Source organism: Emticicia sp. TH156, assembly GCF_002855535.1.
GTDB lineage: Bacteria > Bacteroidota > Bacteroidia > Cytophagales > Spirosomataceae > Emticicia > Emticicia fluvialis.
Genome location: NZ_PKRS01000001.1, coordinates 749,729 through 941,747 on the forward strand (window position 1 = coordinate 749,729; position 192,019 = coordinate 941,747).

Below are 192,019 nucleotides of genomic sequence, written 5' to 3' on the forward strand. Positions count from 1 at the left end.
TTTCAGGCCAGGCAATACCAACAGCCGCTTTCATCTAAACAAAATGGTAGCTTAAACGTTTTTTGGTTATATGAGTAGGTATTCAAAAAAACCATATCCTTAAACCTGATGCCATACAAAGTTGGCTTCTGAAATAAATATATACAATGGCGAAAACAATACGGTGGGGAATTATCGGAATAGGGAAAATTGCAGAAAAATTTGCAACCGACTTAGTGAACGTACCGGATACGGAGCTGCACGCGGTTGCTTCTACCTCTTCAGAGCGTGCTGAAAACTTTGCGAAGAAATTCAATGTGCCCCATTTTTATAGCTCTTATGAAGAAATCTTCAATGCCCCCGGCTTAGACGTGGTATATATTGCCACACCTCATACGGCTCATGCGTCGGCTGCTATTTTGTGCCTCAATAATAAGATACCTGTACTTTGTGAAAAACCTTTTGCCATGAACCTGAAAGAGGTGCAGCAGATGGTAGAAGCAGCAAGGGCAAATGATACATTTCTGATGGAAGCCATGTGGACCAGGTTTATACCCGCTATAGAAAAAACCCTGGAACTGATTGCCGAAGACAGAATAGGGAAGGTGAAAACCATTCAGGCCGATTTTGGCTTTGTTGCGCCTCATATTCCGGAACGCCGCGTACTGAACCCGGCTTTGGGTGGCGGGGCCCTGCTCGACATTGGCATTTATCCGGCATATCTGGCGCTTTTGATATTAGGCTACCCTATTGATGTGCAGGCCTTTACCATTGCTGGCAAAACAGGGGTCGACGAAACTACAAGTTTTGTTTTCAGATATCCACAGGCTACTGCTATGTTAAATGCTACTTATGCCACAAGAACCCGAACAGAAGCGCTTATTTATGGAGAGAAAGGATATATTCATTTACCGGAGCGATTTCATGAAACAAAAACCCTGACGCTTTTTGAGACAGACAATGAGCCGGTTACGTTTTCGTTTAACAGAGAAACACGGGGATATAATTACGAAATTGAAGAAGTGAACAATTGCGTGCGCCACAACAAAAAAGAAAGTGTAAAAATGCCGCTTTCCATGAGCGTGAAACTGATAAGTTTGTTAGATGATATACGCCAGAAAGCCGGTATTTTTTATGAGGGTATTGATGGCTGACAAAAAAGGGCCTTGCTTTTTACGGCAAGACCCTTCTCTTTATAAATTCTATTAATATTGTTCGGTTACACCAAAGAAGAATGCCCCTTCAATAGCAGCGTTTTCGTCTGAGTCTGAACCATGAATGGCGTTTTCACCCAGCGATTTGGCGTATTTCTTACGGATGGTTCCTTCTTCTGCATTAGCCGGATTCGTAGCTCCGATAAGGGTTCGGAAGTCGGCCACGGCGTTTTCTTTTTCCAGAATCATCGGTACAATCGGACCCGACGACATCATCTCACAAAGCTCTCCGTAAAAACCTCTTTCTTTATGTACCTCGTAAAACTTACCCGCTAATGCCGGAGTCAGTTGTGTTTTTTTCATTGCTACAATTCTGAAGCCGGCGGCCTCAATCATAGCTATAATTCCACCAATATGATTATCCGCCACAGCATGTGGTTTAATCATCGTGAAGGTTCTGTTACCTGCCATATCTGTTTAATTTTTTAATAATTTCTGCAAAAATACTCAATTCAAGGCATTCAGTAAACTGTTTGATTAGAATTAAGTGTAAAATCTGATGGTTAATAAACAACAAGCCCATTTGTACTTACAGATAGCAAATGGGCCTGAGCAATACTTTAATTATCCTGAAATTTTGTATCAACCGTATCCACCACGAAACTTATAGGTGCTGGCTACTTTGTCTATAGCCACAATATAGGCTGCCAGACGCATAGATACCTTATGTTTCTGTGATGTTTCAAATACGTTATCAAATGCATCTTTCATCATGCGGTCGCAACGACGGTTGATTCTGTCTAAGGCCCATTTGTATCCGATTCGGTTCTGTACCCATTCAAAATAAGAAACTGTTACCCCACCGGCATTCGCCAGGATATCAGGCACTACCATAATGCCCTTCTCATTGATAATTTCGTCGGCACTTGCAGAGGTGGGGCCATTGGCGCCTTCCACAATCAGTTTTGCCTGAATGCTGGCGGCGTTATCATGTGTAATTACGTCTTCTTTGGCAGCAGGAACCAGCACGTCTACATGAAGTGCCAGCAACTCTTCGTTACTAATCAACTCGGCTTCTTTGAAACCTTCCAGGGTACCCTTGTTGGCGTTTCTGTAAGCAATTGCTTTTTCAATGTCTATTCCGCGGTCGTTATAATAAGCGCCCGAAATATCGCTGATACCACAAATGGTTACGCCTTTCTCATGTAATAGCTGTGCGGCATGAGAACCCACATTACCAAAACCCTGCACTGCAGCCGTAGCACGATAAGGATTCAGGCGTAGCTTTTCCATTCCTGAAAGTGCCGATACCATTACGCCGCGCCCTGTGGCTTCGGTACGGCCAAGCGAACCACCCAAAACCAATGGTTTACCAGTTACAACGGCATTGACTGTCATACCCTTGGCTTTTGAATATTCATCCATCAACCAGGCCATTTCACGGGGGCCTGTACCCATATCAGGCGCCGGAATGTCTTTATCCGGCCCGAAGATATCAAGCATAGACAAAGTGTAGGCCCTCATCAACCGTTCCATTTCGCCGGCCGACATTTCACGCGGGTTGCAGGCTATTCCTCCTTTGGCTCCACCGTAAGGAATATCTACCACGGCACATTTCCAGGTCATCCAGGCTGCTAATGCCCGCACTTCATCAATGTTCACGGCAGGGTCAAAGCGGATACCGCCTTTACTTGGCCCCAATATGGTTGAATGAATAACTCTGTAACCTTCAAAGACTCTAATCTGCCCGTTGTCCATGGTTACGGGCAAGCCTACTGTTACCTGGCGTGCAGGTACTTTCAGGATGTAGTACATCTCTTCACTGATACCCAGAATTTTTACTGCGGCATCAAACCTTGACATCATTGACTCCAACGGATTTTCTTTATCCTTAATCGGAGCCGGTTCTATGTAATTCATAAACAGAAAGTTCTATTGTTGAAGTTTTTAGGGTGCAAACTTAGAAAAAAGATAGTATTTCTTAAAATTGTTAAATTTCACACAAACTTAACATTATATTCATTTTTAAAAATATACCCAATCCTAAACTGGCAATTCTGCGCATCACCAAATAATTTATCGCATTTGGCAAATTACCATAAGATAAATTTTTTTGCCAATTACCCAATATTTTGCACAGGGCATTGTTTAAAGGCTTAAAAAACGCTATCTTTGTGGCGTTTTTTAAGCATAGACCCATTTTTTAACAATTTACTGCATTACGATTATGGCTGTAGTTGAAGAAAAAACCCGCTATTCAGAAGAGGAGCTAAGGGAGTTTGAAGTAATTATTACCAACAAATTAGAAGCGACACGAAATGAGCTGAACTTTATTAAAGAAACGCTGAGTCGTAAGAATGATAATGGTACTGATTACACGTCAAGTAGTACAAAATTATTAGAAGATGGCGCAGATGTGAGCGAAAAAGAACAACTTAGCCAGTCAGCAGGTCGTTTGCAAAAATTTGCACAACAATTGGAAGCAGCCCTGATTCGCATCAAAAACGGAACTTACGGTATTTGCAAGGATACCGGCAAGCTGATTCCAAAAGAGCGTTTAAGAGCGGTACCACATACCCAGCAAACCATTGAAGCCAAACTGAGAGCTTCTAATTGATTGCCTTACAGTATTACATAACATATAAAATCCTTAAGTATTACCCTGCCACATTGCATTGGCCGGAAAAACTTTAAGGTTTATAGATTCTTTGTCTATACAAAAAGCCTCTCTGTCAGAGGCTTTTTGTATTTTTAAGCAGAAAAGTGTTTAATTGCCAAACAAACTACTCATCTGCTTCATGAAAAAAATACTACTCTTATTCTTCATCACCTTACAAATTAATACTTTCGGGCAGGTGGCCGATAGCTATTACCTGCCTCAAAATGTAAATTATAACCCCAAAATACCTACACCAAAGCAATTTCTTGGTTATCAGGTTGGCGAACAACACGTTACACCTTATGAGCAGTATGCTTACATGAAAGAACTGGCTAGGTTATCAGACCGGTTCAAGGTAGAGGTTTATGGCAAGACTTTCGAAAACCGTGAACTACTGTTGCTGACGGTAACCTCGCCACAAAACCATGCGAAACTGGACCAGATAAAAGCAGAACACCAGAAACTGGTGAACCCGGCGCAATCTGGCAGCCTGGATTTGAAAAAAATGCCTATTGTTGTCTGGATGGGCTACTCGGTGCATGGGAATGAGGCCAGCGGCACTAACTCTAACCTCATGTCGGCGTATTATCTGGCCGCGGCACAGGGTCCGGGTGTTGACTCCTTACTAAACGAGGCCATTATTCTGATTGACCCTTGTATTAATGCCGACGGCGGCAACCGCTTTGCCACCTGGGTGAACATCAACCGAAGCAATACTCTGGTAAGTGACATCAACAGCCGCGAGTTCAGTGAAACATGGCCGAACGGCCGTACTAATCATTACTGGTTTGATTTAAACCGCGACTGGCTGTACCAGCAAATGCCTGAAAGTAAAGGCCGGCTGGTGAAATTTTACGAATGGAGACCTAATATTCTGACTGACCACCATGAAATGGGAAGTGCATCTACCTTCTTTTTTCAACCGGGTATCCCATCACGTACTCACCCGCTTACTCCCAAAAGCAATATTGAACTGACAGCCAAAATAGGGAAATATCACGCTCAGGGGCTAGACAGAATCAATTCTGCTTACTATACACAAGAGAACTACGACGACTTTTACTACGGAAAAGGCTCTACCCTACCCGATGTGAACGGGTCTATTGGTATATTGTTCGAACAAGCCTCTTCTCGTGGGCATTTGCAGGAGACCGCTAATGGCCTTCTGAGTTTCCCTTTCACTATCCGCAATCAGGTTTCTGCCACGTTTTCAACGCTGAAAGCAGCCCGCGAAATGCGGGTAGAACTGCTGGAACATATGCGCAATTTTTATAAAGAAGGTTCAAATGATGCCGTAAAAGCCTATGTATTTGGTGGAAGCAAAGATGCCGTAAAAACCTGGGAGATGGTAAATATGCTGAAAAGAAACCAGGTAGATGTTTATAAACTGGGTAAAGATGAAGCCATAGACGGCAACACGTTCGACAAGGCGACTTCTTTTGTGGTACCAATGAACCAGCCACAGCATCGCCTTATCAAATCCATGTTCGAGAAGCGGACCAAGTTTGAAGACAGCCTTTTCTATGACATTTCGGCGTGGTCGTTACAATATTGTATGAATGTGCCTTCTGCTGAAGCCAAAGCAGCTGTTTCGCTGGGCGAAAAAGTGCATATAAACGAGTTTCCGAAAGGGAAGGTTTATGGCAATAGCACTTATGCCTATTTCTTTGAATGGAACAGCTATTTTGCGCCAAGAACTGCCTATGAATTACTAGATAAAGGTTATACCCTTAAAGTAGCTATTGAACCCCTCACGGCTATTGTAGGCGGAAAAGAACAGAAGTTTGACTACGGCACCATACAAATTGTGTGCAACGGAGAAGACCCAAGCGCTTTGCTGCAAACCCTTGCCGAGCGTGACGGAGTTAATTTCTATGCTACTGCCACCGGCCTTACACCTGCAGGAATTGACCTTGGTAGTGAGAAATTCCGCAAATTGAAATTACCTAAGGTTTTGATGCTGGCGGGCCCGGGTGTAAACGCCAATGATGCCGGTGAAATATGGCACCTGCTAGACCAACGCATCAACATACCTCTGACTTTTGCTGATATTGAAACAGCCAATAGGGTTAATCTGGACAAATACACGCACATTGTACTTTCGGGTGGTAACTATAATAATTTATCAGACGAGAAAATCAGACGCTTCATACAGGGCGGTGGCGTGTTGGTTGCCATGACAGAAGCCGCCGAATGGGCAGCCAATAAAAAACTGGCTTCAATAACTGTAAAACCAAGACCGGATAACAATGGCAGCGGAAAAAGACCTTATGTTTTGCAGGAGAAATACAATGGCGCAATGGAAACTGCCGGAACCATCTTTGAAACAAAAATAGATCCTACTCACCCAATTTGTTTCGGATACCCGCAGGAAAAACTGGCATTGTTTAAAGACAACAACATCTTCTTTGAAGACACCAAAAACCCTTATAATACGCCAATTATTTTCACAAGTAATCCATTAATTGCGGGTTATGTTCATCCAAAAAATGAGGCTTTAATTAAAAACTCACCCGCTGTTATTACACAGACTTTGGGTGCCGGGAAAATCATTCTGATGTCGGAGAACCCGAATTTCCGGGCATTCTGGTACGGAACCAACAAGTTGTTTCTGAATGCTCTTTTCTTTGGACACACCATTGGTGGTGGCCGTTTTGGCGGCGAAGAAGAGTAAATGCCCCCATTGCAGGCAAAAAGCCCTTTCAGCAATATGTACCGAAAGGGCTTTTTGTTTTACTTATTAACGGCGCTTTCGTTCAGTGTGATGCTCCCTTTCGTGGCATCAATGGTGGCTTTTATACCTACAGGCACTGTAAATTTATCTTTAATATGGCCTATCATAGCGCCTGAGAATGCCGGGATGTTCAATGGCTTGATATGGTCTTCAAAAATATCTTCCATAGTTAAAGAGCCATAGCCTCCTTTTGACGGCGGGCAGTCGGTACACTTACCAAATACAAAACCCGAAAGCTGATTTAAAATACCTGCCAGTTTCAGTTGCGTAATCATCCTGTCAATGCGGTAAATATCTTCACCCACATCTTCCAGAAACAAGATACTCCCCTTAAAATCAGGCACATAAGGCGAGCCAAGTATATGGCTAAGCACTGTCAGGTTTCCGCCTGTTAACCTGCCGGTAGCAATGCCGGGGTTAATGGTATATATGCGGTCATCTACCTGCACCAGGTTGTCTCCCTTTTTTACGGGGTTTGTCAATTGTACTGCATTGGCATCCAGCAGCAGGCTCTTAAAATTTTCAACAGAAAAGCTGTTCCAGGTTGAAGAACCTACCGGCCCATGAAAAGTAACAAGCCCTGTCTGGCTGTAAATGCCCAGCAACAAAGCCGTTATGTCGCTGTAGCCAATAAAAACTTTAGGGTTTTGCTGAATGGTTTTATAATCAAGCAAAGGCAGAATTCTGGCACAACCCCAGCCGCCATGCATGGCCATTATGCCGTTAATGCTTTTATCGGCAAACATTTTATTGATGTCGGCGGCTCTGTCGGCATCTGTTCCTGCCAGATACCCGTATCGGTCAAACATGTGGTCGCCCTTTTTCACTTTAAAACCCAGTGTTTCCAGGCTTTCAATGGTTATCTGCACTTCTTCTTTTAAAAATGCCGAATAGGCCGGGCAAACCAGCCCGATGGTATCGCCCGGTTTCAGCGCCGCCGGTTTTAAAGTTTTATGCTGGGTATCAGGAAACGAAAAATTCAGATTGGCCAGCCCTATACCAGCCAGCAGGCTTGAACTGAGAAAATGTCGACGATCAGGCATTTTTCCGATGAAGTAGGTGTGATTAATCAATTTATATTCTGCTAAACTACATAAAATAAGGGAGTTTATGAACACATTCACAAACTCCCTTATCAGAATCGACAGGCCTGCTTTTCAGGAAACAGCAACCTCTTTCATCAACAATACCAGGTCTTTATCATTTACTTCCTTAATTCTGTCGGCAAGCTCAAGGAAGCGGCTATACGTATAATCAATTTCGGGTTTATCAAGATTATAACCTAGTTTTTCCAAACGGTGTTTTAAAGCATGGCGGCCGCTTCTGGCGGTAAGCACAATAGACGACTTATCTACGCCAACCTCTTGCGGGCTGATAATCTCGTAGTTTTCGGTATGTTTCAGGAAGCCGTCCTGATGAATACCCGACGAGTGCGCAAAAGCATTACGCCCCACAATGGCTTTGTTGGCCTGCACAGGCATACGCATGGTACCAGAAACCAAATTACTGATAGGCGCAAGCATGGTGCTTTCAATATTGGTATGATAACCAAGCGATTTGTGCACTTTCAGAATCATGGCTACTTCTTCCAGCGAAGTATTACCAGCACGCTCACCAATACCGTTGATGGTTACCTCTACCTGTCTTGCTCCGGCCTGAATACCCGCAATGGTATTGGCAGTAGCCAGACCTAAATCGTTATGGTTGTGCATGGAAATAATGGCTTTGTCTACATTAGGCACATTATTCATGATGTATGAAATACGCTGATGCATTTCATGTGGCAGCACATATCCTGTGGTATCAGGCAGGTTTACTACTGTAGCGCCTGCTTTGATAACCTCGTCGGTCAGTTTTGCCAAAAACTCAAGATCGGCCCGACCAGAGTCTTCAGCATAAAACTCTACGTCTTCAACAAACTTTTTAGCATGCTTCACTGCTGAAATGGCCTGTTCAATAATCTGTTCGCGGGTACTGTTAAATTTATGTTTGATGTGAATATCAGAAGCCCCGATACCGGTATGTATACGCGGCCGCTTGGCATATTTCAGGGCTTCAGCAGCAGACTCAATGTCACCCTTGATTGCTCTTGAGAGGGCACAAACCGTTGGTTCTGTAACGGCTTTAGAGACCGCTACAACAGAGTTGAAATCGCCGGGACTTGAAATCGGGAAACCTGCTTCAATAATATCGACACCCAGCTTTTCCAGCTGCTTGGCAATCATAACCTTTTCGTCGGTTGTTAACTGGCAACCGGGCACTTGTTCTCCATCTCGTAAGGTGGTGTCGAAAACATAAATTTTCTGGCTCATTGCTTAATGAGGTGTTTAGTTATTTTTACTACTTCTTTTTCTCGCAAAAAAGCCCTTTCTCACCATGTGCAAGAAAGGGCTTTTGATTTATACAAAGTCTCCGTTTCTCACACTGAAAAGCTGAGCAGAAGGAGAAGTGAAATTGCGATTACGTTTTGTTTCAATTGCTTTTTGAAATTACTAAGGACACAAATTTAACACATTATTTTTTTCCGGCAAAAACTTCTTTTTATTTTTTTCAAACCGGGCTTACTGCTTTTTTTAACTACTGTAAGAGTTTCCGGTTTCAAGGTTATTTACTGCGTTTTAGCAGGTTCAGGCCATCAAAAGATGATATTTCAACCCCCGTCAGGATAGGGCACCTGCTTTTTTATTATCATTTAATAAATATTTAAAGGGCTGAATATTAAGCACTTATATATCAGGTCATTTTTGACACAAATACGCTTGGCGTATAAATCAACAGGGTTTATTCGGTAATTCTCATAAATAGTTATTATTTTTGCGACGTTCTCAGGGTTAAGAAATATTTTATTTTAAATATGCACAGAAAAACCAAAATTGTAGCCACAGTCGGACCAGCTTCTGAAAGTGAAGAAATGCTATTGGCACTGGCTAAAGCCGGTGTAAATGTTTTCCGTTTAAATTTCTCTCACGGAACCCACGAAGACCACCAGATGCGTATTAACCGTATCAGGAAAATAAACGCTGAACATGGTTTTAAATGCGCTATTCTGCAGGATTTACAAGGCCCGAAAATCAGAATAGGCCAGATGGAAACAGGTAATGAGGGTGTTGAAATTTTTGCCGGCGATAAACTGGTATTTACTAACGAAGATGTAATCGGAAACGGTCAGCGTGTGAGCACCCCTTATAAGGGTATGTATCAGGACGTGAAGCTGGGTGAAAGAATATTGATGGACGACGGCAAGCTGGAAGTAAAAGTAACCGGCGTTGACGGAATGGACGTAATTACAGAAGTAGTATATGGCGGCCTTTTAAAACAAAAGAAAGGTGTAAACCTGCCTAATACCAATATTTCTCAGCCATCGGTTACAGAAAAAGACTGGGAAGACCTGAAATTTGGTTTATTGAATGATGTAGACTGGATTGCGCTTTCTTTTGTAAGAACGGCTGACGAAATAAAGGATATACAGAATTACATAAAAGCCCAGGGAAAAGAGGCAAAGGTTATTGCCAAGATAGAAAAGCCGGAAGCGGTTGACAACATGGACTCTATCATTGCCGCAACAGATGGTATTATGGTAGCCCGTGGAGACCTAGGTGTGGAGATTCCGTCAGAAGACGTGCCATTGATTCAGAAAGCTTTGGTTGAAAAATCTAATCTGGCTGCCAAACCTGTAATTGTGGCAACACAAATGCTTGAAAGCATGATTGACAGCCCCCGCCCAACCCGTGCAGAGGTTGGTGATGTGGCCAATGCCGTATTAGATGGTGCAGATGCCGTAATGCTAAGTGCAGAAAGTGCCTCTGGTAAATATCCTATTCTTGCGGTTGAAACAATGGTAAAAACCATTGAAAAAGTAGAAAACGAAGCCGACTGGAAGAAATTATATTACCGCCACCATGCCCGTGTTACGGAAGACTCTTATAAGTCTGAAGAAAAAGAAAACGATAACGTGGTAATGAACGCCTGCCGCCTGGCACGTGACCTGAAAGTAAAAGCCATCATTGGCATTACTACCTCTGGTTATACGGCTGTTCGTTTATCGCATCACCGCCCAAAGGCCAATACATTTATCTTTACCGGAAACGAAAAGCTTTTAACCCAGTTGAGTTTGTATTCGGGCATTACCGCTTTTAAATACAATCATCTGAAAGATAAAAGTGTAGAAGAAGTAGTGGCTAACATCAGAGATACCCTGGTTGAAAAAGGAGAGCTTGCTGCCGGAGATTTGTTTGTAAATACCTTAAGTATGCCTCTTCATGAAAACAACCGGACCAACACTATCAAATTAAGCCGGGTTGAATAATACTAATCTGAACCATATAGAAAAGAGCTCGTCGTTATGATGAGCTCTTTTCGTTAGAAGTCAATCGTTAGCTGCCTTCCGGCCATTTCTTCTTCAAAAGCCAGATTTGACAAATAAATACCCAGTAACCGAACACCCTTGGGCATTGGTAAAAGAGCATGCAGCAATTCATAAGATATTTTTGCCAGCAATGTTTCTTCAAGTACCGGTAATTGTGAAGTGCGGCTACGGGTGATGCTCTCAAAGTCGGCGAATTTTATCTTCAATGTAATGGTTTTACCATAGGCTTTTATGCGGGCCATGCGGCGCCAGAGTTTTTCCAGTATATCGTCCATTTCTCTGTAAAGGTCTTCCGGCTCTGTAAAGTCTTTGTCAAAGGTATTCTCTACTCCTACCGATTTCCGTATGCTATCGGGGTTAACCGGGCGGTTATCTACACCATGGGCAATATCAAAATAATAGCCCCCCATTTTACCAAAATGATTGGTGAGAAACTCAACACTTTTGGCTTTCAGGTCTTTACCGGTAAAAATGCCCATTTTGTTCATTTTTTCGGCTGTTACTCTACCTATTCCATGAAATTTGCTAATCTCTAATACTTCTACAAATTTTTCGGCCTGTGAGGGCTTAATAACAAATAGTCCGTCGGGCTTTCTGTAGTCTGAGGCAATTTTGGCAAGGAATTTATTGATTGAAACCCCGGCAGAGGCGGTGAGTCCGGTTTTCTGTTTAATTCGCTCTTTTATTTCCTGCGCTATTTGTGTAGCGGTTTCTATTCCTTTCAGGTTTTCGGTTACATCAAGATATGCTTCATCGAGCGATAGCGGCTCAACCAAAGGAGTATATTCAAGAAAAATTTCTCTGATTTCTACTGATACCTGTTTGTAGACTTCAAAGCGCGGCTTTACGAAGATTAACTGCGGACATTTCTGCCTGGCTATTCTGGACGACATGGCCGAGCGCACACCAAATTTGCGGGCCTCGTAGCTGGCAGCAGCTACCACACCCCGCTCGCGGCTTCCACCTACGGCAATGGGTTTTCCCCGCAAATCGGCAAAGTCTCGCTGCTCTACCGATGCGTAGAAAGCATCCATGTCAATATGAATAATTTTGCGGCTTGCCACCCCTAAAACTCCTAATATGATATTAGTATTTGTTGAAACAAAGTTATTAATATTTATACTTATAACATAAAGGTAAAATTTCTGACAAAGAATCTACAGACCAGGCTTGTGCTTATCTCATTTATGCATCAGGGCTTCTGTTCCTTTGAATTTAGGTTTAGTTTTCAGACATTTGCCTCCGATTCAATAAAAATGTTTGAACACTTGCACTTTTATCTTCCTGCGAGAAGCTAAATTTAATAAAACTGATGAAACTAAGCGTTGTTATTCCTGCCTATAACGAACAAGAAAGTATTCCGGAAACCCTGCGCACTTTATATACAACCTTAAAAAAGCACGATATTCCTCACGAAATATGGGTTACTAACGATAACTCTAAAGACCAGACACTGGCTGTTCTTGAATCGCTTTCCGGAGAAATTCCGACACTTGTTTTTGAAACCAATAAAGGCCCCAATGGATTTGGCTACGCTGTACGATATGGCCTGGAACGTTTCACGGGCGATTGCGTGGCTGTATTTATGGCTGACATGTCTGACGACCCCGAAGACCTTGTGAAGTATTATAAAACCATGCTTGAGAAAAACGTAGATGCGGTTTATGGCAGCCGTTGGATAAAAGGTGGAAAAGTGATTGATTATCCGCCCCTCAAGAAGTTTATTAACCGAATTGCCAATTTCATTATTAAAAACATGATGGGTATCAAATACAATGATACCACCAATGCATTCAAGCTATATAAAAGAGAAACCATTGAGGGCATTAAGCCGTTCTTATCTCCGCATTTCAATCTCACTGTTGAACTCCCTTTAAAAGCAATTGTGCGCGGATACACGTATGCCGTTGTACCCAACAGCTGGACCAACCGAAAGTATGGAGAATCTAAGCTGAAAATTAAAGAAATGGGCAGCCGTTATTTATTTATTTTGATGTATTGCTGGATTGAAAAGCACTTCTCGAGAGGAGATTATTATAAAAAATAACAAAAAGGCGGGATAGAAGAATCTATATCGCCTTTTTGTTACCAATCAGTTATTTGGTAGAACCCTGAACCTTTGCCGCCTTTTTTTGCGGAATGCCCGGTTGGGTTATCTCAAATTCTTCTTTCGCTTTGGCGTCAGCTACAATCTTGCGCACATCGGCCAGTAGTTTTTTGGCGTCATATACCACCCCATCTTTTACGGTGTATTTTACCCCTCCTACTCTTACTACCTCATTTTTATCATTAACCCTTATAGCGCCCGTACCATACAGGGTTTTGAGGTTAGCCAACGGATTCTCTTCTGTTATTACGAAATCGGCGAATTTACCTACTTCTACCGAGCCTATCTGGTCGGCCATACCCAGCGCTTCAGCCCCTTTTAATGTAGCAGCTCTTATTACCTCTAATGGGTGGAAACCCGCCTCACGTAGCAACTCAAGCTCTCTGATGTAAGCAAAGCCATATAGTTGATAGATATATCCGGAATCTGAACCTGTGGTTACGCGGCCGCCGCGGTTTTTATACTCATTCACAAAGCGCATCCAGATACGGTAGTTCTCTTTCCAGGCTACCTCCTGCTCGGTTCCCCAGTTAAGCCAGTAAGACCCGTGAGAGATACGACTGGGTCCATAGAAACGCCATACCGATGGCAGGGTGTATTCATCATGCCATTCGGCACGGCGTGCCAGCATCAGTTCGCGGTTGGCTTCATAGATGTTAAAGGTGGGATCAAGTGTAAAATCCAGTTTCAGGAGTTCGTCCATTACCTGATACCATTTGGCTGAGCCCGGCTCAGCGGCCTGTTTCCAGAGTTTGCCTGCTTCTTCAAAACGGTCTTGCTCATTATTGTAATTATAATCCGGCGGGTAGTTCTGCAAGGTTCTTTCGTCAAACAGCGCTTCGGGCAGGCCGTACCAGTGTTCCATGGTTGTTAACCCCGCTTTAGCTGTTGCCAGCACGTTCATACGGCCTACTTCCAGTTGTGCATGATGGCATGCCGAACGCAGACCAATCTTTTTGTTTTCTTCTAAAGCAGCACGGAAAATATCCGGAGCAGCACCAAAGAATTTGATTCCATCTGCCCCTTTAGCGGCATTGGCTCTTACCCACTGGCGGGCTTCTTCAGGTGTTGTGATGGGCTTATCCGCCCCCATCCCGAACGCAGTGTAGGCTTTAATGCGCGGAGCAGTTATTTCATTGTTTTCACTTTTCTTTTTGTGTTCCAGGGTCCAGTCGAGCCCGTTTCCTGCTGATGGGTCTCTGATAGTGGTAATACCATGCGCCAGCCAGAGTTTAAATACGTATTCAGCCGGGGTTCCCTGGGCTTTACCTCCAATGTGGCCGTGCATATCTACAAAACCGGGCATGAGGTACATACCGGTGCAGTTCAGTTCTTTATCGCCGGTGTTCAATTTGGGCCGGCTTTTTTCTTCAATAGGCACACCGGGGTAACCCACCTGGCGTATCTGCACAATTTTGTTTTTTTCAACTACAATATCAACGGGGCCTACGGGTGGTGCTCCGGTGCTGTTAATGAGGGTAACACCTCTGATTATTAATCGATTGGCGTATTCGCCCTCTGCCCTGGGCGGAGCCTTTTCAATCTGGGCAAACAAGGTAGAAGTAACGCAACTCAGAAGAAGTGTAATTTTTTTATACATACGATGTTGGTAGGTTTTTAACAAAAATAATCAGGATTCAGGATAATTTAAGTGCCTAGGGTTTTTTTTATGCCCCTTACCGTAAAATAGTATATCTACCGAATTGGTATATTTGAAAAATACAATGTTTTAAAGCATTAACCGACATAATTTCTTTAAATTGCACCATTTCTGAAAAGTATGGTTAATTAAACCCTGTTCTACTTTTCATTTATATTCTATGGAAATAGTAGGTTTTGGTCTGGCGTTTTTGATTGGTATTACTCTGGGGCTTATAGGTGCCGGAGGCTCTATATTAACCGTTACTGTGTTAGTATATATAATGGGGGTTAGCCCTTCCACAGCCACTACCTATTCGCTTTTTATAGTGGGCATTACCTCGCTGGTTGGCTCGGTTGATTATTTCAGAAAAGGGCTGGTTGACATCAGAAAAGGGCTTTTCTTTTCTTTTCCGGCTTTTGTTATGGTTTTTATTATGCGTAAGTATGTGATGCCTCGCATTCCGGAAGTTATTTATCAGTCTGACCATTTTACGCTCAGTAAAAACCTGATGGTAATGCTTCTTTTTGGTTTGCTGATGATTGGCGCTTCGTACTCAACCATAAAAAGCCGGAAAAAAGACAATGAAATTGTAAAAACCAAAGTGAGTTATTGGGTGATATTTCTGGAGGGTATTCTGGTTGGTATATTAACCGGGCTAGTAGGCGCAGGCGGTGGGTTTATGATTATTCCGGCACTGGTTATTTTTGCACAGCTACCCATGAAAGAGGCAGTGGGCACATCGCTGCTCATTATAACCATTAATTCAATGTTTGGCGCTATAGGCGATTTTTCGGCCGGGGTTGTATTGGATTACAGGTTTATTTCAGAATTTGTACTTTGCACTGTAGCAGGTGTATTGGTTGGCAGTTATTTGTCGAAAAGAATAGACGGCGAGAAACTTAAACCGGCATTTGGCTGGTTTATTCTTATTATAGGCTGTTGGATAATAGTTAAAGAAACACTACTAAAATAATCATATCATGAACAAAATACAAGCTGCCATAAAAATGAAATGCCCGCGTTGCCAGGAAGGCGAGGTTTTTTTGAACCGCAATCCGTACGCGCTAAAGCAGCTAACTGCCATGCACAAACATTGCCCCAAATGTGGCCTGAAATACGAAAGAGAGATTGGCTTTTTTTACGGCGCCATGTATGTGAGCTATATGTTTAACATAGCTTTGTTTGTGATTGCCACGGTGGCTTATTACCTGTTTTTTGAAGAGCGTGTTGACTGGCTTTGGTATATTCTGGGCTATCTGGGCTTAACGTTTTTGTTGTTTCCTGTCATCTATCGTTTATCACGTTCTATATGGTTGCAGGCTTTTAACAAATACGAACCCGGCAGTGCTACTCATAAGCACTAACGTTTTCTGTTAAATCTTTTTGATTTTTTTAAAATCACACCTGGGGGCTGCTGATAACCCCTTCAGCAACTTAAAGCGCAACGTTTATTTAGAATTATTTTAAATAAACATTGCGCTTTTGTATTCTGTTATTAATTTTGCGCCACTATTTAGAATTAGTCTAAAGCAAAACAGTATGCAGAATCTATACACTACTTTTTTACTCTTTTTAATCTCCACCTCAACTTTATATGCACAAAACGGACAATTAACGGGGCAAGTCGTTAATGCTGCTGGCCAGCCCGTCAGTTTTGCCAGCGTTGCAGTAAAAAAAACCAAAGCAGGAACAATAGCGAACGAAAAGGGAGAATTTATCCTTAAAAACATCGCAAAAGGCAAACATACAATACTGGTAACGATGGTTGGCTACGAGTCTGCCAGCCAGGAAATAGAAATTATTGACGGCCACCCAACCGAAGTTAAGATTCGGCTACATGAAACGACCAACACATTGCAGGAAATAAACGTGGTAGGCAATATTGGTATTACCAAAGTAAAACCCCAAACCATTCAATATGCCAGCAAAGACCTGATATCACAAAATGGCGGTACTGCCGGCGACATCCTGAAAGCCATGCCTAGCGTTGCTATGGGCGGAAGCCCTAATCATAACCGAGACATCCGATTCAGAGGTTTGGGGAATGGATACACGCAGGTTCTGATTAACGGCCAACCCATAGGTGTAAGCGGAAACAACCGCGAAACCGTTCTGGATCTGATACCTGCCAACCAAATTGAAAGAATTGAAATACTAGCTAACCCAACCGCTGATGTGGTTTCTGCCGGTGTAAACGGCGTTGTAAACATTATTCTTAAAAAGGGTGTACCCGCAACAAAGCTGTATGAAACCATTGGCAGAGCCAGTTTTACAGCAGACCATCAGGGAGGCTACAATGGTGGGCTCTCATTAAACGGCCGAGCCAGAAACCTTACTGCCGGGGCAAATTTTGACCGTTTATACAGAATTGTTGAAAACAAAAGTACTGGTGAAATACTAAAACTGAATAATGCAGGCGAAAAAACTGAGGCTCAGAACCAGAAGAAAAACGAAAACAAGAAGTTTACCAATAACTCAGCCAAAGGATTTTTAGGCTACAATACCAAGGGTTGGGATTTTTACACAGAATACTTATACGGTGACCAGACCGAGGATAAATCGAAAGAAGAGCGAACCACCATATTTGACGCCACCAATAAGTTTAAGAGTGGTAAATTTGTGTTGTCTCCTGAGTTACGAAAGGTTTATTTCCACAGCCCATCTGCCCGAATTACCAAAAACCTGGGCAAGCATGAATTTCAATTGGCTTATAACTATAACAAGTCTGGCGAAAACAAAACCCAGAACCAGAACGAATATGCATTATTGGAAACCAATGAACCGGTATTGAACAAAACGCCTAAAATGCAAAAGGTAGAAGACCGGATTTCGTTGAACACCCATTTGCCTGGCTTGTACTGGTTGTCATCAATTGTAAAAAATACAACCCTTAAAGTTGGATATCAGGGCTTTTATACAACAAGAACCATAGCCAGAACTACCGATGCCTATGATGAGAAAAGTAATACTTGGAAACCTAAAGATGAGGGAAAGAACAACTTTGAAGCAAATGAATCTGTAAACGCCATGTATGCTACTTTTCAATGGCATACCGAAAAGCTGAAAACCAATTTTGGGTATCGCCATGAAATAGCCGATATAAGAACCAAAGCCAGCTCTCAGACCAACTACAGCAACGGCCATTATTCCACCGCTTTGCCTTCTGTACATGTGCAGTATTTTCTTTCTTCAAAAACGTATCTGGCATCATCTGTGGGTAGAAGAATACGCCGCCCCGGTTTTAATGACCTGAACCCCTACGTTGAAATAAAAAGCACCACTGAACAAAAAGTAGGAAACCCCGATTTACGCCCTGAACGCGCCTGGGCTTACGAAATGGGTGTATTTACACAGATAAAAGACTTTAACATAGGCGCAAACCTTTTTCTGCGTGATATCCGCGATTTAATTCAAAAAAACATTACCGAAGAAAATGGCATATTTACTGAAAAACAAATTAACCTGCGGGGCGCTAAAACCAGCGGTATTGAATTGGTATCGGCAGCAAAAATAGGCGGGTGGCTCAATGTTAACGGCAATTACTCAAGGTTCTGGTCGAAAATCAGCTCGGATGACATCAATAATGGTGACCAACTGAAAGACCAATTTGCCTGGACAGCCAAAGTTCTTGCCGATTTCAGCCTGCCTTCAAAAATAAACGCTCAGATTATAAGCAATTGGGTAGGGCCAAAAAATACAGTACAGGAAGGGGAAGGAAAAGTACATTTTGTGGATATCGGTATTCAGAAAACCTTCGGTAAAAACAATGCTTTGTTTTTACGTGCTACTGATATCTTCGATAACCTCAAAAAGCATAAGTACACGAATACTGCTACGCAGGTATCTAATACTTATGAACACACCCAGGGCAGAATATTTAGTGTAGGTGCATCGGTGAACTTCTGATTTGAGACCGTTCAGATATGAATAGTTCTTAAAAATACAGATGATTATTTTTAATAATTATAAATCTAAAATTGTTTTGCATAAATAACTTCTTTTAACTCATGGCAAAGAAAAACAACGGTATAAAATATTGGCTGGGTAAGATCCATCTCTGGGGTGGGCTTGTTAGCGGTATTGTAGTATTTATTGTTTCTATTACCGGATGCTTATTTGTTTTTGAAGAAGAGATTCGTGACCTAACCCTGAGAAAATATCGGTTTGTTGAACCGTCAAAATCGGCCAGGGTATCGCTGGCTACTATTGAGACAGAGGCAAAGAGGGCTTTCCCCGATAAAAAAATTGACCAGGTCAGGGTTTTCTCAGATGCAACACGCGCTGTTATTGTAAAATTAGCGGATGCTAAAGCAAAGCCCGCCAAAGGCAATAAAGAAGAAAAAGAATACAGAAAAGAAGCCTTTGGATTCAACCCGTATACGGGCGCCTTACTTGGCCGCTATAATCTGGAGTACGATTTTATGCATCTGGTAGAAGATACTCACAAAAGCCTTCTTCTGGGAGAAACCGGCAAATGGATTATTAAAATAAATGTGGTGGTTTTTCTTGTAATGCTGCTTTCGGGTCTGTATTTGTGGTGGCCACGTAAGAGAAACCAACGCAGGTTTGCATTTACTGTTAATTTTAAGAGCAAGTTTCAGGTACTCAATTACAGCCTTCATAATGTGCTGGGTTTTTATTTTCTGCTACCTCTGTTTGTAATAACCATGACGGGCATCTGGTGGGCCATTAAACCAGTTCAGAAAATTACCTATGCTGCTTTAGGACAAAAAATGCCAGAACAAAAAAAGACCATTTCTATTTACCAACCTGGCAAGGTTTTTAGCCCTGATGATGCGCTTTCAAGCGTGGCTCTGGCCTACGGAGGCTGGAAAGAGGCACATATTAATTTTGCCAAAAATGATAAAGAAACTATAAAGGTAAATCTTAAATATCCATACCAGATTTACAAAAAAAGCAATGTTTTTGAGTTTGATCAGTACTCTGGTGCGGTACTTAAGACCGAACTCTTTAAAGACTACTCTACGGCAGATAAGCTGAAACACTCCAACAGAGATTTACACACCGGCCAGAACTTTGGTTTTGCAGGTAAGCTGCTTGCTTTTATTGCAAGCCTGTTTGCCGCCTCTTTGCCTGTTACAGGCTTTCTGATATGGTATCAGCGTAAATATAAAAAGGTTAGTAAAAAGGTGTCATCAGCTAAAAAAAACCAATTGGCTATGGCCTAATTACAGCCAAAGGTTTATTAAAGCCGACTTACCAACAAAGGGTGTGGCATGTGCCGAGTCGCTCAGCACAATGGTTGAACCATCAGCGCCTAAATTCCAGAGTTTTCCCTGAAGAAAAACATTGATTCCTTTTTTTATTCCGGCCTCTTCTTTGGCGCGGGTAGCCATGGCATATTTAACCCAGGCCTCTCCTAACGATATTTTCCCTACATCAGCCTTCGCCTTTTCAGGTGTTTTTGAGCCGGAGTACCCGCTCCAGGGCTGTTGCCAATAGCCATAACCATTAGAGTACGACGGCGTTATCACAAAATCGGCGCTTTTGCTCTTTAATGTCTGGTAAGCCTCAGAAAACCACGCGTCTGCACAAATCAAAACACCCATTTTACCAGCACCTGTATTGAATACAGGAATGGCCTCTGGTTTTACCGGACAAATAAACCCTAATTCATCGGCTGTTGGAAAGGCCTTTTTAATTAATTGCGGATTAATAGTGCCATCGGTCTCAAAAACTACTGATGTGTTATACAATAGCCCCCCTCTTGTTTTCAGCAAGCCATTCTCAACCACGGGGTCAGGTAATAAAACAGACCCACCCACAATGGTAACCTTGTATTCTTTAGCCAAAGAAGCAAATGTATCCTGATACACCCTGGCTATAACTTCCGCCTTCATGGCAAAGACGCTGTATTTCAACTTATCCTGTACGTCTTGGGGGCATTTCAAGAAGGTTGCAAGAAACCTGCCTGCATTCCGCAGCACCATTGTCTGCATACCCTCTTCTATTTCAGGCGTGCTGTAAATACGCTCTTTTTCCTGTAAGGCTACCAGCCAAGTACCAAAGTACTCAGGAAAAACCACAATCGATTTATTGGGTATCAGCCAGTTTTTCTTTTTGGCTTCTTCCATATAAAACCTTATTTTTCTTCTAAAATTCGCTTCAGAGGCATAATCAACCGGCTCTACAAACGCCTGTATGCCAACCACATTCCCTTTGTTGCTTGAGTCTCCGTAAGAGGCAGTGGCATCAATCTTCAAGCTTTGTTTTGTTTCAGAACCCAGGCCTGTATTGGCCCATACCAAATAAAAAGTTAATAATAATACCAAGACACTGCCTGCAGAAAGAAGTATTTTTCTAGTGGTTTTCATTCGGGTAGGAATACTAAATGTGATGCGGTTGAATATCTACCAGCAATTTCTGAAAAATATTAGGCTGAATGCTATAGATTTTTCATAATTTTGCGTAAAATTTCCTATTTACTAAAAATAAAACAATCCCCTGGCTCGCTTTCGGGATTTTAAATTATGAAATTCGGCGTAGTAGTATTTCCCGGCTCCAATTGTGAAGACGATACCGTTTTTACCTTAAGACACAATCTTGGACAAGAGATTGTTAAAATCTGGCACAAAGACCATGACCTGCAAGGTTGTGATTTTATTATATTACCGGGTGGATTCTCTTATGGAGACTACCTCCGTTCGGGAGCCATTGCCCGGTTTTCGCCTGTTATGAACGAGGTTATCGCTCATGCCAACAGGGGTGGGTATGTAATGGGTATTTGCAATGGTTTTCAGGTAATAGCAGAGGCCGGGCTGGTACCGGGTGTTTTATTAAAAAACATTGCGCAAAAATATATCTGCCGCAATGTTTACCTGAAACCACAAAGTAGCACTGCGCTTTTGACGGCCGGCCTGGAAGACAGAGCGTTTAAAATACCGATAGCCCATGGCGATGGCCGCTATTTTGCTGATGAAGACACCTTGAAAAGACTTAACGACAACGACCAGGTGTTGTTCCGCTATTGTGATGAAGCAGGCAATATTGTTGCCGAAGCGAACCCTAATGGCAGCATTGAAAATATTGCAGGCGTAACAAATGCCGGAAAAAATGTATTTGGCATGATGCCGCACCCTGAGCGCGCCTCTGACGAAGCACTGGGCAATATTGACGGGCGATTTATACTGGAACAAGTTATACAAGTACTGGCTTAAGCATGAATCCATATATTGTTGGTATTACAGGTGGGAGCGCATCCGGAAAGACGTATTTTCTGCATCAGTTGTTAAGTTCATTTTCGGCGCAGGATATCTGTCTTATTTCTCAGGACAACTATTACCGTCCGCAGGCTTTAGTGCCTAAAGACCTGAACAACATTGAGAACTACGACTTACCCGAGGCTATAGATTTTGGCTTATATGCCCAGCATGTAGAAGACCTGAAAAACGGAAAGGTGGTTCAGCAGAAAGAATATACCTTTAATAACCCGAGTATTGTTCCTAAAATTCTGACCTTCAATCCGGCGCCTATCATTGTAGTTGAAGGAATCTTTGTTTTTCATTCAGTTGAAGTATCACGCCTGCTAGACCTGAAAGTATTTATTGACGCACGCGAACACGTAAAGATTAAACGAAGGATTATACGCGACGGAAACGAGCGTGGCTACGACTTAACAGATGTGTTGTACCGCTGGGAAAACCACGTGGCACCCACTTATGAGAAGTTTATAGAACCCACCAAGTATGACGCAGATATTATCATCAATAATAATACACATTTTGAGAAAGGCCTGGAAATTCTGACCGCCTTTTTAAAGACAAAACTATAAATCCAGGAGCCCTCTGCCGAGGGCTTTTTCTGTCTAACGGGGCTTGTGTAAGCCATTGATTTACAACCAAACCCCAGACATTAGCATCAAACTTTTTAATAATCCTCATGCAAAATATAATCTTCTGGTTCAGAAACGATTTAAGGCTTCATGACAACGAGGCATTTTTAGAGGCCTCTAAAGCAGGCAATGTAATTCCGGTTTATGTTTTTGATGACCGATACTTCGACAAAAACTTTCTGGGCTTTAAAAGAACAGGGGCGTTCAGAACTAAATTTCTGCTGGAAGCCGTTGAGAATCTTCGAAAAAACCTTCAGGAAAAAGGCTCTGATTTAATAATACGAAGGGGTATATCGGAAGATATAATAGCAAAAATAGCAAAAGACACCGAAGCTGCTGCAGTTTATGCAAGCAAAGAAGTAACGCAGGACGAAACCACCATAGAAGCTTCTTTATCAAAAATACTGAAGCCGATGAATATCGAGATAGAGCTGATATGGTCGGCCACGCTTTTTCATGCCCGCGACCTGCCCTTTCAGATAAACTTTATACCGGCAACTTTTGCCGAATTTAAGAAAAAAATTGAAAGGTCAACTCCGGTACGCCAAACACTTGAATCCCCCGGGCAATTGCCCGTGGTTGACTGTATTGAGCCCGGTAACCTGCCGACCTATCAGGAGCTGGGTTTTGAAACTGCCCCGTTAACCGATACCCGGGCAGCATTTCAGTTTGCAGGGGGTGAAACCGAAGGACTAGCCAGGCTTAATGAGTATATCTGGGAAAAAGACCTGCTGAGAACCTTTAAAGAAACAAGAGACGGTCTATTAGGTGCCGATTTTTCTACAAAACTATCGGGCTGGTTAAGCCTCGGTTGCATTTCGGCTCGCACAGTTTATGAAGAAGTTAAACGTTTTGAAGCCGATACAGCAAACAAAGAGTCTGCTTATTGGTTAATAATACTGTTACTCAAAAGAGATTTCTATCACTTTTCGGCATTAAAATATGGTACACGCATGTTTAAGGCCAGTGGTATAAAAAACGACCTGATGAAACCATGGAAACGCCACCGCCCAACGTTTGATACCTGGGTAAAAGGAGAAACCGGCATACCATTTGTTGATGCTAACATGAAAGAAGTGAGCCTGACTGGTTATATGTCTGAAACGGGCAGAAAAGCCGTTGCCAAGCATCTGATACAAGAGCTGGGCATAGACTGGACCTGGGGAGCCACCTACTTTGAGAGTGTGCTGACCGATTATGATGTTTGCAGCAACTGGGGTAACTGGAATCTCATAGCAGACACGGGCAGAGATTTATTGGATGATGAAATTTCAGAAGTGGGCAATCTGGCCGAAACGACAGAATTGCAACAGGCATACATACAATTGTGGTTGGGTTAAAACGTCCGCTTATAACGGTTTTAATCCACTTGTTATATGTAATTCTTGCATATCATCTGCTAATTATTACATTTGAATCAAATTTCAGTAAACAAACAAAATTTCGAAAAAATGAAAAAAAGCACCTTAATTATAATTGGTATTATTTTACTTTTAAGCGTTTATGGTTGCTCGTCATACAATGGCCTTTTAGAAAAAGATCAGGAAGTGAAACGTAAATGGTCTGATGTGCAAACGCAATACCAACGCCGTTCAGATCTGATACCTAATTTGGTAAGTACAGTAAAGGGAGCTGCAGACTTTGAAAAAACCACGCTCACACAAGTAATAGAAGCACGTGCTAAAGCCACTTCTATGCAAATAAACCCTGAGAACCTTACACCTGAAAACATTCAGAAGTTTCAGGCAGCGCAAGACCAGTTAAGCGGGGCTTTGAGCCGTTTGCTTGTAAGTGTTGAACAGTATCCGCAGCTGAAAGCCAACGAGAATTTCCTGGAGTTACAGTCTCAACTGGAAGGTACAGAAAACAGAATTGGCGTGGCGCGTAATGAGTTTAACGGAGCCGTGCAAACCTACAATACTGCTGCATTGCGTTTCCCGGCGGTAATTTTTGCAAAAATATTCGGATTTAGCGAGAAAGGCTTCTTCCAGGCATCAGACGCTGCCCAGGCTGCACCAACCGTTAAGTTCTGATTTTAAAGAAGTATTTTCAGACACATACAGGCTTAACCAAAGCCTGTATGTGCTGTTTTGTTTCTCAGCACATCTTATCTCATACAATCATGTTTCTGACGGAAATCGCTAAAGAGAGAATTGTGAAGGCAATTAAAGATGCCGAACTGAACACTTCTGGCGAAGTAAAAGTGCATGTTGAAGAAATATGCCCTACAGAAGACCCCACTGAAAGGGCAAGACAGGTGTTTCAGTTTCTTTGCCTTGAAAGAACCGCCCAACGCAACGGGGTTTTGTTTTATCTGGCTTACGGAAGCCATAAGTTTGCCGTTTGGGGAGACGAAGGCATTGATAAGGTGGTACCCACCAACTTCTGGGATGGTATCAGAGACAGCATGAGACAATACTTTTTACTGGAAGATTTTGCCGGAGGCCTGCAGATGGGAATCCGGGAAACGGGAAATCAATTAAAGAAGTTTTTTCCGTATCGTTCTGACGACATCAACGAATTATCTGATGATATCTCAACCGACCCTATACCTTAGCCTGTAAATGTTTACCTGTGTGTAAACAACCATTAGAAAATGTTCAAAAAACTGCTCATATTATTTTTTTTGTTGCAAAGCCTGGCCTTTGCGCAGGATATACCGGAAAAGCCGAACCCTGCCCGATTTGTGAATGACTTTGTGGGTGGCCTTCTGAGCCCAGAACAGACCGCGCAACTGGAAGCGAAGCTAAAGGCTTATTATGATACCACCTCTACACAAATTGCGATTGTAATAGTAAAGACCGTTCAGCCTTATGATATCAGCGAATATGCCTTTAAACTTGGTAAAGCATGGGGTGTAGGAGAAAAAGGCAAAAATAACGGTATTGTTATTTTATGGGCTCCCGGCGACAGAAAAGTATTTATTGCCACCGGCTATGGCATGGAGGGCACTATAACTGACGCTTACAGTAAACGTATCATTGAGAAAGACATAAAGCCGAGATTTAAAGAAGCCCGATATTATGAAGGGCTTGACGTGGCTACTGATAAAATTATTAATTACGCAAAAGGCGAATTTAAGGCCGATAAAGATGATGAAGAAGATGGTGGCTGGCTGGGATTTGTGGTTGTTATCATCATCATTTTTGTTATTATTGCCATCCTTAGCCGGGGTAAAGGCGGAAACCACGGTAATCGCGGTGGTGGTGGCTGGATACCCTATACCACTTTCACAGGTTGGGGAAGTTCGTCTGGCGGCTGGTCAGGCGGTGGAGATAGCGGTGGTTTCGGAGGCTTTGGCGGAGGAGATTTTGGTGGCGGCGGCGCCGGAGGAGACTATTAATAGTCTCCTTTTATTTTGCCCTCAATTGAAAAGTTCTTCTTGCTACCAATAAACAACTGCTGATAACCTGCAATACGATAACTTTTCAAATGGTTATTTTCAAAATCTGCACTCAGCTTTTTTTCGGACTCGTACAGGTAGTTTCTTACGTAAATTTCGGCTTCAATCTGCTGTGGCAAGCCTTTGGTATCAAACCTGATCAACAAATGCTTTACGGGCATTTTTTCTCCTGTTTTTAGCTTATATGCTATCTTATTCTGTGTTTGATGTGTTGTATAGGCTGATTGATACGACTGCTTGTTCAGGTCTGCCTGCAGAAATAAATCCAGTTCTTTGCGCCAGTCAATTTTGCCGGTTACAATTTTCTCTTGCTTATCTTTTATTAACACTGTTTTTTCTACCTGAGGCCTGCCAGATGCCAGACGACTGATGTGCGCGTTGAACAAACCCGCCAGATCATAATAAGCCTTTGATTGTATTTTGTTTTCAGTTTCGGTACAAGCCGTTAAAAAGAGCAATAGAAGTAATAAAACGCGCATCAGGTTGAAGTTTAGTTTATAACGCAAATAACGGGGTCAGATGTTCCGGAGTAAAACACAAACCCCTGTAAAAAACTTAACCCCACCGCCAGAAGCAGTGGGGTAAGTGTCCATCTATTCAACCCTAACCTATTAAACTATGAAAAACTTAATTCTTTGCTAAGTTGAGCCTTAGCGACCTAACATTTCAACCACAACCGGGCTTACTGCGTTTTCTGGTTCAATTGGCTCAACGTTTGACTGGTAGTTCCACAGCACGTTAATAATCTTTGTAGTAGCTATTACCTTGTTTCTCCAGGCCTTTGCCTCTTCGCCACGTAGATTAGAAACTTTCGTTTCAATGTTAGCTGCTGCTTCGTTAAATGCTGCTTTCTGAGCTGAACTCAACGCCATAAATTTGGCAGGAGAGGCATTATACAGGTTTACAACATTTACAAATATACCCCAATCTTCGGTCTTTACAAATTTTTTCGCTTTTTTCGACATGAAGTTCGCGAAATCTACTTCAGCACCTTTTACCAACATCACTTGCTTCTTGGCTGAGTCACGGTCATTTGCTTTTACAATATTTGCAGAAATCAAGAATGACCCAAGTACAACTGCAAATATAACGGATTTAAATGAATTTTTCATTGTTTTGTTCTATTTTTATCTTGTGGATAACGATGCAAAACTACAGCGAAAATTAATATAATCCAAATACACAATCCGTACCGGCGCCGAATATTGTTCTAAATATATTCTTACATAAGGGATATTATCAGAATTTTACACACTTAACAAATACGAAAACAGAATTTTATTCGTCTTAGAAAAATACAACTTATATAAAATTCCAAAACTGACAAATATGAAAATTCTTTAAATAATACAATCATTCGTTGAAAAAATTCATTGTTCGTTCGGAGCCAATCGTACAAAAACTGGTAATTATGTCGTCGGCTCGGTCTAATCTTGCGACCAACTGGCTCATTTCATCTTCGCTAAAAGGCTCCAGAACGTAATTTACCTGCCTTCCGGAAGGGAAATCATTGCCGATTCCGAAGCGTAACCGATGATAATTCTGCGTTCCCAGCTTTTCTTCAATATTCCTTAAACCGTTCTGCCCACCGTGCGAGCCCTTGGTCTTCAGGCGGAGTTTACCAAAGGGCAGAGCCAGGTCATCGCATATCACCAACAGGTTTTCAACCGGTATTTTTAATGCCTGCAACCAGTAGTTTACGGCATTGCCGCTCAGGTTCATATAAGTAGTGGGCTTGATACAGTATATCTGGCGGCCTTTGTGCTTAAATTCGGCTGTATAGGCCAGCCTTTCCATCTTAAAACTGAAGTTATTTTGTGCGGCCAGGCGGTCTAGCACCATAAAACCTACATTATGACGAGTGAAAGCATATTCAGGACCAATGTTTCCGAGCCCGGCAATCAGATATTTCATTTTTTTTAATGAGCGAATTAGTGAATGAGAAAATGAGTCGATAAATTTGTCGGCAAAGTTCCTAAAATTTGACGACAATCTTTAACAATAGACATCAATCACACAATTACAATTCCATTATTTATTAATTTTTGTATGAAACGACTTATTCTTACCAATCCGCTTCTTGACATCACGATTAACCGTTTATGTCAGCAACTGATTGAAAACCATAAAGATTTTTCTAATTCGGTAATACTGGGTCTTCAACCACGTGGTATATACCTGGCTGAGCGAATAACGCAAAAACTAAAGGAAGAAACTGGCGTTTCGATTAAATTGGGTTATCTGGATGCCACTTTTTACCGTGACGACTTCCGCCGGAGAGATTCGCCACTTAAACCCAACGAAACCAAAGTGCCGTTTGTGATTGAAAACAAAAAAGTGATTCTGATAGATGACGTACTGGCAACCGGAAGAATGGTTCGGGCTGCTATTGATGCCATGCAGGCTTTTGGAAGACCTGAAAAAATAGAATTGCTATGCCTCATTAACCGCAGGTATGTGCGAGATTTGCCAATTCAGCCAGACTACACCGGCATGAAAGTAAACACGCTAGACAGCCAGCGGGTGTTAGTAGAGTGGAAAGAACAAGGCCACGAAGAAGACAAAATCTGGTTAATGGGCTAATGGCCTACCCTCTGCAAATGCCCTGCACTTACCAGCCAGAAAATCTAGTTGCTCTTCTGTATGCCAGGCGCTTATAACAATACGGGTATTAGGCTTGCCTGTTTTAACCGGGTAAGCAAAGCTGTAAATAAGTATGCCGTTTTTAAAGAGGTAAGTATAGAGGTTATCATGGCTGGTGTAAAAAACCGGATAAGCTGGCTGAAACCCAAACAAAGACTGCGCTGATTGCAGTTGAGAAACAAACCGCCCGATATTCTTCTGCAAACGCTCATAATTACGCTTGTAGATTTCATCTGCTCTCAGGTAGGCGTATAAATAAGCCGGAGCAATAGGAGAACAAGAGGCAAAATAAGCAGTATGCCTAAGGGCGTTTATGGTTTGCTTGTCGCTAAAAACAACGCCACCCGGAATCCCCATTGCTTTATGTAATGACGAAACAACAATAAGGCCTACATTAGGCTTTACTTCTATCTGCTGAAAAATGCCTGCGCCATTGTTACCGGTAATACCCAACCCGTGAGAATCGTCTATAACCAGCGTAATGGCCTTGTTTGTGGGTAAAGTTTTCACCCAGCCAAATGGATAGGCTGTTGCTCTTAAACCATCTGTTGAATTACATACAATAACCGAATGTGCTGCATTTGTATCATTTATTTGCTGTGCTATCTGCTCTGACCACTCCTGAAAACTCATGGCGGGTAGCTGCAACTGAGGCTCATGAAAGTTGGCTGCATGGCTCTGTGGTGCATAGAAAAAGGCCACCTGCTGCGTTTTCAGGTATTGTGCCACCACTTGCCCTGCCAGCATGCCGGACGACAGCGTCAGGGCCACCTCAGCCCCTACCCAGGCTGCCAGCTTGTTTTCTGCGGCTTCGTAAACTGCCAGCTGTAAATTACCATTACGGGAACTGCCGAATGACAAACCATATTGATGCAGGCCTTCTATCAGTAAATCTCTGAACGCTGCATCCTGATTCATACCCAGATACGACGTGCCACTAAAAAAGTGATATTCCTGCTCATTTAGTACTATCTTGTTTGCAGGCTGCTGATGTATAGTAAAGTGGTTGTGCATGGGTTATGTGCATTATCTGGCTGAAATAATAAATGCCTTGGCTAAATCAAGCAAGATGCTGCCAGAAACAGAATTGAGGTGCAGGTTATCTGGCGTAAGCAGGTTACCATGTTTAGCACTGATGGAGTCCCAGTCTTTACCCAGAATATAATGATTGATTAACGAAAGCATAAATAATCTGGTGGTATCTTCAAACGTATAAATACCCTCATGCGGATTTGCCACCAGATATTCTTTCTGTTTTTCTCTGAAAGGCACATACCCTATACCCTGTTCTATTGCCAGTTCTTTAACAAAAAGGCTGTAATCGTCTGCCTTGCGGTTGGCTTCATGTGCCAGGTCTTCGCTCATTACCGGCAATGATACCAGCGCTATTTGCGCCCGGGTCTTTTGCTTTAACAACTTCACTATTGCGCGATAATTGTTTTTGAACGAACCAAAGTCAGGAATAGTGTCTTTCGAAATCCTCCCAGACTGTTTATAACTATTCAGATTTGCCAAACCCATGGTTGCGTTTACGTCATTAGTGCCAACCAGAACAATCAGATAATCCGGCTGGCTGGCAATTACGTCTTCTATCCTGTTCAGTATAGAAAAGGTAAGGTCAGAATTAATGCCCGCGTTTAAAACCTGCATATCCGGAAGCGCTTCCGCCAGAACGTCAACCCAGTTATAACTTAAATTGCCCTGGGTAATGCTATCACCCAGGCACACCAGTGTTTTTTTTGTTGTATCAAGTTTTTTCCGATTCTCCGACGAAGGATAATTGACTGGTTTACTGCGGGCGATTTTCTTCCAAAAAAACGCATAAACACAAGCAAGCCCCAATAGTGTTGCAATTAATAAAAGCCAGAGCATTAGCGGATCTGATAAATGTTAAAACTGTAAACCTAATGATAATATCTGATGTTAAAAAGTGTTAAATAAGACAAATTTTCATTTGTTTGGCGTTAATTTCGTGGATAAACTTTGTTTTATATAATGTATCAGGTTTGCGTTTAATGAGCCAGCAGATGAACTTCAGAAAGATTATCATATTTATGCTTATTGCCATGATTGGGCTTATCACCTTTCAATGGTACTGGATAGAGAATGCCATTTCAGTAAGGCAGGAGCAATTTGACCGCAACGTAAACGATGCACTACAGGAAACCGTCAAAAAAATAGAAAAGCAGGAGATTATTTTTCTGGCTAATCAGCAAATGAAAATTGAAGAACAGAAAAAGCTACTGGCAATTACTCAGAAACAACAAGAGAAAAAACATGTGTCTAAACCTTTAAAACCTGAACAACCGGAAGATTTCGGCCTGATGTTTAGCGCAGAGGCTCCTGCTGTAACAAATTTTTCAAATGGCGCTGACAGGTTTAATCCGCATATCGCTACTGGCCCTGCAACCGGAATACGTAAGCAAGGTAATAATACAGTGGCTGCTACCGATGTTTTCGGCGGTGTGCAGTTGTTTGAAATACCTGTACGGCAAATGGATTTGATAAAGGAAATGCTGGAAGAGCAAAACCTGGTGGTAGAAGACCTGAGCCAGCCAATGAAAAACAACCTTTTACGCCAGAAAACCGCCGAAGATTTAATACGGGAGTTTAACCGCCAGATGTTGTCGGTAAACAAGCATAGCCAGGAAGGCCACCAGATAAGCATCGGTGGCGACGACAGAACCAACAGCGTAATCAGTTTTGGATACTCTTATACTTTTCCATCTATTGACACCCTGAATCTGGCACTTGTGAAGCCCACAAAACGGAAAACCGCCGAAAAACCAGAAGAGGTTTCAAAGGCTATTATTAAAGAGCAGGAAAATATTGAGCGCACAAAAAACAAAGCCGAACTGGTTAAAGATGTATTAACAGACGTGATTCATGGTTCTCGTGATATTCATGAGCGCCTTGACCGTATTTCGCTCGATACCTTATTGAAAAAGGCATTGAAAAGTAAGGGCATCATTATTCCTTATCAATATGTGGTTAAAGATAACTCTAATATGATTTTTGCATCTTTTGCCACCAACCCGAATTCTGATTTTGTAAAAGATGCTTATAAGGCGCAGTTGTTTCCAAGCGACCTGCAACCTCAAAACCACTATTTATATTTGCATTTTCCTGATACCCAGGGTTTTATTTTAAGTAATATGTGGACCGTTTTTGCAAGTTCTATTCTGTTAATTCTGATGATTGGCGGTATATTTTATACCTCCGTAAATACAATGCTGAAACAGAAAAAGCTGGCTACTATCAAGAACGACTTCATCAATAACATGACCCATGAGTTTAAAACGCCTATTTCAACGATATCGTTAGCTGTTGAGGTGATGAAAGACAATGAAGTAAAGAAAGATACTAGCAAGATGACCCGATATCTGAATATTATTCAGGATGAAAACCGCCGACTGGGTACACAGGTTGAAAAAGTGCTGCAAATGGCATTGCTTGACAAAGGGGATGTAAAACTAAAAATGGAGCGTGTAAATATTCATGAAACCATTGAGCAGGTGCTGCACAACCTGAGCGTGCAGATTGAACAGAAAAACGGAAGAGTGCATCTGGAGCTGGATGCTGAGCATCCGGAAATTGAAGCAGATGATGTGCATCTGACCAATATTATCTTTAACTTGCTCGACAATGCCAACAAGTATTCTCCTGAAAACCCCGAAATTACCATTAAGACAGAAAATATTGACGATTACCTGAAAATAACTATTGCCGATAGAGGTATCGGGATGACTAAAGACCAGCTGAACAAGATTTTTGAACGTTTCTACAGGGTTCCCACAGGCAACCTGCACGATGTAAAAGGCTTTGGCCTGGGTTTAAGTTATGTGAAGAAAATGGTGGAGTCTCATCAGGGTATTATACAGGTTGACAGTAAACCCGGTGACGGCAGCCGCTTTGAGGTATATCTGCCTTTGAATGCCAAAATTGCTTAGTATCTGACAAACCTTCTGAATGTAATTTCAGAAGGTTTTTTAACCGCCACGCTCGTATATACTATGAAAGTTTTATTGACAGAAGACGACCCAAACCTGGGCATGTTATTGCAAGAGTACCTGACTGCCAAAGGATTTACTACCGACCTGGCCAGAAATGGAGAAGAAGGTATTAAAATGTTTATTGAGCAGGGTAACTATGCCATGTGTATCTGCGATGTGATGATGCCTAAAAAAGACGGGTTTTCGTTGGCCAAAGAAATACGCATGAAAGATAAGGAGGTACCTATTATTTTTCTAACAGCGAAGTCAATGAAAGAAGATACCATTCAGGGCTTTAAAGTGGGGGCAGATGATTACATAACCAAGCCTTTCAGTATGGAAGAGCTGCTGATGCGGATGAAGGCCATCTTCAGGCGTATTAATAAGCAGGAGTCTGAAACACCTGCCACGGTTTTCAGAATAGGTGCTTATAGTTTTGATACCCAGACAAACACCCTGGCATTCAACGAAACACAAAACAAATTAACAACGAAGGAGTCAGAACTGTTGAAACTACTTTGCCAGAACAAAAACCAGTCGGTAAGCCGTAGTTTTGCCTTAAAGCTCATCTGGGGAGACGACAGTTATTTCAATGCCCGCAGTATGGATGTTTATATCACGAAACTCCGCAAGCACCTGAAAGAAGACCCTGCCGTACAGATTATGAATATGCATGGCGAAGGGTTTAAATTGATTGTAGGATAAGATATATTGAAAAGGGGTCTGCGAATTATGTTTGCAGACCCCTTTTTAGTTCGGCTGGTAATACCCTACAACTGCTTTCTTAACCGGGCTACCGGAATATTCAGTTGCTCACGGTATTTGGCTACTGTGCGGCGCGCTATGTTATAGCCCCGCTTGTTGAGTATTTTTTCAAGTTTATCGTCTGACAAAGGGGCATTTTTGGGCTCATTGTCAATCAGGTCTTTCAGGATATTCTTCACTTCTCTGCTGGAAGCATCCTCGCCCGAGTCTGTCGAAATACCCTCAGAAAAGAAGTATTTAAGCGGATAAATGCCAAAATCGGTTTGGACGGCCTTACTGTTAGCAACCCTCGAGACGGTTGAAATATCCATGTCAATTCTAATAGCAATATCTTTCAGAATCATAGGCCTTAACTTAGACTCGTCTCCTTCCAGAAAAAAATCGTACTGATAATCTACTATGGCCTTCATGGTTTTAAGCAATGTTTGCTGCCGCTGCTTAATGGCATCAATAAACCACTTGGCAGCATCCAGTTTTTGCTTCACAAAGGTTACGGTCTCTTTTATACTTTTATGCTGCGCCGAACCATTCTTGTCTGTTTTGTCATAAGTATCAAGCATGTCGGCAAAAGAACGGCTTACCCGTAATTCAGGCGCATTTTTTGAATTAAGAATAACATCCAGTTTACCATTATTGTTGGTAACAATAAAATCGGCCATCAGATATGCCGCTGTGCTATCGCCATTGCCGGTGTTGCCCGGTTTAGGGTTTAACCTTGTAATAACCCTGATGGCATCTTTCAAAGCCTCGTCATCGATGTCGAGTCGGCGCTGAATTTTTTCATAATGCTTTTTAGTAAACTCATCAAAAAAATCAGTAATGATTCTGATTGCCACCTGAACTTCAAAATCTTCATGATTCTTACGTTCAAGCTGCAGCAAAAGGCATTCTCTTAAATCTCTGGCACCAATACCTGCAGGCTCAAAAGTTTGAATTTTTTTCAGAATCTCAGCCAGTTCCTCTTCATTAGTATAGATATTCTGAGTAAAGGCCATATCGTTGCTAATAGAACGCAGCGGCCGGCGGATGTACCCATCTTCTTCTATACTGCCAATGAGTTGCTGACCTATGGCCTCCTGGCGTTCGTCCAGTTTCAGATACCCCAATTGCTGTATCAGCGATTCTGCCAGGGTGCTGGTTGCCACTATGGGCATTACGTCTTTATCTTCTTCTCCCCATCCATCGCCATACATTTTATACCCGGCGTAATCGTCCTGATCCAGATATTGTTTTACATCCAGGCCTTCATAAGTTTCATACTCGTTAAATTCATCGTAATCGTCGCTATAATCATCTTCATATTCATCTTTCACCCGGTCGTCTATATCCAGCCCCTCCTCAAGGGCCGGGTTAACCTCCAGCTCCTCTTCTATTCGTTGGTCCAGCTCGGCCGTAGGTATCTGCAACAGTTTAATAAACTGTATCTGCTGAGGAGACAGCCTTTGCTGAAGTGATTGATTAAGACTTAACTTTTGCATGTGAATTGTAGAATTTTTTCAATTGGAGTGGATTATGGCAACCCCCTTCCACATTTTTCGTGCCAAAAAGCCCGAGCAGTAATTAAAGGAATGGGTTTTTTATTGAATGAACAAATTTTTGAGACAAAAAATTGTAATTAAAAAACCTGAAAAAAGACAATTAATTGAAAATAAGACAATTAGGAAGCATTAAGAAAACTTTAATTCTATAAAAAATACCCTACAAGCGTTTGTGTCTTGTAGGGTATGTATTAAACCTGCCACGTGCTGAAACTGGCTTTTAGGCCATTGATTCGGCGGCTCCGGGTTGCTGTTTTTTATTCTTACGGAAATACTTATCGCGCACTCTCTCATTAATGTAGTACATACAAGGCACAATCACTAAAGTAAGCACGGTTGAGAACGACAGACCGAAAATAATGGTCCAGGCGAGAATACCCCAGAACACGGCACTGTCTCCGCCGATAAAGATATGGGGGTTCAGTTCTGTAAATAAGGTTACGAAGTCCATACTTAAACCTAATGCCAAAGGCACAAGACCTAATACAGCAGCCGAGGCCGTTAAAAGTACCGGAGTAAGACGCACCCCACCTGCTTCAATAATAGCCTGCTTTAACGGATACCCCCTACTTCTTAACTCATCAGTAAATTCTATCAGTAAGATACCGTTTTTCACCACAATACCTGCCAGTGCAATGATACCCACCCCCGACATAATAACAGAGAATGTCATACCAAATGCCATAAAGCCAAGGAATACACCTATGAACGAAAGCAGGATGGTAACAAAGATGATAACCGGTTTTACTACAGAGTTAAACTGTGTTGCCAGAATGAGGTAAATGAGCAATACTGCGGCTCCGAGTGCGCCCATCAGGAATATCATAGACTCCATCTGTTCTTCCTGCTCTCCGCCCATTTTAACGGCGTACCCGCTTGGTACTGTCATACGGTTTATTACTTTGCTTTGTATCTCTTGTACAATTTCGTTGGCATTATAACCATTGAGTACTTCTGAGCCCAAAGTAATAATTCTCGACTGGTCTTTGCGGTTAATCTGGCTGAAAGTTGTTGAGTAAGTGATATTGGCAATTGAGTTTAAAGGTACCTGACGCAGCACCCCGCCGAGGTTCATATCACGATAGGTGATATTCATACTCAGAAGTTTTTCAATGCTGTTACGGTCATTTTCTTTCAAACGCAATTGTATCGGATACTCGTCTTTATCGTCTCTGAACTTCGAAATCTCAGCTCCGAACAAAGCGGTACGAACTGCCATTGCTACCTGCGACGTGCTGATGCCCTCTCGCTGTGCTTTTACTTTGTCAACATCAATAATGATTTCCGGCTTATTGGTAATCAGGTCAGACTTCAGTTCTTCTATACCTTTGATACCCTCTTTTTCGATGTTTTTACGAACTTCTTTCTCCAATTGAATCAACTGATTGAAATCATCACCCATAATTTCAATCGAAATTGGTTTACCTGTCGGTGGGCCATTGTTTTCTCGTTGAACCGAAATTTCTGTGCCGGGTATTCCTTTAATTTCGTTTCTCATCTGGTCAAGAATGGCTGCAGACGAGATATCGCCTCGTTCTTCTTTTTTCACGAAAGCAATGGTAACCTTAGATTTCTGCGGTGTGGCCGAACGGTCAGGGTTAAACGGATCACCGGCATTTTTACCTACGTTTGATATAACCGAGTTAACGGCCGCTTCCGCTTTGTTTTTCTTGATGATTCCAAATACCTTTTTCTCAATAACTTTGGTTACCGAGTCGGTTACGCGGGCGTCGGTACCCACAGGCATTACGTTATATACATATATATAGTCGGGCTCTCCGCTTGGAAAGAAAATTACCTTTGGCTGCACAATACCCAGCATTACAAAAGTGAAAATCAACAAACCAAACATACTTAATACGGCAAAAACCGGGCGATACCCAGTGATTATCCAGGCAATAAGGCGGCGATACGCACTTTTGAAACGTGGCAATGCACCGTCCTGAAACGGGATAATTACCTTTGGTGTCAACACAAAATGATTAAACGCATAAAGTATGGCCATCAGCACTATGAAATTACCAATACCTACATTTATAAAGTAGGCAGGCAGTGCCACAATAGCCATAATAATAAGTGGCCGCTGAATAGACTTAAAGCTGGTATCTTCATGTTGCTCTTCGTCATGCCTGCGCATAAACGAAATGGCAAACACAGGGTTAATTACGTAAGCAACAATTAAAGATGCAAACAAAGTATATATCAGCGTTATAGGTAGAAACTTCATGAACTCACCCACAATACCCGGCCAGAATAACAGCGGGAAGAAAGGAGCGATAGTAGTAAGCGTACCTGACAATACCGGAAGGAACACCTCAGAAGCCGCCAGACTCACCGCCTCTTTTATGCTCAGATTCCTGAAGCGGTTAAACAAGCGGTGGGCGTTTTCTATTACCACAATGGCGTCATCAACTACTATACCTAAGCCTAACAAAAACGCAAAAAGTACAATTGTATTAAGCGTAAAGCCAGAAAACCATAGCGGTATAAAGGCTATAAGCGCTGAAAGCGGTACTGAAAGCCCCACGAAAATGGCATCGCGCACACCCATGAAAAACATCAGCACAATTACAACAAATATAAAGCCCAACACAACTGTGTTAATCAAATCGGCGATTTCGCTTTTTACACGCTCTGATGTATCGGCAGTAATTCTGGCTTCAAGGCCACGGGGGAAACGTTCCTCACGGTATTTCTCCAATAATTCTTCAATCCGCTCCGACACATCAATTACACTGGCACCTGCTCTTTTTATAACGTTTAGGGTTACAACACGTTTACCATCCAGACGGGCAAAATCCTGTTGCTCTTCGTTGCTGTCTACAACTTCGGCCACATCCCCCAGCCTGACCGTTGCACCGGTTGAGCTGCGAATCTGTACGTCCTGTATCTGATACACATCTTTAAATTCTCCTTTTACACGTATGGTGCGGCGTACATTGTCTACATTCAGGTCTCCACCTGAAATATTGATGTTTTCTCCCTGAATAGCAGTTTGAATATCATAGAATGTAAGACCGGTAGACTGCATTTTGTATAAATCCAGATTTATCTGGATTTCTCTTTTAAGTGTACCAACAATATCAACCTTTGTGATTTCGGGGTACGACTCTATGTCATCCTGTAATTCTTCAGCAAAGTCTTTCAGTTTTTCTAAAGGGAAATTGCCGGCCAGGTTGATGTTCATAATAGGAAACTCCGAAAAGTTTACGTCCTGGGCTGTCGGGCCGCTATCCAGTTTTTGAGGCAGGTCTCTTTTGGCTTTATCAACGGCGTCGCGCACACGCTGAAGCGCCGCCTCAACCTTTACATCCGGATTAAACTCAATAAGAATAACCGATACGTCTTGCAAGGCATTAGACTTGATGCGTTTTACACCCGTAATGGTTTTTAGCTGCTTTTCAATCGGTTTATTGATTACGTTCTCTATGTCAGAAGGCGTTGTTCCGAAATAGATGGTCTGAACGTAAATCTGTGGGACTTTAATATCCGGAAACTGCTCTTTCGGAAGGTTGAAGTAGATACCCAGACCTGCCAGAAATATCATAACCGTAAATATATAGACAGTGGTCTGGTTATTCCCCAGCCATCTGACCATCCCATAAATCATCCCACTACCGTGAGGAAGATCCTGTTTTTGTAAATCGTCGTGTTCCATAATCTAAAACCTCTGAAAGGCTTATATGATTTTTAATTTTTTAATTTGAAGACATAAAGAAAGCAAGCATTGGCATTTGCCGTGCTGCCTTTCCGGTAATGATTAGAAGCTTATCAGCTGGCCGTCTACCAGGTCCTGATATCCCTGCGTTACTAAAAGATCACCAGCCTGTAAACCCGAAACAATTTCAATGTCGCCACCATAGGTAAGCCCGGTAGTGATTTTACGGCTGCGAGCCACTTTTTTACCGCCTTCTGTTACAGCAACGTAAACTATATTGCCGCTCTCATCCTGCTGAATCAGATTACGGTTGATAATGATGGCATTGCTTTTATTCTGGTCGTTTACGTTCATAACAGCTGTCATGTTGGGTTTCAGCTGTTTGTCTATCTTAGGAACCGACGCCTCAATGGTAAAAGTACGAGAGGCCGGGTTAACTGTCTGGCTTACAAAAGACAATCTGGCTGTGGTTTCTTTACCTAAATCCGGGAACTTTATGGTTACAACATCGCCCTGTTTAATTGTACCCGCATAAGAGTCGGCAGCTTGTGCTACCACTTTCAGGTTATCTGAGTTCACGATTCTTACAATACCAAGGCCGGGGGCTGCCAGTTCGCCTGCTCTCTGGCGTACTTCATCCACAAATCCGTTCATGGGTGCTGTTACTTTGGTCATAGCCAATTGGCTTTGCAAGGTAGCCAGGCGTTTTTCCAGAGCCTCAACATTGCTTTTGGCCTGGATATACTGTACTTCTGTGCCGATTTTCTGATCCCAGAGATTCTTTTGCTTGTTATAAAACACACGGGCGGTTTCCAGTTGCACATCAACCTCCTGAAGAGACTGTTTCATTACTGAATTATCAATAGTGGCAATGATCTGGCCCTGTTTTACGTAGTCTCCTTCTTTTACATACAGATTGGTAATAGCGCCGCCAATTTGCGGAGAAACAAAAATGTTGTTTTTAGCATCAAGCCTGCCCTGAAACTCAACATAATGCTGGAAATTCTGAGCCGAAATTGGCGTAACCGAAACGCTTAGTACTTTTTCGGCCTCCTGTTTGGGGTCAAGCACCTTTAGTTCGCCTTGTAGCTTCTGGATTTTTTCTGAAATCGTTTTTTCTTCGGCCTGGAGTTTGGCAAGCTCTTCTTTTTTCTGCTCAACACTATTGCCTCCGCCTTTTGAACAGGCCGCAACCAGCACAACAAGTACAAGGGCAAGTGTTATATTAGAAAATCCTGAGAGAGTCCTGTAATGGGTAAGAGATATATTTTTCATACAAAATGTGTTTTATTAATACTTTATGTCTTGAATTGTAATTGATGGTATTCAGGCTACTCTATCCATAGTTTACCCAATGCTTTGTCTAAATCAACTTTAGCAATGAGTACGTCATACAGAGCAGCAAAATAATTGGTTTGTGCTTCTTTCAGAGCCGACTCGGCATTGACTACCTCAATATTTGAGCCTGTTCCGGCCTGATACTTAATTTTTGTTACTCTGATAACCTCTTGTGCCAGTTCAAGATTTCTTTGTTGCACATTCAGGCTCTCAAGGCCATTTTTAAGACTGATTGAGGCATTTTGAGCTTGTAAATCGAATGATTCGCGAAGCAACAATGCGCTTTGGTCAAGTTTGGTTAGTGAAATCTGTTGTTGTTGTACCTGTATTCTTCTTAAGCCGCTGTCATAAATAGGTATTGTTACGCCCAGGGTTAAAGCAGAAGAACCAAACCAGCGTTCAAACGGGTTAAACCGGGTATTACTGTGGCCTGCGCCAAATGTGCCGTTGAAAGAGAGTTTCGGAATAGCGCCCTTTTGAGTACGTTCAATGTCAAGCAAAGCCAGTTGTCGCTGAACCATCAGGGTAGAGTATTCAATTCGGTTGGCATAGTCAACGCTCTGATATTCAGTAAGAGCCAGTGCATTAATATTGGTATCAGCCAGTTTGTCTGTCAAAACAATTGGTGTATCCAGTTTAAGCCCCATCTGAAATTTCAGAAGTGTCTGGCTCAGAGCAATCAGGTTCTTTACTTTCTGGCTTTCGGTAATCAGATTATTGCGTTGCACCTCCAGGCGGTCAAGGTCTATTTTCTCAATAAACCCCTGCTGAAACATGGCTTTCATTTCTTTGATTAATGAATCAAGACGGGCAATGTTCAAATCAAGTATTTTGCCCCTTTCGTCGGCAACCAACACTGAGTAATAAGCCTTGGCAATGTTTTCGGCCACTGCAATTTTTGAGTTGGTAACGCCTCTTTTGGCCAGTTCGCGGTAAACCGGAGCGGCTTTAAGACCTACCAGCCAGGTGGCATCAAAAATAAGCTGATTTAACCCTACGCCGGCCTGCCCTGCCCAGGGTACACCAAACTTAAATTTGGTAACGGCGCCGTCGGGTGCGTTAGGGTCAAAGTTTTTGGCATCTATCAGCTGCGTTGGTATAATGGCATTGTAGGTATACTGAAACTGGCCGTTTATCTGGGGCATACCAGATGCCTTAATTTGCCTGATTGTCAGCTCAGCACCTAATATATCCAGTTCGGCATTTTTTACAGACAGGTGGTTTTTTACACCATACTGTACAGCCTCTTTCAGGGTAAAGGTCTGTTGGGCATGTGTGGCTACTCCACAGATTAGGAAAAAAATCAGGTATTTTATTCTCATATAGTTGATTGTTTTATTAAAATTAAAAATGCTCAAGATGGGCATCCTGCTGGCATTTCTCATAAAAAGCCAGCCCTTTTGGCGTCATAATGCCTCTCAGGAAATGGTCAATGAGCGCGGTATGTACATCCATCTGATTAAAACTTTCCGGAGGGAAAACCTCCCGGCTAAAAGCAAACTCTACTTCTTCCATTCGTAATCGGGAAAGTATCTCTATGTTGATGTCTTCACGGTAGTATCCCTGTGCTATACCCTCTCTCAGGTTTTGTTTTACTATTTCTAAAAAATTAACCTTGTTGTATTCCTGAAAAAGCTGCCATGTTTTAGGATGATACTTCTTTAAATCATAAAACACTGCCGGATTAATGGTTGAAGCTTGTTTGCGCAACAGCGTGGCTTCTTTAAAGACCTGTTCAATAGGATTAGCCGACTCTTTATATATTCGCTCAGACTCTTCGATGTCGCACATCATGTTGGTACGTGCAATCTCATAAACTATAGAATCTTTGTCTTCGAAATTCTGATAAATCGTCTTTTTTGAAATGCCGAGTTCTGACGCAATGTCGTCCATTGATACGCTTCTTATCCCGAATTTCCGGAAGAGCGATTCGGCAGCCTTTAAAATTCTTTCTTTAATTTCCATTTACATTTTCTGTGCTTCTTATATCATTATAGTAAGGTTATCTAAGCGTAGAAACTGAGGAAACTTTTGAAAGGTTCAAAGTTTTTATAATTTTTTTTAGAACCCTGTAAGTAGCACAAAATTGAGCCTTACAGAAGTATTTGCCAATTGATTTATGATGAACATCAATTATTTGCTGATAAACTTATCATTAGCCGTTGTAGATTTGGTTTATGCAAGATTTTTATTCGGGCACATTGTTTATATATCAACAAATTTTTGTATTTTTTTTAGGTGTGTTCTTCGGAAGCAAATCAATTAATCAATTTTTTGCGGAAATCCCCCCGTATCATGTAATTTTGCTGTCTGTATGACAATTCTACCGGGCTTACCTGATATTTCGTTTTATTTACAACAATTTTGCCGTAGCACGGCTTATCATTTTTAATGACTTTCTATAAGAAATACGTTTTTCCTTATCTTACTCGCTACGACGCCGAGAAGATTCACTACAAAGTGATGGATGTGCTGAAGTTTGTTTGCAAGATTCCTCTGGTGCCATCAGTTCTACGATTAATTTTTGAAAAAAAAGACCCTCGCCTTGAGCGTAAAGTATTTGGCCTTCGTTTTAAAAATCCGGTTGGCCTGGCTGCAGGATTTGATAAAAACGGCGTGTGGACAGACGAATTGGCTAATCTGGGTTTTGGTTTTATAGAGATAGGAACCGTTACGCCCCGGGCGCAGTTGGGCAATGATAAACCCCGGCTTTTCAGATTAAAGCCAGACGAAGCTCTGATTAACCGCATGGGTTTCAATAACGAAGGTTCAACGTTTGCAGGCAGGGAACTTCGTAAAAGAAAAACGAAGGTTATTGTAGGTGGCAACATAGGCAAAAATAAAACCACCGAAAACGACGACGCCGTTTATGATTATCTGAAAGCATTTAATGACTTATATCCTTATGTAGATTATTTTGTGGTTAATGTAAGTTCGCCCAATACACCCGGTCTCAGAGCACTACAGGAAAAAGAACCCTTAAAGTATTTATTAAAAGTATTGGAACGAGACAACGGGCGGAAGTCAAAACCCAAACCTATACTACTGAAAATTGCTCCGGACCTGACAAACGAACAATTGGATGATATCATTGAAATAGTGAAAGAAACACGTATTTCGGGTGTAATAGCTACCAATACGACCATCAGCCGTGACGGACTGGCAACTGACCAGGTAGAGGTTGAAGCCATTGGCGCCGGTGGCCTGAGCGGCAGGCCTTTAGCAGCCCGTTCTACAGAAGTGATACGGTATCTGTCTGAAAAATCTAAGAAGGCATTCCCAATTATTGGGGTGGGTGGTATTCATTCGCCAGACGACGCCATCGAAAAACTGAAAGCGGGTGCCTCGCTGGTTCAGATTTACTCAGGCTTTATATATGAAGGCCCCGGCTTGGTAAAAGACATCTGTAACAGAATTCTTCAAGAAAAAATATAACATAAGCTGCTTCTAATCTGTTATTAACAAAAAAATCATTTAACGCCTAAATGATTTTTTTGTTTTTATGAACTTTTTTTAATGACATTTGTTTTCTATGTATATACATACAATGTAAAAACACGAAAAAAATTATTAACAATAAAAACGATTTAAAACAATGGCAACATGGACTATTGATGCTTCTCACTCAGAAGTACAGTTTAAAGTAAGACACTTGATGATTTCAACCGTAACCGGTACTTTCGGTTCTTATGAAGGAACGGTAGAGACCACTAACGACACAGATTTTGAAGGCGCTTCTATCAAATTTTCGGCCGATGTAGACAGCATTTCAACAGGACAAGAGCAAAGAGACGGCCACTTGAAGTCGGCTGATTTCTTTGATGCAGCAAATTTCCCGAAAATTTCATTTGCCTCTACTTCATTTGAAAAAGTAGACGACGAGAACTATACACTAAAAGGTGATTTGACAATGCGCGGTGTAACCAAGTCTGTTACATTGAAAGCTGAGTTTGGTGGTGTGATGACAGATTTTTATGGACAAACAAAAGCCGGATTTGAAATTGCAGGTAAAGTAAACCGTCAGGATTTTGGTTTAACCTGGAGCGCAGTAACAGAAGCAGGCGGAGTGGTAGTAAGTGATGACGTGAAACTGGTACTGAATATACAGGTGGTGAAAGGTTAAGAAACGCTTTTCTGAAACCAGAATCAAAAAAAGAAACCCCTACTTTACGGCAGGGGTTTTCTTTTTTAAAAAGTATGATTTAGTTTAGGTTTATTGCTTGTTTTATGAAATGACAAGTCAAATATATGGATATTTTATTAAACACAATATATTTATTAAAATTTTTTATTTTTTCTTTCGTCGCTACTTAAACGGCTTTTATACGGTTTTATCTTTTTTTCATCGTTCCATGCCCGCTTTTTACCCTCCTTTTAATTTTATATTTTTTATTAGATTACTTCAATCAACGCATTAAAGTCTACCGTTTAGCATTTTTTAATCATTTCAGCAGTCTTTTTTGGTTAGTTTTGCCGAAAAAATACCGCATTACTGCTATTCAAATGAAAAAAGCTATTCTTTCTATTTCCATTTTTATCTTTCTGCCTGCTTTTGTTTTTTCGCAGACTTTACCCGTCCGTATTCAGTTAACAGAAAGCAACCAGAGCCCTGTTATTGGCGCCACCATCAAAATTGTTAACCGGGCCGATTCAACCAAAGTGCTTAACGCTACCACCGACACCCTGGGCATTGCCAGGTTTAGTTTACAGGTGGGCAGGCAATATACACTTTTGGCCACATCTATTGGATACAAGGCAGTACAAAAGGGTATAAGTGTTTCTGACAAACAAAGCAGTTTTAAGTTTGTGATGGAAGCCGACAACCAACTGCTGGGCGATGTAGTGGTAACCGCACGCAAACCATTAATGCAACAGGAAGACGACAAAACCGTAGTAGACCCGGAACCCATTGCCAATACCAGCACTAGTGCTTATGAAGTGATGGAAAAAATACCCGGCCTCTTTGTTGATCAGGACGGAAACATTTATCTGAGCACCACCAGCCCTGCCACTATATATATTAATGGCCGCGAGCAGAAGATGAGCACGGCTGACATTGCCTCTATCTTAAAAAGCCTGCCACCTAACAGCATTGAAAAGATAGAGATTCTGCGTACGCCGTCTGCAAAATATGACGCCAGCGGAAGCGGTGGGGTTGTGAATGTAATTCTGAAAAAAGGAGTAAAAATTGGCCTTACCGGAAGTGTAAATGCTGGTATGAATCAGGGTCGATACGGAAACCAGTTTATTGGTGCCAGCCTTAATAACAGCAGCGGCAAGCTTACCTCGTTCTTAAATCTGAATTACTCGCACCGAAATAGTTTTGAGGAAATAGAAACGACCCGGAGGTTTTCGGCCGACAGGGAGTTATCTCAGAAGGCCTTTACTACTTACCCGGGCAATATGGTCTACGCCGGATTTGGATTAGGATATGAGCTTACAAAAAAATGGGAGCTAAATTATGACGGCCGGTTAAGCTATAATCAGAATAACTCGTCATCCAGCAACGAGAGCGTTATCCGTAGCCTGAGTTCCGCCGATATACTTACCAATAACATCAACACAACTGATAACAATGGAAATAACTATTCTGTTAATCAGGGGGTTTCTTCTAAATACAAGATTGATTCGCTGGGTTCGGAATGGACCAACGACGTGTCGTTTAATTATTTCAACAATAAAACCGACCAGATATTTAATACCGCCTACCTGGTACCTGCTGGCACAGCTACCGGCGGAACAGGTAACATAGGAAACACCCGTAATTTTCTGGCCTTACAGTCGGATATTAAATGGAAACTTCCGCATAAAATTACTTTTGAATCAGGCCTGAAAGCTACATTTCAGAACTTTACCAGCGCCACAAAATACTACGCCAACGCTGGTGAAACACAGAGTATTGATTTTTCAAGAACCAATGAGTTTAATTACAATGAACAAATCTATGCGGCTTACGTTCAGCTATCGAAGACTTTCGGAGAGTTTATTCTGAAAGCCGGAACAAGGCTTGAGAACACCAACATGAACGGGCATCAGGTTGTACCCAACGACACTTCATTCAGAATTAAAAGAACAGACCTCTTTCCGTATGTTTACCTGAGCCGTAAGCTGGCCAGAATTGCCGGCTATGAAATGCGTGCTTATCTGGTACATCGCCGTTCAATTACGCGGCCGGTTTATGAATACCTTAATCCGTCGCCGCGTTTTATTGATCAGTACCTTTATGAAATTGGAAACCCCTCATTAAGGCCTCAGTTTACACAAAACTTTGAGGTAAATATCAGCGTTGAAGACCGGCCAATTTTTGCCGTAGGACGTAATTACACACAAGATATATTCACGAATGTAATATATCAGGACCCTAAAAACCAGAGTGTTGCTTACCGTACCTATGACAACCTGGGCAAAAACCAGGAGACCTATTTCCGGATTCTGGGGGCTGTTCCTCCCATAAGTCGTTATTTCTTTGTGGCAGGGGCACAGTATAATTACAACGACTATAACGGCCTTTATGAAAACGCTCCACTTTCTTTTCAGAGAGGCAGCTGGACCTTCTTTACCTTCCATCAGTTTAAAGTTAATAACCTCACCAATATTAGCATGAATGGTTTTTTCAGAATGAAAGGCCAACAGCAATTTTATGAGTTGAGCAACTTCGGCAATCTCAACTTAAGTATAAACCGCCAGTTTTTTGAAAAAAAGCTGATGGTTAACCTTAGTATCAATGATGTATTCTACACCAATAAAAACAACTTTACCATTAACCAGGGCAGTATATCGGCGTTTGGTTTCCGCCGGGCAGATACCCGCCGGGTTGGCCTTAACCTCCGTTACAATTTTGGTTTAAGAAAAAAAGACGAGCGCAACAACCCTTTTAATTTTGATAATCTCGAAAAAAGTAGCAATTAATGCACCCAAGCCAATGATTTTTTGCTAAAAACGCTTTAGCAATGGCTTTAATTTGAGGTTTATTCATTATTTTTCGGCTCTTTTTTAAATTCTAATCATTATTAAATCTCATGACATTTAAAACCCCAATTAAAAGTAAGGCGTTTCTTTTGCTTTTATCTATTGTTTTGGTTGTATCGTGCATGCGCTCCTCAACAACCAAAGACAAACCCATTGTTGTTACTGAAGACCCCGTACAAGCAGTTACCAAAGCGAAAGAAATTCGTGAAAAAACGGCTGCAAAGTTGGCTGATGGCCTGCAGATGACCCTTTGGGCGTCTGACTCGCTGGCTCCGGACCCCGTTGCCATGACCATCGACGACTGGGGACGTGTGTATCTGACCCGTACCAACAGACAGAAAAACTCAGAGTTTGATATTCGTGGGCACCGCGACTGGATGACGGCCTCTATTGGCTTGCAGACCGTAGAAGACCGCCGGGCTTTTTTGAAAAGCACATTTGCACCCGAAAAAAGCAAGGAAAACGAATGGCTGAAAGACCTGAACGAAGACGGCTCTCATGACTGGCGAGACCTTGCCGTGGAAAAAGATGAAATCTGGCGGATTGAAGACAAAAACAAAGATGGCATTGCTGATATTTCTACACGCATTCTGAGCGACTTTTCTACCGAAGTTACCGACGTTGCCGGAGGGATTCTGGTTAGAGAAAAAGATATGTTTGTAAGTATTGCACCTGATGTGTGGCGTTTAACCGACAAAAACGGCGACGGGATTCCTGACACCAAAACTTCAATCAGCCATGGTTATGCTGTGCATATCGGTTTCAGTGGTCATGGTATGTCTGGCCTAACAGAAGGCCCGGACGGACGAATTTACTGGAACATCGGCGATATTGGCGCAAATGTTACCACTAAAGACGGCAAGAAGTTTGAACACCCAAACTCGGGTATTATTGCGCGCTCAAACCCTGACGGCAGCGATTTCGAGATTTTTGCAGCGGGGCTTCGTAATACCCACGAATTTGCGTTCGATGAATACGGTAACCTGATATCATCAGACAACGACGGCGATCATCCCGGCGAAAGCGAAAGGCTCGTGCACGTAGTAGAGGGTTCAGATGCAGGCTGGCGTTCTAACTGGCAATATGGTAAATATACAGACCCCAAAAACAACAAATACAAAGTCTGGATGGATGAGGGCTTGTATAAACCACGTTGGGACGGGCAGGCAGCTTATATTATTCCGCCCATCAGAAACTATCATAATGGCCCAACAGGCATGATTTACAACCCTGGTACAGCGTTGGGTTCAGAATGGAAAAACAAATTCTTTCTGGTAGAGTTTGTGGGTACGCCAACGCGCTCGCACATCTGGTCTTTTGGTTTAAAACCTAAAGGTGCTTCATTTGATTTTGACAGCGAAAAAGATGTAGTAAGTGGCATTTTGCCTACGGGCATCCGTTTCGGTCCGGATGGTGCACTTTATGTAGCTGACTGGATTAACGGCTGGGGAACCAAAAACTATGGCCGTATCTGGAAAATAGATGTAAATGCCGACAAAAATGACCTGAAAGCGCAAAGAGAAGAAACCAAGCGCCTGATGCAGCTAAAATATGCCGAGCAGACTGATGACCAGTTGTATAGCCTATTGATGTATGCCGATATGCGTATCCGCCAGAAAGCACAGTTTGAACTGGCCCAGAGAGACAAAAGAGGCTTTGCCATTTTTAACAAAGCTATTGCACAGAAACAGAACCAACTGGCGCGTATTCATGGTATTTGGGGTATTGGTCAGTTAACACGCATGAATAAGTCATTTGGCGCCGCTTTGGGAGATCTGTTGAACGATAAAGATGAAGAAATAGTAGCCCAGGCCGCCAAAGTTATTGGCGATGCCCGCGTAACTACTTTTGGCAGCCAGTTGATTCCTTTATTGAAAAGCCCAAATGCCCGTGTAAGATTCTTTGCCGCAGAAGCTTTGGGCCGCACGGCTAATCAGGATGCCGTTCAGCCTTTAATAGACTTATTGAAAGCCAATAACGACACTGATTTGTATATCAGACACGCCGCAGTACTGGCCTTATCCAGAATCGGCAAGGCAGAACCTATCATTGCACTTTCAAGCAATTCAAGCAAGGCGCTCAGAACAGCCGCAGTTCTGGTTTTAAGAAGATTAAAAGACCCGAATATCAGTGTTTTCTTAAATGATGCTGATGAGTATATTGTGGCAGAGGCCGCCAGAGCCATCAATGATGATTTGTCTATTGAAGCTGCCTTACCTGCACTGGCCGCTACGCTGAAAGACAAACGTATTAAATCGGAGGTTATTATCAGAAGAGCCATCAACGCGGCTTTACGTGTTGGAGGAGACAAAGAACTGGATTTATTAATTGATTTTGCCAAAAGAACTGATATAAAAGACGAGTTGAAAGCCGAGGCCCTGGCTACTTTGGGTTCATGGGCTAACCCGTCGGTGCTTGACCGTGTAGATGGCCGTTATCGTGGTAAAATTGAAAGAGACCCGGCCATAGCTAGAAACAAAGTTCAACCACATATTGCAGTATTTCTGAAAGAAAAGAATCCGGAAACTATTATTGCCACTGCAGGCCTGCTGGCTGATTTGAATATTACAGAAGCCAATAACCAGCTGGTTGCTATTTATGAAACCAGCAACGATGCCAAAGTAAAAATTGCTTTGTTATCTGCCCTGAACACGCTGAAGTATTCTGAAATGGATGCATTGATGAAGAAAGGCATGGACGATAAGGATGAAACCGTAAGAACGACTGCTCTGGGCTTATTGAATAACTCAAACGTAACGAAAGAGTCTTTACCTGCTATTGTAAACTCAATCTTTACTAAGGGCAGCGTTAGAGAACAACAACAGATGCTTGCGGTATTAACCAAAATGGATGCCGATAAAACACAGGTTATATTGGAAGACCTGGTTACGCAATTGATAGATAAAAAGTTATCTCCTAATATTGCTCTTGAATTAAAAGAGGCTGTTGATGCCAAAGGCCCGGAAGCGCTGAAAGCCAGGCTGGCCGCCAATAGTGTGCATAATTCGCCCATGGATGAGTTTAGAGAAGCCTTGTTTGGTGGCAATAGATTTGCCGGCAGACAGTATTTCAACACTAACTCAACCGGGCAGTGTGTAAGATGCCACTCTTTAGGGGGTGTTGGTGGCGCCGTTGGGCCTCCATTGACACATATTGGTGATGTGCTGACCCGTGAACAGATTCTGCAGGCTTTGATTGAACCAAGTGCCAGAATTTCTCCCGGTTTTGGTTCAGTTATGATTAAGCTGAAAGACGGTCAGGAAATAACCGGAACATTGGCTAAGGAAACAGAAACTGAATTAACGATCAACACATCTGATGCCGAGCCGCTGATTATTCCGGTAGCACGTATTGCCAAAAGAGAAAACATGCCATCAGGCATGCCTCCGATGGGAACACTGATGTCGAAAAGAGAAATCAGAGATATGGTAGAGTTTTTATCAAGTCTGAAAAAGTAAACCTACAGATATTAATCAAAAAAGCGCTTCAGAAAATCTGAAGCGCTTTTTTGATTTAACGGCATCTTTATCTAAACCTTACAGCAACCTGTCTGGTGCTGTAAACCGGGGTATCATCTTTAATAGCCGGAAACCACCCCGGCCCGTTTTTAATCAGCCTGATGGCCTCTTCATCATAGCCCGAACCCATACCTTTAACGATAGAAAAATCTGATAGCTCGCCTTTATCACTTATTTTAAAACTCACCACTACCCTGCCCTTTACTCTCTTCTCGATGGGTATTGACGGTAACTTCATATTTTCTTTCAGATATAGCTCAAAAGCTTCCCAGCCATACTCGGGCTTGGCCTGAATGGCATTTACTTCATTGGGGCTTCTTACCGAAATACCCGGTTTGTTATACAGGTTGATATTGTACTCACTGTAAACCACTTTTCCAGACTCGACCGACTTCACCGGCACCTCCATTTGGGGAAGCAATAAGCTGTTAAAGACCAATACATCGCCTTTTCTGGTATCTTTTAATCTGAACCGGCCTTCTTCATCTGTTTTTACACCGGTAAATTTACCCCTTATCACAACGGTTACATCTTTCATAGGCTCATAGTCTTCATCTACTACGATACCTGTTATGCCGGCCGTAGGCATACGAGCCACCGCGCCAGACGTTACGATGTCATTAGTTGAAAATCCATCCACTGTAGCTGATGTTTTCTTTTCTTCCGTGGCTGCAACAGCAGCAGGCTGAACCTGCACATCCTCTGCCAGAGGTTCGGTTTCTTTTGGTACAACGGCAGTGCGGGCGTCTTCCTGTAAGTGCGGGTTATCTGCCACACCAGCGCCGGCCGGTTGTGGTTGTTTAATACTATACAGCGCTTGCTTCTTTTCCGCCAAATCAGGTCGTTTCTGGTCAATTTTTGGGGTTTCTATCTGCTGGCTTTCAATATTTGCTGTTTGGGCTGGCTGCATTTGTTTTTCTTTTTGCCCGAGGGCTACCGGAGCCTTTACGGCCTCTTTGTTGAGCCAGAAAAGCAGAGTAGTAATAACCATTGCCACCGCGGCCGCAATGCCTATTGACACACGCCAGGCGTTATTCCATCCGGGGCGAACTTGCTTACCTGTTGGTTTGTTGATTCTATGCTGAAGCCTTGCTTTTAAGTCTGCTACAATTTTTTCTTCTGATATACCGTCTTCATCCAGTTTTTTAAAACCCTCGCTGGCATCGGCATAGAACGGCTGTCTGAGTAGTATTTTCTCTACCCGATTCATTTCCCGGAACGTCATTTCTCCTGCCTCATATCTTTTTAAATCGTCGGCTGTGAGTAGATTTTGTTCCTGTTCTATGCTTTTTTTCTTTGCCATTAGTTGTTTTTTTCCATACAAATTTTCAGATTCCGCTTGCCATTCTGAATATAACTTTTCACTTTATTCATCTCCAGATGGGTTTGTTCTGCTATCTCTTTGTAACATTTGCCTTGTATATAAAACAAATCAATACATCTTTTCTGTTCAGATTCCAGTCTTTCAATACAAGTTTCCAGTTTTTGTAAATCAGCTTCAACGTCAAGGTCGTCATCCGATAGATGCACAAAAATCTCTTTTTCCATAAAATCGTCATCAATCAATTGCAAACCACCCACTTCTATCTTTTTTTCCCGCAAATGCATCAGACAATAATTGCGCGCCACGCTATGCAACCAGCTTTTAAAATTAATGATGCTGTGCTTTTTCAGAGAGCCAATCAATTGTTCAAAAATGGCCATAGTGGCATCTTTACTTTCTTCTTCGTCTCGCAGATATTGGTAGCAAACAGCAAAAACCATTTCCATGTGTCGGGCATACAATTCGCCGAGCACATTCAAATCACTGCTTTTCTGATAGGCCTCCAGGTATTCGGCATCAGTGTGTGGATTTGATTTTCTCTTGAAAAAATGCATGCGACAGCTTTTGTGTTTATCAGCCCAATTTAATCATTCTTGTTAGAAAAAAACAAGCTGATTTTTGCAGGGCAGGTACCAACAAAAAAGACCCTGAGTACTCAGGGTCTTTTTTGTTATTTGCAACTGTATGAAAATATCTGCTCCGACTCTTGTGGAACTTCTTTTGGGGCCAATACTGTGGCTTTCATTTTAGATGGATACCCGTTTTTGGTATATTCATATTTATAGGTGTACTTAATCTCTTCTACTAAATCCCCTATAATTACTACTACTTTACTGCTCAATGAATTATTTGCATTAAAATACATAGTATAGTCTCCACCAAAAAAAACACCCTGAATTATATATGGAAAAAATGCCTTTGCTAAACTCGGATTACTTTGGACATTTGGTTTATCATCAAAACTACCGTTTTCTAATAATGGTATTCTTTTACCTTCATTTTCTATTGAAATTTTCTTGATGTTATTTTTAGCATCATACTCAATGAAAAAATCAACATTAGTAGTTTTTTTGGTTTTTTTCCTAAGCCCTTTTCTACCACCGCCGTCATCTTCTCCACCTTCATTACCATCGTCTTCTCCGCTATCATCTCCACCGCTGTCACCGCCATCTCCTTCATCACCGCCGGTGTCTTCACCATTATCCCCACCGGTGTCACCACCTTCATCACCACCGCCTTCTCCTTCACCACCGCCGTTATTTCCTCCATCATCATTACCGCCATCATCGTCGTCTCCTTCTTCTCCTCCATTACCACCACCCGGCGTCTCTTCTTCTTCTTCAGTAACTAGTGTGATTTTGTCAACCTGGCCATTTGCGTTAGTAGTATAAATAAACTCGCTATGCATTGAAACCATCTTGCCTTTTAAATCATAAACAGCCTTAGAAATATTACCTTTCCCGTCATATTCATATTTAATAGTCTCCTCATCTCCTTCATTAGAGGTCAACTTTACGATACGATCCTTATCATCATATTCAAACCTAAATCCTTTATTACCCGTAAGTTGGCTGACCAACAAATTTTTTGAATTATATGAAAGCTTTACTATCACTGAATCTTCACCGTCTACTTGTTTCATCTCCGTAACAGTGCATGTTTGCATCGGCTCCTTCGCACCATTAGGATTAACAAGAAAAAGGTCTTCACTGCCACAAGACAAAAGAGTAAAAGTTGAAATGGCTGCTACAGCAATGAGCAGTATAGTTTTTTTCATTGTGAGTTAATTTTGGTTGTTTGTGTTTCTTGATACAAAAGTAGGAAAAAAAACAATTACCGCTATTACAAGCAAGCTGCTGAATCAGTGGATTATATGTGTTTTGGCCGTTATTTACCTTGAAAGACGGGTTTCCTTTTCTGTAGAAACGCCATCACCCCTTCTGCAAAATCGTGTGTCGTACCCAACAAATCCTGATTAACGGCTTCCTGCTCCAATACATCTTCCAATTTTGAGTTAAAACTCTGGTTCAGTACCTTTTTCATTACTGCTATTGAGCGTGTTGCAGCCGTTTTATAGAAACCCGTAAGCTCATTAACGGCCTCATCCAGTTTTTCATATGGTACGGCTTTACTTACCAGGCCCAGTTGCAGGGCTTCTTCCATAAATATCTTTCTACCGGTGCTGCATAGTTCAAAGGTTTTGTGGACGCCGATGATGCGCGGCAGAAAAAACATAGACCCGGCATCTGGCATTAGTCCTATACCCACAAACAATTCACTCATGTAGGCTGCTTCTTGAGCAACTATCAGATCACAGGCCAGTGCCAGAGACATTCCTGCCCCGGTGGCAATGCCATTTAGGCGGCAGATAACAGGTTTCTCTGCTTTGCGGATAGCCAGCACCATCGGGTTATAATTTTCTCGCAATGATTCACCCAATGAGAATGTTCCGCCTTCTAATCCGGCTTTTAAATCGGCTCCTGAACAAAAAGCTTTGTCGCCGGTTCCGGTAATAACAATAGCCCTTATGTCTTCATTCCGGTCGGCCGATTGCACTGCCCGGGTTATTTCTTTAATAAGTGCGGTGCTGAGTGCGTTATATACCTGGGGTCTGTTAAGTGTAATAGTTGCTGTGTTCTCCGAAATTTCATAGATTATATTTTCGTACATAATTGATATTCAGGTTTTTATTATTTTATGTAATTTAAACTGGCTGAAAATTGTTATATTATATACACAAATTTGACAACTAAAGTGGCTTATCCAAACATTTTCAAACAAAATTTATAGGAATTCACATTGATGCGATATATTTGCGAACTTTTTTTAATTTTTCTCCAAAATGGAATTAAATAAACCGTTAACCGGTAATGGAAGTGGTTCCATACATCATAACCTCGATAAAGTTTCTGCTGCAGGTTTGTTAGTTGCACTTGGTATAATTTATGGTGATATTGGTACGTCTCCGCTATATGTTTTAAAAGCAATTGCCGGAACCGAACCAATTAATCAGGAAGTTATTTATGGTGCCTTGTCGTGTATTTTCTGGACACTGACCATGCAAACCACTGTGAAGTATGTTATTCTGACACTCAGAGCCGATAATAAAGGCGAAGGCGGAATTCTGGCTTTATTTGCATTAGTACGCCGCCACGCCAAATGGCTCACCGTTCCTGCCATTATTGGCGCCAGTGCATTACTGGCCGACGGCATCATTACCCCTCCTATTTCTGTTACCTCTGCTATTGAGGGGCTCCGGATTACTTTTCCACAAATAACGCCCGACACTATCGTAAAAATTGTGTTGGTTATTTTGTCCGGATTGTTTCTGGTTCAGATACTGGGCACCAAAAAGGTAGGGTTTTTGTTTGGCCCTCTCATGTTTTTATGGTTTGGTATGCTGGCAACGTTGGGTTTTTCCTGGATTATCCGCGACGCCACAGTTTTAAAGGCCCTGAACCCTTATTATGCTTACAAGCTGCTGGTTCATCATCCGGGTGGATTCTGGCTTCTTGGCGCTGTTTTTCTTTGTACTACAGGGGCTGAAGCGCTTTATTCTGATTTAGGACACTGTGGCCGTGGTAATATCCGCATCAGCTGGATTTTTGTGAAACTTTGCCTGATTCTGAATTACCTCGGACAAGGGGTATATGTGATGCAATTTGCCGGACAAAAGGCGGCAAGTATCCCCAACTTTAATCCTTTTTATGGGCTTATGCCAGAGTGGTTCTTGCCATTCGGCATTGTAATTGCTACTTCTGCTGCAATTATTGCCAGCCAGGCTTTAATAAGCGGTTCTTTCACGTTAGTATCAGAGGCCATTCGTCTGAATTTCTGGCCTAAGATAAAAATTAATTATCCTTCAGACCAGAAAGGCCAGTTGTACGTTCCGAGCATTAATATTCTGCTCTGGATTGGCTGCCTCGGTGTTGAGCTGTATTTCTTTAACGTAGCCAAAGAAAGAACCCTGGAGGGTGTACCAACAGATACGTCTTCTGCCATGGAGGCCGCATACGGGCTGGCCATCACGCTTACCATGTTAATGACCACCATGTTGATGTCTTATTATCTTTATGCCAAGAAATATAATATCTGGGGTGTGTTGCTATTTATGCTGGTGTATTTCTTTATTGAAGGGGCTTTTCTGATTGCCAACCTGGAGAAATTCCCTCATGGCGGTTATGTATCTCTCATTATAGGAGGCATTCTGGCGCTTATAATGTATATCTGGATAATGGCATTTAACATAAAAATGCGCCTTACAGAATATGAAAAGCTGGATAAATACGTTGAGTCTCTTCAGGAATTAAGTAACGACATCACGGTTCCAAAATATGCCACTCACCTGGTTTTTTTAAGTAATGCCTCGCGTGCGTCAGAGATTGAAAACAAGATAATTTACTCTATTTTCCAGAAACGCCCGAAGCGAGCAGATGTGTACTGGTTTGTGCATGTGGATACACTCGATGACCCATACACCATGGAATATAAAGTAAAAACCATTGCCCCTGATGATGTTTATAAAGTAAACTTCCGCCTGGGTTTCCGGGTGCCTCATAAGGTAAATCTGTACTTTAAAAAGGTTCTGGAAGACATGGTTAAATGTGGCGAAGTAGATATCAGAAGCCGTTACGAATCTTTAAATAAACATAATGTGATTGGTGACTTCCGCTTTGTGGTTTTAGAGAAGTTTCTGTCTTATGATAACCAGCTTCCTTTTGGAGAAAACCTGATTATGAAGGCTTATTTCTTCATCAAAGAATTTACACCTTCTGAAGACAAATGGTTTGGCCTGGATAGCAGCTCGGTAAAAGTAGAAAAAGTACCGCTTGTGATTAGGCCGGCAGAAAACATTAATCTGAAAAGAGTACCCTGGCAGAATAACGGATAACACAACCTAAAAACTTATATATGCGAATTTTAATTACGGGAGGTGCCGGATTCGTCGGTTCTTCGCTGGCTATTGCGCTCAAACAAAATTATCCTTCTTATGTAGTTTTCTGTCTTGACAACCTCAGAAGAAAGGGGTCTGAGTTAAATGTGGCCCGGCTGGGAAAACACGGTATAAGTTTTATTCATGGCGATATTCGCAACAAAGAAGATTTTGATACCCTGCCAGTAGTGGATTCAATCATCGAGGCATCGGCAGAGCCATCTGTACTGGCCGGGTTGAATGGCTCGCCAGACTATCTGATTAATACCAACCTGTTTGGTACTGTTAACTGCCTTAACTATGCTGTGCGTTGCAAGGCTAATTTTATTTTTCTCTCTACCAGCCGTATTTATCCGATAAAAACCATCGAAACGCTTGATTTTAGAGAATCTGAAACACGCTTTGAACTAACAGATAATCAGCAAATAAGAGGCGTTTCTTCAAAAGGAATTGCTGAAGATTTTCCGCTGGATGGTGCCCGTTCTCTTTATGGAACCACCAAGCTGGCCTCTGAACTTGTTATTCAGGAATATAACGAGTTTTATAACCTGAAAACCGTTATTAACCGTTGCGGCGTTTTAACCGGCCCCTGGCAAATGGGTAAAGTAGACCAGGGCGTAATGGTTCTATGGATTGCCAAACATTTTTTTGAACAACAACTGGCTTACATTGGCTATGGCGGCAAAGGAAAACAAACAAGAGATATGCTGCATGTGGCAGACCTTTACAGACTAATTGACTGGCAGCTTCATAACATTGATAAGATAAACGGCGAAATTCTGAATGCCGGGGGTGGTGTAGAAGTAAGTGCCTCATTGCAGGAGCTCACCAGCATTTGCCAGAAAGTTACAGGTAAAAATATCCCAATCAGTCAGGTAGCTGAGAACCGTCCGGCAGATATCCGGTTGTATATTACCGACAACTCAAAAGTAACGGCACTGACAGGCTGGAAACCGCAGATAGGTATAGAACAAATTGTAGAAGAGATTACGGCCTGGCTTGCCGAAAACAGGGAAGCCCTTGAACCGATATTAAAGTAAACGAGAATGCCTTTCAGAATCTGAAAGGCATTCTCGTTTTTATACTGAATACGTTTTTACGGTTTCAAAGAAGCACTTCACTTTTTCGGGGTCTGTGTCAGGGTAAACACCATGCCCCAGGTTAGCTATGTATTGTTGTGTACCAAAGGCTTTCAGCATTTTTTTGGTCTGTTTTTCAATTTCTTTAAACGATGCATACAACACGCATGGGTCCAGGTTACCCTGCAGGGTTTTACCGGGCAGCATTCTGCGCGACTCCCGGATGTCCATGTTCCAGTCAATACCCACTACCTCGCAATTCAGTTTCGACATCTCCTTACGGGCAAAGAAAGCACCTTTTGCAAAAACCGTTACCGGTACTTCATTGATTGCATTGCAAATCTGGGCAATATAAGGCAAAGAAAACTTTCTGTATTGGTCTGGCGAAAGAATGCCGGCCCATGAATCGAAAACCTGCACCAAATCGGCTCCGTGACGCGCCTGGGCTTTCAGATAGGTAATGGTGCTGTCTGTTATCTTTTGAAGCAGCAGATGCGCTAATTGGGGCTGAGAATACAGCATTTTTTTAGCGGTAGAGAATGTTTTAGAACCCCGCCCCTCAACCATGTAGCAAAAGATAGTAAAAGGCGCCCCTGCAAAGCCTATCAGCGGCACGCGGCCGTTGAGTTCTTTCTTTACAATATCAATAGCGGCAAGCACATACCCAAGGTCTGTCTCGGGGTCACTTATTTTCAGCGTATCTACATCTTTTTTTGATTGTACTACTTTGGGGAATACCGGGCCCCGGGCCTCAATCATTTCGTAGGGTAAACCCATAGCCTCTGGCACAACCAGAATATCCGAAAAAATGATGGCGGCATCGGTTTTCAGAATATCAACCGGTTGAATCGTTACTTCTGCGGCCAGCTCAGGCGTAGTGGCTAACTTAATAAAGCTGCCTGCCTGAGCCCTTACGGCTCTGTACTCAGGTAAAATCCTGCCTGCCTGACGCATCATCCAGACCGGTACGCGCTCTACCTGCTCTCCTCTGGCAGCACGTAAAAGCAAATCATTTTGTAATTCCATGCCACAAAGATAATTAAAAACGCAGGTCGTGCTTTGAGACACCGGCATATTTATATAAAAAAAGCCATGAGTTTCGCTCATGGCCCGTTCGGTTAACCTGAAAGTCCTCTTTAATTCTACAGGGAGTTTTTGATTTTAAGTAATTACAGCAGTTAACGTCACTATTTCTTTCTTGGGATACGCTTAAACAAAGGCCACTGGGTTTAAGAATGTCTGCAATTCATAAACTTGTTTTGCTTAAACCAAAGCCATATTAGCGCCGGTTTTTAAGTATTATTAACTACATTTTTTCTGAAATACTTAGTTTTTTTCATAACCAGCTCTGCTAATATACAACGTAAACCGCACGTTTTCAAGTGTTTGCGTATTTTTTATCGCAATTTTCTCTGTTTCTAACTGAAAATCAGGCTGATAAAAAAATTAAATACAGGTGTGTAAAAACAGCTGTTCAATGCTGTATGTCAAGATTAAAATATTGAAAAAAATAGTTGGTTTTTTACCTTTGCGGCAACGCTTAATTTTCAGAACTAGTTTTACAGGTTACTTGCTATTATTCGGCCGTTTTTTCTGATTTTTGCAGCCATCAGTTTAATCGTTAACTAAAAGCATCATGAAGATTTCAATGATTGGTGCCGGTAATGTGGCCTGGCACTTAAGCATTGCACTGGAAGATCACCACCATCAGGTATGTGAAGTGTATAGCCGTAAGCAGGTAAAGGCGCGGGCGCTGGTTTCAATGCTGTATCAGGCAAAGGTCAAAACTGACCTCGACTTTTCTGAAAGCGCTGCTGAAGTTTTTATTCTGGCCGTTGCGGATGATGCCATTACCGAAGTATGTTCAATGCTGGTTTTACCAGAGAATGCCATTCTGGTGCACACTTCCGGAACAAAAAGTCTGGAAGATTTGCAAAATCTGATGATTGCCCACCATGATTTACCTGTAAGATGTGGCGTATTTTATCCGTTAATGACTTTCAGCATTCAGAAAAAAATGTCATTGAAAGAAGTGCCGTTTTGCATTGAGGCCGAGGAGGCATCTGCCGAAGACAAACTGGTACAACTGGCGCAGAGCGTAAGCAATACAGTATATCTGATAAGCTCACGCGAAAGAAAAGTGCTGCATGTTGCAGCGGTATTTGCCTGCAATTTTACCAACCATTTACTGGCGCTTGCAAACGAAATTACCACCGAAGAAAACCTGGAATTTGAATTACTGAAACCGCTAATAAAAGAAACTTTTCAGAAAGCTTTGCTGGCTGACCATCCGGCTGATGTACAAACCGGACCGGCAATAAGAGGAGATAAATCAACTATTAATACCCATCTGTTGTATCTGAACAACCAGCCTGATTTGTTTGAGATTTATGAAGTAATGAGCGAGAGTATCAGGAAGTGGCACTCCTGAAAAAAGAAAATCATCAGCCTGTAAATAAGCTGATGATTTAAAAACTGAACCCGGCTGCTGATTAAAACAGACCTTCGCAACGATTGATACAATTCAAATCTTCGAAAGCTATTTTCAGTCGGCTAATCATGCTTTCTTCGCCTTTACGAAGCCACACACGTGGGTCATAATATTTTTTGTTCGGAGAGTCTGAACCTTCAGGGTTACCCAGCTGGCCTTGCAGATATCCTTCTTTGTCTTTGTAATATTTCAGGATTCCTTCCCAGGTTGACCATTGAACGTCGGTATCGATGTTCATTTTTACAGCACCATATTTAATGGCTTCTCTGATTTCTTCACGAGATGAACCTGAACCACCATGGAACACAAAATTTACTGGTAACTCACCGGTACCGAATTTTTCTTTGATGTAATCCTGAGAGTTTTTCAGAATAATCGGCTGTAATTTAACATTACCTGGTTTGTAAACACCATGAACGTTTCCGAAAGCCGCTGCAATAGTGAAGTTCGGAGAGATTTTCTTCAGTTCTTCGTAAGCATACGCAACTTCTGATGGCTGAGTATATAGTTTTGAGCTGTCAACATCTGAGTTATCAACACCGTCTTCTTCTCCGCCTGTTACACCTAGTTCAATTTCAAGGGTCATGCCTAATTTAGACATACGCTCGAAGTATTTTACGCATATTTCTATGTTCTCTTCGATTGGCTCTTCTGAAAGGTCAATCATATGCGAGCCAAACAATGGCTTGCCGTGGAGGTCGAAGTATTTTTCACCTGCATCTAAAAGACCATCTAACCAAGGTAAAAGTTTCTTTGCACAGTGGTCGGTATGCAAAACCACCGGAATGCCATACATTTCGGCAATCTGGTGTACATGTATAGCTCCTGATATTGCACCGGCAATAGAGGCTTCCTGATTTTTGTTTGGTAGAGATTTCCCTGCATAAAAAGATGCACCGCCATTTGAGAACTGAACAATAACCGGCGAATTAACAGCCTTTGCTGCTTCCATTACACCATTTACTGAGTTTGTTCCTACAACATTAACAGCGGGTAGGGCATAATCATTTTCGTTGGCGTGGCGTAATAAAGCAGCAAGTGCTTCACCTGAAACTACGCCCGGCTTAATCAAAGATTGACTCATGTTAAGTATTTTGAATTTTAAAAAGAATAAATGTTATTATAGATATGTAGATGAAGCCAGTTTTAAATTTTATGCAAATTAGATATTTTTGAAAAATTTGTATCAGAAAATAACGAAAAGTTTACATTATAAAGCCAAAACAGGTGGTAAAAAAATGGGGCTTTCAAAAGTAATTACCTGTTATTTTGCTTCATACAGAGCTCTGATGTCAGTGGGAATCTCCACTTCTTTCAAAGCTGATTTTTTTTTATCTGTTATTTTCCATCTGTGCAGCCATGAGAAACCACCCTTTGCCAGCACTGTATCGGCGTGTTTATACACCTCGTCTTCCAGTGCCTCGTCGAGTGAAATGAAGCTGTAGCCGCGGTCGGTCATTACCTTACATAACTCGTCAAAATAATCGGCATTCAGGGCGTTTGCATGGCAAAGAAAAATATGTTTGATTGGCCTGCCTATAATCTCCTGAGTAAACTTCTCGTAATAATCAAAGTAATCAATATTATGCTGAATGTATTGGCGGGCAATGCTTTTCATCAGCTCGTGTTTACCGGCTTTCATGGCATCCATGTACACTTTATTGTAGTACCAGTCGTCAGCTTCTATTGTAACGGGTGCATTAATGTACCCCTGGTCTTTCAGCACTTTTTCAAAACCATATCTTTTTGCGCTGTCGGCACCCATTTGCAAAAACGGATACCTGAAGTATTTTTTAGTATAATTATACTTTTTATTGAGCTGAGTAGTAATAATCTCGCCTTTCAGTAGGTCTATTTTGAAATCTTCCAGCGGGGTTGTAGTTAATGACCGATGCGAGAAAGTATGATTCCCAAGCAGGTTTCCGCCGGCCAGCCATTTTTCAAGCAAAGCCACACGTGCATCAATTTCTCCGATTCTGAAAGCCATCGATTCGTTCACAAAACCGACGGCCTGGATATTGTGTTTTTTTATTTTCTGAAGCAGTTTATCGGTTGAAGTCTGCGCATGTTTTAAGGATATTTCGCTGACAAACGGCAGGTCGTCAATCGTTATTGCTATCTGCTTCTGTGCATTTGCACACGAAAAAAACATTAAAACGAATAAAGTAAATAGGTTTTTCATAATAATAGAAAGGGGCGCGAATGCGCCCCGAAAATTTTTTTTATTTTAAGATAGCTTTCATCATCAAGTCGGCCACAAACTGATTACCCGTGTCGTTCAGGTGTACTCTGTCGGTTGTGAGAATACCAGACTCTTTATTCTGAAGATTATTCTTCAGATTATAGCTGATAAATTCTTTTCTTAAATCAACCAGCGGGCAGTCATATTTAGAAGCTATATTCCTGATTAAGCCAGAATAATAGTTCAGATCTCCATCTTGTGCATTACTGTTATCGGTGCGTTCGCCAATTACTGCCGGTGTGCAGCAAATCACTTTAATGCCCCTAGACTGCAACTTTTTTATAATGGCATTATAGAAACCTGTAAACTTATCGGCGTCTGTACCTGTGCCATGGCTTGTTTTGTGCCATACATCATTTACGCCAATATAAATAACCACCACGTCGGGGTTTTGCGCCAGGACATCATCTTCCATACGCAGAAACAAATCATAAACTTTATTGCCTCCTATACCGGCGCCTATCAGTTGATATTTACTTTTTATACCTTGTTTTTCAAGCATTTCTTTCATTTTGGTGATGTATCCGCCGGGTCCGATGCCTGCTTGCGTGATGGAGTCACCAAAGAAAATTACCTTGGTGGGTTTATCCTGTTTCATTGAAAACATAAGTATTGACAGAAATAGAATAGAGAGAATTTTCAGGGCGTTTTTCATTCTTTTTTAAGGTTGAATCTGTTTAATTATTTTTATCCGGCTAAAATTAGTTTTTTTGAATTGATTGTCAAAGTTTGCAATAGTAAGGAAGTTATTTTTTAATTTATGACAAAAACCCTTCTTCCGAAAGAATAAATTTCTATTTTTGAAACTCCGTTTGTGCCATCAACATATTTGTAATATGCTTACTGTAATTGCCAAGATTTTAGTAAAAGAAGAAAAAATTGAAGAAGCCAAAAGCGCTTTGCACGCATTGGTTGCCCCTACCCTGAAAGAAGACGGTTGTATTGATTATGTGCTGCACCAAAGCAACGACGACCCTAAACTATTTTTCTTTTATGAAAACTGGACAGATAAAGAGAGTCTTGAAAACCATCTGGCCAATGTTCATATTGCTGAGTTTTCTGCTAAAGCAGAAGATTTGCTGGCTGCGCCCGCCGAATTGTTTTTCTTATCTAAGTTATAAAAACTTATAGTAGCTGTTTCCAGGTACTCTTAATGTAGTTGTATTTAAGGGTACTTGGCAGGGCTTTCCAGAAATATTTATTGATTTCTACAGCAAATGAGGGCTGCATATAGCAATTTATTACGCAGCCTTCGCATTCTTTCAGTTTACCTTCCAGCGCAATTATTTCCTGTACTTCTGCCGATTTATATAATTCGTAGAGATTATTATCTATTCTAAAACTTTTTGTGCCCAGATGATAGCATGGTAATACAAGTTTGTTTTCAGGCGATATTACGAGCGTGGTTGATGCAGCCTTGCAGATGGGGTTGTTTATATGGTTGCCGCCGTTTCTGCGAAGGCTGATGAAGGCCTCATTGAGGTAAACATTTTTTTGCCTGCCCCACCATAAAAGTTTCTTCAATGTTTCGTCAGACAGGCCACCTCCCGTTTCTACACCATTGTAATCAAAGACCGGATTCAGTATCAGCACCAGGTTATTGGGCATGGTAATATCTTTCCAGACCTGTTCTATTTTATCAACGTTCTGCTCAAATACCGTGAAGAGAATATCAGGCCTTTCGCCTATTCGTTTCGCAATTTCAATTGATTCCATCACTTTGTCGAAACACTTTACACCTCTGGACAAATTGTGTTCTTCTTCAACAGGCGAATCGAGTGAAAAATGAAGCATATCTATCCTGCCTTTGAGGCGTTCGGCATACTTAGGATACAACAGGCAATTGGTTGTTACGGTTGTAATCATGCCTGCTTTTTTGGCTTCCAGTAAGAGTATATCTAAATCGCGGTGCAGCAGAGGTTCACCCCCTGTAAAGTCAATAACTTTTACCCCCAATCGTTTCAGGTCTCTCAGGTTTTCTCTGAAGTTATCAATTGAAATGTAGGGTGAAGGTTTCTCCCATATATCGCAAAAACTACAGGTAGCATTACACCTGTAGGTAAGGTAATAATTGCATAATACAGGATGCTTGATAAGTCTCATACTTTTAGTTGGTGGTTGATAAGTATGATTTTACCCCAGATGGCATTTAAGCAAGCATTTTTAATAAACTTGCCAGCTTATCTTTCAAATCTTTTCTGTCGACAATGAAATCAAGGAAACCGTGATCAAGAACGAATTCGGCTGTCTGGAAGCCTTTCGGTAATTCTTTACCAATTGTTTCTTTAATTACCCGAGGGCCCGCAAAACCGATAAGGGCCTGAGGTTCAGATATATTGAAATCGCCCAGCATAGCATAAGAAGCAGTTACACCACCGGTTGTTGGGTCTGTTAAAAGCGAAATATAAGGAATACCTGCCTCTGCCAATTGCGCCAGACGAGCAGATGTTTTGGCCATTTGCATTAAAGAAAAGCCTGCTTCCATCATTCTGGCACCGCCAGAGCGTGAAATCATAAGAAACGGCACTTTGTTTTTCAAGGCATATTCTATGGCTCTGGCTATTTTCTCGCCTACTACCGACCCCATAGAACCACCAATGAAACCGAAATCCATACAGGTAATTACAATATCAACACCTTCCATTTTACCATGGGCAGTACGAGCAGCATCTTTTAAGCCGGATTTTTTTTCAGTAGAACGGATTCTATCCGGATAAGGCTTTGTGTCTACAAAATGAAGTGGGTCACCAGAGCGCAAATTGGCATCCAGTTCTGTGTAAACTCCGTCGTCAAATAATATATTGAAATAGGCCTCTGAGCCGATTTTTTCGTGGTAATTACAATGAATACAAGTAAAAGCATTGTTTTTGTGCTCACGTGTATGCATTACTTTCTTGCAATTCGGACATTGATACCACAACCCATCAGGCGCTTCACGCTTCATTTCGGTTGGTGTCTGAATCCCTTTGACAGTTCGCTTAAACCAAGACATATGTGAAAATCATTTTGAGGGGTCAAAGGTAAATAATCTTAGGTTTTCATTTCAACCTTTTTACTTAAATTTTTATGACTCAGCTCATATTTTTAATCCAAAAGCAGGGTTTGAGATGGTTAGCCGATTCAAATTTGAACAAAATATGCTCATTTCAGGCCTTTAGCTACCTGAAAAAGTATATTGTTGCCGACTAATTATCAATTAATGAACTGCCCCCCCTGCATCTATAAATACCAAGTTTGTTTATATACACCCTGCTGAAAAATTCAATGCCCTAAGCCTTACATTTACCCTTGCTTCACGCTCTTTTGTGTCTTCGAAATTTTTAATTTCGATTTTATACCTTATCTATCATTGGCGTTTTTTTAAGAAAAACACCGTTTTATTAACAACTGTTGATAACTTATTCACATTTTACTGATGTATTTTAACAATTAACACCAGTTAGGCTTAACTTCTCGATATATCTGATAAAGTATTCAGGGTTATTCACATTTCTATCCACATTATCCACATTATACCTGTTTTTTTCCTTTTTTGAGTTGTTCAATTACCAGCCTGGCTTAAATCTGAAATAATTTTGCAGGTAGCATCTTGAAATTACCTCAATAAAAATTACTAATTAATCTGGTTATACCACTCTTTTGAATATCAAAAGCCCTCTAAAACAAAAAAATGAGTCTCATAGTGGTATTTATAAGACTCATTCCAATCAAAAAGTATCTGGTATCAGTTAATTGCATCACCCCGAAGGATTCTGAATCTCCTGCGGGCGTCAGCACTGTATATACTGCCGGGAAAATTCTGCAGGATTTCCCTGTACAACTCCATTGCTTTATCTTTCTGGCCCAGGTTTTCCTGATATATTTTGGCTTCCAGATAAAGCGCATCGTCGGCCAGAATATCATAGTTATAGTTTTTTCGTAAGAATTCCAGATCATCCAGCGCTTTGTTAGGTTGATTAGTTTTCAGGTAGGTATTGGCCCTTAACCACAGAATTTCGTCAGCCAGAGAATGACTTTTATATTTTTGAAAGGCGCTTTCAAGTGCAGCCAAGGCCTCCTGATTTTTATTCTGAAATAGCAATAAATCAATAGCTGCATATTCTTTCATGGCGGCTTCAGTACTATCAAGGCCTGTGTTGTCCTGAATAAGCAAACTCAGTTGCATGGCATCGTTGGCTATTTCGCGGGTTGTGGCTTTTTTCAGAATATCCAGTACCTCTTTTGATAAATCAAATAAGCCGTTATAATAATGCAACTTGGCATTTTTTAGTTTGGCTTCCTGCCCCAGAAAATCTTCTTTTTGAGATTTCTCGACCTGAGAATACAGCAAAGTTGCCTCCCAGGGCTCATTTTTCAGTATATAAATATCTCCCAGGTCTAATTTACACTTATCTCTGAAAACAATATCATTACCTGCTATGCTTATGGCCTTTTCAAGTACGGCAATGGCCGTATCTTTTTCATTCAGATAAAAAGCATACAACTGTGCGGTGTTACGCATGGCCTCCATTGTTTTCTGATTCCGGCCCAAATCTGTAAACAAGTTATTATAGTCTTTGATCAGACCCCTGATCTGGAGTAAATCAACCGGATACGTGGTTTTTATTACTTCCTCTTTACAAAAAATGGCATTTCTGCGCGCATAAGGGTAAAACTGACCTTGCGGATACTCTTTCATTACGTATTCATACATCAGAATAGCATTTTTGAAATCCTTGTTTATCAAAGCCATCTGCGCCAGCTCGAAAACTTTTTGCCCTTCCTGCTTCAATCTTCTGTCTAATGCCCGTGTTTGTACAAAAGCCTTGTAAAACTCTTTCTGCTGCACCAAATGCCATATAAGCATATCAAGATAGTATTGTTCGTTCGGAAACTTCTGTACCTTGCTGTAAAGGGCCTTCTCGAGCAATTCTACTTCAGCCTCTGTCTTCAGATTATCCTGAAACGTGGCTTTTACGTAAACACTATTACCTTCGTTTAAGCCATATTTCAGCATTTCGTCAATCATAGGTTCTTTTTGACCGTTGTAAAGATAAGCCCGTGCAAAGAAAATGGCATATTTGTTATCATCTCTGGCCAATTCACGGGCTTTTTTTAACAACTGAATTACCTGCTCGGCTTTGTTATTTTTAAATAGAAAGTCTTGTATTTCGTACACTGTACCCTCATTACGAGCAGCCAGGTCAATTAAACTATTTAGTTCTTTCTGAGAATCGTCTACTCTGCCCGTCATTTCAAGCATAAGCGCGTAATCTGCCCGGTAGGTTAAAAACTGTTCATTGGCTTTTATCTGGCGCTTCAGAAATTTTTCGGCCTCGCCCCAATCCTTTAATTTGTATAAAGTCTGCAGATAATTGCTGTGGATAAGCCCCACTGAATTTTTGTCGCGGGCCAGCCTCCCATATATTTCTTTTGCTTTTTCAAATTCTCCCTGTTTAAAATATTCATTAGCCAATTCAATATCCTGGGCGCAAAGGCTCAAAGAGATTGAAATCAACGCAAAAAATAAAAAATACCGCTTCATGTTTTTCGGGAAAAAGAAAAAATAAAAATGTTTTATTGTTGTTTTTATTTTGTTAGGCCTGTGGAAATGTGAATAAATATAATCTGTGGAAAACGCTTATCCAACTTTTCAATTTAATAATCTGTTTTTCCACAGTTTTATTATGTTAATCCACACTTATTTTGTTGAATATCAGTTTTAAATATTGTTATTCACACTACTGTTTTTTTTAGTGCTGTTTATATGGTATCTATTATTCCACACCATGTTTCCACGTTAATCCACTTGGTGTGAATTGAGGAAAACAGGGTACTTTCAGGTGTATTCCACAGTTTATTTATTCTTTCCACTTTTGCAGGTGTGTTCCCCACGGTGTTATACAAGCTTATAATCATGCTATCCATAGTTTATCCACAGCTTATCCACTATGTTTATAATTACTTTTATCCTTTTTTACCCTAGTTTTTGTTATCTGAAAAATTATTTTGTGTTTTATTGATTGGCTTACAGGTTGGTTTAAATGCCTTATTCTGTTCGGTGAAGGTATTTATTGTTGTGCAGATAAAAGAAAAGGGTGGAAGAGCCTACCTCCCACCCTATTGTTTGCTTGCAGAAAACTATTTATTTCTTCTCTATGGATACTTTTATATCACGTAATTCAAAGTTTGCTTTTACGCGAATGACTTCGGTAGAAAAATATACTTTTTCTGGTTCTATATCTTTTTCTACGTTTCCATAGTCCCATTGGCCGTTGTTATTTTTATCTTCTATAATTCGTATGAGGTATGCACCTGGCTTTACATTAACGAAGTTAAATTTCTCTTTTGTTTTTTGTTCTTTTTCAACTTTGTAATTCTCGTCAATCAGCTGTACTATTTTATTATATTCATTTCCTGTAATGGTTCCTTCTACTATTCCGTAATCTTCAGGCATTAATATTGGGTTCTGATTGATTGTTTTTTTACTTGAATCGCCCTTTATGGTTATAAAAGCACCAGTTTCGAAAATTGTTTTAACTTCTCTTGTGGCTGTTATTTCTTTGTTTATGATCAACTGTGTTTTATAACTGTTCCACGATAATTCCTTTTCATCAAGTGGTTCATTTTTGATGGTATCGCTCATTATCTTTATTTTTCCTAAATCTGTTTTGGCAATAGGGGTATCAAAGTAAAGTTTGTAAGTTAGTTTTTTTTCTACCGGTGTTTTTGTTTTGGGCTCTATTTCAAAGCTTAAGTTTTCTGCTTTTACGTTTCTTTTTCTTTCCTGGTCTCTGAATTTTATTTTCTGCAGGTGCGTTAGTTCGTTATCTGCTGAGTCTCTAACGGTTACATTTACTTTAATTGTGTCTGTTTTTAATGGTATGTTGTAGAATTTAAGCTCGTTTCTTTTGGCTGAATAAGGAAGACTATCTGCAGGATTAACGAATGAAACCTTGTAAGTCTTAATTCCTTTGTCGTATATAATCGTAAAATCTTCTGCCCTTTGCAGGGTTTTCTGGTTTTTTGGTTTTTCATTATTGGCCATATAAAGTGCCATATTAATGTTGGCAATGTTTGAGTCGAGCCTGATTGTGTCCTTCACAAAGGCTATCATTTCTGATTTTGTATCGTACCTCAGATTGCTGTTTTTGTCGTTAAATGCGTATAGTCTGTATCTTCCTTTTTTTAGGTTTTCGAACTTAAAATTACCGCTTGAATCTGTTTTGGTGAAATAGTTTGGTTTTGTTTTTCTTAGATTAAGGGAATCCTGTACCTGGTATAATGATACCTGTGCATCTAGAATAGGCTGGTTTGTGAACAGATTTTTTACATTTCCCTGTACCTCGAGCGAGTCTATTTTTGCTCCTGTGCTAAAAGCAATTTTAAGGTTTCTTGCCTCATTTCTTTCATTAAGGTCTTTAATTCCTTTTTTGAAGTTAAGTGTATACGTAGTACTGTCTTTAAATGGTTTGTCGAATTTCAAGACTACACTATTTGACTTAGGTTTTATATTGTAGTATCCTTCCTGCTCTGGCACTATGACTAATTCCTGCCGAAGTGATGTTGCATCAATCAGTTCATCAAAATACAATTCTATCTGGTTTCCTTTGAAGTTGGTTTGTTTATCTGTTGGTAGTGATTTTATCAGCTTGGGAGGTGTTTCGTCTTTTTTACCTCCTGTTGGTGGTACGAACTGAGCACAACCCAGAATAAAATTACTACTGATTATGATACCTATTAATTGGTATAATTTTCTATTTAGCATTACTGTTTGCTTTGTTTGTTCAAAAATAAAACCCCCAAAGTATATTTGAGGGTAATTAAGAAAATTTAATAGTTTATCTGCCTAAATGAACCATTAATACTGAGATGTCGGCAGGTGATACGCCACTTATTCTTGATGCCTGCCCCAAGGTTTGTGGCTTTAGCTTTTTTAGTTTCTGACGTGCTTCTATTGATATGGACGTGAGTTTGTCGTAATCTATGTTAGGCACTATATTCAGGTTTTCAAGCTTTGACATTTTATCGGCCATTAATAATTCCTTTTCAATGTAGCTCTCATATTTTACATGAATTACTGCCTGTTCCAATACTTCATCATCATAAGCATTAAGATATGAATTTATTTCATCGCTCAGATTTCTGATATGTTCCAGTTCAATTTCTGGTCGTTTCAATATGCTATAGTAGGATGATTTTTCTCTGAGCCCGGCAGATTCAATAGATTCCAGAAAACTATTAGCCTGGTCTGGTGCTATTTTCATTTCTTTCAATGCCTTAACCAGTTTGTCTGATTTTTCTTTTTTCTGGTTCATTCTTTCCAGGCGTAACTGTGATGCAAGACCAATATCGAATCCTTTTTGAGTAAGGCGTATATCTGCATTGTCTTGTCTGAGCAATGTGCGAAATTCTGCCCTTGACGTAAACATTCGGTAGGGTTCATCGGTGCCCTTGTTTACAAGGTCATCTATCAATACGCCAATATATGCTTCATTTCTTTTCAGAATAAAGCTATCTTTTTCTTTTACCTTATTATGCGCATTTATACCGGCTATTAATCCCTGGCAGGCGGCTTCTTCATAACCTGTTGTTCCGTTTATCTGGCCTGCAAAGAAAAGGTTCTCAATCAGGTGTGTTTCTAAGGTCAGTTTTAGTTGCGTAGGTGGAAAGAAGTCGTACTCAATTGCATACCCCGGACGAAACATTTTTGCATTTTTGAACCCAGGTATTAGGCGCAGGGCTTCATACTGTATATCTTCAGGAAGTGATGTAGAAAAACCATTGATATACATTTCTACAGTGTTCCATCCTTCTGGTTCAACAAATATCTGATGGCGGTCTTTGTCTGCAAATCGGTTTATTTTATCTTCTACGGACGGACAATAACGTGGCCCTAAACCTTTTATTCTACCGCTAAACATGGGTGATTTATCAAAGCCTTTTCTAAGTGCCTGGTGGACGTTTTCGTTGGTATATGTTACATAACAACTTCTTTGTTTTTGTAAGTGGGGTGTATCAGTGTACGAAAACTTTTCGGGGTTTTCGTCTCCTTTTTGTTCTTCCATTTCGTTCCAGTCCAATGACCGACCGTCTACTCTTGGAGGTGTTCCGGTTTTCATTCTACCTGCTTCAAAACCCAATTCAACCAATTGTTCTGTAATGCCATGTGCTGCTTTTTCTCCGGTTCGGCCACCGCCAAATGTTTTTTCTCCGATATGTATTTTGCCGTTCAAAAATGTGCCATTGGTCAAAACCACCGATTTGCTTTGTATTTCTAAACCCATGGAAGTTTTTACACCTGCTACCCTGTTGTTTTTTACCAATAGGCCAGATACCATATCTTGCCAGATATCCAGATTCGTAGTTCTTTCAAGTGTATCTCTCCATTCTATTGCAAACATCATTCTATCGCTCTGGCATCTGGGGCTCCACATGGCTGGTCCTTTAGATCTGTTCAGCATTCTGAACTGAATCATTGTTTTATCGCTGATAATGCCTGATTGACCACCAAGTGCATCAATTTCTCTTACTATCTGGCCTTTCGCTACTCCTCCCATTGCCGGGTTGCACGACATCTGAGCTATGGTTTGCATGTTCATGGTTATTAGTAATACCGACGAACCCATATTGGCAGCCGCGGTTGCCGCTTCGCAACCTGCATGCCCTGCCCCTACCACAATAACATCATACTCTGAAAACATTACTTTTCTTTTTTTAGAAGTTGTTCCACGTGAAACATTATATTGAAATATTTAAGATTTAAATTTCATGTTCCACGTGAAACAGCTATTTGAAATTTTTATAACTGTGATTACTTAATTAATAAATAGGATAATAAGTTCAATAATATAGTGTCTCATGAAAAAGGACACCCCTTAGAGCGCCCTTGCAAAGGTACAAAGAAATACAATTACTTGATTTTTCTGAAATAATTATCCGTTTGTTTCTTGTAAAAGGGTGTATAATTAGGAGGAACTGTTCTGATAAGTTCTACCTGTTTTATTTTCTCTTGTAAGAATTTCTCCATAGATGGTGGAGCCGGCCGATTAAATTGTTGCGCCGTACGCGACTGACGATTAGGGTCTTCTTCCTGTTGTTTTATGGCTTTTTCAGCTTCTAATAAACGGGTCTGGATATCTTTTGAACGTCTTAATAATTCAGGGTTTATTTTTTTATTTACAAGGTCTGTTTCGTTTTCATCCATCTTTTTCTCAAGTTCCTTTAATTCATTACCGAGTTTTTTGCCAGCTTCTGTTCCTTTCAGGTCTTCTTGTAATTGTTGAATCATCTTTCTTAATCTGGCTTGTTCTTGTGCCAGACGTGCCGCTTCTTCTGATATCTGCCTGCCTGCTCCTTGCCCCTGCCCCATTTTTTCCATGCCCTGGTTTAGCTTTTGTTGCATTTCTCCTAGTGGTATTTGAGATGGCTTCTGGTTTTTCTTTCCTTTTTTACCGCTTCCGGGCATGGCGTTGGCCATCATTTGCTGCATCTGATTAAAGGTATCGCTTAGCATTAACGCCAGATTATTAATGGATGTCATGGCAAATTGCTGCTTGGCCGATGCCACATTCAGTTTACGTTCCTTGATAAACTTCACACTTTCATCCATCGAATTACGCATGGTAGTAACTTCTTTTGTAATGAACGACTGAATCTGCAACACACGCTTGGCTAAGGAATATAGGCTGTCTTCAATCATTTTGGCGTCATCCTGTAGTTTTAGCTGGTCTTGCGATAATTTTACAAAGCGGGGGTCAGAGACTGTCATGGTGCGGAAGTTCTTCATTAGGCTTTCCTGGTCAAAAGATAGTTTTACCAGGTTTTCCAGTATGGCTCTCATGGCATCCAGGTCTTCACCCATTTCCTGCATTTCAGCACTCTGCATTTCTTCCGACATCTGCCTGGCCATTTGTCTCATTTTTGAGGCAGCCTTTTTCTGGCTCTTAGATGCCGATGATTTCTGCTTTTGCTCAAGCTGTTTACTGGCGTTTTTCTGCTCTTTAGATATTTCTTCCTGCTCTTCTTTTTTTGTATCAAGGTCCTTTTTTAATTCTTTGCTGAGTTTATCTATATCTTCCATCTTTTCTTTCATATCGTCAAACTCATTATTCAAATCCTCCTGCTCTTCTTTTAAATCTTTATCCTTGTTTTCATCCTGATTCCCCTTATCAGCTTCTTCCTGTTTCTTTGTTTCATCAGCAAGATTATCTTGTTTGTCGGCAAGTTTTTCTAATTCCTGAGCGGCTTTTTCAACTTTTTGTTGCAATTGTAATTGTTTAAATAGCTTTAAAGTGCGGTCTATTTCCCTATCCATATTTCGCTCTTTGTTTTTTAGTTTTTCCAATTGCTCAATGGTTTTTTCGTCCATGTCTTTATTAAGCAATTTTTTAAGCTCTTCATACATTTTGCTCGACTCATCATTCATTAACTCATTCATCAGTTTTTTCAACTGCTGCATTTTTTCCTGCATCTGAGGGCTTTGCTGTTGGAAACGATTGGCTTTATCCTGCATACTGTCAAACTGCTCCTGTAATGCTTTTAATTCATTAACCAGGTCATCACGTTTTCTGAGTAGCTCTTCCAATTGTTTTTTCTCCTGAAAATCTAGGTCTTTTTTGCTCTTAAGCCGGTTTTCAAGGGTATTCAGCTCATTTTTTAATTTCTTCGACTTCTCAGTTATTTTCTCAAGCATGTTTTCGGTCTTCTCAGTAGCTTTTTCTATCTCAGCATCATATAGCTTAGTAGATGGCAGAGAAAGTGTCATAACGGGCGTTTTTGAGCTTTTAGAGCCATTAATTCCGTCGTTATCCCATAGCTGCAAGTAATACTCCACTTTATCACCCGGATTCAGCTTTAAATCTGTTAACGGTAACTGGTAATAAAAACTCTGCGAAACCTGCGATTTGTTAAAGGCAACGTCTAATGGTTGAAAAGCCGCATTTTTGTTATTGTCTCTGACAGTCTTATAGAATAATTTAAACTGCGACAGGCCGTAATCATCGGTAATGTTTCCGCCTAAAACAATATAATTGAATAATGTAGAATCTCTTAACTGCTCCAGTTGTATTTGCGGATACTTATCCGGAATCACATTTATGTAAAAGTCAACGTTTTCGCGGTTATTACTAAATTCATTTTTTAATTGAATCTGGTAAGAAACTGAGTTTTTGAGGCGCTTTACATAAGAAAAATTGTCGCCATACCCATCTTTAGCAGGTACTTTACCTTCATTGTTAAAACTCAAAAATAAGGAGTCTGTATTGGTAGCCTTTAAATTCCATTGTATTGTGGTACCTTCCGGAACTACCAGATTGCCCACGTTATTGAAATTTTCGTTGGCTTTATTCAGATAAGCAGGGTAATTGAGGCTAACATCAAAAGATAATAAGTTAGGTCTACTAACCAGCTCCAGCTCAAACTGGTTAGACGTATAGCCTGAGGCAAGAAAATGAAAATCGACAGCGTTCTGTACTTTTGAAAAAGTAAAAGAATAGGTTTTATTATCGATTGAGTTCATTTTAAACTTTCTGTCATTGGCCACCAGGTATACAGCTTCAGGTACGGCATTACCAATGAGTTTCAGATTTAATATAAAATCTTCATTTTTTATGGCTTTTAACTCATCGTTGGTTATCTCAAATTTAAATGGTGCTTCTTCGGCAAACTCTTTCTGAAAATACACAATCCGCTCAGTGCTGCTCCTGAAAAATTTGGGAGAAACGGCAGCTATCAATAAAATCAGAACCAGCGGTGGCAGTGCGTACTTAAGGTATTTCTTGTTTTCACTGAATTTGATAGCATCGGCAAAACGAATAAATTTCAAGTCCTGCGATTTCTGATTAATACTGGCCTGCAATAGAGCGTTGTCTTTCTCTGAAAACTGTGCTAACTGAAGTGTATTGAGGAGCCTATCCCCTACCTCCGGAAAAAACTTTCCAATTTCTTGGGCGGCTATTTCATAAGTAAGTGGTTCGTTCAGATGTAGCAGATACATAATGGGTTTGATAACCCAGAAGATAAGCGAGTAAATGGTAACTCCAACAAATAGCAGTAGCAAAGCCCCTCTTACAAAAGAATTGAAACGGCCGAAGTACTCAATGGTATTGAGCAACAAAAAAGAGCTGAGCAATAAACCTAAAGTAATTAATGAACCTTTAATTAAAAGATTCTTATAATACCGACGCTTGTACTCATCAATTTTTTCGAAAAGAGCTTTAACAGTACCCGACATAGTATGAAAAAGTTAAGGAGTTTCTATTTGCAACGACTCAATAAATCTAATTTACTATATTTTAACGGAAACTTGCTCTTTTTAGTGAAAGGGAATATTCAATTTATTTAACATTAATATTGAATATTCCCGAATACCTACGTATATGCACTAGATTTTTAATTAAAATCGATACAAAGTTCTATCGGGCAGTGATCAGAGCAATGTAAATCAGGATGGATGAGAGCGCTCTTCAGATGTGCTTCCATAGGTTTTGAGGCAAAGTTGTAATCAATACGCCAGCCAAGATTCTTGGTCCTAGCCCCTGCCCTGTATGACCACCAGGTATAATGATGAGGGTCTTTATTAAAGAAACGGAAGGTATCAATGTAACCGTTCTCAATAAATTTGCCGACCCAGGCGCGTTCTTCAGGTAAGAAACCCGAAGAATTGGCATTGGATTTCGGATTATGAATGTCTATTTCTGTATGACAAATGTTCACGTCGCCACTCACAATCAGGTTTGGAATGACCTCATTTAGTTTTTGTACATAAATGAAAAAATCATCCAGAAATTTCATTTTTATTGTCTGCCTTATATCGCCGGTAGTTCCGGAAGGGAAATAGGCGCATAATAATGAGAAATTATCATAGTCTGCCCTGATAACCCGGCCTTCAAAGTCATACTCAGCTATGCCTATGCCATATTCAACGTGCTTTGGCTTTATTTTTGTAAGTATGGCAACGCCGCTATAGCCACGTTTCTGTGCTGGAAACCAGTAGCAATGAAAGCCTAGTTCTTCAAATGCCGGGGCAATTAGTTCTGTTTCAGAAATCTTAATTTCTTGTAAACAGATAGCATCAGGTTGTGTAATTTTTAGCCAATCTAATAATCCCTTATTGATGGCGGCACGTATGCCATTGACATTGTAGCTGATAATTTTCATATATGTAGTCCGACTTCGGTTCTGAAATACTCTATCACAAAATGTTTCAACAGGTTTTCCTGCGCCAGTAAGTCAAAATTAGGTAAAGGTTTTATAAGTTTCCAATGAGGCCAGCCTTCTGCATCTACCCCATCGAGTACGTAATATCCTCCATAACTTAATACTTTGCAAATAGCTATGTGCATTAAATCCTGTTTTTCTTCTTTTGTAAAGAATTTTTTGCCTTTCCCTAACTCCTGTACACCGATTATAAATAATACACCATTGAGGTCGACTGGTTTTTTTCCCAGATTTTGTTTCAGAAACATTAATAATGTTTGCCAGTTTTCTTTTAAATTAACATCGTCTGTCATGCACAATTTTATTTATATACAAACTTAATGAAAGCTTATGAAATGGGTAAATCATTTGGTAGATATAATCTATCCGAAAACGTGTGAATCTTGCGGTGATACACTTTTGGGTGGAGAAAAACTGATTTGTACTAAATGCCTGATAGATTTACCCAGAACCTATACACACCTAAAGCCCAACGCTGATATAGAAAAAAGATTCTGGGGGAAACTCAATGTTGCATTTACAATTTCTTTTGTAAGATTTTCGAAAAAGGGAAAAGTGCAGCGCTTGTTGCATCAGCTGAAATACAAAAACAAACCTGAGCTGGGTGTTTTATTGGGCGAGCTTTATGGACGGGATTTAAAAGCAGCAGGGTTTGAAAAAAAAATAGATTTGATTATAGGCGTGCCGATGCATAAAGAAAAAGAGAAACAGCGTGGCTATAATCAGGCCAACTGTATAGCCGAAGGACTATCAAACGCACTTGGTGTTCCGTACGATACAGCAGTTGCTAAAAAATTGATCAGCACCACTACCCAAACCAACAAGAGCCGGTTTGAACGTTTCACGAATGCACAGAATGTTTTTGATATAGACGATACCGAAAAGATAAAGGGTAAGAGAATTGCGATTGTTGATGATGTGCTGACGACGGGTGCCACGATAGAATCTTTCGGACAGTCTTTATTAGACGGAGGATGCTCTGAAATTGCCATAATTACGCTCGCTGCTGCCGACTGAGAATTGGCTGTAGCAAAACGAATCGGGGGTTGATAGGGAATAAAAAAACCTTGGCGGCCAGCCAAGGTTCAAAAATCAATATAACTTGCTTATAATGAGCTTATAACTTGCGTTTTCCTTTAGGTCCGATTGCAATCATTGCGCAACGGAAACCAATGGTTGCAGTGGCGGAGTCCTGATCTAAATAACGACGCGTACCCGGCGACAACCAATAGGCAACGTCGTTCCACGAACCTCCTTTATAAACACGTAATTTATTATCAATCAGGGTATTAAATCCTTTCTTGTCGTAAAGGCTTTCTTCATCCATGTAATCATTACGTCTGATAGGGTTCAAATCGTTCACATCCTGGAATGAGTTAGGTCTGTACAGGTCAATAACCCATTCGTTCACATTGCCAGCCATGTTATACAAACCAAAATCGTTTGGAGGAAAATCGTAAACTTCCATTGTAATGATACCGCCGTCGTTGCTGCGGCCGGCTATACCGGCGAAGTCACCCCTGCCCCTTTTAAAGTTGGCCAGCATAGCTCCTTTCTTGCTACCTTTAGGTGTACGCAAAGATGAACCATCCCAGGGATAAATGCGCTGATTAGATTGGTTCTCGTCCATGTATTGAGTACCCACCATAGCTTTGGCTGCATATTCCCATTCAGCCTCTGTCGGAAGCCGATAACTAGGTAATACGTTTCCGGTTTCAATGGCTAAACGGCTTTCAACTCTGGCTTGTGGAGCCTGTGCTGTTGGGTTTCTTCGGTTTTTTCTGGTTTTTGGAGCAGCACGCATGGCCATTTCGTTATTAACTGCGCGGGTTCTCCATTTACAATAATCAGAAGCCTGTACCCATGTTACACCCACAACCGGATACAATCTGAAACCGGGGTATCTTAGATATTGTTCGGTATATTGGTCATTAAAAGAGAGTTTATTCATCCAGACAGTGGTATCGGGCAAGGCAGACTCATAAAACTCCTGAGAAGAATCTCTCTGAACACTGTATAGATACTCAAGCCAGTTGAGGTTTGAAATCTCGGTTTCGTCCATATAAAAAGAAGATACCGTTACTGTTCTTTCAAGGTTATCGCGAGAGTAAGCAATATCTTCTTCAACAGTACCCATTGTAAAGCGTCCTCCTTCAATATACACCAGGTTAGGCCCGGCGGGCTGCCCTTTAAACGAATTCACCTGAAAACCTTCATTTGCCGGCCCTCTCCTCGCTTTTCTGCCTTTTTTTTCTTTTGCGTATGCTATACCTGTTGCATTACTGTTACGCCCCGGATCAATACTGGTTCTTTTTTTGCTCGAACAACCACTTAGGACAAGCGACAGGGCTAATGCTCCTGTAATCGAACTAAAAAGTATTCTTTTCATTGTAAAAATGATTTGTGTTAATAGAATTCGTTTTGCAAAAATAGGTTATTTGGCGTTAATATCTTCATATACTGTTCCGCAAAACTGAAAGAAAGGTCAATCTTTTCCAACAAACTTACTTAAAAGTATATCTAAATCATCAATAGTATGTAAATTTTCTACTGTGAAAAGAAGTTTTGATTTCAATTCCTTCAAAGAACACTTTTTAGGGTTGTTTTTAATGTAATCCAGAATCCTACCAAATTTATCTGCCTGGAAATACTCCGTTTTCTCAGAGGAAACGAAATAACATTTTAAGATATTGTTTTTTAAAGTTAATTTTTCGAAACCTAATTGCTCAGCTTTCCATCTGATTCTTACCATTTTAACAAGATTCTGTACTTCTTGTGGCATAGGACCGAACCGGTCGATAAGGGATGACTGAAAAGCTGTTAATTCTTCTTCTTTTTCAATGTTATCAAGCTGATTATACAACGAAAGGCGTTCAGATATATTACTCACGTAATTTTCTGGTATAATTATCTGCAAATCTGTCTCAATCTGGCAGTCTGGCAAACGCAAATCAGCAGTTGCAGCTGTCAGTTCCTTCATAAAGAGGTCTTTAAACTCGGTTTCTTTCAGCTCCTGCACAGCTTCATCCAGAATTTTATGATAGGTTTCATAGCCCAGATCATTGATGAACCCGCTTTGCTCGGAACCGAGCAGGTTTCCGGCACCTCTGATGTCTAAATCACGCATAGAAACCTTAAATCCATCGCCCAAATCAGAAAATTCTTCCAATGTCTGAAGTCTTTTTCGGCCATCACTTGATAAAACAGACATAGGTGGCGTAAGCAGATAACAGAAGGCTTTGCGGTTTGAACGCCCTACCCTGCCCCTCATTTGATGCAAGTCTGACATACCGAAATTCTGCGCCTGATTGATAATGATAGTATTAGCGTTTGGAATATCAAGCCCCGACTCAATAATATTGGTAGAAACCAGCACGTCATATTCGCCCTCAACAAACTTCATCATTACCTTTTCAAGCCTGTCACCTTCCATTTGTCCATGAGCTATGCCAATTTTGGCATCTGGTACCAGTCTTAAAATGATATTGGCAATAGATTCAATATCATTAACCCTGTTATGAACAAAATAGACCTGCCCACCGCGTTTGAGTTCATAGCTGATGGCGTCACGAATCATTTCTTCTCTAAAAACATGCACTTCTGTTGTTACAGGCTGCCTGTTGGGTGGAGGCGTTGAAATAACAGATAAATCTCTTGCCCCCAGTAATGAAAAATGCAGTGTGCGAGGTATAGGTGTGGCTGTAAGCGTAAGCACATCTACGTTTAACTTCAGTTCTTTAAGTCTGTCTTTGGCTTTTACGCCAAATTTTTGCTCCTCGTCTATAATAAGCAGGCCTAAATTCTTAAACTCAATGTCTTTGTTCAGTATTCGGTGAGTGCCTATCAATATATCAATTTTGCCTTCTTTAAGCTTTTTAAGTGTTTCAGCAACCTCTTTGGCGCTTCTGAACCGGCTTATCTGGTCAACAGTTACAGGCAATTTGGCAAGGCGTTCGGCAAATGTCTTATGGTGTTGCATTGCCAGAATAGTTGTAGGTACCAGTACCGCCACCTGCTTGCTATCGGCTACAGCTTTAAAGGCCGCACGGATGGCCACTTCTGTTTTGCCAAAGCCTACATCTCCACATACCAGCCTATCCATCGGATACGGTTTTTCCATGTCTTCTTTTACATCGCTGGTAGCTTTGGCCTGGTCTGGGGTGTCTTCATAAAAAAACGATGATTCCAGCTCGGCTTGCATGAATCCGTCTTTTGAGAACGCAAAACCTGGCGCCATACGACGTTTGGCATACAGCGCTATTAGCTCTTTGGCAATGTCTTTTACCTGCTTTTTGACTCTCGACTTCTTGTTTTCCCACTCAGTTGAGCCTAATTTGCTCATGGTGGGCGGGGTACCTTCTTTGCCAGAGTATTTGGCTATCTTGTGCAGAGAGTGAATATTAACCAGCAGAATGTCGTTATCGCGGTATATTAGCCTTACGGCTTCCTGCTCTTTGTCGCCTACCGTTACCTTCTCCAGGCCGGCAAACCGGCCAATACCGTAATCAATATGAGTTACAAAATCACCTGTTTGCAGAGACTTTAACTCCTTCATTGTCAGCGCTTTAGTTTTGCTGAACTTGTCGCGGACTTTGAAACGATGGTAACGGTCGAATATCTGATGGTCGGTATAAACGGCTACTTTGGTTTGTTCATCAATGAAACCACTGCGTAGCGAAATCTGAAGCGATTGAAATTTGGTGAAAGGGTCAATTTCATCAAAAATTGAATTTAGTCTGCTAAGTTGTTTTACTGATTCTGCCGTAATGGCAGTAGTAAAATGGCGCGCCTGGTTTTCTTTGATGTTGTCTGTCAGGCGTTTAAAATCTTTACTAAATGAAGGCTGATTTTTACTCTGAAAAGTTAATTTTTCGGCGTCTTTATAATAACTTTTGGTTCCAAACTCAATTAATTTAAACTTCTTAAATTCGTTCTGCACTCCCCTGCGGGTTTCAAATAATGCCTCGGGTGTTTCTATTACTCGTATGCCGCCGCTCTTGGCCAGAATCTGCTGAAAGTGCTGTTCTACCTGCTGAAAACACTCATCAATTACTTCAAAACAGAACGATGCGTCTTTTGTCCAAATAATACTTGTCTGACGAATAAAGCTAAAGAATGATTCGCGGGTTTCCTGAATCAGTTTGTTCTGTACATCAGGTATTATGTTAATCTGGCTAACGGTTTGTACTGATAGTTGAGACTCAGGGTTAAACAAGCGGATGCTGTCTATCTCATCGCCGAAAAGTTCAATACGGCAGGGGTACTCTGAAGCAAAGGAGAAGATATCAACTATACCCCCGCGAACCGAAAATTGCCCCGGTTCATACACAAAGTCGGCCTTTTCGAAATCATACGAAATGAGTAGCTCGGCAATAAATGTAATGTCAAGGGTATCACCGGTTTTAAGTTGTAAAGTATTGGCAATGAGCGATTTCTTATTGATTACTTTTTCTGATAGTGCCTCTGGGTAGGTAACAATCAGCAGGTTTGCCTTATCATTATTGAGTTGATTCAGAATTTCAGCTCTTTGCAGCACATTGGCATTATCTATTTCTTCATATTCATAAGGTTTTTTATATGACATCGGAAAAAGAAACACATTTTCTTCCCCCAGCAGATTCTGTAAATCATTGTAGAAATAGGCTGCGTCTTCTTTATCGTTCAGAATAAAAACATTGTGCTGCGGGTTATTTTGGTAATAAACAGCTGCAAAAACGGCGTCTAAACTTCCGGAAAGCCCTTTCAGTTGCAGAACATTGTTTGACCTTATGTTTTCAATGGCAGTTTGAATGAAACTGTCTTCACTATATATTTTCAGTAACTCTTTTACTTCCACAGGGCAATTTTTTGTATATAGTAAAAAGACCGAATTTAATTTCCGGATCCTTAATTTCAGTACAAAATTATAAAATAAACGCAATACTGATTTTTTGATGTATTAATACTTTCAAAAAACCTGAATTGCTGATAAAATGGGGCATAAAAATGCGTCTTTAGTCAATGTGGTTATAATAATGCGAAGTGCCTGATTCTATTGCGATTGAATGATATCAATCAGTTTTTTAAGTGCCTGTTGTTGAGCCTCAGTTGTTTCCGGATATGCCATTTTAAGCTTTTGCAATTCTTTTATTACTATTGAAGCAACAATGAGCCGCATATTTTTTTTATCATCAGCCGGAACCACATACCAGGGGCATTTTTCTGTGGCTGTGGCGTTGATTAGGTCTTCGTAAGCATATTGATACGCTTTCCAGAAACCGCGTTCTTTTACATCGGTTTCATCAAATTTCCAGTTTTTTGATGGGTCTTTTATGCGTTCAATTAGCCTTTGGCCTTGTTCTTCTTTAGAAACGTTAAGAAAAAGTTTTACTACCCGTATCCCATTCCTGTGCAGGTAGGCTTCCATATTTTTAATATCTTCGTATCTGTTTTTAAAGAGTTTGTCCATGTCGTCGGTTAATTCCCCGGGCAGGCGCTGGTTGTTTTTTATTATTTCAGGGTGAACTTTGGTAATCAGTACCTCTTCATAATAAGAACGGTTAAAGACCGTAATACTGCCTCTTTCAGGCAATTGCAGGTTGGTTCGCCACAGATAGTCATGCTCCAGCTCTGTTTCAGTAGGTCTTTTAAATGAATGGCATTTTAAACCCTGTGGATTAACGCCTGAAAAAACAGCATTAAGGGTGCCGTCTTTCCCTGCGGCATCCATCGCCTGTAAAATAACAAGCAGACCATATCTGTTGTGGGCATACATTAAACTTTGTAACTCATCCATCTGCTTATGCATTTCGGCAAGAGATTTTTCATAATCTATTTTGTCTTCGTAAAAGTCGTTGACTTTAGTTCTGAAATCAGCGATTGAAAATTTGTCATTTTTTGCAATTAAGAATTGCTGAATATCTATTTTTTTCATTTACAAACAGACGTTAAAAAATTAAGAACTATCAGATTCTAAATCTAAATTGAAGCAAGCAGATTACCTTTAGACTAGCAGCAAACTTCATTGTTTATTTTGGTTGCAATTTTATGGGTTAACCCGCTCTTTTATTATACCCTCCTTGTTTTACTATTTAGGGTTTTCAGAGATTAATTGCCAGCTCAAATTTTACTTTGTCCATCATTACATGTGTATAAAACTGCTTAACATCTTCATTATCCATCAGGTACTTCTTCGAAAATTCTTCATAATGTTTCATGTCTCTTGTATTAACAATTAATACAAAGTCATAAATACCTGTTACGTAATAACATTGCGATACTTCCGGAAGACCTGAAACAAGATTTTTAAACGAATCGATTACTTTAGAGCTACCTACATGCAAAGATACATCTACAATGCAAGAAATATTAAAACCCAAAGCTCTTGACGAAACAACAGATATATCGGCCTCAATAATTTTATCATCTCTTAGTTTTTTCAAGCGCCTTTGCACAGCGCTTGTACTCAGGCTTATTATAGTACCAATTTCTTCGGCTGTTGTTTTGTTATTTTTCTGAAGCAACGCCAATATCTTTCTGTCGTACTCGTCTGGTTCTTGCATAATTTACCTGTATTTTATCTGATTAGTAGATAATTTATGAAAAAATGAAGGGGTTTTTAATTAAAAAACGCAGCAATTAAGCAATAAATTTGCATTTTGTAATAAAACAGGCTATTACGTCAATAACATAAAAAAAGCTATTAACATTCAGAAAAAATGAGAAAGAGATTAACACTTATTGCATTAGTATTGTTTATATGTGCAGTTTTAAAGACAAACGGGCAAAGACAAAACCAACAAATTGAAGCCATAACAAAACCACTGGATGAATATATTGAAAGCAAAATCAAAGAGTCAGGAATCGTCGGATTAGGCGCTGCGATAATAATAAATAAAGAGTTAGTCTGGGTAAAAGGTTATGGTTACGCCGATAAAGAAAGCAGGCAAGCTTTCTCCCCAAATACCGTTATGAATATTGGCTCCATCAGTAAAACGGTAACCGGGGTGGCATTAATGAAAGCAGTAGAGGATAAAGTACTATCGCTCGATGACGATATTAATAAATATTTACCTTTTAAGATTGTAAATCCGAATTTCCCGAATGATAAAATAACTTTACGCCATTTGGCAGTTCATACCTCCGGCATAGCGGATACTTATCCTGCTTATGATAGTGTGTATCATTATGGAGGAGATACAAAGGTGCAGTTAGGTGATTTTCTGAAAAGTTATTTGATACCGGGGGGTAAATTTTACCAGCCCGACAATTTCCTGAAACAAAAGCCGGGTTCTTTCAGAGAATATTCTAACATAGGCGCAGCGCTTGCAGGTTTTATTATAGAACAAGCTACTGGAAAAAAACTAAATGTTTATACTAAAGAAAACATATTTAAGCCTTTGAAAATGAAAAGCACTGGCTGGTTTTTTTCAGAAATTAATCTTAAAAATCATTCAAAGCTCTATGAAAAAAGAGATAATGTTATCAAAAAAATAGAATTGTATAGTGAAATAACGTATCCGGATGGGGGTGTGAGAACCTCAGTTTCAGACCTGGCCAGTTTTTTTATAGCATTACTCAGGGAGGGAGAGTATAAAGGAAAGCGAATATTAAAGAAGTCTTCTATTGAGGAAATGCTAAAATTTCAGTACACTGAAACCAATAAGCCCGATAATGTTGATTTGAATGAGAAGAATTCAGGAATTTTTTGGTCCACTAAATTCAACACTACTAAAATTGGTCATGGGGGTTCAGACCCGGGAGTAAAGACAGAAATGCTCTCTGACTTGTCGAAGAACGTTGCTGTAATATTATTTACCAATACAACCCTGCCGGATAGTGAATTTGGTAAATATTTTGGTTCTATTTATAAAGAGCTTGATAAAACAGGAATGAGAATAAAAAAGGAGCTGGCAAAATAGCGAATTTACTACAACTAAATTTTGTTATATTGTAAACAAGAAATATAATTACAGCCGGATTATGAAGGTAAAAGAACTTAAGTTTGTAATTTAAGTGTTAAAAAAGCGTTCAATCAAGAAAAACTGTTAAATAATGAGGATACTTTCAATAGCAATGCTGGGAGTCATAATAGGAGTTATGGCCTTATCAGGATATAAAATCAACAAAAAAGAAAAGAAAATGAACGAAGAAGTAGTGCTTGACAAAGCCGTTGCCACCTTTGGTGCCGGATGTTTCTGGTGTGTTGAAGCCGTTTTTCAGAGGCTTGAAGGTGTTATAAAGGTAGAATCAGGGTATATGGGTGGAACCACCAAAAACCCTACCTATAAAGAGGTTTGTACAGGTACAACAGGCCATGTAGAGGTTACACGGATTACTTACGACCCCAAGAAAATATCGTATGAAGAGTTACTTGAGGTTTTCTGGAAAACTCATGACCCTACCACACTTAACCGTCAGGGCAATGATATCGGTACGCAGTATCGCTCAGTGGTGTTTTATCATGACAATACCCAGAAAGCACTGGCAGAAAAATACAAAACAGAGTTAAACGCTGCCGGTATTTTTAATGCCCCTATTGTAACCGCTATTGAGCCAGAAAAGGATTTTTATATAGCGGAAGATTACCATCAGAACTATTTCAATGAAAACGGCTCGCAGCCTTATTGCCAATTGGTGGTAAGACCAAAAGTTGAGAAGTTTGAGAAGGTTTTTAAAGATAAACTGGCCAAGAAAAAACAATAAGAAAACCGGATAGTGACAGCGCCCTGAATCTAAGCCGATGCAGGGCGCTTTTTTGTTGTTAAATTAGTCTTAACAGTTTTTTTGTTGTATTACAGGTAATAAAACCACAGTAACTTTTAAAACAGTAGAAAAAAATGGTATTTCTGTTATAAACAAACTAATTTTGCACCCGAATTTTAGTTATAAGTACTTAGCTGTCAATCAAGAAGCTAATTACGGTAATTGAAAGATAAAAAATTATTGTACTTTTCATTTCAAAAAATCATGTCTGCATTAGTTGAAACAGCGAGTTTACTCGCTGACAGAATCAATGCGTTGGAGGAATCGGCCACGCTTGGTATGTCGAAAAAATCGCGCGAATTAGCGGCCCAGGGGCACAAAGTCATTAATTTATCTGTCGGAGAGCCAGATTTCAAAACTCCACAACACATTTGTGAAGCTGCCAAGGCAGCTATCGATAATGGTTTCCACCACTACACACCAGTAGCTGGTATTCCTGAACTCCGCAAAGCAATTGCAGACAAGCTCAAGCGTGAGAATAATCTGGATTGGAAACCTGAAAATATTGTAATTTCTACAGGAGCAAAACATTCATTAGCAAACGTAATACAATGTCTGGTAAATCCGGGCGATGAGGTAGTCATATTAGCCCCCTACTGGGTTAGCTACTCTGAAATGGTAAAACTAGCCGATGGAAAGTCAGTAATTGTTGAGGGTGCCTTTGAAAACGATTTCAAAGTAACGCCTGAGCAGCTGGAAGCAGCCATTACAGACCGTACAAAAGTGGTTATGTATGCTTCTCCTAACAACCCTACGGGGTCTGTTTATAGCGAAGCAGAACTAAGAGCTTTAGCCAAAGTGATACAATATCATGAAAACGTATTTATTTTGGCTGATGAGATTTATGAATACATTAATTTTACCGACGAAGGCCATTTCAGTATCGGGTCTATTCCGGAAATTAAAGACAGAGTCATTACTGTGAATGGTTTTGCCAAGGGTTTTGCCATGACCGGCTGGCGTTTGGGTTACATTGCAGCGGCCAAATGGATTGCTGACGGTGTTGAAAAACTACAAGGGCAGGTTACATCTGGTACCAGCTCAATATCTCAGCGCGGTGCTGTGGTAGCATGGGAAGACATGTCGGCACCGAAAATGATGAAGGAGGCGTATCTGCGTCGTAGAGAATTGGTTATTAAGCTTTTAAGAGATATACCGGGTTTGAAAGTAAACGTGCCAGATGGTGCATTTTACGCGTTCCCTGACGTAAGTTACTACTTTGGTAAATCTGACGGCAAGGTAACTATTAAGGATGCCGACCAGCTTTGTATGTGGTTGCTTGAAACCGCACACGTAGCTATGGTAGGTGGTGGTTCGTTTGGCGCGCCTAAGTGTTTGAGAATATCAACGGCAGCATCAGACGAAGCTCTTACAGAAGCTATGGGACGAGTTAAGGCGGCTTTAGCTACTTTGAAATAATTGTTAATAAAGTACAGGGGTTCTGGCATATCAGAGCCCTTATTTTATTTTTCAACTATTAAAAAGTATTATACTTTTTAATAGTGTTTTTAGTACAGTTCGGTTAAAAAAGAAAAAACAGATTGTTTTAACTGTTACTAATAATGCAATTGGAATGATGCAGAGAAGAGATAAACAAAAAATTAAGATTCAATCTTTAGTTTTTTACTTTACAGGTTATTCATAAATTTAAACCAAAATAGATAATTGCTGCGTTTATATACTAACCTGTTTTTAAGTTTAAGAGTTGATAAAAATAGATAAGCAATTATTTTTAAAAGAATACAGATAATGGAAGTGGCTAAGTATGTATCGGTAATTCTGGCTAGTATGCTCAAGTTCTTTGGGGGCCCATTAACCGGTTGGGCGTTGAAAATTTCCTGGGTAGAAACAGCCGTCTGTTCGGTTATCGGAATGATGATTACAGTAACGCTGATAACGTTTTTTGGCAATTATATTGGCGAGGTATTTTCAAAGATTTTCCGTAGAAAAACCAAAAAAAAGGTATTTACCAGGTCTAACAGATTGGCCATAAAAGTACGGCGCAGGTTTGGTCTTATTGGTATATCCTTTCTTACTCCTATATTTTTCAGTCCTATTTTAGGCGCCATACTGGCTATTGCTTTCAGATATCAGAAGAAAGAAATTATTCTGAATATGCTTTTAAGCGCCTGCGTATGGGGAATAATCCAGAGTTTGTTTCTTTATTATCTACGTGATATTTTTACCTGAAAACGCTGTAAATCATTTATTTAGCTAAATCTTTATTACTCTGATACGATTTAAAACCATATCCTGCTTATTGACTTCGAGCAGGTAGCTCCCTCCCATTACTCCCATTGCTCCCATATCTATGTAAGCTACTCCGTCTACGTATTGTATGTATTGTTTTGATACGGGTATCCTTTTACCCGAAGAGCTAATTAGTGTAAAGGCAAGCATATCAAAAGACTCTTCTGCCGGTAGTTTTATATTGCACACGTCCAGAAAAGGATTAGGATAAACAACCCAGTCTGGCAGTATCTTTTTAGATGCGTCTAGTGAATACTTTACAGTAAAATGAATGCTTTTTGAGGTGATAAGGGAGTCGTTTCGATAGACTTTTGCCGTGAGAGAATACCTGCCAAGCGGAAATTTCATGCCTCTGATTTCGCCTTCACCAAACAGATTATGTGGCACCCGTTCAGAAATTCGTTCAAATTTATATGGACCGTTGAGTTCGAACTTAAAAATCACTGAATTTAAATTGCACCGGGCTAAAATATTCAATTTTTCAGGCAGATTTTCAGCGTACAAAATGGTATTGTTGTCAATCCATCCCCTGCTTTCAATCGGATTCTCAAAATAAGTGGCTTTTATAAGTTCAAAATTAATGTTAGGCAAAGCGCAATCAAAATAAACTACAGATTCAATGCTTGCCCCCATGTTATCGTAGACACGTAAATTTACAGGTATTTTGCCGGCAGCGGTAGGCCTTCCATAAAAGCTGAATTCAAATTGGTTGAATTTTAACCAGCCCGGAGGATTAATTAACTCAATGTAAGCAATGTATCCGTCCGGGTCAACGAAAAGATTATTGGGGATACGCAGTACAAAAGACTCGTCTAGTACAACATTGAATGTATAAGCATTTGTATTGGCAGTAGGAATATCATTTGGTCCTTCCTTCACCGGAGGTTTGGTCGGTTCATTTGGGTTTCCAGATACAATATCAGGCAACGGGTTGTCAATTACATGTTTTTCTTTAATGATATCTTCATCATAATTGAATTTTATCTTTTTTTTACCGTTTTCCGAGCGCTTTTTCCAATCATCAGCTACGGCGTCTCTATTGTCAATAAATTGCGAAATCCTGTAGTTCATGGTGTCTGCAAAAACAATAGGTGGCGTTGGCCTGTTAATCCACTTTACCCCTTCAATTACAGCGGGCAAAATTTTTTCTATATCCTTCCCATTGTCGTAGTCAGCGCCAAGCATTATAAAATTACAACCATATTCAGCTGCTCGTGTTACGTAGTTTCTCAAAGCCTCAGGCGTGGGCAAATCAAAGTGCGCAACCTCGGTATAAAACTTCTGATTCGGTTTTAAATTACTGATAACCAGGTCTCCCTGCATGCCGTCTCCTCTAAAAGCATCGGTAGAGGTTTTAACTATATCAATATTTTCAGACAAATCCTTAAATCCAAACGTACCCCTGAGCAAGGTTAAATCATCACTTATCCCGCCATACTCGCAAGCCACATTATAACCGGGGTCAACACTTTTTATGGTTCGGGTCATATAATCAATATAATTTTTTAACATTAAATGGCGGAAATAATACCAGTCTTTTCCTCGTTGGCCATTGAAAGAATCTTTGACATTCCCCCAGTTTACGTAAGGTTCAACTTCGTCGAAACTTTTATAACTGGTTCTCCAGTAGGTATTTAGTGTTCTAATGGTTTTGTATTTAGACTTTGCCCATTCTTTCCATTTAATCATTGCCCATCTGGAATGGTCAAAAACCGCCGGATACGGCGCAGCAGGATATTGCTGGTTATCATAGTTATAGCCTATTTCCTGAGTGGGGGTATTGACAACCGAAATAAATATGATATGCCCCTGTTGCTGCAGTTTTTTATATCTTTCGCACACTTCTTTTACGAAACTACCGCCTTTTTCAACAGAGGGTTGGTGAGCAAAGCTAAAGTGGTTATTATCATAATACATGGTTTGGGGTTTACCTTTAAAATCAGTTACGGCTTCTTCCAGATTATAAAATCCATTTATGCTTGCAATATGTCGGCCTAAATGTATTCTGATGGCAACTTTTATCTTCAGATTATTTACAGCATGGTCTATCTGGTTATCTAATTGAGCCCAGTCAGGCGTAGAATTAGGTTTAGGATACACCCTGTCCCACCAGACTGTCAGTAATGTTGAATTACAACCAGCTCCAACCATTTTATTCATCACATTCAGCCCATGATTAATATCTCTCTCAAGGTTGCCCAGTCCGTGGCATAAATACCTTTGCGCGTCAGAGTTATAAGGAAAAACACACGCTAACCATATAATAATTGAAAATACAGATAATCTCATTTCGAAATGGTTGTTATTTGTCTTGCCTGAAAAAATGAATGTATAGACTTCTTAAAATTAATGATTCTCAGAAAAACACTTTAATGGCAGAACTCAACTAATTTAATTGAAATTTAGAAATATTATGTGAGAAAATCGAAAAAAGCGTAAGGTTATTGAGTCAGAAAGAAACAAATCTGGTAAATAACATGGTCAAATGAATAAATACGATGAAGTAATGGAAATACCATTAATGTTTAGTGGGGGCTTTCATGAATTTATGAAGTATAATAACCCATAATTTCCCCACCGCATATTTGACCTGCAAATGCTAATTTATTAGAGCGCCAGTGCCTTGCTGTTGACAATTTTGTGTGTTTTGGTATCAAATATTAACTGGCTGTCAGTAAAGACAAAGGTGTTTTTTTTCCAGGCGGCTACTGTAACTTTATAGGTGCCTTCAGGAAGGCAGTTTTTAAGAATTGCTGTTCTGAAACCATTGAAAAAGGTTCGTTTTGTTAACAAAGAAGCTTTATCAGTGTTCCGCAGACTCATTACAGGTACTAGCAATGCGCTTTTGTTTGCTGAGTTAAGTAAAAGAATAAAGAGGTTTCCGTCATTTGTAAGAATACTGTTCTCTGATGCCATATAAAGTGTTTCAGAATTAAGATTCATTGCATTCAACTTAAAAATGCCGGGTAATTTTTTTAATTTACTCAGACTATATACTGGTTCTGGTAAAAGGAAAATGTTTCTTTCTGCTAATGTCCGTAGTGTTTGATCAAAATAATTACGGTAATAACAACCACAGGAAGTTGTATTTGAATAATGGTAGTTTACTGAAATCAGCTGTTTCTGATGGTAAAAAAACAGAGCCTTCGAGCGTGAAGCAAAAAAAGAATGGCAAAAATAAAGCATGCCCCCCAGTAAAGCGACACTAAACATATATTTCCGGGCTTTTAACTGAACCAGAAAAGGAATCAGATACAGATACAGGGTAATCCAGAGCAATTGCGTATAGGTTCTGTACCTATCAGGAAAATCTGAGGAAATAATATTTCTGAAAGTTGATAATCCTAAAAAGGTACCTAGAGCGAAAAGGCAAATTCCACTGGTAAGCAGGTAATACAATCGTTTTTCGCGGTCCAATCGGGCAAAAAAGCTATAAATCAAGAAAATTAGCAGTAAGGCAATTACAAACCCGCCCAGTAGATAGATAATAAATAGCTTGCTTGAAGTTTGAACTATAGAGCCGGTTAAAATAAGTAAAGATTTAAGAATATCTTTTATAGGAAACGGCTCCTGAAAGGGCAGCCGGTTAAGAATCCAAAATTTAGTGATTAATAGCGCAAAGCTAATAATTGCAGCACTTTTGAAACGTCTTTCAAAAATTAATATAATAAAAACTGAAATAAAGCCCAGAATGCCGTTACCACTGCTGAAACTGGCACAAATCAGTAAAACCAGGCCCGCATAAAACCTGCCTGAGGTCTCGGTATAGAAAAAACAAAAATAAAACCCCCATAAAAAGAAGCTAATTATGGCAGTATGCTGAAAAGAACACAAAGCCCACAGGGCGTTTTCGTAAGCATATAATGATAATAGAATATAAGGAATGGGTATTAGCCAAATCCAAGAAATCTTTAAAATTTTGAGTTGTCGGAAAAAAAAACCAAATGAAGTTAAAAATATAAGGTTGCCAATAAAATTGATGTGTTTGATGTTGATATTCCCCAATAAAAGATAATATGCCCAGATGGCAAATTTGAAAACAGCCACTGGATGTTCATTCTGCGGTATAAAAAATATCCGGACTTTATCTTTTAAATCATTTAAAGCTGGTAAATCTATTAATACAGAACGGAGAAGCCCGATATCGTCTTCAAACGGAATATTTAGGCCGTATCTGATAAAAATCATCAGGAAAGCAAAAAAGGGTAAAAGCAGCAGCAAGAGATAAACAACAAGCCTTGTGTTTCGCATAGGTTAAATTTAATAGACCAGGCAGCAGCGTTGAAAAAATATAAACAAAATGCAGCCAGTAGCGCGGGTAATTATCAACCATGGTACCTCAACTCTCTGGCGTTATGGCTACTGGTGCCGTCACAGATTTTATTATAAACAATCAAAGAAACAGCTACAATTGCTCAATGATACTGAACATCATGCTGTTTGCAAAATTACGAAAACAATTGAGTAAATAAAGTAAATAACAAGTCTCCGAAATAAGATAAAGTAGGAGGTAGCTTAAAAATGAAAAAAGGTCGTTCCATTGCGGTAGAACGACCCTTTTTTAATGCAAAACAATGGTTATAACTTATTTAGATTGCTTTTGTTTCGGCTGTATATAAAATAAACAATTAAACCTAGTAGCATCCAGACAACAGCAAACTGCTGCGCTTTACTATCTAAAAGAAGCATCAAAGCAAAGTTTGTAATAATGCCAAGCGGCCCTATAATATACACCATAGGTGTTTTGAAAGGTCTGTCTCTGTTTGGCTCTCTGAAGCGTAGTATTAAAACGGCCAGACAAACCATAGCAAAAGCAAATAAGGTACCGAAGCTGGTCATGTCGCTTAGAATACCGATAGGGGTGAAAGAGGCTACTAAAGAAACTAAAAGACCTACCAGAAGTGTGCTTTTCCATGGTGTTTTCCAGGTGGAATGCACTTGCTTGAAGAAATCAGGTAATAAACCGTCTTTTGCCATACCTAAGAACACGCGGGTTTGTCCCAACATCATCACTAACATTACCGAAATTAAACCGGCGGTAGCTGCAGCGGTAATTATGAAAACAGCCCAGGGCTGACCTACTTTATCAAAAGCAAAGGCCACCGGAGCTTTAAGTGCATCACCCACAATGTCGTTATAATTAAGCATACCGGTTAACACCAACGAAACCAATATGTATAATACAGTACAGATTAACAAAGATGCAATAATGGCAAACGGAATGTCTTTTTTAGGGTTAATGGCTTCACCGGCTGAGGTAGAAACTACGTCGAAACCGATATAAGCAAAGAAAATAGCCGCAGCGCCACTAAATATACCTTTCCAGCCATACGCTTCTTTTGCTATACCGTCTTCATGCATTACCATAGTTGGCTCAGGAATAAATGGCTCCCAGTTTGAATAATTGATAAAGAAAGCACCGGCAATAATTACAAAAATTACAGCGCCTAGCTTTAAAATTACAATCAGGTTATTGGTATTTGTTGCTTCTTTAATACCTTTTACGAGAATCCAGGTTACAATCCAGGTAATAATAAATGCAGGTAAATTGAATGCGAAACCAGCCGGCTCCAGACCGTTTGCCTGCGCATAAGATGCTGCCGACCAGGGGTCGTTACGTAAATAGTAAGGAATATCAATACCAAATAAATGAACCAACTTGTTGAAATAACCTGACCAGCTCACCGCCACGGTCATTGCCCCCATGGCATATTCCAAAATCAATCCCCAACCGATAATCCATGCAAAAAGCTCACCGATAGTACCATAGGCGTAAGCATAAGCTGAGCCTTCAACCGGAAGCATAGAAGCAAATTCAGAATAGCAAAGCGCAGCAAAAACGCAACCAATACCCGCTATAATGAACGAAAGTGCTAATGCCGGCCCGGCATGGTAATGAGCAGCAGTACCTGTTAATACAAATATACCCCCTCCAATAATACCCCCGATTCCAATTGCGGTAAGACTCCACTTACCCATTATCTTCTTGAGTTGGTTATTTTTAATATCTGCCTCATATGCAGACATTGGCTTTTTACGCCAAATACTGTGTTTCATAAGATGTTTAGAGTTGTTTTTGGTTTGTTTTAGAAATATAGTGCAATATAATGTAAAATTGGGTTGAAAAGCCAAACTGTTTGTCCAAAAAACGAAATATTCTTTTAAATTTTAGCTTTTTACTTAGAAAAACAGGCTTGTATTAATGAAGAATTGAAATTTTAATCGGAAAGAATAAAAAGGGCACTTGATTATATTTTTTGGCAACCGCCACATTAGTATCCGAAAAGCCGCAGTTAAAGCCCAATATACCGTATTTAAAGTTTGTGGTTAGTATTCTAAAAAACCAGCAATTGGCTGCGTTTTGGCCAATGCCAGATGCTTTAAGTATTAAAATTTAGGACACGCCAGCGACTTTTTATTTCTTTTATAACGTGTTAGTTTTTTAATAACGGGTTCAAACTGATAAGCCAGCGATATTTCATGCGAACCACCGGAAGATGCACCCAGGCTTGAGATCGTTACGTCATAACTATAGCCGATAGAAAAGCTGTCTTGCCTTACGCCTATCAAAAAAACCAGGGCATCATGATTAGTAGGGGTGATGTTCCTCTTTTTTATCGGAATCCCCCTATACCAGACCCCAACAGTAAGCGGAGTATAGGTGGCATACAGCCCTAAATCGAGCTGGTTAAATTTGCCTTGCCGTTTAATCAAAAACGCCGGTGATACCGAAAACTCTTTGTCTGAATAGGCCGCACCAGAGTAAGGATTAGCAATGGGTATTTTTACACCTCCGCTGATGCTCAGTTTCATGGGTAAAAAACCGCTTTTAGGGGCATCAGAAGCAAAAAACGTGTAGGATGGCTGGTTGATATGGTGTGCCGTAACGCCTAACCATGATGTACTGTTGTAGTACAATGCCCCGGCGCTGAAATCGGCCATATTGATATTCGGTAAATTGCTTCCATTGGGGCCGAAGGGGTCATTTGTGGGGTTTCCGGTAAGTCCTTTGTCATCATACTGGTCGCCAAAAGTAAGCCCCAGATAGTTCATACTTTTGTTTGAGTAAGTCCCTTGCAGGCCAAGCCTTAGAAAATTATCTTCGTCTATCTTTAACTGATACGCATAAATGGCGCTTATATCGGTGCTGGTAAGCCTGTTGGGCCCTTGGGAGTCGTTGGTAACAATTAAACCGATACCGCTATTCAGGCTTTGCAGGTGGTGGTCTATAGAAAAAGAACTCGTAACAAAATTGGCTGTTATTGAGGGCCATTGGTTACGGTAATTGGCTATTAACCGGGTAGCAAAAGCGCTACCGGCAAAGGCCGGATTCTGATATAAAGGGGCCGCATAAAACTGCGAAAACTGCGGGTCTTGTGCCTGCCCACTGTAACAAACCAGGCACAAGAGAACTATTCGTAAATAAAATTTTTTCATAGCCTGTTCCGTTAGGAGATAATGGTGTATTTCCAAGCAAAAATCTATTCTACAGCAAAATCCCGGTTTTTACGAAAAGGGTACAGGGCGAATTTACTAATTTTTTAATAGTAATATATAAATTAACGAGTAGGGCTTATTGTTTGGTGTAAAGAACAAAAAAAAACTCAATTTTGCTATTAATCTTTATTGAGGGTATCAAATAAATACGGGTTGGCTATCGTTAAAATTCTGGAAATTAACCGTAACTTTCTGTTTTAATCAGTACTTACAAAATGTATAATGAATTATGTGGGCAGGTACAGGTACTAATCTAAGGATTTATTTTTTGACAGCCACATTAGCATGTATATCAACTATCGCCATTGGTCAGAATCCGTTTTACGTAGGTGGGAAACTATGCAGAAGTATGCCTGCACCGACAACCAGCGCCGCCGGAAGCCCCACAACATCAGACTGTAACGAACCCACTGTTTTTTTTGATGAAGACCCGCTTTCTACCGCCTGGCTTTGGGATTTTGGTGACGGCAAAACGTCTGACTTGCGTAATCCGAATCATCTTTATGCCCAAGCAGGTACCTATACTGTAACTCTTACCCGAATAAAAGGAGGGGTACAACAAGCACCCGTAACCCGAACGATTACCATCAGCCAGCCACCCACTCAACCCACATTTAAAGGCGAAATCAGTAAAGACTCTACCGTTTGTGATGGTAAAACCATAACCTTAAACCCATATAACGTTTTAGAAAAAGGTTCACCTGAACCCCCGGGTGTTAAGTATTTATGGTATCCCAATGGCGAAACAACGAAAACCATTGATGTTACAAAGTCAGGCTGTTATTCGGTTGAGGTTTTTGATGCAAGTGGACAATGCTCAAGAACTGCCAAAATCAATGTAAAATTCTGTATGCAATCTGCCGGTGGAGGGGGTGCTGAAAAGTGGTATTTCGGCAAAGGGGCAACGCTTGAGTTTGGTATTAACCCAACTTCGGTAGTACCCAGAGACCCGCTGGCTGATAATGGTGACCTATTTGAACCCCCTAACCAGGACAACCCTGTTTACATACCTGTTCAGTCAACCCAAAGTAATCCGATTGACTCCCCCGAAGGTGTAGCTATGGTTTTTGACCCCAAAGGAGACCTGGTATTGTATACCGATGGCGTAAAAATATACAGCAAAGACGACCAACCCGTACCTTTTCAGTTACCACCACCGGCTACAGCTACTTCATTGCCGGGTACAAATACATCTACACAGTCGTCTCTAATTGTACCTAAAAGCAATTGCAATGAGTGTCCGCATCATCTTTATTATGTGTACACCATGAACGAAACCACAGGCAGGCTGTCTTACAGTATTGTAGATATGCGCCGTAATGGTGGGCAGGGGGCAATTGTTGAAACCGATATTCCTGTTAGTCTGGCATCTACAGAACAAATCGTAACAAAAAGTATTGAAGATGATAAAAAGAACATGGTGTTCTTTGTGTATTCGCAGGATAAAACTACCGGACAATTTAAAGTACTGAAAATTGATTCCACGGGCTCTAATCTGGTTAATCAACCCCCAATTACTAATAAAATACCTGATGAAAGCGGATATATGAAAATATCTCCGAATGGACGTAAGCTGGCTACAGCATATATAAAAGACGGCAAGAATTATATTGAAGTATATGGCATTAATGCTACCACAGGCTTATTAACACTAGTGCATACCATTGAGTTGGGCAATGCGCCCCCAAAAATATATGGTGTTGAGTTTTCGCAGGATGGCGAAAAACTTTATTATACCCTCAGAGGCGCTCCATCCTCAACTGTAAAATCTTATTTGTATCAGTTAAATCTTAATTTAAGTTCAGATGCCCAGATAAGCCTGCAGAAAAAACAGATAGCGGAGTCGTCTACTCATGTTTTTGGGGCATTGCAGATGGGGCCTACCAATGCAGGTACGGGTGGGTTTATTTACATGGCAGTAGATGGCAGCACAGAAATTGCCTATATAACATATCCTGATGCATTGATAACAAGCAATGTGGCAGTAGTTAATTATATTTCTTTTAATCAGGCTACGGCTCCTAATGTGGTAGGTACCAGTAAGTTGGGGCTTCCGAACGTAGTACATGCCAAGCCACAGCAGGATGGAGACGGCTTAAGTGCTACCTATAAAGGAACCTGCCAGAACCAACCTACTATTTTTGAAACCAAAGGCATTTGCAGCCCCATGAAAAATGAAGTAAGCTGGGACTTTGGCGATGGTACAAAAGGTAAAGGAACACAAGTATCACACACCTATACAAAACCCGGGCGATACACCATTACAATGACGGTAGAAGTTTATGCCGAGACAGCAATAAGCAAGGTGGTGAATATACCTATATTGGGTAATTCGTTAAGAGAGAAATGTGATGTGTTTACGGTAACAGATGAAATTAACATTAAGCCCTCACCAATAATTAATCTGGCAGATTCTGCTTATGCCTGTTTTCGGGAAGGGGCTACGCTTTTATTAGACCCCAAAGCCCAAAATACCGTTGACCCAACATATTTATGGAAGCCAAGAAATGAAACAACACCAACCATAACCGTTGATGTGCAAAGCACATACACTACATTTGTAACCAATAACTTTACATCTCAAAGCGGAGAACTTTACACCTGCACCACAGACGATAAAATTGTTGTAGAAGACAAATGTGACCCCCGCCTTTTTATTCCGGAGGCCTTTTCACCCAATGGGGATGGTGTGAATGATGTATTGGAAACGCCTAATAAATATATCACAGATTACGACCTGAAAATTTATAACCGCTGGGGTGAGATTATATTTCAGTCTCTAGACCCACTTGATAAATGGGATGGCTCTTACAAAGGGCAGATAATGGCGCCTATGTTGTATGCTTTTGTGTTAAGTTATAAAAGTGAGTATTTCCCAAAGCGACCTAAAATTACTAAATCTGGGGGGATACTTTTAATCAGATAACATTTTATAAGATTTACATTCTTCATTACGGCCGCTCTTTTTACCTTTGAGCAGGTAATCAGAAAATAATAGGGTAATGATACTTTCAGGGGGATTTTTATAATAAACCCCCTGAAATATCGTATATTTGGTTGTATAAAAGAGAGGGTTTCTCAGAGATTTCATGCGAAAAGATTATATAAAAGGTGAGAGCGAGGGGCTTTCGCCGGTTGAAAAGGAAATAGAAAAAGCGCTGCGGCCTCTTTCGTTTGATGATTTTACGGGGCAGGACAAAATTCTGGAAAACCTGAAAATATTTGTTCTGGCTGCTAAACAAAGAAAAGAAGCGCTCGACCATGTGTTGCTGCACGGCCCTCCGGGTCTGGGTAAAACTACGCTATCGCACATTATTTCTAATGAGCTGGGCACCAATATAAAAATAACCTCAGGCCCGGTGCTTGACAAACCAAGCGACCTGGCTGGCCTGCTGACCAATCTTGAGCCATTTGATGTGCTTTTCATTGATGAAATCCACCGGCTGAATCCCATTGTGGAAGAGTATCTGTATTCAGCAATGGAAGATTACCGCATTGACATCATGCTTGATACCGGCCCCAATGCCCGTAGCGTGCAGATTGGCCTGAATCCGTTTACCTTAATAGGCGCTACCACCAGAGCCGGATTGCTTACTTCGCCGCTCCGCGCCAGGTTTGGTATCAATTCAAGGCTGGAATACTACGACTCTCAGTTACTTTGTAAGATTATCAAGCGTTCGTCGTATATATTAAAAACGCCAATCAGTGAAGATGGCGCATTTGAGATTGCCCGCAGAAGCAGGGGAACCCCGCGTATTGCCAATAATTTGTTGAGACGCACCCGTGATTTTGCTCAGGTAAAAGGCGATGGCAAAATAAACCTTGCCATTGCAGAAATGGCTTTAACAGCCTTGGATGTAGACCAGGATGGTTTGGATGAAATGGATAACAGAATCTTGCAGACGATCATAGATAAATTTAAAGGCGGGCCGGTTGGTTTATCAACCATTGCAACGGCAGTAGGAGAGGAGGCCGAAACAATTGAAGAAGTTTACGAGCCATTCCTGATTCAGGAAGGATATCTGAAACGGACAGCAAGGGGCAGAGAGGCAACAGAAAAAGCCTATAAGCATCTGAATATTCTGCCAAAATACAAAATGGGAGAGCTGTTTTAAAAGAAAACGTCTTCAAACTGGCGGATTTCGAAGTGCTGCCCGACAATAATAGCAATGATGTCAAACCGTATTTTGCCTCGCCAGTTTTTCTGGTAAACGTAGTTTTCGGCTGTTTTTATGATAAGCCCTGCTTTGGACTTTGAAATAGTTTGCTCAGGATACCCATGCAAAACCTCAGAGCGGGCCCGCACTTCAACAAACACCAGCCAGTTGTCTTTGGTTGCAATAATATCTATTTCGCCCTTACCAAATACATAGTTGCGGTCAAGTATCTCATACCCGTTTTTTATTAAGAAACCGGCGGCCATTTCTTCTGCTTTGTTACCGGTATCATTGTGTTGAGCCATGCTGGGCAGAAGTTATGGATACAGAATAGGTTAAGGTAATTCGGCAATAACGGTTTCACCACCTACCGGGCGGTCATCAATATTTACCAGAATTTTGGCATCTAAAGGCAGAAAAATATCAATTCTTGAACCAAACTTAATAAACCCGAACTCAGTACCCTGCTCTACGTTTTTGCCTTCCTGTACATACCAGCACAACCTGCGCGCCAAGGCACCGGCTATCTGCCTGAAAAGCACTTCGGTACCGTTGCTATGTTTTACTACAATGGTAGTTCTTTCGTTTTCAGTACTTGATTTCGGATGCCAGGCAAACAGATATTTGCCGGGATGATACTTGAAATAAGTTACAATGCCCGAAATAGGGTTAAAGTTAATATGCACGTTGATAGGTGACATAAAAATGGAAACCTGGCGGCGAGGCTCTTTAAAATACTCTGTTTCCACCACCTCTTCAATCACCACCACTTTGCCGTCGGCAGGGGCAATTATATGCTTGCTGTTTTTAGTAGTATTGCGTGTAGGCTTACGGAAAAACTGAACAATGATAATAAAGAACACCAGACTTACACCCAGCGCTATTTGATGAGCAAGAGAATTGTCAGGTGCAAAGTATCTTACTAATCCGTTAAGTATTACTAATGCAATTATTGTTAAAGAAATAGTTCCTGTTCCCTCTTTATGCAGTGTCATGATTAATATCTTGGTTTTTTGGATGCGCAAATATAATCAAACAATGTTTTTGCGTTATCTTCACAGCGCAAATATTTATCGGTACATGTGAATAACCTGTTGACAAACAGGCCTTCAGGTAGAAAACAATAAGCATTTATGTATCATTGGTTTTTTTGGCAAAACTGGTCTAAATCTGAGAAAAGTATCTTTTGGGCGATTTTGGCGGTATTGCTTTTTTCTGTAGCTGCAATGGCGTGGTATACCTATTATGGTATTGACAACGTAATACACTGGGATATTCTGAGCGAATTGGACGAAGTCGCAAAAATATCAGACAGTTTCTCTGACGGCCAGCTGAAGTTTACAATCAACGGCAATGCGTATCTGGTAAAAGAACGCTTTATTGCTTCTATGATGCAAACCAATACCCTGGCGGCTTACGGATTTATAGGTTTGTATGTTGTTGGCCTCAACTTACTGCTGGCATCGGTATCTGCCATGCCCAGATACTGGTTTTTAGGTGGCATGGTGCTGCTGGCAGGTATATTGGTTACGTTTCATCTTGAAAACGTTTTTAATCTCACCAATCAGACGGCTTTTCTTATTGCCTTTGGCGGCTTTGCAGGTGTGGCTTTTTATTTCAATAATTTTAATAAAAGTGCAGGTTTCTTAACCAGACTTTCTTCTTTTTTGCTGCTAAGTTTTGTGGCAGGGGTGCTTATAACTGGTTTCTCAAAAATAAACCATCCTTTGCTGGCAGTTGCCTCTTACGGGCTTGTGTCGGCCATTGTTATAAGTGTGTTGTTTATTCTCTTGGTATCACATGAAATTGTGGCATCACTGGTGTGGGTTGTTTCCAACGCTGGCGTAAAGGGTAGGAGTTCTTTGAGCCAATTCCTGATTGTTTCAAGCATTTACCTGCTTAATGTATTACTGATGTTTTTAGAGCGGAACAGATACATTGACTGGAACGCTCTACCCATAAGCCCGATAGTGTTATATGTCAGCTCTTTGCTGTTAGGTATCTGGGGTTTCAGACGTGTCACAGAAGAGTCAGACACTTTTCATTTTAGAAACACAGGTGCCTGGTTGTATCTGGGCTTAGGTATAATTACCACCGCAACAATTGCCTTTGTGTTCGCTTCGGGCAATGACCCGTTAATGGAAGCCTTTCAGAAGTTTATTATAGCGGCGCACTTGGTAATGGGCTTAGCCTTTGCATTGTATGTTGTTCTTAATTTTATTCAGGCCATGCAAAAAGGCTTACCAGTGCATCGTATTCTTTACAAGCCTCAGTTTCTCGAACTTTCGCTTTTTCGTTTAGGGGCTATCGTAGGTATGGTTACATTGTTCTCTTTAAAAAACTTTTATATTTATTATCAGGCCACGGCCGGTTATTACAATACCATTGCCAATTACTACAAAACTGATAACGATGGCGTTTATGCCGAGGCATTTTATAAAGAGGCGCTTCATGCTGATATCCTGAATCATCAGTCAAACTACGGATTGGCTTCTCTGGCAATGGCAGTGAATGATAAAGAGAACACCGGGGCGTTTCTGAAAAGTGCTTTAGATAAAAACCCCAGCCCGTATGCCTACGCAGGGTTGAGTAAAATTCTGCAAGAGAAAGATATGTTTTTTGACGCGCTCTTTACGTTGCAGGAAGGAGTAAGACGATTTCCGGATAACCAACCATTGCTGACCAACCTGGCATGGTTATATGAAAAAACAAAAGTAACCGACTCAACGCTGCACTACCTGACACTAGCCAGAGAAAATTGTACCGACTGTGATTTGGCCGAGGCCAACCTGTTGGCATTTCAGCTGAAATACAAAAAAAACAAGGCCTCTGAGAATCGCATAGATGAGGGTATGAGTAAAGGCGATGCGCTACAGGCAAATCTCTCGGCGCAGGAAATAAACAAAAATACACTACCTGGCCCCATACAATTAAGAACAGACTCGGTGCTGAACGTAAGCCAGTTTGCTTTAATTTACAATTGTACTGCCGGCAAAGATTTGCAGACCCCATACACCGCCCGGGTTTTAAAAAGGATTCAGCAAAAAGAGGGCAACCAAAGTTTTTATGAAGATCTTGAGTTTGCCATTGCATCGCAGAATTACTATAGAGAAAATAAACTGGAGGGTTTGAAACAGCTTACCATTCTGGCTAATGACTCAACAAGCAAAAAGAGGTTGTACAATCAGGTTGCTGGTATGTGGTATTTGCAGCAAGGGATATTTGATAAGGCCGAAAGACATTTATTAATAGCAGGAGACAGGGCATCGGCAGAGGTATTGCAAAAGCAGGGCTACCGGGCAATACTGGCCGAATATCAGGAAACCCAGGCCGAGGAAGCTTTGAAAAATGCCAGAACCAAAAATGATTTTGATAAGGCGCTTGCTGCTAATCCGCTAAACCCCCTTGTGATAGCCCGGGTTACAGAATTCTACAATGCCAAGATAAAAAAGCCGGGTGATGCCTACCTCTTTATATTTAACGCACTGCAGTTGAACGACGAAAATGAAGCACTTTGGAAGCTGTATGTACAGCAATCTTTGAAAATAGGTGTGGAGAATTACGCCATAGACGGCCTTGAAAAGCTTCGGGCTTTATTGAGCCCTACCGATTATCAAGCGTTTCTTTCCACCTATCAAGCCCAAAAAGCATTGATGGAAAAAAACAAGGTTGGTTTTGAATGAAAGAATATATTTGAAATGAAAAACGGAGGTTTGCAAACTATCTCTTATTAGCCCGAACTCACTCATTCATAATTGCAAATGAAAATAATTGAGACTACCAATATTTCTAAACGCTACATTATGGGTAGCGAAATAATCGATGCCCTGAAGTCGGTTACCATTTCTGTAGAAAGAGGAGAATATGTAGCGTTTATGGGGCCGTCAGGCTCCGGTAAGTCTACGTTGATGAATATTATAGGTTGTCTCGATTCGCCAACAGCCGGCCGTTATGTGTTGAATAATCATGATGTAAGCCGCATGAGTGAGAACGAACTGGCCGAGGTCAGAAACAAAGAGATTGGCTTCGTTTTCCAGACGTTCAACCTTTTGCCTCGTCAATCTGCTTTAGAAAATGTGGCCCTACCACTGATTTATGCAGGCTATACGAAGTCGCAGCGGACAGAAAAGGCCATGCAGACGTTAAAAAACGTAGGTCTTGAGAACCGGGCACACCATAAACCTAATGAGTTGTCTGGTGGGCAGCGCCAGCGTGTGGCCATTGCCCGGGCGCTTGTGAACGACCCAAGTATATTGCTGGCCGATGAGCCTACTGGTAACCTGGATACCAAGACGTCTTACGAAATTATGGAATTGTTTGACCAGCTCTATTCAAAGGGAAACACCATTGTAATGGTAACCCACGAAGAAGACATTGCCAAATATGCGCACCGCATTGTGCGTTTAAGAGACGGACTGGTGGAGTCGGATATAATTAATGCAACACCCACAAATCCGCGTGAAATGGCTAAGATATTTGCCGAGAAAACGAAAGAATAATTTCAAAATATTGTTAAACTAAACCAGGTGTTTTTTCGTTAATACCCATATACCATAACTATTTTATTAACCATGAAAAAATCAGTATTCTTATTATCTTTTTTGTTTAGTATCACCTCTCTTGTTTTTGCTCAGGAAAAAAGAGCCAGCCCACATGTTACGGCAGAAAGTAAAAATGTAAAAGTTACTTATGGCCAACCATCAAAAAAAGGACGTACCATTTTTGGCGGTCTTGAGAAATTCGGAACAATATGGAGAACAGGAGCAGATGAAGCAACCGAGATTACGTTTCATAAAAATGTAAAATTTGGAGGTAAACCGGTAAAAGCAGGAACATATACACTTTTCTCTAAATTAGGAGAAAAAGAGTGGACAATCATATTGAACAGTGAGTTGAAACAATGGGGTGCTTATGGCTACGACAAAATCAAAGACAAGAACGTAGTAGAAGTAACAGTACCCGTAAAAGCGTTGTCGCAACCGGTAGAAAAGCTAACAATCACTACTGATGATAAGGTTTTAACCATCGCCTGGGATACCACTAGTGTTAGTGTTCCCATGGAGTTTTAGGGTTTAGGTAAGTGTAGTGATAAAAAGCAGAGGCATGTGCTTCTGCTTTTTTTTTGTGTTTTGGTTGAACGCGTTAACAAACCTGTTAATTTTACTGTGGCCTTATTAGTGGCAATAAAATTTTTCTTTGAAGCATTCGTTTCTATAAAGAAGTATAAAAGTGTTTATAAAATGAGATTTCTACCCCTTATTATAGTTTGTGCCGGTATGCTTATGGGTCTTGACGCAGCAGCGCAGACACCCGGTGCTGTACCCACAGCAAAAAGGAGATCGGCAAAAGACATAATAAAAGATGCTGTTGAAATAAGCGGCCCTAAGGTTTCCGGAGGTGTATCCGGTTCGGCTGGGGCAACCTCTGCATTGGGCACCCAGAGTGCAGCTCTACCAGCTGCCAATTTCAGAGTCTCAAATGCTGAAGATGCCCGTAAACTAGCTACCGAAACCTTGCCAGACCTGGGTCTGAAAATATCTAAGGGTGTTAAAAAGCTTAAAAAAGAACTGAAAAGCTACAGAAGAGAGTTTAACGGCCGTGATTACGAAGGCATAAAAGTGAAGAAGCAGACCATCAGCCAGGGGAGTAGCAGCTCACCAACTTATATAGAGTTTTATACTTTGCAGGAATATAAACAGCCTGACAATTATAGCCGGCATTTGTACTGGTTTGACCACAAAGCCAATCGCATAGTGGAGGGTTTAGGCCGTGACAAAACCAAAAACGACCTCATGCACGGGCCTTACAAAAGATACCAGGGCGATTTACTGGTAGAAGAAGGCTGGTACTATATGGGTACAAAGCACGGCCGGTGGGAGTTGTATGACAAAAACAATAATCTGGTTAATAAAGAGTATTATGAAAGAGGGTTTGCCCGAGACGCCCGCATCAGTTATTATGATGGCTCGCAGCAAAAGATAAAAGAGGTAATACCCGTAAACTTCAATAAAGTGAGCGGCGAGTATTTTCTTTTCAATGAAAACGGAACATTGGCTGAACAGGGAATGATGGACGATAGTGTGAAAGTAGGGCAGTGGGTAGAGTATTATCCAACGGGTAATCGTCGTAAAAAGGAAGTACAATATGGTAAAGACTGTTTCGATACTACGTTTGAATCTTACGTAATCAGAGAATATGACGAACGCGGCAAGGTAGTTTTTGAGTCGCCGAGGTTGAGAAAGAACTAGACAAGAATGAACGCGTTGTTGCTGGTTTCGATTTTGTTTCTATATTTGCTTAGTGTATTTCAAAAAACTCAATGAGTCCACTTTCTGCTGACGATCTTATTTATGGGTATATAAATGGTATATTTCCGATGGCCGACTCCGACGGCACACTTTACTGGTATTCACCAGACCCTCGGGCCATTATTCCTATAGACACCTATAAACCCGCTAAATCGCTCAGGCCTTTTCTTAATAAACAGATTTTTGAGATTCGTATCAACTACAATTTCAGGGCAGTAATGGTGGCTTGTTCTCAGCCGCGCCGGGATTCTGACGACACATGGATTTCAGAAGAAATAATCAATGCCTATACAAACCTGCATCAGATGGGCTTTGCGCATAGTGTTGAAGCATACCTGGGTGAGCAACTGGTAGGGGGGGTATATGGCGTAGCCATAGGTGCTGCTTTTTTTGGCGAATCAATGTTTTATACTGAGCCAAATGCATCAAAGGTTGCTTTTCACGCGTTGATGGAGCTACTCAAAAAACAGGATTTTGAATTGCTTGACACACAGTTTATCAACGACAACGTGAAGCGTTTCGGCGCCATAGAAATCAGTAAGGCAGAATACCTGCGAATGCTGAAAAGAGCCATTCGCCACAAGGCAAAATTTGTAGAGGCTGAGGTTGCACATTTGTTCAATGCGCAAACAGATGACCTTATTTCTTAAAATTGTTAATTCCTTCGTCTAAAAACTTAATGAAGTCTGCAGTAGAACTATAGCCTATCGGTTGTTTCACAATCAGTTTTCCGTTGGTGTCTTCAATTACGTAATACGGCTGCGCATTGTTATTGTATTTCACAATTTCAAGATCCATATTTTTATCACCAATTGTTTCTTTCAGTTCCTCGTCATATTTAGAGGTATATTGTTTTTCTTTAGGCAGCGCCTTTTTATCGTCTACGTATAAAGATGCTATCACAAACTCATTCTTTAGTCTTTCTAATACCTCCGGCTTTGGCCATACGTTTTCTTCCATCTTACGGCAGTTGGCGCAGGCATAGCCGGTAAAGTCAATAAACAGTGGTTTGTTTACTTCTTTGGCATAGGCTAGGGCATCGTCATAATCATAGAAGCCTTGTAAGTCATGCGGCAGTGCGCGGAGCTTAGAGCCATCAATAGGGGTGGTGTTTAAAGTTTTAGGAGGCAAAAGGCCAGACAGCAGGCTTAGTTCTTTTCCTTTCACAACACCTGGCACCATATAGGCAGCAAAGGCAAAAAACAGAATGGCAAAGCCCACACGCTGAAAGCTAAACTTAGCAACCTTGCTATCTTTAGGCAAGCGGATAACACCTAATATATAAAGGCCAATGGCAATGAAAATGATAATCCAGATAATAAGGAACAGATTGCGCGATATCAGATTGAAATGGTAGGTTAAATCAATATTTGAAAGGAATTTTAAAGCCAGAGCAAACTCAAGAATACCAAAAACGGCTTTCATTTCGTTCATCCAGCCGCCAGACTTCGGCAGGCTTTTCAACCATTGCGGAAACAGCGCCAGAGAAGTAAAGACCAAACCGAAAGGTAAACCAAAAGCCAGCATACCCCACAAAGGGCGCCATACTTCGCCTTTGGCTGCGAGTATCAATAAAGAACCAACAAACGGAGCTGTGCACGAGAAAGAAACCACCACCAGTGTTAAAGCCATAAAGAATATACCCAGCAAACCACCTTTTTCAGACATCCGGTCTATGTTGTTCACCATGCCGTGAGGCAATACAATTTCAAAAGCCCCTAATAATGAAATGCCGAAAATAACAAATATGACAAAGAATATCAGATTTGGTACCCAGTGTGTGCTGATGAAATTCAGAAACGGGGCGCCAAATAGGGTAGCTACCAGGCCAATAATGGCAAATACAAACATGATAGATAAACCATAAAATGTGGCCTTACCAGTACCTTGCGACTGCTTGGTAAAAAAGCTGACCGTCATTGGCATTATTGGATAAATACATGGCATGAAGATAGATGCGAAACCGGCCAGAAAGGCGGTCAGTAGAAATCCAATCAATGTGTTACTTTCTTGCATAGGGCGTTTGTTGTTGGTACTTGCTTTGTATGGTAAACAAAAAACTGCCCGGAAATATTACAGAACGAGCAGTTTTTAACAAAAAATTTATGAATTAAGCTTCAGTCTCGGTAATGTTGATTTTCTGGATTTTATCTCCCTGGCGAATCGCATCAATTACTTCAAGGCCATCAACTACTTTGCCGAAGCAGGTATGGTTGCGGTCAAGGTGTTGCGTGTTAGAACGGTTGTGACAGATAAAAAACTGCGAGCCACCGGTATTACGACCTCTGTGTGCCATTGAAAGTACGCCTCTGTCGTGGTATTGGTTATTGCCTGTCAACTCACATTGAATAGTATAACCGGGGCCACCTGCACCTGTGCCGGTTGGGTCACCACCCTGAATCATAAAATCAGGAATAACACGGTGGAATTTCAGACCATCGTAAAAGCCTTTCTTTGCAAGCGTTACAAAGTTATTAACTGCAATAGGAGCATCCTCTTCGTAAAATTCGATAAGCATAGTACCCTTATCGGTAATCATTTCTGCCTTTAACATAATGTTTATCGTTACGGCGACCCGTTTAAAAAATTAATAATTATAGAACTGAATATTTTATCCTCCAATGGTGGTCATTGATTCAGACACCAGGCTTTTCCTGTTCTTTTCTGCTTCAAAACCATCAGCAGCCCGCTTCTGTAGCGCGTCACTGATTAATAACTTGATTTCACTGTCAGAAAGTTTCTGCCGCATCATATCTCGTACGTTAAAAACGCCGTCATCATACAAACAGGTTTTAAAAAATCCGGTAGGGGTAACCCTGATGCGATTACAGGTGCCGCAAAAAGTACGGCTGAAAGCAGCAATAACACCAATGGATCCTTTAAAGTTCGGAATCCGGTAATTGTATGAGGTTGAGTTCGGTTCGTCAGCCATCCGGTATATGTCAGGATGTGCCAATCGTATTAAATCCATTATTTTTCCATAACTCCAGAAATCCTGAATCTGTTCAGGGCGCAGCCCGGCGCCATTAAAGGGCATTTCTTCAATAAACCTGACAGATACATTTTTGTTTCGTGCCAGCTCAACCATTGATAGAATATCCTCATCATTTTTGCCAGACATTACCACAGTATTAATTTTTACCGGAATCTCATGCTCCAGAAGCGCCTCCAGTGTCTGCCACACTTTAGTAAATTCGTCGCGGCGGGTAATTTCAAAAAACCGTTGGCGGTCAAGCGAGTCCAGGCTCAGATTAACCGAATTGATACCCAGTTTTTTTAGTTCAGGTACTAACGGAGCCGTTAGCACACCATTAGTAGTAATATTGATTTTATTGATTCCATCAATCTCAGACAACTTCCATAGAAACGGCATAAGGTCTCTTCTCAGAAAAGGTTCACCCCCTGTAATACGCACTTTACTGATGCCCATTTCTGCCAGAATACCCACCAGCCGCAGCATTTCTTCATAGCTCAACAAATGAGGTTTAGGCAGATACTGTATGCCTTCTTCGGGCATACAATAAAAGCAACGCAGGTTACAGCGGTCTGTAACTGCCAGCCTCAGATAATTGATAGGCCTGCCGTGGTTATCTATGAGCATATTGAACTATAATTGAGTAAATAAACGATTAATCGCTTATTTGCTATTCATGATTTGCAATTAGAAAAATCACCAAAGGGCTCATTCACTGTATACTATAACAAATCATTTAGTAAAAGTACTCACATTCCTATAAAAACAAAAGAGGCTTGGACACCCAAGCCTCTTTCAAGCATATCTGAAAAATTAAGCTACTGCTTCAGCAAGCACCAGAATTTTGTTTTTTACTACTTCTACTACGCCACCATCTACCACAAATGTTTCTTTTTTACCATTTGCTTCGATCACCAAATCACCTTTGGCAAGTGTACTGACAAGCGGAGCATGGTCTTTCAAAACCTGAAAACGACCTTCGCTACCAGGGAAAGAAACAGCGTTTACTTCGCCAGTATATACTTTTTTATCGGGGGTAATTATTTCTAAGTTCATTGTTATTATTTGTTCGCTTCTGCAATTAATCTTTCACCTTTCGCAACGGCATCTTCAATGGTTCCAACAAGGTTGAAAGCGGCTTCAGGAAGGTGGTCATAGGCTCCATCCATAATCTGGTTAAAGCCTTTGATGGTATCGTTGATATCAACCAATACCCCTTTTAAACCTGTAAACTGTTCAGCCACGAAGAACGGTTGTGACAAGAAACGTTGCACACGACGCGCACGAGATACAACCAGTTTGTCTTCTTCTGACAACTCTTCCAGACCAAGGATTGCGATGATATCCTGTAGTTCTTTATAACGTTGCAAAATATTTTTTACACGTTGAGCAGTGTTGTAGTGTGCATCGCCCAATACAGCAGCAGAAAGAATACGTGAAGAAGAATCAAGAGGGTCTACCGCAGGATAGATACCTAGCTCGGCAATTTTACGGCTCAATACTGTAGTAGCATCCAAGTGGGTAAATGTTGTGGCAGGAGCAGGGTCAGTCAAGTCATCGGCAGGTACATAAACAGCTTGTACTGAAGTAATTGAACCACGTTTGGTTGAAGCAATACGCTCTTGCATATTACCCATTTCTGTTGCCAGAGTTGGCTGATAACCTACCGCTGAAGGCATACGACCCAAAAGTGCTGATACCTCAGAACCGGCCTGTGTAAAGCGGAAAATGTTATCAATAAAGAAAAGGATATCACGACCTTTGCCTTCGCCGTCGCCATCACGGAAGTGTTCAGCCACAGTAAGACCAGACAAGGCAACACGTGCACGTGCTCCCGGAGGCTCGTTCATCTGACCGAAAATAAAGGTTGCCTGAGATTCTTTCAAGGCATCTTTATCAACTACGCTTAGGTCCCAGCCACCTTCTTCCATTGAGTGTTTGAAAGCCTCACCGTATTTTACGATACCAGACTCAATCATCTCACGAAGAAGGTCATTTCCTTCACGGGTACGCTCACCTACACCGGCAAATACCGACAGACCGGCATAAGCTTTGGCAATATTGTTAATCAACTCCTGAATCAATACGGTTTTACCTACACCCGCACCACCAAACAAACCGATTTTACCACCTTTTACGTATGGAGCAAGCAGGTCAATTACTTTAATACCAGTAAAAAGAACCTCAGTTGCTGTTGCTAATTCTTCAAATTTAGGTGCAGAACGGTGAATAGACATACCCGGAGTAGTAACCTGCTCCAAGCCGTCGATAGCCTCACCAACCACATTGAACAAACGACCTTTGATGGCATCGCCAGTTGGCATGGTAATCGGAGAACCCAGGTGCGTTACAGCCATACCACGTTGCAAACCTTCGGTTCCGTCCATTGCAATGGTACGTACGCGGTCTTCGCCAAGGTGTTGTTGTACTTCCAGGATTACTTTTTGACCATTCGCCTTTTCTACCGACAACGCATCAAGAATAGGGGGGATAAACGAACCTTTTCCCTCAAAACTCACGTCAACCACGGGTCCGATAATCTGTGAGATTTTACCAATATTAGCCATTTATGGAGTATTTTAAAATTTAGATAGTTTGAAAGCAAGATGTTGCGCGTAAAAACGATAACATCTCGTTTTGGGACGCAAAATTAATGCTTCTAGTTTTTAAAAGCAAAATCTTGGGCAATGATTTTGTATTTTTTTTAGATAACATACCGAATCCTAAATGGGTACACTTGCAAATTTAAAAAACGGTTCGTAGTAAAAATTCAATAATTTGTCTTGTTAAACCCCCCGGGAATCGGTCGCATTGCCCCAAAAACCATACCGGATAGGTCAGATTAAAGCGCAATTAAAATATAACGTAAAAAAGTTACAGGCGTATATTTACTTCCATTTATCTTCAATGTCTTCCAGGCTCATACCTTTGGTTTCAAAAACCACAAACTTGGCAAAAAGCAAGCCCAGCAGCACTACAATGGTATAAATACCAAATATGCCGCCATTGGTACCCAGCGAAGTAGCCGCCATAATAGGGAAGGTGTAAGCTACACAAAAGTCAAAAACCCAGTGATTAAAGCTACCCATACTTGATGCAAAGCCTCTGATTTTCAGTGGATAAATCTCGGAAATCAGCAGCCAGCCTAATGGCCCCAGGCTGATAGCAAAGAAAACAATATAAGTATAAATACCACCTACCAGCATGAATTGCTGCAAGCCGGCATCAAGCGAGTCTTTCATAAAAAAAGCCAGCCCTACCGTAGATAAGCAAATAGCGGTGCCTATAAGGCCTGTATAAAGTAATGGTTTACGCCCCCATTTATCAAGAAACATAATCGCAAAAACAGTGGCTATTGAGTTGGTAACACCCACGCCCACAGTGGCCAGTGCTGCTGTGTTGCCCTCAGGAAATACGTTTTTGAAAATATCTGTCGAAAAATAAATGATAGCATTAATACCCGAAAACTGTTGTATAAAGAAAATACCCACCGCAATAAATAAAGGAATACGCAGGCGCTTGCTGAACAGCATTTTCCAGTTGGCTTTGTTATGTTTTTCGTTTTCTACTATTCTTTTGGTTTGGGTAAGCTCTTGTGTGGCCTGTTCAGGTTCGCGCAGGCGGTTCAGTACAGCCAGTGCCTCGGCGTCGCGGCCCTTGCTAATAAGCCAGCGTGGGCTTTCGGGTACAAAAAGCATGCCCAGAAACAAAATGGCAGCCGGCACAAACCCCGCCCAGAACATATTCCGCCAGCCGTCGGCCTGCTCGGCAAAGAAGAAACCCACCACATAAGATAACAATATACCCAGGGTAATAGCCAATTGAAAAAACGTTACCAGCTGGCCTCTCATGTGGGTAGGGGCAATCTCTGCCAGATACATAGGTACTGTTGAGGCCACAATACCTATGGCAAGTCCCAGAAATAAACGGCCGATAATGAGGAACAGAGTGCTTGGCGCCATGGCAGTAATAATAGAGCCAACTACGAAAATCAACGATGCCACGATGTTAATCTTTTTTCGGCCCAGTATGTCGGTCAGGGGGCCGCTGAGAAAAGGCCCCAGCATACCACCGGCCAGAACTGCGCTCACTATCCGGCTTTCTGTTTCAGGGCTTGGGTTAAATTGTGCCCGCAATGAGGGGAGAGCCACATTAATTACACCAGTATCAAAACCAAAAAGAAGCCCGCCGGTAGCGGCAACAGCAGCAATAAAATACAATAGTAGATTTTTGTTCATAAATAGATAGGTTAAATGCAACAACGCATACAAATAAACTAAATTTTCAGGAAATATCTGTAATTTCGTATTACAGATTGGTAAGTAGATACCCGTTTTGGGTAGTGAGGATATTGTTATCGAAGTCAGCAGAATGTTTTTAGAGAAAATCTATCTATCTAATTTTAAGAATTACGAAGAAGCCACATTTACTTTCTCGCCGCAGGTAAATTGTATAGTGGGTGAGAACGGGAGTGGGAAAACAAATCTGCTTGATGCTGTTTATTTTCTGGCACTGAGCAAAAGTGCCATGCACCACCAGGATGTGTTCAGCATTAATCATGATGCCGACTACATGATGATTGACGGTGTTTTTAGTAAAAACAGCCATACCCATCAGATTACCTGTACTATTCAGCGGGGGCAGCGTAAAATAATGATGTATGAAAAGAAACCCTACGAACGTATTGCTGACCACATAGGGCAGTTTCCGGTAGTATTGATTGCCCCGGATGATACCGAACTTATTAAAGAGGGCAGCGAAGAAAGACGAAGGTTTTTTGACGGGGTGCTGTCGCAAATGGATAGCGAATACCTGACTGACTACCAGCAGTATAACCGTATTCTTGAGCAAAGAAACAGCTTGTTGAAAATCTTTGCCGAGCGTAATTATATGGACCATGATTTACTGGATACCTACTCTGACCCACTGGTAAAACTGGCCGTTAGGCTTCATAAACAAAGGAAAGAGTTTATGGAAACTTTTCTGCCGGTGTTTAAAAAGCATTATGCCATAATAAGTGAGGGTAGGGAAGAGGTGGAAATAGTGTATGAGTCTGAAGTAGCCGTTGATAATTTTACGCAGGAGTTCCGCCAGAATCGCCAGACGGATATAAGGGCACAACGAACCACCAAAGGCATACATAAAGATGATTATGTTTTTGAGATAGACACTTACCCCATCAAGAAGTTTGGCTCGCAGGGGCAACAGAAATCTTTTGTAATGGCGCTACGGCTGGCGCAGTTTGAAATGATAGAGATACTGAAAGAGCTAAAGCCCATACTGCTGCTGGACGATATTTTTGATAAGCTCGACGACCGCCGGATTCACAGCCTGATAGAGAGCATCAACAACGGTATTTTCGGGCAGGTTTTTATTACGGATGCCCGGCCTGAACGAACCCGTAAAATTCTTGAACAGGTAGGTGCCGAGGTAAAGTATTTCAGTATTGACAATCATAAAAACGTAGCCTCGTAAAGTTGTGTTAGGTGGTTTTGCTTCTATGTTTTTTATTAATTTTTCGCTTATAACTTTATAAGTACCAAGTTTTTACGTATTTTTGCACCCGCGTTGTAAAAAACGACGTTTTTTTATGCCCTTTCTGAAGCAAATGGTTCTTTCGGAGGGGTTCATCTAAAAATTTTTGAACCAATGTCACAAAAAATCAGAATCAAATTAAAGTCGTTTGACCACAACTTAGTGGACAAATCGGCAGAGAGAATTGTGAAGGCTGTAAAATCTACAGGAGCCGTTGTTAGCGGACCAATTCCGTTGCCTACTCGCAAAGAAATCTTCACTGTATTGCGTTCTCCGCACGTTAACAAAAAATCACGTGAGCAATTCCAGTTATGTACGTACAAACGTTTGATCGACATTTACTCGGCCAGCCCGAAAACTGTTGACGCGTTGATGAAACTGGAACTACCAAGTGGTGTTGACGTTGAGATTAAAGTATAGTTATCTCTTAGTTGATTGCGATAGGCCTCTGAGTTAACTCAGAGGCTTTTTTTATGTTTTATAAGGCATGGTTTGACGGAGAATCAGGTGATAATTCCCCCCGGTTGGCTATTTAAATGAACAGATTATCTCAATATTTTTCGTCGATAATGATTTAATTCATAAATTTGCTTCGTCTAAGCAAAATGACGTTTAATTATAAAAGAATCAGAGATGGCAGCTACCAAAGAAAAAGCACCAAAAGTAAAGTATTCTAAAGAAACATATATGTATTGGTACGAGTCTATGTTTCTTCAAAGAAAATTTGAAGAAAAGGCCGGCCAGTTGTATGGGCAGCAAAAGATTCGTGGATTTTGTCATTTATATATAGGCCAGGAGGCTTGTTCTTCAGGAGCTGTTTCGGCATTAACCAAAGATGACAAATGGATTACCGCCTACAGAGACCACGGCCATCCGTTGGCGCTGGGTACTGACCCCAACAGAATTATGGCAGAGTTGTACGGAAAAGAAACCGGTACAACCAAAGGTAAAGGGGGCTCAATGCACATTTTTGATAAAGAAGTAAACTTTATTGGCGGGCATGGTATTGTAGGGGCGCAGATTCCGTTAGGTGCAGGTATAGCATTTGCCGAAAAATATAAAGGTACGCAAAACCTTTGTATGTGTTATTTTGGCGATGGCGCTGTGCGTCAGGGTGCGTTGCACGAGGCGTTCAACATGGCCATGACCTGGAAATTACCCGTAATATTTGTAGTTGAAAACAACGGCTATGCCATGGGTACGTCGGTAGAGCGTACCTCAAACGTAAGAGAGCTATACACCATTGGTGAGGCGTATGATATGCCTGCAGAACCGGTAGACGCGATGGATGTAGAAATGGTACACGAAGCAGTAAAACGTGCTGCCGACCGCGCCAGAGCAGGTGAAGGCCCTACTTTCCTTGAATTCAAGACCTATCGTTTCCGTGGCCATTCAATGTCAGACCCTCAGAAATACCGTACCAAGGATGAAGTGGAAGAATGGAAACGCCGCGACCCGTTAGAGCTTTGCCGCGACCGTATCTTAACCAACGGTATTGCTACAGAAGCAGAATTGGAAGAAATAGATTTGCGAGTGAAAGCGAAGGTAGAGGAGTCGGTAAAATTTGCAGAAGAATCGCCGTTCCCTAAAGCAGAAACCGCGTTTGATGATATTTACGTACAATCTGACTATCCTTTCCTGAGAGAATAGTCTTTTTACGTAATTTATAATATCAATAAAGCCGGCTTTTATGGGCCGGCTTTATTGTTTCCTGAAAAAATGTATTTTACAAATCGCCCTTTTGCGGGCGCATCACAATTTCTTCCATTACAGCTCCGTCAGACAAACTATAAGCCGTCCAGATGGTTTTGGCAACATCTTCCGCTTGCATAAATCTTTCAGCCGGAATATCCACACCTGCCCAACTGTCGGTCAGTACGGCACCGGGCATAATAGACGTTACCTTTATATTAAAAGGTTTCATTTCTTCGCGTAAGCACTTACTGAAACCCAGCAGGGCAAATTTAGAAATACTGTAAGAGCCACCGTTAGGGTAGGCCATCAGGCTGGCAACCGAACACATATTAAATATATATCCGCTTTTTTGGGCAATCATGCCTTTGATAAGTCCGCGGGTCAGATAATACGCGCTGTACAGGTTTGTTTCTATCAGGCTTTCAAGCACACCATCCTGCTCTTCGTGGATATTCCCCGGAATGAAACTCCCTGCATTATTTACAAGCACATCTACCGGCCTGTTGAGCGACTGAATAAACCCCACCAGCCCTGCTACCTCTTGTTTTATGGCCAGGTCGGCGGCATAAATAAAACAGTTTACTTTATATTGGGTGGTTATATGGTTTTGCAGCTCTTTTAAATCAGCCTCTTTTCGAGCCGAGGCCAGTACATCAAAGCCGTTTTGGGCGAAGATTTCAATAATGGCCCGACCGATTCCACGGCTACCGCCTGAAACTACTATCAGTTTTTTGCTCATGTTCTGCTCTTTTAATTGTTTTTATGGTATGGCTCTGGTTTTTGAATATAAACTTTCTTATCTAAAATGCGTTATTAAACTATTCGTTATCTTTGCAAATATCGTTAAAAAGCATGTTAAGAACTGTAGGAGAATATTTAATATTTCTGGGGAAACTATTTAGCCGTAGAGAAACTTTCAAAGTTTACTGGAACCGGTTTATAGACGAGTGTCTGGCTATTGGTGTCAGTTCAGTTCTCATTGTTTCCATTGTGGCTGTATTTATTGGCGCCGTTACCTGCGTGCAGACAAGAGCCAACCTGGTAAGCCCCTTAATACCGGTATATGTAGTAAGTAATATTGTGCGCGACATGACCCTCCTGGAGCTCTCATCTACTTTTATGTGTGTGGTGCTTGCCGGCAAAATAGGGTCTAACATTGCTGGTGAGCTGGGAACCATGAAAATAACCGAGCAGATAGACGCACTTGAAGTAATGGGAATCAACTCTGCGTCTTACCTTGTGCTGCCTAAATTACTGGCTTCCATGTTTACGTTTCCGTTGTTGGCTATTCTTTCAGGTTTTCTGGGTATTCTGGGCGGCTACCTTGCCGGAACACTAACAGGCATTATTACCCCCGAAGATTATATCTATGGTATCAGATATTCGTTTGTTCCGTTCAATGTTTTTATTGCCATTATTAAAGCCTTTGTTTTTGGGTTTCTTATTTCTACCATCTCTGCTTTTAAAGGATATTACACCCGGGGCGGGGCTTTAGAAGTAGGGCAGGCAAGTACATCGGCCGTAACCAATAGTTGTATAGCTGTTTTAATTGCCGACTACCTGTTGGCTGAATTATTGACCTGATACCCGGCAAACCCGGTTTTTTCATTACTCTTCACAGCGTTCTTTTCAGGATTGAAATTATATGATAGAAATAAAAAACATTTCGAAGTCTTTCAACGACCGCAAGGTTTTAGATAATGTAAGTGGTGTTTTTAAAAAAGGAAAGATAAGTCTGGTTATCGGGGCAAGCGGTACAGGAAAAAGCGTATTGTTGAAATGTATGCTAGACCTGGTACGGCCTGAAGGCGGCTTAACGCTTTATGATGGCCGTGATTTTTATCTGGGAGAAGAGGAAGACAAGAAGGATATCCGCCGCGAAATGGGCGTACTATTTCAGGGTGGGGCGCTTTTTGATTCGCAAACCGTGCATCAGAATATACAGTTTCCTTTGGATATGCTCACCGAAATGCCTGAAAAGGAGAAAAAAGAGAGAGTAGAGTTTTGCTTGCAAAGAGTAGGTTTGGAAGGAACCGGAAACCGGATGCCTTCTGAGATATCGGGCGGGATGAAAAAAAGGGTAGGTATAGCCAGAGCCATTGTAATGAATCCGAAATACCTGTTTTGTGATGAGCCCAACTCTGGCCTTGACCCGCTTACCTCAATAAAAATAGATGAGTTGATTCAGGAAATAACCGAAGAATATAACACCACAACTGTTGTGATTACACATGATATGAACTCGGTTCTTTCTATCGGCGACTACATCATGTTCTTATATAAAGGGCAAAAAATATGGGAGGGCAGCAGCCAGACGATCCTTGATGTGAGTACTCCTGAACTTGAAGAATTTGTTTTCTCTAATAAGGCCTTGCAGAAAATGAGAGGTGATAAAAAGAAATAGGCAATGCTCAGGGTTCCGTCTTCCATAAGCGCTAATGAGTTTGAATTGCTCAAGATTCAGGAAATGACCTTTGTGGCTTACCGGAACAATGTCTATCCGTCGCGCAATGAGATTTTCTTTGAAGAACACGCCATTGTGTATGTGCTGGAAGGCGAAAAGAAATTTATTTCTCCTACACAAGATATCCACGTACAAAAAGGGCAGATTCTTTTTTTTCAACGGGGTTGCTATTCCATGAACGAGTCTATCGACAGCAACTACCGCAGCCTTGTTTTTTTCTTCCCCGAAAACCTGCTGAAAGAGTTTGTAGGGCAAAATCTTTCACTGTTTGAAGATTCGCCCGACGGGGCATTTGAACAAATACTGAGCCTTGAAAGCAACGAGAACTTTGATAAGTTCGTCGATTCGCTTATTCCGTTCTTCAGTGCCCGTACCAACCTGCTCAATCAGTTTCTGAAACTGAAATTCAATGAGCTGATGTTACACCTGCTTGAATTGGACCAGACGGGTCAGTTCCAGTCAACACTCTTCAAAATTTATCAGGGTCAGAAAATAGATCTGGCCTATCTGCTCGAAAACTATTATCTTAAACCGCTTTCTATTAGTGAATTAGCACGTATTTCCGGCCGAAGCCTGTCGGTTTTCAAACGCGACTTCGAACAACAGTTTCATACCTCGCCTGCTGCCTGGATCAAAAACAGGAGGCTGGAATACGCCTCATTTCTTCTGCAAAATACGCCTAAGAACGTCTCCGAAATCAGCCTTGAAATTGGCTATGAGAGCGTTTCTCATTTCATCAAAGCCTTCAAAGAAAAATACGGTTTTACGCCCAAGAAAAACCAATGAGCCAAAAACATTATTTTTTGGTCGTATTTCGTTAATCCTTATTGAGTTATTATACTCAAATTTGTATTGTTAAATTAGAGAAATGTCGGCAGATAAGTTTCAGAACAAATATCGTATTCCGTCTGCTCGGCACCCAGATTGGGATTATGGGTCTAATGGTATTTATTTTATCACTATTTGTACCAAAAACAGACAATACTTTTTAGGTGAATGCCAAGAGGGTAAAATGAAATTATCAACCGCCGGAGCAATTGCACAAGGTTTTTGGCATGAGATTCCAAAACATTTTCCATTCGTTACCTTAGGTGATTTTGTTGTAATGCCCAATCATATTCATGGCATTTTAGTTATTAATAAAAACATCAATAATGAAACCAATACCGAGGTAGAGACAGGGCATTGCCCTGTCTCTACACAGGACGGTGAATTATCTAATGATAAAACCAACGCCCAATTACGTTTCAGAAATCAGGGTAAAAATACGGTTTCATCAATTATTGGTTCATACAAGTCAATTTGTACAAAACATATTCACCCAATAGTACCAGATTTTGAATGGCAAACACGTTTTTGGGACAATATAATCAGAAAGGAAAAGGATTTTAATACCATCAGCCAGTATATTATCAATAATCCATTGACTTGGGAAAATGATAAATTATTTGGAGAACAGACAGAGAAGTTAATAGAAGAGTCAGGAAATCTTGACTTATAAATCACAGAAATAAAACGCTTAAATATAAAATGTCAACACCAAAATCACTATTCGACAAAGTATGGGATGCGCACGTTGTTCGTAAAATCGAAGACGGCCCGGATGTGTTCTTTATCGACCGTCACTTTATTCATGAAGTAACAAGCCCGGTGGCTTTCTTAGGTCTGGAAACCCGAGGAATTAATGTACTGTTCCCGAATCGTACCTTTGCTACCGCCGACCATAATACACCCACCATTAACCAACACCTGCCGGTTTCAGACCCGCTTTCTGCCAATCAGTTGAAGGCATTGGAAACCAATACAGCTAAATATGGCATTTCACACTGGGGTTTGGGGCATCAGAAGAACGGCATTGTACACGTAGTAGGGCCTGAAAATGGTATTACTTTACCGGGTATGACTATCGTTTGTGGCGACTCGCATACATCTACCCACGGAGCATTCGGTGCCATTGCTTTTGGTATCGGTACCTCTGAGGTTGAGATGGTACTTTCTTCGCAATGTATTATGCAGCCTAAACCTAAAAAGATGCGTGTAACCATCAATGGTAAATTAGGGCCTGCCGTTATGCCTAAAGACGTAACGCTTTATATTATTGCTCAATTAACTGCAGCGGGAGCAACCGGTTATTTTGTAGAGTACGCCGGAGATGTTTTCAGAAATATGAGCATGGAAGGCCGCATGACGGTTTGTAATATGTCTATCGAGATGGGTGCCAGAGGGGGTATCATTGCTCCTGACGAAACTACCTTTGCTTACCTGAAAGGAAGAGAGATGGCACCAAAAGGCGAAGCATGGGACAAAGCCCTTGCCTACTGGAAAACCCTGCCAACTGACGAAGGCACCGTTTTTGATTTAGAATATACATTTGATGCTGCCGATATTGAGCCGCAGATAACCTACGGTACAAACCCGGGTTTGGGTACCGGTATTTCTCAGAATATCCCAATGGCCAGTCAGGTAAAAGACGGCGAAGCCAGCTACAAAAAATCATTGGGTTATATGGGCTTTGCAGAAAACGAGCAGATAATAGGCAAACCTATTGACTACGTTTTCTTAGGCAGTTGTACCAATGGCCGTATTGAAGACTTCCGCGCTTTTGCGTCCATCGTAAAAGGCCGCAAGAAAGCAGACAATGTAACGGCATGGTTGGTGCCGGGGTCTCACATTGTGGAGTCACAAATTAAGGAAGAAGGGATTCTGGATGTGTTGAATGAAGCCGGGTTCGAATTGCGCCAACCGGGTTGCTCGGCATGTCTGGCCATGAACGATGACAAGATTCCGGCAGGTAAGTATGCGGTGTCTACCTCTAACCGTAACTTCGAAGGCCGTCAGGGCCCCGGTGCGCGTACGCTATTGGCCAGCCCATTAGTAGCAGCAGCAGCAGCCGTAACCGGAAAAGTAACCGACCCAAGAGAATTAATCTAAACAAAAACAAAGGTGTCAGATAAGTCGAACAATTGTCTGACTTTAAAAATATTACGACAAATGGCTTACGATAAATTTACAGTACTAAAAAGTACCGCTGTACCCATGCCTATCGAGAACGTGGATACTGACCAGATAATACCTGCCCGTTTCTTGAAAGCAACCAAGCGCGAAGGCTTTGGTGACAACCTGTTCAGAGACTGGCGATATAACTCAGACAATACCCCTAAGCCGGATTTTGTGCTTAACAACCCAATTTATTCGGGCAAGATTCTGGTAGGTGGCCGTAACTTTGGTAGTGGCTCCAGTCGCGAACACGCCGCCTGGGCTATTTATGACTACGGCTTCCGTTGTGTGGTATCAAGCTTCTTTGCCGACATTTTCAAAGGTAACGCCATTAACGTAGGTATTTTACCGGTACAGGTAAGCCCGGAGTTTCTGGATAAAATCTTTCTGGCCATCGAGGCCGACCCTGAAGCAGAATTGGAAGTAAGCCTGCCAGAGCAAACCATTACTATTGTATCAACCGGCGAGAAAGAAAGTTTTGCCATTAACGGATATAAGAAAGATAACCTGATAAACGGCTACGATGATATTGATTATCTGCAAGCCATGAAAGAGGAAATAAAATCATTTGCTGAAAAGAGTCTCTATTAATCAGCTACCCCCTTTTACCGGAGACAACAAAACCACTGCTTTAAGCAACAGCATAATGAACTATATAGAAATAATGGATACAACACTCCGCGATGGTGAACAAACCAGCGGAGTGTCTTTTTCTTCTACCGAAAAACTAACCATTGCCCAGTTACTATTAACAGAAGTAAAAGTTGACCGACTGGAGGTTGCTTCTGCGAGGGTGTCTGACGGTGAGTTTGAGGCCGTGAAGAAAATCACATCCTGGGCAGCAGAAAACGGGTTTCTCGAAAAAATAGAGGTATTGACCTTTGTTGACGGAGAGACATCTGTTAACTGGATGCTTGAAGCCGGAGCCAGAGTGATGAACCTGCTCACCAAAGGCTCTCTGAATCATCTTACCCATCAGTTAAAGAAAACCCCCGAACAGCACTTCGACGAAATAGCTCAGGTAATTGCGCTGGCGCAATCGAAAGGTATTAAATGTAATGTATATCTTGAAGACTGGAGCAACGGCATGAGAAATTCTCGTGAGTATGTGTTTCAATACCTGGATTTTATAACCAGGCAGCCCATCGAAAGAGTGCTGCTGCCTGATACCCTGGGGGTACTAACCCCTAAGGAATCGTACGACTTTATACATGCCATTGTTGAGCGTTACCCCAATCATCACTTCGATTTTCATGCCCATAACGATTACGACCTAAGCGTAGCCAATGTAATGGAAGCCGTGCGCGCAGGAGCCAAAGGCCTGCACCTGACCGTAAACGGTATGGGTGAGCGTGCAGGTAATGCACCCCTGGCCAGTACCATTGCAGTGCTGAACGACTTTTTTCCGGATGTAAAAACATCAGTTGTAGAAGAGTCATTGTATTCAGTAAGTAAAATTGTTGAAACGTTTTCAGGTTTTCTTGTACCAGTCAATAAGCCTGTTGTTGGAGAAAACGTGTTTACGCAAACGGCGGGCATACATGCCGACGGCGACAATAAAAACAACCTGTATTTCAACGATCTGATGCCGGAGCGTTTTGGTCGGCAGCGGAAATATGCGCTGGGCAAAACTTCGGGCAAGGCTAATATTGAAAAGAATCTGCAGGAGCTGGGCATCAAATTGTCGCAGGCTGATTTAAAGAAAGTAACGCAACGCATAATTGAACTGGGTGATAAGAAGGAGGTAGTAACCAGAGAAGACCTACCGTATATTATCTCTGATGTTATTGATTCTAATGCTATTGTTGAAAGAGTAGAAGTAATGAATTATGTTTTGACCCATTCAAGAAACCTACGGCCGTCTACCACTTTACAGGTTAAAATTGATGGAGTTGTATTTGAGGAAAATGCGCAGGGGGATGGGCAGTATGATGCTTTCATGAATGCTTTGAAGAAGATTTATGATAAAAAGAAAATATTGCTTCCGATGCTGACGGATTATACCGTTCGGATTCCACCCGGTGGAAAAACAGATGCACTTTGTGAAACAATAATTACCTGGGAACAGAACAACAAGGAATTTAAAACGCGTGGCCTTGATTCTGACCAGACGGTATCTGCCATTAAAGCAACCCAGAAAATGTTGAATCTGATACAGTTTTAATAAGCATTTTTGCCACGATGTACACAATTAAGACACAAAGTTTCACAATTTGTATGAAAGAGTACCAGCCACTACCAGCAAGTATTGAAGAAATTGGTAGAAAGATAATAAGTGCTGCCTATAAAGTTCATTCTTCGCTTGGCCCAGGCTTATTGGAAAAAATATATGAAATCTGCCTGACTTATGAACTTCAGAAAATGAGATTAAAAGCAGAGAGACAGGTAATAGTTCCTGTAAAGTATGATGAACTTGTTTTTGAGGAAGGCCTCAGAATAGATATTTTGGTAGAAAATACAATTATAGTAGAAGTTAAAGCAGTTGATTTAGTTAACCCAATATGGAAAGCACAGGTATTGAGCTAATTAAAAATGACAAATAAACGCTTGGGATTTGTATTAAACTTTAATGTAATTTCAATGAAAGAGGGTATTCAAAGGGTAATATTGTGAAACATTGTGTCTTAATTGTGTACTTTGTGGCAATAGTAACAAGAATAAATAATCAAAAATAAATGAAAAAACATATTTTAGTTGTTCCCGGAGACGGAATCGGGCAGGAAGTAACAGCCGTCGGAAAAAAAGTAGTAGAAAAAATAGCGCAGAAATTCGGTCATGAGTTTACTTATGACGAAGCCCTGATTGGCCACGTAGCTATAGAAGCTACCGGAGACCCGCTACCGGAAGAAACCCTTGTGAAAATGCGTGCCTCTGACGCCGTTCTTTTCGGAGCAGTAGGCCACCCGAAATATGATAACGACCCATCGGCCAAAGTGCGTCCGGAGCAAGGTCTTCTAAAAATGCGTAAGGAGTTAGGTTTGTATGCCAACCTGCGCCCAATTAAGTTGTTTGATGAGCTCTTGGGGGCATCAAGCATCAAACCGGAGATTCTGAAGGGTTCAGACATTCTGTTTTTCCGAGAACTGACAGGCGATATTTATTTCGGAGAAAAGGGCCGTAAAAACGATGGCGATACTGCTTATGACATTGCCGAGTATAGCCGTTATGAAGTTGAGCGCATAGCCCGTAAGGCCTTTGATGCAGCCATGACACGCGGTAAGAAAGTAATGTCTGTTGACAAAGCCAATGTATTGGAAACCAGCCGTTTGTGGAGAGAAGTAGTGCAGAAAGTAGCTAAAGAATATCCTGAAGTAACAGTTGAGCACCAGTTTGTAGATTCGGCAGCTATGTTACTAATCAAGAACCCAAGACAGTTTGACGTAGTAGTAACAGCTAATCTTTTTGGCGATATCCTGACTGACGAAGCCTCACAGATTGCCGGTTCAATGGGAATGTTGGCTTCAGCCTCAATTGGTGACAGTACCGGTGTTTATGAGCCAATCCACGGTTCGGCGCATGATATTACTGGTAAAGGCCTGGCTAACCCTATGGCCTCTGTTTTGTCGGCAGCTCTGATGTTAGATATCTCGTTTGGTCTGAAAGCCGAAAGTGAAGCCATTATTTCTGCAGTTGAGCAGACGTTGAAGGCGGGCTTCCGTACCGGAGACATCGCCGATGCTTCAACACCAAAAGAAATGATTCTGGGAACCGACGCAATAGGAGAGGAGATTCTGAAAAGAATATAAGCAGAAGTGTTTCTTATAAGCAAGTGCGTCACATAAGCCTTATGTGGCGCACTCTTTTTTTCATCAGAAATATTAGTTAGTTTTGATAAAAAATTACGTAAACACCCCCAATGAAAAAGTTATTTCTTGTTCTTATTGCTGCTTTGGTTAGTCAGGTGTCATTCGCTCAGCTCCCTAAAATTGGTTATGTGTATGATGACTACGTGATGGTAAATCTGAAAGATATAAAAGATCTGCAGAACGAAGTAGCGGCTAAAAGAGAAGAGTTTTCAAAGCAGTTTGAAGCAAAAGCCAAGGTTTATCAAGAGAAATACGCGCTTTATCAGCAGTCTTTAAAAGATATAAGCAATGTTACCACTGAATCGTTAAATGCAGCCCTGAAAGAAGTACAGGACCTGAAAAAAGTGGCAGATGAATATCAGTCCAGTGCAGAAGCAGAACTGCAAAGCCTGATTCAGACAAAATACAAAGAGATTCGCGACAAGGTAGATGCTACTACCAAGAAAGTAGCTGCCGAAAAAGGATATAAATTTGTTTTCAGAAGAAATGTAGACGGTTCCAACAGGGAGTCGACACCTATATTGCTTTATTCAAACGATAACGACAGAGACAACTTGTCTGATGCCATTTTACTAAAACTGGGTTCAACACCTCCGCCAAAACCCAAACCGGCAGTTTCTGCACCAAAACCGGCAGCAACCACCAAAAAGCCAGCGCCTAAAAAATCTTAATATCCTGAAACAGGTTGACTGTTTTTAGATTGACAAAATAGGAAAAACGCCCCTAAACAATTCTTACATCGTTTAGGGGCGTTTTTTATTGTTTCTCCCAAATCTCTTTAAAGGCCTCTTGCAATACTTCTTTATCATCAAAATGGTGTTTCACACCTTTTATATCCTGATACGTCTCGTGGCCTTTACCAGCTACTAAGATAATATCCTGCGGACGGGCTATTCTCACGGCTTCAAATATGGCCTCTCTGCGGTCTTCAATGGTTTGTACTTTGTTTACATAAATCACAGGCACACCGCCCTCCATTTGCCCGAGAATGGCAAAAGGGTCTTCATTTCTTGGGTTGTCAGAAGTAAGTATAACTCTATTGCTGAGGCGACTGGCTATTTCGGCCATAATGGGGCGCTTGGTAGCATCGCGGTTTCCGCCACAACCCACCACAGTAATAATCTGTTGGTTGCCTTCCTGTAAATCAACAATGGTTTCCAGTACATTTTTCAGGGCATCAGGGGTATGTGCGTAATCAACTATACCTACAATATGGTTTTGCGATACAACCTGCTCAAACCTGCCAGAGGGTGGTTTGATGTCTGAAAGTTGCATCAGTACCTCGTCCGGATTTTCGCCCAGTAAAACAGCGGCGCCAAATACACCCAGCAGATTGTAGGCATTAAATGCACCTATTAACTTAAACCATACTTCTCGTCCGTCAATATCCATCTGCAAGCCAAACAACCCGCAAGCCAGAATCTTGCCTTTAAAACTGCCGATATTCTTTAATGAATAAGTCTCCTTGCGGGCGGCTGAATTCTGAATCATTATTTTGCCGTTCTTGTCGTCGGTATTTACTAATGCAAAAGCCGACGCCGGAAGCTGATCGAAAAATCCTTTTTTGGCTTTTATGTAATTATCAAAAGTTTCGTGGAAATCAAGGTGGTCGTGGGTAATGTTTGTAAAAATGCCTCCAGCAAAATGAAGTCCTGCAATACGCTCCTGCACTACTGAGTGCGAGCTAACCTCCATGAAACAATAGCGCACACCTTTCTGAACCATTTCCAGTAGCAATTCATTGATTTTTACCGAATCGGGTGTGGTATGGGTAGACGGAATGATATCATCATCTATCTGATTCTGAACGGTAGACAGCAAGCCGCAGCGATACCCCAGTTTACGGAACAAACGGAATAGCAAGGTAACTGTTGAGGTTTTGCCGTTGGTGCCAGTAACACCCACCAGCTTTAGTTTTTTAGATGGGTTGCCATAAAAATTGGCTGCCACCAGACCCATGGTGCGGGCTGAATTTTCTACCCGCAGATAGCAGATTTCTTCATTTAAAACCTCTGGCAGGCGCTCACAGATAATGGCAGAAGCCCCCATTTCAATGGCTTTCTGTATGAAATTATGGCCGTCAACCTGTGTGCCACCAATGGCAACAAACAGGCTTCCGCTTTGTACCTGACGGGAATCAAAGACAATTTTTTTTATTTCAATATCTGTTTTGCCCGAAACAGCTAACAGAGGAACTTTATATAGGATATCGCTTAATATCATAATAACGGCTTGGTTAATTTGTCATAGGGGTGGTTCTTGCGATGGGGGTTCAAAATTTTGAACCCCTACAGACACATACCTTTTGCAAATATATCAGATATAAAATTTATCTGCTTTCCAATTTTTTGGATTATTGTGGATGTAGTGAGAAATGGTATTATAAGACTCTTCGTTTCGTATGATATGTTCATGATAATTTCTTTGCCAGATTTGATTTTGAGAAAGAGTGGTTTCTCTATACCATTTTGTTACGCCGATTTTAAACCCTCTGACAATTGAGCCAATAGAACGTGGTATAATTTTCTGATATTGGTTGATTTTCGGTAGTAGGGGTTCAAAATTTTGAACCCCTACATTGTCGGATGGTTTTATATAATCAGGTCGTAATTCAATAATGCCATGCATATGATTAGGCATAATGATAAATTCATGCAGAAAGACATCAGGAAAATGACCCGGTATGCCCATCCAACATTTATGGGCAACCTTTCCTAATTCATTCAATATCATTTAGTTTTCTCTGATTTCACCAAAGATACAGAGCCTTTCTTTCGTGCAGATTGTTATAAAATAAAGACCTTCTTTTGAATAATCATAACCCTGTAAACGAATCGAACGACGATGATATATATCAGGATGATAAGGCATGTTATTCCACCGTAAACGAATAATCTCCGCTCAAGACCTCAAAAATGGCTTTGTTGTTTTCAACTTTTACAAACGTTATACCAGGTATTTTAATTTTCGGCGCTTTGTTTCCGGCTAATACCGGTTTGTTGTTTTCTTTTATAATGGCATTGGTTTTACCTGCTAATGGCAATTGTATTTGCGCCGATGTATTGGCTGGCACACTTACTTTCAGGGTAAATTTGGTATCCTGTAAATTCCAGCCTGAGGCGATAGACCCATAGCCTGTTACGTATCTGCTTTCAACCCATTTCAGGTCTCCTGCCGGCATGGGTGCAATAATAAAGTGCTTGAACCCGGCACTTTGCGGGTCAAGTTTAATACCCGCCAGATAAGCGTAGAACCACTCACCGATTGAGCCATAAGCAAAATGGTTGCGCGAGTTCATGCCCTCTGGTTTTTCGGTATCAGAGTTCCAAAGCTCCCACATGGTTGTAGCGCCTTTTTCAACCATGTACCCCCAGCTTGGGTATGTCTTTTGGATTGCTACTTTATAGGCTAGTTCGTGTTCTCCGGCATCGCTCAGGGTAGGTAACAACATTTCTGTTGAAAGAAATCCGGTGGTCAGGTGGTCGTTCTTCTCTCTTACATTGGCCGCTACATTTTTTGCTACTGCTGCGCGGTCGGCAGGTTTAGTGATTCCCAGGCTCAGAGGAATCAGATTGGCACCCTGTGTTTTGCCTTCGTAATTTTTGCTTTGGGCATCAAAATAAAACTCATTGTATTTGTCTGCTGCTTTCTGCGCAACCAACTCATACTTCTGGGCATCAGTGGTTTTTCCTATTATTTGCGCCATTTCGGCCAGTAGTTTGTTCGAGAAAAACTGATAGCTGCCGCCAATAGGTTTGGTTGGAGACTTCTCAACTGGCACCCAGTCGCCGTAACCATAAAAATCTCCTGCCTGAAAATGATAAAGCCCGTTTTGTTGCGTATTCGGGTGGTTGTTCAGATACTCTACCCAGTTTTTCATGGCTTCGTAGTTTTCTTCAATAATGCCCTTATCGCCATAAAACTGATACATTCTGTAAGGTACAATCACCAGGGCATCGCCCCATGCAGGTTTAGATGGCCCGCCCACTACAATTTTAGGGTTTACATCATATACATAGCCTGTTGAATGTTGAGAATCGGCGATATCGCGTACCCATTTGGCAAAGAAGCCATTCATGTGCATAATGTAACTGGCGGTGGGGGCAAAAATCTGGGCATCACCCATCCAGCCCAGACGCTCATCTCTTTGGGGGCAATCAGTAGGCACACTGTGCATATTACCCCGCTGACCCCAGGTTATATTCTTATAAATGCTGTTGAGCAGGTCGTTTGAAGTGTTGAAACTTCCGGTAAAGGGTACATTGTTATGAATCACTTTTGCCACCAGTGTATTTTCATCCGGCTTTTTGGGTAGCCCCTCTACCTCAACATAGCGGAACCCGTGGTAGGTAAACTTCGGCTCCCATTCTTCTATGCCATAGCCCTTCAATATATACTTATCGGTTGGTCTGATGCTCCGCAGGTTGGCCTGGTCTGCCAGACCTTTGTCGGTCAGCAGTTCGGCAAACTTCATTTCAATTTCTTTTCCGGCTTTGCCTTCTACTTTCAGGTGTGTAAAGCCTACCAGGTTCTGGCCGAAATCAAACACATATCGGCCTTTGCGGGGTTCGGTTATTTTCACGGCTTTTATCTCATGCATTACCTGAATCTGAGGAGCAACAGATGCTATCAGCTTTACATTTTTTGTGCTGAAGGTTTCTGCCTCCTCGTTCCGGTTGTCTTCGGGTTTAGGGCCAAAGAGTGTTGTTTTGTTTTCGCTATCATCAAGAATGGTGGCGTTTTCCCAGTCTTTACCATATTCCAGACGGCCATCATACACTTCGCCATTGTATAACGAATTAGATACTATGGGCGAAAGCCGGGTTTTCCAGCTGGCATCAGAGATAACGGTCTGGCGTGAGCCATCATAAAACTCCATTTCCATCTGGAAGAGCAATCTGTTAGGGCCATCGCTATAAGCAAATTTACCGCCACCCCAGCCCAGTCCGCTACTCCACCATCCACTACCCAAGGTGGCGGTAATAAAGTTGGTACCGATGGTCAGGTCTTCAGCATCTATTTCATAAGTCTGGTAATGAACGGTTTTCAGGTAGTGTGTCCAGCCGGGAGTGAGGTAGTCTTGCCCTACTTTTTTACCGTTAAAAATGAGATGATATGCCCCCAGGCCAGTTACATATATTCTTGCTCTTACTGCGCGCTTGTTTAGCTGAAACTCCTTTTGGAGCTCAACAGATTTCGGGGGTTTTCCCTCAGTTCCTTTTTTGCCTATCCAGTGTGCTGTCCAGTCGGTTTTTTGCAGAAGACCCATTTCCCACCAGGCGGTGTTGCTGAAACTAGTGGGTTTGTTTTTTTCGTTCCAGATTTTCACTTTCCAGAAATATCTCTTGCGCGATTCCAGCGGCTTGCCTCCGTAGCTTATCCACAGCGATTGTGCCGATTTCACCAAACCCGAATTCCAGATATTTCCGTTGTCTTTTTTCAGGTTTTCTTCTGTGTCTGCCACCAGAATCTGGTAAGCCGTTTGTTTAGCGCCTCGGGTAGAGGAGGAAATTTGCCACGACAAACGGGGCTTTGGGGTGTCTAATCCCAAAGGGTTTTCAGAATATTCGCAACGAAGTTTCTCAATAGACTGAGCGTAAGAAATATTAAAAATTAGAACAGAGATAAGTAGAAAAATCTGTTTTTTCATGAGGCTTACAATAGAGGTATAAAGTAATCTTAAAATCTTAACCGGGTTTTGTAATCTTCAAGGCATCTGAATACCTCAAAGGTCAGGTCGTAATCATTGGCAGTAAGTATAAAAGTATCGGGCAGGTTACAGTATTTCATAAAGTTTTTTAATTCCTGCCCTTTTAGTTTGGTTACATAAGAAACGTATTCTGCGTTGTAGCGGTATTCAACCAGCAGTTTTCTCAGGTCTTCCTGTTTCATGGCTTCCAGTTTCCGGCGGGTTTTACCTTCCTTGCTGAAAAGCTGATAAAGGCCATCAATAGAGATACCAATGCCACCATTAGGCAATGTGGTATTGGTATTAATGAGGTTTGAAATATCTTTCCACTTTAATTTGGTCGATGCCTCCGGAGCTGCCAGCAATTCATCAATCTGCTTCCTGATAATCTCCAGGCGTCGGTCTTTAATGGTTACTTCGGGCAACATTATAGCATCCTGCGGCATTTCTATTACCGGCTCAGTAGTTACGCCGTCCCATTCTATTCCGGCATTTTTATAACCTACAGATGAAATCTTGATGGAGTCGCCTTTTGATGCCTTTACCAGAAAATTGCCGTTTTCGCCTGTGCGGGTAATCTGCCTGGTATTCTTGTTGACAACCGTTGCCGATGGCACCCCTTTTCTGGTTGTTTTATCGATGGCTTTGCCAAGTACGTATGTTTGTTGGGCAAATACGTGGGTATTTACTAAGGTTAGAAAGAAAAAAAGACAGGTTAATCTGTTGATGCCAAAGCGGCTATTTAATTTGTCCATTAATAATTACGTATTTAACATCATTGCCCTTGGCTAACACAAAGTTGGCTTTTTCGTCCAGGTTCAGGTCTTTGTCCTGAACGTCCTGTTTAGATAATTTATATGTTTTAATTAGCTCCGGGAAATCAGCAAGGGGTCTTACCTGTAAGCCGGTAGCATCAATTTCTTTGATACCCCAGAAAGTAGACAAATCGCCCATTTCTTCAATAACGCTCCTGATGCTAAAACCCGTGGCGTTCTTGGTGTTTTTTTCAATCAGGTCAATACCTATATCCTTCATAACTATTCTACCATTATAGTTAAACCTGGCATTGCGTACAAGCAAATCGTACAGGTAGCGCTCATTATTAGGTAACGCTTCATAAGTAGCCAACGTATAATGGGTATAAGATTTCTCTGCTATGGCCTGCAAACCAGTTAGAATAGCCACAAAATTCAGCTTTCTGATAAACTGTTTTTCGGTATCATCTTTATAACCACCCGATTCTATCAGTATCAGGCTGCTTCCCCATTTAGATACGTTATCGCCAAAAGCCCTCGGTTCGTGTTCGTCGTTCCAGCGCCCTAAATGCCCCGGAATAAACTGTTCCAGTGCTTCAATCATGCCACTTATTACCTGCATGGCTCTGGTTCTGGTGGGGTTCCAGCTCCGCTCACAATCATAAGCAGTGGCTAGAAAAGAAACAGTTGCCTGTTTATTACTCCGGCCTGCACTGTATCTGGTGTTTTTATCGTGCAGGTTAAAAGAAAATTCCGGTTTCAGCTCATCCTGCAATTTTTTCAGCAATGCGCCTTCCGGTGTCTGGAAACGCAGCGCATCGCGGTTCATGTCTATTTCGGTAGCCGTACGCCGCTGGTAGCGTTCGGCTCCGTCTGGGTTTAGCATAGGTACAAAATACAGGGTGGTGTTGGCTAAAATAGATTGCCGCAGGGTATCAAAGCCATCGTTTTTACCCTGAAAAAACAAAAATATATCGGCCAGAGCCATTGTGGCGGTGGGTTCATCCCCATGCATCTGCGACCACAACAAGACCTTAACAGGCCCGCTACCGAGTTTTATCTGATACAGGTCTCGCCCCTCAAAAGATTGCCCCACTACCTGTTTTTCAAAAGGCAATTTCTCAATCAGCGGTACAAGGTCTTTATGTTTGAAACGGCGGTGCTTAAGTGCTGTTTCTTTAAAAACATCGTGTTTTTCGAATAAGGCTTTTGAGTAATCCTGTGTCTGGGCAATTAACGGCATACTGATAAAAAGGGAATAAACTATAAAGACAAAGTTAAGGCGTTTGTGAGGAAGAACCATAAAGTCGGTATTTTATTGAGTTTAAAAACAAAAATATCATTTATTTCTAAAACATAAGCCAATGTGCAGGTATTGTGCAGTTCACTACCCATAGCGCCCAGTTGTGCCAATGCTATTGGCGTATGGCCGGGGTATTCATATTTACAGGGGGTATTCCAACCACTCTGGTGTAAAAGGAATCATTCATTGAAAGCTAATTTTACAAACCATTTTAAATAAAGAATTATGAAAGCTATCACAGAAGTTTTTGTTAGTCTGTATCTATTGCTTGCCATAGCCGCTTGTAAACCAGAAGCCAACGAGCCAGCTCCAGATAAAAGCACTGTTGCCTTTGAGGTAAGCGAAACAAAATATAAGTCAATAATTAATACCCGCACTACAGGCCAGAGCCGCCCCTTTGATATAAAAGAAGTAAAGCGTGAAAACGATTTGCTGAAAATTGCCGTAACGGGTGGCTGCTTAACCAGCAACTATAAGGTAGTATGGGACGGTATCATCCGCAAGTCATATCCGCTTACAGTCAATCTTGTAGTAACCTTAGAACACGGCACCGGCATTGAATGTGCGGCAGTTCTGGACCATTTGCTGGAGATAAACCTGAAAGAAAAATTCGGGAGCCTTTACGATGCCAACGCACTTTATGTGCAGGTTTCTAACGGCTCAAAGGTAGATGATAAAATCATTGACCCCAAAGGCGTAGTAAGTAACAAGTAAGTATCATGTTTTTTGTTAATAGGCATAAGAGTCTCCTGATTTTGGAGGCTTTTTGTTTTTTAAGCAGAATTACATTTAGCACAGCCGCTTTCAAAAAGAAATGAATTGCGCATTGAACAGTATTTGGCAGTTTAACATTAAATTTACAGGAAATTAAAAACCTGTTTCATTAGTAATGTCAATAGCTGAAATATATGAGAAGTTGAAAACCTGCAAAGGGGTTTCGACAGATACGCGCAAAATAGGAGAAGGAACGATGTTTTTTGCATTGAAAGGCGAAAAATTCAATGCCAACACTTTTGCCAAAGAAGCACTGGAAAAAGGTGCAAAGTATGTGGTAATTGATGAAGAACAATATGCCATCGGCGATGCATACATTGTGGTAAATGATGTTTTGTACACTCTGCAGAAACTGGCTAATTATCATCGCCAGCAATTCAGTATTCCGATTCTCGGGCTTACAGGCTCTAACGGTAAAACCACTTCAAAAGAGTTGGTGGCAACCGTATTGGCAAAGAAGTACAAGACATATTATACCAAGGGTAACCTAAATAACCACATTGGTGTACCGCTTACATTGCTGGGGCTTGATGAAACGTACGAAATAGCTGTTATTGAAATGGGCGCCAACCATCAGGGAGAGATTAGAGACCTCAGTAATATCTGCGAGCCTACACATGGGTTTATTACCAATGTAGGTAAAGCCCATCTGGAGGGCTTTGGTGGAGTAGAAGGTGTAAAAAAAGGTAAGGGTGAGCTTTATGATTTTCTACAGAAATCAGGCGGAACGGTGTTTCTGAATGCCAGTAATGAAAACCTGACGGGCATGGCTCAAACCCGCAGCTTTAAACAAACGGTTAATTACCTGCATGACGATACCCTGCTGATGCTGGAAGACTCACCGGTAGTGGTATTCTCGGTTCATAGTAATAATTCCCCCCGCAAAACCTATACAACCAACCTGCCCGGCCATTATAACTTTGAAAACATTGCAACGGCAATAGCCATTGGCCAATATTTTGGCGTTAGCCTGGAAGATGCCGCTGAAGCAGTAAGCGCGTATAATCCGGACAACAACCGGTCGCAGATTATACAAAAAGGAACCAACAGCATATTGTTAGATGCCTACAATGCCAATCCATCGTCTATGTCTGCCGCTATTCAGAACTTCATTAATCTGAAAACAGACAAACAGAAAGTGGTGATTCTGGGTGATATGCTTGAACTGGGAGAGGAGGCACCTGCCGAGCACAGAGCCATTGGAGAGCTGGTTGCCAGGGGTGATATTGATCTGGTGATACTGGCAGGCAAGCTGATGGCGTCAGCACTAGACCCGCTTCCGAAAGCATTTTATTTTCCTGACAAGTTTTCATTACACAACTGGTTACTGGACAGGCAGATACAAAATTCGTTTGTGTTAATTAAAGGTTCGCGCGGAATGGGGCTTGAAAGCACCCTTGCCTGTTTTCAATAGCGCTTATACCTGAAAAAATCCTTTTATCAATTTTAGATGCCAGACCGAAATTTATTTGGCAGAAATACGTTATATAACATACTGATTTTTAGTCAGTAGTGTTTTAACGAAATTATTTAACCCGAGGAGATTAACTTATGAGAAAGCAGCGTGTATTGTCTTTATTGCTTTTCGGTGGAATCGTCGGCGCTGTTTTTATGGCAGCCATGCCCTTGCAGAATGATCCGCCTACCAAAAACGAAATTATTCTACGCACCGTAGGTGCCATGCTCGAACAAGGGCACTATAGTCCGAAGAGAATTGATGATGCTTTTTCGAAAGAAATCTTTACTGAGTATCTGAAAAGACTAGACCCAAGCAAAAGGGTTTTACTTGAAAAAGACGTAAACAGGCTTCGCAAATATGAAACCAGAATTGACGACGAGATTCACGGTGCACCGCTTGATTTCTTTGCCGCTCTTGATGAAATCTACAAAGTAAGGCTGGTAGAGGCTGAGGATATCTACAAACAGCTGATTGAAAAACCGTTTACGTTTGACAAAAACGAAACGATAGAATTAGACTGGGATAAAACAGAGTTTGCATCAAACGAAACCGAAAGAAAAGACCGCTGGAGAAAATACCTGAAATTTCAGACCCTGGAGCGTTATAACGACCTGCTTGAACAGCAGGAAAAGAATAAAACCAAGGCCGATTTTGTATCCAAAACAAACCAAGCACTTGAAATAGAAGCACGCGGCAAGGTGAAAAAAGGAATGGACAAGTACTTTGACCGCCTGAAGAACAAGTTTGATGAAAACGAAAGATTTGCCGTTTTTGTAGGCACCATTACCAATGAAATGGACCCACATACAGACTTCTTTCCGCCGGTTGAAAAACGTTCTTTTGATGAAAGGCTAAGTGGCCGTTTCTTTGGTATAGGCGCTTTGTTAATGCAGGAAGACGACAAAATAAAAATCAGAAGTGTAACCGCAGGCGGCCCGGCCTGGAAGTCGGGTGAGATACAGGCCAATGATATTATTCTGAAGGTTGCTCAGGGTACAGGTGAACCCGAAGACTTAACGGGGTCTACCACTGACGACGCCGTAAAAATAATAAGGGGAGCAGAAGGCTCAGAGGTAAGATTGACAATTCAGAAGCCCGACGGCACGCAGAAGGTAGTGCCGATTATCCGTGCAGAACTGAAACTGGATGAAACCTTTGCCAGAAGCGCCATTATTAATTCGGGCAAAAACAAAATAGGAGTTATTGATTTACCCGCTTTCTATGCCGACTTCCAACGTCCGCAGGCTGCACGTTGCTCTAAAGACGTTGCAAAAGAGCTAGAAAAACTAAAAGCCGAAGGTGTAGACGGAATCATTATTGATATCAGAGATAACGGTGGCGGAAGTCTGCAAGAGGTGGTAAATATGGTAGGTCTGTTTATCAAGACAGGCCCGGTAGTGCAGATTCGTGACCGTGCAGGGCGCCCTTCTCAAATGGGCGACAGCGACCCGTCTGTTCTGTATGATGGCCCGTTGGCGGTATTAGTGAACGAGCGCAGCGCATCAGCCTCAGAAATCTTTGCTTCTGCCATTCAGGATTACAAACGAGGTATTGTAATAGGTTCAAGCTCTACTTATGGTAAAGGTACAGTGCAAAGGGCGTTCCCGGTTGGTGGTATGGGCAATGGCAGCGGAGCCGGAGACCTGGGTGCTGTGCACTTAACGCTTCAAAAGTATTACCGTGTTAATGGCGGAGCCACCCAGTTAAAGGGCGTGGAGTCAGACATCGTTTTAACTGGTATATATGAAGCCTACAAAATGCGTGAGAAAGACTCGCCAAACGCATTGGTTTGGGACGAGATGCCCAAAGCTAATTACCAAACCTGGACGGCCTCTCCGGATGTTGCTCTTTTGCAGCAAAAAAGCAAAGCACGTCTGGCAGGTAATGATGTGTTTAAGCAAATAGAAGACAATACAAATATATTGGCCGATAACCGGAAAACTTCTCGCTCGCTAGAGTTGAAAAACTATAAAGTGCAGTTAAAAGAAATTAAGGATGTGGCCGGAAAAGTGCGCGATTTAACCAAATTGAAAACCGATTTATCAGTAGCCAATCTGGCCGGAGACCTGGAAGTGATTAACTCTGACTCACTGAAAAAAGACCGCAATACATTCTGGATTAATTTCCTGAAAAAAGATGTCTACATGAACGAAACCATTAATGTGATGGACGACATGATTCAGCAAAAAGGAATGGCGGTTAAAAACTAGGCCACTTCCATAACAATAAATTTACCCTGAGAGGCTGCTACACAGGCAGCCTCTTTTTTTATTTATATCGGCTCTTGCTTTACTTCTACTTTAGTCTTTGCGCGCTGTTTGATAACAATTAGATTACATGATGGTGATTTAATGTTAATAATGGCTGGTTTCTTTTGCGGGAAATTTATTTTTAAAACCACTCGCAATGAAAAAAAAAGTACTTAAATCAATTCTCACAACGTTAACGTGCCTTGTATTATTTATATGCAATGCAGTACCCGTTGCCGCACAGGGCAGACAGGTAAAAGGTAAGGTTACAGAGGCTGCAACAGGGCAGCCGTTGCCTGGCGCTACCGTTCAGGTAAAAGGAACAAAGACGGCGGCATTGACCGATGCAAAGGGCGAATTTACACTTGTGGCTTCATCAGAAGCAACATCATTGGTTATTTCATTTATTGGTTTCAAAACAACAGAAGTGCCTGTTAGTGCTACGGTAACTGTTGCCTTGGAAAACGATGTAAATACGTTGCAGGAAGTAGTAGTGGTGGGGTATCAGACTATGCGCAAGAGCGATATCACAGGCGCTATTGCCAGCGTAAAAGCAAGTGAATTGAACCTCTCTACGCCAACGGTTGGTCAGGCGCTGGTGGGTAAAGTTGCCGGGGTGCAGATTTCGCAGGTAAGCGGTGCCCCTTACAATACTACCAAAATACGGGTGCGTGGTACAAGTTCTATCAATGCCAGTTCAGACCCCCTGTATGTCATAGACGGGTATCCGGCTAATGGCGACCTTTTCCTTAACATGGAAGACATAGAATCTGTAGAGGTTTTGAAAGATGCAGCTTCAGCGGCCATCTACGGTTCAAGGGCATCGGGTGGAGTGGTTCTGATTACCACTAAAAGAGGTAAAGAAGGAAAAACAATGGTAACCTACGATTACCAGTTTGGTATTAACCAGTTATCGCGTAAAGTGAAAGTGCTGAATGCCGAACAGTTTTTTGACCTCTTTGTAGATGCACACAACAAAACCTATAAAGACCTGATGGTATCACAGGGAAAGGTGTGGTCTGATGATTACGTAAAAGACAACAATACGGTGCGTACAACCCGTACCAACAACGTAAACGCCAATACGATCAGAATACCTGATTATATGTATGATTTTGCTACCGGAACAATCAAAAAGCCGGAATACGACACCGACTGGCAAAATGAATTATACCGCAATGCAGCAAACCACCGACACAATTTGTCAATTGCTGGCGGCCGTACCGGCGTGCGTTATGCCATTTCCGGAGGGTACCAGAGCCAGGATGGTATCATGCTCAATACCGATATGACGAAATATAATCTACGTTCTAATATTGATGTAGATGTTTCAAAAAAAATAACTTTGGGCGCTAACCTGGCATATACGGATACCAAAAGTAACGAAGTAACCGAAGGGCGTTTTAACCAAAGCCCGGTAATGGCAGCCTTGATTTACCTTCCGTTTCTGAAGCCCTACAATGCTGATGGCACACCGGCACAATACGAAATGTCGGCACAGTCAAGCGACTATGCTTTTCAGAGCGACATTGAAAACCCGATAGCCTATACACAAATGGTTAAAAACTACCGTAAAACAACCAGAGCAACCTACAACGTTTACGGACAGTACAAAATAGTAGAGGCCTTGACAGCTAAATTGTCTTTTGGTACATATAACTTTACAAACAACTGGGAGTACTACCGCCCTACAAGTATCACTTCGGGTGTTAATGCACCTTACTCTCCACAAGCCATTACTGCTGCCAATGCGCAGAACACCCGTACCGACGAAAGAGATTATCTGACTGAGTTTACATTAAACTTCAATAAAAAAGTCAGTGATTTCAATGTAAGTGGGGTAGTTGGTGCGTCGTCACAATCACACGTGACTGATGTGATTAACGTAACAGCCAATGGCTTTACTGACGACAAAATACCATTTATTACCGGTGGTGGCTCAGACCCCGCCAACTTTTCAAGAGGTGGTTCTACGGGTATTACCCAATATGCCATGGCTTCGGGTTTCGGGCGTCTTAACGTTAATTACCTGAATCGTTATCATGTAACGGCTTCTTTCCGTGGCGATGGCTCATCTTTGTTCGGGCCTAAAAACCGTTGGGCTTATTTCCCTTCGATTTCAGGAGGCTGGACAATCTCTGATGAAATGTTCTACAAAAATCTGGTCGGTGAAAGAACCTCGCTGAAGGTCCGTGCCAGTTGGGGTGTGAGTGGTAACAACGGTATTGGCGCCTACAACTTCCAGCAGGTAATGGGCAGAACCGGTACGGTTATCGGAGGTGCTGTGCAAACAGCCATGTTCCCGGGTGCCTTCCGCGATGATAAATTAGGTTGGGAGTCAACATCACAAACCAATATTGGTCTTGATTTGGGTCTGTTCAACAACCGTCTTCAGGTTATTGCTAACTTCTACGACAGCTACACCTATAACCTGTTGTTCTCTAAATCTATTACAGCCGTATCGGGCTCAACATCGATGTTGACCAACCTGCCTGATTCAAAAATCAATAACCGTGGTTTCGACCTTCAGTTAGACGGAATCATACTCTCAACAAATGATTTTGAATTGCGTGCCAGCGGAAACATCTCTACTAACCGTAACAAGGTGCTTGATTTGGGTGGAGCCTCTACCATTCTTACCAGAGGTGCCGAACGTGGCTATGACACCCACATTACCATGCAAGGCCAACCGGTTGGTATGTTTTACGGCTATAAAGTAATTGGGATGGTGAAAACTCAGGAACAGGCAAACTCCATTAATAATGCCCCTGATGTGAATGATGATATACCGGCACGTTCAGCTGCGCAAAGTACGAAAATTCAGCCGGGCGACCTGCTTTTTGAAGACACTAATAAGGATGGGATTGTAAACGACCTTGACAAGACCATCATCGGCAACCCATACCCTGATTTCATTTATGCTTTCAACCTTTCAGGGCGTTACAAGAAATTTGACCTTTCGGTATCTGCCAACGGTACGCACGGCAACAAAGTGCTTGACGGGCAAAACTATTACAACCTGAACATGGAAGGCTCTGGCAACCAGTATGCCGTTGTCGATGATCGTTTCCGTACTCCCGAAAATCCCGGTGGTGGTGAAGTTTATCGCGCGGCTCGTGGTGGTACCCAGAGTAACAGTACGCGTTTGTCTACATTCTATCTGAACGATGGTTCGTTCTTCAGAATCACCAACGTAACTCTTGGCTACAACTGGAACACCGCAGCGCTTACCAATAATGCCATTTCAAATGTACGCATCTATCTATCAACAGATAACCCTTTCACGGCTCAGAAGTACAGAGGTTATAACCCTGAGGTAGATTACAACAATGGCTCTAACTTGACTCCGGGTGTAGATTACGGTAAATACCCTTTAATGAGGTCTTTCAATGCCGGATTAAAAGTTCAATTCTAAAACAAATTTGAATCATGAAAAAATTAAGCATATTATTAATATTGGTTGCGTTGGTGTCTTCGTCGTGTGAAGATTACCTGGAAATAGAAAACCCCAACGCCATTGCCAGCGACAAGTATTTTTCTTCTGAAATTGATGTACAGAAAGCAGTGGCAGGTATTTATACTGCTATAAGAAGTAATAGTGCGCTTGGCGAAACAAGCGATTTGTATAGTGAAGAGCGCAGTGATAATGCAGGGCGTACAGATAACCAGTCGAACGCAGGAACGCCTTTCCAGTTCACAAACTTTACATTAGTGCCTACCAATCCTGAAATGACCGGCCACTGGAATGCGCTGTATACCATTGTATCGCGTGCCAACTATGTGTTGTCGAACGTTGATAACACCGCAATTAAGTTTACGGATGAAAAGAACCGCGCTATCTACAAATCAGAGGCGCTTTTCCTTCGTGCGCTGGCCTATTTCCATTTGGTGCGCAAATGGGGAGACGTGCCTATGGTAACCAAGTTCATGGCGTCTTATGACGAAATCGTAGCCAGCACGTTCAGGGTAGAAAAGGGGCTCGTTTATGCACAAATTGTTGATGACCTCACAAAAGCATTAAACGCTGATTTACCGAATATCCAGCCGGCTTCAGGCAAAGGCCGCACTTGCAAAGCAGCTATCAATGGGTTGCTTGGCCAGGTTTACCTTACAATGGGCTCTGTTTTAGCAGATAACAAAACAGCCAGTTTTACTAAAGCCAAGCAGTATCTGGAAGCAGCCTATGCCATGAGAACCTTCGGGCAGTTGTCAGACATCCCCTATGCTGATGTATTTGATGTAAATAAAAAGAACACAAACCCTGAGATTATTTTTCAGATAGTGTATAAACAAGGCGACCAGAACTATGCCTCTGGTATTGCGTATCGTAACCAGTCAATCGGCGAAACCATCAACTCTAAAAGACCATCGACGGGTCGTGGGTTTTTTGTGAATCCAGATCTGGTTAATGAATATGAAGCAGGAGACATCAGAAAAGACTTCTCGGTAAAATGGGCAGATCACGCCAGTGCAAAAGCCTGGTTTGTTACCAAGTATCGCGACGTAAGTGAAGCCGCAGCTGCCAATGGTTGGGGTGGAAATGATTTTATTCTGATGAGATATGCTGACATTGTATTGATGCTTGCTGAAGTAAATGAGAGGCTGGGTAACAATACAGAAGCAATAGGTTATCTGAATCAGGCACGTAAACGTGCCGGTTTGCCAGACTACGCAGCGTCTGATGCGGCGTATCATGCCAAGTACCCGACCTTGAAACTGGCCATTCTGCACGAACGCAGATCAGAGCTGGCTTTTGAAAACCACAGGTTATTTGACCTGCTCCGCGCTTTTGGAGATAATCCGCAGGGCTTTGTGACATATATGAAGAGCAAAAACGCTGCAGATTATGGAATTTCGGATTTAAAAAACGTATCTACTAAAGACATTTACTTTCCGATTCCGTTCGATGAAAGCAAACTTGACCCCGTAAAAATGTATCAGAACCCAGGCTATTGATTTTCAAATAAAAGGGTAATGCGACTTCCGCATTACCCTCTTTACTTTTTCAACATTTATACCCTATGAAAACAAAGGTACTGTACGCTATTTCTATCTCATTACTGTTCATAATAAAAGTGGCCGGGCAGGGGTACAATAAAAACTACCGTCTGCTTTCTTCCGGCGATTTAACTATCGATAAAAACTTCTATCTGATTACGGTAATTGAAAAAACGCCTGAAGTAAAAACGATATTAAGTAATAATGCAGCGTTGAAAAGCCTTCTGCAAAAGAAAGTGGAGGTTTTAAAAACACACGTAACAGACACCTGCTCGCACCCGGTATCATTGCTCAGTGACTTCTTCTGGAAACAGGATACCGCCGCATTGGCAAAAGAATTGCAAACGGTTTATGCAGCCAATAAAAAAGCTTTCGATAAAATAATTGACGGGCATTTACGTCCTTCGGGCTATTATCAACGTTTTGTAGGTTTATCGAACGAAGTTTTACTGGCTAAAGCCTGGAACCAGTGCTTTTATGGAATGGATTACATCATCAATCAGTTTGGTTTGGGTAAAAAAATGAGATATCCGCATATAGACTCGGCGAGTTATGTGGTAACCTCACGTTCGTACCGCATTATGCTGAAAGACATGGTGGCGTCGCTCAATGAAAGCAGCAAAAGCTTTGATGTTTTCTATAAGCCGTCGTTGGCAGTAGCCATGCAGTTAATGCAGGCAAACGACAGAGACGAACCGGCACGGCTTGAACCGCTCGAAAAAGGAATAAACAAAGCCGCCTATGAGCAAATTCAAAAAACTGACTGGAAGAAATACAAATACGCCGCCATTGTGCTTCCGGGTGCAGGCCCTGAACTGCATATACCAATAGGGCATGAAGGAAAACTACATTGTGATGCAGCTGCCCGAAGTTATCTGGCAGGTGACGCCCCCTTCATTATTCCTACTGGTGGCTATTGCTATCCTTTCAAGACTATTTATAATGAAGCGGTAGAAATGAAAAAATACCTGATGGAGAAGTATAAAATTCCTGCCTCTGCTATTATTGCAGAGCCACAGGCAAGGCATACTACCACCAATATCCGTAATTCTGTACGGCTCATGATTCGCTATGGTATACCGGTAAATATGCCATCGCTGTTTGTTACTTCTATGTCGCAAACCAAGTACTCTGCAGCGGGTAGTTTCGATACGCGCAATATACGCGAGTTAGGATACACACCTTATACCCGTAAAAAGCAATTGTCTAATCACGCTATAGAGTTTTATCCGGTAATGGAGTGCTTGCACATGGACCCTTATGACCCGCTTGACCCTTAGCAGGCCGTTATTTAATAGTTAAAAAAACACCAACTGCGCCACAGTTGGTGTTTTTTGCTTTAAAAGTGTTGCGTTTATGGCCTGTAATACTTTTTAAGCCAAAAACCAGATTGCTTTTTAGCAGGCTATTGTTTCAGATAAAACAGGCTTTTGTTGTATATTTACGGCAAAAAAACCATCTTTCTTGATTTGAATATGACCTACGATGTAATTGTTATTGGTGGAGGAATTGTCGGGCTGGCAACTGCTTTGAAAATCAAACAGGGCAATCCAACCCTGAAACTGTTGATTATTGAAAAAGAAACCAAAGTTGCCCAACACCAGACAGGCCACAATAGCGGCGTTATACATTCGGGTTTATATTACAAGCCGGGTAGTTTAAAAGCTACCAATTGTATTCGGGGTTATGAGATGCTTCTTGACTTCTGTCGCAATGAAGACATAAAGCACGACTTGTGCGGTAAGATAGTAGTAGCTACGCGCCCAGAGCAGGTGCCCATTCTGGATGGTCTTTTTGAACGCGGCAAACAGAATGGACTGGATGGTTTTAAGATGCTCAACCCTGCGCAGTTGAAAGAATACGAACCGCACGTAAATGGCCTCAAAGGCTTTTTTGTTCCCCAGACGGGTATTATAGACTACACCGAGGTGTGTGAAAAATACCTGCAAAAAACACGTGAGCTGGGTGGAGAAATAGTTTTCGGGCAAAAGGTAACCGGTATAAATTCTCAGGCGAACACATCGGTGGTTAATACTGACGGGGGGGCTTACCAAACCAGGCTGGTGGTAAACTGTGCCGGGTTGTATTCTGATAAAGTAGGGCAAATGACCGACCAACGTGCCGAAAGATTAAGAATTACACCCTTTAGAGGTGAATACTTTGAAATAAAACCAGAAAAACAATATCTGGTAAAAAACCTTATCTACCCGGTGCCAGACCCTAACTTCCCGTTTCTGGGTGTGCATTTTACCCGTATGATTCACGGTGGGGTAGAGGCCGGCCCCAACGCCGTGCTGGCATTTGCCCGTGAAGGCTACAAAAAAACCGATATTAATCTGGCAGAGTTGTTCGAGACCCTCACCTGGCGTGGGTTTCGCAAAGTGGCCGCTAAATACTGGCGCACAGGCTTTGGCGAAATGTATCGTTCGTTTTCAAAAGCCGCTTTTACCAAAGCCTTGCAGGAACTGATACCCGAAATACAGGAAGATGACCTGATACCCGGCGGAGCAGGTGTAAGAGCTCAGGCCTGTGATTATGACGGCGGCTTACTAGACGACTTCGCCATCTTTGAAAACGAGCGCGCCGTTAATGTGTGCAATGCTCCATCACCTGCGGCCACTTCATCTCTCTCAATAGGTCAGACAGTAAGCGAACTGGTTTTGAAGCGGTTCTGATAAAAAACATTAATTTTTTAAGATTGAACAAGCCCGGTTATATATTATTATAGCCGGGCTTGTTGTTTGTTTGTTTAAAAAATAAGTGGCTGTTCCAACCATTTTTAATAATCAGGTATCTATGCTATTGAAAAGGGTACTGAGCCTCAGTCAAAACATTTGTTTAAGTCAGGGGAAAAACATGCTCGTTTGTTTATTCCCTTGACGGACTGAGTTGTTGGTTCTGGCCGAATTAAAAAAACCGGCAACAGTTATATGGAAACAGAAGATTTTAAATCAGATGAAAAAAGTACTTGTGTTGTTTGCAGCAGTTGCCATAGGATTAGGCGGTTGCAAGGATGAAAAAATGGAAGCCACATATCCTTCTTTTGAGGCAATGAGAGGCTCTGATTTGCTTGGCCAATGGAAATTTAAAGGGTATTCAGACGGGAAATCGCCGAAGTTTGATGTAACAATGGAGTTAAAGAATGAGAAAGAAAAAGTTACAATTTACGGGCGTAGTTCAGTGAATTTTTATTTTGCAGAGCCGATGGTTGACGAAAACAAAAGAACCTTCAGGATACCGGCAATTGGCTCAACAAAAATTGCTGGCACTCCCGATGCCAACTCTTTCGAGCTTACCTACTATGAAAGCCTGCGTAATGTTGAAAAATACGACTTGAAAGACAGAAACATATTGGTATTGTATGTGTCATCACCGGCAAATGAAGCCTTGTATTTTGAGAAAAAGTAAAAGAACAACCTAATTATTTAAATCAACCTACATATGAAAACGCTTAAAATTGCATTGTTAGCAGTAGCATGTTCTCTGGCTGCGGCAAGTTGTGGTGATAAAAACCAGGTATCGCCGGATACCGAGAAAGCTAATAGCCAACTGAAGGCCATACCCGGCACTTTTGCTGACCAGACCAGCGAGTTTGCCTTTGATTTCTGGAAAAAACACGATGCCTCTGAGGCTCCTGATAAAAGCTATTTTGTTTCCCCGCTAAGTCTACACATTGCATTAGGAATGCTGCTCAACGGAGCTGATGAAAAAACAAAAGAGGAAATTCAGAAAGTGCTGAGGGTCTCATCAGATATGTCAGTTACCAATGGTATTTATAAAGACCTGATTGATAATCTTCCGCTGAGTGACCCTAAAGTAAAAAACACCATAGCCAATTCGGTTTGGTACAGAAACAACTTTAATGTTAATCAGTCTTACTTCAATAACCTCAAAACATATTTTAATGCAGGGGTTTTTGCCGAAAACTTTGATGATAGCCAGACAGTAGGTAAAATTAACAACTGGGCAAGTGACAACACCAACGGCAAGATTAAGAAAGTGATTGAAGAAATAAGCCCTGACCAGGTGCTGTTTCTGATGAACGCGCTGTACTTTAAAGGCGACTGGAAAACCCAATTTAAAGAAGCAAATACCCAGAACGACAACTTTACCGGTACAAAAGGAACAAAGAGCGTGAAGATGATGAACATGACCGAAAATGTAAAGTATGCCAAACGTGATAGTTACCAGGCCATAGAGTTGCCTTATGGAGACGGTAATTATGTAATGACAGTAATTTTGCCGGATAAATCTACCGATGCCACACTGGCAAACTTTTCTGTGAATGAATGGAAGGCGCTAACCGGAGCCCTGAAAGAGCAAAAAGTAATTGTAGGCCTGCCCAGGTTTACACTTGAGTATGAAACAGACCTGAAAAAAGTGCTGATGGAAATGGGTATTAATGCCGCCTTTACCAATGGGGCCGATTTATCAAAAATTGCGGGTAAAGCCGGTGATTTAAAAGTGGGTATGGTAAAACAGAATACCTACGTTGGTGTTGACGAAAAGGGTACGGAAGCTGCAGCCGTAACCACCATTGGTGTGGTAGTTACTTCTTTGCCAGCTTATCCGCAGGTAGTTTGCAACCGCCCGTTTTTGTTTGTAATTAGTGAGAAACAATCAAACACCATTCTATTTACAGGTAAAATTTCGAATCTGTAAGGTGCATGATAAATTTTAAAACTATTCTTTTCCTGCACCGCCAAGTGTAGCATATAATTTTTGGAGTAATCCGATTAAAATAAATCCGCAAAGCCATGTGATATAAAGATTCCCATCTTTCACATGGCTTTTTTATTTAAACAGATTAAAAACTAAAACTATGAAAAAATTCTACCTCAAGTGTTTATCAATTATATTCTGCTTAGGTATGGCGGCAGGTACGCAATCTTGTACAGACGACTGCGAAACTACCCGTACCTACAGAACTACCCGGGCCTTCACTATTTCAGTTGACCAGATACGCGCCGGTATAGCCTGGCAAGCCCCACAGGATTTAATCAATCCGGGAAAGATTTATGTGAAAGACAATTACATCTTTGTTAATGAAATAAAACAAGGGATACATATCATTGATAATACGAATCCGGCGAACCCGGTAAACATGGGTTTCCTGAAAATACCCGGGGTTATAGACATGGCCGTGAAAGGTAACACGCTCTATACAGACAGCTACACAGACCTGGTTACCTTTGATATCGCCGACATTAAAAATGTTAAAGAATCGGGCAGGGTAAAAGATGTTTTTTCTAGCGGCATGGCAGATGGTGTAACCTGGTATTATAATGAGAATATCAAATTGCTGACCGATTATGAAATAAAAATTGTAACAGAAAAATATCGTTCAAACTGTGGTTTTTCGGTTGTAAGCCCTAACCCTGTTTACTACGATCTGAGCAACTATAATGGTTCTAAAGGGCCTACCAGTTCAAACGGCTCGTCATCGTCCAGCAGTACGGGTCAGGGCGGCTCTATGGCGAGGTTTACTTTGTATGACGACTTCCTTTACACGGTTTCACAAAATGACCTTGTTCTTTTTAATATCCGGAACCAGAGCCAACCCGTTCAGGAAAACAAGCTAAATCTCGGGTGGGGTATCGAAACTATTTTTCCTTATCAGGACAAACTGTTTATTGGGTCAACCACAGGGCTTTACATCTTTGATAATAAAGAGCCCTCAAAGCCTCAGCTGATGTCAATGTTTCAGCACGCCCGCGCCTGCGACCCGGTGGTGGTGCATAACAACATTGCGTACGTAACGCTACGCGCTGGATGGTGTGGTGTTGCACCCAACAGGCTAGATGTAATAGATGTGGCCAATCTTTCTGCACCCAGGCTAATTAAAAGCTATGAAATGCAGAACCCCGCCGGCTTGGGTGTAGACTTCCCCAGTCTTTTTATCTGTGAGGGTAAATTTGGTCTCAAATCTTTTGATGCCAGTATCGCGTCAGACATAAAACTGCAGCAGCATATTGATAAAATGGATGCCTTTGATGTGATTCCGCTAGGTGGAAAACACCTGTTGATGGTTGGTAAAGATGGCTTGTATCAGTACGATGCCAGTAATCTGAAAGACATGAAACTATTGAGTGTAATTCCGGTAAAACAATAGATATAAACCTTAAAACGGCACATCAGATGAAAAACCTTAATATTTATATTATTTCAGTAAGCCTTTTGTTGATGAGCATTGCAGGTAGTAGTAATGAAACCCAGGCGCAGGAAACCAAAGAGAAGTTTTTCAGGAAACACAGGTTTGTGAATATGACAGAGTTCGGCGTTCTGTTTGGCCGCACAAAGTATCTGGCCTCTTATGGCGGGTGGTATCCTTACTCTGGGCCTTCAGTTGGGGTTCCGGCAATATATCAGGTAAGCAAGCAGGTAAATGTTTCAGGGCAGACATTCAATGGCGTTTATATAAACTCAAAAACTGCGGCCGGCCTTACGTTGGGGGTTGATGGATACGGCGAAACCCTATTGATGCCATTAGCATTGGGCATAAGAAGAAACATACATCAGAAAAGAGAAGAAGGAAGCAGCCTGTTGGGAGGTCTTGATGTTGGTTATTCAACAGCCTGGCTGAACGAAGACAATACAGGTTTTAAGACCTCAGGCGGCTTAATGATAAGCCCTACAGTTGGGTACCGTTTACCTATGAGAAACGGTTCTGCCTGGCTGATTAACTTTGGATACCGATTTCAGAAGGCTGAATACAGACAGGAACGCCAGGGAGACGGGATTTACTGGAATGAATTGAAGGAAGACCGAAAGTATAAGAGACTGGTTGTAAGATTGGGGATTGAGTTCTGACTACCCAAAACAAAAGCCCTGAAACCGGTTTCAGAGCTTTTGTTTTAAAGAGCAGGAAAGTATCATGCTTCTCCCATAGGGCCACCGAAATTCATCGGAAAAGGCAGGGGTTCGTTGGTTTCTCTGATAGAACCAAAGTTATCTTCATACTTAGAAATATTGTCTTGCAGGGCGGTTAACAAACGTTGGGCGTGTTCTGGTGTAAGAATAACCCTGGATTTTACTTTGGCCTTGGGTACACCGGGCATTAATCTGATAAAATCAATTACAAACTCGGTATTAGAATGAGCAATCATAGCCAGATTTGCATATACTCCCTCTGCCATTTCTTCCGATAACTCAATATTTATTTGTTGTTCAGGCTCTTCCTGAGCATCTTTCTTCTTTGCCATATTCTTGAAAAATGTTAATTTCTATGAAGGCACGCTGCCCTGTAAATATAACGAAAATATATTTTTTAATATTAATAAATGAAATTTAATCGGTAAATATTATTGAGCGGTATTTGCTTGTAAAGTGCCTTTAAGTGGCTCTTTTTCAGCTATTTATGCTTATGGAAATTAGTTTTTCTTTACCGCTTCGCGGATTCTGACCAGTTTTTCCAATAAAGATTCAAGCTGGTTAAGCGGTAACATATTGGCACCGTCTGACTTAGCCATAGAGGGCTCCATGTGGGTTTCAATAAATATTCCGTCAGCCCCGACGGCTATGGCTGCTTTGGCTATGGTTTCAATCAGAGCCGGTTTACCACCCGTAACACCTGATGACTGGTTAGGTTGTTGAAGCGAGTGCGTGCAATCCATTACTACGGGTACGTTAAAGGCCTGCATTTCTACAATATTGCGGTAGTCGACCACAATATCAGAATACCCGAACGAATTCCCGCGGTCGGTCAGCATTACCTGTGCGTCAGGGTTTACGGCATTAATTTTTTCAACCGCAAAGCCCATTCCTGAGCCGTGCATAAATTGTCCTTTCTTAACATTAACAGCTTTGCCGGTTTCAGCAGCGGCAACCAGCAGTTCGGTCTGGCGGCATAGAAAAGCAGGTATCTGCAAAACATCTACAAACCCGGCAGCGATGGCGGCCTCATGAGACTCGTGGATGTCTGTTATGGTTGGCAGTTCAAGCGTGTCACCCACTTTTTTCAGAATACTCAAGGCAAGTTCATCACCAATACCTGTAAAAGAGTTCAATTTGGTTCGGTTGGCTTTCCGATACGACGCCTTAAATATATAAGGTATCTGCAGGCGGTCGGTAATTTTCTTTACTTTCTCGGCAATTTCAAGAGCCATATCATGGCCCTCTACCACACATGGCCCGGCAATTAAGAAAAAATTGCCCGAATTCTGGTTTTTTAATTGATTGACTTTCAGCACTTTAAATGTTTTTTTTGCCCACTGTAAAGTAGGTTTTTCTTAATTAATTGATGGAATATTTCTATTCCGGAGCGTTTTTCCAAAATTTCTTTCGTATTTCAGGCTTTAATAGAAAAACAAATACAAATGTCGAAAGTTTTCTGACACTAAAAAACTTTCCGGTATTTTGTTGTTTTCGTTGAAAAGCATTTTCTTTGCAGTCGTTTTTCACCAAACTACAGTTCAAAATGTCAGCAATTGCATCTAAAGTAAAGAGAATTATCGTAGAAAAACTCGGCGTTGAAGAGTCTGAAGTAACTCCTGAGGCATCATTTACCAATGATTTGGGAGCAGATTCACTAGACACTGTGGAATTGATAATGGAATTTGAAAAAGAATTTAACGTATCAATCCCAGACGACCAGGCAGAAAATATCCAGACAGTAGGTCAGGCTATAACATACTTGGAAGAAAATTCTAAATAATTTTCGAGTTGCGAGTTTCAAGTTTCAAGATACAAGCCTGAAACTTGAAACTTTATAACTTTGAAACTTCAAACCTCATTTTATGGCTTTCAAACGAGTAGTTGTAACAGGATTGGGGGCTATAACGCCTATCGGTAATACGGTAGAAGAGTTCTGGCACGGATTATCAACCGGTGTGAGCGGCGCAGCCTTTATCACTAAGTTCGACGCCAGTAAGTTCCGAACAAAATTTGCCTGCGAAGTTAAAAACTTTGACGTAACGCAATTTATACCAAGGCAGGATGCCCGTAAAATGGACTTATTTACCCAGTATGCCATGGTAGCAGCCGATGAAGCTGTGAAGGACTCTGGTATTGATTTGGAAACAATCAATAGAAATAAAGCCGGTGTTATATGGGGGTCGGGTATTGGCGGTCTGAAAACCTTTGAAGAAGAGGTGATTAACTTTGCCAGTGGTGACGGTACCCCGAAATTCAATCCGTTTTTCATTCCAAAAATGATTGCCGACAGTGCCTCGGGCCAGATTTCTATAAAATATGGCTTCCGTGGTCCAAACTACATTACTGTATCGGCATGCGCCTCTACCAATAATGCCATCATAGACGCATTTAATTACATACGCTTAGGTAGAGTTAATATTTGTATATCAGGTGGCTCAGAGGCTGCCATTACTCAAGCGGGTATTGGTGGTTTCAACGGCTTGCGTGCCATGTCTGAAAGAAACGATGACCCTGCAACGGGTTCAAGACCTTATGACAAAGACCGTGACGGTTTTGTGTTGGGCGATGGCGGTGCAGCATTGATTCTGGAAGAGTATGAGCATGCAGTGGCACGTGGAGCCAAAATATATTGCGAGATAGTAGGTGGTGGTATGTCTTCAGACGCCTATCATATTACAGCCCCGCACCCCGAAGGTTTCGGAGCGTTTCTTTCTATGCAGGATGCCCTGGAAGATGCCAACATGAAACCTGAAGAGGTTGATTATATCAATACACATGGTACCTCAACACCACTGGGTGACCCACAGGAAATTAAAGCTATTGAGCAGTTGTTTGGTGATCATACCTACAAGATGAGCATCAGTTCTACCAAATCAATGACTGGCCACTTACTTGGTGCAGCCGGAGCAGTTGAATCTGTAGCTGCGGTACTGGCTATCCAAAATCAGGTTGTTCCGCCAACCATAAATCTGTTCAATATTGATGAGGCAATTGACCCAAGAATAGATTTAACCCCAAATGTGGCGAAATCAAAAAAAATTGATGTAGTTTTGAGTAATTGTTTTGGTTTTGGCGGACATAATGCTACGCTAATATTTAAGAAAATCTAATTTCGAAACGTGTTGTCGGAGGCTAGTAACTTTTGGGGATTCTTTAAAACGAGTTCAAAAGAACGTGAGTTTAGAAAAGCTGTAGAGCAAATTATTGGTGAAAAGCCGAGTAATCCTTTGCTCTATCAGTTGGCCTTTCGACATACCTCTGCGTCAAAAGAAACCAATATTGGTGGTTTTCGCGAGTCTAACGAACGGCTCGAATATTTGGGAGACTCGGTGTTGGGCATGATAGTAGCCGAATACCTTTTCAAGAAATATCCGTTCAAGGATGAAGGGTTCTTAACCGAAATCAGGTCGAGAATTGTTAACCGCGAATCTTTGAATCAGGTAGCACGCAAGATTGGTTTAGAGAAGCTCATTCAGTTTGATGGCCAGCGCATTGCACACAGCCGAACATCCATGTATGGCGATGCCATGGAAGCCCTCATCGGCGCCATTTATCTCGACAAAGGCTTCAGATTTACCAGAACTTTCATTCTGAAAAAACTGATAGCCAATTATTTCGACCTCGACACCGTTATTCAGACCAATACCAATTATAAAAGTATTCTGCTAAGCTGGGCACAACAGGAAGGCAAAAAGATTGTTTTTGAGATTGTGCAGGAAAACGGCAAGCATCACCATAAAGAATTTGTGGCACAGGTAAAAGTAAATGGTGAGGCCATTAGCACCGGTGGTGGATGGAACAAGAAAAAAGCAGAGCAGGAAGCCGCTCGCAGGGCCTGCGAAAGTTTAGAAATAAAATCTTCATAACAAAAAAGACGCAAAACCTTGCGTCTTTTTTGTTTACCCTGATAGTAGAGAGACAACAGTAAACAGTAACAAGCATTAAGCACCCCACCCAATGACCCAATTGCCTATTCTTATTATTAAATTTGGTACTGCTTCTATAACGCAAACCAACGGCGAGCCAGACGAAACCATTATTGCCGATATTGCCCGGCAGGTTTCTGTGTTACATGCCCGGTATCATATTGTTATTGTGTCGTCGGGCGCGGTAGGAGCAGGCAAGCACTATATAAAACAGTATTCAGGCCAAATTGCAGAAAGGAAGGCCGCCGCAGCCATTGGCAATCCGCTGTTATTAAATATTTATTCCAGGTACTTCTCTGCATACAATATACAAATTGCACAGAGCTTGTGCGAGCGCCAACACTTTGGTAACCGTGAGCAGTTTCTGCAACTGAAAGAAACGTATCAGGAGTTGTGGGCAAATGGTATCATACCAATTGCCAACGAAAACGATGTGGTGAGTAACCGCGAGTTGAAGTTTTCAGATAATGATGAACTAGCCACCCTGATAGCCACTGGCTTTGGCGCCGAAACCCTGATGATATGCACGTCGGTTGGCGGCTTGCTGGATAAAGAAAAGAACATAATAAGAAAAATAGAAACCATTGATAACCAGATATTAGGTCTGGTTGATAACAGTAAGTCGGCTTTGGGTTCGGGCGGTATGGCCTCTAAATTAACGTTTACCAAGCTGGCTACCCGCATGGGAATTAAGGTGATTATTTTCGGCATGAAAACCCCTGATGGTATCCTGAACGCATTGAATGGGCAAGCCGGAAGTGAGTTTCTGCCGCAGGAGGTAAATCTTTCATCGCGTAATAAATGGCTGGCAAGCGGTAGCTTAACCGTAGGCACATTGCAAATTGATGCCGGAGCCGTAAAAGCCCTTCAGAAACGCAGCAGTTTGCTGGCAGTGGGTATAAAAAAGGTTAAGGGAGATTTTGAAGCCGGAGAGGTGGTGGAGATAACAGATGGCCACGGCGTAATGGTAGGAGTGGCACGTATCAGGGTTACATCTGCCGAACTGAAAGCCAATTTAAGTACCCAGAATTTTGAAGTGGCCAATGCCAACGATATTGTCTTAATATAAAGCCCTCGTTAAGCCGGTTTTTAGTTTTCTATGAGCTACGTTATTTCTTGGGTGGTACCTGTCTAGTAATGAAATCTGAATTTTAAAAAAATATAAACTTTGTTAACTTTAATATGGTTTTATAGCAAGAAATTAAAAAGATTAAGCAATGGCACAGGTAAAACAAGAAATAGTAGATGCTTTAAGGCGTACCGCCGGCAAGCTTCAGGCTGGTACGCAATATATGTGGGGGCACATGGGTAGTTGTAACTGCGGCAATCTGGCGCAGGAGGTAACCCGGAAAACCAAAGCAGAAATACATGCATACGCCATGCAGGGGCGCGGCGACTGGAACGAACAATTGAATGATTATTGTGGTGTTAGTGCCATGCCCATTGACCTGCTGATTTTTGAAATGCTGACAGCAGGGTTTACGTTAGAAGACCTGAAAAATCTTGAGAAACTATCAGACAAAGACGTTTTGTCTCGCCTACCTGTAGAAAAACGCTATTTGCGCCACAATGTTAGAGAAGATGTTATCGTTTATTTACTAGAGTGGGCAAATATGCTTGAAGAACAATTGTTAGAGACCATTGAACTGCCTGATTTTTTACAAGAAACAGCATTAACACATGCGTAAAGCTTTTTTAACCCTTACCTTACTTATTTGTGCCTTTGCGGCATTTGCACAGGAAGAAGAACCACAACAGAAAGAAAAGCCCATATTTTTTGAGCAGCCAAAGCCCGCCTGGAAAGAAAGACTAAGGTATGGAGGTAATTTATGGCTTGGTTTCTTTGGTGCCTTTTACATTGATGTGTCGCCTATGGTAGGGTATGAGCTAGGGGAAAAAGGAACTGTTGCCGGGCTGGGCGCCAACCTGATATACCAGGGTAATTTTAACCAGAACGGCAATTTGGTTTACGGACCCAAGCTATTTGTAAGGCAGCAGGTTTTCAGATCTATTTTTATACATGCAGAATATGAAATGATGAATGCCTATGCCAGTCAGTTCTATTCTTTTAATCCGAATACTCCCGTTACCGACATTAAAAAGAAGTGGGAAGGCTCACCGCTACTAGGTGCCGGGTTTTATCAGGGGCGCGGCGGAAACAGAGGCAGTTTTATTTCGTTGATGTACAACCTGGGCTACCCTAACCGGGGTTTTATCAGTCCGCAGGGCTTAGGTGGTAATAATTCACCTATTGTTGTTCGCTTCGGATTTCTTCTTTAATAATCTTTAGCATCAGGTATTTGTAATGCGTATTTTTGTGGCCTGTAAAAATGAGCCATACTTGAATAATTCCGGCAAATACTCTTTCGCACTTGTTTCGTCTGTTTTTTTAACAGTTGTTCCGTTGATTTTCACCTCAATTATTACTGTCTGGGTAATAACAAATGAGGCAGAGATCATAACATTCAGCCCCACCCGGTGGGCACTTATCACACTGCTTTGCTGTATTACATCAGCAGTGGCGATTACCCCACCCACATTTCTTGCACTGGTTTTTGGTTACTTTTTAGGCTGGGGCGCGGTATTACCTTTGTTATTAATGAACATGGCGGGCATTGTGCTGGTAAATACTATTACACGCAGGCTTGATAAAGACCAGTTCAGAAATTACTTACAGGAAAACAAGAAAGCAAAAGACCTGTTAGATGCTATTCAACAACAGGAACTGAAGATTATTTTCTTCGCCAAACTATCGCCTGTTTTGCCTTTTGCTTTAACCAACTTTGTTTTTGCGTTATCAGGCGCGAAACTAAAGAATATCTTGATAGGAGGGTTTATGGGTATGATACCCAGAACATTACTGGCGGTATGGACGGGCCAACAGGCGAAAGAAATCAGAAAATTGCTGGAGAATCCCAATGAGGGTAACGTGCAGAAAATACTATTGATTGTATTATTGGTAGCTTCTGTAGCTGGTATTTTTTACTTTATTAAGCCACGTAACAACAAATCCGATTCTGGTGAATAGCGTGCCGGATATGTACCCGGCACACTTTTATATATCAGAACGATTTAGCAATATTTACAAATTCTCTTGATTTCAACGAAGCGCCACCTACAAGGCCACCGTCTACGTCAGGGCAGGCAAATAGTTCTTGTGCGTTAGCACCGTTTACGCTGCCTCCGTATAGAATGCTTATTTCTTCAGCAACTTCAGCACCGTATTTAGAACCCAGATGGTCTCTCAATACTTTGTGCATTTCCTGTGCCTGGTCGTTACTGGCAGTTACGCCCGTTCCGATAGCCCAGATGGGTTCGTAGGCAATTACGACTTTCTTCAAATCGTCAGCTGATAGATGGAAAAGGCTGTTGGTTAACTGACCCGTTACGAAATCAAAATGGATGCCCTCGTTGCGTTGTTCAAGGGTTTCGCCGCAGCAGAAAACAGGGGTTAATCCGGCTTCAAGAATTGCGTTTACTTTCTCAGCCAGAAAAGCATCAGACTCATTGAAATACTGACGGCGTTCGCTGTGACCGATGATGATATACTGAACACCTACCGATTGCAACATAGGCACTGATACCTCACCTGTATAAGCTCCAGAAGCTTTCGGATAGCAGTTTTGTGCACCCAATGCTACTTTAGTGGTATCAATCAGTTTTCCGAAAGTGCCTAAATAAGGAAACGGAACACAAACGACAATCTGTACATCAGGGTTCACGATTTCGTCTTTAGCCATATTAACTACTTCTGACAAAAGGATTTGGCCTTCTTCAAAAGTTTTATTCATTTTCCAGTTGCCAGCGGCAATTTTTTTTCTCATATAATTAGTTCTTTGATTATTTGATTTGCGAAGATAATAGTTTTTCGTGAAAAACTATAAGTACATTTCCAGGGCTACATCGGCTCGTTTATATGGCGATGTGAAATCTTCTACCCTTGTAAAACCCAGCTTTTTGTAGAGGTTCAGAGCTGGGGCTAGCGAAGAGTTTGTCTCCAGATATACTCTTTTAGCGCCAAGCTCCCGGGCTTTCTCAATGGCAGCCCTGCCCAATGCAAAGCCGATACCCAGGCCTTTGGCGCTATCACTTACGCCCATTTTGCAGAGTTCAAAACTATTGTTAGATATGGGTTTCAGGGCAGTTGTCCCCAGAATTTCATTGTCCCGGTTAGCCAGCAGTATGGCACCACCGGTAGCCAGAAAATACTTCTCCGGGTTTTCTAACGAATCCAGGTCTCCCTGCTCAACTTTAAAGTATTGGTTTATCCAGCTATAGTTAATCTCCTTAAATGCCTGATAATGCTTCGGATTGTCAATGTCAAAACCAATAATTGTTACAACCCAACTATTTTTATTGAAAGTGTTTATCTGTAAATTTTCCTGCTTCATTGCTTTGCTAATTATTGTCCAAAAATAGAACAAGGGGTTTGATTTTTCATGCTGTTTTTGCTTTTATGAAATAGAGCAAGATTCGGCTGGATAAGTCTAAATGGTTTTAAGACTTTTGCCTGCAACAAACCCAGCAAATATGTTAGCGGAAATAGCGCAGCGCGTAGAAAGCCTGCATTGGCAACAACATGCAGATAGCCTGAACGAAAAAGGATATGCCGTTTTACCTCAAATACTTTCAGTAGAAGAATGCAAACAATTGATAGAAAGTTATGATGATATTACTCTTTACCGAAGCATAATCAACATGAAACGCTATCAGTTTGGTAGCGGGGAATATAAGTATTTCAAGTATCCTCTACCTGACGTCATTACTCAATTAAGGCAATCTGTTTATCCGCATCTGGCTAAGGTGGCCAATGATTGGATGTTTAAACTTGGGATTAATAAAGATTTTCCCGAGGCTCTGAAGGGACTTCTGGAACAATGTCATGAGGCCGGACAGACCAGACCTACACCTTTGATTCTGAAATATCAGGCCGGGGACTGGAATGCCCTCCATCAGGATTTGTATGGTGAGGTCTACTTTCCGTTTCAGATGGTGGTATTTCTTACACAGGCTGGTTTGGATTACGAAGGTGGCGAATTTGTGATGGTGGAGAACCGCCCACGAATGCAGTCGAAGCCCATTGTGTTACAACCCAGAAGGGGAGATGCTGTTATTTTTACAACTAATTACAGATCTGTTTTAGGTACAAAAGGTTACTACCGTGCCACCGTGCGGCATGGAGTAAGTGAGTTAAGGAAAGGGCAGCGGTTTAATCTGGGCGTTATTTTTCATGATGCACCATGATAAAGCACTCAGCTTTAGGTGCCAGCCGTTTTACGAGAGCCAGAGCCTTGTGGAAGAAAATAAAGTATGAAGAGGTAACTATGGCCGGGAATATGAAATTGAAGATTTACGGAAGATTAGACTGCCGGTCTGGGAAAAAGATGAAAGTAAAAAATCGTGTATTTTTTGAGAATGAGGCAGAGGCAATGAACTGTGGATATCGCCCCTGCGCGGTTTGTATGAGGGAGAAATATCTGTTGTGGAAAGGATGAACCCGTGACACGGAATATCATTCCGTGCTACTGCTACGCCACACTACAATCTCCCCATTTCCCAACCCAACATAGCCTTTTTACGGGTGATGCCCCAGCGATATCCGCCGATGCCTCCTACCTTTTGTAAAACCCTGTGGCACGGAATAACATAAGCCAGGCGATTGCTGCCGATGGCTGTTCCTACGGCTCTATGTGCAGTGGGTTGACCAATGTTTTGAGCTATGGTATTATAACTGACCATTTGCCCGAACGGAACTTTCAACAGTGCTTCCCAAACTTTTATCTGAAAGTTAGTGCCTCTTAAAAGCAATGTAATTGGGGTTATGGTTTTTTCTGTTCCGTAAAATATCTGCTCAATAAATGGTCGGGTAAACTCTTTGTCAAAAACAAATTCTGCATTCGTAAAATCAGTTCTGATTCCCGAAATAGCCATTTCATGGCCCTCTGTTTCAATAAAGCGTAAATCGGTAATGCCCCTACCCGTTACGGCTATCAAGCACTGACCGAAAGGCGTTTCATGGATGCCATAATGAATGGTAAGCCCATCGCCTTTGGCTTTAAACTCGGCAGGGGTCATGGCCTCATAAGTGACAAACAAATCATGCAGGCGGCTGGTGCTCGACAGACCCGATTCAAACGTAGCGTCCAGAAGATTATCGCTCTGGGCTAGCTTTTCTTTGGCAAATTCTTTGGTAAGAAAACGCATAAACCGTTGAGGGCTGGTGCCTGCCCACTTGCTGAATAAGCGGTTGAAATGAAATTCTGACAGGGCTACATGGTCTGCAATTTCTTTCAGGCTCGGTTGCTGCTGAAAGTTATCTTCAATAAAATGTATGGCCTTTTCAATGCGGCTATAATCTATGTTGTCCTGATTTTCTAACGTTTCCATCTGCATTTACGTGTTTATAAACCAAAATTACGATGGTTTTTCTGTGCCGACAATCTGAATATTGCTGACTTAGCTGCGCCAGTCCCACAGCACCACACGCCAGATTTCGTTCAGTTCGGTATCATGAAAATCTTTGATGTTCTGAAACCCGATACGCGTATGTGCCTTTTGCGAACGAAGATTTCTGGACGATATATCTGTGATACACATATCAAATTTATCTGAAAGCTCCTCTCGTAATTTCTGATACATACCATCAAAAAGCCCCATGCTCCGGTAGCCTTTTCCTACACATACCTGCCCCATTACTACGTAATTAAACTCTTTAAGGGGGCGGTTTTCAAATGTTAATAAATCAATGGTATCAAAAAGACTTCTTATTTCAGGCACATCGTATCTGAACTGAGGCAACATAGCCAGGCAGTAGCCCACAACGGTATCTCCGTCTTTGGCAATTACGCTGGGTTGGGCATTGTTCATGTTTTTCAGAACATCAAAGTTATGTTCAACTGTTACAAATCCCTGGCTTTCTATTTGTTCGGCTGTGAGGTTCTTTTTAAGGTTTTTTTGTTGAAGTGCCAGAATACCTCTTACATCGGCAGCTGTTTTTACGGTGGTAATGTTTGGAGCCTGCATATCTTTAATTGAAAGCCGCAAATAAATAAAAAAGCCAAAAAGTAGCTATCTTTGGTGTACATTTATTGAACATTATTCAACCGTTACTTATGATGAATTTCAGGAACCTGATACGCTGTTGCTCACTGCTTATGTTCGTGTCTTTCAGCAGTTATGCACAAAATAATGACTATTACCTGTTGGTGGGTACGTACACCAGCAAAGGAAGCGAGGGTATGTACGTTTATAAATTTAATGCCCAGACCGGAGATTTTACACCGGTAAGCGTAACAAGCGGAATTAAAAACCCGACTTTTCTGGATGTAGCGCCCAATCAGAAATTTGTTTATGCCGTTGGCGAGACAGAAGACGGTTCGGTAAATGCCTACAGCTTTGATAATAAAACAGGGAAGCTGACCAAACTGAATACGCAGTCGGCAGGTGGTTCGGGGCCTTGCCATATATCGGTTGACAAAACCGGAAAATGGGCTTTGGTTGGTAATTATGGTGGCGGCAGCCTGAGCATATTGCCTATTGAAAAAGATGGCTCATTGGGCGCTCCTACACAAACTATTAAGCATGAGGGCAAGGGTGCCAATGCCAGCCGTCAGGAGAAACCACATGTACATTCGGTAAACATTGCCCCCAACAATACTGATATTTTTGTGGCAGATTTGGGCATAGATAAAATGATGAGTTATCAGTTAGATGCCAAAACCGGACGCCTGAGTGCGGGCAATCCTCCGGCTACCAAAACGGCCGATGGCGCCGGGCCACGGCATTTCAAGATTCATCCCAATGGTAAATGGGCGTATGTCATTCAGGAGCTGAATTCTACTGTAACGGCCTATCACTACGGCAAAGGCGCTTTGGAGGAAATGCAGACCATATCTACCCTACCACCTGATTTTAAAGGCCGGAATGCCTGCGCTGATATTCATATTTCTGCCGATGGCAAGTTTCTGTATGGCTCCAATCGTTTTTATGACCATCTGGTTATTTACAGTATAGACCAGAAAACAGGAAAACTTACCTACATTGCCAATCAGTCGGTTCAGGGCAAGACTCCCCGTAATTTCATGATAGACCCAACCGGTAAATGGATTTTGGTAGCAAATCAGGATAGCGACAACATTGTGCTCTTTAAAAGAGATGCCAAAACCGGAACGCTGACACCCACAGGTAAAGAAGTAAAAGTGTCTATGCCGGTTTGTTTGAAGATGATAAAGGCAGCAAAGTAAAATAAACGAGGGCCACTAACCGGCCCTCTTCATTTAAAGAAATATCTTTACGTTGCCACCTACCTGCCAGTTTCGGGTTGGAGCAGGGTTAAAGAAACGATTGCCAACCGGGTTCAGGTCGTTACCCAGGCTGTAGAGCTTGTCCAGCAGGTTGTCGCCTGCTACAAAGATGTTGATAGCCAACGGCTTAAATGTTTTCTGATACCCCACCCTTGCATTGAGCAACCAGTAGCTGTTGGCATAAACCGTATTGGCATCGTTCACGGGCAGACGGTCGGTAAAGTTAATAGTTGAGTTCAGATAAAAACCCGGCTGACTGACGATGTCAAGACCAGATACCCAAACATGCCGCGGTACACCCGTCAGGCTTTTGCCAGATAAATCAGTTTGTACCTGCTTATAGTTTTTAAACTGATAGTCTGCCAGTGTAAAGCTGCTAAAAAGCCTTACTTCCCGCACTGTTGTTGCTTCGGGTTTTTTTACAAGCCAGCCGTTCAGCAACACTTCCAGCCCGTTTTGCAGGGTGCCTCCGGCATTTACAAAGTACTCGGTTCCTGCTTCGTTCACACGTCTTACAATAGTATTCTGCAGGCGGAAAGAATACGCAGTTACATCAAACGACAATCGTTGATTGAACAGGTTTCCTCTGGTACCAATTTCAAAATTAGTACCTCTTTCAGAGGCCAGCGTAGGCACAAAGGTGGTGTTTCGGTATCCGGCAGTAAATTCACTTACTAACGGCGGAGAAAACCCGCTGCTGACACTGGCAAAAACAGCCACCTTATCTATTATTTTTTTCAATAAAGCTATTCTGGGTAAAAAGGCAGCCGGCAGAAAATTATCAACCGGTTTGATGTTCGGCGCGTCTGAAACCCGGGTGAAGTTATACTTTACGCTGTTATAACTGGCACCGATTGTCAATATAATGTTTTGTGGTAGTTCTGTTTCCAGTTGTGTAAAGAGAAAATAACTCATGGCGCCCACGTTATCGTTGGTTTGCAGGGTATCAATATTGCCGCCTCTGTTACCAAAGTTGCGAATCACCCAGTTTGACTGCTGAAACTCTCCTCCGGCTGACAGGCGATTAGAAACTGTACCTGTTCGAAACGCATAGGTTGTGCGGGTACGTCCGCCAAATGTCTGTTCATTCCTGATTTCATAATTGGTAATAAATGGGTTCCTTAGTTCGGTGATAGTTCCGTATAAAGCCGTCACATTTGTCCAGTGTTCATTAAAGCGGTATTCCTGCGATACCCCCAGATTAAATACTTTCTGGTAAATACCAGCCTTTTGTTGAATTGGCCCCGGTATTGTTGGTGTAGGCTGGCGCGCCAGCCTGGGGTTCTGGTCCATCTGTGCCTTCGTAAGCCCACCCGGCGTTTGATAATACATATCAGAATACAGGGCCGATACATTAAACGTTCTATATGCAGACGCAAAGAAATTTGATCGCCAGCTAAGCACATCACGTACTGTGGCACTGTTCTGGCGGTAACCGTCGGCCTGTGCATGAGCATAACTCAATACTGAGTTAATTTTCTCTGTAGCCAGATTCCATGATATGGCCCGGTTCTGTAATCCGAAACTTCCCCAGCCAAAGGTAGTATTTATATAGCTGGTAGGTTTATCTTTTGAGCTCTGTTGCGCCAGTGCCTTATTACCACCCAATAGTATCACACCTCCTGTTCCGGCACCGTAAATGCTTCCTGCAGGGCCTTTAATTACCTCAATATTGCCAACGGTATTCATATCTATGGCATTCAGAAAAGTATTACCGTTACCATCAGTCAGTGGAATATCATTCCAGTAAATCTTTACATTTCTAACACCAAAAGGAGAGCGGAGAGAACTACCCCGGATGGAAAGGCGATAACTGCCCGGAGAGCGCTCTTCCATGCGTACACCCGGCAAGGTATTAAAAACAGGCACCAGGGTTGTGTTCTGGAATCTCTCAATATCTTTAATTGTCAGCACGCCTACCGAAGCGGCTGTCTCGGTGAGCTTTCTTTCGGTTTCAAAGCCTCTTACTACCACTTCGTTCAACTGTTGCGTGGCAATAGTGGTGTCTGTTTCCTGTGCCTGCGCAAACAATGAAAAACCAGTAAAAAATGTAACAAGAATAGTAAAGTGTTTCAATTGCATAATGATTTTAGATAGCTGCTGAATTTTTTGAAAAGTTGAATGTTGGCTCAATTTGCCCTGACAGAGTAGGCTCCTGTCTGATTTAACACAACCAGAGGCAAGCGCAAATTACCGGCCTGTTTTTTCAGATTTTCGACCAGATAGGGTTTATAAGAGCCATCAACAATTATCAAGTCAGGCTTTAAACTTTCAAAAGCCCTCAGGTCTCTGATGGCATTGTTTGAGAGCAGTACATAATTGGTTCGGCCTATGATTTTGCCGTTGAAATGCTTTTGTAACCAGAGTATTTTTCTACCGTCAAACTCAAAAACTGTCATACCCTGATGGTTGGTATAAGACGCCACGTCCAAAAGATTCTGGTTTGATACGCCCATTCTGTCGTAATAATTCTTCAAATTAAAATTATAAATCTTCTCATCGTGTATAACACCCGAGTCACCCATAAAGGTTGCAGACTTCCCTTCTATTAAACTTACACCTGCATGGTTATTGATAGCATGGAACGTCAATTCCTTTTGATTACTCTGTTTGTAATCTTCATATACATTGGCTAAAGCCAATATACTAAATAGCCCGGTAGCTATGCGTAGATACTTCAATTCTGAATATCGGAAGAAAGCAATGCTTGAGCCCAAAATAGCATACCATGCCAGTAATTCTGGCATAGATATAGAAAAGCCTTTGAGGGTTGACAGGGGCAGTTTCTGAAAAGCAAAAACAGACTCATTTAATAAAAGGCATGAGTATTTTAAGATAAAAGCCAAAACATGAGAAAGTCCGGGAACGTTGGCAAAAAACAATAAGAATAGCCCCGCCGGAAGAATACTGAAAGAGAAAAAGGCAACGACGGGGTTGGCTATAAGAAAATAAGCCGGAAACTGGTGAAAATAGTAAATGCTAAGTGGGGTGGTAAACAATTGGGCAGCAAAGCAAATGACGGTTCCTTCCCATATTATCCGAATGAGGGGGTTCGTTGGGTTAACCAATTCATTCAGATATGAATAAAGATATACAATGCCGACAATAGCCAGATAAGACAACTGAAAGCCGATGTCGGCCAACCAGTAGGGGTTCCAGGCCAGCAAAACCAAAGCAGAAACCGCCAGTATATTATAAATATTGTGCGACCGGTTTAAAGTGGTACCTGCAAGCAGAAAAGAAAAAGTAACGGTTGCCCTTAGTACGGTTGATGACAAGCCTGTAAAAAGAGCGTAGGTCCACAAGATACTTAGTGTAATGAGCAGGAAAATCCAGGGCCCGTATTTGCCTTTTTTCTTTAGCCAGCCCAAAGCTATTCCAATAATCCAGAACAAAATCCCTACATGCATTCCTGAAACAGACAACACATGAATGGCGCCAGACGCCGAATAGGCACTCAGCAAATCGTCATCAATATCGTCTCTTATACCCACAATCATTGCGTTGGCAATGGCATATTCACGTGGTGTTTGTACCCATGCCTTAAAAACGCTATCGGCATATAAATTGGCCTGAAACGCAGTTTTAAGTAAAGCAGAAGGCGGCTTGTTGCCCAGCAGAAGATAGTCTTTATCTTTTAAGAAATGTGAGGCATAGATTCCTTTATTGGCCAGATATTGTTTATAATTAAACTCATCAGGATTTTTCGGCAACTCCACCTCTTGCGGTGTGCCTTTAATCAGCAATACATCTCCGTAGGCGGGTTTAAAAGCATCATCCTTACTAAAGTATAAAATTACTTTTCCGGCGGTGTTTTTCCACTTGCTACCCGCTTGCACTGCCTCAATTTTTGCCTCTGCTTTAAAGGTTCTGGGTTTTGTTTCAGCATTGGAGATAACAACCGCCTGATAGTATTGAATGCCCCCCAGATTTTTAAAATGCGCTGGATTATTAATAGCGGTTGACCGGTAAGTTATTATCCAGCCAGAGAAAAAGAATAATAAACCTGCCAGAGTGCCTCTTACAAAAGCCTGTTTGCCATAAACAGAGGCCAAAAGGCCTGACACCAGGCCAATAAATGTTAAATAAAAAGTTGTGTGAAAATAGTGGGTTTGTAAATACGCAAGTATCCCTGCAATAAAAAACAGTAAGTATCTAATGACAGGGAATGCGTTAAATTTCATTTTTTAGCCAATAATTGATCTAATAACCAGTTCATTACTGTTTCATTTTCTTCCGGGAAAGTCCAGTGGCCTGTTTCCTGATAGAGTTTCAATGTTTTTGGCGAATTAATCACATTATAAACTGCCCACATAGAAGTTGGCGGACAGGTTTCGTCATTAAAGCCCATTGAGTAAAGGCAAGGTACTTTCAGTTGTTTGGCAAAGTTTACCACATCATAATAGGCTGCTGTTTTTATCTTGGCATCGGTATGATTATGCGCATTGCTTTTATCAAAAATATGAGGCCAGCCACCGGCACGCCCTTTCAGGTAACCTGCCATATCAGACAAAGCAGGGTAAATAGGTGCCGACCATTTCACGCGGGGGTCCAGGGCTGCCGTAACAATAGACAAGGCACCACCCTGGCTTCCGCCTGTAACTGCCAGATTTGTTCCGTCATATTGCGGCAGGCTCACCAGAAAATCGTTAGCACGCACACAGCCCAAATACACACGTTTAAAATAATACAAGTCGCGGTTATCAAGGTTATAAGTCCAGTAGGCATTCAAAGGCCCTGCTCCTAAGTTGGCATACACAGAAGGATCCATAGTAACCGGAATACCGTGGATACCAATTTCAAGGGTAATAATGCCTTTCTCGGCAGTTTTTACATCTCCGCCATAAGGTCTTACGCCTGCGCCCGGTACTCTCAATAAGGCCGGATATTTCCCTTCTTTTTTGGGTACGCACAAGATGCCATACAGGCGTACTGTACCGTATTCACGGTAGTTTTGCAGGTTTACATGGTAAACATTAACGGTCTCGGTGCAACGTTCGGGGAGCAGCGTCATCTGTGCATCCATAGGCACTTTGGCCAGGTCTGCTTTGGCTTTGTTCCAGAACTGCACGAAGTCGGTTGGTAATTCTACAGCCGGTTGAATCTTCTCTGGTTCAAAGGCAGCAGTAGCCAGGTTGCGGTATTCTTTACCGTCTACCTTGGCAATAACAGTGCATCTTAAAAACCCGGCTGTGGTCATGGTACCGCCATCCAGTTTGATAACCCCGTCTTTCAGAATAATGCTGTCTTTTTTGGTTTCAAATTTCTCAGGTCCTATCTGATAAACAATCTTTACATTTTTAAGCGGGTTACCATACTTTAGCACTGTAACAGAAAACTTAACTGGTTCGCCCGGTTTGTAAGTCCAGTCTTCGTGTTCCGGGGCTACAATTACTTTAATGAGCCGTTCGGCAGGCTGTGCAAAAGCCAGACCCGTGATAAGCAACAGGCCAAGCATAACAAAGATTTTTTTCATGTTTAATAGAGGTTGATAAAACTGGTTATTTATAGTTTTTTAATAAGATGGGCCTTACTACCGATGTCCATTGGGCATAACCTTTCGGTGTCATGTGCAGGCTGTCTTTAATAAAATATTCACCATTAACTTTTCCGTTCGGGGCATACATTACGGGTCTGATATCAACAAAACTAAAGTTTTTGTGTTTATCTATATAGGCTCTGATGAGCGCGTCGGCCGTAGTGGTAAGATTCCATTTGTCTTTTCTTGATATAGAGGGCTTCATCGAAATGTAATACACTTTAGTTTTTGGCAGCTTGTTCTGTATCAGGGTTGCCAGTTCGGCAAAGGCATCAAATACCTGCTCAGGCGTTTTCTCCTTACCCGAAAACAAATCGTTTTCGCAATACAACACTATTATTTTGGGCTTATACGGTACCAGCATCCGGTTGGCATAATAGGTCATTTCAGGGAAGGTAGACCCACCGAAACCGTGGTTAATAACGGGCAGTGGTGCAAAGTCTTCTTTCAGGGTTTTCCAGAGGCGTATGCTAGAGCTGCCGTAGAATACAATTTGCCCCTGCAGCTTGTGAAGTCCTATGGCAGCATCGGCTTTTTCAAAGGCCTGTATCTCTTTTTCGGAGCGATTTACCTCATAATTGAGGGTAAACTTTTCGCCCACAGCCTGGTGGGTAAGGGTTTTATGGCAGGCAATAGAAAGGGTAACCAACGCAATAGTTAATAGTAAGGGTTTTATCTTCATAGTTTCATAGATTATTTTACGAAAGTATCGAAAAATGAAAAACCTATTGATAAAAATCTGAAAAATTAGGCGAAATGACCGATAGCATAGACATCTGAAACTTTGCCAACAGTTTTTGTTATTTATAGTAGTTTGTCGGTCATTCGTTTATCTTTGTGTCGTTCAAAAATGATAGGAAAACAGTATATGGAAGAAATAGTAATCCCTCAGCGGAAAGCCCGCAAATTTATTGGAGAAGCGTTTTCGTTAACCTCATGGGCAGAAGTGCAGCCCTTGTATGAAAATCTGGTTAACCGTAATATTGAAAGTGTGCAGGACTTACGCCAGTGGTTTATTGACCGCAGCGAGCTGGAGTCATACCTGTCTGAAAACATGGCCTGGCGGTATATAAAAATGACCTGTGATACTGCCAGCGAAGACAACCAGAAAAACTACCAGTTTTTTGTGGAAGAAATCCAGCCGCAGCTGTCGTCTTATAACGACCAGCTGAATAAAAAAGCACTGGAAAGCCCATACCTGAATGCATTGGAAGACAAAGGCTTTGACATTACCATACGTGGAATGAAAAAGGCAGTAGAGATTTTTCGTGAAGACAATATACCGCTTGAGACCCTTGTTCAAACCAAACAGGCTGAGTATCAGTCTATTGTTGGCGCCATGACGGTAACCATTAACGGACAGGTAATGACACTGCCCAAAGCCGGAGACCTCTTGCAATCGCCCGACAGAGGGGTTCGGGAAGATGCCTGGACTAAAATATCGGAGAGACGTTATCAGGACCATGAGCAGCTTGATAACCTTTTTAACGAGCTGAGAGACTTGCGCCATCAAATTGCTACCAATGCAGGCTTCGCCAATTTCCGCGATTATATGTTTGCCGCCATGGGGCGTTTTGATTATACCCCGCAAGACTGCTTTAATTTTCATGAGGCGGTGGCCGAAACCGTAGTGCCTTTGGTTAATAAAATGGCCAAAGAAAGAAAAGAAAAGCTAAAGGTAGATGAACTACGCCCCTGGGACCTGAAAGTAGATACCGATGGCAAACCGGCCTTAAAGCCTTTCACAGACGGAGAAAACCTGCTTGATAAGACCGTTCAATGTTTTAATGAGATAGATGCCCGGCTGGCCAGTTATATCCGCATCATGCGCACTATGGGGCATTTTGATGTGGAGTCTCGTGTGGGTAAAGCGCCGGGGGGATATAACTACCCGCTTGAAGAGATAGGAGTGCCGTTTATTTTTATGAATGCCACTTCAAGCCTGCGAGATGTAGTAACTATGGTGCATGAGGGTGGCCACGCCATTCACTCTTTTGAAATCAGAGACCTGCCACTCAACACTTTCCGCAGCACGCCGTCAGAAGTGGCCGAACTGGCCTCAATGTCTATGGAGTTAATCTCAATGGAACACTGGGGTGCCTTTTTTGAAAATGAAGAAGACCTTAAACGCGCCAAAGTAGAGCATCTGGAAGATATTCTGGAAGTACTGCCCTGGATAGCCACCATCGATAAATTTCAGCACTGGATTTACGAGAATCCAACGCATAGCATTGAAGAACGTCAGGAGGCATGGTTGAAAATATACGAGTTGTTTTCAGATTCGGTTACGAACTGGAAAGGCTTTGAGCGTTTCAAGAAATATGTATGGCAAAGACAGCTTCACGTATTTGAGGTGCCATTCTATTATATAGAATATGGCATGGCTCAACTGGGGGCAATCAGCGTATGGCGCAATTATAAGCACGATAACGCAAAAGGATTAGAGGGCTACCTGAACGCACTTCGTTTAGGATACACCGCACCAATTGGCAAAATTTATGAGGCAGCCAATGTGAAATTTGACTTCTCGAAAGAATACATTGCCGAACTGATGGCCTTTGTAGAAAGCGAGCTGGAGCAATTGAGATAACTATTATATAAAAAGAAAGCCGGCTGTAAAGTCGGCTTCTTCATTATAGAGTATACAAGGATTATCAGATAACCTGTTTTTCAAGATTAAACAGGTCGTTCAATACATCAATCAGTGTTTCGGCTTCTCCGCGTTTACAGGCAGCTTTCAGTTGCAATACAGGTAGTTTAATTACTTTCTGCATCATGCTGGCTGTAATTTTATCCATTTTCTCTGCTTCCTCTGCCGACAATTCTTTAACAAAACGCGCCATCTCTTCTTTTCTGATTTGTTCCAGAGCGCCTTTCAGTTTCTGAATAGTTGGCGAAACAATCATTTCCTGCGACCAGTTGTTGAACTCGCCCAGAGCATCTTCAATAATACCTTTTACCTGCGGTATGGCATCTAAACGGCGTTGTAATGCTTCGTTCGCACGGCGTTGAATCTCGTCCAGGTCATACAATACAATGCCAGTCAGGTCTTCTACTTCAGGGGCAATACTACGCGGTACCGATAAGTCAATCAGATATTTAACGGCAAGCGTTTTATATTTAAGCGTAGCAGGGGTAATCAAAGGCTCTTCAACACGCACCGACGAAATCACAATGTCGGCCTCCATTATTTGTTCCTGAACTGTGCTAAAGTCAGAAACTTTAAAGCCCAGCTCCTGCGCCAGCGCCTCGGCTTTAGCTGCAGTGCGGTTAGTTATAGTAATGTTCTGATAATTTTTATCAGCAAGGGTTCTGCAAACATCTTCGCCTATCTCACCTAAGCCTACAACAAGAATTTTCGGATTCGATAATAAAGGCAGGAAGCTCTCCAGTACCTCAACCGTTGCATAAGAGGTAGATGCGGCACCGTCTCTGAAGGCGGTTTCCTGTACCACTCTTTTGTTGGTAAAGAAAATAGTATGCAACAGGCGGTGTAAAAACGGCCCGGCCATATTTGCATCAGCCGACCATTGGTAGGCATGTTTCACCTGATTCGGTATCTGCAGGTCGCCCACCACCTGAGATTGTAATCCTAACGCCACTTCAAACAAATAATTAACCGCCTCATGATGGTTATTAATAAAATTAAAATAAGGCAGAATTTCGTTCGAATTCAGTACTTTTAAGCTTGCCAGCAGGCGTATAATATCTTCGCTAATATTGTTTTCGGCGTAGTAATATATCTCGGTACGGTTGCAGGTAGAAAGCACAAGTGTTTCGGAAACATCAAATGTTTCGCGAATTTTAAGCATCAGATTCTTACATTCCTCTTCATTAAGTGCAATTTGCTCTCTTATATTAAGAGAGGCATTTTTATGAGAAATGGTTATCGCTTTAAAGTGTCCGTACATGTCATTCTATAAATACACTGCAAATTTACAGTCATTAAACAATTTGATTGTTATGGAATGTTATGATTTTTGTCAGCTTTCGTAATTTAGAAAGATTCTAAACTCTTGATGGCGCGTGTAAGGTTTTCAACTAAGAAAAATACAATAGCAGAAAGCGTAAAAAACTGTCAGTAATTAATAACATAAAACCCGGGTAAACAATTCATAATTATCATTAATTTGGTTTTCATTTAATGCGCGCGCTTTTAATCAGGCTTTTTCAGCTAAAATTAAATATACGCGAAACCAAACGAAAAAGCTTCTTCAAAAGTTATGTGGATATGTTAAAATATAACAAAAGCCGCCAATGTGGATACTTGACTAATTAATCCAAATTTTTATCTTTGTCTTAACATCCGAAGAAAATATGAAAAAAGTACTCCTGCTAGCACTTGTTGCGTTAGCCTCATGTCAGAAAACAGCTGAAGTAAAAACCGGCACATGGCGTGCTGTTATACTCACTGCAGGCGGTGACCTGCCTTTTGGGTTGGATATCCGAAAAGAAGGCGAAGCCTACAATGTTTTGGTAATTAATGGCGATGAAAAACTGAAAATGGATCAATCGTTTCTGAAAGACGATTCGTTGCATATACCCATGGAGATTTTTGACTCTGAGATAGTAGCAAAAGTGGAAGGTGATAAAATGACCGGATACTGGAAAAAAATGCGTTCGGATTTTACATTTGTGTCTGGCAAATTCTTGGCTGAATATGGTAAAAACTATCGCTTTTCCGAGACCAGCGATGCACCCCAAGCCGTATTGGCAGACAAATACAGTGTTTTATTTCTATCTGCCGATAAAAAAGACTCAACCCAATCGGTTGGTGTGTTTCAAACCAAAGGGTCACAGGTACAGGGTAGTTTTCTGACTACCACCGGAGATTATCGATATCTGGCCGGCGATATTGTGGGCGACAGCCTGAAGTTGTCTTGCTTTGATGGTACGCACGCGTTTTTGTTTAAGGCAAAAATTGATGGCGATAACCTGACGGGAGGTTTCTGGTCTGGTGTTAGTGGCTATGAATCATGGACGGCCACCAAAGACAGTAGCGCAACATTACCAGACGTAACAAAATTAACGTATCTGAAAGAAGGCTATAAGACAGTAGATTTCAAATTTCAGAATACTGACAACAAGCTGATATCGCTGAGCGATGAAGCCTACAAAGGCAAGGTATTGGTAATACAGATTATGGGTTCATGGTGCCCCAACTGTATGGACGAAAGCCGCTTTCTGGCTCCGTGGTACAAGAAGAATAAAGACAGGGGCGTTGAGATTATAGGGTTGGCGTATGAAAAAAGCACCGATACAACGTTTGCCTTTCCGAAAATCAAGCGCATGAAAGCGCGTTTCGGTATTGATTACCAGGTGTTGCTGGCAGGAACCAACAATAAAGACGAAGCATCAAAAACACTACCTATGCTGAACAGGGTTATAGGTTTCCCGACCACTATTGTTATTGATAAAAAAGGGCAGGTACGTAAAATTCACACGGGGTTTTCGGGCCCGGGTACAGGTAAGTACTACGATGCGTTTGTGAGTGATTTTAACCGTCTGATAGATAAGCTTCTGGCAGAGAAATCCTGAACAGCGGCCTAAACAATTTGATTAATTTAGCGTTTAGAGTAAAAACTAAACACGAAAGCATGAGCATAGATACAACAGAGATTATTTTGGTAAACAATGCTGATGAAGCAACCGGAAGCGGGCAGAAATTGTGGGTGCATCAGCAGGGTTTGCTACACAGGGCTTTTTCAGTTCTGGTATTCAATGATAACAACGAATTACTTATTCATCAACGCGCATTAGATAAGTATCATTCTGGTGGTTTATGGACAAACACCTGTTGCGGACACCCTAATGTAGATGAGGAAATAAAATCTGCCGCCGAACGAAGATTAGGTGAAGAGATGGGTTTCACAACCTCTCTCGACTTTCTATACAAGTTTCATTACATAGCTCATTTTGACAACGGCTTGACAGAAAACGAAATAGACCATGTTTTTATGGGTATATATAATGAAACATTTGAAGTAAACCCCACCGAGGTGATTGCTTACAAGTGGGTTTCGGTGGCAGAAATTACTGAAGAGGCACAAAGAAAACCACAGGATTACACCGTTTGGTTCAGGAAGATTCTGAAAAGCGAGGCCTTCAATGAGTTTGTGTCAAACAATCATGTTTTAACATAAAATACTATTGTAATGGAAAAAAGGGTAATAGGCCTTGGTGGTGTATTCTTTAAATCGGAAGACAGCACAGCATTAAGGGGTTGGTACAAAGAGCATCTGGGTATTGACTCAGAGGCTTGGGGAGGTATTTTTGAATGGCGCAGAAAGGATAATCCGGACGACCTGACCTCAACTGCCTGGAATCCTTTTAAGAAGGATACCACCTATTTTGAGCCAAGCAAAAAAGACTTTATGATTAACTACCAGGTTGAAAATCTGGATGAACTGCTGGTGGCGCTGAAAGATGAAGGTGTAACCATTCTTGGCGGGCCTGATGATACCGAATACGGTAAGTTTGGCTGGATACTGGATCCCGAAGGTAACAAAATAGAACTTTGGGAGCCACCAAAAAATGTTTAGCGCTATCAATAATTATTGTATTTTTGTGCCTCTCATATTATTAATCAAAGCATGAAAAAAGGTCTGTTTGTTGTTATTTTTTTGCTTGTTTCTTCACTGACTTTTGCTCAAAAAAAATCAAAGAAAGATTATCTTGTTACCCTGAAAACCACCTACGGAACCATGCACATGGTTTTGTTTGATGATACGCCGCTGCATAAAGAAAATTTTATCAGACTGGTTAAGAAAAAGTTTTACGACAGCCTTATGTTTCATCGTGTTATAGACGGTTTCATGATTCAGGGTGGTGACCCTAATTCCCGAAAAGCTAAACCCGGCGAAATGTTGGGCAATGGTGGTGGAGACATGGAACGTATACCATTTGAGTTTAAGCCTAATCATGTGCACAGAAAAGGGGCTTTGGCTGCTGCCCGTGATAATAATCCAGAGAAGAAATCAAGTGCCTGCCAGTTTTATATTGTACAAGGCAAAAAACTGACAGACGATGAATTGACCACAGTGGCCGGTCGCAACAAAATGAATTACACCAACCAGCAAAGGGTCGATTACCTGGGCATGGGTGGTACCCCCCGTCTTGATAATAATTATACCGTTTTTGGTGAGGTAATTGACAACCTGAATGTGATAGACACCATTGCCGCCCAACCACGTGATAAAGCCGACCGACCGCTAAAAGACGTGAAAATGAGCATGACGGTGAAGAAGATGAAGAAGAAAAAAATCATGAAGCGGTATGGGTATAAGTATCAGTAGGACGGATTGCTAATCCGTCAAAACGTACAACGGATTGATAATCCGTTGATTTCCACAAACAGAAAAACAGACATCATTTAAGCGTAGAAGAAATACACAAGATATGAAGAAAATTTTACTGACAGGTTCTAATGGTTTGTTGGGGCAAAAGCTGGTTGAGCTTCTGGTTAGCACAACTAATCATGACGTATATGCAACAGCAAGAGGTGAAAACCGACTGCCGTTTACTAAAGGCTATACCTACACACCCATGGATATTACTGATAAAACCCAGGTGCAAGAGGTTATAGACCGCATTAAACCTGAAGTAATTATTAATACGGCGGCCATGACCAATGTAGATATGTGCGAGACCGCCAAAGACGATTGCTGGAAACAGAACGTAAACGCAGTAGAGTTTCTGGTTGAAGCAGCCGAAAGAAACCGTTGTTTTTTGCTACATGTATCAACCGACTTCATTTTTGATGGTAAAAACGGCCCTTACAAAGAAGACGCCGAGGCTAACCCTATCAGTTTCTATGGCTGGAGCAAATATGCAGCAGAGAAAATAGTAATAAACAGCAATATTCGCTGGGCAATTGCCCGCACTGTGCTCGTATATGGCATTGCTCATGATATGAGCCGTACCAATATTATTCTGTGGGTGAAGAAATCGCTTGAAGACGGAAAAAACATAAAAGTCGTAACCGACCAGTGGAGAACCCCTACACTGGCTGAAGATTTAGCCAAAGGATGTTTGCTGATTTCAGAAAAAGAAGCAGAAGGCATTTATAATATTTCAGGAAAAGACTTCCTGACTCCATACGAAATGGCCATCATGACGGCCGATTACTTTAACCTTGATAAATCGTTAATTTCCAAGGCAGACTCCACCACCTTTACGCAACCTGCCAAACGCCCGCCAAGAACAGGTTTTGATTTAACGAAATCGAACGAAGTGCTGGGGTACAACCCTGTTAGCTTTACAGAGGGTATAGAGATATTGGCCAAACAGATAGGAGCCTGATTTACAGATAGAATTTTTTCCAGCGGATATATTCTTCCACAATATCGCTTACCATATACCGTATGGGCTTGCCAGCCTTGATGCTGTTACGTATAAATGTGGCTGATATATCAAGCAAAGGCGCTTCTATAAACTTAATCTTCGGGTGGTTCCTGAACTTATGCTCTGGCGTATTGGGCCTGGGGTACACATACAGTGCATAATACTCAAGTATCTTATCGTAGTTTTTCCAGTTTTCAAATTGTACCAGATTGTCTTCGCCCATAATCAACTTGAATTCATGGTTTGGATGCCGTTCCGACAATTTGGCTAGTGTGTCTATGGTGTAGCTGGGTTTAGGCATTGAAAACTCAATGTCTGTTGCTTTTAGCTTATAATTATCCGAAATCGCCTTTTCTACCATGGTCAGCCTGTCAAATTCATGCAACAGGCCTTTGTTTTTCTTGAAGGGGTTCTGAGGCGACACCACAAACCAAACCTGTTCAAGGTCGGTAGTATAGGCCATTGTATTGGCAATAATCAGATGCCCTATATGAATAGGATTAAACGAGCCAAAAAACAAACCAATCTTCATGCTGCTTCTTTTAGTGTCAAAATCAAGCACAAATATATAAAAAAGGCGGCCACTCTATAAAAGAATGACCGCCCTCCTGGCTGGTAAGAGCCATAATTATATTTTAACCCACGTTTGTTTGCGGTGGCTTTCAATAATTCTCTCACAAATAAGCAATTCACGCAAGCCATCAGCAAATGTAGGGAACGTCGGGTTCTCCGGTTGTTTGCCTTCTGCTACGGCAGCATAAACTTCTTTAAACAATTGTTTTGATGTATCCGGGAAACCCTCGTTGTGCCCACCCGGGAAACTGATTAGGCTTGTGGCTTCACGATAAAACAACGATGGGTCTTTCATTAAAACCTGGTTGGCGCCATCACGTTTGCCAATCCACATTTCGTTTGGTTTTTCAGAGCACCATTCAAAATTAGCTTTTGAACCCGAAATCTCAAGATTCAAACGGTTTTTACGACCCGCCGAAACCTGGCTAACCGTTACACTTCCTTTATTGCCGTTATCAAATCTCAGCAATACGTTGGCGTGGTCTTCGGTATTGATAGGTACTTCCTGGTAATCAGAAGCCTGCAACATTTTGCCAGAGTAAGTTTCAATAGCTTTTAATGGTTTCAGACGTGTTTTGTGTACAGTTGAGAAATCAGCCATTACCTCTGTGATTTTCAGGCCTGTAATGTATTCTGTTACATCAAGTAAGTGTGAACCGATATCGGCAATAGCCCTTGAATCGCCAGATTTGTCCGGCTCCAAACGCCAGTTGTAGTCTGTCTGGTAGAAAAGCCAGTCTTGCAGATACGAACCCAGAATAGAGTAGATTTCACCCAGGTCGCCTTTTTCGCGCATGGTTTTCATCTGACGAACCAACGGATAATATCTCAGGTTGAAATGAACGGCATTAACAAGACCTGTTTCGGCTGCTATTTTTACCAGCTCTTCGGCTTCTTCAATTTTGGTAGCCAGAGGTTTTTCGCAAACAACGTGTTTGCCAGCCAGTAAAGCTGCTTTAGACTGAGAATAATGCAGGAAATTAGGCGTACAGATGTGAATACACTCGATGTCTTCCTGTTTCAGCAAGTCTTCAAAGATATAGGCTCTTTCAATTCCAAGGCTGGCAGCTTTTTCAGTAGCCAGGTCAATGTTAGCTTCGCAAAGTGCGGCCACTTCTACATTGGGTAAACGGCGTAGGGCTTCAATGTGAGCGGGCCCGATAAAACCCGTACCGACAACGGCAACTTTAATTTTTTTCATAGTGAAATAAAACCTCTGTCCCCTGATGAGGAATTAATTTTGGTTAAAGAATAAGGCCCCCTTCAGGGGTGGGGGCAACCGCTGTGCGGCATCTTAATTAAAACTACTAATGGCGTATTTTTCTGTATTACAGTATATGAGACTATATATGTAAAATCCTTCTTTTGATGTGCCATATTTACGTAAAATCTGCAAAACCGGCGACTTCACCCTGGTTTTAAGCAGGCTGGCAATATCTTTGGTGGCAACAATTGCCCGTACTTCCTGCTGCATACTGTTAACATCAATATGATACCGCATAAATAGCGTGCGGAACAACGAACCGTCAATCAGTGGTTGGTCTGTCATACCTTCCAGGTTAACATTCGGAAAATACGTTTGCTCAAGCATTATGGGCACTTCGTCCATAAAACGCAAGCGCTTCAAAAATACAAATTCTGTATGAATTTCCTGTTGAAGTAAGTGTTTAAAAATAGGCTCGGTAATGGTATGTATTACTGGCCCATCTAATATGCTGGTGGTGCCGTGGCGGTCGCTGGCAGTTACTACGTCTGTCCAGCCTTTCAAAGAAAGCAACCCCAGCGATTTCCGGTTGGCAGTTACAATACTACCCTTGCCGTGCTGGCGTGTAATGTACCCTTCTTTCACTAGTTCGTTTAGTGCCTGCCGGACGGTCATGCGGGTGGCATTAAACTCAACGCACAGTTCGTTTTCAGATGGGAGCAAACTACCCTCTGAGTGTTGCCCTGAAGTAATAGCCTCTTTTAAATGAGCCTGGATTTGCCGATAAAGCGGTATCTTCATAAATATTACCTCTGTGCTAAAGAGTATTGGCTGTAAAGAACGCAAAAATAATACGCATTTGGCTAATACTTTTATTTTATGCAGTCTCTTATTTATCAAAAAAGGCATTCAGGATTCCCGAATGCCTTTCCAAGACGAAAATACTTTAACCTATGATGAATACTCCGACTGGCGGAGGATTCAAAATCTTTAAACTTCAATAAAGAAGTTAAGTAAATTTATATCAATAAATTCTGTTGTCAAACGCTAAATATACCATACAAAAAAAGTTAAAAAACGTTGTATAATCAAATATTTACCCTGTTTTTTTTAATCTATGATAATATATAGTCATGTTTTGTCAAAAAAGTATCAGAATAACCAGGATACACATGCAATGCTTTACGCGTATCTGTATACTGGCATGTGCCATCATATTCCGTTCGTGGTTAATTGTTAACTTTAAGTGTATTTAATCAAAAAAAAACCGTTTTTTTTCTGAAAACTTCAAAAAAAACTATCTTTGCTACACTTTCCTAAAAACCAATGTCCTATGCTTTACTACTTATTTGCTTACCTTGACAAGACCTTCAATTTCCCGGGTGCGGGGGTGTTTCAGTACATTACTTTTCGTGCCATGGGCTCTATAGTTTTATCGCTTTTAATTGCGGCAATTTTTGGTATACGGCTCATTAACTATCTCCGTAAACTTCAGATTGGCGAAACCATCAGAGACCTGGGTCTTGAAGGCCAAATGCAGAAAAAAGGAACACCTACCATGGGTGGCTTCATTATTCTGGCATCGCTCATGATTCCGGTATTATTATTTGCACGCCTGGATAACGTCTACATTGTATTGCTGATTATTGCTACCATCTGGACATGCGGCATCGGCTTTGCCGACGACTACATAAAGGTTTTTAAGAAAGATAAAGAGGGGCTGAAAGGACGTTTTAAAATAGTTGGGCAAGTTGGCCTGGGGCTGATTGTTGGTCTTACTTTGTACTTCAACGATAATGTAAAAATCAGAGTCTACGAAAAAGCGAAAATAAGCACGGCGGTTGGAGAAGTGCAAAAGTATGTAGATGTACACTCACTGACAACCACGGTGCCTTTTACCAAAAATAATGAGGTAGATTATCAGATTCTAGGTAGTTTTTTACCAGAAAGTATGGCCTGGATTCCGTATGTATTAATAGTGATTTTTATCATTACGGCGGTATCAAACGGGGCTAACATTACTGATGGTATTGACGGCCTGGCTGCTGGTACATCTGCCATAATAGGGTTAACGCTGGCTATTTTTGCTTATTTATCAGGCAATAAGGTGTTTTCTCAATACCTCAACATCATGATGATCCCGAACTCTGGCGAGATAGTGATTTTCTGTTCGGCCTTTGTGGGGGCCTGTATAGGCTTTATGTGGTATAATGCGTATCCGGCACAGGTGTTTATGGGTGATACCGGTAGCTTGATGCTCGGTAGTGTTATTGCGGTGCTGGCGTTGGCTTTGCGTAAAGAACTATTGATACCGGTTATGTGCGGTATTTTTCTGGTCGAAAGCATATCGGTAATTCTACAGGTGAGCTATTTTAAATATCAGAAGCGAAAGAACGGTCTGGAATTTGCTCAGAAAAACCGGCTTTTCCTGATGTCGCCATTACACCATCATTTTCAGAAAAAAGGTTACCATGAGTCAAAGATTGTAACCCGTTTTCTGATAGTAGGCATTGTGCTGGCGGTGGCGTGTCTGGTAACGCTCAAACTCCGCTAGGCATTATTTCAGAATCTCATCTAGTTTGGTCTGATATTCCTTGAATTTATTCAAACCCCGATGGCGTCCTCCTGGTAAGGTAGTGAGTATGTCATCGGGGCTTTTCTTTAATATCTCAGCCAGTTTCAGGCTATGGCTGTACGGAATTATCGGGTCGTCGGTACCATGAAATAGATACAACGGGGCTTTCACTTTCGTTATCCACTCTTCAGCAGGTAAAATAAATTCACAGACTTTGCTGTACGGATAAATTGGCAGGCGGCTCCAGGCAATAGCAGGTATGCTGGTATAGGGAGTTTCCAGAATCAGCATTTTTACATCATTATCCATAGCCAGTCTTGTGGCTACTCCTGTGCCCAGCGAGCGCCCGTAAACAATAATGTCTCTGGGCGGGTATCTCCGCTGAATATCCTTAAGCACGGTCTGTGCATCGCTCAACAGATTTTTTTCATCCAGGCGGCCATTGCTTTTTCCAAACCCCCTGTAATCGTACATAATTACATCATATCCCCTTGAGGTAAAGTCTTCGGCATATTTACCCCAGGCTTTTATATTGCGCGAGTTGCCGTGCAAATACATAACCACACCTTTCCGCGGGTTAGCCGCCGTTGTAAACATCAGGGCATTCAGCTTAATTTTAGGCTCGGTAGCAAAATAAAACTCCTGGGCATTTTTAAACTCAAAAGCATAATCTTTGTCCAGTTTTTCTGGGTGTAGCATAATAAAACGCTGAAACAATACGGCTAATCCGAAAACGGCAACGTATACAATCAGGGCAATGGTAAGGATTCTCTTCAACACGTATCTATCTGTTTTTTTTGCAGAGTTAAGTTTCATTATACAAAACTATTCTATTCAGAATTGTTTGTCAAAGATTAAATCAAATCTGTCTGTTAAAATATCAATCAGGCGGCCGGTGGTAACCTTCTTAAGATGGAATATTCTGGTACTCAATAAAGCAGCAGTGCATATAGTATTTACACAAACTAGCCCCAAAACAATAAAGGCAGGGTATAACGAAGCACTTGGGCTATGTAATAGTAATAAATAATATGTCTTAACCTACGCCGGCGAACCACTAAAGGCAATGTTTTTCATTTTAAGCAAATGCCCATTTGTAATAATATGCTTAAGGTCGTTTACTTTTGCGTATTGCGTGCCTTCATAGTGGCTTACCAGCTCAAATAGAATATCCTTTAGTTGCTCTAGTTTTTCGGCTCCTATTATTTCTGTAAATTTATCGTTCACATGTTCCATGCACCTTTTCCAGTCAAGCAATGCCTGCAGCCCCTTTTCTGTATGTCTTACTATCAGTGCACGGGCGTCTGCCTGGTCTTTTACCACATTTACATATCCTTCATTTTGTAATTCCTTTATCAGTTTGCTCATAGCCTGCTTGGTTACGCAGGCGCGCTGAGAAAGATTATTGATGTTGGTGCCCTCTAATTCTATGTGTACCAAAGCTACAATGTGGCCTATTCTGAAATTGGTATAGCCGATACTCTGCACATAGTCTCCTGCCAGATCGCTCACATACCTGTAGGTCTTGCTTAAAAGCCGTCCCATCAGTCGCTCCTTTTTAGATTTAAAAGCGGCTATTTCTTTTAGAATTTCTTCGTTCATTGTTGTTGTTCAGATTCAAAGCATTCATTTAAATGCCTAATGAAAACACTAAATTTCATTATTTCTTGTGTTCTGATACAAAATTATATAGAAAAAATAAATTAGTCAATATGCTTGACTAATTTAGTAAACTTAGTTTACATTTGCATCGTCAATTTAGTTGACTAATTCTAAGAACAAACGCAAAAACAAAACAATCGGATTAAGATGGCTACTCCGCAGAAAAAAAGCATTAAAAATTACATTCCACGTATCATTTTATTAATCGTTGTGCTTGCCGCCGGCATCTATGCCTATCAAAGCTACAAGTATGGGCAGGGGCACGAGTCAACAGATAATGCCCAGATAGAAACTTATTCGGTACCGGTGGTACCACGTGTAGGGGGTTACGTGAATACCGTAAACATGAAAGACTTTGAACAGGTAAAGAAGGGCCAGCTACTGGTAGATATTGACGACCAGGAACAACAACTGGCTCTGGCCGAAATGGAAGCCGTTTATCAGCAATTATTAACAGATGTTGAAAACGCAAAAGCTAACATAAAAAACACAAAAATGACAATCAGCGCGGCTGAAACTAACCTGAAGGCTACCGCTTTGCGAAAAGATAAAGCTAGAAGAGACTCAGAGAGAGATGCTAAGTTACTGGCTGACAATGCCATTACGCGCCGCCAGGCAGAAGACAGCCAGTCGGGTCTGGATGTGCTTAATGCCCAGTATGATGGTCAAAAACAAGACATTGCCGCTACTAAATCACGCCTGGATATACTAGGCAGTAACCTACACAAAGCAGAAGCAGCGCTGGCTGTACAAAGAGCTAAAATTGACCAGCAAAGACTAAAACTGACTTACTCTAAAATCTATGCTACCGAAAATGGTAAAATAGGCCGGAAAAGCGTTGAGCCTGGGCAATACATACAGCCCGGGCAAACTTTGGCCACCATTGTGCAGGACTCATTATACTGGGTTGTGGCCAACTTTAAAGAAACGCAAATAAGCAGATTGGCTATAGGCCAGCAGGCGGTTATTAAGCTGGATGCCTTCCCTGATTTGGAGCTGACAGGCAAAATTATTGATTTCTCTGATGCCACCGGAGCCAAATATGCATTACTGCCACCTGATAATGCCAGTGGAAACTTTGTGAAAGTTACCCAGCGAATACCAGTAAAAATTGCCATTGACCATGTAGAAAAATACCGCGACAAACTACGCGCAGGCATGAGCCTTGAAGTGGAAGTGAAACTGAAGTAAGGCATACACCCACAAAAAAATTACATGGAAAAAACAGTAGAAATAGAAAATAAAGCAGTAGGTGCTTCCAGGTTTATTATTGTTCTCACAACAGTGACGGCAGCCATTATGGAGCTGCTAGACACAACGATTGTAAACGTAGCACTGAATCAGATGGCTGGCTCGTTAGGGGCTACCATTGAAGATATTGCCTGGGTTATTACTTCTTATGCCATAGCCAACGTAATTATTATACCCATGACAGGCTTTTTGGGAGAGTATTTCGGGCGCAAAAATTACTACCTGGTATCAATGGTTGTGTTTGGTATAACGTCTTACCTCTGTGGTAATTCGGGTAGTCTTTGGGAACTGGTGTTCTGGAGGTTCATACAGGGCATAGGCGGCGGAGCTTTGCTGTCAACATCTCAGGCTATTTTGTTTGACGCCTTCCCGGGTAAAGAACGCGGAACAGCCTCAGGGCTTTTTGGTATGGGTATTGTATTAGGCCCTACACTCGGCCCCACTCTGGGTGGATACATCGTAGATAATTATACATGGGGCGACATCTTCTTTATTAATGTACCCATCTGTATTATTGCTACTATTCTGACCATTCTTTATATACCTAAAAAAGCAGGTGAGGGTACTAAAAAAGACCAGATAAAGATTGATTACCCGGGTATATTATTATTGATGATTGGTATTGGCGCCCTGCAGTATGTGCTTGAAAAGGGAGAATCGAAAGACTGGTTTCAATCAAAAGAAATAATGATTGTGAGCCTGGTGGCAGTATTAGGCATTGTGGGTTTCATAGGCCGGGAGCTCAATACAGACCACCCTGTGGTTAATCTCAGGGTTTTCGGAAACCGTAACTTTGCGTTTTCAAGCATTTTTGTAATGGTTTCAGGCTTTGGGTTGTTTACTTCTGTGTTCGTATATCCGGTTCTGGTGCAGCGCATCAATGGTTTCACCCCTTATGAAACGGGTCTTTCACTTTTGTTCCCAACGTTAACCATCCTGCCTTTGTTCCCTATTCTTGGTCGGCGGATGTCGGCTGGCGCATCACCAATTCCATTTGTTATTGCCGGTATTCTCATATTTGCATTCTTTGGTTTTTATAGTGGTACCGCAACTACCGATATGAGTCGCTGGGATTTCTACCCCATGCAGCTGATGCGCGGACTAGGAACCGTACTTTTGCAGCTACCCCTTATCAATGCCTCGGTGGCAGGTTTAAAGCCCAACGAGTTTGGGGCGGGTATATCTCTTACCAATATGATACGCCAGCTGGGTGGGGCTTTTGGTATTGCCTTGGCCAACAACTATGTGGCTATACAGTATGCACAGCACCGGTCAGATATGGTATCCAACTACGTGCCCAGTAACCCATTATTTATGGAACGGCTCAATGGTCTTAAGATGACATTCCTGTCGAAGTCGGGCGATGCAATACATGCCACCACACAGGCATACAGGCAATTGGAGTTGCTGCTAGACAGGCAGGCGTATTATCTGGCATATCTGGACACCTTCCGTATCATATCATTATTCTTTATATGTGTATTGCCCCTTGTTGTATTGCTGCGCACTAAAAAGAAAAGTGCTGCCGAGGCAGCAGAGGCCGCCAAGGCTGCCGCAGAGTCTCATTAATGACAGGTATCATTCAAAAATATTTAAGTTTTTAACAATGAAATTTCCGAAAATAACCATAACTCTCTTATTGCTTCTCAGTCAGGTAGCCCTTGCACAGAACCAGAATGAGGCGCTGGCTTCTTTAGTGAAGCAGGCCATTGAGTATTCGCCAAGAGTAAAAGAACAAGTGCAATTACTGAATACCGGCGATTACCGAATTAAAGTGCAGGAAAGCGGGCTGAAACCCCAGATTAGCGGAGAAGTGGGCTACACAAGACTTGACCCCGTAGCCGAAGCTGTTATACCGATTCAGGGTTTCGACGGTAAATTGCAGTTTCAGCCTCATAACAACTACAATACGGCCGTAAATGCCTCTTATGTTATATATGACTGGGGCCGTTTTAAGGCGGGTGTACAGAAAACCCTGCTGGATATGCAGCAACAGCGAGAGAGCATTGAGAGCCTTAAACAAACTCTGGCTTATCAGGTTGCGCAGTTGTATTATAGTATTATTTATATCCAAAAGGCCATTGTTGTGCAGCAAGACCAGGTTAAGCTGGTAGAAGAAAACGGTAAAATTATCAGCGATCGCCTGAAGAGTGGCGACGCCCTGGACTATGATTTGGTACAGGTTCAGGTACGCTATAAAAATGCCGAGATACGGGTAGTAGATTTGCAGGGGCAACTAGAAAAACAATATATTTTCTTAAGTGCGCTGATAGGCTCTGATGCCAGAAAGCAGGTTCCGGCCAATGCCGAGCTGCAATACAACTATCCGATTGCCGATGCTCAGGGGGCTATCAGTGAGGCTGTTACCAATAATCAGGACATAAAAACGGCACTGGCCCGCGAAAACGCACTGGCACAAGACGTGAAGATATCTTCAATGACAAACCTGCCACAACTGGCGGCCAACGGAGCTGTGGGTATCAGAAATGGGTATCAACCCAACATTGACGCATGGCGATTCAATACCTTAATGGGTGTAAAGCTCAATATCCCGATTTATACCGGAAAGCGCGGCGCGTATAACACACAAATTGCCCGCATTAATCTGGATGCTGCCAAACAAAGCACTGAGGCACAGAAAACACAGATAAACCGCGACATTGAAAATGCTTTTAATGATATAAAAGTAGCCACCCAAAAACGCACTTTAGCCGAAAGAAATGTGTATCAGGCAGAGTACGGTTTGAAACTGGCCAAAGCACGTCTGGTAAATGGGGTAAGTACTCCACTGGAAATTCAGACGTCTGAAACGGCTGTACAGGAAGCAAAATTCAGCCTGTTGCAATATGATTATCAGATATTACTGGCAAAACTGGAAATCAGCAGGTTGTCGGGGGTGAAGTTGTAGAGGTGAAACGCAAATAGTTACAAGCCCATCTGAACACTCCGGTGTACAGATGGGCTTTGTTTTTTGGTGCACATCTAAACTCAAACCCACCTAAATCTGTTATACATTCAGGTACAGCAAAATAGACCGGAAATTTATTCCCACATGTCTGATTTTTCCTCTAATTTTGGCAAAAAATCCCCCTTCATCAATCATGAATAACACTGTCTTTAAAGTACCTGCTCCGGTAAACGAACCGGTTCTGGGTTATGCTAAAGGTTCTCCTGAAAAAATTGCATTAAAAAAAGCCATTGCCGAAGCCCGTTCGAAACAGATAGACGTGCCTATGTATATTGGCAGTGAGCTGGTTTATACCGATAACAAGATTAAACTTTCACCCCCGCACGACCACCAACATATATTAGGGTATGCCAGCGAGGGTGATGCATCTCATGTGCAACGTGCTATTGATGCCGCTTTGGCGGCTCGTACGGCGTGGGCAGCACTCTCGTGGGAGCAAAGAGCCAGCATTTTCCTGAAAGCTGCCGATTTACTGGCCGGGCCGTACCGGGCCAGAATCAATGCGGCTACCATGTTGGGGCAATCTAAAAATGCCTATCAGGCAGAAATTGATTCAGCGTGCGAGCTCATAGACTTTCTGCGATTCAATGTAGCCTTTATGGAGCAGGTCTATACCCAGCAGCCGGAGTCATCAAAAGGAATGTGGAACAGACTGGAGTATCGTCCGTTGGAAGGTTTTGTATTTGCATTAACGCCGTTCAACTTCACTGCCATAGCAGGTAATTTACCTTCTTGCGTAGCCATGATGGGTAATGTTACCGTATGGAAGCCTGCCTATACCCAGATATACTCGGCCCAGGTAATTATGGAGGTATTCCGTGAGGCTGGTTTGCCTGATGGCGTAATCAACCTCATTTATGTAGACGGCCCTGTGGCGGGTGATGTGATTTTCAAACATCCTGATTTTGCGGGTATCCACTTTACAGGTAGTACGAGGGTCTTCCAAACCATCTGGAAAACCATTGGCGAGAACATCCATTTGTATAAATCGTATCCGCGTATTGTGGGTGAAACCGGAGGTAAAGATTTTGTGATGGCACATGAGTCGGCCGATGCAAAAGCCTTGGCCACGGGTCTGGTTCGTGGGGCGTTTGAATATCAGGGACAAAAATGTTCGGCAGCTTCGCGGGCTTATATTCCTTCAAATATCTGGGAAGAAGTGAAAGGATATATGGTTGAAGATTTGAAAGAGATAAAAACAGGCGGCACCGAAGACTTCACTAATTTTGTAAATGCGGTTATTGATGAAAGAGCTTTTGACAAAATTGCCACCTATATTGATAATGCGAAGAAGAGCGACAAAGTAACCATAATTGCAGGGGGAAACTACGATAAATCTAAAGGGTATTTTATTGAGCCGACTGTTTTATTAACATCAGACCCACTGTATGTAACCATGTGTGAAGAGATTTTCGGTCCGGTGCTCACTATCTATGTATATGAAGCCGCTGATTTTGAGCAAACCCTGGAACTGGTTAATTCCACTTCGCCTTATGCGTTAACCGGGGCTATCTTTGCCAAAGACCGTTATGCCATTGATTTGGCTACCAAAAAATTGGTGGATGCCGCCGGAAACTTCTATGTGAATGATAAACCAACCGGAGCAGTAGTAGGTCAGCAACCATTTGGAGGAGCCCGTGCTTCAGGCACTAACGACAAAGCCGGGTCTATCCTGAATTTGTTCCGTTGGGTACAACCACGTACCATTAAAGAAACCTTTGTTTCGCCGACTGATTATAAATATCCGTTTTTAGGAGAAGAGTAAGTAAAAGTAATTGTGCTTGATGAGTGGCCAATGCCTCGATGTCAACAAAAAAGGTAGCATTTTAACGTGCTACCTTTTTTTTGCTTTCTAATTCGAAAAACCGACTAAAGTCGAGCGCTATTTAAATAGAGAACATTACTAACAGATATGTACCGACTGAAGTCGACACCGTACTTTACTCCTCCCATGCCCAGTCAATGCGGTGCTTCATGTCTTTAATCGTCATGCCATTTGACTTAAAGTAAGCTCTTATCTCATCAACTTTGTCGTATCTCTGGCTTGATTTGTATTCTTTATATAACGACAACAGACCGCTCAGAATACCGTCGCCCTGTGCTATAGGTTCCTCCTTAAGACCTAAAATCTGCTCCAAAAATACCACAAACTTTTCTTTCAATAAGTTGAAGGTATCTTCGCCTAGGGCTCTAGGGTTCAGCTGATTCATGTATATCATGTTTACATATTTCAGCAAATTAAAAAGCTGGGCAATGGCCACTGCGGTGTTCAGGTCATCATTCATGGCCTCATAAAAAGCCTGAATGGTCTTCTCAATGTCTTCTTTTTTCTTTTGGTCTATTGCTATCTCTACTGCCGGGGTTGCCGTTGCCGGTTTGTCAACTACTGCAGATTGCGCATCATTTATCAACTCACTCAGAACCGTGTCTGCCGGTTTATCGTTAATACCAATTGTAAGGGTCTTCACAATCCGCAAACCGTTAATCAAGCGACGGTATCCTTTCTGGGCAGCGCGCAGCGCATCATTCGAGAAATCCAGAGTACTTCGGTATTGAGATTGCAACATGAAGAACCGAACCGTCATGGGGCTATAGGCCTGGTCAAGCAGCGGGTGGCTGCCTGCAAAAAGCTCAGCAGGTAAAAACGAGTTGCCCAACGATTTCGACATCTTCTGTCCGTTCACCGTCAACATATTTGAGTGCATCCAGTAACGAACAGGCTCTGTGCCGGTTATACCCACACCCTGAGCAATTTCACACTCATGATGCGGAAACTTCAAATCCATACCACCGCCATGAATATCAAATTGTTTGCCCAGATACTTGGTGCTCATACAGGTACACTCTAAGTGCCAGCCCGGGAAACCCATTCCCCAGGGCGACTTCCATTGCATAATATGCTCAGGGCTTGCGTTTTTCCAGATGGCAAAATCAAGCGGGTTTCGCTTTTCTGCTTGGCCGTCCAGTTCGCGGGTTTCGTTCAGCAAATCTTCCAGAATTCTTCCTGATAGCTTACCGTAGTCGTTACCTGCTGCATTATATTTACTGATATCAAAATAAACAGAGCCGTTCGACTCATAAGCCAGGCCTTTATCAATCAAAACTTTTACGGCTTCAATCTGTTCTACCAGGTGGCCGGTGGCAGTAGGCTCAATACTTGGCGGCAGAAAATTGAATTGCTCAAGCACTTTGTGGAAATCGTTGGTGTACCGTTGCACAATTTCCATCGGCTCCAGTTTTTCCAGTTTGGCCATTTTGCCAATTTTATCTTCTCCTTCGTCGCCATCACCCACCAGGTGGCCCACATCGGTAATGTTTCTTACATAGCGAACCTTATAGCCAATCTCGGTCAGGTACCGGTAAAGCACATCAAAAGTAAGAAATGTACGCACGTTGCCCAGGTGTACATAATTATATACAGTAGGCCCGCAAACATACATACCCACATAGGGGGCATTAATCGGTTTAAACTCTTCTTTTTGGCGTGAAAGCGTATTGTAAATTTTCAGGTTCTGCATATAGGTTCTTCAATAATCAGATTAATCTATCGTATAACGTTCCTTGCGGTATTGCCTATCTAAAATAGATAATGCAAATTTAAGTTTAATTTCTTTATATATATAATGTATATAGTATAAGGCTTCAGGCCACGGGTACTTCAAGCAAACAGGCCATCAGTTTTTGTTCCAAGCCAGCCCAGTCTGGTTTTTGAGGGGCAATCAGCTCAATTCGGCTGTCGCGTCGGTAAGCAATGTATTGTACAGTAAATTGCCCGTCTGCTGCATTAATCAAAACCCAGTCTTTCCCGATTCTGAAAACACCCTTGGCTCGTTCTATTCCCGTCAGGGTACTGAAAAACTGACGCAACTTGGGCAGATTGAAAAGTTCGTCCGGAGAGAAAATCCATCCGCAGCCATACAGCCCCAGGCCATGACTTTCTTTTTTTACCGGATTACCAACAGCAGGCACCTGTAATTCTTCTTCGTGTTGGTGGGTATGGGTATGTTCATGCGTGTGTGGTGCAAACTGTGCCTTTCTTTCAGGGAAAGGGTCAATATTCAACCACCTGAAATCAATTTCACCATTGGCAACAGACTCTATCAATAACTTGGGTGGATACAAGGTCTTTGCCCAGTCGGTAAACTGCTGCGTTAATGCTTCACCGGCCAGGTCGGTTTTGTTGGCAACTAGTACATCAGCCAGATTTATCTGATCCTGAAAAGTTTCGTGTGCATTGAAGTCGGTCTGCGCCCAACGCCTTGGGTCAACCAGGCATATAGTGGCTTTTACATCCAGTATATCTTTCATGAATTTGTTGCGCAGCAAATCAAGAATGTTCTCCGGATGTCCCATACCCGTAGGCTCAATCAGAATGCGGTCTGGCTTTTGTTGTCGCAAAACCGTGGTGAGTGTAAACTGCATGGGCACATTGGCCGTGCAACAAATGCAGCCCCCTGCCACCTCCCGGATGGTGAGCCCATCTCTTTCATCAATAGCGGCGTGGTCTATAGAAACAGCACCGAATTCATTAATAATAATAGCCCAGCGCTCGTTTGTGGGCTTGCTCGCCAGCAGATGTTTGATGGCAGTGGTTTTACCCACGCCTAAGAAGCCGGTAATGAGATTGACAGGGATTTTCATATAATTATAAGTGTCAGTGGTTTTCTACTTATATATATATATAGTATCAGAACATACCTATTATATATAGTAGAAGTGTATGGGTCATAACAAAGAATCGGTTTATTAAGTTTTTGCAGCCTCTAAATACTGGCGCCGTGGCTGGTAATAAGAATAAATAATTGTATAATTCGGAGCGGATGTGCTGAATGCAGCGTTTATAGTCTTATATTATTGCACAAAACGAAGAACTAATATAAACTTTAGGGATGGGGTAATTTATAAATAGCTGAAGATAAGGGGAGTAAGGAATAGGGGTTAAAAAACTTTGGGGAAAGGCCTTGACAAAGGGTAAAAAGAGGCGTACCTTTGCAGTCCCAAAAATGGAAGAAGCACTGAGCGTTACATAGCAGGAGCATAGTAAAAAGGTGGGAGCCAGGGAATTGGGAGATGGGTAAAAAAAAGAGTAGAATTAATTTGGAGATGTAGAAATAAAGTCAGACCTTTGCACCCCGGTTAATTGAGAGAGAAAGAAGAGGAGGAGAGGAAAACGGGAGGTAAGCGCGAGGCGAAAAAAAACTTCAAAAATAATTTGGGAATGTAAAAATAAATTCAGAATTTTGCACCCCGATTGATTGAAAGAGGAGAGAAAGAAAAGGAAGAGGCGATAAGGAGAGTGAAAAAAAATATGAAAAAATATTTTTTTAATTCAAAAAAGAGCAGTAACTTTGCAGTCCGTTTCGCTTACTAAAAATAAGAAAACGGAAAAACGAAAAGAAAAGTTCAGAGTGAAAATAAGAATTGATTAAGCGGTAGAGGAAGAAGAGAAGGAAGGGGGTTTAATTGGTTTAACAAGTCGGAAGGTAGTAATACTGGATGAATAAAGTTCATTAACTTGTTGAGAATGCAAATGCGAGACCTTAAGTAGTCAGGCAAACTTTGA

The 192,019-nt window shown here is 41.6% G+C and carries 156 protein-coding genes; 83 read left to right on the top strand and 73 right to left on the bottom strand.

All coding sequences use genetic code 11. The features are described 5' to 3' along the window. Positions 1–146 precede the first annotated feature (146 nt). Complete coding sequence (locus C0V77_RS03175) at positions 147–1,133, top strand: Gfo/Idh/MocA family protein (protein WP_101724846.1); 987 nt, start codon at positions 147–149, stop codon at positions 1,131–1,133. Between the two features lie 51 nt (positions 1,134–1,184). On the opposite strand, the gene C0V77_RS03180 is transcribed toward C0V77_RS03175, so the two are convergent. Both C0V77_RS03180 and C0V77_RS03185 read right to left on the bottom strand, forming a co-directional pair. Continuing rightward, positions 1,185–1,604 (bottom strand): nucleoside-diphosphate kinase, encoded by a 420-nt coding sequence (locus tag C0V77_RS03180; RefSeq protein ID WP_101724847.1) that lies wholly within the window; start codon positions 1,602–1,604, stop codon positions 1,185–1,187. A gap of 171 nt (positions 1,605–1,775) precedes the next feature. Continuing rightward, complete coding sequence (locus tag C0V77_RS03185) at positions 1,776–3,053, bottom strand: Glu/Leu/Phe/Val dehydrogenase (protein ID WP_101724848.1); 1,278 nt, start codon at positions 3,051–3,053, stop codon at positions 1,776–1,778. Between the two features lie 307 nt (positions 3,054–3,360). Here C0V77_RS03185 and C0V77_RS03195 point away from each other — a divergent pair, with 307 nt between their 5' ends. After that, the gene (locus tag C0V77_RS03195) at positions 3,361–3,750 is read left to right on the top strand and encodes a TraR/DksA C4-type zinc finger protein (protein ID WP_101724850.1); all 390 of its coding nucleotides are present in this window, start codon (positions 3,361–3,363) and stop codon (positions 3,748–3,750) included. A 181-nt stretch (positions 3,751–3,931) separates the two neighbouring features. Continuing rightward, positions 3,932–6,466, top strand: a complete 2,535-nt coding sequence (locus tag C0V77_RS03200) for a M14 family zinc carboxypeptidase (protein ID WP_101724851.1) — start codon at positions 3,932–3,934, stop codon at positions 6,464–6,466. Between the two features lie 59 nt (positions 6,467–6,525). Here the strand turns inward: C0V77_RS03200 and C0V77_RS03205 are convergent, their stop codons facing one another. Together C0V77_RS03205 and C0V77_RS03210 are read right to left on the bottom strand one after the other, a co-directional pair. Then, positions 6,526–7,569, bottom strand: a complete 1,044-nt coding sequence (locus C0V77_RS03205; protein WP_101724852.1) for an LD-carboxypeptidase — start codon at positions 7,567–7,569, stop codon at positions 6,526–6,528. A 114-nt stretch (positions 7,570–7,683) separates the two neighbouring features. Continuing rightward, on the bottom strand, positions 7,684–8,838 hold the full coding sequence (locus C0V77_RS03210; RefSeq protein ID WP_101724853.1) for a 2-isopropylmalate synthase: 1,155 nt from the start codon (positions 8,836–8,838) through the stop codon (positions 7,684–7,686). 542 nt (positions 8,839–9,380) lie between these two features. Between C0V77_RS03210 and pyk the strand changes: the two genes are divergently transcribed. Next, positions 9,381–10,832, top strand: a complete 1,452-nt coding sequence (gene pyk / locus C0V77_RS03220; protein ID WP_101724855.1) for a pyruvate kinase — start codon at positions 9,381–9,383, stop codon at positions 10,830–10,832. Between the two features lie 53 nt (positions 10,833–10,885). Here the strand turns inward: pyk and dinB are convergent, their stop codons facing one another. Then, positions 10,886–11,956: a DNA polymerase IV gene (gene dinB / locus C0V77_RS03225; RefSeq protein ID WP_255408936.1), complete on the bottom strand. Its 1,071-nt coding sequence runs from the start codon at positions 11,954–11,956 to the stop codon at positions 10,886–10,888. A gap of 248 nt (positions 11,957–12,204) precedes the next feature. Here dinB and C0V77_RS03230 point away from each other — a divergent pair, with 248 nt between their 5' ends. Beyond that, a complete protein-coding gene (locus C0V77_RS03230) occupies positions 12,205–12,939 on the top strand; it encodes a glycosyltransferase family 2 protein (RefSeq protein ID WP_101724857.1) in 735 nt (244 codons plus the stop codon). A gap of 49 nt (positions 12,940–12,988) precedes the next feature. On the opposite strand, the gene C0V77_RS03235 is transcribed toward C0V77_RS03230, so the two are convergent. Next, the gene (locus C0V77_RS03235) at positions 12,989–14,599 is read right to left on the bottom strand and encodes an amidohydrolase family protein (RefSeq protein ID WP_101724858.1); all 1,611 of its coding nucleotides are present in this window, start codon (positions 14,597–14,599) and stop codon (positions 12,989–12,991) included. Positions 14,600–14,819: 220 nt separating this feature from the next. Here C0V77_RS03235 and C0V77_RS03240 point away from each other — a divergent pair, with 220 nt between their 5' ends. From C0V77_RS03240 to C0V77_RS03255, 4 genes are all read left to right on the top strand, one after another. Next, complete coding sequence (locus tag C0V77_RS03240; protein WP_101724859.1) at positions 14,820–15,614, top strand: sulfite exporter TauE/SafE family protein; 795 nt, start codon at positions 14,820–14,822, stop codon at positions 15,612–15,614. A gap of 7 nt (positions 15,615–15,621) precedes the next feature. Further along, entirely contained in the window at positions 15,622–16,005 is a 384-nt protein-coding gene (locus C0V77_RS03245; RefSeq protein ID WP_101724860.1) for a DUF983 domain-containing protein, read from the top strand. Between the two features lie 175 nt (positions 16,006–16,180). After that, positions 16,181–18,547 (top strand): TonB-dependent receptor domain-containing protein, encoded by a 2,367-nt coding sequence (locus tag C0V77_RS03250; RefSeq protein ID WP_101724861.1) that lies wholly within the window; start codon positions 16,181–16,183, stop codon positions 18,545–18,547. Positions 18,548–18,648: 101 nt separating this feature from the next. Next, positions 18,649–19,830 carry a PepSY domain-containing protein gene (locus C0V77_RS03255; RefSeq protein WP_101724862.1) on the top strand — a complete coding sequence of 394 codons (1,182 nt, stop codon included), beginning with the start codon at positions 18,649–18,651 and terminating at the stop codon, positions 19,828–19,830. Here C0V77_RS03255 and C0V77_RS03260 read toward each other — a convergent pair whose 3' ends face one another. After that, positions 19,831–20,976 carry a carbon-nitrogen hydrolase family protein gene (locus C0V77_RS03260; RefSeq protein ID WP_101724863.1) on the bottom strand — a complete coding sequence of 382 codons (1,146 nt, stop codon included), beginning with the start codon at positions 20,974–20,976 and terminating at the stop codon, positions 19,831–19,833. It abuts the gene before it with no gap. Positions 20,977–21,132: 156 nt separating this feature from the next. Between C0V77_RS03260 and purQ the strand changes: the two genes are divergently transcribed. The 6 genes from purQ to C0V77_RS03290 all read left to right on the top strand — a co-directional run bounded on the left by purQ (position 21,133) and on the right by C0V77_RS03290 (position 25,836). Beyond that, the gene (gene purQ, locus C0V77_RS03265) at positions 21,133–21,819 is read left to right on the top strand and encodes a phosphoribosylformylglycinamidine synthase subunit PurQ (protein WP_101724864.1); all 687 of its coding nucleotides are present in this window, start codon (positions 21,133–21,135) and stop codon (positions 21,817–21,819) included. A gap of 2 nt (positions 21,820–21,821) precedes the next feature. Further along, positions 21,822–22,433, top strand: coding sequence for a uridine kinase (gene udk / locus C0V77_RS03270; RefSeq protein WP_101724865.1), 612 nt, complete (start codon positions 21,822–21,824; stop codon positions 22,431–22,433). Between the two features lie 107 nt (positions 22,434–22,540). Beyond that, a complete protein-coding gene (locus C0V77_RS03275) occupies positions 22,541–23,833 on the top strand; it encodes a DASH family cryptochrome (protein WP_101724866.1) in 1,293 nt (430 codons plus the stop codon). Positions 23,834–23,944: 111 nt separating this feature from the next. Next, entirely contained in the window at positions 23,945–24,526 is a 582-nt protein-coding gene (locus tag C0V77_RS03280; RefSeq protein ID WP_101724867.1) for a LemA family protein, read from the top strand. Between the two features lie 89 nt (positions 24,527–24,615). Then, on the top strand, positions 24,616–25,050 hold the full coding sequence (locus tag C0V77_RS03285; protein WP_101724868.1) for a TPM domain-containing protein: 435 nt from the start codon (positions 24,616–24,618) through the stop codon (positions 25,048–25,050). A gap of 39 nt (positions 25,051–25,089) precedes the next feature. After that, positions 25,090–25,836 (top strand): YgcG family protein, encoded by a 747-nt coding sequence (locus C0V77_RS03290; protein ID WP_101724869.1) that lies wholly within the window; start codon positions 25,090–25,092, stop codon positions 25,834–25,836. Here C0V77_RS03290 and C0V77_RS03295 read toward each other — a convergent pair. The 3 genes from C0V77_RS03295 to pth all read right to left on the bottom strand — a co-directional run bounded on the left by C0V77_RS03295 (position 25,833) and on the right by pth (position 27,810). After that, positions 25,833–26,375 carry a hypothetical protein gene (locus C0V77_RS03295; protein WP_101724870.1) on the bottom strand — a complete coding sequence of 181 codons (543 nt, stop codon included), beginning with the start codon at positions 26,373–26,375 and terminating at the stop codon, positions 25,833–25,835. The two genes, C0V77_RS03290 and C0V77_RS03295, sit on opposite strands and share 4 nt — an antisense overlap. A gap of 171 nt (positions 26,376–26,546) precedes the next feature. Beyond that, on the bottom strand, positions 26,547–27,008 hold the full coding sequence (locus C0V77_RS03300; protein WP_101724871.1) for a hypothetical protein: 462 nt from the start codon (positions 27,006–27,008) through the stop codon (positions 26,547–26,549). Positions 27,009–27,249: 241 nt separating this feature from the next. Further along, positions 27,250–27,810 carry an aminoacyl-tRNA hydrolase gene (gene pth, locus C0V77_RS03305; RefSeq protein ID WP_101724872.1) on the bottom strand — a complete coding sequence of 187 codons (561 nt, stop codon included), beginning with the start codon at positions 27,808–27,810 and terminating at the stop codon, positions 27,250–27,252. A 135-nt stretch (positions 27,811–27,945) separates the two neighbouring features. Here pth and pyrR point away from each other — a divergent pair, with 135 nt between their 5' ends. After that, positions 27,946–28,479: a bifunctional pyr operon transcriptional regulator/uracil phosphoribosyltransferase PyrR gene (pyrR, locus tag C0V77_RS03310; RefSeq protein ID WP_101724873.1), complete on the top strand. Its 534-nt coding sequence runs from the start codon at positions 27,946–27,948 to the stop codon at positions 28,477–28,479. Here the strand turns inward: pyrR and C0V77_RS03315 are convergent. Continuing rightward, entirely contained in the window at positions 28,468–29,553 is a 1,086-nt protein-coding gene (locus C0V77_RS03315; RefSeq protein ID WP_101724874.1) for an aminotransferase class I/II-fold pyridoxal phosphate-dependent enzyme, read from the bottom strand. The two genes, pyrR and C0V77_RS03315, sit on opposite strands and share 12 nt — an antisense overlap. A gap of 12 nt (positions 29,554–29,565) precedes the next feature. Continuing rightward, positions 29,566–30,411 carry an SGNH/GDSL hydrolase family protein gene (locus C0V77_RS03320; protein ID WP_101724875.1) on the bottom strand — a complete coding sequence of 282 codons (846 nt, stop codon included), beginning with the start codon at positions 30,409–30,411 and terminating at the stop codon, positions 29,566–29,568. A gap of 155 nt (positions 30,412–30,566) precedes the next feature. Between C0V77_RS03320 and C0V77_RS03325 the strand changes: the two genes are divergently transcribed. Further along, the gene (locus C0V77_RS03325) at positions 30,567–32,489 is read left to right on the top strand and encodes a sensor histidine kinase KdpD (RefSeq protein ID WP_158237876.1); all 1,923 of its coding nucleotides are present in this window, start codon (positions 30,567–30,569) and stop codon (positions 32,487–32,489) included. A gap of 63 nt (positions 32,490–32,552) precedes the next feature. Continuing rightward, complete coding sequence (locus tag C0V77_RS03330; protein WP_101724877.1) at positions 32,553–33,236, top strand: response regulator transcription factor; 684 nt, start codon at positions 32,553–32,555, stop codon at positions 33,234–33,236. A gap of 65 nt (positions 33,237–33,301) precedes the next feature. Here C0V77_RS03330 and rpoN read toward each other — a convergent pair whose 3' ends face one another. The 5 genes from rpoN to C0V77_RS03355 form a co-directional block, all read right to left on the bottom strand. Then, positions 33,302–34,774 (bottom strand): RNA polymerase factor sigma-54, encoded by a 1,473-nt coding sequence (gene rpoN, locus C0V77_RS03335; protein ID WP_101724878.1) that lies wholly within the window; start codon positions 34,772–34,774, stop codon positions 33,302–33,304. A gap of 280 nt (positions 34,775–35,054) precedes the next feature. Beyond that, entirely contained in the window at positions 35,055–38,444 is a 3,390-nt protein-coding gene (locus C0V77_RS03340) for an efflux RND transporter permease subunit (protein ID WP_101724879.1), read from the bottom strand. A gap of 150 nt (positions 38,445–38,594) precedes the next feature. Further along, complete coding sequence (locus C0V77_RS03345) at positions 38,595–39,767, bottom strand: efflux RND transporter periplasmic adaptor subunit (RefSeq protein ID WP_101724880.1); 1,173 nt, start codon at positions 39,765–39,767, stop codon at positions 38,595–38,597. 56 nt (positions 39,768–39,823) lie between these two features. Beyond that, positions 39,824–41,152 (bottom strand): TolC family protein, encoded by a 1,329-nt coding sequence (locus C0V77_RS03350; protein ID WP_101725042.1) that lies wholly within the window; start codon positions 41,150–41,152, stop codon positions 39,824–39,826. Positions 41,153–41,174: 22 nt separating this feature from the next. Continuing rightward, positions 41,175–41,795 (bottom strand): TetR/AcrR family transcriptional regulator, encoded by a 621-nt coding sequence (locus C0V77_RS03355; RefSeq protein WP_101724881.1) that lies wholly within the window; start codon positions 41,793–41,795, stop codon positions 41,175–41,177. Positions 41,796–42,221: 426 nt separating this feature from the next. Here C0V77_RS03355 and C0V77_RS03360 point away from each other — a divergent pair, with 426 nt between their 5' ends. The 4 genes from C0V77_RS03360 (at position 42,222) to C0V77_RS03375 (ending at position 50,257) form a co-directional block, all read left to right on the top strand. Further along, the gene (locus C0V77_RS03360) at positions 42,222–43,265 is read left to right on the top strand and encodes a quinone-dependent dihydroorotate dehydrogenase (RefSeq protein ID WP_101724882.1); all 1,044 of its coding nucleotides are present in this window, start codon (positions 42,222–42,224) and stop codon (positions 43,263–43,265) included. A gap of 160 nt (positions 43,266–43,425) precedes the next feature. Continuing rightward, a complete protein-coding gene (locus C0V77_RS03365) occupies positions 43,426–43,953 on the top strand; it encodes a YceI family protein (protein WP_101724883.1) in 528 nt (175 codons plus the stop codon). A gap of 380 nt (positions 43,954–44,333) precedes the next feature. After that, on the top strand, positions 44,334–46,739 hold the full coding sequence (locus C0V77_RS03370; RefSeq protein ID WP_101724884.1) for an outer membrane beta-barrel protein: 2,406 nt from the start codon (positions 44,334–44,336) through the stop codon (positions 46,737–46,739). A gap of 110 nt (positions 46,740–46,849) precedes the next feature. Then, positions 46,850–50,257, top strand: a complete 3,408-nt coding sequence (locus C0V77_RS03375; protein WP_101724885.1) for a HEAT repeat domain-containing protein — start codon at positions 46,850–46,852, stop codon at positions 50,255–50,257. A 67-nt stretch (positions 50,258–50,324) separates the two neighbouring features. Here C0V77_RS03375 and C0V77_RS03380 read toward each other — a convergent pair whose 3' ends face one another. The 4 genes from C0V77_RS03380 to C0V77_RS03395 form a co-directional block, all read right to left on the bottom strand. Further along, a complete protein-coding gene (locus tag C0V77_RS03380) occupies positions 50,325–51,620 on the bottom strand; it encodes a TonB family protein (protein ID WP_101724886.1) in 1,296 nt (431 codons plus the stop codon). Beyond that, complete coding sequence (locus C0V77_RS03385) at positions 51,620–52,195, bottom strand: RNA polymerase sigma factor (protein WP_101724887.1); 576 nt, start codon at positions 52,193–52,195, stop codon at positions 51,620–51,622. The genes C0V77_RS03380 and C0V77_RS03385 overlap by 1 nt, the downstream gene beginning before the upstream one ends. Positions 52,196–52,311: 116 nt before the next feature. Next, a complete protein-coding gene (locus C0V77_RS03390; RefSeq protein WP_101724888.1) occupies positions 52,312–53,418 on the bottom strand; it encodes a hypothetical protein in 1,107 nt (368 codons plus the stop codon). A 110-nt stretch (positions 53,419–53,528) separates the two neighbouring features. Continuing rightward, positions 53,529–54,311: an enoyl-CoA hydratase/isomerase family protein gene (locus tag C0V77_RS03395; RefSeq protein ID WP_101724889.1), complete on the bottom strand. Its 783-nt coding sequence runs from the start codon at positions 54,309–54,311 to the stop codon at positions 53,529–53,531. 172 nt (positions 54,312–54,483) lie between these two features. Here C0V77_RS03395 and C0V77_RS03400 point away from each other — a divergent pair, with 172 nt between their 5' ends. Then, complete coding sequence (locus tag C0V77_RS03400) at positions 54,484–56,532, top strand: KUP/HAK/KT family potassium transporter (RefSeq protein ID WP_101724890.1); 2,049 nt, start codon at positions 54,484–54,486, stop codon at positions 56,530–56,532. A gap of 20 nt (positions 56,533–56,552) precedes the next feature. Further along, complete coding sequence (locus tag C0V77_RS03405; protein ID WP_101724891.1) at positions 56,553–57,614, top strand: NAD-dependent epimerase/dehydratase family protein; 1,062 nt, start codon at positions 56,553–56,555, stop codon at positions 57,612–57,614. 39 nt (positions 57,615–57,653) lie between these two features. On the opposite strand, the gene hemE is transcribed toward C0V77_RS03405, so the two are convergent. Then, a complete protein-coding gene (hemE, locus tag C0V77_RS03410) occupies positions 57,654–58,679 on the bottom strand; it encodes a uroporphyrinogen decarboxylase (protein ID WP_101724892.1) in 1,026 nt (341 codons plus the stop codon). 610 nt (positions 58,680–59,289) lie between these two features. Between hemE and C0V77_RS03415 the strand changes: the two genes are divergently transcribed. Then, a complete protein-coding gene (locus tag C0V77_RS03415; protein ID WP_101724893.1) occupies positions 59,290–60,084 on the top strand; it encodes a Rossmann-like and DUF2520 domain-containing protein in 795 nt (264 codons plus the stop codon). Positions 60,085–60,145: 61 nt separating this feature from the next. Here C0V77_RS03415 and fbaA read toward each other — a convergent pair whose 3' ends face one another. From fbaA to C0V77_RS03430, 3 genes are all read right to left on the bottom strand, one after another. Next, positions 60,146–61,228, bottom strand: coding sequence for a class II fructose-bisphosphate aldolase (fbaA, locus tag C0V77_RS03420; protein WP_101724894.1), 1,083 nt, complete (start codon positions 61,226–61,228; stop codon positions 60,146–60,148). A gap of 180 nt (positions 61,229–61,408) precedes the next feature. Beyond that, positions 61,409–62,296: a polysaccharide deacetylase family protein gene (locus tag C0V77_RS03425; protein ID WP_158237877.1), complete on the bottom strand. Its 888-nt coding sequence runs from the start codon at positions 62,294–62,296 to the stop codon at positions 61,409–61,411. A 70-nt stretch (positions 62,297–62,366) separates the two neighbouring features. Then, a complete protein-coding gene (locus C0V77_RS03430) occupies positions 62,367–63,041 on the bottom strand; it encodes a GDSL-type esterase/lipase family protein (protein ID WP_101724896.1) in 675 nt (224 codons plus the stop codon). A 181-nt stretch (positions 63,042–63,222) separates the two neighbouring features. On the opposite strand from C0V77_RS03430, the gene C0V77_RS03435 reads away from it, so the two are divergent. Next, a complete protein-coding gene (locus C0V77_RS03435) occupies positions 63,223–63,507 on the top strand; it encodes a putative quinol monooxygenase (RefSeq protein WP_101724897.1) in 285 nt (94 codons plus the stop codon). A gap of 4 nt (positions 63,508–63,511) precedes the next feature. Here the strand turns inward: C0V77_RS03435 and C0V77_RS03440 are convergent, their stop codons facing one another. The 8 genes from C0V77_RS03440 to C0V77_RS03475 form a co-directional block, all read right to left on the bottom strand. Continuing rightward, positions 63,512–64,489 (bottom strand): radical SAM protein, encoded by a 978-nt coding sequence (locus C0V77_RS03440; RefSeq protein WP_101724898.1) that lies wholly within the window; start codon positions 64,487–64,489, stop codon positions 63,512–63,514. A gap of 46 nt (positions 64,490–64,535) precedes the next feature. After that, entirely contained in the window at positions 64,536–65,378 is an 843-nt protein-coding gene (gene accD, locus C0V77_RS03445; protein WP_101724899.1) for an acetyl-CoA carboxylase, carboxyltransferase subunit beta, read from the bottom strand. Positions 65,379–66,110: 732 nt separating this feature from the next. Further along, positions 66,111–67,910, bottom strand: coding sequence for a tetratricopeptide repeat protein (locus tag C0V77_RS03450; RefSeq protein WP_101724900.1), 1,800 nt, complete (start codon positions 67,908–67,910; stop codon positions 66,111–66,113). A 600-nt stretch (positions 67,911–68,510) separates the two neighbouring features. Continuing rightward, on the bottom strand, positions 68,511–70,133 hold the full coding sequence (locus C0V77_RS03455) for an Ig-like domain-containing domain (protein ID WP_101724901.1): 1,623 nt from the start codon (positions 70,131–70,133) through the stop codon (positions 68,511–68,513). A gap of 73 nt (positions 70,134–70,206) precedes the next feature. After that, positions 70,207–72,069: a tRNA uridine-5-carboxymethylaminomethyl(34) synthesis enzyme MnmG gene (gene mnmG, locus C0V77_RS03460; protein WP_101724902.1), complete on the bottom strand. Its 1,863-nt coding sequence runs from the start codon at positions 72,067–72,069 to the stop codon at positions 70,207–70,209. Between the two features lie 209 nt (positions 72,070–72,278). Continuing rightward, the gene (locus tag C0V77_RS03465) at positions 72,279–75,599 is read right to left on the bottom strand and encodes a DUF4175 family protein (protein ID WP_101724903.1); all 3,321 of its coding nucleotides are present in this window, start codon (positions 75,597–75,599) and stop codon (positions 72,279–72,281) included. Positions 75,600–75,757: 158 nt separating this feature from the next. Then, positions 75,758–76,525, bottom strand: coding sequence for an exodeoxyribonuclease III (locus C0V77_RS03470; RefSeq protein WP_101724904.1), 768 nt, complete (start codon positions 76,523–76,525; stop codon positions 75,758–75,760). Continuing rightward, positions 76,522–76,878, bottom strand: a complete 357-nt coding sequence (locus C0V77_RS03475) for a hypothetical protein (RefSeq protein ID WP_101724905.1) — start codon at positions 76,876–76,878, stop codon at positions 76,522–76,524. Before C0V77_RS03475 ends, C0V77_RS03470 begins: the two co-directional genes overlap by 4 nt. Before the next feature lie 37 nt (positions 76,879–76,915). On the opposite strand from C0V77_RS03475, the gene C0V77_RS03480 reads away from it, so the two are divergent. Then, on the top strand, positions 76,916–77,602 hold the full coding sequence (locus C0V77_RS03480) for a ComF family protein (protein ID WP_101724906.1): 687 nt from the start codon (positions 76,916–76,918) through the stop codon (positions 77,600–77,602). A gap of 100 nt (positions 77,603–77,702) precedes the next feature. On the opposite strand, the gene gldJ is transcribed toward C0V77_RS03480, so the two are convergent. From gldJ to C0V77_RS03500, 4 genes are all read right to left on the bottom strand, one after another. After that, positions 77,703–78,974: a gliding motility lipoprotein GldJ gene (gldJ, locus tag C0V77_RS03485; protein WP_101724907.1), complete on the bottom strand. Its 1,272-nt coding sequence runs from the start codon at positions 78,972–78,974 to the stop codon at positions 77,703–77,705. 96 nt (positions 78,975–79,070) lie between these two features. Next, positions 79,071–82,421, bottom strand: coding sequence for a transcription-repair coupling factor (mfd, locus tag C0V77_RS03490; RefSeq protein ID WP_101724908.1), 3,351 nt, complete (start codon positions 82,419–82,421; stop codon positions 79,071–79,073). A gap of 195 nt (positions 82,422–82,616) precedes the next feature. After that, the gene (locus C0V77_RS03495; protein ID WP_101724909.1) at positions 82,617–83,498 is read right to left on the bottom strand and encodes a PPK2 family polyphosphate kinase; all 882 of its coding nucleotides are present in this window, start codon (positions 83,496–83,498) and stop codon (positions 82,617–82,619) included. A gap of 166 nt (positions 83,499–83,664) precedes the next feature. Next, the gene (locus C0V77_RS03500; protein ID WP_101724910.1) at positions 83,665–84,126 is read right to left on the bottom strand and encodes an Lrp/AsnC family transcriptional regulator; all 462 of its coding nucleotides are present in this window, start codon (positions 84,124–84,126) and stop codon (positions 83,665–83,667) included. A gap of 156 nt (positions 84,127–84,282) precedes the next feature. On the opposite strand from C0V77_RS03500, the gene C0V77_RS03505 reads away from it, so the two are divergent. The 4 genes from C0V77_RS03505 to C0V77_RS03520 all read left to right on the top strand — a co-directional run bounded on the left by C0V77_RS03505 (position 84,283) and on the right by C0V77_RS03520 (position 88,519). Beyond that, positions 84,283–85,485, top strand: coding sequence for a serine hydrolase (locus C0V77_RS03505; protein WP_101724911.1), 1,203 nt, complete (start codon positions 84,283–84,285; stop codon positions 85,483–85,485). A 220-nt stretch (positions 85,486–85,705) separates the two neighbouring features. Beyond that, a complete protein-coding gene (gene msrA / locus C0V77_RS03510) occupies positions 85,706–86,269 on the top strand; it encodes a peptide-methionine (S)-S-oxide reductase MsrA (protein ID WP_229236190.1) in 564 nt (187 codons plus the stop codon). Between the two features lie 264 nt (positions 86,270–86,533). Then, positions 86,534–87,748 (top strand): pyridoxal phosphate-dependent aminotransferase, encoded by a 1,215-nt coding sequence (locus C0V77_RS03515; RefSeq protein WP_101724913.1) that lies wholly within the window; start codon positions 86,534–86,536, stop codon positions 87,746–87,748. A gap of 330 nt (positions 87,749–88,078) precedes the next feature. Then, positions 88,079–88,519: a small multi-drug export protein gene (locus tag C0V77_RS03520; protein WP_101724914.1), complete on the top strand. Its 441-nt coding sequence runs from the start codon at positions 88,079–88,081 to the stop codon at positions 88,517–88,519. A 24-nt stretch (positions 88,520–88,543) separates the two neighbouring features. Here the strand turns inward: C0V77_RS03520 and C0V77_RS03525 are convergent, their stop codons facing one another. From C0V77_RS03525 to C0V77_RS03540, 4 genes are all read right to left on the bottom strand, one after another. Continuing rightward, positions 88,544–90,868, bottom strand: coding sequence for a beta-galactosidase (locus C0V77_RS03525; protein ID WP_101724915.1), 2,325 nt, complete (start codon positions 90,866–90,868; stop codon positions 88,544–88,546). 318 nt (positions 90,869–91,186) lie between these two features. Continuing rightward, positions 91,187–92,830, bottom strand: a complete 1,644-nt coding sequence (locus C0V77_RS03530) for a hypothetical protein (RefSeq protein WP_101724916.1) — start codon at positions 92,828–92,830, stop codon at positions 91,187–91,189. A 327-nt stretch (positions 92,831–93,157) separates the two neighbouring features. Further along, a complete protein-coding gene (locus C0V77_RS03535) occupies positions 93,158–94,636 on the bottom strand; it encodes an APC family permease (RefSeq protein ID WP_101724917.1) in 1,479 nt (492 codons plus the stop codon). Positions 94,637–94,966: 330 nt separating this feature from the next. Next, complete coding sequence (locus C0V77_RS03540) at positions 94,967–96,016, bottom strand: type IX secretion system membrane protein PorP/SprF (protein WP_101724918.1); 1,050 nt, start codon at positions 96,014–96,016, stop codon at positions 94,967–94,969. Between the two features lie 289 nt (positions 96,017–96,305). Between C0V77_RS03540 and C0V77_RS03545 the strand changes: the two genes are divergently transcribed. Together C0V77_RS03545 and ruvB are read left to right on the top strand one after the other, a co-directional pair. Further along, entirely contained in the window at positions 96,306–99,002 is a 2,697-nt protein-coding gene (locus C0V77_RS03545) for a PKD domain-containing protein (RefSeq protein WP_101724919.1), read from the top strand. Between the two features lie 163 nt (positions 99,003–99,165). Further along, complete coding sequence (ruvB, locus tag C0V77_RS03550) at positions 99,166–100,191, top strand: Holliday junction branch migration DNA helicase RuvB (protein ID WP_101724920.1); 1,026 nt, start codon at positions 99,166–99,168, stop codon at positions 100,189–100,191. Here ruvB and C0V77_RS03555 read toward each other — a convergent pair. Together C0V77_RS03555 and C0V77_RS03560 are read right to left on the bottom strand one after the other, a co-directional pair. Then, entirely contained in the window at positions 100,188–100,538 is a 351-nt protein-coding gene (locus C0V77_RS03555) for a YraN family protein (RefSeq protein WP_101724921.1), read from the bottom strand. The genes ruvB and C0V77_RS03555 overlap by 4 nt on opposite strands. A gap of 30 nt (positions 100,539–100,568) precedes the next feature. Further along, the gene (locus tag C0V77_RS03560; RefSeq protein ID WP_101724922.1) at positions 100,569–101,228 is read right to left on the bottom strand and encodes a phosphatidylserine decarboxylase family protein; all 660 of its coding nucleotides are present in this window, start codon (positions 101,226–101,228) and stop codon (positions 100,569–100,571) included. A gap of 138 nt (positions 101,229–101,366) precedes the next feature. Between C0V77_RS03560 and C0V77_RS03565 the strand changes: the two genes are divergently transcribed. The 5 genes from C0V77_RS03565 to aat all read left to right on the top strand — a co-directional run bounded on the left by C0V77_RS03565 (position 101,367) and on the right by aat (position 107,191). Continuing rightward, positions 101,367–103,916, top strand: a complete 2,550-nt coding sequence (locus tag C0V77_RS03565; protein WP_101724923.1) for a lipopolysaccharide assembly protein LapB — start codon at positions 101,367–101,369, stop codon at positions 103,914–103,916. 78 nt (positions 103,917–103,994) lie between these two features. After that, a complete protein-coding gene (locus tag C0V77_RS03570; RefSeq protein WP_101724924.1) occupies positions 103,995–104,732 on the top strand; it encodes an ABC transporter ATP-binding protein in 738 nt (245 codons plus the stop codon). Between the two features lie 72 nt (positions 104,733–104,804). Then, complete coding sequence (locus C0V77_RS03575; protein WP_101724925.1) at positions 104,805–105,302, top strand: DUF2911 domain-containing protein; 498 nt, start codon at positions 104,805–104,807, stop codon at positions 105,300–105,302. A gap of 171 nt (positions 105,303–105,473) precedes the next feature. Continuing rightward, entirely contained in the window at positions 105,474–106,481 is a 1,008-nt protein-coding gene (locus tag C0V77_RS03580; protein WP_143705998.1) for a toxin-antitoxin system YwqK family antitoxin, read from the top strand. A 71-nt stretch (positions 106,482–106,552) separates the two neighbouring features. Continuing rightward, positions 106,553–107,191 carry a leucyl/phenylalanyl-tRNA--protein transferase gene (gene aat, locus C0V77_RS03585; RefSeq protein WP_101724927.1) on the top strand — a complete coding sequence of 213 codons (639 nt, stop codon included), beginning with the start codon at positions 106,553–106,555 and terminating at the stop codon, positions 107,189–107,191. Here the strand turns inward: aat and C0V77_RS03590 are convergent. The 6 genes from C0V77_RS03590 to C0V77_RS03615 all read right to left on the bottom strand — a co-directional run bounded on the left by C0V77_RS03590 (position 107,181) and on the right by C0V77_RS03615 (position 113,753). Then, positions 107,181–108,557: a protein-disulfide reductase DsbD gene (locus tag C0V77_RS03590; protein ID WP_101724928.1), complete on the bottom strand. Its 1,377-nt coding sequence runs from the start codon at positions 108,555–108,557 to the stop codon at positions 107,181–107,183. The genes aat and C0V77_RS03590 overlap by 11 nt on opposite strands. Positions 108,558–108,651: 94 nt before the next feature. Further along, on the bottom strand, positions 108,652–109,095 hold the full coding sequence (locus tag C0V77_RS03595; protein ID WP_101724929.1) for a peptidylprolyl isomerase: 444 nt from the start codon (positions 109,093–109,095) through the stop codon (positions 108,652–108,654). A 57-nt stretch (positions 109,096–109,152) separates the two neighbouring features. Next, complete coding sequence (gene moaA / locus C0V77_RS03600; RefSeq protein ID WP_101724930.1) at positions 109,153–110,142, bottom strand: GTP 3',8-cyclase MoaA; 990 nt, start codon at positions 110,140–110,142, stop codon at positions 109,153–109,155. A 186-nt stretch (positions 110,143–110,328) separates the two neighbouring features. Next, complete coding sequence (gene atpC, locus C0V77_RS03605; RefSeq protein ID WP_101724931.1) at positions 110,329–110,571, bottom strand: ATP synthase F1 subunit epsilon; 243 nt, start codon at positions 110,569–110,571, stop codon at positions 110,329–110,331. Positions 110,572–110,576: 5 nt separating this feature from the next. Continuing rightward, positions 110,577–112,082: a F0F1 ATP synthase subunit beta gene (gene atpD, locus C0V77_RS03610; protein WP_101724932.1), complete on the bottom strand. Its 1,506-nt coding sequence runs from the start codon at positions 112,080–112,082 to the stop codon at positions 110,577–110,579. Between the two features lie 321 nt (positions 112,083–112,403). After that, positions 112,404–113,753, bottom strand: coding sequence for a sugar porter family MFS transporter (locus tag C0V77_RS03615; RefSeq protein ID WP_101724933.1), 1,350 nt, complete (start codon positions 113,751–113,753; stop codon positions 112,404–112,406). Positions 113,754–113,886: 133 nt separating this feature from the next. Between C0V77_RS03615 and recF the strand changes: the two genes are divergently transcribed. The 3 genes from recF to pdhA all read left to right on the top strand — a co-directional run bounded on the left by recF (position 113,887) and on the right by pdhA (position 116,700). Further along, a complete protein-coding gene (gene recF, locus C0V77_RS03620; protein WP_101724934.1) occupies positions 113,887–114,990 on the top strand; it encodes a DNA replication/repair protein RecF in 1,104 nt (367 codons plus the stop codon). Positions 114,991–115,164: 174 nt separating this feature from the next. Further along, a complete protein-coding gene (rpsJ, locus tag C0V77_RS03625; protein ID WP_101724935.1) occupies positions 115,165–115,470 on the top strand; it encodes a 30S ribosomal protein S10 in 306 nt (101 codons plus the stop codon). A 213-nt stretch (positions 115,471–115,683) separates the two neighbouring features. Further along, positions 115,684–116,700, top strand: a complete 1,017-nt coding sequence (gene pdhA, locus C0V77_RS03630) for a pyruvate dehydrogenase (acetyl-transferring) E1 component subunit alpha (protein WP_101724936.1) — start codon at positions 115,684–115,686, stop codon at positions 116,698–116,700. Positions 116,701–116,776: 76 nt separating this feature from the next. Here pdhA and C0V77_RS03635 read toward each other — a convergent pair whose 3' ends face one another. After that, positions 116,777–117,484 (bottom strand): SDR family oxidoreductase, encoded by a 708-nt coding sequence (locus tag C0V77_RS03635; protein WP_101724937.1) that lies wholly within the window; start codon positions 117,482–117,484, stop codon positions 116,777–116,779. Between the two features lie 113 nt (positions 117,485–117,597). On the opposite strand from C0V77_RS03635, the gene C0V77_RS03640 reads away from it, so the two are divergent. From C0V77_RS03640 to C0V77_RS03685, 10 genes are all read left to right on the top strand, one after another. Then, on the top strand, positions 117,598–118,329 hold the full coding sequence (locus tag C0V77_RS03640) for an ABC transporter permease (protein WP_101724938.1): 732 nt from the start codon (positions 117,598–117,600) through the stop codon (positions 118,327–118,329). A gap of 61 nt (positions 118,330–118,390) precedes the next feature. Then, positions 118,391–119,149, top strand: a complete 759-nt coding sequence (locus tag C0V77_RS03645) for an ABC transporter ATP-binding protein (protein ID WP_101724939.1) — start codon at positions 118,391–118,393, stop codon at positions 119,147–119,149. Positions 119,150–119,152: 3 nt separating this feature from the next. Continuing rightward, positions 119,153–119,995: an AraC family transcriptional regulator gene (locus tag C0V77_RS03650; protein WP_101724940.1), complete on the top strand. Its 843-nt coding sequence runs from the start codon at positions 119,153–119,155 to the stop codon at positions 119,993–119,995. 82 nt (positions 119,996–120,077) lie between these two features. Next, positions 120,078–120,710 carry a transposase gene (locus tag C0V77_RS03655; protein WP_101724941.1) on the top strand — a complete coding sequence of 211 codons (633 nt, stop codon included), beginning with the start codon at positions 120,078–120,080 and terminating at the stop codon, positions 120,708–120,710. A 29-nt stretch (positions 120,711–120,739) separates the two neighbouring features. Beyond that, on the top strand, positions 120,740–122,140 hold the full coding sequence (leuC, locus tag C0V77_RS03660; RefSeq protein ID WP_101724942.1) for a 3-isopropylmalate dehydratase large subunit: 1,401 nt from the start codon (positions 120,740–120,742) through the stop codon (positions 122,138–122,140). A 60-nt stretch (positions 122,141–122,200) separates the two neighbouring features. Further along, on the top strand, positions 122,201–122,797 hold the full coding sequence (leuD, locus tag C0V77_RS03665) for a 3-isopropylmalate dehydratase small subunit (protein ID WP_101724943.1): 597 nt from the start codon (positions 122,201–122,203) through the stop codon (positions 122,795–122,797). Between the two features lie 55 nt (positions 122,798–122,852). Then, positions 122,853–124,370, top strand: coding sequence for an alpha-isopropylmalate synthase regulatory domain-containing protein (locus tag C0V77_RS03670; protein ID WP_216824391.1), 1,518 nt, complete (start codon positions 122,853–122,855; stop codon positions 124,368–124,370). A 53-nt stretch (positions 124,371–124,423) separates the two neighbouring features. Further along, entirely contained in the window at positions 124,424–124,732 is a 309-nt protein-coding gene (locus tag C0V77_RS03675; protein ID WP_229236186.1) for a GxxExxY protein, read from the top strand. 149 nt (positions 124,733–124,881) lie between these two features. Beyond that, the gene (gene leuB, locus C0V77_RS03680; protein WP_101724944.1) at positions 124,882–125,952 is read left to right on the top strand and encodes a 3-isopropylmalate dehydrogenase; all 1,071 of its coding nucleotides are present in this window, start codon (positions 124,882–124,884) and stop codon (positions 125,950–125,952) included. Positions 125,953–126,062: 110 nt separating this feature from the next. Then, positions 126,063–126,683 carry an OmpH family outer membrane protein gene (locus tag C0V77_RS03685; protein ID WP_101724945.1) on the top strand — a complete coding sequence of 207 codons (621 nt, stop codon included), beginning with the start codon at positions 126,063–126,065 and terminating at the stop codon, positions 126,681–126,683. An 85-nt stretch (positions 126,684–126,768) separates the two neighbouring features. On the opposite strand, the gene C0V77_RS03690 is transcribed toward C0V77_RS03685, so the two are convergent. The 5 genes from C0V77_RS03690 to C0V77_RS03710 all read right to left on the bottom strand — a co-directional run bounded on the left by C0V77_RS03690 (position 126,769) and on the right by C0V77_RS03710 (position 133,759). Further along, positions 126,769–128,235, bottom strand: a complete 1,467-nt coding sequence (locus C0V77_RS03690) for a UDP-N-acetylmuramoyl-L-alanyl-D-glutamate--2,6-diaminopimelate ligase (RefSeq protein ID WP_101724946.1) — start codon at positions 128,233–128,235, stop codon at positions 126,769–126,771. Positions 128,236–128,328: 93 nt separating this feature from the next. Next, positions 128,329–128,739 (bottom strand): transposase, encoded by a 411-nt coding sequence (locus tag C0V77_RS03695; protein WP_216824392.1) that lies wholly within the window; start codon positions 128,737–128,739, stop codon positions 128,329–128,331. Between the two features lie 145 nt (positions 128,740–128,884). Next, complete coding sequence (locus C0V77_RS03700; protein ID WP_101724947.1) at positions 128,885–131,662, bottom strand: alpha-L-rhamnosidase; 2,778 nt, start codon at positions 131,660–131,662, stop codon at positions 128,885–128,887. Positions 131,663–131,691: 29 nt separating this feature from the next. After that, the gene (locus C0V77_RS03705; protein WP_101724948.1) at positions 131,692–132,456 is read right to left on the bottom strand and encodes a carboxypeptidase-like regulatory domain-containing protein; all 765 of its coding nucleotides are present in this window, start codon (positions 132,454–132,456) and stop codon (positions 131,692–131,694) included. Next, a complete protein-coding gene (locus C0V77_RS03710; protein ID WP_101724949.1) occupies positions 132,440–133,759 on the bottom strand; it encodes a M14 family zinc carboxypeptidase in 1,320 nt (439 codons plus the stop codon). The genes C0V77_RS03705 and C0V77_RS03710 overlap by 17 nt, the downstream gene beginning before the upstream one ends. Before the next feature lie 225 nt (positions 133,760–133,984). Here C0V77_RS03710 and C0V77_RS03715 point away from each other — a divergent pair, with 225 nt between their 5' ends. The 11 genes from C0V77_RS03715 to C0V77_RS03765 all read left to right on the top strand — a co-directional run bounded on the left by C0V77_RS03715 (position 133,985) and on the right by C0V77_RS03765 (position 150,049). Further along, positions 133,985–134,473, top strand: coding sequence for a hypothetical protein (locus C0V77_RS03715; RefSeq protein ID WP_101724950.1), 489 nt, complete (start codon positions 133,985–133,987; stop codon positions 134,471–134,473). Between the two features lie 175 nt (positions 134,474–134,648). Next, positions 134,649–135,947, top strand: coding sequence for a UDP-N-acetylmuramoyl-tripeptide--D-alanyl-D-alanine ligase (gene murF / locus C0V77_RS03720; RefSeq protein ID WP_101724951.1), 1,299 nt, complete (start codon positions 134,649–134,651; stop codon positions 135,945–135,947). Positions 135,948–136,084: 137 nt separating this feature from the next. After that, on the top strand, positions 136,085–138,202 hold the full coding sequence (locus C0V77_RS03725; RefSeq protein WP_101724952.1) for a carboxy terminal-processing peptidase: 2,118 nt from the start codon (positions 136,085–136,087) through the stop codon (positions 138,200–138,202). A 196-nt stretch (positions 138,203–138,398) separates the two neighbouring features. Further along, positions 138,399–141,656 carry a TonB-dependent receptor gene (locus C0V77_RS03730; RefSeq protein ID WP_101724953.1) on the top strand — a complete coding sequence of 1,086 codons (3,258 nt, stop codon included), beginning with the start codon at positions 138,399–138,401 and terminating at the stop codon, positions 141,654–141,656. 14 nt (positions 141,657–141,670) lie between these two features. Next, entirely contained in the window at positions 141,671–143,197 is a 1,527-nt protein-coding gene (locus tag C0V77_RS03735; RefSeq protein WP_101724954.1) for a RagB/SusD family nutrient uptake outer membrane protein, read from the top strand. Positions 143,198–143,262: 65 nt separating this feature from the next. Next, complete coding sequence (locus C0V77_RS03740) at positions 143,263–144,519, top strand: YdcF family protein (protein ID WP_101724955.1); 1,257 nt, start codon at positions 143,263–143,265, stop codon at positions 144,517–144,519. A 195-nt stretch (positions 144,520–144,714) separates the two neighbouring features. Next, positions 144,715–145,914: an L-2-hydroxyglutarate oxidase gene (lhgO, locus tag C0V77_RS03745; protein WP_101725044.1), complete on the top strand. Its 1,200-nt coding sequence runs from the start codon at positions 144,715–144,717 to the stop codon at positions 145,912–145,914. A 280-nt stretch (positions 145,915–146,194) separates the two neighbouring features. Beyond that, positions 146,195–146,647 (top strand): META domain-containing protein, encoded by a 453-nt coding sequence (locus tag C0V77_RS03750; protein ID WP_143705999.1) that lies wholly within the window; start codon positions 146,195–146,197, stop codon positions 146,645–146,647. Between the two features lie 33 nt (positions 146,648–146,680). Next, entirely contained in the window at positions 146,681–147,901 is a 1,221-nt protein-coding gene (locus tag C0V77_RS03755) for a serpin family protein (protein ID WP_101724957.1), read from the top strand. A gap of 160 nt (positions 147,902–148,061) precedes the next feature. After that, positions 148,062–149,351 carry an LVIVD repeat-containing protein gene (locus tag C0V77_RS03760; protein WP_101724958.1) on the top strand — a complete coding sequence of 430 codons (1,290 nt, stop codon included), beginning with the start codon at positions 148,062–148,064 and terminating at the stop codon, positions 149,349–149,351. Positions 149,352–149,377: 26 nt separating this feature from the next. Next, complete coding sequence (locus C0V77_RS03765) at positions 149,378–150,049, top strand: hypothetical protein (protein ID WP_101724959.1); 672 nt, start codon at positions 149,378–149,380, stop codon at positions 150,047–150,049. Between the two features lie 62 nt (positions 150,050–150,111). Here the strand turns inward: C0V77_RS03765 and C0V77_RS03770 are convergent, their stop codons facing one another. Both C0V77_RS03770 and kdsA read right to left on the bottom strand, forming a co-directional pair. Beyond that, positions 150,112–150,441 carry a DUF3467 domain-containing protein gene (locus C0V77_RS03770; RefSeq protein WP_101724960.1) on the bottom strand — a complete coding sequence of 110 codons (330 nt, stop codon included), beginning with the start codon at positions 150,439–150,441 and terminating at the stop codon, positions 150,112–150,114. A gap of 168 nt (positions 150,442–150,609) precedes the next feature. Continuing rightward, positions 150,610–151,425 (bottom strand): 3-deoxy-8-phosphooctulonate synthase, encoded by an 816-nt coding sequence (kdsA, locus tag C0V77_RS03775; RefSeq protein ID WP_409012774.1) that lies wholly within the window; start codon positions 151,423–151,425, stop codon positions 150,610–150,612. 230 nt (positions 151,426–151,655) lie between these two features. Between kdsA and C0V77_RS03780 the strand changes: the two genes are divergently transcribed. From C0V77_RS03780 to C0V77_RS03810, 7 genes are all read left to right on the top strand, one after another. Next, on the top strand, positions 151,656–151,892 hold the full coding sequence (locus C0V77_RS03780; protein WP_101724962.1) for an acyl carrier protein: 237 nt from the start codon (positions 151,656–151,658) through the stop codon (positions 151,890–151,892). 82 nt (positions 151,893–151,974) lie between these two features. Beyond that, the gene (fabF, locus tag C0V77_RS03785) at positions 151,975–153,222 is read left to right on the top strand and encodes a beta-ketoacyl-ACP synthase II (RefSeq protein WP_101724963.1); all 1,248 of its coding nucleotides are present in this window, start codon (positions 151,975–151,977) and stop codon (positions 153,220–153,222) included. 9 nt (positions 153,223–153,231) lie between these two features. After that, complete coding sequence (gene rnc / locus C0V77_RS03790; RefSeq protein WP_101724964.1) at positions 153,232–153,978, top strand: ribonuclease III; 747 nt, start codon at positions 153,232–153,234, stop codon at positions 153,976–153,978. 91 nt (positions 153,979–154,069) lie between these two features. After that, positions 154,070–155,107: a glutamate 5-kinase gene (gene proB, locus C0V77_RS03795; protein WP_101724965.1), complete on the top strand. Its 1,038-nt coding sequence runs from the start codon at positions 154,070–154,072 to the stop codon at positions 155,105–155,107. 148 nt (positions 155,108–155,255) lie between these two features. After that, a complete protein-coding gene (locus C0V77_RS03800) occupies positions 155,256–155,726 on the top strand; it encodes a hypothetical protein (RefSeq protein ID WP_101724966.1) in 471 nt (156 codons plus the stop codon). Next, positions 155,719–156,318 (top strand): hypothetical protein, encoded by a 600-nt coding sequence (locus tag C0V77_RS03805; RefSeq protein ID WP_101724967.1) that lies wholly within the window; start codon positions 155,719–155,721, stop codon positions 156,316–156,318. Before C0V77_RS03800 ends, C0V77_RS03805 begins: the two co-directional genes overlap by 8 nt. Before the next feature lie 61 nt (positions 156,319–156,379). Next, positions 156,380–157,066 (top strand): TVP38/TMEM64 family protein, encoded by a 687-nt coding sequence (locus tag C0V77_RS03810; RefSeq protein WP_229236187.1) that lies wholly within the window; start codon positions 156,380–156,382, stop codon positions 157,064–157,066. A gap of 34 nt (positions 157,067–157,100) precedes the next feature. On the opposite strand, the gene tpiA is transcribed toward C0V77_RS03810, so the two are convergent. Together tpiA and C0V77_RS03820 are read right to left on the bottom strand one after the other, a co-directional pair. Beyond that, positions 157,101–157,862, bottom strand: a complete 762-nt coding sequence (tpiA, locus tag C0V77_RS03815) for a triose-phosphate isomerase (RefSeq protein ID WP_101724969.1) — start codon at positions 157,860–157,862, stop codon at positions 157,101–157,103. Positions 157,863–157,916: 54 nt separating this feature from the next. Then, a complete protein-coding gene (locus C0V77_RS03820) occupies positions 157,917–158,429 on the bottom strand; it encodes a GNAT family N-acetyltransferase (protein ID WP_101724970.1) in 513 nt (170 codons plus the stop codon). A gap of 139 nt (positions 158,430–158,568) precedes the next feature. Between C0V77_RS03820 and C0V77_RS03825 the strand changes: the two genes are divergently transcribed. Together C0V77_RS03825 and C0V77_RS03830 are read left to right on the top strand one after the other, a co-directional pair. Further along, positions 158,569–159,282, top strand: a complete 714-nt coding sequence (locus C0V77_RS03825) for a 2OG-Fe(II) oxygenase (protein WP_101725045.1) — start codon at positions 158,569–158,571, stop codon at positions 159,280–159,282. After that, entirely contained in the window at positions 159,279–159,533 is a 255-nt protein-coding gene (locus tag C0V77_RS03830; RefSeq protein WP_101724971.1) for an Ada metal-binding domain-containing protein, read from the top strand. The genes C0V77_RS03825 and C0V77_RS03830 overlap by 4 nt, the downstream gene beginning before the upstream one ends. Before the next feature lie 43 nt (positions 159,534–159,576). Here C0V77_RS03830 and C0V77_RS03835 read toward each other — a convergent pair whose 3' ends face one another. Beyond that, positions 159,577–160,425, bottom strand: coding sequence for a methylated-DNA--[protein]-cysteine S-methyltransferase (locus C0V77_RS03835; protein ID WP_101725046.1), 849 nt, complete (start codon positions 160,423–160,425; stop codon positions 159,577–159,579). Positions 160,426–160,494: 69 nt separating this feature from the next. Next, a complete protein-coding gene (locus C0V77_RS03840) occupies positions 160,495–161,061 on the bottom strand; it encodes a GNAT family N-acetyltransferase (protein WP_101724972.1) in 567 nt (188 codons plus the stop codon). Between the two features lie 89 nt (positions 161,062–161,150). Here C0V77_RS03840 and C0V77_RS03845 point away from each other — a divergent pair, with 89 nt between their 5' ends. After that, the gene (locus C0V77_RS03845) at positions 161,151–162,281 is read left to right on the top strand and encodes a lactonase family protein (protein WP_101724973.1); all 1,131 of its coding nucleotides are present in this window, start codon (positions 161,151–161,153) and stop codon (positions 162,279–162,281) included. A gap of 33 nt (positions 162,282–162,314) precedes the next feature. Here C0V77_RS03845 and C0V77_RS03850 read toward each other — a convergent pair whose 3' ends face one another. From C0V77_RS03850 to C0V77_RS03865, 4 genes are read right to left on the bottom strand one after another with little or no spacing between them, the layout of a single operon-like run. Then, positions 162,315–164,423, bottom strand: a complete 2,109-nt coding sequence (locus tag C0V77_RS03850) for a TonB-dependent receptor (RefSeq protein WP_101724974.1) — start codon at positions 164,421–164,423, stop codon at positions 162,315–162,317. Positions 164,424–164,470: 47 nt separating this feature from the next. Then, on the bottom strand, positions 164,471–166,525 hold the full coding sequence (locus tag C0V77_RS03855; protein ID WP_101724975.1) for a ComEC/Rec2 family competence protein: 2,055 nt from the start codon (positions 166,523–166,525) through the stop codon (positions 164,471–164,473). After that, positions 166,522–167,817, bottom strand: coding sequence for an acetylxylan esterase (locus tag C0V77_RS03860; RefSeq protein ID WP_101724976.1), 1,296 nt, complete (start codon positions 167,815–167,817; stop codon positions 166,522–166,524). The genes C0V77_RS03855 and C0V77_RS03860 overlap by 4 nt, the downstream gene beginning before the upstream one ends. A gap of 25 nt (positions 167,818–167,842) precedes the next feature. Then, positions 167,843–168,562 (bottom strand): GDSL-type esterase/lipase family protein, encoded by a 720-nt coding sequence (locus C0V77_RS03865; protein ID WP_101724977.1) that lies wholly within the window; start codon positions 168,560–168,562, stop codon positions 167,843–167,845. Positions 168,563–168,748: 186 nt separating this feature from the next. Between C0V77_RS03865 and C0V77_RS03870 the strand changes: the two genes are divergently transcribed. Beyond that, entirely contained in the window at positions 168,749–170,470 is a 1,722-nt protein-coding gene (locus C0V77_RS03870; protein WP_101725047.1) for a M3 family oligoendopeptidase, read from the top strand. Positions 170,471–170,534: 64 nt separating this feature from the next. Here C0V77_RS03870 and hemA read toward each other — a convergent pair whose 3' ends face one another. Continuing rightward, positions 170,535–171,791, bottom strand: a complete 1,257-nt coding sequence (gene hemA / locus C0V77_RS03875; RefSeq protein ID WP_101724978.1) for a glutamyl-tRNA reductase — start codon at positions 171,789–171,791, stop codon at positions 170,535–170,537. A 406-nt stretch (positions 171,792–172,197) separates the two neighbouring features. Between hemA and C0V77_RS03880 the strand changes: the two genes are divergently transcribed. From C0V77_RS03880 to C0V77_RS03900, 5 genes are all read left to right on the top strand, one after another. Further along, on the top strand, positions 172,198–173,418 hold the full coding sequence (locus C0V77_RS03880; RefSeq protein ID WP_101724979.1) for a peroxiredoxin: 1,221 nt from the start codon (positions 172,198–172,200) through the stop codon (positions 173,416–173,418). Positions 173,419–173,477: 59 nt separating this feature from the next. Then, positions 173,478–174,023: an isopentenyl-diphosphate Delta-isomerase gene (gene idi, locus C0V77_RS03885; RefSeq protein ID WP_101724980.1), complete on the top strand. Its 546-nt coding sequence runs from the start codon at positions 173,478–173,480 to the stop codon at positions 174,021–174,023. 12 nt (positions 174,024–174,035) lie between these two features. Then, positions 174,036–174,422 carry a VOC family protein gene (locus C0V77_RS03890; protein ID WP_101724981.1) on the top strand — a complete coding sequence of 129 codons (387 nt, stop codon included), beginning with the start codon at positions 174,036–174,038 and terminating at the stop codon, positions 174,420–174,422. A 51-nt stretch (positions 174,423–174,473) separates the two neighbouring features. Continuing rightward, positions 174,474–175,175 (top strand): peptidylprolyl isomerase, encoded by a 702-nt coding sequence (locus tag C0V77_RS03895; RefSeq protein ID WP_101724982.1) that lies wholly within the window; start codon positions 174,474–174,476, stop codon positions 175,173–175,175. A gap of 103 nt (positions 175,176–175,278) precedes the next feature. Next, positions 175,279–176,181 carry an NAD(P)-dependent oxidoreductase gene (locus C0V77_RS03900; protein ID WP_101724983.1) on the top strand — a complete coding sequence of 301 codons (903 nt, stop codon included), beginning with the start codon at positions 175,279–175,281 and terminating at the stop codon, positions 176,179–176,181. Position 176,182: 1 nt separating this feature from the next. Here the strand turns inward: C0V77_RS03900 and nadD are convergent, their stop codons facing one another. From nadD to C0V77_RS03915, 3 genes are all read right to left on the bottom strand, one after another. Continuing rightward, positions 176,183–176,755 carry a nicotinate (nicotinamide) nucleotide adenylyltransferase gene (gene nadD / locus C0V77_RS03905; RefSeq protein ID WP_101724984.1) on the bottom strand — a complete coding sequence of 191 codons (573 nt, stop codon included), beginning with the start codon at positions 176,753–176,755 and terminating at the stop codon, positions 176,183–176,185. A gap of 96 nt (positions 176,756–176,851) precedes the next feature. Then, a complete protein-coding gene (locus tag C0V77_RS03910; RefSeq protein ID WP_101724985.1) occupies positions 176,852–177,997 on the bottom strand; it encodes a Gfo/Idh/MocA family protein in 1,146 nt (381 codons plus the stop codon). 93 nt (positions 177,998–178,090) lie between these two features. Then, the gene (locus C0V77_RS03915; protein WP_158237878.1) at positions 178,091–178,801 is read right to left on the bottom strand and encodes a GntR family transcriptional regulator; all 711 of its coding nucleotides are present in this window, start codon (positions 178,799–178,801) and stop codon (positions 178,091–178,093) included. 532 nt (positions 178,802–179,333) lie between these two features. Here C0V77_RS03915 and mraY point away from each other — a divergent pair. Next, complete coding sequence (gene mraY, locus C0V77_RS03920; protein WP_101724987.1) at positions 179,334–180,554, top strand: phospho-N-acetylmuramoyl-pentapeptide-transferase; 1,221 nt, start codon at positions 179,334–179,336, stop codon at positions 180,552–180,554. Between the two features lie 3 nt (positions 180,555–180,557). Here mraY and C0V77_RS03925 read toward each other — a convergent pair whose 3' ends face one another. Then, entirely contained in the window at positions 180,558–181,391 is an 834-nt protein-coding gene (locus C0V77_RS03925; RefSeq protein ID WP_101724988.1) for an alpha/beta hydrolase, read from the bottom strand. Positions 181,392–181,616: 225 nt separating this feature from the next. After that, positions 181,617–182,177: a MarR family winged helix-turn-helix transcriptional regulator gene (locus C0V77_RS03930; protein WP_101724989.1), complete on the bottom strand. Its 561-nt coding sequence runs from the start codon at positions 182,175–182,177 to the stop codon at positions 181,617–181,619. Positions 182,178–182,384: 207 nt separating this feature from the next. On the opposite strand from C0V77_RS03930, the gene C0V77_RS03935 reads away from it, so the two are divergent. From C0V77_RS03935 to pruA, 4 genes are all read left to right on the top strand, one after another. Continuing rightward, the gene (locus C0V77_RS03935) at positions 182,385–183,428 is read left to right on the top strand and encodes an HlyD family secretion protein (protein ID WP_101724990.1); all 1,044 of its coding nucleotides are present in this window, start codon (positions 182,385–182,387) and stop codon (positions 183,426–183,428) included. A 24-nt stretch (positions 183,429–183,452) separates the two neighbouring features. Continuing rightward, positions 183,453–185,057: a DHA2 family efflux MFS transporter permease subunit gene (locus C0V77_RS03940; RefSeq protein WP_101724991.1), complete on the top strand. Its 1,605-nt coding sequence runs from the start codon at positions 183,453–183,455 to the stop codon at positions 185,055–185,057. Positions 185,058–185,094: 37 nt separating this feature from the next. Beyond that, positions 185,095–186,396 (top strand): TolC family protein, encoded by a 1,302-nt coding sequence (locus C0V77_RS03945; RefSeq protein ID WP_101724992.1) that lies wholly within the window; start codon positions 185,095–185,097, stop codon positions 186,394–186,396. 193 nt (positions 186,397–186,589) lie between these two features. Beyond that, positions 186,590–188,221 carry an L-glutamate gamma-semialdehyde dehydrogenase gene (pruA, locus tag C0V77_RS03950; protein ID WP_101724993.1) on the top strand — a complete coding sequence of 544 codons (1,632 nt, stop codon included), beginning with the start codon at positions 186,590–186,592 and terminating at the stop codon, positions 188,219–188,221. A 175-nt stretch (positions 188,222–188,396) separates the two neighbouring features. Here pruA and cysS read toward each other — a convergent pair whose 3' ends face one another. Both cysS and C0V77_RS03960 read right to left on the bottom strand, forming a co-directional pair. Further along, positions 188,397–189,974 carry a cysteine--tRNA ligase gene (gene cysS / locus C0V77_RS03955; RefSeq protein WP_101724994.1) on the bottom strand — a complete coding sequence of 526 codons (1,578 nt, stop codon included), beginning with the start codon at positions 189,972–189,974 and terminating at the stop codon, positions 188,397–188,399. Positions 189,975–190,098: 124 nt separating this feature from the next. Continuing rightward, a complete protein-coding gene (locus C0V77_RS03960) occupies positions 190,099–191,097 on the bottom strand; it encodes a GTP-binding protein (RefSeq protein WP_101724995.1) in 999 nt (332 codons plus the stop codon). Positions 191,098–192,019: the final 922 nt, after the last annotated feature.

Bases quoted from the DNA above. Each gene is read 5' to 3' on its own strand.
- proB (WP_101724965.1), top strand. From the start codon at position 154,070: ATGACCCAATTGCCTATTCTTATTATTAAATTTGGTACTGCTTCTATA.
- leuB (WP_101724944.1), top strand. From the start codon at position 124,882: ATGAAAAAACATATTTTAGTTGTTCCCGGAGACGGAATCGGGCAGGAA.
- C0V77_RS03670 (WP_216824391.1), top strand. From the start codon at position 122,853: ATGAACTATATAGAAATAATGGATACAACACTCCGCGATGGTGAACAA.
- C0V77_RS03925 (WP_101724988.1), bottom strand. From the start codon at position 181,391: ATGAAACTTAACTCTGCAAAAAAAACAGATAGATACGTGTTGAAGAGA.
- C0V77_RS03750 (WP_143705999.1), top strand. From the start codon at position 146,195: ATGAAAAAAGTACTTGTGTTGTTTGCAGCAGTTGCCATAGGATTAGGC.
- C0V77_RS03805 (WP_101724967.1), top strand. From the start codon at position 155,719: ATGCGTAAAGCTTTTTTAACCCTTACCTTACTTATTTGTGCCTTTGCG.
- C0V77_RS03340 (WP_101724879.1), bottom strand. From the start codon at position 38,444: ATGATTTATGGGATGGTCAGATGGCTGGGGAATAACCAGACCACTGTC.
- C0V77_RS03850 (WP_101724974.1), bottom strand. From the start codon at position 164,423: ATGCAATTGAAACACTTTACTATTCTTGTTACATTTTTTACTGGTTTT.
- C0V77_RS03430 (WP_101724896.1), bottom strand. From the start codon at position 63,041: ATGAAAAACGCCCTGAAAATTCTCTCTATTCTATTTCTGTCAATACTT.
- C0V77_RS03330 (WP_101724877.1), top strand. From the start codon at position 32,553: ATGAAAGTTTTATTGACAGAAGACGACCCAAACCTGGGCATGTTATTG.
- C0V77_RS03825 (WP_101725045.1), top strand. From the start codon at position 158,569: ATGTTAGCGGAAATAGCGCAGCGCGTAGAAAGCCTGCATTGGCAACAA.
- C0V77_RS03210 (WP_101724853.1), bottom strand. From the start codon at position 8,838: ATGAGCCAGAAAATTTATGTTTTCGACACCACCTTACGAGATGGAGAA.
- mraY (WP_101724987.1), top strand. From the start codon at position 179,334: ATGCTTTACTACTTATTTGCTTACCTTGACAAGACCTTCAATTTCCCG.
- C0V77_RS03715 (WP_101724950.1), top strand. From the start codon at position 133,985: ATGAAAGCTATCACAGAAGTTTTTGTTAGTCTGTATCTATTGCTTGCC.
- C0V77_RS03235 (WP_101724858.1), bottom strand. From the start codon at position 14,599: ATGTATAAAAAAATTACACTTCTTCTGAGTTGCGTTACTTCTACCTTG.
- C0V77_RS03685 (WP_101724945.1), top strand. From the start codon at position 126,063: ATGAAAAAGTTATTTCTTGTTCTTATTGCTGCTTTGGTTAGTCAGGTG.
- C0V77_RS03915 (WP_158237878.1), bottom strand. From the start codon at position 178,801: ATGAAGATACCGCTTTATCGGCAAATCCAGGCTCATTTAAAAGAGGCT.
- C0V77_RS03365 (WP_101724883.1), top strand. From the start codon at position 43,426: ATGGCAACATGGACTATTGATGCTTCTCACTCAGAAGTACAGTTTAAA.
- C0V77_RS03645 (WP_101724939.1), top strand. From the start codon at position 118,391: ATGATAGAAATAAAAAACATTTCGAAGTCTTTCAACGACCGCAAGGTT.
- C0V77_RS03345 (WP_101724880.1), bottom strand. From the start codon at position 39,767: ATGAAAAATATATCTCTTACCCATTACAGGACTCTCTCAGGATTTTCT.
- C0V77_RS03760 (WP_101724958.1), top strand. From the start codon at position 148,062: ATGAAAAAATTCTACCTCAAGTGTTTATCAATTATATTCTGCTTAGGT.
- C0V77_RS03475 (WP_101724905.1), bottom strand. From the start codon at position 76,878: ATGACAGACGATGTTAATTTAAAAGAAAACTGGCAAACATTATTAATG.
- C0V77_RS03350 (WP_101725042.1), bottom strand. From the start codon at position 41,152: ATGAGAATAAAATACCTGATTTTTTTCCTAATCTGTGGAGTAGCCACA.
- lhgO (WP_101725044.1), top strand. From the start codon at position 144,715: ATGACCTACGATGTAATTGTTATTGGTGGAGGAATTGTCGGGCTGGCA.
- gldJ (WP_101724907.1), bottom strand. From the start codon at position 78,974: ATGAAAAGAATACTTTTTAGTTCGATTACAGGAGCATTAGCCCTGTCG.
- C0V77_RS03315 (WP_101724874.1), bottom strand. From the start codon at position 29,553: ATGCACAACCACTTTACTATACATCAGCAGCCTGCAAACAAGATAGTA.
- C0V77_RS03655 (WP_101724941.1), top strand. From the start codon at position 120,078: ATGTCGGCAGATAAGTTTCAGAACAAATATCGTATTCCGTCTGCTCGG.
- fabF (WP_101724963.1), top strand. From the start codon at position 151,975: ATGGCTTTCAAACGAGTAGTTGTAACAGGATTGGGGGCTATAACGCCT.
- recF (WP_101724934.1), top strand. From the start codon at position 113,887: ATGTTTTTAGAGAAAATCTATCTATCTAATTTTAAGAATTACGAAGAA.
- C0V77_RS03595 (WP_101724929.1), bottom strand. From the start codon at position 109,095: ATGTTAAAGGCAGAAATGATTACCGATAAGGGTACTATGCTTATCGAA.
- C0V77_RS03505 (WP_101724911.1), top strand. From the start codon at position 84,283: ATGAGAAAGAGATTAACACTTATTGCATTAGTATTGTTTATATGTGCA.
- C0V77_RS03710 (WP_101724949.1), bottom strand. From the start codon at position 133,759: ATGGTTCTTCCTCACAAACGCCTTAACTTTGTCTTTATAGTTTATTCC.
- pdhA (WP_101724936.1), top strand. From the start codon at position 115,684: ATGGCAGCTACCAAAGAAAAAGCACCAAAAGTAAAGTATTCTAAAGAA.
- C0V77_RS03500 (WP_101724910.1), bottom strand. From the start codon at position 84,126: ATGCAAGAACCAGACGAGTACGACAGAAAGATATTGGCGTTGCTTCAG.
- C0V77_RS03960 (WP_101724995.1), bottom strand. From the start codon at position 191,097: ATGAAAATCCCTGTCAATCTCATTACCGGCTTCTTAGGCGTGGGTAAA.
- C0V77_RS03945 (WP_101724992.1), top strand. From the start codon at position 185,095: ATGAAATTTCCGAAAATAACCATAACTCTCTTATTGCTTCTCAGTCAG.
- C0V77_RS03770 (WP_101724960.1), bottom strand. From the start codon at position 150,441: ATGGCAAAGAAGAAAGATGCTCAGGAAGAGCCTGAACAACAAATAAAT.
- C0V77_RS03940 (WP_101724991.1), top strand. From the start codon at position 183,453: ATGGAAAAAACAGTAGAAATAGAAAATAAAGCAGTAGGTGCTTCCAGG.
- C0V77_RS03195 (WP_101724850.1), top strand. From the start codon at position 3,361: ATGGCTGTAGTTGAAGAAAAAACCCGCTATTCAGAAGAGGAGCTAAGG.
- msrA (WP_229236190.1), top strand. From the start codon at position 85,706: ATGAACGAAGAAGTAGTGCTTGACAAAGCCGTTGCCACCTTTGGTGCC.
- C0V77_RS03725 (WP_101724952.1), top strand. From the start codon at position 136,085: ATGAGAAAGCAGCGTGTATTGTCTTTATTGCTTTTCGGTGGAATCGTC.
- tpiA (WP_101724969.1), bottom strand. From the start codon at position 157,862: ATGAGAAAAAAAATTGCCGCTGGCAACTGGAAAATGAATAAAACTTTT.
- C0V77_RS03440 (WP_101724898.1), bottom strand. From the start codon at position 64,489: ATGAGACTTATCAAGCATCCTGTATTATGCAATTATTACCTTACCTAC.
- C0V77_RS03780 (WP_101724962.1), top strand. From the start codon at position 151,656: ATGTCAGCAATTGCATCTAAAGTAAAGAGAATTATCGTAGAAAAACTC.
- C0V77_RS03835 (WP_101725046.1), bottom strand. From the start codon at position 160,425: ATGGAAACGTTAGAAAATCAGGACAACATAGATTATAGCCGCATTGAA.
- hemA (WP_101724978.1), bottom strand. From the start codon at position 171,791: ATGTACGGACACTTTAAAGCGATAACCATTTCTCATAAAAATGCCTCT.
- C0V77_RS03640 (WP_101724938.1), top strand. From the start codon at position 117,598: ATGTTAAGAACTGTAGGAGAATATTTAATATTTCTGGGGAAACTATTT.
- C0V77_RS03880 (WP_101724979.1), top strand. From the start codon at position 172,198: ATGAAAAAAGTACTCCTGCTAGCACTTGTTGCGTTAGCCTCATGTCAG.
- C0V77_RS03400 (WP_101724890.1), top strand. From the start codon at position 54,484: ATGGAATTAAATAAACCGTTAACCGGTAATGGAAGTGGTTCCATACAT.
- accD (WP_101724899.1), bottom strand. From the start codon at position 65,378: ATGTCTTGGTTTAAGCGAACTGTCAAAGGGATTCAGACACCAACCGAA.
- C0V77_RS03855 (WP_101724975.1), bottom strand. From the start codon at position 166,525: ATGAAATTTAACGCATTCCCTGTCATTAGATACTTACTGTTTTTTATT.
- atpC (WP_101724931.1), bottom strand. From the start codon at position 110,571: ATGAACTTAGAAATAATTACCCCCGATAAAAAAGTATATACTGGCGAA.
- nadD (WP_101724984.1), bottom strand. From the start codon at position 176,755: ATGAAGATTGGTTTGTTTTTTGGCTCGTTTAATCCTATTCATATAGGG.
- rpoN (WP_101724878.1), bottom strand. From the start codon at position 34,774: ATGCAAAAGTTAAGTCTTAATCAATCACTTCAGCAAAGGCTGTCTCCT.
- C0V77_RS03465 (WP_101724903.1), bottom strand. From the start codon at position 75,599: ATGTCGGGTACTGTTAAAGCTCTTTTCGAAAAAATTGATGAGTACAAG.
- C0V77_RS03260 (WP_101724863.1), bottom strand. From the start codon at position 20,976: ATGAAAACCACTAGAAAAATACTTCTTTCTGCAGGCAGTGTCTTGGTA.
- C0V77_RS03255 (WP_101724862.1), top strand. From the start codon at position 18,649: ATGGCAAAGAAAAACAACGGTATAAAATATTGGCTGGGTAAGATCCAT.
- C0V77_RS03820 (WP_101724970.1), bottom strand. From the start codon at position 158,429: ATGAAGCAGGAAAATTTACAGATAAACACTTTCAATAAAAATAGTTGG.
- C0V77_RS03390 (WP_101724888.1), bottom strand. From the start codon at position 53,418: ATGAAAAAAACTATACTGCTCATTGCTGTAGCAGCCATTTCAACTTTT.
- cysS (WP_101724994.1), bottom strand. From the start codon at position 189,974: ATGCAGAACCTGAAAATTTACAATACGCTTTCACGCCAAAAAGAAGAG.
- C0V77_RS03360 (WP_101724882.1), top strand. From the start codon at position 42,222: ATGACTTTCTATAAGAAATACGTTTTTCCTTATCTTACTCGCTACGAC.
- C0V77_RS03730 (WP_101724953.1), top strand. From the start codon at position 138,399: ATGAAAAAAAAAGTACTTAAATCAATTCTCACAACGTTAACGTGCCTT.
- C0V77_RS03650 (WP_101724940.1), top strand. From the start codon at position 119,153: ATGCTCAGGGTTCCGTCTTCCATAAGCGCTAATGAGTTTGAATTGCTC.
- C0V77_RS03245 (WP_101724860.1), top strand. From the start codon at position 15,622: ATGAACAAAATACAAGCTGCCATAAAAATGAAATGCCCGCGTTGCCAG.
- C0V77_RS03615 (WP_101724933.1), bottom strand. From the start codon at position 113,753: ATGAACAAAAATCTACTATTGTATTTTATTGCTGCTGTTGCCGCTACC.
- C0V77_RS03690 (WP_101724946.1), bottom strand. From the start codon at position 128,235: ATGATATTAAGCGATATCCTATATAAAGTTCCTCTGTTAGCTGTTTCG.
- ruvB (WP_101724920.1), top strand. From the start codon at position 99,166: ATGCGAAAAGATTATATAAAAGGTGAGAGCGAGGGGCTTTCGCCGGTT.
- C0V77_RS03520 (WP_101724914.1), top strand. From the start codon at position 88,079: ATGGAAGTGGCTAAGTATGTATCGGTAATTCTGGCTAGTATGCTCAAG.
- C0V77_RS03455 (WP_101724901.1), bottom strand. From the start codon at position 70,133: ATGCTAAATAGAAAATTATACCAATTAATAGGTATCATAATCAGTAGT.
- C0V77_RS03765 (WP_101724959.1), top strand. From the start codon at position 149,378: ATGAAAAACCTTAATATTTATATTATTTCAGTAAGCCTTTTGTTGATG.
- C0V77_RS03285 (WP_101724868.1), top strand. From the start codon at position 24,616: ATGTTTCTGACGGAAATCGCTAAAGAGAGAATTGTGAAGGCAATTAAA.
- C0V77_RS03240 (WP_101724859.1), top strand. From the start codon at position 14,820: ATGGAAATAGTAGGTTTTGGTCTGGCGTTTTTGATTGGTATTACTCTG.
- C0V77_RS03205 (WP_101724852.1), bottom strand. From the start codon at position 7,569: ATGCCTGATCGTCGACATTTTCTCAGTTCAAGCCTGCTGGCTGGTATA.
- moaA (WP_101724930.1), bottom strand. From the start codon at position 110,142: ATGCTCATAGATAACCACGGCAGGCCTATCAATTATCTGAGGCTGGCA.
- C0V77_RS03515 (WP_101724913.1), top strand. From the start codon at position 86,534: ATGTCTGCATTAGTTGAAACAGCGAGTTTACTCGCTGACAGAATCAAT.
- C0V77_RS03385 (WP_101724887.1), bottom strand. From the start codon at position 52,195: ATGCATTTTTTCAAGAGAAAATCAAATCCACACACTGATGCCGAATAC.
- C0V77_RS03540 (WP_101724918.1), bottom strand. From the start codon at position 96,016: ATGAAAAAATTTTATTTACGAATAGTTCTCTTGTGCCTGGTTTGTTAC.
- C0V77_RS03395 (WP_101724889.1), bottom strand. From the start codon at position 54,311: ATGTACGAAAATATAATCTATGAAATTTCGGAGAACACAGCAACTATT.
- C0V77_RS03530 (WP_101724916.1), bottom strand. From the start codon at position 92,830: ATGCGAAACACAAGGCTTGTTGTTTATCTCTTGCTGCTGCTTTTACCC.
- C0V77_RS03185 (WP_101724848.1), bottom strand. From the start codon at position 3,053: ATGAATTACATAGAACCGGCTCCGATTAAGGATAAAGAAAATCCGTTG.
- C0V77_RS03675 (WP_229236186.1), top strand. From the start codon at position 124,424: ATGAAAGAGTACCAGCCACTACCAGCAAGTATTGAAGAAATTGGTAGA.
- C0V77_RS03415 (WP_101724893.1), top strand. From the start codon at position 59,290: ATGAAGATTTCAATGATTGGTGCCGGTAATGTGGCCTGGCACTTAAGC.
- C0V77_RS03380 (WP_101724886.1), bottom strand. From the start codon at position 51,620: ATGGCAAAGAAAAAAAGCATAGAACAGGAACAAAATCTACTCACAGCC.
- murF (WP_101724951.1), top strand. From the start codon at position 134,649: ATGTCAATAGCTGAAATATATGAGAAGTTGAAAACCTGCAAAGGGGTT.
- C0V77_RS03560 (WP_101724922.1), bottom strand. From the start codon at position 101,228: ATGACACTGCATAAAGAGGGAACAGGAACTATTTCTTTAACAATAATT.
- fbaA (WP_101724894.1), bottom strand. From the start codon at position 61,228: ATGAGTCAATCTTTGATTAAGCCGGGCGTAGTTTCAGGTGAAGCACTT.
- C0V77_RS03870 (WP_101725047.1), top strand. From the start codon at position 168,749: ATGGAAGAAATAGTAATCCCTCAGCGGAAAGCCCGCAAATTTATTGGA.
- C0V77_RS03280 (WP_101724867.1), top strand. From the start codon at position 23,945: ATGAAAAAAAGCACCTTAATTATAATTGGTATTATTTTACTTTTAAGC.
- C0V77_RS03830 (WP_101724971.1), top strand. From the start codon at position 159,279: ATGATAAAGCACTCAGCTTTAGGTGCCAGCCGTTTTACGAGAGCCAGA.
- C0V77_RS03900 (WP_101724983.1), top strand. From the start codon at position 175,279: ATGAAGAAAATTTTACTGACAGGTTCTAATGGTTTGTTGGGGCAAAAG.
- C0V77_RS03230 (WP_101724857.1), top strand. From the start codon at position 12,205: ATGAAACTAAGCGTTGTTATTCCTGCCTATAACGAACAAGAAAGTATT.
- C0V77_RS03575 (WP_101724925.1), top strand. From the start codon at position 104,805: ATGAAAAAATCAGTATTCTTATTATCTTTTTTGTTTAGTATCACCTCT.
- C0V77_RS03555 (WP_101724921.1), bottom strand. From the start codon at position 100,538: ATGGCTCAACACAATGATACCGGTAACAAAGCAGAAGAAATGGCCGCC.
- C0V77_RS03535 (WP_101724917.1), bottom strand. From the start codon at position 94,636: ATGAAACACAGTATTTGGCGTAAAAAGCCAATGTCTGCATATGAGGCA.
- leuC (WP_101724942.1), top strand. From the start codon at position 120,740: ATGTCAACACCAAAATCACTATTCGACAAAGTATGGGATGCGCACGTT.
- C0V77_RS03450 (WP_101724900.1), bottom strand. From the start codon at position 67,910: ATGAAGCGGTATTTTTTATTTTTTGCGTTGATTTCAATCTCTTTGAGC.
- C0V77_RS03935 (WP_101724990.1), top strand. From the start codon at position 182,385: ATGGCTACTCCGCAGAAAAAAAGCATTAAAAATTACATTCCACGTATC.
- udk (WP_101724865.1), top strand. From the start codon at position 21,822: ATGAATCCATATATTGTTGGTATTACAGGTGGGAGCGCATCCGGAAAG.
- pyk (WP_101724855.1), top strand. From the start codon at position 9,381: ATGCACAGAAAAACCAAAATTGTAGCCACAGTCGGACCAGCTTCTGAA.
- aat (WP_101724927.1), top strand. From the start codon at position 106,553: ATGAGTCCACTTTCTGCTGACGATCTTATTTATGGGTATATAAATGGT.
- C0V77_RS03180 (WP_101724847.1), bottom strand. From the start codon at position 1,604: ATGGCAGGTAACAGAACCTTCACGATGATTAAACCACATGCTGTGGCG.
- C0V77_RS03405 (WP_101724891.1), top strand. From the start codon at position 56,553: ATGCGAATTTTAATTACGGGAGGTGCCGGATTCGTCGGTTCTTCGCTG.
- pyrR (WP_101724873.1), top strand. From the start codon at position 27,946: ATGAAACGACTTATTCTTACCAATCCGCTTCTTGACATCACGATTAAC.
- C0V77_RS03375 (WP_101724885.1), top strand. From the start codon at position 46,850: ATGACATTTAAAACCCCAATTAAAAGTAAGGCGTTTCTTTTGCTTTTA.
- C0V77_RS03840 (WP_101724972.1), bottom strand. From the start codon at position 161,061: ATGCAGGCTCCAAACATTACCACCGTAAAAACAGCTGCCGATGTAAGA.
- C0V77_RS03930 (WP_101724989.1), bottom strand. From the start codon at position 182,177: ATGAACGAAGAAATTCTAAAAGAAATAGCCGCTTTTAAATCTAAAAAG.
- C0V77_RS03480 (WP_101724906.1), top strand. From the start codon at position 76,916: ATGAAATGGGTAAATCATTTGGTAGATATAATCTATCCGAAAACGTGT.
- C0V77_RS03700 (WP_101724947.1), bottom strand. From the start codon at position 131,662: ATGAAAAAACAGATTTTTCTACTTATCTCTGTTCTAATTTTTAATATT.
- C0V77_RS03565 (WP_101724923.1), top strand. From the start codon at position 101,367: ATGTATCATTGGTTTTTTTGGCAAAACTGGTCTAAATCTGAGAAAAGT.
- C0V77_RS03200 (WP_101724851.1), top strand. From the start codon at position 3,932: ATGAAAAAAATACTACTCTTATTCTTCATCACCTTACAAATTAATACT.
- C0V77_RS03175 (WP_101724846.1), top strand. From the start codon at position 147: ATGGCGAAAACAATACGGTGGGGAATTATCGGAATAGGGAAAATTGCA.
- purQ (WP_101724864.1), top strand. From the start codon at position 21,133: ATGAAATTCGGCGTAGTAGTATTTCCCGGCTCCAATTGTGAAGACGAT.
- C0V77_RS03435 (WP_101724897.1), top strand. From the start codon at position 63,223: ATGCTTACTGTAATTGCCAAGATTTTAGTAAAAGAAGAAAAAATTGAA.
- C0V77_RS03890 (WP_101724981.1), top strand. From the start codon at position 174,036: ATGGAAAAAAGGGTAATAGGCCTTGGTGGTGTATTCTTTAAATCGGAA.
- C0V77_RS03845 (WP_101724973.1), top strand. From the start codon at position 161,151: ATGATGAATTTCAGGAACCTGATACGCTGTTGCTCACTGCTTATGTTC.
- C0V77_RS03275 (WP_101724866.1), top strand. From the start codon at position 22,541: ATGCAAAATATAATCTTCTGGTTCAGAAACGATTTAAGGCTTCATGAC.
- C0V77_RS03740 (WP_101724955.1), top strand. From the start codon at position 143,263: ATGAAAACAAAGGTACTGTACGCTATTTCTATCTCATTACTGTTCATA.
- C0V77_RS03300 (WP_101724871.1), bottom strand. From the start codon at position 27,008: ATGAAAAATTCATTTAAATCCGTTATATTTGCAGTTGTACTTGGGTCA.
- C0V77_RS03755 (WP_101724957.1), top strand. From the start codon at position 146,681: ATGAAAACGCTTAAAATTGCATTGTTAGCAGTAGCATGTTCTCTGGCT.
- C0V77_RS03635 (WP_101724937.1), bottom strand. From the start codon at position 117,484: ATGAGCAAAAAACTGATAGTAGTTTCAGGCGGTAGCCGTGGAATCGGT.
- C0V77_RS03865 (WP_101724977.1), bottom strand. From the start codon at position 168,562: ATGAAGATAAAACCCTTACTATTAACTATTGCGTTGGTTACCCTTTCT.
- mnmG (WP_101724902.1), bottom strand. From the start codon at position 72,069: ATGTTTTCAGAGTATGATGTTATTGTGGTAGGGGCAGGGCATGCAGGT.
- atpD (WP_101724932.1), bottom strand. From the start codon at position 112,082: ATGGCTAATATTGGTAAAATCTCACAGATTATCGGACCCGTGGTTGAC.
- C0V77_RS03895 (WP_101724982.1), top strand. From the start codon at position 174,474: ATGAAAAAAGGTCTGTTTGTTGTTATTTTTTTGCTTGTTTCTTCACTG.
- C0V77_RS03590 (WP_101724928.1), bottom strand. From the start codon at position 108,557: ATGCAAGAAAGTAACACATTGATTGGATTTCTACTGACCGCCTTTCTG.
- C0V77_RS03320 (WP_101724875.1), bottom strand. From the start codon at position 30,411: ATGCTCTGGCTTTTATTAATTGCAACACTATTGGGGCTTGCTTGTGTT.
- C0V77_RS03495 (WP_101724909.1), bottom strand. From the start codon at position 83,498: ATGAAAAAAATAGATATTCAGCAATTCTTAATTGCAAAAAATGACAAA.
- C0V77_RS03705 (WP_101724948.1), bottom strand. From the start codon at position 132,456: ATGGACAAATTAAATAGCCGCTTTGGCATCAACAGATTAACCTGTCTT.
- C0V77_RS03425 (WP_158237877.1), bottom strand. From the start codon at position 62,296: ATGTTTTTTTCGTGTGCAAATGCACAGAAGCAGATAGCAATAACGATT.
- C0V77_RS03910 (WP_101724985.1), bottom strand. From the start codon at position 177,997: ATGAAAAAAATTAAAGTTGCCGTTGTCGGTACGGGTTTTATCGGGCCC.
- C0V77_RS03355 (WP_101724881.1), bottom strand. From the start codon at position 41,795: ATGGAAATTAAAGAAAGAATTTTAAAGGCTGCCGAATCGCTCTTCCGG.
- leuD (WP_101724943.1), top strand. From the start codon at position 122,201: ATGGCTTACGATAAATTTACAGTACTAAAAAGTACCGCTGTACCCATG.
- C0V77_RS03325 (WP_158237876.1), top strand. From the start codon at position 30,567: ATGAACTTCAGAAAGATTATCATATTTATGCTTATTGCCATGATTGGG.
- C0V77_RS03370 (WP_101724884.1), top strand. From the start codon at position 44,334: ATGAAAAAAGCTATTCTTTCTATTTCCATTTTTATCTTTCTGCCTGCT.
- pruA (WP_101724993.1), top strand. From the start codon at position 186,590: ATGAATAACACTGTCTTTAAAGTACCTGCTCCGGTAAACGAACCGGTT.
- C0V77_RS03860 (WP_101724976.1), bottom strand. From the start codon at position 167,817: ATGAAAAAAATCTTTGTTATGCTTGGCCTGTTGCTTATCACGGGTCTG.
- hemE (WP_101724892.1), bottom strand. From the start codon at position 58,679: ATGGAATTACAAAATGATTTGCTTTTACGTGCTGCCAGAGGAGAGCAG.
- C0V77_RS03800 (WP_101724966.1), top strand. From the start codon at position 155,256: ATGGCACAGGTAAAACAAGAAATAGTAGATGCTTTAAGGCGTACCGCC.
- C0V77_RS03525 (WP_101724915.1), bottom strand. From the start codon at position 90,868: ATGAGATTATCTGTATTTTCAATTATTATATGGTTAGCGTGTGTTTTT.
- C0V77_RS03290 (WP_101724869.1), top strand. From the start codon at position 25,090: ATGTTCAAAAAACTGCTCATATTATTTTTTTTGTTGCAAAGCCTGGCC.
- rpsJ (WP_101724935.1), top strand. From the start codon at position 115,165: ATGTCACAAAAAATCAGAATCAAATTAAAGTCGTTTGACCACAACTTA.
- C0V77_RS03580 (WP_143705998.1), top strand. From the start codon at position 105,474: ATGAGATTTCTACCCCTTATTATAGTTTGTGCCGGTATGCTTATGGGT.
- C0V77_RS03735 (WP_101724954.1), top strand. From the start codon at position 141,671: ATGAAAAAATTAAGCATATTATTAATATTGGTTGCGTTGGTGTCTTCG.
- pth (WP_101724872.1), bottom strand. From the start codon at position 27,810: ATGAAATATCTGATTGCCGGGCTCGGAAACATTGGTCCTGAATATGCT.
- C0V77_RS03545 (WP_101724919.1), top strand. From the start codon at position 96,306: ATGTGGGCAGGTACAGGTACTAATCTAAGGATTTATTTTTTGACAGCC.
- C0V77_RS03295 (WP_101724870.1), bottom strand. From the start codon at position 26,375: ATGCGCGTTTTATTACTTCTATTGCTCTTTTTAACGGCTTGTACCGAA.
- C0V77_RS03570 (WP_101724924.1), top strand. From the start codon at position 103,995: ATGAAAATAATTGAGACTACCAATATTTCTAAACGCTACATTATGGGT.
- idi (WP_101724980.1), top strand. From the start codon at position 173,478: ATGAGCATAGATACAACAGAGATTATTTTGGTAAACAATGCTGATGAA.
- C0V77_RS03250 (WP_101724861.1), top strand. From the start codon at position 16,181: ATGCAGAATCTATACACTACTTTTTTACTCTTTTTAATCTCCACCTCA.
- C0V77_RS03470 (WP_101724904.1), bottom strand. From the start codon at position 76,525: ATGAAAATTATCAGCTACAATGTCAATGGCATACGTGCCGCCATCAAT.